Source organism: Holtiella tumoricola (assembly GCF_027857615.1).
Taxonomy (GTDB): domain Bacteria; phylum Bacillota; class Clostridia; order Lachnospirales; family Cellulosilyticaceae; genus Holtiella; species Holtiella tumoricola.
This window is the reverse complement of sequence record NZ_JAQIFT010000016.1, coordinates 115,343-346,028: the sequence shown is the minus strand read 5'-3', so window position 1 is coordinate 346,028 and position 230,686 is coordinate 115,343. Positions and strand designations below refer to the sequence as shown.

Sequence of the window (230,686 nt, the reverse complement as noted above, 5' to 3'; positions counted from 1 at the left end):
TTAGGTTATTTATTTTATGGTAAGAGTTGGATATAATAAAAGAAATAAGAGAGTAGGGGGTCTTAATGAATAAACTAAAGACAATGATTGTGGTAGTACTTGTATGCTTGATGCTACCGATAGCTTTATATGCAAATGAAGAGAAACCAGTGGCATTATTTAGCTTTGAAAAAGAATCATATCAAGTTGATGAACCGATTAAAGTAAAAGAAGGGAGCTATAGTCCAAAAGGGCTGAAGATTACACAAAAAGAGTGGAAACGGATTGTAGATGGAGAATATAAAAAAGCAAGTAATATTTCAACATTATTAAAGAATGTTCAACCAGGAACCATAGAAGTCTTTCTTAGAGTAAAGGATGCTGAAGGAACTTGGAGTGAATGGATAAGTCGAAAAATTGAAGTTAAAAAAACACAAGTATTAGAAATAACGGATTTTAAACTGGAACAAACCCTTTACGATATTGGAGAAAAGTTAAACTTTGTATTTGATCTAAGTAATCCTAATGACTTAACCATTAAAAGCCAAAGATGGCGCTATAAAAACTTAACAACAGGTGGAAGCCTTGTAATGAGTAAGCCTAGATATTTTAATAAGGCAGGAACTTATGAGGTAAGTTTAGAAATACAAGATGAATGGGGCAATTGGTCAAATAAGGCCACTTGTACAGTAGAAGTAAGTAATGAAATGATTAAGAGAAATGGAAGTTACCTCTTTAATAGAGGAAAGCCAGGAGATTTAATCGAAGATTATATAGATAAAGACTATAGTACCTTTGATCCATTAGAAAATATAGAAATTCAAGATGTGCCAGGCACTTTAATTGTAAGCAATTCTCCTGAAGTTATATCTAGTAGTGGTATCCTTTATCAAGATGTAAGTAAAGGAATAGGACGTTTAGTGGTTCACCACTTAAATAATACATCTGTAACTAAAAAGTTAATCGTAGTTGCAACAACAAATGGGGATCAACCTGTTGAAGTAAAAGTGAAAGACTACGCTATTCAACAACCTCATAAAAATATATTGAAGATGGGACAAGAAGCAGTGAAACAATTCTTTGTAGGGAACAAAGAAGAAGTTTATACAGTTAAGCCAGGAGAACTAACTTGTATTTATAATAGCTCCACCATTAAAGGTTGGGAAAAGGATGAGGTTATATCCGGAACCTTTGACTTTGAGAGTGATGAGGAAGTGGTCTGGACAGTATATACTGTAGATGTAGCAACACCTATAGAATATGTTTCTATGCTAAAACCATTAGAACGAGATGGCCATATTAGAGGTACTTTTGATGTAATTGAGAGAAATTATACTGTAAATATAAAAGACCTAGATACCTATGGAAAAATTGTTCTAGGAGGACAAGCTGATGAGTGGCTAGCAGGATACGATGCCTTAACAGGAGAAACGACCCTTAATCGTGGAAATTATGGCTTACCAATTAAAATTCAGTTAACCTCGTCAGAGGATATGGGGATTATCCTAAATGCAAGAGGTGGGGGGTATTTAGGAAGTATTAAGTGGAATACAGAGACTATTTTTGATGTACCCAATGAAGAGGTATTAAATAGTAAAAAAGTAGCAGCATTAATTGGCAAGGCTAAAGCTAATAAATCTGTTGAATGGACTTATATGCTTCCCAATGGGTCTGCTGCTCCAGTATTATTTGGTTTTATTCCATCACATTTATGGGAATAAAAAAATAGGCATACATTTTCAATTTCCTTATTATAAATAGAATAACTAGATTTTTTATACAAGCCTTAAAAAAACATTCTAGGGGGAAAAGAAAATGAGGAAAGTGTATTTTTGTAACGTATGTAGAAAAGTTTTTCATGAAGAAAATGCTTGCACATGTGAAGCCAATGACATTAAACAAGTGAAACTGGGGACACCTGTAAATGTGATAGGTACAAAATTAAAAGGTAAAGTGTATAGGATTAAAAATGATGTTTTAGAATTAGTGATTACAAGTAGCAAAGATCGTTATATTAAGCCATGTAAGCTTGAAGATGTAAGAAAAATTATATAGGTATAAGCATTCATATCCCTTTTAAATAAATCTTGGTTGAGCAGTTTATCAACCGAGATTTATTTGTTTAGTCATGTAGATTAAAGTGAGGATGTGAAAAAATGTTGGAAATATTACGTGGGCAATGGTATGCTAAATTCATAAAGAATGGTAGAAGAGGTTCGTAAGATGACTATTCAGATGATAATTTTCTTTATTATGATTTTAGAAGGATTAAATTTAACAGGGATTCCGGCAATAGTTATACTCCCTACGGTAGGAATTATGGCAGCAGAAGGAAATATAAAGCTTATAAGTATATTGTTCATTACTATTCTAGGAAGTATTCTAGGAAACATTACATATTATTTAGTGGTAATTATGATTGGGCCTAAGATATATGATGTACTTTATAAAAAATTTAAGGGACTTAGGAAGTCATTGGATAAAGCCAATGTATTAGTCTCTCAATATGGAAATAGAGCATGCTGCATAGGGAGGGTTATTCCAGGTGCAAGAACTGTTATTTCATTAATGGCGGGTACATTTAGAGTTAACTTTGCAGCGTTTGTATGCTATTCAACATTAGGTATTATTTTATGGAATGGTGTACTTGTATTAGCTGGATATATCCTAACTGTTATGAGCTAAGTAGTAGTTTCACAAATAGCATAGATGGAGAAAAATCGTGGTTATCAGAGAGATAACTACGATTTTTTTGTTTTAGAGAAAAAATGAGATATTTTACCTTGAATGTGGACATATTAAGTAGAAATTGATTGTAACATATGATAAAGGTAAGGAGTAAAATGTATGAATCAAGTTGATTGGCTAGATGTGGGATTGACCTTTATAGGCGGTTTGGGCCTATTTCTCTTTGGTATGGAGTATATGGGAGAGGGGTTACAAAAAGCTGCTGGGCCTAAAATGAAAAAGTTATTAAGTATTTTAACAAGTAACCGCTTCTTAGGCGTATTAGTAGGCGCTGGAGTAACAGCACTAATTCAAAGTTCATCAGCTACAACAGTTATGGTTGTTGGATTTGTTAATGCAGGTCTTATGTCTCTAAAACAAGCTGTAGGCGTTATTATGGGAGCGAATATAGGAACAACAATTACAGCATGGATCGTTTCATTAGGAGAATGGACAAAGTTCTTAAAACCATCGGTAATTGCACCACTATGCATTGCTATAGGTGTAGGGCTTCTGATGTTTGCAAGAGAAGATAAAATTAAACATATAGGAGAAATACTATTTGGTTTTGGGGCACTGTTTTTAGGTTTAGATTCTATGAGTGCTGCGGCTAAACCACTTCGTGAGCTAGAAGAAGTCAAGAATATGTTTGTTGTCATTGGACATAACCCTATTTTAGGTATTTTAGTAGGTGCTGGTGTTACAGCAATTATTCAAAGTTCATCAGCTTCAGTAGGTATTTTACAGGCTTTGGCTTTAGCAGGTCTTGTACCTTGGAGTTCAGCTATTTATATTATACTTGGTCAAAATATAGGAACATGTATTACAGCTATTTTATCTAGTATAGGTGCAACCTTAAATGCAAAAAGAGCAGCAGCTATCCATTTTATTTTCAATTTTTTAGGCTCTGTTATCTTTGGTATTATTGCTGTTGTACTATTTAAATTTGTTGTTCCAGGTCTTGGGAACCGTATTATTACGGTAACAGAAATCAGTGTTGTTCATACTATCTTTAACGTAGTAAATACTATTGTACTTTTCCCATTTGCAGGTACACTTGTATATCTTGCAGAACATCTTGTTAAAGGAAAAGGAGAAGCTAAGCCAGGAGAATTACAACATTTAGATGAACGTATGTTTGAAACTCCTACATTTGCCTTAGAAAATGCCATTAAGGAAGTTGTGCATATGGGTGAACTTGCACAACACAATGTGAAAATAGCTATTCAAGCCTTATTTGAAAAAAATGCTGATAAGATGGAACAAGTTTTTGCTAAAGAAAGAGAAATTAATGAATTACAAAAAGGAATTAATCAATACTTAGTTAAACTAAGTAACGTTTCTCTTTCAGAAGAGGAATCTTTAAGTGTTACAAATCTTTTTCATATTATAAGCGATATTGAAAGAGTGGGAGATCATGCAGATAATATTGCAGAGCTTGCTCAAGATTTAATAGATAGTGATTCTACGTTTACAGAAGATGCAAAAAAAGAACTTATCATGATTACCCAGACAGGATTGAAGTGTTTAGAATCTGCTATCAAAGCATATGCATCAGGAGATTCTGGTTTAGCTGAAAAAGCATTAGGATTAGAAGATCAAGTAGATGATATGGAAAAAACTATGCGTTCTACCCATATCAAACGCTTAGTTCAGAATACATGTGATCCTACAGCAGGTATTGTATTTATAGATACCATTAGCAATATGGAACGTATTTCAGACCATGCTATTAATATTGCACAAGTCGTATTAGCGAAATAAATATTTGGTTAGGTGTGAGGGCATGTAGGCAAGCTTATTGTATTCCAACTTCTAGTCCTCGCCTTTTAAGAGAGGCTAAGTTCATTTCATCAAACTAACGGTCAAAACTCAGAAAAGAAGTGCACTTTTCTTCAAACATTTCCCTAAAACCAGTTTGATTCTACTCACTAAGCCTCTCTAAAAAGTCTGCGGAGAAAGTTTCCATACAATAACTGACCTTACAGCCCATCACATTATAGAACCTTCCGGTAGAGAGACAGCTAAACTACATGATCCATTTTCTAAACATCCTTCATGTGAAAGTGCCTAATCATTTCCGAGTTTAGATCAAAAGTACTATTAATTCTACAAAGTGTATCTTACTTAACTCAGTAACAAAAGACATTGAGACATGCAAGGCTTCACAGTAGCTTTGCTAACGCTCACCTTTTAGGATAGGTTGAGCTCAGAAACAAACTAGAAAGAAACCTTATCAAATACTTGGAAGTTTTCTTTCCAAAGAAGAGATATTTTCTCTTCTTTCCTCTCCAGGGCATGTCACTAGAAGTGAAAACTTACCTAACTGAGTAGAAGAGGGCGGTGATGCGTGGGTGACCTCCATGGAGTTTTTTTCGAGGATGGACTTAGAATATAAGCTACATGCAGTTTAGTAATCTCTCCGTCGGCGCAGTCCACAAAGTGAGGGAGGCATATTCGTAAACTTGATTCAGTGAGCTGGATAGGTGCGTTCTTCGGAACCTGCCTACGTAGCTTTCAGATAAGAAATATTCGAAATAAAAAAATAATGATTTTAGGTGTGCTGTTTGAGCGTAGCGAGTCCACACCGTTATTATTTTTGAATGAATTACATTTCTCTGAAAGCGGAGTGTAGCAGGTGGAGGAGAATCCACCTAGCCAACTCACGTAAGTAGACTAAATATAAGCACCCCCTCACTTAAACAAATATTTATTTGTAGCACTAACTGCCCTTACTAACGTTCAGAAGGATCAATCAAAAACCATTCCGTAGGTACTTGGCGTCTATACTCAGAAGGAGAGACGCTTTTATATTTTTTAAAGATTTTAGAGAATTGAAATTGGTTGTGATAGCCTACTTCAGTGGCAATAGTATAGACATCTAGCCCTGTTTCAAGTAACAGCTTACAGGCTTTATTCATACGTAATTCCATAAGAAATTGCTTCGGGGATTTCCCGATATATTCGTGAAAAAGTTTATTAAGGTAAGTACGATTGATTTTAATATGATCTGCGACATCCTGAACAGTTATAGCAGTATGGAAGTTATTCTCACAAAAGAGCATAGCTTGTTCGATATATGCTTGTTGGGCCTTGCCTAGGGTAGGTATAGGCGGTGTAGTGTCATTATTATCAACTAATAAGTACATAAATTCATAAAGGTTAGAGTTAAGAAGGATGTCATTATTACGTCCAAGAGTTAGATTTTTGACTGTTTGACTAAGACAACGTTCTAGCGCATCTCCTTTATGATAAGTAAAAATAGGTGAATGAGAAGAAAGATTTGCACGGTCTAGATATTCCTTAGCCTTACTCCCTACAAAACCAATCCACATATATTCCCAAGGTTCTTCGGAATCTGATTCATAAGTAGTAAGAATATCAGGTTCTATGAGAAAACCTTGACCAGGGCCTACACAATAGATTTGATTGTTAATCTCAAAAGTGCCTTTTCCACTAACGACATAGTGGATAATATAGTGATAGCGTGGTATAGGACCAATGCGCATAGAAGGTGGACATTTTTCATGGCCACAGGTATAAAGATTTAAATCAATGTTATAACGTTTTTTATTTAAAAAGTCTATTTTATTGGTACTCATTTTATGTCCGTCCTTAATCAATCTATTAATAGTATGATAAAGGATTCTACAAAATAATACAAATGTATATAGGAAGGCTACAAAAAGAAATGTGCTCCTAGTAAGAGATAGATTAAGATAAGGGAGAGAGAAGTAAAAAAATAGGAGTATAAAAACATGACAAGAATAATTCAAAACTTAAATAATGATTGGTCATTCCAACTTGGGAGTGAAGAGAGACAAACAAAAAAAGTGCATTTACCTCATACAGTAGAACTTACACCTGCTATTTCAAGCGGTTGTATTAATTATCAAGGTTTATGTACTTACTATAAAGAAATGATGATGCCACTTGAGCTTCAGTATAAAAAAGTGATTATTGAATTTGATGGGGCAATGGGTGTAAGTAAACTCTATATTAATGGAGAACTTGTTAAAACACATTACTGTGGTTATACACCACTTGTTCAAAATATTACAGCATATATTAAGTGGGGAGAAATCAACGAAATCAAAGTTGAACTGGATAATTCAGATAACGAAGATGTACCACCAGGTAGACCACAAGGTACATTAGATTTTACTTATGATGGTGGATTATATAGAGAAGCAAGACTTTACTTTGTAGAGCCATTACACATTACTCATGCATTACTTGCAAATGAAGTGGCAGGGGGTGGAATCTTTGTATCTTACAAAGATGTAACACATGAAAGTGCTCTTGTAAATGTAAAAACACATGTACAGAATGAAACACAAGAAGAAAAAAACTTTGAAATAGAGCAACAGATTATTGATATAAGAGGTACATGCATTTCTAGTACTAAATCTTGTGTGACTTTAAAAAATGATAAAGCACAGCACTTTGAACAAGAATTAAAAGTAGAACATCCCGAGCTTTGGAGCCCAGAGACACCCTATTTATATGAGCTTGTAACTACAGTACGTTGTGAGGGTGTAGTATATGATGAAATAACTACTAAGATTGGGATTAGAACATTTAAATTTACATATGATCAAGGTATTATTTTTAATGGAGTTTCAAGGAGAATCTCAGGAGCTAACTATCATCATACACATGTTTATATTGGAAATGCACTGCCAGAGAGTGTACTTCGACGTGATGCTTTAAAGTTACGTCAAGCTGGATTTAAAAATATTCGTTCACATTATCCTTTGACACCAGCATTTGTTGATGCATGTAATGAATATGGTCTCACACTTATTGTAAGTGCACCAGGGTGGCAATGGTTCAAAGAAGGAATCTTTGCACAACGTGCACAAGCCAATGTGCGGGATATGATTAGATGGCAACGTAATAATCCATGTATTATTATTTGGGAGCCAATGTTGAATGAAAGTTTTATGTCAGAAGACTTTAAGCAGGCACTTCAACATATTGTGCATGAAGAATATCCATATGAGGATTGTTATACAGCATCTGATAATGGTCCAACAGATATTCAATACAAAGAGTTTGATGAAAATATGTTAGATCCTGAAGGGGATGAATATGAGTTAAGCAATAAGGAACATGTACCAGTATGGGTAAGAGAGTATAATGATAGACCAGATGATTGGGATAATCAAAGTTGTGCATGGCGTACACCAAGAGGATGGGGAGAAGAAGGCATGCTAAGAGCGGTTGATCGTTCTATAGGGCTAGATCCTCAATGTCGTAGACAAAACTACGTGAATATGGTCAATGATGATAAAATTTGTGGATATGGTGTGTGGCCAGGTATAGAGCATAATCGTGGCTACCAAGTTACACCTTGCTGGGGTGGAACACTTGATTTATATCGTGTACCAAAATTCACCTATTACTTCTACCAAAGTCAACAAGATATTGAAGAAGTTGGTGTAGTACTCTTTATTGCAAATTATTGGTCAGAGATTAGCTCTAACGATGTAACAGTATACTCTAATGCTGAACGTGTACGCTTATACCATAATGATGAATTAGTAGAAGAAATTGGTCCAGATGAAGTAGCAGTAAAACATCCACCATTTACTTTTAAAAATGTGAGAAATCGCTATAAACAACGTGGACGTTCTACAATCCGTGTTGAAGCATTAGTTGGTGAAGAAGTTGTAGCAACTGCCACAAGAAAATCTCCAGGGGTTCAAAGAAAATTGCAATTAGAAGCGGATTTTATGGATATTCCACTTCTTGCAGATGGTTCTGACCTTGTTATGGTATATTGTAAAGTAGTAGATGATTCAGGCAATGTAGTGCCAATGACAGCGGACCAGTATCCTATCCGTTTCACTGTAGAAGGAGAAGGTGAAATTGTAGGAGATGAAACAATTGGTGCAAATCCTATTCGCCCAGAAGGGGGAATTGCTGGGGTATTTGTACGTTCAACTACAACCCCAGGTATGATTAAGGTAAAAGCTCAGATGCACTGGAAACAAAATGCATCTTGTGCGATTAAGCCAGATGAGATTATCTTTGAATCTTTTGCAAAATAACTTGACGTTGGAGTGACTCAAGGGTTTATCCTTGTGATAAGGAGTGAGAACTATGAGTCTAGCAATTAGAAAAGTTGACAGTAGTAACTACAAAGAAATTTTAGAGTTAAGAGTAGCAAAAGGACAAGAAAGTTTTATTGAAACAACCAAGGAATGTCTTAAAGAAGCAAGTGAAGATTCTAGATGGGAACCAGTTGGGATATATGATGGAGATGTGCCTATTGGGTTTGCAATGTATGGATTATTTTTGCAAGAAGGCAAACGGGGCAGAGTATGGCTAGATAGATTTTTAATCTCAGGCGATTACCAAAGAAGAGGATATGGGGAAGCAAGTATAAAATTATTATTACATCATCTCTATAAAAAGTATGAATATGATGTAATTTATTTAAGTGTTTACGATACCAATAAAGGTGCCATTGCTTTATATCAAAAACTTGGATTTTATTTTAATGGGGAATTGGATATTAACCAAGAGAAGGTCATGGTTATAAATTATAAGAATAGAAGCTAAGGAAAAGAGTGCTGAAAAGCACTCTTTTTATTTTGAAAAAATACAATAGAAATTTTAAAACAAATCTATTGTTCTAAGTAAACTACTAAAGGGAGAACTCTTAAAAGTGTAAGTGTGAAATAATATAAAAATTAGTAAACATAATATAAAAAAAGGACAAGATTATAAATAGAAATAAAATGGAAAAAAATGGATAATAGAATAGTGAGAAACATCTTAATAAATACATTTTTTGGGAGGGTATTGTTATGAGGAATGCTAAGAAAAAAGCAACAGCTATTGTTTTAACAGCAGGAGTATTATTTACTTCAGGAATGGTTTTGGCAGATACGGATATGGGACAACAACTAAAAGATTGGGTAGCATCTGGAATTACTGCACGAGAACAAGTAATTAAAGAGGGATACAAAGATGATGCAGTTATTGAAACAGCTAAATTAACAGGAGAGGCTGAAAAATCAAAGCAAGAAGTAGCTGGTAAGATAGATACTAAAGCGACAGAAAAGAAGCAAGAAGTTATTCGTACACTATCTGATTTAGTGGAACGCTATAAATCACAGTTGACTACAGCAACAAGTGAAGAGCTAGCGAATATGAATGCAACTTTTAATAAGATTATTGATGACAATCAACTTAGTATTGATGAAGTTGTAAAAATCTTAGGTGAAGGAAATAAAGCTTTAGCAGATCAACAATTAGATAGTAAACAAGGTGAACTTATGGGTGAAGTTGAAAGTACAATTGATCAACATAAAGACGTAGTATCACAAGAGTTACAAGGTACAATTGATACTTCTAAATCAAATCTTTTAATAAGTATGAATGAGGAACAAGAAACGGCACAGACAGCCATTAATCAATATTTAGTAGATGAATTTGAAAAGGCAGTAACAGACGTTAAGGAACATATTGCAAGCAAAGAAGAAATAGCCAAACAAGAAATTGAAAATATAGCAAATACTAAACAGGAAGAAGTAGTAGGGGATATTGACCAACTTATTCAAAATGCTTTTGCAGTAGGGGATAATTAGTAGAGGGAATCTTTATGAGAAGGCATGAGTGGAATAAGGGAATAATACTGATGGTAATTTTCCTTACTATTACAGGATGTATAACAGCAGTATGGGGGCAAGCTATAGTGCCTTATACGTTATACACATGGTATGAAAAGCAGCTTGAAAATGCCACTAAGACATGGCAAGACATAGTTGAAACAGAAACAACTCAGTATCAGCTAGAGTTGATTACACAGATACGTCAAGAAATAGAAGTTTCTATGGAGGAATTAGAGGCCTACATGGAAGAAAGTCAAAGCGCTTTGCAAGCTGAATTAGAGCGTAAAAAAGCAGAACAGTTACTACTCTATAGAGAAAAAGCAGAACAAAAACAAGAGACCATGAAAGATCAAATAACGACAACTACATCATCAGCCCTATTTATTGAAGAAGACTCTGCAGAGGAAAGAGAGCGTCTTTATGTTGAAGAGTAGATGGAAAGTATGTGTAATAGGTGGAGGAGTACTTATACTAGGGATACAAATGAGTGTACAAGCAGGCTTAGGAGATTGGAAAATAAGGTTTGTGGAAGAGTCAAAAAAGATTATTAATGAGCAAACCTTAAAAAATCAAAACCATTTAATAAGTATGTATCAAAATAACGTTATAGATGCTCAAGAAGGTGCATTAGGAAATTTGCAAAATGTAGCAAATCATCAAGTAGTAAGTGTTACAACAAGTGCTAACCAAATGATAGAAAGATTAGGGATTGATTTTGAAAAAGAGACAGAATGGTTGGTTAAAAAAAATAAAGAGTGTTTTGATGAACTGACAATAGAGCAGATGGAGCAAATAGATAATGCTATAGAAAATGGCATTTTAGAGGCAATGCCTGAATATAGTTACAGATTTATAAATGTAACGACATCAAGTGGGTTGCGTTTGGAGGCACAGCAAGAAAGTCAGGCACTACAAGATTTATATAGCATAGTATTAGAGCGTTATAATCAATCAGAGTATGAAGTGATGAAAGACTATTATAAGAGGAAGTTACAAGAGGTTGAGAAGTTATATGAAATAGTGCAAGGAATAAATGAGAGGATGGAGTAAATATATGAAACTAATGAAACGTCTAAAAAAAGAATCTGCTAAGCTCTTAATGGCAACAGTGGTATTAAGTACGGCAATAGGGGCACAACCTGTTCTGGCTACAACACCTACTATGATAAGCGAAGTTGTAGAAGCAACAGAAAAAGCAACGACAGAGACAGTGGAAATTAGAGAAGTAAGAAGTAGGAAAATCAACGGAGGACCTACTTCATATAGCTTAGGCATTTCTACTAGAGTGTTAGGAATTGATGGACTTAAAGAATCTCAAATTCATATTAAAGTTGCTAATAAAGAAGATATGTCTGATGCTAGAGAAATTTCAACAACAAAATATGATTATGATAGTAAAACCGGATATTCAGTTGTTCATGATTTTACTGTGACTGATACAGATTCAGATGGTTATATTTATGTAGAACTTACAGTAGATGGAAGTACAAAAACAGTTAAAAAGTATATAGATTTAAAAGATCTTGGTAGACAATACTGTACAGTAAATGTTTCAGAACAGGCTATTTATACTGAGGCAAATAAGAAACTTACAGTACCTATTCATATTAGTGAAGATGGGTATTGGATTGTAAGAGAAGAAGGGGCTACTTGGAATAATGTTAAGTATCGCAAAAAAGGTGCAGAAAAATGGACAGAAATGGTATATGATAAGCCAGCAGTGGATGATAGCTACTTCTTAGAAATCGCTAATGTTGAACCGGGTGAAGAATATGAAGTATGGGCTAAAATTAGATATTATACTCCCAATGGATTACGTGTGTTTGATGAACAAACTATCACTATCACTGTACCAGAAACACAACCAGAAGGCATGCAAGGGATAAGACTTCATACACCAGACCGTGGATTATATTCTCAACAAACTTATCAACTTACCTATGATATCTTACCAGAAGGAGTACAACATGGTGCACTCGCATGGTCTTCAAGTGCAGGGAACTATATTGATATTTCAAGTACAGGTCTCGTGAGGGTAACGGCAAATCCATCAAAGCCTATGCGTATAAAAATTAACCTAGAGGTAGATGGATTTAAAGATAGTACATATATAACCATTATGCCAGTAGTAGGTAGTGTAAGTATCAAAGCACCAATAGATAATGTATTTGAAGGGGATGAAGTACAACTGGAGTATAGTATTAGTCCAGCAGGTGCAGTACCAAACTCTGTAACCTTTACAAGTAAAAAGCCTGATGTAGTCAGTGTTGATGATACAGGTAAGATTCGTGTACTTCAAAATGTACGTGATAGTGTAGGGATTACACTTACAGCAGATGGTAAGTCAAGTACATGTTATGTAAAAGTAAAACCTAAAATTTTAAACCTTGCTCTAGATAAAACATCCTTAGAGATGGAAGTAGGAGAAAAAGCTAAACTTACAGCTATAACAACACCAGAAGGACAAGGCTTTGATGGTAGTGAATACTTGAAATGGACTAGTAGTCATCCAGAAGTGGTAAGTGTTAAAAAGACGAGTGGATTTGTGTCAGAAGTAGTGATAAAAGAAGAGATTACAGACCCTGTTACTATTACTGCAACAATTACAGACTTCCAAGGTACTGTGAAGACTGCTACATGTACGATTAATCCTAAAGCTGAAGTAGTAGATAAAACAGAGCTTCAGACATTATTAGAACAAGCAAATGGACTCAATCCTTTAGTGTATACTGAACAATCTTGGTTAGTCTTAGAATTAGCCAAGGAAGAAGCAACAATTATAATGGATAAGGAAACAGCTACTCAACAAGAAGTAGATACTGCTAAGGCAAAGTTACAACAAGCTATAGACCAATTACTAGAAGGCTCACGTAAACTAAGCTTTACCGATAGTATTATTACACTTGAGGTAGGTGCATCACATGAGCTTAGCTATCAAATAGTGGAAAAAGCAAAAATGATAGCAATTTGGGAAAGTGGAGATACACAAATTGCAAGTGTTACACAAGATGGACATGTTGTAGCAAATAAGGCAGGTATTACTACTGTCACTGTTCAAATTGGAGATCAACAGGCAATATGTATTATCAATGTATTAGGAGAAGAAAGTAAAGATGTACTTCGTGATACAATAAACCAAATTATTGAGAATATGGGAGAAGAGGAACATCAACAAGTATATGAACGTAATGATCTCTATGCTTACATTGTAGATACATTAGCGAAGTAAAAGAAGACTGAAACAAGTGCCGTATAAGTAGTTCTTTGATTGATAACTGAATAGAAATTTCTAACAGAGGCTGTGAGGGATGAAGACCTTGCATAGCCTCTGTTAGAAGTTAATAAAAATAAAAGTTTTAAATAAATATTGAAGTATGATTATTTTGAATTATAGAGAAACAGAGGCAGATATTTTAAATTATATAAAAATAGGATATAATGAACATAATAATGGGGAGCCAAAGAAGAAAGAAGAGGAAAATGATGAGACACAAAAGAAAACTACTTACAACGATGATTTTATGTATGAGTACATTACTTGTAGGGTGTGGAAGCCCTGCATCAAGCAAAGCACCAACAGGACAGGTGCAAGCAATGAAAAGTAACCCTATTGTTACAATGACAGTTAAAGATTATGGTACGGTAACATTAGAACTCTATCCAGAAAAAGCACCTAATACAGTTAACAACTTTGTAACTTTAGCAAACAGCGGCTTTTATGATGGACTTACTTTCCACCGTATTATTGAAGGGTTTATGATTCAAGGTGGAGATCCACAAGGTGTAGGAACAGGTGGACCAGGATATAGTATTCCGGGAGAATTCTCAGGAAATGGACATGAGGGAAATGATCTTCAACATACAAAGGGTGTTATTTCTATGGCAAGAAGTATGCAACCTGATTCAGCAGGGAGCCAGTTCTTTATTATGTCAGCTGACAATGCAGGTTTAGATGGGCAATATGCAGCATTTGGAGAAGTAACTTCAGGAATTGAAGTGATTGAAGCATTAGAAAAAGTACAAACAGATTCAAATGATAAACCAGTGGAACCAGTAGTGATTGAAAGTATTACTGTAGATACAAATGGTGAAGAAGTGCCTGCTGTTGTAAAAGTAGGAGAATAGAAAGATAAGAGTGGACTAGTGTAAATATGCTAGTCCTATTTTATTTAGGTTTTGCTATTATATTTTTCATGATAATATATACTTAAGTAAAAAATACACACATTAGAATTTAACTTAGTGGAAGTAATGAGTTAGATAAAAGTGTAGAGTATGATAAGGAGTAATATACAAATGAAAAATTCAACAAAACAATTAGTGACATCAGGAATATTTGTAGCGATTGGTCTTATATTGCCTATGGTGTTTCATGGGATGGGAGGAGCAGGACCGGTATTCTTACCTATGCATATACCAGTTATTATGGCAGGGTTCTTTCTAAGTGCTCCCTATGCTTTACTCGTAGGAATTGTAACGCCTATATTAAGTGCACTACTCACAGGTATGCCACCTATGTTTCCGGTATTACCTTATATGCTAGTGGAGCTTGCAATATATGGAGTGGTTACAAGTTTACTCTCTAGAAAGTATAAGTTAAATGTATATGTTTCTTTAATAGGTGCAATGATTTGTGGCCGTATAGCATCAGGAATGATGGTATGGATTCTTGCCACATTCTTTATGGTTGGATTACCTAGTCCTTTCCTTTTCATAAAAGGCGCTGTTGTAACAGGTATACCAGGTATTCTCATTCAACTCGTATTTATTCCACTTGTAGTAATGGGTGTAAATAAGCATACAGCTGTTCATAGAATGGATAAAACGATATAGAAGAAAGCGTAGTAAGTTTAAAGCATAGCAAAATATATAAATTTAAATAAGAGATAGCAGGGGGCATAATATGGAAGCAACATCAAAAGCATTTTTAGAACAATTAATTACAACACCTTCTCCATCAGGAGATGAAGTAGCCGTTCAAAGAGTATGGATGGACTATGTAAAAGGTTTTGCACATCAAATAGAAACAGATATGATAGGTAATGTGATGGCATCTGTAAATCCAGATAACCCTTTTAAGATAATGTTAGCTGGTCACTGTGACGAGATTGCCTTTATGGTAAGTTATATTGATTCAAATGGTTATATTTATGTAACTAAAGCAGGTGGCATTAATCCTAAAGTAGCATTAGGGATGACTGTAAAAGTATTAGGGCATGAGGGGACACTTAAAGGAATCGTAGGGGTGAAGCCTCAACATAAAGGTGGACCTAAAGATAAGATTGAGGTAAGTGACTTATACATAGATTGTGGTGCCAATACGAAAGAAGAAGTAGAAAAGTTTGTAATGATTGGTGATTATGTTATTTACGATACAAACTATGAGTATTTATTAAATGACAAGATTGTAGGACGTGGTTTAGATAATAGAACAGGTGCTTTTATTGTAGCGGAAGTTTTAAGGAGAATTGCAGATAAAGATCCTAAAGTTGCTGTTTATGCGGTAAGTACAGTTAATGAAGAAACCAATATGGGTGGTGCGTACTTTGCAGCAAGCCATATCAATCCAACGATGGCGATTGCTTGTGATGTATCATTTGCAACAGATCATCCAGATATGAGTCCTAAAGAGAGTGGCGAGATAGCACTTGGCAAAGGGCCTATTCTTTCAAAAGGTGCACCAATTAGTAAGAAGATTAATGGGTTACTTGAAAAAGTAGCTAAAGTCAATGAACTACCTATTCAATATGAGCTTACTCCAGGCTCAACAGGTACTGATGCAGACCGTATTAGATTAACTGGAAAAGGTGTGCCGGTGGCACTTGTATCACTTCCACTTAGATATATGCATGCACCATGTGAAGTTGCAAGTCTAAAAGATATTGAAACAGAGATTGAATTATTAGTACAAATGATTTTAAGTTTAGATGGAACAGAGAATTTAAAGCCTCTTGAGTAGGGTAAACACTATTTAAGAAGTAAGGAGATAGCTAAGAAAAGTTATAAATACAAGAGAGAGGGCGTATTGAGATGGCAAAACTAAGAAAAATGCTTGGAAGTGCGGATTCACCCTATATAGTATCTCTTATGAGATTAATTGAAACACAAAGTACAGTAACCCTTGCAACTTGGGGAATGGACTATGCCAAGGCCCATATACTTCCTATTTATAAAAAGGATTATCCTAATGATAATCGCCTAGCAAATGCATTGAATGCGGCTCAGGACTATCTTGATGGCAAGATCAAATTACATATTGCTAAGAAAATAATCAAAGAAGTGCAAGTTGCGGCAAAAGAAGCAGAAGCAAGTCCAGCATCTCAAGCGGCCGCTAGAGCTGTTGGTGCAGCAGCAGGGATTATTTATACACCAACTCATTCATTAGCGGTTGCATTTTATGGTTCGGCAGCTATTGCCTATAATGAAGTTGGAATAAATGAGTCAGCAGACACTTATGATCAGCTTGCAGCAAATGAATGTGCTAAAATGGAAGCAGCTCTATGTGAGATTGCCGCAAAAGACGAAAAAAATCCAGCCAAGATTAACTGGAATTGTTAATTAATAGAAATCCTGTTTAGTTAGAGACTTAAATCTAGTTAGACAGGATTTTTTTACGTAGAAACAATTTATTTTTAGAAAGAGCTTTTTAAGAGAAAGTTGAAATATAGTTTTAAACATGCTACTATAGCAAGGTAAATCTAGAATAAATCTCTAGGACTGGTTCGAGAACCTCCCAGTATAAAAAACTAAGGTAAACATATAGTGGCAGTATATTGTTAGACCCTTAGCATAAGAATATTGAGAGTAATTGAGCCCCTTTTGATGAAACATTTATCATTAAAGGGGCTTATTTGATTTAGAATACTCAAAATTTTTATGTGGTTCTCCTTAAACTATTTAATAAACTTAAGGAGGAAGAAAGTTATGGAAAGAAGAAAGGTAATTATTGATTGTGATCCAGGAATTGATGATGCATTAGCACTGATGCTGGCATTAAAGTCAGAAGAACTGGATGTAGTAGGTATCACGGTGTGCAGTGGCAACGTGCCTGCAAGGATGGGAGCAAAAAATGCCCTTAAAGTTTTAGAACTTTGTGAAAAGACACAGGTTCCTGTGTATGTAGGGGAAGAGGTTCCTCTAGAAAGGGAACTGGTAACAGCGCAAGATACACATGGAGAAGATGGACTAGGTGAGATGTTCTACAAGGGTGTAGAGGAATCATTTATTCATGAAGATGGTGTGCAGTTTATTTTAGATACGCTAAGAAAAGAAGAGAAGGTATCTATTATTGCACTAGGTCCACTTACAAATATTGCAAAGGCATTAATGCAAGATGAAGAAGCCTTTGGGTATTTGGATGAATTTATTTCAATGGGAGGTGCCTATAGGATTCATGGAAATTGTTCACCTGTCGCAGAGTTTAATTACTGGGTAGACCCGCATGCAGCAGATTATACTTATCAACATTTACCACGTAAAATCCATATGATTGGGTTAGATGTGACAAGAAAAATTGTTTTAACACCAAACTTAATAGAATTCATAAATCGTTTAGATGAAAAACTTGCAACCTTTATTACTGAGATTACAAGATTCTACATTGATTTTCATTGGCAACAAGAAGGTATCATTGGATGTGTTATCAATGACCCATTAGCCGTGGCCTATTTTATAGATAGAAACTTGTGCCAAGGTTTTGAAAGCTCAGTAGAAGTTGTAACGGAGGGCATTGCTGTAGGGCAATCTATTGTAGATAGTGAAAACTTCTATAAAAGGCAACCTAATGCCATCATTAATGTAAGCGTAGATGAAAAACAATTTATGAGTCTATTTCTAAAAAAACTTTTTGTAGGTTATGAAGGCCTTATAGACTCTATGGTAGGAGGACTATAAGATGAAGCAAAAAGTTGATGTGAGAAAAATAACTTTAGTTGGATTTGGGATAGCACTAAATATTGTGGGGGCTTTTGTAGCACTTACATTAAGATTGCCTATTTATATGGATTCCATTGGTACCATTATGGTAGCCTGCTTACTTGAACCTAAATATGCCATATTAACAGGACTTGGAGGAAGTATTGTAAGTGGTGTAACTTTCGATATCTATTCTTTATATTTTGCACCTGTACAGATTTCAACAGGGCTTATTGCAGGGTGGATGTTCCAGAAAGGTTACTTAAAAGGGAATAAAACACCACTTGGTGTACTTATTTTTACCTTACCAACTTCTATTATTAGTGCTATGATTGCAGCTGCAGTATTTGGAGGCGTTACGTCTTCAGGATCATCTTATATTGTACAAGTGTTAGGTGTAATTGGTGTACCAACCGTAGTAAGTGTATTTATTGTTCAGGTTATTACAGATTACATTGATAAATACGTTGGTGTATTATTAGTACTTGCTACAGTAAGGGTGTTACCAAGTTCATTAAAAAAGCTAGCAAATATAGGACAGCAAGAATCGCACGACGAAGGCTTATAAAGGAGACCGTATGGATCGTTATAGTGAAATAACCAACAAAAATCAAAGAGAGATTGTACTTTTAAAAGGATTTCCTTGTGTATGGGGCAAATGTAGTTTTTGTGATTACATAGAAGATAATGGGACACAAGAAGATGAGATGAATCGTCTTAATGAACAAGTCCTTGCCAACATTACAGGAAAATACAAAGTGTTAGAAGTGATTAACTCAGGAAGTTGTTTTGAACTTCCCAAAGCAACACTTTGGCGTATCCGTGAGATTATTAAGGAAAAAGGTATTGAAAAGCTTTTTTTAGAAAGTCATTGGTGTTATAAAAATAGATTACAAGAAATGAGAGATTTCTTTGGCATTCCTATTATCTTCAAAATAGGGGTTGAAACATTTGATTATACTTTTAGAAACGAATTTCTAAATAAAAATGCCAAATTCCAAGATTATAAAGAACTCAAGCAATATTTTGATTCACCTTGTATGATGGTAGGCATTAAGGGACAAGCCAAAGAAATGATAGAACGTGATATGGCAATAGTTGAAGCAAACTTTGACCATGCGACCATTAACGTATATGTGAACAATACAACAGCCATCAAACGAGATGAAGAACTTGTAACATGGTTTGTAGAAAAGTATGCTTACTTAGACAAAGACCCAAGATTCGAAGTACTGTATAATAATACAGACTTTGGGGTAGGGGACTGAAGCAGATAGTGTATTACAGATAGTAGTTATTAGATGAATAGAATAATAAACTAAGTGTCCTTGTACAACTTTGATTGGTTGTACAAGGACTTTTTTTATTATTAAAATATTGAAACATAAAATTCTAATATTTTAATAATAATTTACAATAAAATACTATGTTTAGGTAAATATATTGATAAAAATATAGTGAAATAATATAATCATTTAATAAATAAAAGAAATATTTTAGTAAAAACGTTAAAAAGGAAGGTGATTTTAATGGGAATTTTATCAGTTTATGCAACAAATAAAAGTATAGCACAGTTAACCGAATCTGATATTTGTGCACTAGATATTTTGAATATAGCCTTTGGTGTTGTGGAAGAAGGCAAAATTACTTTAAAACATTTGACGAATATTGAAAGAATAAAAGAAATTAGAAAGATCAATCCAAGACTAAAAATTTACCTTACGCTTGCAAGTGGTGAAACATGTAGCTTTGGTGAAGTTACACGCACAGCTCAAGACCTTGAAGTTTTAGTAGATAGTATTATCACACACGTAATAGAGTGGGATTTCGATGGTGTAGATATAGACTGGGAATATCCATCTGGTGAAGAAGAAAGGCATAATCATACAATTTTACTTAAAGCACTTAGAGAAGCATTAGACAACATTTCAAAGGAGAAGCATATAGGGCTTTCAATCGCTGCTGGAAGTAAGACTTGGTACTTTGAAATTACAGAGCTTGAACAATCAGTACAGTATTTGGATTATGTGAATCTAATGACTTATGACATTAATGCAGGGGAGCATACAACAATGCACCACTCTTGTCCAACGAAGATGAACACAGATATCGTAAAAGAAGGTAGCACAGAGGAAAATATTGAGCTGTTTATTAAAAGAGGTGTACCTAAAGAAAAACTTATTATAGGGGCAGCATTTTATTCTAGACAATGGAAAGATGTAGAAGATAAGAATAATGGCTTACATAGTTATGTAGGTACGCCTAGTGACTATGGCCCAGGTTATACACAGTTAATAAAAGAATACGTAGATAAAAAAGGTTACACACGCCATTGGGATGAAGATGCACATGCACCTTATCTATTTAATGGCAATAACTTTATCACTTATGAAGATGAAGCATCACTGAAATATAAATGTTATTTAGTAAAGAAATGGGGAATTGCAGGCATTATGGCATGGGAGTATTCCTATGATGAAGAACATACATTACTCACTATTATGCGCAATGAATTGGGATAAAAAGGAAAGGAGCGATTTTCATGAAGCGATTTAAGAAGTATGTGGCTTTAGGCTTATGTACACTTATGTTTTCGACAATAGTACCTGTTGCACGTGCTAATACCTATACGGATACATCTGAAGTTGCTACACAAGCTGTATTAAAAGCAAGTGACTATGAAGCTTTTTTAGCAACTTATGAGAATGCTAAACGTCCTACTAAGCTGGTAGAGTTTAAGATAGGCAATGAGCAACAAGCTTCTCCTATGATTGTTAATGATTATATAGAAGGAATGAAGGAGGGGGTTTATACCCAAGAAGGTGATCGTATAGTATGGACAGCCCAGGTAGAGGAAGCTGGATTATATGCCATAGAACTGGAGTATGTAGCAGAGTATGATAGAGGATCGCCTATACAACGTACTTTTTATATTAATGATGAAATACAGCATAGTGGTGCATTAGATGTAGAATTTGCAAGAACTTACATAGATAATCCTTCAGATATTGGAAAGCGTGACCAAAATCAAAATGAAATTAGGCCTTCCCAGTTGGAAGTGAAAAAATTACAAAAGGATTTTGTAAAAGATTCAATGGGGTATTATAGTGAACCTTACTTATTTTACTTAGAAAAAGGGATGAATACACTAACGATTGAAGGGGTAAGCGAACCGATGACCATTGGTAAAGTATGGGCAACCCCTTTAAGTGAAAAACAATCTTATCAAGATTATAAAACAAACTATCAAGATAAGAAATTAGCTGGGCAAGACACAATCTTTTTGGATGCTGAAAAAGCAAACTATAAATCTACACCAGTCCTTTATGCTCAGCACGATAGAACCAGTCCAAAGACTATACCATATGATGAAGATGCACAACTTCTCAATATGATAGGGGGGACCAACTGGAGTATACCTGGACAAAATTTAGTTTGGGAATTTGAAGTAAAAGAGGCAGGACTTTATACCATCTATTTAAAAGCGAAACAAAACTATAACCGTGACTTTAAGTCAAGTCGTCAGATTTCTATAGATGGAGAAGTTCCTTTTAAAGAATTTGTTAACTGGGAGTTTGGTTATCAACCTAAGTGGCAACTTGTAGAGTTAGGTGATGAGAATGGAGCGTATACGCTTTACTTAGAACCTGGTGTTCATGAGTTAAAGCTTGAAGCAAATTTAGGAGAGGTTACGACTCAGACAAGGAAAGTACAAGATATCCTTTTACAACTTAATAATCTTTATACAGATATTATGATCATTACAGGCGCTACACCAGATAGGATGAGAGATTATCGCCTAGGAACGCTGATGCCTGAGCTAACAGGAGAGATGACAAGACTAGCTGAGGAGCTACAAGCAGTAGCAGATTGGATGAGTGCGTATAGTGGTAAAGGACAAAATAATGCAGCTCTTGAAGTATCAGCTAGACAACTTAGAAAGATGAGTAAAGATGCAGATATCATTCCTAGAGAGTTAGACTTCTTCAAGTCCAACAATGGTGCACTAGCCAACTGGCTTGTAAAAGTGAGAGACCAATCTTTAGCGCTTGACTATATTGCTATTGTTTCTAAAGAGGATGTACAGTTAGCAACACCAAATGCAACGTTTATTGAACAGTTTATCTATGGATTTAAAAACTTCCTTAAATCTTTTTCAGATGATTATGCAACTTTAGGAACAACTACATCTCAGACAGAGGAAAGACCAAGTATAAAAGTATGGATTCCTACAGGTCGTGACCAAGCACAGGTACTACGTAAGTTAATTGATATGTATTTTACGCCTCACTATGGCATAGATGTAGACTTACAATTGGTAACAGCAGGCTCATTATTACCTGCTACAGTAGCAGGTATTGGGCCAGATGTAGCCCTAAGCATGGGAGATACAGAACCTGTTAACTATGCTGTAAGGGATGCAGTTATTGATTTGAATAGATTTGCTGATTTTGAGGAAGTGGCAAAGAGATTCTTACCAGAGCGTATGGTGCCTTTAACATTTGAAGATAAAGTATATGCTCTACCTGAAACACAAAACTTTAATGTTATGTTTTATAGGACAGATGTATTAGAAGAGCTAGGCGTGCAAGTACCAACAACTTGGATAGATGTAGTAGCTACTATTCCAATACTTCTTAAGAACAATATGAATTTTGCTCTTCCAGTATCTGTACCAAGGGCAGATCTTATTGAGGCAGGAACAAGTACATACTATACAATGCTTTTCCAAAATGGAGGAGAGATTTATAAGGATAATGGAATGGCCAGTAATATAGACTCGGAAATAGGGCTTGAGTCATTTAAGCAATGGACCAATTTATTTGTCAACTATGCCTTACCACAAGAGTATGACTTTTTGACTAGGTTTAGGACAGGGGAATCACCTATTGTTGTAGGGAACTTTGCAAACTTTAATACACTGATGGTATCTGCACCAGAAATTAAAGGACTTTGGGGATTTTCTCTTATTCCAGGAACGATGAAAGCAGATGGAACCATTGACCATAGCACACCAATATCAGGATCAGATTGTTTCATATTAAAGAATTCAAAAAACTATGATGCATCTTGGGAATTTATGAAATGGTGGACAAGTGCTGAAATTCAAGTGGCATTTGGGAAAGAGATGGAAAGTATATTAGGTCCATCGGCTAGATATGCAACAGCCAATCTTGAAGCATTCGGCAATATTCCTTGGGATAATGCGTTCTATAAAGTATTAAATGAGCAAATGAAGTGGGGAAGAGGTATAGAGCAAGTACCTGGGGGCTACTTTACAGGAAGACATATCAATAATGCATTCCGTAAGGTTGTAACCGGAAAAGGAGATATAAGAGAAACATTGCTCGATTATGTTTATGTTATTAATCAAGAGTTGATTGGTAAACGTAAAGAGTTTGGATTGCCAGTTATCGAACAGTATTAATCAAGCAATATACATAAGGAGGGCTACAGTGAATTTCATACAGATACAAAAAAAGAAGTTTTTAGAGGTGATGAAACAAGTACGCCTTAACTACGATGCCTACTTGCTCTTAGCACCGTTTGGGATCATATTTATTTTATTTACGTTATTACCCGTTGTGATAGCTTTATATTATAGCTTTACCTATTACAACGTTTTAGAGCCAGCACAATTTATAGGTTTTCAAAATTACATCAATTTATTTGTTAATGATGATGTCTTCTTGATTGCCTTGAAAAATACATTTATCATTGCTGCTATTACAGGGCTTATAGGGTATTTTGCTTGTTTCTTTTTTGCATGGCTTATTAATGAACTCCCACCAATACCAAGAGCAATCATGGTTATTATATTTTATGCACCATCTATCTCGGGCTCAGCCTTCTTAATATGGTCTATCATTTTTAGTGGTGATGCCTATGGATATTTAAATGCTATTTTACTTAACTTAGGTCTTGTCAATGCACCTATTAAATGGTTAACGGACCCACAGTATATGCTTACAGTAGTCATTATTGTTCAGTTGTGGATGAGTCTTGGGGCAGGGTTCTTATCTTTCGTAGCCGGATTTAAAATGGTAGACCAATCACAATATGAAGCGGGTTATATTGATGGGATTAAAAACCGTTGGCAAGAACTTTGGTATATTACATTCCCTTCTATGAGACCACAGCTTATGTTTGGTGCTGTTATGACAATTACTTCTTCTTTTACAGTAGCAGATGTTACTGCACAGCTTTGTGGAAGTCCAAGTACTGACTACGCAGCACATACCATATTGAATCACTTAAATGACTATGGTGGTGTAAGGTTTGATATGGGATATGCGTGTGCTATTGCAACTATTTTGTTTATCACCATGCTTGTGTTAAACCATATTATTCAAAAATTGCTTCATAAACTTGGACGTTAAGAAGAAAGGAGAATGTATCCTTGGTAATTAAAAATAAAACAATTAACAAGTGGCGAAAATCCATGGGCGCAAGAGTAGGGCGTTCAGCGACAGGGAATATGCTGAACTTAATCTTATTAGCTACTGTGGGATGCTTTATGGTACTGCCACTTGTCTATACCATTTGTAATGCATTTAAGCCAATGGATGAATTATTTAGATTTCCACCTAAAATCTTTGTGATGAATCCAACACTGACTAACTTTAGTGATTTAGGACTTTTACTTGGAGAGTCATGGGTACCTTTCCCAAGATATCTTTTTAATACAGTATTCATTACTGTAGTTGGACTTGGTGGACATATTATTTGTGCATCTATGGCAGCCTACGCATTAGAGAAAAGAAAATTCCCAGGAAGAGATCTTTTCTTTAAAATCATTGTATCCACATTGATGTTCACACCAGCGGTTACTCAAATTCCTAACTTTATCATTATGAAACATTTAGGGTGGGTAGATTCTTTAATGTCTGTTATTGTACCAGCATTTGGAGCACCTATTGGATTATACTTGATGAAACAATTTATGTCAGGAATTCCTGACTCATTGTTAGAAGCAGCTAAAATTGATGGTGCAAGTGAGTGGTATATTTTGTGGAAGATTGTAATGCCAAACTTAAAACCAGCGTGGCTAACCCTTAGTATGTTCACCATTCAATCTTTATGGAATGCTACAGGAGGTGTGTACATTTTCTCAGAACAGAAGAAAACACTTTCCTATGCTATGAGCCAAATTACAGCAGGTGGTGTAGCAAGGGCAGGAGCAGGAGCTGCAGTAGGCGTAATTATGCTTATTGTACCTATTACAGTATTCATCTTATCTCAAAGTAATATTCTTGAAACGATGGCGTCTTCTGGAATGAAAGAATAAAAATTAGACGAAAGGAGTTATGAGCATGAGAGTAAGGAAATTAGGAGTATGGCTTTTACTCATCGTAATGCTAATAAGTTCTACGATGAACGTCTATGCAGAAGAGGCCAATCAAAGTTATCTATATGGACCAAATAATTTTGTGAAAGCACCTGTAGCAGCTGAGCCGGGAAGAAATATTGATCATACCACAATGGGAACAACCAGTCTCAAAAAGCCTAGTGATTTATATGCTACTAACGAATATCTTTACATAGTCGATACAGGAAATAATCGTATTTTGAAGTTGGATGAGGACTACAAACTAGTCAAAGAATATACAGAGTATGAAGTAAAGGGAGTTAAAACAGCTTTTGCTTCTCCAGAAGGTGTATATGTAGATGAACAAGATCAGTTATTTGTAGCTGATACAAATAATAACCGTATTGTTAAGTTAAGTCCACAAGGGGATGTTATAGCCCTTTTTGAAAAGCCACAATCTAAAATGCTTCCAACAGATTTCAATTACTTACCTACGAAAGTGGTATGTGATGAAGCAGGGCGTATTTTTGTTTGTGTTAAAGGCTTCAATATGGGACTTATAGAATTAGATAGGCAAGGGGAATTTGTTCAACTTCTAGGTGCATCAAAAGTTACATATAGCATAACAGATGCTATATGGAGATTATTCTCTACAAAAGAACAACAAAAACGTATGGCAGCATTTGTACCAGCTGAGTACAACAATATTTCAGTAGATGCAGATGGCTTTGTTTATGCGACAACCGGTACAATGAGTCAGAACAATAAAGAAGGTATGAAGTTTGTACGTAAGTTGAATGCTAGAGGAGATGATGTTCTTAGAAGAATGGATTATGACTCTGTTTGTGGAGATTTGGAATTTTCTAATACAGGTTCTATAAAAGGTGCATCACAGATTGTAGATTGTTTGACACTTTCAGATGGTGTTTATGCAATCTTGGATCAAAAACGAGGAAGAGTATTTGTTTATGATTCAAGTGGTGTTATGTTATTTATTTTTGGAGAATTAGGTCAAACAGAAGGGACAATGACTTCACCATCTTCATTGGTCTATTTCAATAACCATTTCCTTGTATTAGACGGGGTGAAGAATAAAATTGTATCCTTTAATCTTACAGATTACGGTAGAACTATATTAGAAGCATGCCATTACCGAGAAAAAAATGAGTTAGTACAAGAAGAAGCAGCATGGCAAAAGGTTTATGCCATGAACAACAATCATCCTGTCATTATGCGAGAAATGGGTAAGATTGCTTATCATGAACGTGATATGGAATTAGCGATGTACTACTTTGAGCAAGGGGAAGATCAAGAAGGCTATTCAAAAGCTTTTCAGTTTTATCGTAGAGAATTGATTAACCAATATTTTACGCCTGTTGCATTAAGTATTATAGGGTTATTGATCCTTTATATGATTTATGGAATGTATAAAAAATATTGGTGCAAAAAAGAGAAAGTGGTTAAGAAACAGGGACCTTTTGCTTATGCCTTTTATGTTATTTTCCGTCCACTAGATGGTTTTTGGGATTTAAAACATGAAAAGCGTGGCAGTGTGAAAGTAGCAGCGGGGTTGATGGTAGCCTTAGGTGGTGTATTTATTATCCAATCCCTATGCACAAGCTTTATCTTCAATAAAGTTAGAATAGAAGATTATAACTTTATGTTTGATTTATTAAAAGCTTATGCACCACTTATTCTTTGGACTGGAAGTACTTGGTGTGTATCAACACTTATGGATGGGGAAGGATCTTATAAAGACATTATTATGGCGACAGGGTATAGCTTAACACCGATGCTTATCATATTACCTTGTGTGACATTGTGTTCTAACTTTTTGATTTTTGATGAAGGTGTACTTTGTACTTTCTTTATCAGTGTTGCTTACTTATGGGTAGGTATTCTACTTATAGCAAGTGTTATGCAAACACATAACTATAGTTTGAAAAAGACAATACTGGTTAGCCTTATTTCTTTATTAGTTATTGTGATAATTCTATTTATTTTATTACTTTGCATAGCCTTAATGCAAGAAATCTTAGCTTTTGTTGTGGATTTAAAAACTGAGATAGTGAATAGGTTGTAACCTGACCTAAGAGGCAGACTAAATTTAATAAATCAAGAAGAAAGGGGATTGCTTGTGAAAAAGATTATTTGGTTGCTACTTATTATAAGTACACTTTCTTTACTCACAGCATGTGCCACAGAGGAAGTAGCACATGTATTACCGGACGGTCTTATTGAGCCTAATACGACAGCCTTTTCTGATAGTGATGAAGCTTATAAAGTTGTAGCAGAAAATGAATTTCTAGCGCTATCTTATTGGGAAAGTGCAGCTCAATTTATGATAACCAATAAGAAAGATGGCTCAACATTTAAAACAGTTACAAGTGAACCTGCTGTAAATGCTGAGAAGTCTTTATTTGAGGTTTATTATGTAGATGAAAAGAATAATTTTTCAAGAATGTATAGTCATTCAGACAGTGTAGCAAGAGGGCAGTATAGTGCTGAACTTATAGAAAATGGTATAAAAGTTGGGTTTACATTAGGGGAAGTTGCTCAAGATGTATTTTGCCCACCAGCTATGAGTAAAGAACGCTTTGAAGCTATTATAGAAAAAATTGAAAGTAGTTTTGATCAACTTAGATTTAAGCAAAGTTACTTTTTACCAGACCTTGAAAAGGTCTCATCAGAAAAGAAAGCGTCTTTATTAAAAGAATATCCTAACTTAGAGAATGAACCATTATATGTTTTAACTCAAAGTAATCTACCAAGTAGCATGCAAAAAGAAATTAGTAGAATCCTAGAAGCTACAGGGTATACACAGGAAGATTATGAGGTCGATATGCAGCATGCAGGAGAGCTTAAGACAAGCAAAAATGTTGCTTTTCATATCAATATGTGTATGACTCTAGATGGTGATGAACTTAAGGTGAGTATACCTGTAGAGGAAATGATAGAGGTTAATGGTGGAAAAATCTTAAGTTTAACGCTACTCAAAAACTTTGGTTCACCTGAATATGGGGAAGAAGGACAGTTCCTCTTACCAGATGGTTCAGGGTCTTTAATGACATTTTATAATGGAAAAGATAGTGCAGGAGCCTATAGAGTACCTATCTATGGTTCAGATAAAGCAATACCTGTAGAGGAGCAGATCTTCCGACCAGAGCAAGCCTATCTACCTCTATTTGCAACACAATATACCAATAAGGCAATGCTAGGGATGGTAAGTGAAGGAGAAGCCTTTACAGAGATTCATGCTTGGCCTGGTAGTGACATTGCCCATGCAACAGCTTATCCAGTATTTAATGTGAGGCAAATGGCTAAGTCATACTTACAAGGTTCACAAAATGGTGCAGAAGCATTTAACCTTTTGCAAAAGAAATTATATGAAGGTAATTTAACTGTTACATATCATTTCTTTGATAAGAACAACTGTGGACTTACTGATATGGCAAAATACTATGCCAATGAGCTATTTGATGGAGGTAAAGAAGCTATGCAAACTCTGTCACCTTATATTTATTTAGAATTTATAGGTGCAGTTGCCAATAAAGAGGGTGAATTTTCATTAGGTAGTGGAAAACTAGAGACTTTCACAACTCTTGCACAAGTAAGAAGTATTGTAGAAGATTTAGTTGCAGAGGATGTAGGACCTTTAGTTGTTAGACTTTTAGGATTTGGTGAAGATGGGTTAGATGATGTAGCAACACGCAACTTCAAATTGAATAAAAATCTTGGAACACAAAAAGAGTTAGAAGCTTTTATGGAGTGGACTAAGGCACAAGGTATAGAACTTTATATCGATGTAGACCCACAATATGTTTATAACCCTGGAATGTTAGACAGTTTTTCTAAATCTAAGAATGCAGCTTATTTGATTACTAATGAATATGCAATGAATTATCCTTACTCACCTAATACGTTAAAGGTCAATAAACTTGAACGATCAAGTTACATTTTGAATCCAGTAACGGTTGCACAGGTAGCAAAAAGCAATCATGAAGCAATTATGCAAATAGGAGAGAGTGGTATTTCACTAAGAGATTTAGGGGTGCAGCTTAATTCAGATTTCAAGAAGAAGACACCTATTGAAAGACAAAATAGTATGAATATGATAGAAGCTGCTATTGCCGAGATCAATGAAGGACAAAAAATAGTAACAAATGGAGCGAATGCCTACGTATTGCCTTATGTAGAGCATGCTTTAAGAGTGGCATCAGCAAAAACTCAATTTGATAGTGCAGATCAGACAGTACCTTTCTTACAGATGGTTTTAGGAGGCAGAGTAAGTTACTCAGATATTCCTGTAAACTTATCTACGAACTCTTCAGAGTTTGTGACACAAAGTATAGGAGTAGGTGCAGGATTTACGTATGTATTAACTGGAGAGCCTAATAAATCTCTTAGAAAGACAACACATCCAGAGTACTACTCAACACAATATGAAACCTGGAAAGAGGATATCTTAGAGAAAAATAAACTTTTACAAGAGCGTACAAGTTATTTAACAGGGGACATAAAAACCTATGAAGTTTTAGATAAAGATAGATACAAAATGACTTACACAGATGGTGGATGGATTGTGTGTAATGGTTCAGATCTACCTTACATATATGGTGGGCAAGTGATAGAACCTTATACATATGCGATAGGAGGTGGCACAAATGGCAAGTAAGAAGAAAGTTGTTTCATGGGAGAAGAAAAGGAGCCGAATGGGTTATGTATTTATTTTACCTTTCATAATAGGTTCCATTGTTTTCTTACTCATACCAGTAGTGACCTCTTTGATCTATAGCCTTTCTAAGCTAACCGTTAATACAACAGGGTATGAACTAGAATTTGTAGGTCTGGCTAATTTTAAACAGCTGGTCTTAGTAGATCCTGTCTATCGTAAAGTACTTGTAGAAGCCCTTACAGAGCTTATCAATGTACCTATTACTGTTATTTTTAGCTTCTTTATGGCAAGTTTACTTAATCAAAAGTTCCGTGGAAGAGGGCTTGTAAGAGGGATCTTTTTCTTACCAGTTATCTTATCTTCAGGAGTATATATTCAGCTTGAGAGAATGGATCAGCTGGTTTCTCAATACGCACAAACAGGTCAAGATGCGTACTATTTCTCAGGTGCTTTTATTAACTTATTAAATATGATGGATTTAAATCAAGAACTTATTTTATTCTTAACCAGTTCAGTAAGTAGAATTGGAACGATTGTAGCTATGAGTGCTATTCCTATTGTTATTTTCTTAGCTGGTTTCCAAGCTATTTCACCTTCTATATATGAAGCAGCCTATATGGAAGGTGGAACAAAATGGGAAATTTTCTGGAAGATCAGTTTTCCAATGATCAGTCCACTTATTCTTGTATGTGTTATTTATTCTATTGTAGATAACTTTACAAAGTCTTCAAGTGTCATGATTAACTTGGTACATAGAACAATCTTTACTGAGTTTAAATTTGGATTAGGGTCGGCAATGGTATGGATCTTTATTGTAGTGGTATTTGCAATTATAGGGGTGGCGTATGCAGCTATTAATAAATATGTATTCTACTATGATTAATAAAAAGAAAGAGGGAAGGAGTGAACAGATGAAAGTTACAGAACATGCACGGGCGAAAGCATTAAAGAATACACGAAATTTTTTATTTAAATTTGGCCGGGGCATTTTACTTTTTGGTATTTGCTTTGTTATTCTTTATCCAATTATGACTAAGTTTATGATCTCTTTCATGAGTGTAGAGGATGTCTATGATAACTCAGTGCGTTATATTCCAAGGAATTTTACTCTAAGTAATTATGGAAATGCCTTTAAAATATTGGAGCTAAAAAAGATTATGTGGACATCTTTTTTAGTCCCAGGGGTATTATCAGCTATTCATATGTGTGCAAGCACAGTAGTAGCTTATGGATTTGCTAGGTATAACTTTAAATTCAAAAACTTTTTCTTTGTTCTTGTAATATTGGGAATGGTTATCCCACCGGATCTAGTGCTTTTACCACTTTATATGAGATTTAGATACTTTGATGTGTTTGGAATCTTTGAGCTGTTAACGGGTTCCACACTAAACTTACTTAATACGCCGTGGCCACAGGTATTATTAGGTGCCACCTGTACAGGGCTTAAAAATGGTTTATATATTTTCATTATGGTGCAGTATTTTAGAGGTCTTCCAAAAGAGCTAGAAGAAGCAGCGTATGTAGATGGAGCAGGTACTTTTGAAGCATTTATCAAAGTATTTCTTCCAAGTGCTAGACAAATTATGATGACAGTATTCTTATTCTCATTTGTATGGCAATGGTTAGATGATATTTATACTTCAGCATTTATGCAAAATGTAAAGATCATGTCAACTCAGCTCCTACGTTTATCTAATACAGACTTAGGTAACGCTATGGGCATTCAAAATACAGCAGAATTTAGTTTAATGCGAAATGCAAGTATGGTTATTGCCATGCTACCGGTTTTAATTCTTTATTTGATTTGTCAGAAATACTTTACTGAAAGTGTAGAACGTAGTGGATTAACAGGTTAGGTAAAAAAAATTAAATGAGAAAATGAGCTTATAAAGCTTCATTTATATTAAAGGAGGAAATCTTTTATGAAAATTTTAAACAAAAACACAAAAAAAATGTGGGCAACATCTCTTTCTGTTATGTTCTTATTGACAGGATGTGGTACAACTCAAAATGTTGAAACAGCAACACCAGCACCAACAGACGACAAAGTTGTAACACAAGAAGCAGAAAAAAGTGAAGAACCAACAGAACCACTTAGTAAGACGGATCAAGCAAAAGCTGATTTAGACTTTGGTGGTGAAACGATTGTATTTTGTTATCCTCCAGGATATGGCATGATTGATACAGATGGTACTTCGGTATCATTAGCACGCCGTGATGCAAAAATGAAAGAATTAGAAGAAAAATATAATGTAAAAATCTTACAACGTGATGATGCATCTACATATTGGGAGAACATGGTAACGAGTATTGCATCTGGTTCTCCAGAAGGACATATTATGGTAGCTCAAGAAAGACAATTACTTTCTTGGGTAGAAGCAGGTGCAGTAGCAGACTTAACAGCTGCAATGGAAAAGACAGGTGTAGATTTTACAGATACAGAAAAATACTCACAAATTGTAAGAAAGTACAGCAGCTATAACAATGGCCAATATGGATTTAGTGATCCAGCACCGTATGTATCTCAAGCTTACTGGTTCTATAACAAACGTATTTTTGAAGAAATGCAATTAGGTGATCCATATGAAATGGTAGAAAACAAAGAATGGACTTGGGACAAAGTAACTGAGATTGCTCAAAAAGCAACAAAGCGTAAATCAGATGGTACCATTGAACAATATGGTCTAGGAACAATGATGTTAACCGATTTATTAGGTTCATTATGTCAATCAAATGGTACAAATATGGCTACTTTTAATGATGAAGGGAAAGCAGTTCTTACTCTAGCAGAAGCAAAAGGTATGAAAGCATTTGAGCAAATGTCAGACTGGCTATTTAAAGATAAAGTCGCTTTATTTAATGATGGTTCATTAGATTGGGATGCTACAATTAATGACTTTATCAATGGTAATGTAGCGATTATGTGTGGCACAAATCCTGTATTAAATACTGCTAAAGGTACACCTATGGCAGACGACTTTGGTATTGTACCACCTCCAATGGGGCCAGATGTAACAAACTATACAATGGGTGGCTCTATGGGACAGTTCTACTTCATTCCAAAAACATATGAAGACATGGCAGATAAACTTCTTTTATTAATTGATGATCTTTATGAATTACCAGAAGGTATGACACGTGCAGATACTGTAGCTGAGTCTTATGCAACACATGTACGCGATGAACAATCTTTAAAATATTACACAGATATGGCCCTTAACTTCGATACTTCAGTATATGAAATTGCTATTATTGCAGGATTAGATTGGTCATCACCATCTATTATGGAAGTATGTAATAAAGTGATTAAAGGAGAAGGCACACCAGCGGATGTAATGGAACAAAATAAAGTACAAATGCAAACCTTATTAGATGATAAATTTAATGCACTTAAATTTACAGGTAAATAAGACAAAGTAATGAAATGGGGAAGTTGAAGAGATGAGATTAAAAAGTAGAATGCTTATAGGTGGGATTACCCTATTAAGTTTAGGGATAGTAGGCTGTACAGGAACAATGTTGGCAAGAGAAGCTACAGAGCAGGAAGTTGCAGTGACAAAGTCTGACGAAGCAGTAGAAGAAATAATACCAGAAGTTCAAGAAGCGGGTATTACCCTTCTTGAACTAGAAGGTGGTATGCAAGAAATCAATCTTGTTGAACTTAGTGAAGTAGGAAGTAATGTAAGAAAGTTTCACTTAGAAGCCAAGATAGATGATGAGTGGCAGACCATATACAACAATGATCTTATTGAAGCACACCACCTTTGTGTGCTACCAGAAGATGTTACAACGGATGCTATTCGTCTAGTAGTAGAAGAAGAGGTTGCACCTACGCAAATAGCTTCTATATCTGCTAGATATCTAGAAGGTATAGAAAGAGAGCAACCTTTTACTAACACTGCTTATGTAAGTAGTACTTACTTTGAACATGATTGGGATGTGATTCATCCAAAGAACTTTGATTCTCTCACAGATATTATTATGATTGGTAACTTCTCATTTAATAATAGAGGGGAATTCATTGTTATTGAACATGAGCCAGATGGAACAGGTGGTACACCTCATCTTTTTGATAGCGAGTACGCTAAAACAAAGTTCCCAGAGTGGCAGGGAAAAGTAACGAGAGATTTAGACGATGATGCGAATGTATGGGTATCCATTACTTGCTTTAAAGGAGAGCCAGACGGTTCACCAAATGGTGCAACAGATGTATTCAATAACCAAGAAGTGCGTAAAGCTTTTTTAGACCAGTTAGTAGCATTTGCTAAAGAATATAATATTGCAGGATATGATATTGACTGGGAATACCCTGCAACAGCTAGTCAGTGGAAAGATTATAATAACTTAATCTTAGAAGCTTCAGCACTTTTTAAAGAAAATGGTTTGATGATTTCATCTGCACAATCTACAGGTACAGGCCTAAGTTTAGAAAGTTTAAATGCACTAGATCGTATTAATATTATGTCTTATGATAACTATGCGACGACCAATAATCATTCAACTTTCTATAATAGTGCAGTAAAGATTATTAAAGAATTTAAGAATAAAGGAATTGAACCTCATAAACTTATTCTTGGATTACCTTATTATGGTGTGAAAGTAGATAGCTATTTTGAACAATGGGATTATAAACATATTTACAACCAAATGATGGAGGCTAATGAGTATGATCCTGGTGTCAACTTACATGGTGGATGGGGCTTTAATGGGGCAAATCTTATAAGAGATAAAGTAGTTTATGCCATTGAGCAAGAAATTGGTGGGGTATTCTGTTGGCAAATGAAAAATGATATTGAAACCTTTGGAGATGGTGCTTCTCTTGCGACAACAACAAGTGAGACCATCGATAGATTTATAGAGGATTAAAAAGTCAGTCAGTGATAGAAGTAAGATTCTATTACTGACTGACTTTTTTATTGTCAAAACGGTAAAATTTTAGTTATAATAATATAAAATAGATGCAAAATTTACTAAAAGTTAGCTTACTATAACAGGTTAGGGGGACTATAATGAATGAAATAAAATCAAATTTATTTATTGAAGATTTTCCGCCAATGGAAAAAGGGTTTTATTTTTTTGCCGAAGAAGCAACGATGAAACAACCTCTTATTTCAGCTCAAAAAATTGAAGAGGGGGAAATTTATACAATAAAAATAGTAGGTCCGGGGCAATTAGAATTTAAGGAAACACAAGATAGCGCATTAAAGGTTATGCTTAATGAAATTATGAAGTATTCAAAATATGAAGGTTATGACGGGGAAATTGATAAATTATATTTTCATGCGCACAATGGATTTGAAATTTCAATGGTTTTATCTGGGGAAGGGTATTATTTTGCTGAGGGGAGAGCGATTAAAGTGGAGGCAGGGTCGGTTATTGTATTTAACAGTTTAATGCCCCATGCGTGGCTTGCAAATCCAGATAATCCCCCAGTACAAAAGACATTTACTTTTTATCATAGACTTTTTTTAGAGAGTGAATTAGCAAAAGAGCAATCTATGCTTATTAAGGAATATTTACAGTTACTTACAGTATTGGATTTGCATGGGGAACAAGCTAAGGAAAGCTTTAATATACTAGAGATGATGTATGAAGAGTTTGTCAATAAGAAACCAGGTTATCATGAAAGTATTAAAAATCTTCTTTTAGTATTTTTCATTTATAATATGAGATCAGGGATGAGAAAGCATAATGTAATACAAGTTCGCAGAAATGGAGCAGATGTCCAATTAGACAATGCTGTACAATATATTAAGAACCATTTTCATAGGAATATTACTTTAGAAGATGTAGCAAAGCAGGTCTATATGCATCCAAATTATTTTTCTGCGTCATTTAAGAAGAAGTATGGAACAAGTTTTGTAGACTATGTAAATGCATTAAAAATAGCAATGGCTATAGAGCTAATGGAAAGTACAGATATGCCTATTCAACAAGTGGCAAGTGAGAGTGGATTTAGCTCATTGTCAAATTTCTATAGAGTATTTAAAGGACGTTATGATATTAGCCCAGCCAAATATATTAAACAAAACTGATATGAGTAATGAAGTAAATTATTAAAGATGAAGATAGACCAAGCTTAGGAGAAGATTCAGTAGATAGAATTATCTCCTAAGCTTGGTCTATTTATATTTTGGAGAGGTTTGTAGTTTGGCTATGCATACTTTTAGTATAAAAGTATATACTAACTTAAGAAAATTCCCTTAAATTGACAACGTTTCTCAAACTATATATAATGAGTTAGTTATAAAAATAACATATGTTATTTACAGAAATGACGGGGGTGAGGCGAATGGAAGACGTTTTATTCCAGAATGTTTCAAAGCAATATGATCAACATAATGAATATGCTTTAAAAGATTTTACTTTACAAGTGAATAATGGTGAACTTATTGTTATTGTTGGACCAAGTGGAAGTGGTAAGTCTACTTTACTAGAACTTATTTGCGGATTTGAGGATTTGACGCAGGGGGATATTTTGATAGAAGGTCAATCTATTAAGGATAAGCTTCCTAAAGATCGTAATGTGGCAATGGTTTTTCAAAACTATGCTTTACTACCTCATTTGAATGTGTACGATAACATTGCTTTTGGTATGCGTATTCGTAAAGAATCCAAAGAAAAGACTAAAGAAAAAGTAGAGTGGGCAGCAGAACTTTTAGAACTTACACCTTACTTGAAAGTAAAACCTAAGAAATTATCAGGAGGACAAAGGCAAAGAGTTGCATTAGCACGGGCAATGGTAAGAGAACCTAAGCTTTTTCTAATGGATGAACCACTTTCTAACTTAGATGCTAAGTTAAGAGACACAATGGTACAAGAAATAAAGGCCTTACATGATACATTAGGTGTAACGATGCTATACGTTACCCATGATCAAGTAGAAGCAATGACAATAGCAGATCGCATTGTTATTCTTAACGAAGGAAGTATACAACAAGTTGGAATACCAAAAGAAGTCTATCAAAATCCTAATAATCTTTTTGTAGCTCAATTTATAGGAAGACCTGCACTAAATATTTTTACATGTCAAAAGACTACAGAGGGCATTACATTAGAAAATGAGATTTCGATTTTGGCAGATGTAACCAATCTGTATGCAGGACAAACTTATTTATTGGGTATAAGAAGTGAACACATAGACTGTGTGACTGAAGGGGAGCATTTAGAAGCTACTCTTATAAAAATAGAGTATTTAGGAAGTGAATCTTTGCTTCATCTACAATATAAAAACTGTAAATTTACAGTAAAAGACTATAGTGATAGAAATTTTGAGATTGGTGAACAAGTTAGAGTCAAATTGAATGTGGCAAAGGCACATTATTTTGATAGAGTAACACAACAAAGGATAATGGAGGATTAAATATGAAAAAATGGATGGCAATATTACCACTTATTCCGATGGTATTTACAGGATGTGCAGGGAATACACCAAATGAAGGACCAGGTACAAATGGTGAAACAGTAGTAGATGAAATTGGTGGAACAATCACTGTTGTAACATCTCGTACAGATGCAGATATTCTTTTTGCAGATATTGAAGAAGAGTTTAAAGCACTTTATCCAAGTGTAACAGATATTATTTGGGAGTCTTCAGCAGACTACAATAACTATATTACGACTCGTATGAATACAACAGATTATGGCGATGTCCTTTTCGTTCCATTTAGCATGTCAGGTGAACCTGAAATGTACCCAAACTATTTTGAACCACTGGGTACAGTAGATGAACTTGGAAAAATGTATATTGATGTAACAGAAGCTGACTATGATGGGATTGTATATGGTCTTCCTACGGCAATCAACTCATTAGGAATTATTTATAATGAACAAGTACTTCAAGCAGCAGGCGTTGAAACTTTCCCAACAACCATGGATGAACTTCTTGATGCATGTCAAAAGATTAAAGATAACACAGATGCGATTCCTTTCTTTACAAATTATGAAAAAGGGCTTGGTACTTGGGGTGGAACCCTTTCATCATTTGGTGGGGAAAATTTTAAAGCAGATACATTAGATAAAGGTACAGCTTTTGCAGAAGGGCAACCTATTAGGCAAGTAATGGATCTTTTCTATGCACTTACAGCAAATGGATTTACAGAGCCAGATCCAGTAACACTTGATTTTGCACAGGGTAAACAAATGATTGCAGATGGAAAAATTGCAATGATGATGAAAGGTTCACAAGATGTGAAAGCCATTGAGGAACTTTCAGAAGGTAATGATATTGAAATCGCACCAATCCCAGTTCAATTAAATGGTAAAACAAGTCTTGCATTTGGTGCACCTGAAGTTGTAGGAATCAATGTAAACAGTACAAATAAAGTAACTGCACGTGCTTTCCTTAATTTCCTTATTTCTGAAGAAAGTGATTATGCAGATGATTTAGGTGGAATGTCTCCATCAATTGCTGATTTTACAGATGAAGAACAAGCACTTTTTGCAACAAATAATATTGTATTAACAGCACCACCAGTTACACCTGAAGTAGAATCACTTTATACAAGCATTGCTAATGAAGTAGGTGTAGCAAGATTAACAGATGTATTACAACATGTTATCAATATGGGACTTTACCCAGATCAATATGGCACATATGAAGCATATGTTGCAGAACTTGAAGCAAGTTGGGCTAAAGCTGTAAGCGAATATGCTAAGTAACCAAACTAAAAAAGAAAGCCGTCTTATTGGCTGCTTTCTTTTTTGTCCTTTACTTTTACTTTTGACATTTGGCATATATCCTATTTTTGCTCTTATCGAGTATAGCTTTACTTCATGGAATGGGCTTTCTCCTACTAAGACCTTTGTAGGATTTTCAAATTATATCAAAATCCTCTCAGATCCTAGTTATATTAGGGTCTTTTTGAATTGCATGGTATATTTCGTTTCAGGTCTTATTCAAATTGTGATAGCGCTTTATTTTGCAATTTTACTTTCTACTAAGGTAAAAGGGAAAAACTTCTTTAAAGCATCATTTGTTTTTCCTTCTCTCATTAGTGGAATGGCAGTAGCCATGCTCTTTCGCCTTTTCTTTAGTCCAGGAGGAAGTTTTGATAGTCTATTAACTGTTCTAGGTCTTGGTGAGCATACAAGATATTGGCTTGGAGATCCTAGGATGGTGAATTATACATTAGGTGCAATATCTATATGGAGGCACACGGGTAAAAGTTTTATTCTTTATTTTGGAGCAGTACAATGTATACCTTTAGAACATTATAGATTAGCAGAAATAGAAGGGGCATCCGGCTGGCAAAAGGTACGAATGGTCATCTTGCCAGGGATACAAATTGTGCTCAAAATCAATTTTATTCTTCTGACTATAGGTGCTATTTCAGCTTTTGAATTGCCACTCATTTTAACCAATGGGTCAAATGGCACCATGACTTTTTTACTACAAACTATGAAGGCTGCTTTTGAAAAGAAGATGTTTGGTCTTGCTGCAAGTATGGCAGTTATTGTAAGTCTAGTTATCTTAGTTATTACAGTGATACAAAATAAATTATATAAAGGGGAAGAAGATGATTAAGAAGATAGCAGTCAATATTATAAAATATGGTAGTTTGCTTCTATGGAGCTTTATTATATTCTTCCCTCTTATTACGTTATTTTTTGGAAGCTTCAAAACGTATAATGAGTTTACAAATACATCTGGATTAATCCCCCCAGAGAGTTTTCTAAATTTTGATAACTATAAGCGTGCCTTTATAGAAGGGAAAATGCTTATGGGGTTTACCAATACGTTTATTCTTATTTTATTTGGCGTAGGGGGAAGTATTATTATAGGTTCTATGGTAGCCTATGTCATTAATCGTTTTGACTTTAAGTTTAAGAAGACTATATTATTTGCTTATTTATTAGTCTCAATAGTACCTTTAGAAATTTCTCAGGTGGGGACATTTAAGTTGATGCATAAGTTAGGATTATATAACAATTTACTAGGGCCTATTGTATTGTATTTAGGAGCAGATGTATTAATGGTTTATATTTATCTGCAAGCTTTAAGTAAGGTGCCCAAAGAAATTGATAAGGCAGCTTTATTAGAGGGAGCTTCATACTTCCAGATTTATAGAAAGGTGATCTTCCCACTTTTGAAACCAGCAACAGCAACAGTAGCTCTTTTAAAGATGATAGCTATTTACAACGACTTTTACATTCCTTATCTCTATATGCCAGGAGAAAAATTAAATACAGTTTCTACGACAATTCATAGATTTGTAGGACCTAATCAAACAGACTGGCATGTGATTAGTGCAGCAATTATTATAAGTATGATTCCAATGCTAATATTATTTTTTGCGCTACAAAAATATATTTATCAAGGCATAACAGCAGGGAGTATTAGATGATGAAAGCATTTTTTAGACGTGCATATACCGTTATGGAAGTAAGAACAGGTTTTGCAACAGGGTTGCCTATATTAAGTGGAGGCCTTTTTGGTGCGTACTTAAGTGGCAACTTGAAGTTGTTACCGTTACTTTTCTTCTTCATTAGCGGTTTTAGTTTTAATATTGTGGCAAACGTAGCTAATGAAATTAGGGGGTATTTAAAGGCAGAGGAAGATGAGTCAACCTTTACATATCACAAGGGTAGTGAAGGGCTGGTACGAGGAGAAGCAACTTTAAAAGATGCTTGGATTGTACTAGCTGGATTTTTCTTGCTAGCAAGTGGAAGTGGGCTTATGGTTGTCCTTCTCACAAGAAGTTTGTTAGTACTTATGATGGGAGTTATTGGAGCATTAGCAGCAGTAACCTATTCTCTAGGACCCAAACCCTATATTGTTTATCCAATAGGAGAAGCAGTATCGGGTTTTTTGGTAGGTGGTGTAAGCAGCTGGATTTCAACCTACTTACAAGTAGGACATATTACAACAGAAGGCACACTTTATGCAGTTATTCCAATGATTATGACTGTATTCCTTATGTCTACAAACAATACTTCAGATTATGAAAAAGACAAAGGTTCAAGGGTGACACTACCACATGTTATCGGATTTAGAAATTCTATTAAGATTCTCATTCCAGAAGGTATAGTTATGGTTGTATGTTGGATCAGCTTATATCTTCTAGGAGGGATCACATGGTGGATGATGTTGACAGGTCTTGTCATCTTCTATGAATATGGATATAGACGTTGGTACAAAGATTATTACAAAATACAAGAGGTCTACCCAACTATGGGAAGAGAGTGGGGACCAAGACCACTTTTACTTATCTATAGCTTTAACTTGATTCTTGGCGCTGAGTTTTTACTTATGCTTATGGCAGGGCGCTAATCAAATAAATATTTTATGGAGTGAAAACTTAGTAGTTGAGGTAGACCGGTCGGCACTACGTATGTGCTCTCCCTTTCGCTTTTGCTCAAATGGACTAAGAATGTGTAAACTCCTATTCAGTCAGAACGTGCGAAAACTCACTAATGCTCAGACACTCGCATAAAAGCCTTCCTTCATATTCGTTAACACATTCTAAGCCCATTCTCAATAAAAGCTACATGGAGGTCACCCACGCATCACCACCCTTTTCTACTCAGTTAGGTAAGTTTTCACTTCCAGTAGTTCACCGTGGTGAAGAGATAGGAGTAAATGTTTCTTCTTTCAGGGCAAAACCTTCAAGTGTTTGATAAGGCTCCTTCGTCGTTTGTTCCTGATCTCAGCCTATCTTAAAAGGTGAGCGTTAGCAAAGCTACTGTGAAGCCTTTCAGGTTTCAATGTCTTTTGCTACTGAATTAAGTAAGATTCGCTTTGTAGAATTGATAGTACTTTTGATCTGAACTCGGAAATGATCAGGCATTTTCACATGAAAGATGTTTAGAAAATGGATCATGTAGTGTAGCTGTCTCTCTACTGGAAAGGCTATGATGTAATGGGCTGTAAGGTAAGTTATTGTATGGAAACTTTCTCCACAGACTTTTTAGAGAGGCTTAGAGAATGGAATCAAACTGGTTTTAGGGAAATGTCTGAAGAAAAGTGAACTTTTTTCTGAGTTTTGACCGTTAGTTTGATGGAATGAACTTAGTCTCTCTTAAAAGTCGAGGACTAGAAGTTGGAATACAATAAGCTTGCCTACATGTCCTCACACTTAACCAAATATTTATTTTATTAACTATAAAATTTCTAAGGAGGCAGCATATGCACCCAATTCATTTACACCATACTAAAAAGAACCCACTTATTATTCCAACGTTAATTGCCCATCAGAAGGGCTTTTTTGCTAAGCGAGGCTTAGACGTTTGTTTAGATTTAGCAGAGGATTTTACCTTTGATGGGAATAGTCCTTTTAGAGACGGTAAATCCGATGTGATGATGGGGGATTTAACCTTTTTCTTTTATATGTTAGAACAGGGTAAAAAGGCAGTACTTACTTCAAATTTAACCCGTACTATTCATCTTGTAGGACGTAAAGGCCTTAAACCACCTTATGAAGGCATACGAGCAGGGGTTAACCGAAAAGGATTATTTAGATTGTACTTGGAAAATGATTTAAAAGATTTAGTACCAGAAGCAGAAATTGTATGGATTAACAATTCCTATGAACGTATGCAAGCTTTAGATCATGGAGAGATTGATGCACTTGTAGCCATTGAGCCTTTTGTAACTGACTTAACAGATAAAGGGCATCAGATTATTTGGAGTACAAGAAATAGTGATAAAAATCTTGTAATGTGGGCATTTGATCAGGAATTTTATGAAGCACATACAGAGAGTGTGCGTACTTTCCATGAAGCATTAGAAGAAGCAGGAAACTATTTTAACCATTTAAGTGAAACTCAGAAGATTCAGTTATGCCATGAAGAACTAGGCTATGAGGAAGCTTTTGCAAAACGGATGAAGAACTTTAGCTTTGAGCCACAAGCGCCTATTCGATTAGAGGACTTTAACCTTTGTATGGAATGGATGTATCGTGAACATGAAATCACAAATTTATATGATGGTACAGAGTTGATTAAAAATTTAGGTAAAACTGACTAAAGTCATGAAAAGTCCTTTTTCTTCTGTCGAAATATATGTTAAACTGAAGAGGTTGTAGCACCATATCTTACCTAATTAATTGACGGGTGAATTTTAAATATTACTATAAAAGTTAAAATAAAGAGTACAACGGAAAGAGGGCAACATGGCAAACAATAAGATTGATAAAGTAACCAATCTCTATACTTTCTTAAAAGCTTATCACAGTATGAAAAGTCCTGTGGTTGCCAATGAAGAAGACAGGGAATGGGTAGAACAACTTGGGGGATGGCCAAAACATGCTTGTGTAGAAGAAAGATGGCAACAGCAAGTTTTAGACCAGCCTATTTGTATCATTCGTAAGCCGAATGAACAGATGCTAGCAGATGAAGAAAAAGCTAAGGAAGTAGAAGAAGTCTACAATAGCTTCTACAATGTCTATAGCAGGCTTAAGAAGGAACCAGAACTTTTAGAACTTGTCTATGGAGATGGACAAGTACGAATGGAGGGAATGGAAGAGGTTAATCATCCTCTGATTCTACAAACAGTTTATGTAACATTTGATATAGAAACAGAAACTTTCGCACTCTTTTTAGAGGATAAGGGGCCAGAACTTTATCAAGGTCTTTTAGGGCTAGTAGAAGGTTTAGAAGAAGATAGTATTGTGGAGCTTATTAAGCTTTATCAAGGGGAGCCTATTAGTCCCTTAGATATTAAAGGAGTAGAAGGCTTTTGTACGGAAGTACGAAATAGACTTTTTGGGGATACTGGAGTAGAGATTATCTCTAATTATCCAACGTTATTCCTTAGAAAAAAACAATTAGGCTTCCAAGTTGCATTAGATGGTATATTAGAAGACTTAGAAAAGCGCAAACAAATTCCACCTTTTATAGCGGATATTGTAGGTGAAGGAGATGTGGTACGTAAAAATCAAAATTCTAAAGAGACAATGAAAAAGTTAGCTTTAGATGTAAATGGTATTGACCAAAAAATCCTTTTTACAAAACCTGCTAATAAAGAACAGCTTCTTGTGGCTAAACACTTAGAAAGAAATGAAGCAGTCTTAGTACAAGGGCCTCCAGGTACAGGAAAAACACATACGATAGCCAATATGATTGGTCACCTTTTAGCAGAAGGCAAACGTATTCTTGTTACAAGCTATAGCGAAAAGGCACTAGCTGTTGTTAAAGATCATGTTATTCCAGAATTACAGACACTTTGTATTAGTTTAATGCAAGATGCAGAAAGTAGAAAAGAACTAGAAGATACATTAGAAGGTATTCATCAAATTCGTGCCACATTAGAACGTAGTGAACTTTCTAGACGTGTTGCCATGCATGAGAAAAATCGTGAGGCGTGTATTAGAACATTAGATAAATTAATTGGTGAACTGAAAAATCATAAATTGATTGAGTATACACCCATTAAAGTAGCTGGAAAGACTTACAAGCCTTTAGAAGCAGCTAAATACATAGATGAAAAGCGTGAAACTTGTGAGTGGCTTATGGGACCTGTACGACATGGTTCAATCCTGCCACTTGGAGAAGATAAAGTTCAAGAGCTCTATCGTATTAAAGACAACTTAACAAAAGAAGATGCTTTAATCTGTAGCTTAGAACTTAATACAACAGGTATGTTTACACCAGAAGGATTTAAAGAATGTATTGAAGCAGAGAAAAACTTCAAAAAGTATAAAACGCCTAAATGGTTAAATTATTTTAAAGAAGATGAGCATACTTACGAAGTAGAAACTTTAAAAGATTTAATTGGAAATATTAAATTGATAGAGGAGCAAGTCCATTTAGAGGATCCTTGGTGTATGGCAGTACTTGAAGCAGGTAGAGAAGATAAGGCAAAAGAACAGTGGCAAACGTTAGCTGTTCAAATTAAAGAGCTTTATCAGCTGAGCTTAACTTATGCAGATGAAATGATGGCACAAGAACCACAAATTTCACCAATTGATGATAAGCTAAAACCACTAGACCTTTATAGTCAAATCAATCAAAAACTTCAAAACTCTGGTAAACTATCTAAAATGACATTGCTCCTTAACCCTCAAATGAAGACGATTATAGCAGCTAGTCGTGTAAATGGTAAGCAGCCAGAAACGATGCAGGATTTTGAAGTGCTTATTCACTATATGGTACTGAAAGAAAAGCGTGAAGCGCTTAAAGGAAGATGGGAAAGACAGATGGTACCTCTTGGGGCACAATCTACGGATAAAATGGAAGCACCATTTGAAATGACTTGTCAAAAGTACGGTGAAGCGATTTTAAAATATTTAGATTGGTATAAGAAAAAGTGGATGCCTATTGCAAAACAGCTTGAGGCTTATGGCGTGGATATAGATGGTATTATGGAGCAACAAGACTATACCAAGTCTGAGCATGGTCATATACATTACCTTTACCATACTGTACTTAAAGAAATGATAGAAGTATTAGAATATCAAGTTGCAAGATGTGAAAAAACAAAGGCAGCCAAAGAAAAAGAAGCTTTTGAAAAATGGTTACAAAGTTTAGAATGTACAAAAGAAAGTCCAATACTTACAGGGCTTAAAGTAGCACTTAAGACAAAAGACTTGGAGAACTACACAAAGCATTACGAAGCCTTTTTAGAAGCGAGAGATAAGAAACCACAAGTAAAACGTAAGGCAGAACTTTTAGATAAACTTGCTTTTGCAGCACCAGGTTGGGCAAGCTACTTAGAAGCTTTCAAAGAAGAAGGCGAAGAAGTTGTGATTCCAACAGGGGTAGAAGAAGCATGGCTGTGGCGTCAATTAGTAGATATTTTAGCAAAACGTCATGAGCGTACAGCCAGTGTCATCAAAGAAGAGATGAAAGAAGTAGAAAGACGCTTAAGTTATCATACTAAACAACTTGTATGTGATAAGGCATGGCTACATAAACTTGTAGATTTTGATGCCAACCGTAGTGAAGTTCAAGCTATAGAAGGTTGGAAACAGTTGATTCTTAAGATGGGAGCAGGTAAAGGTAGAAACCGTGAGCTCCTTAAACAAGAAGCTAGAAAACTGATGCCAAAATGTCAAAAGGCAGTACCAGTATGGATTATGCCACTTGATAAAGTAGCAGAGCACTTTGACCCAAGAGAAAATCAATTTGATGTGGTAATTATTGATGAGGCGAGCCAAGCAGATGTGACAGCGCTTATTGCACTTTACTTAGGGAAACAAGTCCTTATTGTAGGAGATGATGAACAAGTAAGTCCGCTTGCTGTAGGAGAAAATACAGAAGAGATTAGTCGTTTGATTAAGACTTATTTAGAAGATATACCAAATCATTATCTGTATTCTGGACGTTTTTCTATTTATGACTTAGCTCAACTTTCAGGTTATCAGCCAGTTAGGCTTAAGGAGCACTTCAGATGTGTCCCAGAAATCATTGGATATAGCAATGAGCTAGCCTATAAAGGCCAAATTGAACCGTTACGCGAGAACTCTAAAGTCTTTAAGCCGAGTCTTGTAACTTGTTATATTCAAGATGCTAAAGAGGAAGGACAAGTGAACCAAGTAGAGGCTGAGGCAGTTGTTGCTAAGATTATAGAGTGCGCAGCAGATGATAGGTATAATGGTAAAACCTTTGGGGTTATTAGCTTAAAAGGAGATAAACAAGCGGCTTATATCGATAGTTTATTACAAAAGGAAATGACAGCACGTGCTTATGCAAAGCGCAACATTTTATGTGGTGGCCCAGCTCAATTCCAAGGGGATGAAAGAGATATTATCTTTATTTCTATGGTAGATGCAAAAGGAGATAAAGATACTCTTCGCCTGATGACTTATGGAACAGATAATTTATATAAAAAGCGTTACAATGTTGCCATGAGTCGTGGTCGTGATCAAGTGTTTATTATGCATTCCTTTGATCCTGAGACAGACTTAAAAGAAGAAGATATTAGAAGAGGGCTCTTTGAGTATTGTTACAACTGTGGTAAAGATATTGCAGTAGATACCATTCATTATGAAGAACCTTTAGTACCTTTTGAACAAGAGATCAAGAATGAACTTGAAAATAGAGGATATAAAGTAAGAAGTCATACACCTTCAGGAGCAACCTTAACAGGTCTTGTTATAGAAGGAGATACAAAAGAAATTCGTCTTGTATGTGAAAGTGAGAAGTATCAAGAAAGCTCCGAACTAGAGGGAGAGATCAATACCCTTGCTGTACTTGAACGTATAGGATGGGAAATGGTATATATCAGTGCATCTCATTATTATCAAGACCCAGCACAGGCGATGAATGAACTTATAGAACAAATTCAAGAAAAAATGTAGATAAAAGAAGAATACTTTGTGACAAAAACTCCTTAAACGATGCATAGAATGTTTAAGGAGTTTTTTTATTGGAATAGGTGAAATAAGAAAGGGGATGGGGCATGTATAGAATACCTAATATCGAGCAGATGGAACGATGTGAGCAAGAAACCAACCATTTTGCAAAAGGTATTAACTTTTATAAGCTATTTTGGATCTTTTTTATAGGCTGTTTTTTAGGTGTGGTAATAGAAATCATATGGTGCATTTGCACACGTTTTCATTATGAGAGTAGAGTAGGACTTATATATGGGCCTTTTAACTTGGTATATGGATGTGGAGCACTAGCATTAACAATAGGTCTTTATTGGATGCGGAATAAGAGTAATGTGAGAATCTTTCTAGAGAGTATGATTATAGGCTCATTGATAGAGTATTTATGTTCTTTTATACAAGAGGTTATGTTTGGAACTATATCATGGGATTACTCTCATTTACCACTTAATTTACATGGAAGAATTAATTTGGTGTATTCTATTTTTTGGGGTGTTTTAGGACTGATATGGATACAGAAAATATATCCGTTGTGTATTACTTGGATTATTAAAATTCCAAATCGTTTTGGAAAGGTACTTACTTGGATATTATTTGTATTTATGATCTTTAACACAATGATGTCAGGATTAGCAGTAGAGAGATGGACTCAAAGAAGAGAGGGCAATATAAGGTTAGAACAGTATTGGTCCTATTTTGATAACCATTATCCAGATAATAAGATGAAAACAATTTATCCAAATATGAATTTTAATCCATAGTTTATAAAATATTGAAAGCTATACATAAGTATTTGATAAGCGTTACATATATAGGAGTTATTGTACTTAGGTGCAATAGCTCCTATAATTAGTTATAATATTTTATGATAATTTATTTCATACTAAGTAAATAAAAATAGAAGAAGCATTTAGAATAGATGAGGTAGAAAGATGACATTAGAAATATCAGGACGTGTAGTAACACGAGAAAATTTAGTATATGAAGAAGCTAGAACTATGTGGAATAGAGCTATAGAAAAATACCCATTAGTGATTGCATTTTGTAAATCATCAGAAGATGTGGCAAAAAGTATTAAATGGGCAAAAGCACAAGGAGTGCCTGTACGTATAAGATCAGGGAGACACCATTATGAAGGATACTCAACAGGTAATGGTGTATTAGTGATTGATGTAAGCGAAATGAATCAAATTCACCTTGATGAAGCAAAAGGCGAAGTGACTATAGAAGGTGGTGTCAGAAATAGAGAACTTTACGAAGCTGTTTGTAGTAAGGGCTACCCATTTCCAGGTGGTGGTTGCCCAACAGTAGGTGTAGTCGGCTTTGCTCTTGGAGGGGGCTGGGGATATTCTGCTAGAATGCTAGGACTAGGTTGTGATGCTATCACACACATTGAGCTTATCAATGCAGAGGGAGAAGTAGTGGTTGCGAGTAAAGAACAAAATGCAGATTTATTCTGGGCTCTTAAAGGGAGTGGGGGAGGTCAATTTGGCGTAGTGGTCAAAATGACTTTTAAGTTACCTAAGAAGAGAGAAGAAGCAACCCTGATTCGAATAGAATCTCATCATGTTACAAGAGAAAATCAAATTAAAGTATTTAAATTATGGCAAGAAACAATAAGAGAGTTATGTCCAGAAGCAAATTTTAAATTGAGTTTTTATAATTCAAAAGAAAAGGGCGATGGCATTCTCCTTATTGGTATCCATTACGGTACAAGAGAAGAAGCACATCGCCTTGCGGCACCATTTATTCAGTTAGGACATACATTGCACGTATTAGTTCAAACAATGAGCGTACTTGAGATTAATAGATGGATACAAGATGCACATCCAGAGTACGAGCATTATAAATCTTCAGGACGTTTTGTAGAACAAAGTTTAGAGGAACAGCACATGCATGAACTCCTAGATATGATTAAGGAAAGAGCAGAAGGAGCAGTCTATACAGCACTTTCTTGTTATGGTTTAGGAGGTCATTTAACAAGTGTTAAAGAAGATACTGCATCCTTTGCTTATAGAAGGTGCCAATATATTTTGGGCTTCCAAACGGTCTGGGAGGACAATAAGGATAGTGACGCTAATAAAAACTGGTTTGTTGAACGTTTTAAAGTGATTGAAATCATGACACAAGGGTCATTTGTGAATTTCCCAGGTGCCGAAATAACCAACTATTTAGACGCTTATTACGGTAAAAATCAGGATGATCTTATTAAAATCAGAAAAAAATATGATAAAAATAATTTCTTCAAGTTTGAACAAGGATTATAAGCTTATATCTTGTAAAGCGTCATAACCTTCTTCTCCAGTACGAATTTTAACAGCATTTTCAACAGGATAAATAAAGATTTTACCATCACCGATTGCACCTGTGTGAAGTACAGCTTTGGCGGCATCGATAACTGTTTGAACAGGTACTTTACACACAACAACCTCAACTTTTACTTTAGGAAGAAGGTTAAATTCAAGAGGAATACCACGATAATATTCACTACTTCCTTTTTGCATACCACAACCAAGTACTTGAGTAACGGTCATACCTGTTACGCCGATTTGGTTCATTGCACTCTTAAACGCTTCAAACTTGCTTTGATTCATTAAAATAACAAGTTTTGTGATTTTAGCACCATCATGTGATTCTGATGCAACAGTCCTATCAGATGATGTAGAAGGTATTACTATAGGTGTAGCAATTGTAGTTGCTGCTTCAGCAGATGCTACGGAGTTAAAGTGAATTGGCATAAAGTCAGCATAACTACTTGCAAGACCATGTTCTTCAATATCAAGACCGGCAATTTCTTCTTCATTAGAAACACGTAAACCAACAGTGTGTTTGATGACTAAGAAAATAATAGTCATTGTAACAGCGACCCAAGCCATAACACTTACTACACCAAGGATTTGAACACCTAAGAATGAGAAGCCACCACCGTAGAAGAGACCACCATCAAGTGCAAGGCATCCTGTTAAGATTGTTCCTACAGCACCACACATACCATGTACGCCAATCGCACCAACAGGATCATCAATTTTAAGGATCTTATCAACAAATTCAATCCCAAATACGATAACAAAAGAAGCAATAATACCGATAATTACAGCACCTACAGGAGATACCATATCACAACCGGCAGTAATGGCAACAAGACCACCAAGTGCACCGTTAAGTGTCATAGAAACATCAGGTTTTTTGTAACGTATCCAAGTAATAGCCATTGTACAAGTAGCAGCAGCGGCAGCGGCTAAGTTTGTAGTAATAAAGATTGTAGACATTGCAACAAGTGTTTCGTCCCCAGTAGCAGAAACAGTAGAGCAACCATTGAAACCAAACCAGCAGAACCAAAGAATGAATACACCTAATGCGCCAAGAGTTAAACTATGGCCAAGAATTGCTTTTGGTTTGCCATCAGGGCCATATTTACCAATACGAGGTCCAAGAATTTTTGCGCCTACAAAGGCAGCTACACCACCAACCATATGAACAGCAGTAGAACCAGCAAAGTCATGGAAACCTAATTGACTTAACCAACCACCGCCCCAAATCCAGTGACCAGAAATAGGATAAATAACTGCACTGATAAGTACACTATAAATGCAGTAAGATGAAAATTTAGTACGTTCTGCCATTGCTCCAGATACGATCGTAGCAGCAGTTGCACAGAAAACTGTTTGGAAGATCAAAAATGCCATAGTAGGGTAAGTTCCACTATAGTCTCCACGAACAAAGAAATCAGGTACACCAATAAAGCCCCCTATAGATGTACCAAACATAAGTCCAAAACCTAATACCCAGAACACTAAGGTTCCAAGAGAAAAGTCCATAAGGTTTTTCATAATAATGTTCCCTGAATTTTTAGCTCGTGTAAAACCAGCCTCTACCATTGCGAATCCAGCTTGCATGAAGAAAACGAGAAGGGCACCTAACAATACCCATACAGTATCAATTGATGAATACATAACATCACTCCTTTTTCAGTATTAGTCTATTAAAAAAAGACGTGGTTTCTGAGTAAACAGAAAACACGCCTTTGTGTTTTTGAAACAAAAAAGCGCTGTAGGAGAGTTCCTACAGCGCCTTTGCTGATTGATAAACTAAGTATAAGACTATAAAATTGAAATGTCAATAAAAAAATAATAAGACAAATATACTTTTTTCTATAATAATGTAGTCCGATACAAGAAGAAGTGAGAGAAGAAAAAATGTATTTGATAAAATTTTTGGAAAAATCTATTTAATTCTGTTGACATGTCCAAAATTGTAGCGTATATTATAAATAAGCAAGTATCTAAAGCTAATCAACTGCGCTAAGATGAAGCCTTAATCCTAGGTAAAGTGGATTCAAAGTGTAGAAGATGGCTGAGAAAAGTATACAAAGCAGATAGATTACCTCCCTTATTTTGAAGCTTTGCAAGCTTTCCTCACAACTACAGTTTTTAGTGGTGGCAAGGAAACTGTAGGAGATTACGAATAGATACACCGGATACGATGATTCAACTTCACACCACAACTTATTACTTTTATACACATACATGAGGTCATTCCTATGGGATGATCGCCTATGCGGACACTTACCGTGATAAATGCAGTGGCATCCCTTTCACTTAGAGCACACCAATTAGCGCATCATAACAAGGTAAGCTATATTGTATGGTGTAACTGTATAAGTTATTTACGAAGCGAAGCATCCCCTAAGGTGTGAAATGCGCCACTAACAAGAAGCTAACTTAAGTCCGTCTAAGTAAGATAAGGGAGGGACGGCTTAGGTTAGCTTTTTGTGCGTTCATGAGATGTATAGTTAATAAGATAGATAAAGAGAAAGAATGTTGAGTGCAGTTTATAGGAGAGAGATACTGCTAAGAGAAGTAAGAATGTGGATGGGAGATAAGAATAGTAAATATAAGGTATAAAATTAAAAAATAAGAAAGAGAGAAAAGTATCTATGCAGCAGATTAATAGGATAGAAGGTTATAGAGTAAGTAAGTTATTTAAAGATTGGAAAGAGACCTTGATATGGTCATATCTACAGGGTTGTATGGGATGTGGATGGGTAGATGATGCAGAAGAACCTAAGTCAGCCCAAATTGTTGTTGGTGATTTTTGCTTTTTAGCAGGTGAACCTAATATTGAAATTGTGAGGCATATACCAACAGATTATAAGTCAGAGTACCTTATTATGGTTCCGCAAAATGAGACCTGGGCAAAATTTATTGAAGATACATACTTAGAGAGAAGCTTTAAAATTACGAGATACGCTATAAAAAAAGAACCAGAAGTCTTTAACATCCTAAAGCTTAAGTCATATGTAGAAAGTTTAGATGCATCCTATGTTTTAAAAGCAATAGATCAAGAAGTGTATGAACAAGTCATGCAGGTAGAATGGGGCCAAGATTTATGTTCACAGTTTGCAAGCTATGAAGACTATGCCCAAAGAGGATTAGGCTTTGTAGTATTACATGAAGGGAAAGTAGTAAGTGGAGCCTCTTCTTATACAATTTATAGAGAAGGAATAGAGATAGAAATAGATACCCATAAAGACTATAGAAGACAAGGACTTGCATTAGTATGTGGGGCAAGATTGGTGCTAGAGTGCCTAGAAAGAGGGCTCTACCCAAGCTGGGATGCAGCGAATAAGGCTTCAGTGGCATTAGCTGAAAAGCTAGGCTATCATTTTGCACATGAATATGTAGCTTATGCAGTTAAAGTATGCTAAAAGCTATAAGGCACGAATTTCTAATAATTAAGATTGAATTCCTAGATTATTTAAATTCAAAAGGTTGATATGAGCGTAGATTTTCTAAAACATTCATTGTAGAGTTGAAGCATGTCAGGTGTAATAAGAGAAAACTCGTAAGGCATTGGAGAGCAATGCTTTACGAGTTTTTGTTATATATAAGAACATAATGGGCGGCAAGTAGCCCTGACTTTTTCTAACACTAAGGATGCACATGATACAAGAATTTATAAAGTTGTAGGGCTTGTAAGACAACCGTCTTATCACAACTACAATGTCCATAGTGAACTTTACAGTAGTGTTCAGTAAGCCAAGTTAGATCAATCCCTTGTTCAAGGAGGATATGAGATATATTAATAGGAGTCATAGAAACTTCTATTACATAGCCGTTCTTCTTGAGTCTTTTAAGAAGGCGAGAGTATATAGCTTCTAGAGCTATTTTTGGTTCTTGACGTACAATCCATAGTCTCCAAAGCTGCTCTGAGAGAACTTTAGAGAGAAAATAGAGTATGAATAGAAACATAAGGCATGTAATCAACAAGAGAATAAGAGATAGTGGTGACTTCTCATTTTCTGTAGCTGGAATCGTAGGTTCAAAAATACGCCACCCATAGCCAGGAAGATAGACTTCAGGAAAGGCATGAGCATGTTTTTGTTTAATAATATAACAGCCTTTTGAGGCATCATATTCTTCGCAAACGTAGCCTTCCATATAGCGTGTAGGGATACCAGCAGCACGGCATAGCATAGTCATAGCCGAAGCAAATTGAACACAGGTTCCACGTTTACTTTCAAATAAAAAATATTCTATGGCATCTTTATCAAGAGGTGTAACAGGGGAATTTAAGTCGTAAGTAAACTCACCATTATAAAAATAATTTTGGATAGCCAAAGCTTTTTCATAAGTTGATGTTGAAGACGCTGTGATCTTTTGAGCTAAATCATAAGTTCTCTTGGTAATACTGTTAGGAATATCTAAAAAATGCAGTGTAGCCGTTTCCATTTCATCGCTGCATTTTTTGAGAAAGTATTCATCTTCTTGAGCTTGTTGGAGATTGTGTTGTTCCCAAACTCTATCCAATAGAAAGTTAATCAATTGGTTATAGGTAGAAGGATCTAAAGATTCAATAAGTAACATTTCACGAGAATTAGAAGCTGGGAATGTATCCATATAAGAAATAACATAACCTTCATTAGGATAAGGACGTGTTTTATCATTCGCAAAGCAAATTTCTAAAGCATTTAAATACAAGTCAAGTGGAGAAAAAGGATTGCTAATAGAAATAAGGCCTGGTGGATTGAGATACATATAGTGTGAATAATTTAGAGTAGTAACATAGGCGGCATAGTAAGTAATAGGTGAAATGGGAGCCTCTAAAAGGTGAGTAAGTTCAGGCATATCTTGAAGGAGACCATTTTTTTCTAAACGCTCAATTACATTTAATAGGACTAAAGATTTTTGTTCTAGTTTTTGATTCATTTCTGACTTAGGCAATTGATAGCCAAGGCTAAGTGCTTCTCTTTTTACATGCCATGCATTCTTTTCATAGTAGTCCCAACCTCTTGTACGAAAATAAACAGGTTTGGTTGCTCTCACTTCAAAAATGGGAGTATCACTTAGTGCTGTAGGTGCACTTGTGGCTGTAGATTCTTTTGGAAGTGTAGAGGTTGTGTAGTTAGGTTGTAGGTGGTTAGTCACTTGGGTTCGAAGGAGTGTATGAATAGGATTAGATAAGTTAGAACCGGGAATAAGTAATAGACTACAGGTTAAAAAAATACACAGTAAGAGAAGGCTCATAGTACTCCAATAAGATTTAGTGCAAGGTAAGACGGTATAGGGTAGCTCTTCCGCTTCGTAGCTACAATAATACATATAAAGTAACAAGAGAATCCCCATAAAGATAAAGAGGTAGCTACTAACAGTGGGTCTGCCCATACGTATGCAGATTGTAGCAGGTAATGCACTTATCAAGATGAGCACCATTGGACGAAAATGTATAATAACAAAGTAATAGATAAGTGCGATGAACATGGAAGAAAGCATTAAAGTAGAGCTAAGAAAATAAGCAAATACAGGTTGTGGCACCATCATAAAGCTTCCTAACCATTGGGTGTATGTAAGAGATGTAATAGCCATGCTATTGAACCATTTAAACAAAAGAAAAATAACAAGTGCATAGCCACAGTAGTATACAACAGCTATATTTCCTTTTTCTTTAATTGTATGGAAGAAAAGAAAGGATAAAAATTGAATGAGAGCTATTGGAACAAGAAGGAGCCATGTAGGAAGATTAAAGCAGACATTTAGAAGCCATAAGGTTAATGTCAATGTTAGTAACAGAGTAAGTAGATGAAAAGGTGTCAAAGACCACTTATTGAAACGTAGCATACATGATGTACCTCCTTAAAGTTTGTTTGAGATATGAAGAAGCTCTCTTTGATGTAGGGCAAAAAAGTTTTTTGTATCTTGAAACATATCTTGGGTGACAGGAGAAAAAATAAGTAGTTGGCCATTTTCACCTATATTTGATTTTAGTATTAAGGGAGTTAATCGGTCAGTAAGTGGTATGTTAGAAGTTATAAAATGATAGGAAGCAAGTTGATATTGTAGGTTATATAAGGTGGATTCATTTTCTAGCTTGTAAAGATGCCATGCATCATTTTCAAATAGGCATAGTGTAGTTTGTATACCTCTTTGATAAAGGGTATAGCCTAATGATAAGAAAGCTTCTAGTAAAGAGTCTTCAAGTGCATAGTGTGAAAGTGGATCCAGTATAAGATATTTACGGCCAAGGCTAGCTGCGAGGTCTTTTTTTACCATAAGCTGATTTTTCTTAGCAGATTGTTTCCAGTGAATTTTTTGTAAGGAATCACCAGCTAGGTAGGGACGGCATTCAAAGTTTATCTCCCCAAAAGAGTGATAAGTTAAATGAGGTATCTCCAGGTCATCTTCACCATCATTTGTCCCAGTATGATTAAGAATCAAAGGATGAGAGGGATGAATCGGATAAAGTTCTGGGACTATAGTGATTATAGACTGAAAAGGTGTAAAGTCTATAAGGAGTGGTCTTGACTTTAAGCCTAGTGGATTCAACAGCTGAAGTTGATTTAACCCGATTGTTGTGACACCTCGTACCAGTGCAGTATAGCGAATGGTAATTAGGCGTATTTCATAAGGTGCAAGAGAAAGTGCAAGGTGGCTTGAACAGTCAAGTTGAAGATTATCAGGGCATAAAAGCTCTAATTGGATTAAAGGCGTTGGGAGACAAGTTGTGTTAGTAAGTTTGAAGGTGATTGATAAAGTATCTCCTTTTTCAAGTATTTGATTGGAGAAGTGGGTGTGTATATGTATACGATTTTTAAATAGTAAAGGTAGAGAGCATGTGAGAATCATTGCTGTTAGCCAGATGCAGAGTAAAGTTATGCCAAAGGTTATATCGATGAAGAATAGGCAGATGAGTATAACTATAAGTGTCAAAATAAGATCTATTTTATTTTCCATAAAGTCCTCCAAATTAAGATTAACGGACAGGAACTTGCTCTACAATCATTTTAATAAGCTTTGTAGGTGTAAGTTTTTGATTTTTTGCTTCTTGGCTTATGATGATACGATGAGCAAGTATGGGTACAGCTAAAGCTTGAATATCATCAGGCAGTATATAATTACGATTGTCTATAAATGCTTTAGCTTTAGCAGCTTTTAACAGGCTGATGCTACCACGAGGACTGACGCCTAAGGTAATGAGACAGTGACTACGTGTGGCATGAGTAATATCTAAAATATAATTTTTTAGTGAGTCATCTACATAAATTTCTTTTACTTGATCTTGAAGTTGTAAGAAAGTCTCCATAGAGCAAACAGGAGATAGTGTATGTAGAGGATTGGTATCTTGATACATATTTAGAATTTGGAGTTCACTTGATTTATTAGGATAACCAATAGAGAGTTTAATGAAAAAGCGGTCCATTTGTGCTTCAGGAAGATGATAAGTTCCATAGTTCTCAATAGGATTTTGGGTAGCAAGTACAGTAAAGGGTTTAGGTAATGTATAAGTGATACCATCTACTGTTACACGCCCTTCTTCCATAATTTCTAGAAGACTAGATTGGGTTCTAGAAGAAGCTCTATTAATCTCATCAGCAAGTAAGAAGTTACACATGCTAACACCTGCACGATATTCAAATTCCATAGTTTTTTGATTAAACATAGAGAAGCCTGTAATATCAGAAGGGGTTACTTCCGGTGTAAATTGAATACGCTTAAAATCTCCATCTAAGACTTTGGCAAGGGTAGCTACAAGTTGGGTTTTGCCAACTCCAGGTACATCCTCGATGAGGATATGCCCTTCACTTAGAAGCCCAATCATTACTTGAATTAAAATCTCACGCTTGCCTACAATAACACGTTCTATTTGATCAATAAGCTGGCTAATTTGATGATGCATATTTTCAACTCCTTAATGGGTAGGTATTACCTACTACAATCTCTATAAATAATAAAAGCGTAGGGCTAATTCATTCATTGCATAGCTTACTAAATGGATATCTTTATCGGAGCTTGAGATGTTGTGAGAGTAAGAAAAGATATGAAACAATAGAATAATGATTAAATTATAACATTTCTAAAGGAAATGGAAAAGTATGGAAATGCAAAAGAAACTACCTAAATATTTAACATCTAGGTAGTTTCTTTTGTATAAGTATTTAAAAAGGTTATTACTTAAGCAACGCTATCTCTTAAGTATGCACACATATAAGTAATGACTTCACGAATTCTGTAAAGTTCGCTTTCTTTATTACGTGTTCTCCAGATTGCTGCAAATTGAGTAAAGTAAACTTCAAGCGCAGCAGCAAGTTCTAATTTGCTCATAGTAGGAACAGCTTCTTTAGTACCTACTTTATCTTGAATTAATGTAAGAACAAAGTTATCCACTAATTGAATCGCTTTTGCAGAGATTAAGAATTCTTGAAGATCGAAGTTGTTATGACGCATTGTACCACTAAGTGCAAGAAGTTCTTTCTCTACTTGAAGAGCTGTTTCATAACCTGTAAGGATACGTTCTACATTTAAGTTAGAAAGCACTTCCACTTCATCATGTTGATTGTGTTGAAGCTCTTTCCATCTAACCACATCAGACCAGCTACAACCTTGACGACCAGATAATTGGTGAAGTAAGCCAACAAGTGTTTCAGTTGTATCACCATATTCAAGACGAGAGATTGCTTGGTAAGTTGTTGTAAAGTCTGTTTCTTCTGTTTGAGGATTCCATGAAAGGTTAGCACCATGAATCATACCTGGCATTGAACTACCAAGGAGATTGATATGTCCGTAATCGCCCCAGTCAGTGTTAAGTACACCAATTGCGCCGTGGTCTCTTCCGAACTCAACCATTCTACGAATGTTTTCAAAGGCATTCCACATAAGGTTCATGAGCATGCTCCAACCACCTACACCAGGGCAAACATATTGTTCACGGCCAGTTTCAGCTATTGTTTTTACAGCATGGTCACTACAAGTAGAACTGTAATCCCAAGTAAGGCAGATTACATCTTCTGGAATTTCATTAAGAAGCTCTGGATGGTGAAGGATAACATCTCCCCAGAACATTACCTTTTTATTATGTTGTTTTACACATGCTACAATTTTATTTAAGAAATCTACGTAAAGTCTACCTGCACCTACTTCATCAGCTTTTGCTTTACTACGTCCTTTGCCAAGATCAAAAGTTTCATCACAGCAGATGTTAAATTGATCTGAGCTAAAGAGTGGAATAAACTCGTTAAGCATTTTTTCTACTAAGAGGAAGCTTCCTTCTTCAAGTGTGTTAAGTGTATGATGTGCCATACGGTCAACAAATGAGTAATCCTTTTTATCTGTAGTATCAATTTCACAAAGATGATTAAAAGATTTACTTTTTAAAATCTCATAGAAGTGACCAAATGTTGAAAGAGACGGTACAAGTTCTACATGACGTTCTTTACAGTAAGCATCAAGTAATAAAATCTCTTCAGCAGTAATAGGATCTTTGTCTACCCAAATTTCACTAAGACCAGCAAAAGCAAAGCTATGCTCTATGTAAAGTTGAATTTGGTTAAGTTTATAGAAAGCTGCACGGTCTACAAGCTCTTTAAGGGTATCAAGTGTAGCTACTTTTCCACGAGTAAGGTCATGGTAGAAACCACGATTTGCAAAGTGTGGTTCATCACAGATTGTAAGAGCTGGTACAAATGCACCATTTTGACGGATAATTTGGCGAAGTGTTTGCACGCCATAGAACATACCAGCACCAGTTGAAGCAGAAATAGTAATTGCTTCAGATGTGATAGTAAGCTCATAAGCTTCTTTATTAAAGCCTACTTTTTTTACAAACTGAATACTAGAAGCTGAATCAGTTGCGTGATAACCTTTGCTAATAGAAAGGTTAAAGCTTGTTGCTTGTTTGATTTCATCTTGAAGTAACTTAATTGCTTTAAGATCATCAAAATCACAAGTTGCGTCTAATAAAAGAAGTGTAGAAGGTTTAATAATAAATTGGCCTTCATTAATGTTTAGGTATTTTGGTTGTGGTAATAAGTACATGATGTTCTCCTAAAAAATGATTTAATTAGAATGTGTTGCTAGTTTCATTATATAGTTATAAGATAGATTATAAAGAGTCTATTTTGCTAGGAATTAACACAATATTGCTTTAAGGGGAATGACTATGAATGAAATCATCTATGAGCACCATCATCATCAAGATCCAAAATTTCCAATCATTTTTCACTATGATACATTGAGTAAGTGTGAAGGCTTTACCATGCATTACCATGAGAATATAGAAATCTTATATTTTGTTAAGGGAAATGGTGTAGCTACTTGTGGTGCTAATCATGTAGAAGTAGGATGTGGAGACTTGCTTGTTGTCAATTCGAATGAGTTGCACTTTTTATATACAGCTTCAATGGAATTAGAATATTATTGTTTGATTGCAGATAAGAGCTTTTGTGAAAGTTTTGAAGTGGATGTGGAAGATTTGATGCTTCAGAATCTTATTAAAGATAATGGATTAGTGCATTATATGGAACAGATAATAGATGAGATGGATAAGGAAAAGAAACACTATAAGTCAGTGGTACAGGGCTTAGTTATTTTGTTGCTTGCCCAGTGTTATAGAAATTATAGTTTAGGACAACTTCAAGTTTCAGATACAACTTGGAATCATAAAATGGAGAATGTTAAAAAAGCAATTATTTATATTAAGAATCATTTTACAGAAGCATTGACTATTGATGATATTTGTAAACATGTAGGGTTCAGTAAGTATTACATGTGCCGTGTATTTAAAGAGATTACAGGGCAGACGGTTGTAGAATATATTAACTTTTTACGATGTGACTATGCAAGGAACTTACTAAGCTCAGGCAAATACAATGTGAAGGAAAGTGCAGAAAAATGCGGAATTCCTAACTTATCCTATTTTAGTAAGACTTACAAAAAATATATGGGGAATTTACCTTCCAAGGAAAATATATAAGCTGCTACATCATGTGGTGGCTTTTTTGATTGTAAATGGAGCATTTCAATAAGCATCATTTGATGAAAAAAAGTTAGGGTTTAGTATAAAAAAGGAAGTTATGTCTAATAATAATATGATAATATTAGTAAGAATATATAAGATGAATGAACTTAAATGAGTGAAAATGAATGAAAATAATCATAATAAATGAATGATAATGAATGAAAATGAGAAATTAATGGTTAAAAATGATTATTTATGATTGAAAGTGATTGAAAATGATTGTACAATACAGATAAGGAAGTGATACAAATGCTGATCGAAGAGAGACAACAACTGATTTTACAAATTTTGAAGCAAAAAGGTACGGTGAGCGTAGCTGAACTAGTGGAGTTATATAATGCTTCAGAGTCTACAATTCGAAGAGATTTGGCAACCTTGGACGAAAAAGGATATCTACAAAAAATTCATGGTGGAGCAATGCTTAAAAGTGGTATAGCCACACATGTAGAATATAAAATGTCTACAAAGCAAGCCATGCATATAGAAGATAAACGACAAATTGCCAAGAAAGCAGCAAGCATTATTCAAGATGGGGATGTCATTTATTTAGATGCTGGAACAACAATAGAGGCATTGATTGATTATATTGAAGCAAATGACCTTGTAGTCGTGACCAATGGGATTGGTCACGTACAAAAACTTTTACAAAAAGGTATTCAAACGATTATTCTAGGTGGTAGCGTAAAAATGAATACTGAAGCTGTAGTAGGAGCAGGTGCTGTAGCAGAACTTGAAAAGTATCAATTTACAAAAGGCTTTTTCGGGGCTAATGGTGTAAGTGCTGAACAAGGCTTTACTACACCAGATATTGAAGAAGCAATGGTCAAACAAAAAGCTTTGAATAAATGTAATGAAGCTTATGTTTTAGCAGATAATAGCAAGGTAGATGAAGTGAGTTTTGTACGTTTTGCTAGCTTAGAGCAAGCAAACTTTATTACAAATGGCAAATTACCTTCACAGTTTTATGAACAAACAACAATTATAGAGGTGGACAATAAGCATGAACAAACCAATGATTAGTACAGTGACCCTTAACCCATCAATTGACTATTTAATTGAAGTAGATCAGTTTAAAGTGGGTGCAGTAAACCGTACAGCACAAGAAAAGATGTTTCCAGGTGGAAAAGGTATTAATGTCTCCATTGTACTTAAGAATTTAGGTGTAGATAATAAGGCACTTGGATTTGTAGCAGGATTTACAGGTCATGAAATTGATAGACTTGTAGAAGAACACGGTGTAAAAAGTGATTTTATCGAATTAGAAGAAGGTCTATCACGTATTAACGTTAAGCTTAAAAGTGATGAAGAAACAGAGATTAATGGTAATGGACCAGCTATCTTAGATTCACATCTTAAAGCTTTATATAGTCAAATTGATACATTACAAAGTGGTGATATTTTAGTACTTGCAGGAAGTATTCCATCAACAGTACCAAGTGATATCTATAAACGTATTATGGCAGACTTCAAAGAGCGTGATATCCATGTGGTAGTCGATGCAACAAAGGATTTATTAATGAATGTATTAGAATGTGGTCCGTTCCTTATTAAACCAAATCATCATGAACTAGGTGAATTATTTGGTGTAACAATTACAACTCAAGATGAAGTTGTAGAGTATGCTAAAAAACTTCAAGAAAAAGGTGCAAGAAATGTGCTTGTATCGATGGCAGGTGATGGTGCTGTTTTAGTAAGTGAAACCGGTGAAGTCCTTAAACATACAGGTCTTAAAGGTGAAGTTAAAAATTCAGTAGGTGCTGGAGATTCTATGGTAGCAGGCTTTATTGCAGGATATATTCAGCATGGAAGTTATGAAGAAGCTTTCAAAATGGGTATTGCAACAGGGAGTGCATCAGCATTTTCTTATAATCTAGCAACAAAAGAAGAAGTAGAAGCTTTACTTAAATGCCTATAAAGAGATAAAAGAGGCAATAAACTATTTTTCTATAACATTGAGGGGAAATTAAACAGACTAAAGGAGTGGCAACATGAGAATTGTTGATTTAATCCGCAAAGAAGGTATGGATTTAACATTTGCTGCAGCAAATAAAGCTGAGGCTATTGATAAGCTTGTAGGTTTAATGGATCAAGCTGGTAACCTAAATAATAGAGAAGGTTACAAAGAAGGTATTTTAGCAAGAGAAGCACAAAGTACAACGGGTATTGGTGATGGGATTGCCATTCCTCATGCAAAGTCAAGTGCAGTTAAACGTTCAGGTCTTGTAGTTGCAAGAAGTGTAGAAGGTGTAGATTATGAGAGTTTAGATGGACAGCCAGCTAAGATCTTCTTTATGATTGCAGCACCAGAAGGTGGCGAAAATGTACATTTAGATGTACTTTCAAGACTTTCAACTATATTAATGGATGAAGCATTTATTGAAAGTTTATTAAATGCTAAAACTAAAGAAGATCTCTTAGCTTGCATTGATGAAAAAGAAAAACAAAAGTTCCCTGATGAAGAAAAAGAAGAGGTAACAAGTGCTACGAGTAAATCAGAAGGCTACAAAGTATTAGCGGTTACAGCTTGTCCAACAGGTATTGCCCATACTTACATGGCAGCAGAAAGCTTACAAAACAAAGCAGATGATAAAGGTATTGGACTTAAAGTAGAAACAAATGGTTCTACAGGTGCAAAAAATGTATTAACAGATGCAGAGATTGCTGCTGCAACATGTATTATCGTAGCTGCAGATAAGAAAATTGAAATGGCACGTTTTGAAGGTAAAAAGGTCATTATTACAAAAGTAGCAGATGGTATTCATAAAGCAGATGAATTACTTGAACGTGCAGTACGTGGTGATGCACCAGTATATCATCATACAGGCGAAAAAGATGCTTCTACTAGCACAGGTGAAAAAGAAAGTATTGGACGTCAAATTTATAAACACCTTATGAATGGGGTATCTCACATGCTTCCATTTGTTATCGGTGGAGGTTTGTTAATTGCCTTAGCTTTCTTATTTGATGATTATTCAATTAATCCAGCTAACTTTGGTAAAAACACACCATTTGCAGCTTTCTTAAAAACAGTAGGAGAAGCGGCATTTGGATTCATGCTTCCTGTTCTTGCAGGATATATTGCAATGAGTATTGGTGAAAGACCGGCTCTTGCAATCGGTTTTGTAGGTGGATTCTTAGCTAATGCTGGTGGTGCTGGGTTCTTAGGAGCGTTAGTAGCCGGTTTCCTAGCAGGTTACTTAGTAAAAGGCTTAATCAAAGTATTTAGTTATTTACCACAATCATTAGAAGGTACTAAACCAACATTATTATATCCTTTATTTGGAACACTTCTTATTGGTGCGATTATGATGTTTGTTGTCAATCCACCAGTTGCAGCAGCAAATACAGCAATTACAAACTTCTTAAATGGTATGGGTACAACAAGCCAAGTATTACTTGGAATTGTTGTAGCGGCAATGATGGCAATTGATATGGGTGGTCCAATCAATAAAGCAGCTTATGTATTTGGTGTAGCTTCATTAGAATCAGGTAACTTTGCAATTATGGCAGCTGTTATGGCTGGTGGTATGGTACCACCTCTTACTATTGCTCTCGCATCAACAATCTTTAGAAATAAATTTTCTAAAAAAGATAAAGAAGCAGGTCTTACAAACTATATTATGGGACTTTCATTCATTACAGAAGGTGCTATCCCATTTGCAGCAGCAGATCCACTTCGTGTAATTCCTTCAGCAGCTATTGGTGCAGGTATAGCTGGTGCATTAACAATGGTATTTGGTTGTACATTAAGAGCACCACATGGCGGAATCTTTGTACTTCCTGTAATTGGTAATCCACTTGGTTACGCAGCAGCAGTTGCAATCGGTGCTATTGTTGGTGCATTAATCTTAGGATTCTTAAAGAAACCAGTAGATAATAAATAATAAAAATAAGAAATAAGGAAAGGTCCCGTAAGAATATTAAAATATTCTTACGGGACTTTTTTACGTATTCTAAGATAGAATGCAAGGTATATCATTTTAGTAGCTAAGAAAGCTTAAGCTATTTAAGAGCGTAAGTATGCAAGCAATGACTTTATTACTATGATGGTATAAGTATATTTTAAGTAAAAGTAAAAAGCATAATCAAAGTCATAAATAATTATGCATATTAATATAAAATATGATAAAATAAATAATATAATTTAGTAAAAATAATCTGGGGGATTAAAATGAGAAAGCCAAATATTATTTATATCTTAGCTGATGATATGGGATATGGAGATATCTCCTATTTAAATGAAAAATGCCCATTTGAAACAAAGTACTTTGATCAAATAGGTAGAGAGGGAATGAATTTTATTGATGCACACTCTACTTCTGCGGTTTGCACACCTTCACGATATGGTATTTTGACAGGCAGGTACAACTGGCGCTCACGCTTGAAGTCAGGTGTAGTAGGTGGATATACACCACATCTTATTGAAGATGGAAGACAGACAGTAGCTAATGTATTATCAGATGCAGGTTACTATACTGCATGTATTGGCAAGTGGCATTTAGGTATGGACTGGGCATGTCATGGTGAATTCAAGAATGTACCTAACTTTGGTGTGGTAGAAAATGTAGATTATTCACAGCCTATTAAAAATGGTCCTATAGATTTTGGATTTCAATATTACTATGGTATAAGTGGTTCATTAGATATGCCACCTTATGTTTATATTGAAAATAACCGTGTTGTTGAGTTACCTACTCATATAACAAGTAATACAGGGAAAATGTTCTGGAGAGAAGGGCCAACTGCACCAGGTTTTAAGCATGAACAAGTATTGCCTGAGTTAACAGATAAAGTTTTAGAAACTATAGAACAGCATAAGGAAGAACCGTTCTTTATTTATTTCCCGATACCTGCGCCACATACACCTATTTTGCCAACTAAAGACTGGCAAGGTATTTCAGGAACCAATGAGTATGGCGATTTTGTAATGATGTGCGATGCAATGATAGGAAAGGTATTAGAAAAGGTTAAAGCATGTGGCATAGAAGAAGATACAATAATTATTTATACTTCTGATAATGGATGTTCACCTAGTGCAGATTATGGGGAGCTTGCAGCCAAAGGACATAATCCAAGTTATATCTTTAGGGGAACCAAAGCAGATATTTATGAAGGGGGGCATCGTATACCACTTCTTATTAAATGGCCACGTATAATTAAAGCCGGAAGTATTTGTAAAGAGCCAGTTTGCTTAGTAGATTTCATGGCAACAGTTGCAGAGATATTGGAGGTTTATTTACCAGACCATATGGGTGAAGATAGTGTAAGTGAATTAGATCTTTGGAAGGGTGGAGCTACCTATGAAAGGGAAGCTGTTGTTCATCAAAGTATAGACGGATCACTATCTATTCGTAAAGGAAAGTATAAGCTAGAAATGTGCAAAGGCTCTGGAGGATGGAGTGCACCTATGCCTGGATCAGAAGAAGAAGCAGCATTAGACAGTTTCCAACTTTATGATTTAGAAGAAGATATTAGAGAACAGCATAATATATATAGTCAATATCCAGAGATTGTAGAAGAACTAAAGAACCTATTAGTGAAGTATGTCAAAGAAGGACGTAGTACACCTGGAAGTCCTCAAGCTAATAATGGTAAAGCTGTTTGGCCAACTATAAGTTGGATTGAAGAAGAATAAATTTTTGATTATATAAAAAGTCATATAGGCTAGGATAACATGATATGTATTCCTAGTTCTATATGACTTTTATTTATAATATTAGAAATTAGGTGTATTTCGAATCAGTGAGATAAAGCAATCTGTAATATCAGGATCAAATTGTGCTCCTTTACAGCGTTCTAACTCAATAATAGCTTCATCATAAGATTTCTTAGTGTTATAGACACGGTTGGAAGTCATAGCATCAAAACTATCAACGACAGTTAAAATACGTGCAAGATATGGAATTTCTTCACCTTTTAGGCCATCTGGGTAGCCGCAACCATCATAACGTTCATGATGATGGCGAACAAGAGGTCTAGCACTTTGCAGGCAATGAACATATTGAATGGTTTCTTCGCCTTTTACAGGATGTTGTTTAAGTTGGAGCCATTCATCATTGGTAAGTGGCATTTTTTTAATTAAAATAGATTCATCAATGTCAATTTTACCCACATCATGCATATAGGCGCCACATACTAGTGTACGTAGATCATCCTTACTTAGCTTTAAAGCATTACCAAGACGGCGGCTATACATTACGACGCGTTCTACATGCCCGTAAGTATATCGATCTTTTATATTAATCATATTTACTAATGTTTTAATAGAATTCAAAATATCTAAGTCTTCTTTTGCAATATTCTTTTCAAGTTCATCTAAGATAGAACTATAGGTTTCAACTCTATTCTTGTCAAAGAATTTAGCACGATAGAGTGCATCATCTGCACACTTTATGAGTTCGATACTATCTTTTGCTTGATTAGGATAAGTTGCAATACCTACGGATACAGTCAGTACATTATTAGGGAGATTTTCTTCTCCTTTAAAAGGTGTAAGCTCTACAGTTTGACGAAGTAACTCTGCAATTTTAGAACCTTTCTTATGATCATAGTTAGGAAGTAAAACAGCAAATTCTTCACCACCATATCGTGCCACAGTTCCCCTAGAAGCGACAGTAGTACTTAATAAATTTCCCATCTGGGTAAGAACTTGATCACCTTCTAAATGACCATTAAGGTCGTTATAACATTTAAAGTAGTCAATATCTAAGAAAAGAAGAGTTAAAGGTGTATCTGTTAATTTTGCATGATCGAAATCCTTTTGAAGTTGCTCGAAAAAGAAACGATGATTATAAACCTTTGTTAATCCATCATAATTTACCATATTTTCAAGCATTTCAATATGTTCACGTTCACCTTCAACATAGGTACCAAGTATCCAAGCTGTTAGAAGAAAGACACCGGCTAGAGTAAGATCATTTTCAAAATATGGATTAATAACAAGGTCTTTTGCCATATATAGATCCATACATAATATTGCAAAAGATGAAATTCCTGCTACATAGAGTCCACCTTTTAGACCAAGTTGAATGGTTGAAGTGATGATAATGAAAATGAACATAAATTTATTAGGACTAGTTATTCCACCTGATAAAAGAATAATCAAAAATAAAATCCAGCCTAGAACAACATGCTCTATAATACCAATAAGATGAGTATAGTTCTTGTGAAATTTATATTTTGTTGAAGTAGACCAAAGATAATAAATTAGGCCTAAAATAGCGGTGATTAACACTCCATAAGGTAATAAATAATGATGAGAATACCTTTCGCTGATAAGGCTTTGAAAGGTAATAGCTGTAGGGAAAATTAAGCAAGCTAATTTAACAATAGATAAAAGTTGCTCAATACGTTGTTGTTTTAATTCTTTAGATAGCATATATTAAGTCTCCTTGATAGTCATAAAGACCGACAAAGTCGGTCTTTATAGGTGCTTATTTTTCTCTTAAACTTTTTGGTTCTTCAGGTTGATAAAATGCCCATAAGCAGGCAGAAGAAGCTGTAAAAGATGCAAATAAAGTTGCTAATGCAGCAAGAGCCATTAATACTTTGTGTTTCATAAGTTATTTTCCCCTTTGTAATTTGAAATTTTTATGATACTAAATATATGGATTAAAGCGTGGTCTAAAAAAGATGCTACCTTGTGACCAATAGTGGTAAGTGTAAAAACCTGCCAGCTCATTCCAATCATGATACAAAAAGCATAGATGAGAGGGAAAGGAGAATGGCTTACTAGAGTTATATAAGAAAGAAATATAACAGTAAGTAGGTAGATAAGTAGCATGGTTAAAGAGCCACGTTTTAATTTCTGTTGTTTAGAGATACTGGATAGAGGTTTACTAGGACTTGCAACAGGTGCTAATTTAAATACTATGTAGAAGTTCCAAATAAAAATAAAAAATATAATATAAACAGTTAAAGGAACTGTTAAATATAAACCTAATTTATGTCCGAGTAATGCACCTAAGATAGAGATGAATGTACCTATAAAAAGACATCTTTCAGCAGAAGTAGCATGAGCACCACCTGAATACTTTCTAAGAAGTGCAATGCTTAAAGACAAAATGAATGATTCAAACATAATTCCTAGAAATGCACCAATAGCTATAACAATCCCTATAGAAAGTAATGTTTGTAATAAGGCAAATAAGCCATAGGCCATAACGGCTATTTCTTCCTCTGTAGAATGGAGGGTTTTACCTAGATGAGTAGCAAAAACTTTACTAAGAGATTCTGTATTCATTTTCTATCATATCCTTTCTAGATTTCTTCCTTAAATAGCATAAGTAGAGTATAATTGCACTAATAATCAAAGAAGGAATGCCATAAAGAAGTTTTATCTGAGGATTAGAAAAAATCATTTCTATTTGTTTGTCTAAGAAGACTTGAATCCATACAACATTTATAAGCTCAGAAATATATTGTATAAGTGTTGTAAGGAAAGTAGCTCGGATAGCTTGAGTTAATTCAAACTTGTGAAAACCTATAATAATACTTGTAGTTGCTATAACTCCAAGTAAAGTATGAATACCAAAAGAAATGGGTAAAGAACGTATTAAATAAACTGTAACAGTCATGCATAAAATAGATTTTAACATTTTAGATTTATTTATAGGTACATTTGAAAAGATATGAGCACCTGTCATAAATAAAATAGCATCCGGTAATGCTCTAAAAAGCACTTCCATAAGAGTAAGGTGTAGCATAATTAAAGGTCCTCCTTAATAGTAGAAGTATATAGTGATTGAGTTGAGGCACTTTTAAGTGCTTGATAAATAATAATAAACGGTAAAACACGAATGAGCACATCACCTATACTTAATACGCTATAACCAAGATCAATAAAATCTGTTAGGAATTTTAAATGAGTGCTGCCATTCCCTAAACTATGTAATTGATCTGCAATGCCAAACATTTCTGGTGTTGCATAACCTGTCCAATAGGAAAGGGAAGGAAATACTGGCATTTTACCATCATTTGCCCATATAGCGATATCATTGCACCACCCACCTAGTATAACGCACCCAGATCCTATGATTGCGTATTTATAGAGTTCATATTTATAAACGATAAAAAGGGTTGAACATAAATAAAGTGATTTAAAGAGTGCAGCAAAAGATAAAAATGCATAGTTACCATTAAATATTAAAATTTGCATGACCCAATAAAAAGTTTCGCACACAAAAAGAGGATAGAAAACTTTTTCTTTCCATAGATAACTTAAGTTATATCCTTTTTTATGACATATAAATAAAGTAAGTAGTAGTGTTTCAATCATAATGCACCTAAGTATATATGATACTTATTTAGTATGTTATATAGTTCTATATAGAATATTAAATAAGCATTATATATCTGTATATTAATTTAAAGTATATCAAAAACATAACTATATTATAGTGTATATTTATGTGTTTATCTATATAATATTAGAAATTCTTGGCAATAAAATTTTTAAATTTTAGATTATAAATATATGAATCACTAAATTTTCCGGGGAAATAATTAGATACAATTGATAATAAAAGTATTAGAAGGGACTATTACACTTTAAAATGTAATAGTCCCTTCTAATACTTTTTGGCTCTTTTTCAAGGTATAGGCATTATAGGTATCACGTAAGGTATAGCGATCAGGAATTCTGATTGGAATTGTTTCTCCATTAAAAAGTAAAAAACTATCATTTTGTAGTGTACTGATATAATCCATATTGACTACAATGCCTCTATAGCATTGAAGAAAACGATCCTCATTTTTTATGAATTGAAGAAAATTTTTAAAAGACATATAGGTTTTAAATGTGTTCAATTCTGTATGAATTTGAATGCCATTATGAATTGTATCTATATAAAGAATATCATCTAAGAAGATAAGTTGAGGGATGCGATTTACAATAACCTCAACAAAAGGTTTTAAAGTAGTTGTTAGAATAGGACATAAATTTAGTGCTGTTTCAATATTGGAATACGTAAAAGGTTTAAGTAAATAATAACTAGCTTGTACGGTATAACCTTGTATAGCATAGTCCATACCTCTGCTCATTAAAATAAGATTTATGTTTTTATCTATTTTACGTATATATTCAGCAGCAGCTAGAGTAGGTGTATTGGGTGTATCCATATCTAAAAAAACAAAAGTAAAAAGATTTTCTGAAAAATCCTGGAAAAATGAGTCTGCGCAAGGATAAGAATATATAGATAATGCATCTGTGTATGTATCAAAATACTTCACAATAAGATCTTTGAGTAATGTAGCATCTGCATTATTAGAATCAATAATAGCAAGTTTCATAAGTATACCTCCTTATATTTAAATGATGGGAGTGTATATTTAAGTTTAGAATGTATATTAAATAAAGCAGGAAATATTTAAATAGAAAGTATATTAAATAATAAAAAATATATAGTTATATAAAACTACTTTGCACCCTATTAATATAATTTTATACCATGTTCATTGTATATTACAATATAATATTCTAAAATTCAGATATATTTATATGGAAAAAAATACCATATTATAAAAGGGTAAGGGGAAGATAGAAGTGAATAAGGGGAATCAAATTAAAATAGTTGGAAGGAAGGCTAAAGAGAAGTTACTTAATATACAAGAGTATCCGCTTACTGTTGTAACAGCGCCAATAGGCTATGGAAAAACATTAGCAGTACAGAATGCATGTACTCAAAGTAAAGCAAATATTGAATGGTATGATGAGAAGCAATCAGCTTGGTATCCCAAAAAACAGTATACGGAACAAACATGGATTATATTAGATAACTATCATAAGATACCAGAAGCATATAAGTACTATGAACAATTAAGTGAGGTAGTTAGGCAAAATATAGAAAATTTACATATAGTATTAATTACGCGTATGATACCAGTTATAGGAATAGAAGAAATGCGTATAAAGAATCAGTGCCAGATAGTGAATGGAGAGGATCTAAAGTTAGCACCGGAAGAAATAAAAGCATACTTTAATGAGAATGGAATTAATATTGAAGAAATTAAGGTAAAAGATATTGCTGATTATGTAGGTGGATGGCCAACAGCCATCTATTTAATGAAAGAAAATTATCTTCAATATGGTCAATTGAATTATACCTATAGTTTGTATAAAGTGATAAAAGAGGGAATTTATAATACTTATGATGAAGGTTATCAAAAGTTGCTTGTGACACTAGCAGGTATAGGGGCATTTAAAATGGGTGAATGGATTTTGATGCCTAACTATACACAAGTTTTAAAGGGAATCGAGAAGCTTTTACAGGATAATCTTCTTAAATATGATCATGAGCAAGAGTGCTACGGCTTAGTACCTATTTTTATAGAGTTTTTAAAACAAGAATTAACATTACATGCACAAGGAGTACTAAAGGGGACATGTGAATATATTGCTAAATGGCATATAACAAAAAAAGATTGGAATACTGCGTTTGCATTTTTAATACAAAGTGGGAGCTATGAAGAACTTCTTAAATGTCTAGAAAGTGAAGGCATACAAAAGTACGGGCGTATAGATACAGCCATGCTACAAAAAATATTTCAACAAGTAGACCATCAATTATTTTTACGTTATCCTGTTGCATGTCTAAGAATGATTTATTATAGCTTACTGGATAAGAATAAACAATATGCAAAAAACTATATGGAACAGGTAGAGATAGGATTTAGGCAAATTACAACATATGATGATGAAGTGATGAACCGGATAATGGGAGAAATTCATGCTATACGAGGCATTATGACTAATGAAACAATACAAGAAGTAGTAGAATGTATTGAGCGAGTGGAAGAATATATACCACAAGGGTCTATTATTGTAAATGGTATAGATATGATACATAAACATTGTATACATATGAGTTATAGGTATCATATTCAGCAAGGAAAATATGCTACTAGTATAAGAGATATTCTTAAAATTATTAAATCACATGATATTCTTAAGCAACGTTATAGTATAGAAATGCAATATCTTCTGTCAGCAGAATATTACTTATATAAAGGTGAATGTAATGAAGCTAAAAAATGTGCATATAAACTTTTTTATAAGGCAGATATGGCACAAAATTATGTTATGAGATTGTGCAGTGAGTTAATTTTAGCACGTATTGCTCTTAGTAAACAGGATGAGACAAAATGTCGGAAGTATATTCAAAATATAGAGCTATATAAACATTATAATGCCGGTGAAGCGATAGCAGAGGTGCGTAAAATAGGACTATGGTATATCAAAGGATGTCTTGCAACTCCTCAGGAAGAGTTTAAGGAAGAAGAGTTTAAGGATATTTTAAGTAGATGTTATGAAAACAATATAGGGATAAGTAGCTATATTGCTTATGCACAAGTACTTCTTATTAACGAAGAGATTATTAAGTTAGAAATTTTACAAGATATAGTAGGAGAACAATTAGCTACAAATGGTAGTATTTTTGGACAAATTTATTATTATTTATATGAAGCTATTTTAAAGCTTAAATTAGGGAATGTAGAAGAAGCAAAGCTAAAACTAAAGAAGGGATTAGAAATAGCAAAGGAAGATCATATTATTTTACCCTATCAAGAACACTTGAGCCTTTTAAGTCCTTTACTTGGCCAATTGCAACGAGATCATGTAATAGGAGAGTATGTGACAGAAATATTGAAAGGGGTAACTTTAGAACCAGAAGTGAAAGAAGCAACAAAGCAAGTAATGGAGAATAAAGAAAGTATATGGGGACTTACAAAAAGAGAATTTCAAATTACAGAGCTTATCAAAGAAGGTCTAACAAATAAACAAATTGCAGAAAAACTGTATGTAGCTAATGTAACAGTAGCAAAAACTACATCTAATATTTATAAAAAGTTAGGTGTAAGTAATCGTATTGAAATGATTCGTAAAATGGGTTGAAATATATCTAGGCTTAATAAGTAAGATATGCACATAAATTTCACATAAGAAGTTTATAATGTCCAATTAGGTGGTGAAACATAATGAATACACAAAAGCTAACTTATGCAGGAATGCTATCTGCTGTGATTGTAGCCATGACTTTGTTTGTAATGATGACAGGTCTTGGATATACAATCTTTATAGATTTGGGACTTCCTGTTCTAATTGGACTTGTTTACTTGAAATGTGGGTTTAAGTATACCAGTTTATGTGGGATGATTTCGGTTTTGATTATTTTCTTTGGTATGGGGGATTTGCCTACGGCTATTTGGATGATTCAAGGTATTATGATTGGGCTCATATGTAGTGTAGCTCTTAGTAAGGATTCGACAATTATGGATGATTTACTGTGGTGCTCGGTAGGTGGGGCTTTTATTGTTATCTTTATAGATGTCTATTGTGAAAATATTTTAGGTATGAGTTTGATTACTGAACTTTGGCGTACGCTAGAACCTTTTCCGGTTCCAGATGTAGTAAAAGAGATTGCAGTTTCTATAGGTCTTGCCAGTTTGCCAGTAGGTACGAGTATTATTGCTTATATTGGGACGCTTTTTGTCGGTCATAAGTTGCGTATTCTTTATGGAACAACAAAAGAAAAATTTAAAGTGATTAAGGGTTTTAGAACATATGCAGGCTACTTATGCTGTTCTAAGGGAACGACCTATAGATGGATTATCTATTTATTGGGTATACAAGCATTGCAATTTGTAACACTTCCACTTTATTTAAAAACTGTACTAGGAGCGATACAGTGGATTGCACTTTATTTTATATTGAGAGATGCACAGAGCTTAGTCAGCAAATTTATTTATACAAAGACCCAATCTATAAGTATAACAAAAGGAATTGGGCTAGGGATTTTTCTCATGTTATTTAGTTGGTTCAAGATTACGACCATAGCACTTACAAGTGTAGGGTGTATTGTAGATTTAATTTATCATGTAAGAGATAGACAGATACAGATGTTGAAGCAAAAAGTGGCTTAAAATAATAAAATTATTTGATGAGAGGAGTGATAACGGAATGTACCATTTATCACTCCTTTATGTATACGATAAGGATTTATATGGAACGATATTAGCAAAAAAGAATATAATAGTAGAAAATAGGTGACGGACAACATATAAAGAAATTGCTAGATTTGCAAATAGGATGGAATCAAATAGAATCAAGTGAATTTACATAAAAGGGGGGAGTAAATATGAAAGAAATAAGGGAGATTACATTAGAGACGACTATTAAGCAAATAGAAGACATAGATACATCTGATATTGATGGTGAAAAAATTATGATGAACTTAGATACAGGCAGCTACTTCATGCTTAATGAAATAGCAACACATATCTGGGATCTTACTGAGCAACCCGTGAGGATTGAAGAAGTTGTAAAATACCTGTTAGGTGAATATGAGATTGATGAAATTACATGTAAAGAACAAGTACTAGGGCTTGTGATAGAACTATATAAACATCAACTTATTACCATTGTATAGTATATTGAAAAGATATAAAGAGGTTGGTAAAAATTGGTTTATTTCTAGAAGACACATAGGAGTATGCAAGGAACTTCATACTATATTTAAAGCCTATTAGGAGGAAGTTTGTATGCCCCACAATCAAGCTCAAACGTATAAAGGTATTTTAAAAGAAAAGTTAGTTAAAGTATTAGAACGTCATCTAGATGAGTTAAAGCATTAATAATCACAGTTCCTTAAAGTTCTTGTATAGAGAGAACTTTAAGGAACTTATTTTTCTATAAGGGATAATAATTATTATTTACTAAATAAACAAAATATGTTATTATAATATTATCATATTAAAGTGGAGGGCATAAGAATGGATCAAACAGCATTATTTACATTAACATATGGTGTATTTATTTTAGGAGCAGAAAATAATGGTGCAAAAAATGCGTGTATCATTAATACTTGTACGCAACTTACAGCAGAGCCAGCACGTGTGAGTGTAACAGTTTTAAAAAGTAATTTAACACATTATATGGTAGATGCATCTAAGAAATTTACAGTATCAGTACTTGGTAAACATGCATCATTAGATACTATTGCACATTTTGGTTTCCAAAGTGGACGTAGTGTTGATAAGTTCCAAGATTTTGAGTACAAAGTAGATACTTTAGGTACTCCTGTTATAGAAAAAGATAGTATTGCTACATTTTCATGTAAAGTTGTAGAGCAAATAGATTTAGGTTCACATACTCTTTTTATTGGAGAAGTTATAGATGCGACTAAGCTTATAAATGGTGAACCAATGACTTATGCCTATTATAGAGATTTAAAAGCAGGTAAAGTACAACCTGTATCATTAGGCGGATCTGTTAAACCTACAAAAGAACAAGTACAATATGAATGTTCAGTTTGTCATTATATTTATGATGGAGAAGTACCTTTTGAGGAATTACCAGATACTTATCTATGTCCAATATGCGGTAAGCCTAAAAGTGTATTTTATGAAGCATAGATTATAAAATTTAAAAGGTTTATTACATGGATTAAAAACCATGTAATAAACCTTTTTTTATGTCAGTTATACAGTATAATAAAAGTTATATATGATAGAAAAAATAAGTGGGTAGATGTAGAAAGAGAGGATATGAGAAGAAATATGGTATTAGGCATAATAGCTATAAGTTGTGTGGCTATAGGAGTAGGGTTAAGTATTGGGCATTTTGCTATTAAAAATATATTTTTTGCAGGGCGTAAAACAGAAGAGGAGGCCTTTAATGAACTTGAACATAGAAAGGTGTACAAGCGTTCAGATTATGAGGCGCTTTCTAAAGAGGAAATAACAATTACGAGTCAAGAAGGTTATAAGTTACAAGGAGAATATATAACTTTTCATCCAGATGCAAAGAAGGTTGTTCTATTGATTCATGGTTATACAGGTAACCATTTGATGAGTTTACAAGTGGCTCAGATTTATGGAGATTATGGTTATAATATTTTAGCCATTGATGCAAGAAGTCATGGTAAGAGTGAGGGTATTTATCCAACTTATGGACTTTGTGAAGTTGAGGATGTAAGGCTTTGGATTAATAAGCTTCGTGAAATAGAAGGAGAAACTGTTCGAATTGGTTTGCATGGACAGTCTATGGGTGCAGCAACAGCCCTGATGTATGCAGGTAGATATAAGGATATAGCTTTTGTTGTAGCGGATTGTCCATATACGAGGGCAATGGAAGTATTGCAATATCAATTTAAGACTTTTGCACATTTGCCGGCTAAGCTTACTTATAAAATTATCAATTTTTGGATTAAATATAGATATAGGCTAAACTTAGATGAAGCTAATCCCCTTGATGAGGTTATACATTATAATGGGCCAGTTGCCTTTATTCATGGTAAAGAAGATGTAACTATTCCATATACAATGAGTGAGAGAATGTATAAAGCTAGAAATAGTATGCAAGATAGGCTATGCCTTATAGAAGGAGCAAAACATGTAGAAGTTTATATGTATGATAAAGTAGCCTATCAAAAGGCTATCCATGAAATCATTAACTCATGAGAAAAGGTGAGCTAGAATATAATTTCCTTAGAAGACCTTTCTAAGGAGATGATAAGATGAGTTTACCGATGGCTAGGTGTTATCTAGGAACAGAAACACCTTATTATTATACCCCTGAAAGTGAGATAGAAGCCCCTAGTGGCTATCACGCTGTATATATTAGTCATTTAAGTCGACATGGATCAAGATATGTGACAAGTTCAAAAGGTGCCCAAGAACTCTACAAAGTGCTCAGTGAAGCTTATAAGCAAAATGAACTTACCCAAGAAGGGAAGCAGCTCAGAAGGCAGATTAGAAGATTTATGGCACTTTCACAAGGTAAGTACGGATTACTAACACCTTTTGGTGTACAGGAACAAAAAGGAATAGCTAAACGTATGTATGCCCATTATCCTACAGTTTTTGGAAAACAGGTGCATGCCGTTTCCACCTATGTAACAAGGGCAAAACAAAGTATGGATGCATTTATAAAAGAACTTAGTCATTATATAGGAAGAAAACCTATTACAACATATGTAAATGGAGAAGTAGATCCACTATTAAGATTTTTTGATCTTAATGAAGCCTATATTCAGTATAAAGAAAAGGGAAAGTGGAAAGCAGAACTTGCTACTTTTACGAAAAGAGAAGATGTCTCTACCCCTTTTATGGCAAAGTTTATTAAGGAAAGTTATGGGCTAACACCTACAAAGGCTCTGGATTTGGCAACAACGTTATATAGTATTTATGCAAATACCTATAATATGCAGGTGGATTTAGGTCTTGGTCAGTATTTTGATGAATGTACACTTAAGTATTATTGGGAAAATGAAAATCTTAAAAATTACTTAGAAAAAGGGCCAAGCAATATGGGGCAAGACTTACCAACAAATATTGCATTTGCACTGTTAAGAGATTTTATTGATAAAAGTGATGCAGCGCTTCAAAGCGGGGATGTCTCTGCAGATTTAAGGTTTGCTCATGCAGAAACTATTATTCCTTTTGCAAGTTTATTAGATTTATTAACATGGGGAAGACAAACGGATCAGCTCAATACAGTGTCTAAGTTTTGGAAAGATGAATGTATTGCGCCCATGGCAGCTAATATTCAGTGGATTTTTTATAAAGGAGAAGAAAATCAGCCGATATTAGTTAAGATGCTTTATAATGAAAAGGCTATTCCGTTCCCCACAGGAAGTAATGAAAGACCTTATTATAGATGGGAAGATGTAAAGGATTTTTATGAGCAAATTTTACAAGGGATTAATATTCCTAATACACCAAGTGTAGTAGAACAAGTCAAATTCTATACCGCTAATTAGATAGTATAAAAAAGAGATAAATACACAAAGAGAGGAATATCATGAAAATAAATAATAAAAAGAAATGTTTATATTGTAATCAACAAATCCAAGGAGAACCATTTAACCACAAAGTTGGATATTTTTGTTCAGAAGAGCATTTTGATGCCTATTGTGAGACGTTAAGTAAAGAGGAACTCGCATTACTCATGCATAGTATATGTCCTTGTAGTGATGAAGGTTAGAAAAGAGGCGTTTTAAGTGGAAAATAACCAAGCAAAGAAATATAAGCTGATTAAGAAACAACTTGATAAAGTAGAAAAAAAGGAAAATAAAGTTCTTAGTAAGAAAGAGATAAAGTTTATTAAAAATAAAGTTTCACCTATTCAAGAGAAGATAGAAAGTAAGATTCCAGCTAAACTTCAGCAAACGTTAGAAAAAGCGTTTGAGACAGGTTTTAAAGTAGTATTTGAAAAAGGCGTTGGCTTAATAGAGAAGACTTATAAAAAGGAATCTAAGCTTCAGGACTTCGATGTAAAGCATTATATGATTATGAATCAAATGAATCATAAAAATATTAATGAGCTTGATAAAGGCGCAGCAAAAACAGTACGAGGTAATCAATTTATTTCTACAGTTGAAGGGAGTCTATTAGGTGCATTAGGAATAGGTATCCCAGATATACCTATTCTTATAGGAATGATCTTAAAGAGTATTTATGAGATTAGTTTATCTTATGGATTTGATTATACAACAGATAGAGAGAAACTTTATATTCTTTATATGATTTGTGCAGGCGTTACTAAGGAAGATGTTCAAGAGGACTACAATAGAAAGTTAGAGCGTATTGCAGTAGGCAATAGAATGGCAGATACACTTCCTTATAGCATAGATAATGCGATTAAGGAAACCTCGACTCGCCTGGCAGAAGCTATGTTGATAGCAAAATTTATTCAAGGTATTCCTATTGTTGGCGTAGTAGGTGGTGTAAGCAACTTTAATATTATTAAAGACATCACAAAAATGGCACGTATTAAATATAAGAAACGTTATTTAGAGGGACTTTTACATGAAAAATAAGAAAGAGACAAAGTGGCATTATCAAGTCACATGGAAAGTTGAAGAAGAGATACAAGACAGAGCACAAGAAAAAATTAAGCAACTTATAGAAGAATGGTGTAAGGAACAAGGGGCCCAGTTCATAGACATATTTTTTGAACCAGATGCTTTTAAGCTAGATATCCAGCTAGAGAATAATATCAATGTCTATAAGGCGACTAAATCCTTGAATAAAGGTTTAGGAAAGGTGATTTCAGGTGTAGAACTTTACTTAGTAGTAACTCAAGCGGAAAGACTAGAGGGGCATAGCATTACTCAGGAAATAAGAGTAGAAAAAGTTATAGAGAGTTTATGGTCAGCAGAATATTATGATTTAGATGAACGAGCAGCAGACGATCTAGAAGCATTTAAAGATTATCTAAATAGTAGGCAACTTGCAACAATAGATGTAGATGATCAACTTTATATAGTAGATATAGAAGCGATTGGGGCTCTTATTAATCTTAATTGTTTTGAATGTACCAAACTTTATCAATATGGCTGCTGCTGTGGAAGTCCTTGTGATATGAGCAGAAAGAATCAAAGATATTTAGATAAGCATCTTAGTAACCTAGCAGAAGAAATGCGTAGACTCAATGAGAAAGATTATGATGAGGTTATGGAAAAAGGGGGATTTATCTCTTTTGATGGTTCTATTAAAGAATGTAATGGCCGTTGTAGTTTACTTGTATTTCATGAAGGGGTCTATAAATGTATGGCACATAAATATGCCTTAGATCATGAAATTCCAATCTATGAACTGTGTCCGCTCTCATGTTTGATGTATCCGCTAGAAATTATTGAGCTTATTACAGATAAAAAGAAGAAAGTATTATTTTTTACATCAGTAGTAGAAGAAGATTTTGCAAAAATATATGGACGATGGGGAAGCTATGGTTCTTTGCAAATAGATCATAGATGTGTAAAACCAGATGAACATAATGAAATTTTTAAGAAAGAGGATTATAAGCCTGTTTATAAGGTTAATCAAAACCTCTTAATACATGAGTTTGGCGAAGGTATTTATAAAGGTATGGAACAATTATTTAATAAGACCACTTAAATCTAAGTGGTCTTTTAGTTTTTCTAAAGTTACATCTTCTTCTGCAAAGCCGAATATACTTTAAGTGAACAACATATAGGAGCTGATCACATGCAACGTGCAGAAGGGTATAAGGAATTATTTCAAGGTATAGATGTACCTGTTAAATTAGCAGATGGATCATTTAAGGTGCCTATTAATTTTGATAATGGTGCAACAACACCACCATTTAAATATGTTTGTGAAACAATAGAAGAAAAAATAGGTATGTACGGTGCGGTTCACAGAGCAGGGCAAAAATCTATTTATAGTACAGAGTCTTATGAAGAGAGTAAGCAAAAGGTATTAAATTTCTTTGGTTTAAAACCTGAAGATGGTTATTGCGTAATTTATACAAAGAATACGACAGAAGGCCTAAACTTATTAGCTCATGAGTTATGTCAAAAAGAAGGTACCAAAGTACTCTCTACAAGAATGGAGCACCATGCCAACGATTTACCATGGAGGAAAATGGCGAAGGTATTCTACATAGAAGTAGATGAAAATGGACTATTAAGATTAGATGAATTAGAAGAGAAATTAAAAAATGCAGCTGGAAGTATTCAATATGTTACTCTAACAGGGGCTTCTAATGTAACAGGGTATATTAATCCTATTCATGCAGTCGCTCAAATTGTACATCAATATGGTGCAAAGTTGATTGTAGATGCTGCTCAATTAGTAGCCCACTATCCAATCAAAATAAAGGGGACTAGAGCAGATGAAAATATAGATTTTCTCGTCTTTTCTGCCCATAAGATCTATGCGCCTTTTGGAGTAGGGGTCGTAATAGCGAAAAAGGAGTATATTAATGAAAGTTGGCCTTATGTACAAGGAGGAGGAGCTGTAGCAGCAGTATTTGATGATGATGTATACTTTAAGGATTCTCCTGATAAGGAGGAAGCGGGTACACCTAATTATTTAGGAGTAATAGCCTTGTCAGCTGCACTTGATATGATGACCAGTGTAGGTATGAATCAAATTGTAAGGCATGAACAAAAGCTTAAAAATAGAATGTTAGCAGGATTAAGAGGTATACCTAAGGTTACGTTATACGGTGATCCTTTGTATAAAGCTAGATTAGGTGTGATAAGTTTTAATATAGAAGGCATGCATCATTCACTAGTCAACCAACTCTTAGCGGAAAGAGGAGGTATTGCTGTGAGAAATGGATGTTTTTGTGCACAGCCTTATGTGGCAAGATTATTAGGCGTTTCAGATAGGGAAAGATATGAAATGATGCAACAGTCTCAAAGGCCAGAACCTGGCATGGTAAGAGCAAGTTTAGGACTTTATAATACAGAAGATGAGATAGATGATTTTCTTGAGATGATACAAGAAATTTGTGGATTGAAAGATTCAGAGCTCAAGAGAGCAATACGTTATAGGCTGAAGTTTTAAAATGAGAGGATAGGGAAGTACGCTATATGTACTTCTCTATTAATATATAGATTGAATGAAGGCGTGACTGGACGAGATAAAAGATGTATCGAACATTTTTTTGTTGTGAAATAAAAATGTTCATATTTTTAATGAAAAACTCTATTTTTTTGCTTTAAAGTATGCTAATATGAGTGCAATATAGTATTTTGGACTTCATTTAACTAGAATTTGACGGACCCAAAAAAAGGAGGACAAGTAATGGAAAAGCAACAACTTAAAAAATTAATAGATGTAGCAGCAGGTAGAGTACCAGCTGACATTGTTATCAAGAATGCTAAAGTGGTAGATGTATATAATGGACGTATTGTAGAAGGTGACATTGCAATCTGTGATGAACTTATTGCAGGTGTAGGTACATATGAAGGTATACGTGTGATAGATGCTCAAGGGCAATATGCAACACCAGGTTATATTGATAGTCATATACATATTGAATCTTCTTATGTAAGTCCAGAAGAACTTGGCAGATTAGTTGTGCCTCATGGTACAACAACGATCATTGCAGACCCACATGAAATTGCTAATGTATGTGGACTTCGTGGTGTAGATTACATGATAGAAGCTTCTAAAGGTACAGCGCTTGATATTCAGATGATGCTTCCATCTTGTGTACCTGCTACACCATTTGAGCATGCAGGAGCAGTGATTGATGCAGAAGCTATGAAAGCACCTATTGAAAACGGAAGCGTGTTAGGGCTTGGGGAGTTTATGAATTTCCCTGGTGTTATTGGCGGTCATGATGATGTGCTTGATAAAATTATGGTAGCTAAAGAACATGGTAAAGTTATCGATGGTCATAGCCCAGGTGTATTTGGAAATGCACTTAATGCCTATGCAGCAGCACGTATTCGTACAGATCATGAGTGTGACACCATTGAAGAGATGCATGATCGTATTGCAAGAGGTATATATGTACTTCTTCGCCAAGGCTCTGCATGTCATAACCTGAAAAAATTACTTCCAGGGCTTACAATGCAAAACAGTAGACGCTGTCTTCTATGTGCTGATGACTGCCAGCCAAAAACCATTTTAAGTGTTGGACATTTAGACAATCATTTACGTATGTGTATAGAAGAAGGTATAGATCCAATTATAGCCCTACAAATGGCAAGTTTAAATGCAGCAGAATGCTTTGGTCTTTCTGACCGTGGTGCTATTGCTCCAGGACTTCGTGCTGATATTGTTCTCATAGATAACTTAACAGCATTTAATGCACAACGTGTATTTATTGCAGGCCAAGAAGTGGCAACACAAGGTGAGTATATGCTACCTATTGAACGCCATGATATTCATGCGACTAAAGGGAGCTTCCATGTAAAGGACTTCTCTGTAGATAAATTACGTCTAACTATTAATTCAGAACAAGCACATATCATCAATATTCTTCCAGGTGGTGTAGTCACAAGTAAAGAAGTTGCTTCAATTAAACGTAATGAGAATAATGAATTTGTATATGATCCAGAAGTAGATATTGTAAAGGTAGCAGTTGTAGAGCGTCATCAAGATACAGGTAATGTAGCGGTAGCACTTCTTAAAGGATATGGACTTAAGCAAGGTGCAGTGGCTTTGTCAGTGGCTCATGATTCTCATAACATTATTGTTGTAGGTGTAGATGATCAGGATATGGCTTATGCAGTTGAAGAGCTTATTAAACAAGATGGTGGTATTATTCTTGTTAATAAGGGGCAAGTGATTGAAAGTATGCCGATGCCAATAGGTGGACTTATGAGTGATAGAAGTGGTGAGTGGGTAGATGAAAAACTTAGAAGTATTCATCAAACAGCTCATGAAGTACTTCATATTAGTGAACATGTGGAACCTGTTATGACACTTTGTTTTATGTCACTTGCGGTTATTCCAGAGATTAAGTTAACAGATATGGGATTATTTGATGTAACACAATTTGCTTTTATTCCTATTGAAGCTTAAATCTGTACATTTAAATAGAGTTGTGAGCATTTATAAAAATATAAATGCTCACTTTTTTTATATAATACATATAAAAAGACCTAAATATGAGAAGTTGAGTAGCTATAAAAGTTAAAAAATGATAAAATTTTAATTATCCTTCAAATAACAAGGAATAGTATGTAAAAGGAGAATGGGATTTTGGCAAACTTATTTGACGGCATAAAAAAGGTTTCAGAAGAAGAGCTAAGAGAACAAATTGCACTTTTAGAAACTTTTACAATGACCAACATATCTAAACAAACAGGACAAAAAGTCGCAAAAAAATTAGTACAAGCAACAAATTTAGTAACAGGACTTATGAAAAAGACGCCTTTACAAGCACCTGAGGTGCTCTCAATAGATCAGCTTCTAGAAAAGAGTAAGCTTAATTGGCAAATGTTAGGACGCGAAGAATTAGAAATTCATCTTAAGAACATTTTAAAAGAAAAATGCAATGCACTAAGAGGAGGAAGTATAGAGGCAGAGGATTCAGATGATGCCCTTTCTGTTTTTATCATTGATCAAGTTGCAGAACATTATGAGCTCAAAGAAGAATTATTGCCTTCACAAAAAGCAGATTTAATTACAAAGTGCTATGCAGAAGAAAAGAAAGCATTACAAAGAGAATTAAGAAAGCAAGTTGAAAAGCAGCAAATAGAAGCTGAAGGTGAAATAACAGATGAAACTGAAAAAGTAGAAGCTGTACTAGAAGAAGCTTTAGTAGAAAGTATGAACGAAATAAGTATCAAAGAAGAGATACAAGAATCAACGATAGGTGAGATTCAAGATGCTCAAGTTTTTGAACTAGATGATGATATGGAGTTAGAAGCTAGTAATGTTATAGAAAACACAGAAAAAGAAGAGTGTGAAGAGGAGGAAGAAAATAAGCAAGTTAAACAACCTCTTGATGCCAAGACTGTACTAGAGCTTCAAATGCCATTAGGTAAAAATAAATTGATCCGTGAACTCTTTGCTCAATTAATCGTACTTTGTGTAGAAGCTATGGGTGGACAAATGGAATGTAAGGAAGAAATATTACCAAGTTGGCTACCAAATGATGAGAGAATAAAATTAGATAAGGCTTATCAAGACTTGATGCAGCAACATGCTAAAAATGAAGAGAACTATGAAGCAGTTGTACAGAAGTTATTAGAAAATGATAGGTATATTACATCTAAGAATAAATTGATTGAGTATGAAGAAGGAAGCCAAGCAGAAACAAAAGAACGTATTAAGAAGCTTGTAGAAGAAAAAGAATCTCTACTTAATAAGTTTGCAGAACAAGAACAAATATTATCAAGTGCTACAGAAGAGAATATTTTAGAGCATATTCAGCAAGTTGAGATGGAAGAGCAACGTATGACAAAAGAAGTACGTATGAAAGATGCTCAAATTAGTACCTATGAAGGTATGCTTACTATGAGTAAAGAAGAGATAAAAAGTGCAAGAGCTTATATTGATATCTTTAATAGAAAACATGAAGAGATTACTAAAGAAGTTCAAGAAGCACTGAAGAAGAAAGAAGCAACCACTGAACAGATACAAAATGAAAAAGAAGAAAGGCAAAAATCGCTTGAAGAGAAGTGGCAAACAACATATAGTGATTTTAAATTCGAACAAGAGTGTTTAAAATCAATTTATAAAACATTTGCGCTGTATGAAATTGTAGATGTTGAAAGAGCTTTAATGGAATTACATAATGTACAAGATGTAAAGGCCCTTAGTTGGGGAGAGCTTGATAAGAAAGATTATGAAGCTTTTAAATTGACTTCAGATGGGCGTACATTAAATCATTTAGTCTTTAGTTTGAGCAATGATAGTGTAAGCATTATTATTTATGAAACATTAGAAGAAGAAGCGCATAGAATAAATGTAATCAAGATTATTAAGTATAGTGAATAGACTCAAGACTATAAATGTTAAAGTACTAAAAATTAAAAAGTAAGAAAAAAGTAAGAAAAAGGTTCTGGTAAAATCAGATTTTTTTGATATAATTAGAAATGTAATCACAACAAAATAACTTCGGTAGGTGAGGCTACCGTAGGGATATGGATTGTTACCGCAAAATAGTGGAGACACTATGAGTTGGTCAGCAGGGGATGTCGAAACCAAGGCATAACCTAACACAATTTCACCGCCCTACGATGCTAAAGCTTGAACGATGAATTAGATTAGGCCGATAGGCCCCTTGTCATTGTTATGCTTTGGCAAGGGGTTTTTTGTATTGTTAATTTAAAGGAGGTGAGAAGAATGGACGCAAGTAGTAGTAACGGCACGGGACCTGATAAGCAGTATAAAAGTGAAAAAAGTGAGGAGATGCCGTATGAACATTCTTCTCACCGCAAACGGACAACTAAATAGATGCTTTCTAGAGTAGGTTAGATAGACAGGTTTCGTGTCAATCCAATTTTGTTATTAAGAATAAATGGAGGGATTAGACATGAAAAAGAATATTTTTAAAAACCAAGCAGAAAGAATGAGAAGACAACAAGAAGCACGTGAAGCCGTGATTAATAAATGGCTTGTAAATATAGCTACTAAGCACAAAGCATTTGTACTTGAAAATATGGGGACTTCATTAGAGGGATTAGAAATTAAACAAGTAGAAAAAGCAAGAGAAGAATGTGGATTTAATAGTATTACCCATGAGAAAAAGGATTCTGCATTAAAACGCTTTATTAGTGCATTTATTAATCCTTTTACAGTGGTACTTTTTATATTAGCAACAATTTCATTATTTACAGATGTGATTCTTAGTGGAAGTGGAGAAGCAGACTTTACAACGGTCGGTATTGTGTTAACCATGGTGGCTGTAAGTGGAATATTAAAGTTTGTACAAGAGACTAAATCCAGTCATGCAGCAGAAAAACTAAGTGCGATGGTTAAGACTACAACTTGTGTACAACGCAAGGAAATAGGAAGGGTAGAAATTCCGCTAGAAGAAGTTGTAAATGGAGATATTATATGCTTATCAGCAGGTGATATGGTACCAGCTGATCTTAGAATAATAGAAGCAAAAGATCTATTTATAAGTGAATCAGCGTTAACAGGAGAAAGTGAACCAGTAGAAAAAGTTGTTGAACTAAAAAAGGGCAGAGTTTATCAAACTGCTATAGAATGTGATAACTTAGCTTTTATGGGAACCAATGTAATTAGTGGGACAGCATTAGGGGTTGTAGTGGCCGTTGGAGATGAAACTTTATTTGGTAATTTATCTCAGACTATTGTGGCTACCCAAGTGGCTTCAGGATTTGAAAAAGGTGTGAATTCAGTTTCATGGTTACTCATTAGATTTATGGCAGTTATGGCACCTATTGTATTTTTTATTAATGGTTTTACAAAAGGAGATTGGGTAGAAGCATTACTTTTTGCACTTTCAGTAGCTGTAGGTTTAACACCAGAAATGTTACCGATGATTGTAACTACAAGCTTAGCTAAGGGTTCTGCTAGGATGAGCAAGAAAAAAACTATTGTTAAAAACTTAAACTCTATCCAAAACTTTGGAGCAATGGATGTATTATGTACAGATAAAACTGGGACTTTGACACAGGATAAAGTTATTTTAGAGTACCATTTAGATATTCATGGGGAAGAAGATGAGCGTGTTCTACGCCATGGATTTATGAATTCTTATTATCAAACAGGACTTAAGAATTTAATGGACCTTGCTATTATTGAATATACCAAGGATATGGGAAAAGATGAGGTTTTTGCTAGTTATAAAAAAGTAGACGAAATACCTTTTGACTTTGAAAGACGTTGTATGAGTGTTGTACTTGAAGATGAATTTGGTAAGACACAAATGGTAACAAAAGGTGCAGTAGAAGAAATGCTTAATCGCTGCCGTTTTGCAGAGTATAAAGGAGAAGTAACTGTTTTAACAGAATCTATTAAGAAAGAAATTCTTGAAACAGTAGCACAGCTCAACGACCAAGGCATGCGTGTTATAGCTGTTGCACAAAAGACAAATCCATCAGCTGAAGGCGTATTTTCTACTAAAGATGAAAAAGATATGGTACTTATGGGATATTTAGCTTTCTTAGATCCACCTAAAGCAAGTACAGCTAAGGCAATAGCATCTCTAAAAGAATATGGTGTAGAGGTGAAAGTGCTAACAGGTGATAATGAACGCGTAACAAGATCTGTATGTAAACAAGTGGGACTAAGTGTTGAAAAGCTTCTGCTAGGTAGTGAAATTGAGCATATGAATGATGAAGAATTAACACGAGAAGTAGAAAAGTGTAATATTTTTGCAAAGCTTTCACCACAACAAAAATCAAGACTTGTAAGAGTACTAAGAGCAAATGGGCATACAGTAGGCTTCATGGGAGATGGCATCAACGATGCGGCAGCTATGAAAGAAGCTGATGTAGGTATTTCAGTAGATACAGCAGTAGACATTGCAAAAGAATCAGCAGATATTATTTTACTTGAAAAAGACTTAAATGTTTTAGAAGAAGGCGTTATAGAAGGAAGAAAAACCTTTGGCAATATGATTAAATATATTAAAATGACAGCAAGTTCTAACTTCGGAAATATGTTTTCTGTATTAGTTGCAAGTGCCTTTTTACCTTTTTTACCTATGCTTGCGATACAACTTATTGTGTTGAATCTTATTTATGATATTTCTTGTATTTCTATTCCATGGGATCATATGGATGAGGAGTTTTTAAAGAAGCCTCGTAAATGGGATGCATCATCTATCGGAAGTTTTATGGCATGGATTGGGCCTACAAGTTCAGTATTTGATATTATTACTTATATACTCATGTACTTTATTATTTGCCCAATGGTGTGTGGTGGATATTATCATGAGCCAGGTGTAGACAAAGTGTTATTTATGGCACTCTTTAATGCAGGATGGTTTGTAGAATCTCTATGGTCACAAACTTTAGTTATTCATATGATTCGTACACCAAAAATTCCATTTATTCAAAGTAGAGCTTCCTTACCTGTTACACTAGTTACAACACTTGCAATTGGTATTGGAACGATTATTCCATACACAAGCTTTGGTGAAGCTATAGGTATGTATCCAATACCACCCATTTACTTTGCTTGGTTAGTGGGCATTATATTATGTTATATGATACTTGTTACAGTCTTAAAGAAAATTTATGTCAAAAAATACGGCGAATTACTTTAAGAGAAATGAGGTAAGTCATATGAATAAAAAAGCATTGGCAATAGGGATTGAAGCTAAAGTGTGTGAATGGATCTATACTCAGCTTGAAGAAAAAGCTAGGAGTAATAGGGAATTTGAAGATTTGTTAGAAGGATTAAAAGGATTAAAAGATAAAGAATATGGTTGTTTGATTTTAAATAGAAAAGAGAGTGAAGAAATGACACTAGTGGAGTCAGAGCAGATAAGAAGCGGTAAGTTAGCTATAGATATGGTTAATAGAAGTGTCTGCTATGATAACAAAGTGATTCAACTTACTCCAAAAGAATTTGATATTTTATATTTATTAGCCAATAATAAAGGAAAAGTATATACGAAAGAACAGATTTATAATGGCGTGTGGAAAGATAATTATACTTATGATGATAACAATATTATGGCTCATATAAGAAAGCTACGAAAGAAGATAGAACCAAATCCAGCGAAACCTATATTTATTATAACGATGTGGGGTGTTGGATATAAGTTTGGTGGTGAGTAAGCATGTGAAAAAGTCCTACCTTTAGAATTAAATCTAAAGGTAGGACTTTTTGCATACACTTTTACATGTAGGAAAAACTAAATTAAAAAGTTTAAAAAAGGAGCGGTATTTTATGAGTGATACAGTAAAGGTTATTCCGTTAGGTGGTCTGGGAAGTATTGGGAAAAATATTACTGCAATCCAATATAAAAGTGAAATCATCGTGATTGACTGTGGTATGGGATTCCCAGATGAACAAATGTATGGTGTAGATCTTATTATTCCAGATATTACCTACTTATTAGCCCATAAAGATCAAGTAAAGGGGATATTTTTTACCCATGGGCATGAAGATCATATTGGAGCAGTACCTTATATTTTACAACAGATTAATATTCCTTTATATGGAACAAGACTAACTCTAGGCATTATTGAAAATAAATTACAAGAACATGGTTTAGCTAAAGACTGTAAAATGCATAGCGTAGAGCCAGGAGATTGTATTCAATTAGAGCAGATGAAAATTGAATTTATAAGAAGTACACATAGTATAGCAGGTGCTTGCTGTATAGCTGTTCATACGCCAGAAGGTATTATTTTTCATACAGGGGATTTTAAAGTAGACTATACCCCCATTGATGGGCAAACAATGGATCTAGAACGAATAGGAGAGCTTGGCAAACAAGGAATACTTCTTCTGTTAGCAGACAGTACCAATGTAGAGCGTAAAGGGCACTCACCTTCTGAACAAACTATAGGTAAAACATTAAGAAGACTGTTTGAAGGGGTCAAAGGGCGTGTTATCGTTGCAACCTTTGCTTCAAATATTCATAGAATCCAACAGATTATAGATGCTTCTATAAAGCATAACCGCAAAGTAGCTTTCAGTGGAAGAAGTATGGAAAATATTACAAAGGTAGCTAAAACATTAGGTTATTTAGACATACCTGAGAATATGCTCATACCTCTTGAAGAAATTCATAATTATTCCAATGATAAGATTACCATTATTACGACAGGAAGCCAAGGAGAGCCTATGGCAGCTTTAGCAAGAATAGCTTTTGGACATCACCGTGTCATTAAAATACAACCTAATGATTTATTTATTATTTCTGCTTCACCTATACCAGGCAATGATAAATTAGTATCTAAAGTTATTAATGAACTTTATAAAAAGGGTGCTGAAGTTATTTATAAAGATATAGAAGATGTACATGTATCGGGGCATGCATATAAGGAAGAATTAAAACTCATTCATTCTTTAACTCATCCTAAGTTTTTTATGCCTGCACATGGAGAATATAGACATTTAAAACATCATAGTGATTTAGCAAAAGAGATGGGAATGAAGCAAGAAAACATCTTTATTTTACAAGATGGTGATGTTCTGGAGTTAGATCATGAAAAGGCTGCTATTACAGGGCGAGTACGTGCAGGTAATATATTAGTGGATGGTATTGGAGTAGGTGATGTAGGCAATATTGTTCTTCGTGATCGTAAGCATCTAGCAGAAGAAGGAATGCTGATTGTAGTAGCAGCTATAGATTTAGAGACCTATTCTATTATGGGGGGTCCAGATGTCATTACACGTGGATTTGTCTATGCAAAAGATGCAGAAGAACTTATTAATCAAGTTAAAGCAGTAGCAACAAAAGAATTAGAAATGTGCTTAGCTTATCAAATGGTAGAATGGTATATCTTAAAAGCCAACATTAAAAAAGTAGTAGAGCAATTACTCTATGAAAAAACAAAGAGAAGACCAACTATATTGTCTATTATTATGGAGGTGTGAACAAAGGGGGGATTTCTACTTGTTAAATAAATCAAAATAGCATAATATAAAGGTTTGGAACAAGTAGAAGAGGAAGTTGAGGATAAGTAATCTATGTTAGATTCAATTATATTAGAACAAGAAAAAGCTTATTTAAAGCAAACTATAGATTTTTTAAAGCAAGAAATTCATAAAGGTCTTGAAGGAGTAGATAAACAAAAAGCGACCCTCCTTGGCATACGTAAGGAAATGTGGGAAGAAGGTATGCATGCAATTGATGAGTTTGATCAAGCCATTGATATGAGCCAGTACGTCAATATGGAAGCCATCGAAACTTCTCAGTACAAACATCAATTAGAAAAGGTTATGAATTATCAAAAGATGTTACCAGCACCTTATTTTGGACGTTTTGATTTTAAAGAAGACGGTGAGAGTGAAGAAAAAGTTTATATTGGTTATCACAATGCTATGAATGATGATACCTATGAGGTTTTAGTTTATGATTGGCGTACACCTATTGCTGGACTATTTTATAATCATGAAGTAGGACCAGCAAGCTATGTAGCACCATGTGGAGAAATAGAAGGAGAAATGCTTCTTAAGAGACAATATGAAGTGGAGAAGGGGAAGCTGAAGTTTTTCTTTGATTCAAGTATTGCTATTACGGATGATATGCTTAAACAAACACTAGGTCAAAACACTTCCAGACAAATGAGGAATATAGTTGAAACCATTCAAAAGGAACAAAATCGTATTATTCGTGATGAAGAAAATGATGTGCTTATTGTACAAGGGGCAGCAGGTAGTGGTAAGACATCCATAGCTTTACATCGCATTGCCTTTCTTCTTTACAATCAAAGAGAAAAAGGACTAACCAATAAAGATGTAATGATTTTATCACCGAATAGTCTATTTGGTGATTATATAGCGGAAGTACTACCAGAGCTTGGCGAACAAAATGTAGAGTGTGCAACATTAGAGGATTTATTTGAAGCTTATTTTGGTAATTACTTAAGAATGGGCAAAAAGCATAGTCAGCTAGAAGCTATTATTAGTAGCAAAAATCGTGATAGAATTCGTGCATCTATTGCTTTTAAAGGTTCAGAAGCATTTATGACCATGCTTGAACGTTATATTGAATGGATTGAAAAAGAAGGCATTATTTTTAAAGATGTCTACTACCGTGAAGAAAAAATTATGGGTGCGAAAGAGCTTAAAACACAGTTTTTAGATAACCAAATAAACATGTCTATTATTAAGCGTTTGAAACGTATTGAGAAAATTCTCTTAGAACGTATTAAACCTTTAGAAAAAGCCTATTACAAAGAGCTAGTAGATAAACTTGAGAATGATTCCAAATTTGCCCATGATGAACAAGAAGAAGCAAGACGCCTTGTGCAAGAAGAGTATGATTGTTTTATGAGTACGATTACTCGTTTTACTAGAGTTAATGTACTTAAGGTTTATGAAAGATTGATGAGAAAGCAAAAACTCTTTAATCAATTTGCAGAAGGAATAGTATTACCAGAAGGTATCGAGGGAATGATGAAGCACACTGCAAAATGTCTAGAACAAAAGCAAGTTGCTTATGAAGATGGTGCAGTACTGCTTTACTTGAAACTTAGATTAGAAGGGGAGAGCTTATATGCCTCAATCAAGCAAGTTTTAATTGATGAAGCCCAAGATTACTATCCAATTCATTACAAAATCTTTAAGATGATTTTTAGAAATGGTCAGTATACCATTTTAGGGGACTACTGCCAGGCTATTGAAAAACCTATTCAAGCTTCTATTTATGATGGGATTATGGAAATCCTAAAACCAAGAAAAGGTTTACAAATTGATTTATTAAAGAGTTACCGTTCAACTTATGAGATTTGTGAATTTGCAGGTAAGTTAAGAGGAAGCACACAACAAGTGATTCCATTTGAAAGACATGGAGAAGCGCCAAGGCTAATAGAAGCATCAAGTGAACAGGCCTTAATAAGTGATATGAAACAAACTTTAGCATGTTACTTTGAAGAAGGTTATAAGCATATTGCGATCTTATGTAAGACGAGAAAAGAAGCGCATTATTTACAAGAGATTTTTAAAGATGAGGAAAATAAAAATGGAAAACTTATTATTAGCCCAATCTTTGAAGCTAAAGGTCTTGAATATGATGCAGTCATGGTTTATCAAAGCAATAAAGATCACTACTGCAATAACTTTGATAAGCAATTATTGTATATTGCAGCAACACGAGCTCTTCATAGATTAAGCTTTTATTACACAGGAGAAGTAAGTTCTTATCTTATTTAATAGATTAATGATAAAAAGAGTAAAAATGCCGCTAGGACTAGTACGTATGACTTTCCTAGTGGCATTTTTTATGGTAATCATTTCAATTAAAAGTTAATGTATCTTATTAAAAAAATAAAATATAAAATTCAGAATTTAAATATTGAAAAAGTAAAAATTTGGAGTATAATAAAAATATAAATAAGCGGCTGTGGTTCAATGGTAGAACACCAGCTTCCCAAGCTGGGAACGCGGGTTCGATTCCCGTCAGCCGCTTTAACTTTGGGGGTGTAGCTCATTTGGGAGAGCGCTTGAATGGCATTCAAGAGGTAGGGAGTTCGATTCTCCTCATCTCCATATCAAAGCCTAGATTTCTAATTCAGAAATCTAGGCTTTTTGTGCAATAGTAAAAGAAAGGTGGCAAGAGCCACTTGTTTATTTGATAGATAGAAGCTTAGGAATAGGACAAAATTACTATGAAGAAAAAATGAAGAAGTTCTTGATTAGATGACATTATAGTTATACAATGTAAGAAATAAACTAAGAGATTAAGAAAAATTAATAATCATATAGGAGATTATTTAGAAATAAGCAATATAATAATAAGCAGAGAAGAATTGAATGAACTGGAGGTCACCATGCAGAAATCAATATCACTTAAAGTAATGAGTTTTAATATGAAGCGTAATTATTTTGCGTTTGGGGACAATCGTTGGGCTTATAGAACACAACTTATTGCTGCAATTATTAAAAATAATAAGCCAGATATTATAGGAACACAAGAATTAACGGCAGACAGCTTAAAGGATATGCTAGACCTTCTACCTGAGTATAGTTACGTAGGTGTAGGCAGAAATGGGGAAGATAAAGGAGAGTATACAGCTGTATTTTATCTTAAAGACAAATTCAAAGTGGAAGAGGAGCATACATTTTGGTTATCTTCAACACCAGAAAAACCAAGTAGAGCTTGGCTAGCAATGTTTCCTAGAATTTGTACAACATGTACTCTCTCTTTAAAAAATAATGAAGAACAAAAAATTAATATATTTAATACTCATTTAGATCATTTAAGTTATTTAGCACGTATTAATGGCCTTAAATTAATTACAGATAAAATGAAAGAACACTATGAAAAGTATGAGGCACCAGTACTGTTAATGGGTGACTTTAATGCAACACCATCTAGTAAGACATTTAAGAAATGGTGGCAAGAGCTTAAACTACAAAGAGAGCTGTCTCTTCAAAATGCTTATACTGAAAAATATAGTTGTAAAGAAGAAAAAATAGGGCGTAGCTATCATGGATTTAAAGGGAAAACAGTAGGTAAACCTATAGATTATATTTTTACAACCCATGATATTGAAATTCAAGATATAGAAATATGTAGAGATAAAGTAAATGAAAAGTATCCATCAGATCATTATCCAGTTGTAGCAAAATTGGCATGGTCATATCAGTAATAGACATCTTGATAAAATGATAAAAAACCAGGTATTACATCTAAAAAGAAGTAATACCTGGTTTTACTTATTCTTCTATTAAGTTATTAAGAAGATAGCTTTCTATAAGTTTACTAGTGGCAAGTATAGATTCCATATGAGTACGTTCATAATGATGACTTGCATCAACACCTGGCCCAATACATGCAAATTTAAAGTCACAGCCAAATCCCATAGCCTGTGAAGCATCTGAGCTATAACGGTTATAGACATCTACGGCATAAGGGATTTTGTCTTGTTCACAGCAGTTTACAAGTTTCTGTCTAAGAGCGTAGTCATACACTGTTCTTGCATCTTTTGCAGCAATACTTACTTTATATTCACTAGAAGTTTGTGTGTGGCCGACAATACCAATATCTAGTGCTACAAATTCGTGGACATTAGAAAATGAAGAGTTACTGTTAAAGATGTTAGAGATACCATGTCCCATTTCTTCAAAGTTACTGATATAGAAGAAAGTTGTATAATTAGGCTGAATACCCTCTTTAACCCATCTAGTACAAAGTTCAAGAACAATAGCAACACAGGCTTTATCATCGATGTAACGAGATTTGATGAAACCATTCTCTGTAATTTCAAGTCTAGGATCCATGTAGATAAAGTCACCTACTTGGATACCAAGTTGATGAACATCAGATACAGATGAAACTTTTTCATCTAAACGAATAGCAACACTAAATTCATTACGTGGTTCACTAGCACCATCTTGACCATAAAGATGTGTAGAAGATTTTAGAGGCATAATAGAACCTCTTACTGTTTTACCAGTTGAAGTGATAATCGTACAGTTTTCACCTTCTAATGCATGATACAGACCGCCACCAATTTTATGGAAACGGATATGCCCATTAGGAAGGATTTCTTTTACCATTCCACCTAAAGTATCCATATGAGCAGAAATGGCAACTTGTTTACTTGTATCTTTACCTGGAAGAACTGCAATCAGCCCGCCTTTTTTAGTAAGATGAGTAGAAAGGCCAAGTGCTTCAAAATCTTGTTTACAGTTTAAGATAGCTTTTTCAGTATAGCCACCAGGACTAGGCATGCTGAGGTAGTGGGTTAAAAAATGTTTAAATTGTGATTCAATCATGAGGGACTCCTTATAATAGTATGTAATATATTCTGATATTACCTTATACTATAAACTATAATTTAAAATAGGTAAAATAAATATATAATATGGAGACTATAAGGTTTAGTTATGAAAAAGGGTAAAAAAACTAAAACTAAGTTTGTCAACAAGTAAAGAATATGATACTATATAAACTTGTAAAAACACTGACGAATGGAGAACTAGAATATGTCTACTTTACCAAATTGCCCAAAATGTAATTCAGAATATACTTATGAAGATGGAAGCCTTTTAATTTGTCCAGAATGTGCACATGAATGGACTGCAGCAGGTGCAGCAGCAGAAGCAGAAGCATTACTTATTAAAGATGCTAATGGAAATGTATTAAATGATGGTGATACAGTAACAGTTATCCGTGACCTTAAAGTAAAAGGAAGCTCATCTGTTATCAAAATTGGTACAAAAGTAAAAGGTATTCGTTTAATTCATGAAGCAACAGACGGACATGACATTGATTGTAAAATCGATGGTTTCGGTGCGATGAAACTTAAATCAGAAGTGGTTAAAAAAATATAAATAGTTTATAAGTATAAATAAAAAGGATGTTGCAATTAAAAATTGCAACATCCTTTTTATTTATACTATATAGTAATCTAAGGTTAGTTGTTAATAAGTAAAAGGATACGATCAAGTATAGTTGCGACTTGTGCACGTGTTGCTAATGTTTTTGGTGCAAAGCTATGATCTGAAAGACCATTAACAAGTCCTGATTCGTACATGACCTTAACGGCATCAAGGGCGTAAGGACTAATGATTTCACTATCTTTAAATGGTATATAACTTCGTACAAATGGAAGTTCAATATCAAGGCTTTCTAATGTACGATAGAGTATTGTAGCCATTTGTTCATTAGTGATAGATGTGTCACCACCAAAAGTATCTTGTGTAAGACCTGTAATAATACCACGTTCATAAAGTGCTAAAATACCATCTGTATACCAAACGTTAGATTTAACATCTTGGAATGGATGAGTTGGTGTGGTAGCCTTTAGCTCAAAAGCTTTTGCAATTAATGTTGCAAACTCAGAACGTGTTGTAGTGCCATTAGGTTTAAAGCTACCATCTATGTAGCCTGTAATAAGACCTTTTTGGGCCATGCGTTTAATAGAATCACTAGCCCAATGCTCATCTACATCATTAAAATGAATGGTTTCAATAAGTGGTGTTTCTGGTTGGATTTCTACATCAGGTGTAGAAGGTTTAGTTGGTTTACTATTGGTGGAGTTACTATTACTAGAGCCACTATTGCCAGAGCCACTATTGCCAGAGCCACTATTGCCAGAGCCACTATTACCAGAGCCATCATTGCCGGAGCCACCATTGCCGGAACCACCATTGCCAGAACCATCATTACCAGAACCATCATTACCAGAGTTATTATCTTCTACTTGAGTAAGCTTTGCATCAAAAGTAGGAAGGGTAGTTTCTTCTAAAAATTCATTCAGATATTTGATAGAGACATTTTTTTGTACAGCCCAATTAGAATCTGTATCTAGATCTAATTCTATAAGTGTAAAATCACTTGGAAGTGCTTGCTCGGCAATAGCATAGAGCGTAACTGATACAGAATCTGTACTAGGTGTAAGTTGGATATAGGTATGGCCACTTTCTAAGAAGGATGCCCATAATGCTTTTGTATAACCTTGAACATTTTCAAGGTTATACGCTAATTGAAAGGACTTAGTACCAGAAGGCACATTGGTAAGTTCTATTTGCAATTTTGAAGCTTTTTCATTAACTTTAAACTCTACACCAAAAGGTGAAAGAGCAAAAGTAGGCATGCTTAGAGATAGTGACATGAGGAATATTATTTTTTTCATATCATGCTCCCATTAATAAAATTTATTGTAAGGTAATAAGTGACTCAGCGGTTGGAATAATCCAAGGTGTATCACTTACTATATAGGCATTATCTGTAGTTGAAGCATCCGATGTACGATAAAGGACTGCCTTGATAGCTGTTAATAGTTCAAGTGTTTCCTCGTGTTCTTCGGATTCGGAATGAGTTAAAGCATCAAGTAAGGTCTGATCGCTAGGAACAAAAATCCAGATACCTTGATCAATTGTAGATACTTGGTTATCTTCAGGGATTTCTGTAAAGAGATAAATATCCCCAGCAATTGGTGCTTCCACAAGTTCAGCTTCTTTACCATGGGCTTCAACTAAGTATTTACCGTGAATTTCCATACTATTAAATACAGGATTACCACGATAGTTTCCAACTACTACTAATGAACCTTTAGGTAGTATACCATTTTCAAGATCAGGGTCTCCAATGTAGAAATCATGCTTAAGTTTACCGATACCATCTTCAATAAAGTAGATAGCATCTCCTGGATAAGTGATAATATCTATTTGACTTGGAGTAAGTATGGTTATGATATCCCCTATAATTTGAATATAGCGTGCATCATAGCTCCAAATACGTTGATCATCAGAGTTGGTGCCTGGTTTATTAAAGTACTGATAGTTATCGCCAGAGTCTAAAGTTGAAGCTTTAGCAGTTGTCCAATTTTCGCCGTCTGTACTTACAAGTAAGGTATAGGCACCTGAGGTGGTTGTAACAACATCAGATACTTTGAGTCCTGTTACGGTCTGAACTTTTTGCATGTCAATAGTTAGTGCACTACCAGTAGTGACATCGCTAAAGTCAAAGTTCCAGCCTGTTTTATCTAAAGTACCATCATAATTAATATAAACAGAGTTACAAGATACTTCAGATGAAGCATTAAGTAACTTATCATAAGCAATTACGCTGTAGTCAAGGCTTACATTGTTAAGAGAACTGATTTCATCAATATATGTAGATTCTGTTGTAAAGGCTATAAGTTTACCATTACGATAGATTTCATAACCTAAAATATGCTCAGCATCTGACGGGTTAGCAAGTTCAATATTAATTTCTACAGCTGGATCTAAATGAGCTTCTAGGTCGAGCTTAGTCGCAGAAGCAGTCAGATTAAAATTATTAATACCAGGGCCATCAGCAAGCTTATAACGTCTTGCTTCATCATTTAGGTAATAGATTGCACGTGTTTCTTTTTCATAACCTTGGGCACTCATATAGGCTTTGGTATCAGAAGAGATTTTAATGTCCCATTTTTCAAAGAATGGTGTTAAGTCTTTACCTACAACATCGCTCGCAAGGCGAATCAAAAGATTCATTTTCTCATCAATATCCCCATTAGTAGAAGGTGTTTCAAAGTTATCACGGTATAATCTGTGAAGCTGAGGATAGAAGGCATTAGTGCCTACAAACTCATCATAGTCATAGGCTAGATGAAGTTGCCAGAATAATCCTAATGAAACGAAGACGTCAGTTGCCATACCTGGATTTTCAGAGACGATTTTTTTATAAATATCCTCATACTTATTACTTGTTTCTAAGCGTGAAGGGCCATCATTAATCGTTTGAGCAAATAATGAGAAAATATTGTTAGTTGTTTCACCATAGGTACGACGTGGCATATCTAAGACATGTCCGATTTCGTGATTAATACCCCAGCCAAAGTAGCCAGAAAGTGCGTCTGGTGGACAAGTTACTAAGTTACCACTAGAGCCATGACCAATACCAATATGTGCACCACCTGCATACATGAAGGCTTTTGTCATACGCATTGTACGAATATTAATACGAGAAGATGGGAAACGATTTTTAGATTCAGTTGCATCTTCGCTTAAACCAGCAATTTGATAGTGTAGATTCATAGTCTGATCCCATGTAATAAGTGCATTATAGAGCACATCTACTTGTGCATCTAAATCATTACCAGCTGTGTTTTGGATAGCTTTTAATACCTCAGCACTTGGAAGAGAAAGAAGTACTTTATCTGTACCAATTTCAGTTGAGTTAAGAGGATTTATTGTAAGCGTTCCTTTGAGTAGTGCTTGGTGTGCTTGTAATGCAAGAAGATAATCTTTAATATCAGATTTAATAGTAGCAGCTGCACTTAAATCACTTATGTTTTGTACATCCAGTGTAGGAATTTTAGTTACACCTTCAAGATGAACTTCTATATCTTTTTGATCTCCACTATATTGTAGATAGAGTGAACCACCAACAGGTGTGTTGATGTTAGTGAGTTTTGGAATTTCAATAACATTACGACCTGGTGTGAGTTCTACTGCAGTTTGCCATTTAGAAGCCTCGCCATAATATTGAGTGAAGATGAGTTTTGGAAGTGAACCTTCTTTTGGTGCATTGACATAGGCAACAATGTGATCTGGATACTTGCGATTGAGTTTATCTTGATCATATACAACAGCTGCCCCTATAGGCTGCAAATCATTTAAGGTATAAGCAAATTGGCGATCACGGTCACTTGATGCATTTCTTGTGTTTTCTACTGTTACAATAGGACCAAGTGCATTCGCTTCTTTATAATAAAGAGCTTTAGCCATTTTGACTTCTTCAAGTAGAATATCTTGGTCAATGAAGTATTCACCATTTAATCCTTGAACTTTTGCTTCAATAGCTTCGATTTCTTCTAAAGTAACACTTGATTTAAGTGCTTTGTAAGCGTCATCTGTAAAGAGGGCACGTAGCTCTTCTTCAACGCCGTAATATTCATAGAAGTCAACTTCAGATATAGTAGGTAATGATCCAGCAGGAGAACCATCCCATTGTCGTATACGTACTTCAATTTTTTGAACTTTTGATTTAGGGAAAGGAAGTACGGCATATCCTTTTGAAACAATTTCATGATCTTTTCCAGGAATAACTGTCCAACCTGGAACAAGAACTTTTGGTTCGCTCTCTAAATCTTCCCAAACCTTAATAGAGTAGTAATGAAGAACACGTTTAAAATCACCATCTTGTCTTGGGGCAAGTACTACATAGTTCATATCATAAGGTTGATCGAAGGTTACCCTTACACCAGCATTATGCCCCCAACCTTTAGCAGTCCAATGGGTTGTAAAATCACCATCGATGATATTATTAATATCAAATCCATTTGGATAGTGAGGTAAGTTAATATTGTTTGGATCTACTAATTCAATATTCGTAATCGCACTTGTAGGAAGCTGATTATAAGTTGGAATAAGTGGTGCATCTGTATTTGGTTTGCTTGGTATTCCCACAAGTTCAGCTGAAGGCGAGCTTTCACCACGTGCATTGACTGCTGTGACATAGATATAGTAAGTCATATCATTATCTAATCCAACTAAGTCATAACGTGCACTTGTAATATCTTTAATTTGTGTATAGCTAGAATCTGTAGCTTTACGATAGTAGAGATTATAGCTTTTGGCACCTTCACTTGCACCCCAATTAACAGTAAGCATGCCATCACCTTCAATAAGTGATAACCCCCCTGGAGCAGCTGGTGCGGAACCAGGTTTTGGCATAGCAGATACTTCGTTAGAGATTGGACCTTCCCAAGCACCATTTGTAGCACGTACAACAAAGTAATAATCCATATCATTTTCTAAACCATCTATAGTCATAGAACTTTTAGAAGTTGTTAATGTCTTTGTATAGTTGCCTGTTTGAGTACCGTATTCGATGGTGTAACCAGAAGCATTTGGTACACGGTCCCAGCTTAGTGTGACTTCTTCATCGCCAGCTTTAGCAGTGAGGTTCTTAATATAGCCTTTTTCTTGGTCAATGGCATCATCTACAATATCTTTTAAGAACTTAATCTCTGTTACAGCAGCAGTATCTTTACCACTTACAGTACCAGTTACTTGAATCGTAATTTTCTTTACAGCAACTTGTTTGCCAAGAGGAATAACAATCTCTTTTTGAGTATTAAAGAAAGAAGCACTTCTTGTGGCTACAGGTTCGTTTGTATAGTCATAGTCATATGTAAGTGGAGAACCATTTTCTTGCTCTATAATAAGTGTACCTTTAGTAATACCATCCTCAGAAGCAGGTGTTGTAAATGCAATTTGTTGCATTTCAACAGGTTCATTAAAGACGATAGGGATTTGAACAGGGCTTTCCTCTGTTATAGTTCCGGCAGTATTTGTGAGACTAATCCCCTCAGGTATCGTACTATCTAGTAAGTTGTTAAGGGACCCTGTAATAGTAACATGCTCACTATTAGCATCTTTAAGATCTTGATTAGATGTTGTTAAATCAATAGTAGTACCAAGGATAAGAGAGGTATCTAACAGCTTTTCACCTTCAGTAGCTTTTATATTTTGGTAGATATAAGTCATGTCTGTAATGTCAATAAGTCCATCACGGTTTAAATCATATTGTATATTGCTAGTTGATTGATTAAGTGTTTCTTCAAGAAGTTTTAAATCTTCGTTAGAAACGGCATCATCTTGGTTTAAATCTCCAGCGGTAAAGGTAGCGTTGGCAGAATTGACATAAAGATGTTTTGAGTATTGGCTAAGAGACATATTACTAGATGTATAGGTCTTATAACCATCACCAGCTACTTGCACTCTGTAATCCCCTACAGGAAGTTGGTGGAAGTTAAGAGCGTAGGATTGAACTGTGCTATCCGATTTCAGTTGTGGCGAGACTGTTACTGAGTAGGATTTACCATTTAAGTTAAATGATTGTTCAATGATGTCCTTTCCTAAGGCTAAAGTAAAGACTTCACTTTCATCTTGTAGAAGTGTCACTTGCATTTTAGTGTGAGTAGCATCTACAAAGTGAAGAGGATAGTCAAAACCTACTGTAACTTCTAAGTCACCATAGGCTTCTTGTGCATAAGCACTAGTGGGCAAGGCGAGAGTGAGTGGAGCAGGCAATGTACTAGTTGTAACAACTGCACTCATTAAAAGCCAAGCAATTTTTTTTTGCATAAAATTCCTCCTTGTATATAATTTGTATATGAATACAAAATTTATATCGGTCAAAAACAAAAATGGATAATAGTACAAAAAAGAAAACTACTATTATTAAAATAGTAGTTTCTTTTATAGTTTTTAATTTATTAGAGCATGTGCATAAGAGATTGAAGGAGAGCAGTAAGACCTAGGCTATAGACAAGAAGGGAAGCAGGCTTTCCGAGAATAATAATAGCAATAAAGCGTCTATAACTCATTTGAGTTAAGCCAGCAAGCATACAAAGAAAGTCATCTGGGGCAACAGGAAGAAAGATAGCAAGTGCAAACCATTTATCAAAATGGCGCCCTTTATCTAGCCAACCTATATATTTATTATAAGTATTTTGTGACACTAAGTTTTGTATAAATGGCGTTCCATAGTATCTTGCAAGTCCAAATACGATAATAGAACCCATTACAATGCCTAAATAATTATAAAGAAAACCATAGAGTGGACCAAATAGGATAACCCCTGCAACACAGCTTATACCACCAGGAATAATAGGAATTACAACTTGAATGATTTGAATAATGACAAATATAATAGGCCCCCATATTCCAATATGCTTTATAAATGCAGAAAGATGTTCAGGAGAGGTAAAAATGCCTGTCTTAAATCCATAGACTAAAAAGACCATGGTTAAAAGTAGTCCGATCATAGAGGAACTATTAATAAATTTTTTAGTTAGCGTTGTATTTGTACACATATGTCTTTCACCTTTACGATAATAGATTTACTATCACTATCATATATATGAAATCTTAATATTGTGTAGAAAAAAATATTAAATTATCTTAAGGATTATTAAAATTTATCCAGCAAACTCCTATTGAGGTACATGTATAGGAAGCGTATAATCATTCTCACGGACGTAAATAGTAGCATGACAACAAACTAGAAAGTGGGTGGTAATGTGAAAAGACGCCAGCGGATTATAGCAAGTATCATTATAATATATACACTAGGGATTATGCCTAATCTATTATGGGCAAAATCCATTAATCATATTACAAAGGTAGTAACAGTTGGACAGGGAGAAGTACTTGGTATAGAAGAAAATGAGGTCAATGCACCAACGCTTAATATAGAACTTAATGATGGTTTGTCAAAAGGAGATCGATTCTATATTAATTTGCAAGATGCAATATGGACAAAGGATGAGATGACTTTACTTAAAGTTGATGAGACAGAAGAACAGCCTGACGTTTTGGTTATAGGTAAACAAATTTCACCTATAGAGCTTGAAGTACAGGTTGTAGAAGGGAATTTAGAAAAAGGAAAAGTATTAGAGATTCCTTTATATGTGAAAGTAGCAGGAAAAGAAGCAAAACTTCATATTGATAGCAATAATACAACAGTAACAGAAGAAATGTTAACTTTTGCCAACATTGCTTCAGGCAAAGCAAAAGTTATACCTATAGAGAAAATACAAAAAGTAACTGAAAAGGGTATGATGCCTAAGATTAATATAGAAGAAAATTATGTAGGGCAGATACGTAGTAGCTTAGAACAAGGGAAACAAAATACTATTTTACTTCGTTTAGAGCATACAGATTTTATGTTTGAATTAATGGATAGTAGCAAATTAGTAGGAAGTAAAGGCTTTGAAGGCATTAACGTAGGCAAAGAGAATTTGAAATTACTTTCAGACGGACAGCTACAAATTACTTTACCAGATACAATTAAAGAAGTGCCTAAAAGTAGTAAAGGAGCATTTACCTTAGAAGGTGTTTTAGTAAAGGCAAAAGATCATCAACCTAGAATACAAGAGGTTACTGTGAAAGTAACAGGCGATTTAGTAGAAGAAACAAGCTTTAAAGTATTAGAGCTTGGTGAGTATAAAGTAACTTTAAAAGTGGAAAATGAAGCCTATATTTTATCGGGTCAACTTAAACAAGTAAATTTTACTTTATTACAAGATATGCAAGATTCTCTTTTAAAAGAAAGAGCAATGTTTATAACAGTATCTAGTGGTGTTGAAGTATTGCAAAAAGATGGAAAAGTAGACGTAATGGTTGAAGGCATGTCACTTCAATACGATGCCCTTATAGAAAATGGGAAATGTATAGGGTTCAAAATAAATGCTTTAAATGAAGAAAGCTTAAGAAATAAGCAAAATCTTAATTTTAAATTTAACGTAAAAATACCTACAGAATTTAGTGGGAATGTGACAGTACATTTAGAAGGAAGTGCTTTACCAAATGAGATAGATGAGAAATTATTTAGTGTAGCACAACCTGTAAATGTAAAGGTGGAAGCTGTTGAAGTAAAAAGTGGTGTCAAAGACCAAATGGGTGGGAGTCTTACTATCAAAGAGAATAAACAAGGTGCTCTCAAACAAAATGCTTCTTTATTCATAGGAATAGACACTTCTATGATACACCTTTCAAAGGCACCTCTTGTAGCCGTGATCGAAGGAGATATAGTAGTGGGTGAACCTAAAATAATAGATGGAGGTGTAGAACTTCCTATTATTGCGGAGTCTAGTATCCCTTCTACTATTGTCATTAAGCATTTTGGACTTACATTAGATGGTACTGTACCACAGGGAAGATTTGAGGTGGCTGTTGGAGGTCCTGCTCTTTCGAGTTTATCAGAACAAACTATTAGTAAAAATAATCATTTTGAATCGATTGCACCTATTATAAATGAAGACTTTGTATTAGTAGATATTGGTCCTAAAAATCGCAAAGTGATTACATTTAAGCTAGGAGAAGAAGCTTATGCGGTAAATGGACGCTATTATCACTTAGAAGTGCCAGCTTATATAGAGAATGGGCGTGTAATGGTACCCATTAAATATGTAGCTGAAGCACTTGGTATAGGACAAGGAAATGTTAAATACGATGCCAAGACACAAGTCTTAACTGTGTATGCAAATAAAGTGATCGAGCTTGAAATTAATTCAGATACGATGTATGTAGATGGTGAAAAAGTAGTTATGCAGACATCAGCCAAGTTAAAGCAAGGCTATACAATGGTTCCTATTGGAGAAGTAGCACGTGCGCTTGACTTAAAGGTTGAGTGGAATAGTAAGCTAGAAACAGCGACTTTTGTTGGATACTATGAATAAATATTACAATATGGCTTTTAATACAGCCTAAAAGCTTGTATAATCTAAAAAAGAAAGCGATAGCATTTTAGGAGGACTTATGAGTTATAACGAACAATTAGAAGAGCAATATGAATGTTTTGAAGGTGATTTACGTAAATTAGATGAACTCGTTGGACAATTAGAACTTTGGAGTGATGAGCGTACTATTAATCATAAAAGAGAAGATGTTAAACTTGTAGAATATGTAGAGCTTCATAACAACTTAGAAGAATTAAAAGATAATCTACAAGCCTTTTTAGCGGAACGCCGTCAAGAAGAAGGGGAAACCGAACGCTTAAGTAGCTATGAAAAGGCAATTGATGAAAAATTACAAGCATTTAAAGAAACAGAAGATCATATTCATAGCTGGATCAGAGATATTAAAGATGTTAGAATTTTTATAATGCGTTCAGAAGTACTACAAGAGAATCAAAGCTTTATTGATGAAATATTAAACGTATAGGTGAAAAGCATGGCAATAAGCCATGCTTTTTTTTATAAAATAGTTTTAGAAGGCTATTTATAATGGTGTGAATTTAAAAGTGTAGACCAGAAATTATAAAGTAATAGAAGGTTAATGCAATAGATGGTATAATAAAGTATAAAAATGTAGAAAAATGACATAAAATGGGAGGGGAAATGGGGAGATACATAATATTTGCCATACTTTTTATGGCAGCTTTTGTTGCAAATATTAATCCAATGCACTATATATTTGATATAGGTTTTACATTTGGGAATTTATTTCTTTTTATAATTGGGGGTATATATGCCTATAAGCATGTTATAGGTGCGACAATTCTTGTTTATATATTGAGTTTTGTAGTAAGAGGTTTTAATCCTATTCAGGTCATAGGTTTATTGGAAGTGCTAGTAGTTTGCTACTATTATAGAAAAAAAAGAAGAAAGAATTTATTTATTAATGTACTTACTTATTGGTGCTTATTTGGGCTTTGGGGAAATATGGCATGTTATTTACTGGTCGGAATGAAGAATAATGAGATGATTTTTAGTTTAATCAATCTTTTGATCAATAGTTTATTCAATGCATTTATAGCACAGATCATATGCTATTATTGGAAAGTTTTTAGGCAGCGACAAGAAGCAAGTATGCCTACAGTATCTTTTAGTCAAATTGCCTTTCACATTATCATGGGAACTATTTTGGCACCATTTTTTATTACAATTATTACCAATGGTGCCCAGATGCAAAAGGTATATCAAGAGAACAATTATAAGCAAGCTCAAACAGTAGCAAAAGAAGTTAATAAAAAGATTATGAGTTGGTCGAAGCTAGAGTTACAAAAGTTTAAGTTACAAGGTAAGGTTCAAGTAGCCCATATCCAACAAATTGTAGATCAATATATAGGAGAAGAACCTATTTATCTAATGATTTCTACAGATACTAATAAAGTGATTATGAATTCTATACCTAGTATAGAAGAAGGAATTGCATCAGATATTGAAATTATGCCTATTAAAGAAGATTTTTCATATGTTGAAATTTCTAAGATTAGGCCTGTTAAAATATTTAGTAAAGAATTAAAAGGTTATTATATATTTGAGTTACCTATTATAAAAAGCCAGCTTAATATACATATTATTACTCCTATAGATCGCTATAGGATAATGGTTATGGAAGAATATTTAACACATTTTCAAATTATGAGTGTCTTTATTTTATTCGTTCTTATAGCATTTTGGGCACTTAATCGTGTTTTATTAAACTCTATTAATGAATTAGTAACATTAACTGATCATTTGCCGAGTCGTTTGACAACACAAGAACAAATCATTTGGCCAATGAGTAGAATAAGCGAAATCAATTTGTTAGTAGAGAACTTTAAAAGTATGTACACTGAATTAGATAAGATGTTTGAAATGCTTCAAGAATCGAAAGAGGAGCTAAAAGAATTAGCTTATTACGATGTTTTAACAGGACTTGCAAATCGTCTTTATTTTAAAGAGTATTTGAATAACCTTGTTAATAGTAAGGCAGCAGGTAAAGTTGGTGTTATATTCATTGATCTTAATAAATTTAAACAAGTAAATGACGAATTGGGGCATGATGTAGGCGATCAGTTATTAATGCAAGTTGCAGCACGTCTTAGAAGATTAGAGTCGTATGAAACTAAGGCTTTTAGGTTGGGTGGTGATGAATTTGTACTCATTCATCAAACAATACAAAAAGAGTCTATTGTAGCATTGGGAAAAAGCGCTAATCAAATTTTTGAAGAAAGTTTTAAATTGAATCAAGAAATGCGAGAGATAACTGCGAGTATAGGAATAGGTATTTATCCTGATCATGGTAATAGTATAGATCAAATTGTTAAAAGAGCCGATGAAGCCATGTATCATTCCAAAAATAGAAGAGATAAAAGTGTGTATTTATATAATGTAAAAAAGAATAAATAAGCCGTTGAAGGAGAAGGTATGAAGAGAGCAGTAGGGGTAGTTGTGGTATTAGTATGTATGTTAGTGGGATGTACAGAGAAAGAGCCGATAGATATTTCAAACATTGGTAGGGTAGAAGTTGAACAACAAGGGGAAAAGTTAACCATATGGTCACATTATGGTGGATGGGAAGAAGTAATAGAAGATTTCAATAGACAATATCCTAATATGGAAGTAGAGGTAAAAGTGTTACCTTATGAGGAATATGTAAGTAATTATATAGATGCGCTTGTGACAGGAGAGGTGCCAGATCTTATGATTATTGATAGTACAGATTGGGCTAATTTTAATACTCTATCTTCTTTTGAAAATTTAAGTATAGAACCTTATAATGCATCAGCTTATAAAAAAGACTTTGATCCTGAATTATGGCAGTTAGGTAAAGCATTTGGTGGTGAGGAACTAATAGGGTTATCTTTTGCTACAGCACCTGTTGTAACGTATTATCGTGCAGATGTGATGGAGGCTTATGGATTCCCCTCAGAGCCTGAGGCGTTGGGGATATATATGGCGGACCCAGAGAAATGGTTAGAGATGTGTCGTGTATTTGCCAAAGACAACAAATATCTTTCTCAATGGGCAGGAAATGCAGTGTGGATAGCTGGATTGGCAGGACCATGTTTTGATGAAAACTTAAATTTTGTACGTATAACGTCTGAATTTGAACAAGCTCTAGGCATATCTCAAGAAGTTCACAAAGAGAGGTTAGCACTTTATGCTGATATTTGGATGGAAAGAGGAAGACAGGCACTTAGAGATGGGGATTTAATTATGCTCTACCTAGGTACATGGGGAGCAAATGAATTACAGACATTAGTACCCGAACAAGAAGGCTTGTGGAGAGTAACCCGTTTGCCATTTAATATATATGGATGGAATAACAGTACATTGATGTCTATTCCTAAAGAAGGGAAAAACAAAGAAGGTGCTTGGAATTTTATAAGATTTTATAATTTTGAGCAAGATTCAGCGGCTTTAGGAAATATACCGGGCTATTTGCCTTCTAGAGAAACTCAAGAAAGCTTGAATCATGAAAATACCTTTTTAGGAGGACAAAAAGACCAACAGCTTTATTATGAAGTACTTAGCAAAACACAAGAGTATAGGATAACACCGTTAGATAAAAAAGGATTTGAAATATGGGAGAACATTTTAAATCTCTCACTAGATGAAGAATATACAGTAGATGAAACAACTAAAATGATGCAGAATGCCATAGAAGAACGATTAGGAAAAGAAATTGAGCTTTTAAGAAAAGAATTAGATATGATCACGGAATAAGCGTAGTAATAGGTCTTATGGGTAGAAACTTTAATGCGAATGTGATACAATGCCATCAGAAAATAAAATAAAATGCGTAAATCCTCAGATATACCTAGTAGTTATTTGAGGATTTTATGTTTGTCTAGAAAGAGGTGAAAAAATGGATTTAAATAGAATTCCAGCATTATTGCAGCTTCATACAGATAGTATGAAATATAAGAGTGGACAGGCACTTTATAAAAATCAATGTGTCTATGGTGAATATGTAAATACGACTGAATATGGTGCTACCTTTTATGCAAATGTAAAGGATGAATATCACCGTCAAAATTATACATGCATGGCGAATATTGATTCAAGAAGAGGGACTGTGGAAGCGAGTTGTGATTGTCAAAGTGCAATTCATTTAGCAGGAAATATTAAAATATGTCCTCATGTAGTAGCAACAGTTTTAAAAGGAATTGAAAGCTTAAGAACAAAACAGGATGTAGTAGAAGATAAAGAAGGGGTAGTCTATAGCCCTGTAGTACATGTAAATTTATCCCCTGCTAGAAATGGTACACTTAAGATGAATTTTAGTATAGAAGGGATAGAAGAGAGTGAACAAAGAAAAATTTATACAGCATTTAAAGAAGGAAAAAAACTTTATCGTCTAGAAGACGGAAGCTGTTTAGATTTAGGTGATGAAAGATTAAAAGAGACCTTTGAATTTATTGAATTATTAGGGCTCTACAATGATTTTGGTACATTAATTCTTCCTCAAACTAAGATGCTTTATTTAGAAGAGTATTTAGAAGAGCATATGAGCTTTATGGAAGGAAGAGAGTATGTTAGCCAAGTACTAGCAAAAGTGAAGAAAAAACAGAAGAAGGTAGAGGTACCGGATACTTTGTGCCCTATTCTACGAGACTATCAAGTCAAAGGATATGAGTTTTTTAGCACATTAGCATGGTATGGATTTGGAGGGATATTGGCTGACGAAATGGGACTTGGAAAAACACTACAAGTTATTACTTTTATATTGAGTCAAAAAGATAAAAAAAGCCTTATTATTACGCCAACAGCGCTTATCTATAACTGGAGGAAAGAATTTGAGAAGTTCGCCCCAGAGCTAAAGATTGCTATTGTACATGGACACAAAGAACGTGGACAACTTATTAACAATTATAAAGATTATGATGTATTACTAACTACGTACACAACTTATAAAAATGATGTGGCATTTTATAGTGGAAAGAACTTTGACTTTTGCGTTATTGACGAGGCTCAGACGATTAAAAATCCGGATGCTGTTTTGACACGCACAATTAAAACTGTTAAAGCAACTCATAAATTTGCTTTAACAGGTACACCGATTGAAAATAACTTGCTAGAACTTTGGTCTATATTTGATTTTGTTATGCCAGAGTATCTTTATTCAAAGGCTAAATTCCAAAAAGTATTTATGGGAGGGCATAATCAAATAGGTGCACTGAAAGAAATGATTAAGCCATTTCTTTTAAGAAGAACTAAAAAGGAAGTAGCAAATGAGTTACCAGATAAAATAGAGCAGAAGTTTTATGTGCCACTAGATGGAATGCATCAGAAAGCTTACAACGCCTTTAATAAGATGGCGAAGGAGCAAGTGTTTGGTAGAGCAGACCAGGGACTTATAGCCTTTACGTATTTAACCAAATTAAGGCAACTTGCATTGATGCCAGAATGGTTAGTAAAAAATTATCAAGGGAAAAATTCTAAGTTAGAAGTACTTATCAATTTGATTAATGAGAATAAGGATAAGAAAATTTTAGTCTTCTCACAATTTACAAAAGTGCTTGGGCATATTGGAAAACGATTTGAACAAGAAGAGATTAGTTATAGTTATTTAGATGGGAAAACAGAAGCTAAGAAAAGAATAGAACTGGTAGAAGCGTTTAATGAGACGGATGAAAAGCAAGTATTCTTAATCTCATTAAAAGCAGGTGGGACAGGGCTTAATTTAACCAGTGCTAGTATGGTCATTCACTTTGATCCATGGTGGAATCCAGCTGTACAAGACCAAGCTACAGATAGAGCACATCGTATTGGACAAAAACAAGTTGTGAATGTGGTGAGTCTTATTGCAAGAGGAACTGTAGAAGAACGCGTTGTTGAGCTACAAGAAAGTAAAAAAGAACTTATTGAATCCGTAATGGAACAAGATTTAAATGGTGAAGGGTTAGTGAAAAAATTAAACCCTGAAGAATTGTTACGATTATTTGATACATTTTAGAGTGATTAACATAAGTCGAACATTTATTGCTTGATTTAAGTAAAGGTTCGTGATATAAATAGTTTATAGAGATTTAACATAAATTTAATAAATATTATTTAAATCACGAGGAGGAAGTAAGATGAAGAGGATAGGGTTAAAATTAGCGATAATAGGTACAGCATTATGTTCTACTATACCAGTATTTGCAACACAAACAACAGTGAAAATTCTACACACTAATGATACACACTCAAATGTAAAAGATGATGGTAAATCAATTATTGGTTTTGCAAAACTTGCAACATTTGTAGAAACAGAAAAAACAAATGGCAATGTTTTAATGCTTGATGCAGGGGATATGTTCCAAGGCTTACCTTTTGCAAATATTGAAAAAGGACATAGTATTGTTGAGATTGTTAACCAAGTAGGTTATGATGCAATGACAATTGGAAATCATGAGTTTGACTTTGGGGCAGATAACTTAATGAGTATCATGAATAAATTAAATTACCCAGTTATTGCAGCCAATGTACTTAAAGGTGAAGAGCAAGCTGTACAACCATACATTGTTAAAGAATTTGATGATGTTAAAGTAGGGGTATTTGGTATGGCTACACCAGAAACAGCATTTAAAACACACCCTGATAATGTAGTAGGTTATACATTTGCAGATATTATTGAAACAGCAGATGCAACAGTTAAAACATTAAAAGAAACAGAAAAAGTAGATGTTGTTGTTATGTTAAGTCACTTAGGTCTTGAAGAAGGGGATTATACATCAGACTTAGTAGCTAAAGGTGTAGAAGGGATTGATGTAATTGTTGATGGACATAGTCATACAACACTTCCAGAAGGTCGTATGGAAGGTGAAACATTAATCGTAAGTACAGGTACAGCACTTAAAGATATTGGACAAGTAGAACTTGTTATTGAAGATGGTAAAGTAGTTTCTAAAACAGCAACTTTATTAGGATATGAAGCATTCAACGAAGTAGCACCAAAACAAGAAATTATTGATGCAATTGCAAAAGTTGAAGAGGCTCAAAAACCTATGTTAGAAAAAGTAGTAGGAACAACAGAAGTTAAATTAGTTGGTGACCGTGAAGTTGTAAGAACAGGTGAATCTAATCTTGGTCAATTAGCGACAGATGCTATGATTGAACTTACAGGTGCAGATGTGGCTATTACAAATGGTGGTGGTATTCGTGCTTCTATTGAAGCAGGAGACATTACAATGAATAATATGGTTACAGTATTCCCATTCGGTAACACAATCATGGTAAAAGAAATCAAAGGTAGCGATCTTCTTGCAGCTCTTGAATATGGAGTAGATAGTTTCCCAGAGACAAAAGGAGCTTTTCCACATACAGCAGGAATTACATTTACATTAAATGCTTATAAAGAAGCAGGGAGTAGAGTAAGTGATGTCAAAGTATCTGGTGAAGCACTTGACCTTAACAAAATGTATTCAGTAGCAACAAATGACTTTATGGCAGCTGGTGGAGATGGTTACACAATGTTTGAAAGCTATCCAATCAAAGCTGAGTATAATACATTAATGGATACTCTTTTAGCTTATGTAGAAAAATTAGGTACAGTAGAAGGTACATTTGTTCCTCGTATGACAGTTGTAACAGAAGCTCCAGCAGAAGAAGTTATTCCATCTACAGAAATTACACAACCAACAGTAGAAAGTAAAGTAGTAGCACTTAGAGCTTACTTACAAGATAAAGGTTTTAAAGTAACATTTGATGATGTAGAAAAAGTGGTAACAGCTGAAAAAGCAGATACAGTATTAACATTCAAATCAAATAGCAAAGCTTATACAGCAAAAGATGCTGATTCAAATGAATCAGGTGAACTTAGTGCAGCTTTAGTTGTTAAAGAGAATGTAACTTATATTAATGCAACAGAGGTAGAAGCTATCTTAGCTAAATTAACTCCAGCTGCATAATATAGAAAATAAAAAATAGGTCCTAGCTTTATAAATAAGCTAGGACCTATTTTTTATACAATGATGTGTTCACTACGTGATTTAGCGTTGCGAATGGTTCTTTGAATCGTCTCAAGGTCTTCTAGAAGTTGATCTAAGCACTCTTTATCAACATTATAATTTAGAAAGAAGGTTTCCATTTCTTTAGTGGTTGTTTGAATCATTTGAGTCACTTCGACAAACTTAGAAAAGTTATGGCTATGATGAGCATTTTCAAATTTTATTAGATCACGTTTAATAAATTCTACAACTTGTCCTTCATTAGAAAAAATTCCTTCAGGAATGGGATAGGGTTTAATACGTTGAAGAAAATACTTATTTTTAGCATTGATATTATAGGTATAAGAGACTTCACAATCTGATATATCAAAAGTTACAAAGTATAAAGTACCTTGAACTTGTTGAACGTCATTTGCACCGAGACAACGTAGCCTAGCCTCTATGGTATCGCCTTTCACTGTATTTGCATTCATAGAATGAGCACTCTCCTTGTGTGTAGATTTAGTTACTGTTTAGCGGAAAATTAAAAGTAAATAAATAGTTGCAATGCCTATAGAAAGTAACATTAAAGGAAAACCTGTTTTGAAATATTTACCAAAAGTTATTTTGTAACCATTTTTTTCACCAATATTAGCAAGTACTACGTTAGCTGAAGCACCAATGAGTGTACCATTTCCTCCTAGACAAGCACCTAAAGAAATAGCCCACCATAATGGTGTGATATCAATACCTTGAGCACCCATTGTTAGGACAAGTGGAATAAGGGTTGCCACAAAAGGAATGTTATCAAGGAATGAAGAAACAATAGCAGAAAGCCAAAGAAGTACAATCATAGTCATAGTAGTACGACCAGCGGTAAGTTCAATTAATGTATTCGCAAGAGCATGGATGATACCAACTTGTTCTAAACCACCTACAAGAACAAAAAGGCTGACAAAAAAGGCAATTGTGGCCCATTCAATACTACCAATAATTTCTTCCACATCTTGTTTACCTATGAGTAAAAGGACAACCGCACCAGTAAGTGCAACTGTACTAGACTCCATATGAAAACTTTGGTGTGTGATAAAACCAATGAGTATAAATGCCATAACTACTAAGCTCTTGATTAATAAAGTTTTATCTTTAATGGTCTTTTTCTCATCTAAAGAAAGAATCTCAGTCTTATGTTTATCATCTACAATAAGATGTTTGCGGTATAAAAAGTATAAGATAGTAAGTGTAACAATTAAAATCACAACTGCAATAGGGGCAGTATGTGTTAAAAAGTCATTAAAACCTAAACCAGCAGCACTACCAATCATAATGTTAGGAGGATCACCAATAAGTGTTGCAGTGCCACCAATATTAGAAGCTAGAATTTCTGTTATAAGAAAAGGAATAGGGTTGAGTTCTAGAATCTGTGTGATAACTAAAGTCATAGGTCCAATAAGAAGAACTGTTGTGACATTATCAAGTGTTGCAGATAAAAAGGCCGTAATAAGAGCAAAGCTTAAGAGGATTTTCCAAGCATCTCCCTTGGCTTTTTTTGCTGTAAAAATGGCAATATACTCAAATAATCCTGAGTTTTTTACCACTGAAACAACAAGCATCATTCCTATTAATACACCAATTGTATTAAAGTCAATATATCCAATAATTTTATCATGTGGAATGATCTTAAAGAGAACCATAATGATTGCCCCACCCATAGCAGCTACAGTACGGTCAATTTTTTCTGTCATAATAAAGAACATGACCACAAGAAAGATAAGGATTGCAAAAATTTGGGTCGAATTCATGATGTAGCATCCTTTCAAGTTGATAAATTTCAGTCAATTTAATTGCATGATATTCATAATATGCCTCATATTAGGTGAAAAACATTCATATTAGTGAAAAGCAAAAAGAGGAAGTTATGTTATCTATATAAGTTGGATAAATAAAGAAAAAATAATTAGATATGAGAAATTAAGATTAAAATTATAAGTGTATAAAAATAAATAAATAATGATTGAGTAAGTTATGTTAATTTAGTGATTAAGTTAGTTAAAATATAATGTTTATAAGTATGAATGAATAAAGAGAAATATTAATAAATATACAATGAAAATTATAAAAATTAAAATATTTTATTGACAGTAGTGAAACGGGATGGTACTATTATTAAAAATACAGAATAAATAGGGCTGTGATCAGGATATAGTGTGTAGTTTGCTACCTTTAGAGAGTCGTCGGTAGGTGAAAGACGATGGAGTAACTAGAGACTCTCACCTGTGAGCTGTGAACTGAATGATTAAGTAGGGGAACCGGGTGCCTTCCGTTAACAAGGATTTAAGGGCCATACTATTAAAGTATGTGAATGAGAGTGGTACCGCGGAGTTAAGCTTCGTCTCTTTTCTATATGAGAAAAGAGATGGGGCTTTTTTATTTATTCTGTTTTAATCTGATAAAGGGAGTGAGTAAAATGAATGGATTAACGATGATGATTATTGCAATTGTTGTACTTGGGGGGGCATATCTTTTATACGGAAGGTATCTTGCAAAATCATGGGGGATAGATCCTAAGGCCAAAACACCAGCATATGAAATGAATGATGGAGTGGATTATGTACCAGCAGATACAGGTGTTGTATTTGGACATCAATTTGCATCTATAGCAGGAGCTGGACCCATTAATGGTCCGATACAAGCGGCTATTTTTGGTTGGGTACCTGTATTGTTGTGGATTTTAATAGGGGGTGTATTCTTTGGAGCTGTGCAAGATTTTGCAGCCATGTATGCTTCAGTCAAAAATAAAGGACGTACCATAGGATATATTATCGAGTTATACATAGGTAAGACAGGAAAGAGACTTTTCTTATTATTTACATGGTTGTTTTCTATTTTGGTAATTGCAGCATTTGCAGATGTTGTGGCTAAAACCTTTAATGGATTTAGTACTGAAGGGACTACAATAGAAGCAAATGGAGCTGTTGCTATGACAAGTATTCTTTTTATTATGGCAGCAGTAGCATTGGGGATGTTTTTGAAGTATGGCAAGCAAAGTACAACGGTTAATACAATCGTTGCCCTTGTATTACTTGTAGGATGTATTGTAGTAGGATTAACTGTACCAGTATATTGTACAACAGGATTTTGGCATATTTTAGTTTTTATCTATATTGCTATTGCTTCTATTGTTCCTGTATGGGCACTTTTGCAACCACGAGATTATCTTAATAGTTTCCTACTTGTAGCTATGATAGGGGCTGCAGTAATAGGAGTTATTTTATTTAATCCAGAAATTCATCTTAATGCATTTAATGGTTGGGTTATTGATGGTAATAGTATGTTTCCTTATTTATTTGTAACCATTGCTTGTGGGGCAGTATCAGGGTTTCATGCTCTTGTATCTTCAGGAACAGCGTCAAAACAAATTAAAAATGAGAAAGATATGTTACCTGTATCTTTTGGAGCAATGCTTATGGAATCAATGTTAGCTATTATTGCACTGATTGCAGTTGGATTCTTAGCAACTGATGGTGCAGTGCCAACAGATATGACACAACCACAAATTTTTGCAGGAGCAGTTGCTACATTTTTAAGTAAACTTATGATACCAGAGCATATATCAAGAACGATTATTACACTTGCGGTTTCAGCTTTTGCACTTACTTCATTAGATAGTGTGGCACGTGTAGGACGTTTAGCATTCCAAGAGTTCTTCCTTGATTCAACGGTAGATGATGAAAAAATGAATCCTTTTCTTAAGGTTGTAACAAATAAATATTTTGCAACAGCCGCTACACTTATTGTGGCATATGCATTAGCAAAGGTAGGGTATGCATCTATTTGGCCACTTTTTGGTTCAGCGAATCAGTTACTTTCTTCATTAGCTCTCATTGCTTGTGCAGTATTTCTCAAAAAGACTAACCGCAAAGGATTTATGCTTTGGGGGCCAATGGTGGCTATGTTGGGCGTAACGTTAACAGCGCTTACATTAACAATCTACGGAAAAGGAATGGCATTAATTGATGGAGTATCTCAAACTATAGGAGGAGATATACTTCAGCTTGCTTTTGCAATTGCACTTTTTATATTAGGCATTATTGTTGCTATTCAAGGATTTAATAAGCTTTTTGAAAAAGAAGTTTCTACAGATCATACAACGTTAGTGGAATAAATACTAAAGATTAAGCGCCAATTATTTGATTGACGCTTAATCTTAGTTTAATTTTGAGGTTAATATAAAATTTATTTGTAAGATATTTGTATAAGAATAGATAACTTTGCCTAACCTAATCTATAGCTGAATAAAATTTAGGAGGCAGAAAATAAGATGAAAAAAAGAACAGTAAAAAAAGCTACAAAAATGATTAAGCAATTTCCTTTTAAGAAGCCAGAACCTGTTAAAAAAAATAATCATATAGCATGGTGGTTAGTAGGGACAGCAGTAGGAGCAGCGGCTATTGCAACCATAAGTATGAAGAATAAACCACAATGTAAAAAAGGTGTTGCACAAGTAGCACCTCTTAAACACTTACCTTATGAATATACGGATAGACAAGTTTACTTTGTAGGGGGAGGTTTAGGAAGCTTAGCAGGAGCCGCATATCTTATAAGAGATTGTGGTTTTAAAGGAGAAAATATTCATATTATAGAGGGTATGCATATTTTAGGCGGAAGTAATGACGGAGCAGGTGATGTGAGTCAAGGGTTTGTATGCCGTGGTGGACGTATGCTCAATGAGGAAACCTATGAAAACTTCTGGGAACTTTTCTCTTCAATTCCATCTTTAGATATGCCAGGAATGAGCGTAACAGAAGAAATACTTAACTTTGACCATCTTCATCCAACACATGCCCAAGCTAGATTAATAGATAAAAATGGACATATTTTAGATGTTAAAAGTATGGGATTTAATCAAGCAGATCGTTTGGCACTTGGTAAATTAATGATTACACCAGAGGAAAAATTAGATGATATGACTATTGAACAATGGTTTAGTCATACACCTCATTTCTTCACAACTAACTTCTGGTATATGTGGCAAACAACCTTCGCATTCCAAAAATGGTCAAGTTTATTTGAGTTCAAACGTTATATGGAACGTATGATTTTTGAATTCTCACGCATAGAAACTTTAGAAGGGGTAACAAGAACACCATATAACCAATATGAATCAGTGATTCTTCCTCTTAAAGCGTATCTAGATCACTACGGTGTTGACTTTAGTATTAATGCAACGGTTACAGATATTGATTTCGCTGAGGGAGATACTATTACAGCTAATGCTATTCATATCGAAGATGAAGAAGGAGAAAAGGTGATAACTCTTAAATCTACAGATATATGTATTATGACCAATGGTTGTATGACAGATAATGCAAGACTTGGTGATTTCAATACACCAGCAACGTATGATCCAGAAAAACCAATATCAGGTGAACTATGGGCAAAAGTTGCAAGAAAGAAACCAGGCTTATTAGGAAATCCAGAACCTTTCTTTAATTATCCAGAAGAAACAAATTGGGAAAGCTTCACTGTGACTTGTAAAGGGAATAAGCTTCTTAAGAAAATAGAGCAATTCTCAGGTAATGTTCCAGGTAGTGGAGCACTCATGACATTCAAAGATTCTAATTGGCTTATGAGTATTGTAGTAGCAGCTCAACCTCACTTTAAAGGTCAACCACTAGATACAACTATTTTCTGGGGATATGGGCTTTATACAGATCAAATAGGAGACTATGTGAAAAAGCCAATGAGAGAATGTACCGGTAAAGAAATTCTTATAGAACTTCTACATCATTTACATTTTGAAGATGAGCAAGATGAAATTCTTGATACGGTTGTTAATGTTATTCCATGTATGATGCCATATATTGTTTCACAATTCCAACCAAGAAAAATGACAGATAGACCACATGTTGTACCAGAAGGTTCTACAAACTTTGCAATGATTAGTCAATTTGTAGAGATACCAGAGGATATGGTCTTTACAGAAGAATATTCAGTAAGAGCAGCACGTATGGCTGTTTATACATTACTTAATGTAACTAATCAACAAATTTGTCCTGTAACCCCATATAAAAAAGATCCTAAAGTATTAAAGGAAGCATTAAAAACTTCATATAGATAATCAAAAAGGAGGTGACTGGTCACCTCCTTAAAATATGTATAAAAAACTATTTATTGCGTACGCTATAGACAGATTGTTGGATTTCAGTTAATGAGGCATTGCCATAGATTCTAATTAGTAGTTCGATTTGCTTTAAGACTTCACGAATATTTCCCGATACACTCATGATTAAACTCTCCTTTAAACTTAATGTTAAGGACATTATACTACAAAAAGAACAAATGTTCTATAGTTTTTTTAGACAATAAATGATAAATTTCTGTTATAATAAACGTAGAGTATAAATAAAGGAGTAAATAATGATTACATTAAAACAACTTAAAGAAGAAATTCTAACCTATGATATTATTAACTTTGATGCAGAAGGAAATCCTATCGAATGCGTAGAAGTTACGTTAGCAGATCGTGTAATAGATGTTTATATGGATACAAGAGAAGTGAATATTGGAATTTTAGCAAGAAAAATTTTAGAACAAGGTCTTTATAAAGAATAAGAATACTTGACAAATAGGTATAAATGTTTTATATTAGAGAAGTAATGAATATGTATTTTATAAACTTCACATATGAACAGAGATTATAGAAGGCTTTGTCAATGAAAGTTATAATCTTTGTTGATGTGTGAAGTTTTTATTTTACGGTCAAATTTATATTAGGAGGTACTCATAATGAACAAGGGTACAGTTAAATGGTTTAATGCAGAAAAAGGTTTTGGTTTCATCGCTAGAGAAGAAGGAGATGACGTATTCGTACATTTCTCAGCTATCCAAGGTGATGGTTTCAAAACTCTTGAAGAAGGTCAAGCTGTAAGCTTCGATATTACTCAAGGACCACGTGGCGCTCAAGCTGAAAACGTAAATAAACTATAATTAATAGTTAATCAGAGGTAGAACTTTTAGTTCTACCTTTTTTATATTATAAAAAACTTTATTTAATCTACATACGTTGTATAAATAAAGATGATATGCTAGAATAGCTGATAATATTGACGAAAGATTAGATAACCAAAAGAGGTGAAACAATGAATTTTATACTTAGCCTTATTCAAGGGATACTGGGCTTTGGAGTAAGCGTGATCTCTTTTATATTCACATTACTTATAGCTATGATTGTAGCAGGGATTGCAGCTTATAAAAGAAGAAATCCACTTATTTGGGGAATTATTGCATTCTTTTTCCCATGGATTATTTTCATCTTACCATTCATTCCACAGAATTATCCAAAGTTTTCAGGTGATTTAAGAAATAACCCAGCATTTAAAGGGAAAAACCCTGTTATTGCATCAATTATGGCGCTTTCAGCGATTGTAGCTAAAACAGATGGTAGTATTACAAAGGAAGAAGTTAAAACAATTAAAGATTTTGTCACCAAGTATTTTAATATAGAACGTGAAAGATTAAATGAATATGCAGATGCATTTACTTATGGTAAAGATCATCCGGAAGAATATCAAGCATTTGCAAGAATGATTCGTCACTACTATAATAGCAGAGATATGAGCTTACTTGTTTCTTATCTGCTTGTATCACTGACAATGCAAGAAGGAAAAGAAATGAGTGACAAACAAGATGAGCAGATTCGTAAAATCTTAGCTGAACTGGGCATTTCAGAATATGAATATCGTAGTATCAAAGGATCATTTAATGGACAAAGTTATAGTTACTATCAAGGAGGCTTCCAAGGAGGATTTGGTGGTAATCAGAACTACTATCAAAATGGATATGGACAAGCAGGAGGCTATACAGCTCCCAATTCAGTGGATTTAACTAAGAAATATTGTGAAGTTCTTGGTGTAAGTGAAGATGCAACTATGTCTGAAATTAAAAAGGCATATCGTAAGCTTGCAAAAGAGTACCATCCGGACAAAATGGCCTCAGAAAGTATGCCAGAAGATTATTTACAATTTGCAAATCAAAAAATTGCTGAAATTAATGAGGCTTATGAATATCTAAAGAAAATAAAAGAAGCATAAAAAAGGAGACATTGTAAAATGTCTCCTTTTTCGACGTCTAAATTCACCAAGACTTTACAGAATGATAAAACTTTGATAAAATTTATAGGATGTAATAAATATGTAATAGTTTTAACAAACATAAAATAATTAGACACCAGTAAAGGATAAAAGTAATATGAAAGCCTTTTTAGAATATATCAAACAAAGTAAACACACTTATAAAGTACTTGCAGGGGTAGGTGTAATTGTTATTACGTTCACACTTGTAGGTATGCAAAATAACTCTTATGCTATTTCAGTAGATGGAAAAGTAGTAGGTGTTGTAAAAACTAAAGAAGAAGCAAAGACAGCCTATGAAGCTGTCGTATCTGAAGTAAAGAATCAAGAAGGTGTAGATATTGCTGTAAAAGAAATGATCACTGTGGAACATGTTAATAGTAAAAAAGCTGAGATACAAACATTAGACGATTTGACTAAAGTATTAAAGGATAGTGTTAGTTATGAGGTTGAAGCTTATGAAATACTAGTAGATGGAGAAGTAAGAGCAGTTGTAGCAAATGAAGATATTGCTCAAAATGTTTTAACATATATTGCAAAAACACATTTACCAGAAGGTTCAGAAGTAGAATTAGATATTAGAGAACTTGATGCAGAGGGTAAAGAAGTTATTGAAGAACAGCCAGTAATAAAACAACAGCCAGTAATAAAACAACAGGATGTTAAAGAGGGAGTTTCAGAAGAAACCTCAGAAAAGACAATGCAGGAAATACCAGAAGTAACATCAGAGCAAGTTCCAACGAAGGATACTGAAGCAAGTGGGGAAACAACCACTTCAAGTGAAATGCCTCAAGTAGAAGTAGGCGCTGAGGAGGTAGTTAATCAAACCACAACAGAATCAGTACCACCTCAAACGATTACTAATGAAGCAGGAAATGTAGTAGAGGTGTTAGAAGTTCAAGATGCGCTAAAAGAGCCAGAAAAACAAACTAAAATTCAAGTAGCTAAATTTATAAAAAAGGATCAAGAAGAAGAGGATACTCCAAAAGAAGGTCAAAAAATTCAGCGTGATCTTAAAGTTTTTGATTTTAATGAAGAAGTTATTGTACGTAATACATATGTAGATGCTGAGGAAATAGTAGATGAACAAGAAGCGATAGATATTTTGCTTTCTAATACGGAAGAAGTAGTAGAATATGAAATGAAAGAAGGAGATAATATCTGGGATATTGCTATGGCACATGGTACGACCATGGATCATATCTTAGAAATTAATCCTCAAATTGAAGATGAAACTCGTATGCAAATTGGGGAAATCATTAAGTTAGAAGTGCCAGAACCTATTCTTTCTATTTCAACTACAGAAGAAGCCGTATTTAAAGAACTTATTCCGGCAGATATTGAATATGTAGAATTCTCAGATCTTTATAAAGATGAAACAAAGACTTATCAAGAAGGACATGATGGTCTTAAAGAAATTACGGTTTCTGTTCATAAGGTAAACGGCAAAGAAGTAAGTCGTGACCTTATCAGTGAAAAGGTTTTGAAACAAGCTAAAACAAAAGTTATTGCCTTTGGTACAAAGGAAAAACCAAAACAAGAAACATCTTCGACTACATCTAATAAGGGGAGTGCAGGTTCAGCGGTAAGTGGAAGTAACTCGGGTATGTTTATGCATCCATTAAATGGTGGAGGAAGAATGTCTTCACCATATGGAAGTAGATGGGGAACCTTCCATAGAGCTATTGATATTGCAGCCCCAGCAGGTACACCTATCTATGCAGCAGCATCAGGTGTTGTAACTTATTCAGGATACAATAATGGTGGATTTGGTAAGCTTATTATTATCGATCATCAGAATGGATATGAGACATATTACGCACACTGTAATAGTTTATACGCTCAAGTTGGACAAAAAGTTTCTAAAGGACAAAACATTGCAGGTGTTGGAAGTACAGGTAACTCAACAGGCAACCATGTTCATTTTGAAATTAGAAAAGATGGAACGCCAATTAATCCATACAGCTATATTTACTAATAATAACAAAAGAGCAGTTACACTATTATAAAGTGTAACTGCTCTTTTGTTATTAATGAAGATTAAGCCAAGACTGCACTTTCGGAATACATATGATCCTCTATAATTTGACCTTGATCCATAGATACTATTCGATCTGCAACTTTCTTAGCAAATCCCATATCGTGAGTGATAATAAGTATAGTCATACCTTTTATACTTAAGCTTTTAATAACTTTAGCTACTTCCTCTGTGAGGGTAGGATCAAGAGCAGATGTAGGTTCATCAAAGCACATAAGTTGGGGATTCATGCACAGGGCACGACCGATGGCTACACGTTGTTTTTGACCACCGGAAAGCTCGTAGGGATAGCTATTTGCCTTGTCACTAAGTCCTAGGAAGGCCAGTGTATTTAAAGCCTCTTTGGTTGCTTGCTCTTTGGTTTGACCAAGAACACGAATAGGAGCTTCTATCATGTTTTCAAGAACGGATAAGTGAGGAAAGAGATTATAGTTTTGGAAGACAAGGCCGATATCTTTGCGGATGGATTTAATCTCTTTTTTATTAGCGTAGTGACCTTCTTTAAGTAGATAGTTACCATTTAAAGAGATAGAACCTTCTTGACATTTTTCAAGATAATTAATGCTGCGTAAAAAAGTTGTTTTACCACCACCAGAAGGTCCAACAACAACTAATATTTCACCCTTCTTAATATGGAGATTGACCCCTTTTAGTACTTTAGTTTTGCCGAAGCTTTTATGTAAGTTTTCAATGATTAACATGGAACAACCTCCTTATTGATAATAAGTATATCTTGTTTCGATAATAGCCATAATTTTTGAGAGTACACCGGTAAGAAGTAAATAAACAATTGCAATGATAACAAGTGGTAGTAAAGAAGCATCTCGATTACAAGCAATTTTTCCTACTTTAAGAAGTTCATCTAATCCTAAAATATATACAAGAGCAGTGTCCTTAACAAGGGTTACGATTTCATTCCCTACTGGAGGTAATACTCTTTTAAAAGCTTGTGGAAAGATTATACGAGAAAAAGTTTCTTGAGGAGATAAGCCAAGAACTTCAGCACCTTCATATTGTCCTTTGTCAATAGAAGCAATACCAGCGCGGAAAATTTCTGCAAAGTAAGCAGCGTAGTTTAATGAAAAAGCAACCAGTGCTGCAGGAAATCGATCAAAGGTAATACCAATCATTGGCAAACCAAAGAATACAAATACAATTTGTAAAAGAAGTGGCGTACCACGTAATATTAGGATATAAGCTGATGTTAACTTATTTAAAATTTTAAAATGAGACAAACGTCCAAGGGCAATAACTATGCCTAGAGGGATAGCGAACAAAAGTGTTAATGCAAAAAGTTGTAGTGTAACACCTAAGCCTTCTATAACCTGAGGCATGAGTTTAATTGTATATTCAAAAAGATAAGTAAGTGTATTAATGATGTAAGTCATAATGTCCATGGACGCTCCTCCTTATAGATTAAATTTATTTAGCAACATCACTACCAAACCATTTTGTTGATATTTCTGCAATGGTTCCATCAGCTTTAAGCTCTTCATAAGCTTTGTTAAAGGCTTCTACAGTTTTTGTATCACCTTTACGTATGCCTACACCATATTCTTCAGCTCCAAAGTCTTCATCTAAAATACGGTATTTGTTATCACCTTTCAATGTAATGTAATAACGTACAACAACTTCATCTGCAACAACTGCATCAATACGTTTGCTATCAAGATCCATTAAGGCTTGATTATTGTCTTCGAAAGTAACAGCTTTACCATCTTTAAAGGAAGCATAGAGATCAGATTCTTTTTCCATTGCAGTCACAGCGCTGGATTCGCTTTGTGCACCTACACTTTTACCAGCAAGATCAGCTTTTGATTGGATAGAAGAATCAGCAAGGACAACAATGATTTGTTTATTATCTAGATATGGTGTAGTAAAGTCTACTTTTTCTTTTCTCTCATCTGTGATGGTGTAGCCATTCCAAATAAGATCGATATTACCTGAGTTTAATTCAGCTTCTTTCATAGACCAATCAATAGGCTGAAGTGTTAATTTTTTTCCTAGCTTTTCACCCATGGCTTTAGCAAGATCTATATCATATCCAGTTAATTCACCATTTTGATCTCTAAAGCCTAAAGGGGCAAAAGTATCATCAAGTCCGATTATCCATTCTTCTTTATCAATAGTTGAAGTTGTAGTTGTGTTAGATGTATTGGCTGTAGAACAAGCGGTAAGACTAAATGCAAGTGTACCTAAAGCTGTTAGCGTTACAATTTTTTTAAATAGTTTTTTCATAATGAATCCCCCTAAAAGATTTAATTTGATATAAAATTATATATTAGTTTATTTATGAATTTATTATAATAACACTTTAATGCATTAAAGTGAAAAAGTCAATAAGAAAAATAAAAAAGGCACTACATTTAATGTAATGCCTTTTTTATTTTTCTTATTTATATTTTTACATGGATCCATTTACCACTGGAGAAACGAATAATGTTAAGGAGTAATCGAAGTGTTTGATCGAGAAGCAATGCAACCCAAGCACCGATAAGCCCGAGACCGAATCCGTAACAGAGGATAAATGTGATAACAGGACGAATCATTAAGATACTAATGAAGGAGGTTCTAGCAACAAACTTAGTATCTCCTGCGCCACGTAAAGAACCCGAAATAATAACTTGTGAAATTTGTAAAGGTGATACAATGGCTACAATGAGCATGATTTGGCCACCAAGAGTGATGATCATATTATCATCAGTAAAGAGTCCTACTAAAGGTTTACCAAAGAGAATATAGATTATAACCAGTAGACTAGAGAAAATAACACCAATACGCTGAGCAGTTTTTCCATAGATTATAGATAAGTCTGCACGTTTGGCACCTAAATTACGTCCAACTAAAGAAGAAGCAGCCATCCCCATGCCATCGCCCACGCTAAAGGTCATATTTAAGATATTCATACAGATTTGATGGGTTGCAAAAGCAACAGTTCCTAAATTAGTAATCATTTTTGTATAAGCTAGGAATCCAATACGCATACAAAGTTGTTCTACCATAGCACTATTACTAATTTTAAAGATTCCTTTTATCGTTACCTTATCTAGTTTCCAACTATCTTTGAAATTAAGTTGAAGTTCCGTTTTAGAATGTAAGATGCCATAAGTTGCAATAATAAAAGCAACAATATTGCCTAGTACTGTAGAGATTCCAGCACCAAGTACACCGAGTTTTGGAAAACCAAAATGACCACCAATGAGTAAGAAGTTAAAGACTAAATTGACTAGGTTAGCAGTAACATTAGTTGTCATAGCAATTTTTGTATTACCAGCACCACGTTGTGCAGCATTAATGTTAAGGCTTAGGGCATTAAATACCATACCTATAACAATCGTTCTAAAATAAAGTATGGCATCTCCTAAAACATCTGGTGCGGCACCCATCCAAGTTAAAATGGGTTTAGCAAAAATAAAGCCAATAGCTGCTAAAATAATAGAGAGTAGGCCGACAACAATAATAGACTGCCTTAAGGTTTTATTAGCACTTACAAAGTCTTCTTCGCCACAACGTCTAGCAACAATGGCTGTAACGCCTACATTTAAAGAGAAAATAATAGCAAGTAAAATAAAAGTAGGCTGTTGAGTAATCCCAACAGCAGCGATTGCACTAGCACCTAGTACCCCAACCATCATAGTATCTATAGCTGATACTAGACTTACTAGCATACGTTCGAGTGCAGAAGGCCATGCAAGGTTTATTGTATTTTGATAAATCTGCTTCGAGGGTGGAATAGTCCCTAGCTTTTGTGAATCTTTAATCATTTTTTGACACGAAAAATAGTCTACAAGTTGCATTGATTAGTCATCTCCCCAATAATTATAATTCCTTTAATCTATTTTATATATAAGTTTCAACTTATTAATATACTATAATTTAAAGGATTTAACAAGAATATAAGAGAAATTAGAGGAAAAAATAGATAAAGTATAAAATAAAATTTACAATATGTTGGAAAATGTAAAATAGCACTGCTGGATTAAATAAAATGTAACATTTACAATATAAAAATTGAAAATAGTAAAAAGTTATTATAAACTATAACACAGTAAAGTATATGGAAGATGAATCAGAAAGGAAGAGAAAAATGACAATTGACTTCTTAGTAGCACCATTAGTAGGTGGACTTATAGGATATATTACAAATGGTATTGCAATTAAAATGCTTTTTAGACCTTTAAAACCTTTGTATATAGGAGGTAAACCGGTACCTTTTACACAGGGACTTATTCCAAAAGAAAGAGACCGTATTGCCAAAAGTGTAGGGGCAGTAGTAGGGACTGAACTTATTGCGCCTGAGACACTTAAAGAGACGCTTTTATCACAAGAAATGTATACTCATTTAGAGCGTGCTCTTGAAGAATGGTTTATAAGTGCAAAGCAATCTAATAAGACGGTAAGAATGTGTTTAAATGAATTAAGTAGTGAAAGAAATATAGAAGAGGTAGCCATAAAACTTAAAGATATGACGACACAAAAAGCTTATGGCGCTTTAATGAACTTAGAACTTGAAAAGGTTATGGCTGAACGCGCAGCTGTAGGTCTTAAAGCAAACTTAGGATTTTTAGCACATTTTATGAATGAAAGTGTCATGGAAGGTTTACAAATTAAAATAGAAGAAATGATTTTAGAAATGCTTAATACAGAAGCTGAACAGATGATCCACCAAGTGGTAGATAGTGAGGGCGAAAAGTGCTTAGACTACCCTATTTGTGAATTAGCGTCTCAAATTGAAAGTCATGTACCTAAAATTAAGTATTCATTAATGAAGCAATATACTCATATTATAGAAAGTCAATTATCTAGATGGTTAGAAACACTTGATATTAGTAAAATTGTAGAAGATAAAATTAAAAGTTTAGATTTACTTGATTTAGAAAAGATGCTTCTAGATCTTATGCGCAAAGAGCTTAGAGCCATTGTTTGGCTAGGGGCAGTGCTTGGGATGATAATGGGGCTTGTGATGAACTTTATTTAGGGTGTAAACTAATAAGGAATATATAAAGTGAATATACTGTTAGAGGTGCTACTTGTAGCTTAATAGGGAAACAGCTGAAATTGCTGTACGGTCCCGCCGCTGTGATGAGGAGAACTTATTCATACCACTTTCGATAGAGGGGAAGGGAGTAAGTTTGATGAATCTAAGTCAGAAGACCTGCCTACTAATAAAACACCATAACTCTACGAGTGATAGGGGGTGTATGCAAGAACATAGCTAGAAAATCTAGGTATGTATTTTTGGCGTACACATCTCCTACTCATAAAGTGGGAGATTTTTTATTATAAGGAAACTCTATTTTCTAAGATATAAGAACTAAAGGAGAAATTCTTTTGCATATTAAGGAGGTGATAAAGTGGAATCCTATATGGTTAAAGGGCAAGATGTACTACGACTAGGATATACAACAGGAAGTTGTGCAACTGCTGCTGCAAAGGCAGCGACATGGATGTTATTAAAAGGTGAACCAATAGAACAAGTTAAAATCTATACGCCAAAGGGCATAGAACTTTTGTTAGATATACATGATGTGCTAGTAACTCATAAATATGTAAGTTGTGCAGTTGTAAAAGATGGTGGAGATGACCCAGATGTTACCCATGGAATGAAAATATATGTACAAGTATCAAAAAGATTAGAAGAAGGTATTTACATAGATGGTGGAGAGGGGATAGGACGTGTCACTAAGGTAGGGCTTAAATGTCAGGTAGGTGAAGCAGCGATCAACCCTGTACCTAAGCAAATGATTAGACAAGAGGTTGAAGCTGTATGTAAGGATGTTGGTTATATGGAAGGTCTTGAGATTATTGTGTTTGCTCCAGAAGGTGAAAAAATAGCAAAGAAGACATTTAATCCAAGACTTGGGATAGTAGGAGGTATTTCAATACTTGGGACCAGTGGCATAGTAGAACCTATGAGTGAGAAAGCTTTGATAGACACAATCTATACAGAGTTAGAGATGAAGGCTGCAAGTCATGTGAAGCAACTCTTAATTTGCCCAGGGAACTATGGCCGGGACTTTGCAAAAGAGCAGTTAGGATTAGATTTAGAACAAGGCATTAAATATAGCAACTATTTAGGTGAGACTCTAGACCATATTGTGTACTTAGGATTTGAAAAGGTATTGCTTGTTGGACATATTGGTAAGCTTGTAAAGGTTGCAGCAGGTGTAATGAATACCCACTCTAAGTATGCAGATGCTAGGTTTGAAGTACTAGCAAGTCATGCGGCTATGGAAGGTGTTCCTAAAGAAATTATTTGCAAAGTAATGGAATGTGTAACAACAGATGGTGCATTAAGTATTCTAAAAGAGCAGCCTTGTTATAAAAAAGTTATAGCAAGTATCCTTAATAAAATTCAGCGTCATATAAATTTTAGGGTTAAAGATAAAGTACAAGTAGAAATAATTCTTTTTGGAGAAGAAGGTATTCTTGCAAAAACTAAAGAAGTGCAGAAATCTATTCAGCGATTACAAATGGAGGTTGAAGATGGAGAATAAAGGGAAACTATATGGAGTAGGCGTAGGACCAGGAGATCCGCAATTGATGACTTTTAAAGCAGCAGGGGTGATTAAAAAATGTCCGATTATTGCAGTACCTAAATCAGGTGAAAGTGAGCAAATTGCGTTAACCATAGCAAGGCCTTATATAGAGGAGCAGTTTATATTGGACTGCTATATGCCCATGACAAGAGATAAAGAAGCGCTTAATAAAAATCATGAATTAGTAACTAGCAGTATTAGGGAGTATTTAGAAGAGGGAAAGGATGTGGCTTTTTTAACACTAGGTGATCCTACGATTTATTCTACCTATATGTATATTCATCGTCGTATTCAAGCATTAGGCTATAAAACAGAAATTATACCAGGCATATCTTCTATATGCAGTGTAGCTGCAGCATTAAATGATTCTCTTTGTGAGGGAAGTGACTGTTTGCATATTATACCTGCTTCTTATAAGGGAAAAGAAGATTATCTTGATTTAAAGGGTACAAAAGTACTTATGAAAACAGGTAAGTCTATGGAACGATTAAAAGGACATTTAAAAGAAAAAGGCTTATATGAAAAAGCAAAAGCAGTAGAATGTGCCAGTATGCCAAATGAAAAGATTCATAGTAGCTTAGATACGTTAGAAGAAAGTAGTTATTTTTCAGTTGTTGTTATAAAGGAGGATTAAAAAATGATTTATTTTGTAGGTGCAGGACCAGGTGATATAGAGCTAATTACAGTAAAAGGGCAACGTCTTTTAAAAACAGCAGATTTAGTTATTTATGCAGGGTCATTAGTTAATCCAGCATTACTTAATGAATGCAAAGAAGAATGTATCATATTAGATAGTGCAATGATGACTTTAGAAGAAGTGATTAAGGCGATGGTGGAAGAAGAAATGAAAGGAGAAGATAGGGTTGTTGTGAGGTTACATACAGGAGATCCTAGTATCTATGGTGCTATTAGAGAACAAATGGATTTGTTAGATGAAAGAACACTTAAATATGAAGTGGTACCCGGTGTAAGTTCTTTTTGTGGAGCAGCAGCTGCACTTAAAAAGGAATATACTTTACCGAATGTGAGTCAAACCGTAATTTTGACACGAATGGAAGGGCGCACACCAATGCCCCCTAAAGAAGAACTAAGTATGCTTGCAAGTCATCAAGCTACAATGATTATTTTCCTAAGTGTTAGTTTGGCTAAAGAGGTAGAGGAACGTTTAATAAAAGGTGGTTATAGAGAAGACACACCTATTGCCATTGTATATAAAGCAACATGGCCAGAAGAAAAAATTTATAAAGGTGAATTGAACCAATTAAGTCATATTATTGCAGAAAATCATATTACTAAAACAGCTTTAATTGTAGTAGGCGATTTTCTAGGAGATACTTATGAGCGTTCTAAACTTTATGATCCAGGTTTTACACATATGTTTAGAGAGGCGATCAAGTGAAAATAGGGATTATTTCTTTTACGAGTAAAGGCGCTTGTATTAATAGAAAGTTAAGTAGCCTATTTCAGGTTAAAGGGGTTCATCTTTCTAAATTTAAAGAAGAAGGTCTTGATAATATAGAAAGCTCTTTGAATGAGTGGACGAAAGAGCAGTTTCAAGTATGTGAAGCGCTTGTTTTCATAGGGGCGACAGGGATTGCAGTAAGAGCCATTGCACCTTTTATTATTAATAAAGCTGTTGACCCAGCAGTGCTTGTAATTGATGAATTAGGGAAGTATATTATCCCTCTTCTGTCGGGACACTTAGGTGGGGCAAATAAGTTAGCGAGTGAACTGAGTGTATTAATAGGAGGAACGCCTGTTGTGACAACAGCTACAGATTTAGAAAAGTGCTTTGCCATAGATGAATGGGCAAAACGAAATAGTTTAGTGATTAAGAATTTAAAAGTAGCTAAGCATATTTCGGCAGCTTTATTACAAGGTGAAGTAGTTGGATTTATGGCAGATGTATCTATAGAAGGGCATTTGCCTAAGGGCCTCAAATATTACAAAGCTAACCAAATGGAAACAATACAAGGCCCTTTGGGAATATGGATTGGATGGGAAGAAAAAAGACCTTTTCAGGAAACATTGTGGCTTGTACCCCCACTTTTAACTGTTGGAATAGGGTGTAAGAAAGGCACCAGTGAAGCACAAATAGAACGGTTAGTAAAGCAGATTTTAGAGCAATACCATTTACCTATTGAGTCTGTTGGACAAATCGTTTCTATTGATTTAAAGAAGAATGAAGAAGGACTAAATGAATGGGCAAATAGAAATAAAAAGTCTATTCGATTTTTTAGTGCCCTACAGCTGAGTCAAGTAGAAGGTGAATTTACAGCCTCTTCTTTTGTAAAGCAAGTAACAGGTGTTGATAATGTATGTGAAAGGGCAGCAGTATTAGGAAGTTATGGTGGTAAGCTTTTAGTTCCGAAGACATCACTAGATGGTGTTACTATAGCTATAGCTATAGCTATAGAAGGTACCTATAAAGTGCAGTTTGATGAAACTTGTTAAAACTCCCGTCAGGGAATAGAAAGGAAACGTGAAATGATAGGGAAAATATATATTGTAGGTTTAGGACCTGGTGGCATATTTGAGATGACAAATAGAGCAGAAGAAGTACTAGAAGGATGTGACATTATTGTAGGCTATACAGTTTATGTAGATTTAATACGAGAGGATTTTAAAGAAAAGACTTTCTTAGCTACAGGGATGAAACAAGAAGTAGACCGCTGTAAGATAGTTTTAGAAGAAGCACTAAAAGGGAAGAAAGTCGCAATGGTTTGTAGTGGGGATGCAGGTGTATATGGCATGGCTGGTATCGTACATGAAGTTGCAAAAGACCATCCGGAAGTAGAAATTGAAGTGATACCAGGAGTAACAGCTGCATGTAGTGCAGCTGCCGTTTTAGGCGCACCGCTTATCCATGATTTTGTAATGATTAGTTTAAGTGACCTATTAACTTCTTGGGAGACTATAGAAAAACGTATTGCTTTAGCAGCACAGGCAGATTTTGTTATTTGCTTTTATAACCCATCAAGTAGGAAACGTCATGATTATTTAGAAAAAGCTTGTAAGATTATTATGGAATATGAAAGACCAGAGACAGTGGCGGGATATGTGCAGCATATTGGACGTGAAGGGCAAAATATTAAAGTGTGTACATTAGAAGAAATGGTAAATGCTAAAGTGGATATGTTTACAACTGTAATCATAGGGAATAGTGAAACAAAAGTTATTAATGGCAAGATGGTTACACCACGTGGCTATGAAAAACATTATGATGTTTAAAAATGTTTTTGTACTAGGAGGAACTACAGAAGCAAGGAAGATAATAAGCTTTGTAAGAAACTATGGCATACAGGTTACAGTAAGTGTGGCAACTACATATGGAGAAGAGCTATTAGAAGAAGAAAAGGATGTTCAAGTTTTACAGCAAAGGTTAGATGAAAGTGGGTTTGAAGCACTCTTTAAAAAACAACAGTATGATTTAGTGATTGATGCAACCCACCCTTATGCAAAAGAAGCTACACAAAATTGTAAGAAAGCTTGTGAAAAATTAGAAATGCCTTATAAACGTATCGTGCGTGAAGAAGTAGAACATAGGATTTTAAGTTTTAGTTCGGTAGAAGAGATTATAAGTTATTTGGAAAATACCCAAGGGAATATTCTGCTTACTACAGGGAGCAAAGATTTACAGGCTTATACAAAGTTAACTCATTTTAAGGAGCGGATTTATATCCGTATGCTTCCCATGGCAAAAAGTATAGATGAGCAACTAGAAAGAGGTTATCTGATGTCTCATCTTATCTGTATGCAAGGGCCTTTCTCTTTAGAGTTGAATAAAGCCATGCTTAATCAGATACAGGCACGTTATATGGTGACAAAAGATTCCGGTACAGTAGGTGGTATGGAGGAAAAGGTAGAAGCGGCTAGGCAACTTGGTGTTACTTTACTTTGTTTAAGGCGTCCAGATGAAGAGGGAGGGATGAATTTGCAACAATTTTATAAATGGTTTGAGGAGGTGAAGCATGGATAAAGTTATTAAAGTGATAGGAATGGGACCAGGGAATAGAAAGTTTTTGACAGGTGAGGCAATGGATGCGGTCAAAAGATGTGATGTTTTGATGGGGCCCAGTAGATTAGTGAATGAAGTAGAGAATTTAAAATCACAGCATGCAGCAAGCTATAGTTGTAATTTGAGTGAGATGAAAATATTTTTAGAGCAATACTTAAGTGATAATGAGATAGAAAAAGAGTCTAGCTTAATAGGTCTGTTAGCATCAGGAGATACAGGATTCTTTAGTATTGCAAGTTGGATCAAAAAAGAATATGGGGCAAAGGTTAAGCTTGAATTTATAACAGGCGTAAGTTCATTACAGTATTTTTGCAGTCGAATTCAAAGACCTTATAGTGATATACATACCATAAGTGTACATGGGCGGGAAAATAAAGTATTAGGAGAGGTACTTACTCATAAAACTTTATTTGTATTAACAGGTGGAAGCTGTAAAGTGCAAGATATTTGTAAGACATTGCAGCAACATGGACTAGGGCATTTGCAAGTGTATATAGGTGAAAACTTATCTTATCCAGAAGAACGTATTTTAGAAGGAACAGCTACGATGTTTGTAAAGGAGTCTTTTAGTGACTTGGCAGTTATATTGATTGAAAATGAACAAGATCATGTTGAGTCTTGTATTACCTACGGTTTATCAGATACAAGTTTTATACGAGGTAAGGTACCGATGACCAAAGAAGAAATTCGAGCCATATGTCTGAGTAAATTACAGTTGAGTCTAGAAGATTGTATTTATGATATAGGGGCAGGGACAGGATCTGTCAGTATTGAAATGGCGAGAATAGCAAAAAAAGGATTTGTCTATGCATTAGAAAAGAAACATGAAGCAATAGAACTTATTTACACCAACCAAAAGCATTTTAGAATTTCTAATATGAAGGTGATAGAAGCAAAGTGTCCTGATGGACTAAGTGATTTGCCGACGCCGGATAAGGTGTTTATTGGAGGAAGTAGTGGAGAACTGAATGCAATACTCCAAATACTTTTAGATAAAAATCCTAAGGTGCAGATTGTACTTACAGCAATTACATTAGAAACGCTACAAGAAGCACTTAGCTGTACAAAACACTTCAATTTAGAATTTAATTGTACACAGGTGACTGTAGCAAATAGTAAACAAATTGGAGATTATAATATGATGATGGGACAAAATCCGATTTTTATTTTAACTTTGAAAGGAAAAGAAGTATATGTCTAAAGCAAGATTAATGATAGCGGGCGTTGGTAGTGGGGCAGGTAAGACAACATTAACATGTGCTGTATTGAAGCATTTTCAAGAAAGGCAATTGAAAACAGTAGCCTTTAAGTGTGGACCGGACTATATAGATCCAATGTTTCATCGTGAGGTTTTGCATACGCCATCTTATAATCTAGATTTATATATGATAGGTGAGCAAAATTGTAACTATCTTTTACAAAAGCATACAAAAGAAGCAGATGTAGCAGTTATAGAAGGTGTGATGGGGTTTTATGATGGTATATCAGATACAACGGAAGGAAGTAGTTATGAACTTGCGTATAAAACACAAACACCAACGGTCATCATTACATCTTGTAAAGGAATGGGCCTTTCAATTGTACCTCTCTTAGAAGGATTCTTAAATTTTAAGGAGAATACCATAAAAGGTGTGATTCTTAATGGCATTACAGAAATGAGCTATAATTATTACAAAGAAATGATAGAAAAGCATACGTCACTAAAAGTATATGGTTATTTGCCACATTTGGAGGAGGTAAGTCTAGAAAGTAGACATTTAGGATTAGTTACAGCAAAAGAAGTAGAAGAACTTGATTTAAAAATACAGACCCTTTATACCCATACAAAAGCAACTATAGATATTGAGGGCCTACTTGAACTCGCAAATGAGGCGAAAGAAATAGAGAGTGAAATACCAGAAGTATTAAGAAAACTAGATTATGAAGATTGTAAGAATAAAATAAGAGTTGCTATTGCAAAGGATAAGGCTTTTTCGTTTTATTATGAAGACAATTTAGAGCTCTTAGAAGAAATGGGCATAGAGCTGATAGCCTTTTCACCACTAGTAGACAAAAAGCTTCCAGAAGGAATCCAAGGCCTTATACTAGGAGGCGGTTATCCAGAAGTTTATGCTAAACAACTGGCTGAAAATATACAAATGAAAGCAGCTATAAAACATGCTATAGAGAATAAATTACCTTGTATTGCTGAATGTGGAGGATTTATGTACTTGCAAGAAAGGTTAACATTTCTGGATAATGAAAGCTATGAAATGGTAGGCGCTCTAAGAGGAGAAAGTCACATGACTAAAAGGTTAATGCGATTTGGATATATACAATTAGAAGCCCAAAAGGATAATTTACTAAGTAAAAAAGGTGGTTGGCTAAGAGCTCATGAGTTTCATTATTCAGATTCTAGTTATAATGGAGAAAGTTTTAAAGCAATTAAAAGTGGTAAGAATATAGTATGGGAGTGTATTGAAGCAAATGAAAGCTTATTTGCAGGTTATCCTCATATTCACTTTTATAGTCATCTCAATATGGCTAAATCCTTTGTTGAAGCATGTAAAAAGTATAAAATAGAGAAAAATACTAAAAAAATGCTTCCTTTTGAGATAGAAAAAGAAAGTTTTCGTATGATAGATGAAATTTTGGGAGAAACTACAATTAATCCCTTGCATGCACCGCTTATTAAGCGTGCGATTCATACAAGTGCTGATTTTGATTACGCAACCAATTTATGTTTTTCTGATCACGTTGTGGAACGTGCCATTCAAGCTCTCAAAAATGGAGCTCACATCGTAACTGATACCCAAATGGCTAAGGCCGGCATTAATAAAACAACTCTTGCAAGTCTTGGAGGCGAAGTGCATTGTTTTGTGGCAGATGAAGATGTAGCAAAGCGTGCCAAAGAAGAAGGTACAACACGATCTGCTATTGCAATAGAAAAAGCAGCAGAGCTTAATTATCCTCTAATATTTGCTGTAGGAAATGCACCAACAGCGCTTATGAAAATTAAAGAACTTATTGAAACAGGGAAACTATCTCCTGAACTTGTTATAGGTGTACCCGTAGGGTTTGTCAATGTAGTAGAATCAAAAGAGCAAATGATGCAAGTAAATGTACCTTATATTGTTGCAAAAGGGCGAAAGGGCGGAAGTAATATTGCGGCAGCATTATGTAACGCACTTCTTTATATGGCTGTAAATAGGCAAATTTAGGAAAAAAGCCCTCTACCAATAATAGGAAGAGGGCTTTTTTGTAGATTTATGATTATAATATAAAATTTGTGTCTAAAATATTGACAAGAGCCTTTAAAAAAGGTATTATTATAAGGTTAAAGGATTTAAGATAAAGTATACTATAAAACATTTATTAAGTCAATAGACATTGTTAAAATATCATCCGAAGGAGCGTACAGAATTTTGAAAGAACAAGTACAAGATCCAAAACTATTGTTTAAAACAAAACTGGAACAGCTTATTGCCTTGGCTAAAGAGAAAAAAGGTGTACTCGAGCAAACAGATATCATGGAAGCATTTATGAACTTAGATGTGGACCCTACAAAAATAGAACAGGTATATGAATATTTAGAAGCTCAAGGTATCGATATTATAGGTAATATGAAAGAAATGGAAGCTGAAGTCGAAGAAGAAATAGATATTACCCTTCCAGATGATATGAGTATAGATGACCCTGTTCGTATGTACTTAAAAGAAATTGGGAAAGTACCACTTCTTTCAAGTGCAGAAGAAATTGCACTTGCTGAGCGTATTGAACAAGGTGATGAAGAAGCAAAGAAAAGATTAGCAGAAGCTAACTTAAGACTTGTTGTAAGTATTGCAAGAAAATATATTGGACGTGGTATGGCACTTCTTGATTTAATCCAAGAAGGAAATCTAGGACTTATCAAAGCTGTAGAGAAATTTGATTACCGTAAAGGATTCAAATTTAGTACTTATGCAACTTGGTGGATTAGACAAGCTATTACTAGGTCAATTGCTGACCAAGCACGTACTATTCGTATTCCAGTGCATATGGTAGAGACAATGAATCGTTTAATGAGAGCATCAAAACAATTACTACAAGAACTTGGTCGTGATCCACAGCCAGAAGAAATTGCAGCATTTATGGACATGCCTATTGAAAAAGTACGTGAAGTTATGAAAATTTCACGTGAACCTGTTTCTCTTGATACACCAATTGGTGAGGAAGAAGATAGTCATTTAGGAGATTTCATTCCAGATGAAGATACACCAGTTCCAATTGAGGCAGCTTCTTTTGCACTTTTAAAAGAGCAGTTAGGCGAAGTACTTGAAACACTTACAGAGAGAGAACAAAAAGTACTTATGCTTAGATTTGGTCTTGAAGATGGACGTGCACGTACCCTTGAAGAAGTTGGTAAAGACTTTAATGTTACAAGAGAACGTATTCGTCAGATCGAAGCAAAAGCACTTAGAAAACTTCGTCATCCGAGCAGAAGTAATAAATTAAAAGATTATTTACAATAAAAATAAGGCTACAATATTCTTTTGAAAGTTGTAGCCTTTTATATTAAAAAAAGACAACTTCATGTAAGTGAAGTTGTCTTTTTTTAATGAGGAATAAGTTCTCTATTATCTTTAAAAAGTGTATTGAAAAGAAGGAATAAAAGTTTATAAACAATATAACCGATTACGAGTGTAGCAACAAATAATTCAATATAGAAAAGTTGATTGAATAAACCTGCAAGACTTGAGTTAATACTTGCTAAATAGTTAGACAAGCGTTGTACGGCTACTGTACCTACTGCTAATGGGAAGGTAAGTGGTGCGAGTCCTGGATGGAAAGGTATTCTAAGGAACTTAGGAATTAATGTATAAACATAGAATGTTGAAACAAGTGCTAATGGAACGAGAATAGCTAAGATAATAGTTGAAGGTGTTTGGGTAGTAGCCATATAACCAGCTAAACATACACTAGCAGGAGCAGCAATGATGGCTAACGTAAGTTTTTTGTCATCAGGAATGTTACCGTGTGTTACAATGCGATAAATTAAGCCAATAAGTGCCATAAGATAGATAAAGAATGCAATATAGAAAAAGTTAGATGCAAAATCATTCATCTGTACACCACCACTTGAAACAGCAGCAACCCCAATACCTACTAATGGTACAAACCAACTTGGAAGTACATTATGCCATGAGAAATTTTTGATTTGTGCAATCATAAATACAACAGCCAGTACTATGAAAATACAGATGCCAATCCACCAAATCCATCTACCAGCTGTAAGATTAACTGTACTAGCAACAAAATTAGAAAATACCATAAGTGTCATACCAATAGTTGGATAGAAACTTCCTGTCATATGATGTTGCATTTCCTTATAACATTTTTTAGGATGTAAGAAGATTTTTAATAGCATAAGAATAACCGCTACAGCAGAAAAAATGTTTGCAAAATATTTAAGCCAATAAGAACCTAAGTCGCCCCATAAGTTACCAAGTGTAATAAAACCAAGAGAAATGCCTGTAATTGCAATAGGAATATTACTAAAATGATGGCGAGTGAGTTTGATTGGAGAAATTAATCTTGTTATCATAAAGTTCACCTCATTAATTATTTCGTTGATAGTGTTAGTATAAGTCGGTTATAATGATAAGTAAAATGAATGTATTTAATATTTATCATTAAAAAAATTAATCATTGGAGTAAAGTATGTTAGAAGAACTAAAAACGTTTATTGCAGTTGTTGAATATAAAAATTTTACTAAAGCAAGCGAAAAAGTTAATTTATCTCAGCCTAGCGTGAGTGTACATGTTAAGAACTTAGAAAAACATTTTAATACGCAACTTATTGTGCGCTCTGTTAGGCAAAAAAATATCACGATAACAGAAAAAGGTTATTTACTTTATAGAAGAGCAAAAGAAATGATTGCACTTTTAGAAACGACAGAGTTAGAAATGCAGCATTTATCAAGTACGGTTAAAGGGCATTTAAGAATAGGTGCCACTTATACAATCGGAGAATGTATCTTACCTTACTTTTTGAAAAGCTTTTGTGAGAAGTATCCTGATATTGAAATAGAAGTGTTGATCAATAATACAGCCACAATCAGACAAAAGGTTCAAGAGCTTCAGTTAGATATAGGCCTAATTGAAGGCTTAGGCTATACCGGTGACTTTGAACAGGTTTATTTTTTAGAGGATGAATTGGTTATTGTGACCAATAAAGAGGAACAGATAGGAAGAGAACCTTTTTCTATAGAAAGTTTGCAGAATCAAAGATGGGTAACAAGAGAGGAAGGGTCTGGGCTTAGAGAATATCTTGATATGTTCTTGGCCCATAATCAAATCGTTCCAAAGGCAAAATTAATCCTAGGCAGTAATTATGCCATAAAGGAAGCTGTAAAAAATGGACTAGGTATTGCTATGGTATCAGTTTACATTGCAAAAGAGGCAAATTTGATGGATGAAATCCATATTATCAAGTTAGATGAACCTTATAAAAGAAACTTTTCTTATATATTGCCTAATGGTTTGGCACCCTCAAATGTTACGAAGGTATTTAGAGAAGCATTGGATGATTTTGCACTTTACGTAAAATAGTTTTTCTTATAAGATAGTAAGTAAAAGTCAACATCAGATAGAAATGAACATGACCCACAAGGAGGTACATCATGGCGTTAAATATTATACAAGATCAAACTCTTACTTTTGAGCAAAAAGTAGTAAACCTTGCACGTTACGCAGAAAATACATTAAATGTTTTAAATATCAGTGATGAAATACAAGTATTACGTGAAGCAGGTATTATTTGCGATTTATTTGAAGGAAATGCACCTTATAGACCACGTTACATTTTGCCAGATTATGAGAAACTTATGAAAAAAGGCTGTAGCTTTTTAGAGTTAGCACCACCGACAAACATTTGGGAGGCAACACACACACTCCTTATTTTCTATAAGCACGTCCCATCTATTACAACAATGCCAGTTTATATTGGCAATATTGATACCCTTTTGGAACCTTTTATTGAGAATGAAGAAGAAGCACGTCTAGCAATTAAACTCTTTTTAACCCATATTGATCGTACAATTACAGATTCGTTTTGTCATGCAAACATTGGACCAAAGAGTACACGTGCTGGGCGTATTATTCTTGAGTTAGAACAAGAACTCCAAAATGCAACACCAAATATTACACTTAAATATGATGATACGACATCTCGTGAATTTGCTGAACTTGCGATTGTGACTGCACTTAAAACTGCAAAACCAAGTTTTGCAAATGATAAGATGTTTAAAACAGAGTTAGGTGAGTATGGTATTGCCAGTTGTTATAATGGGCTTCCTGTTGCAGGGGGTGCACATACACTTGTACGTATGAATTTAGCTAAATTGGCAATGACAGTAACAGATACAGAAGAGTTTTTTGAAACAGCGTTGCCACGTGCAATGGAATGTATGGCAAATTACATCGAGGAACGTATTCGCTTTATAATAGAAGAAAGTACATTTTTTGAAACTAACTTTTTAGTTAAAGAAGGATTTATTCGCAAGGACAACTTTACTTCTATGTTTGGACTTGTAGGACTTGCAGAATGTGTAAATAACTTATTAAGTATAGAAGGACATGATGATAGATTTGGTCATAGCCAAGTAGCTAATGATTTAGGCGAACATATTATAGAAATCATGCATACCTTTATAATAGAGCATGTCAGCCCACATTGTGGTGCAACTAAAGAGCGTTTATTACTTCATGCTCAAGTTGGAATAGGCGATGATATAAATGTTAGTCCAGGCTGTCGTATCCCAATTGGAGAAGAACCAGAACTTTTACAACACCTTGTACAATCAGCTAGATTCCATAAATACTTCCCATCAGGTATAGGTGATATATTCCCGTTTGAGGTTACGGCTTTTAATAATCCAGCATATGTCCTTAGAATTATTGAAGGTGCATTTAAAGAAGGTATGCGCTATTTTTCACTTTATAGTACAGAGAGCGATGTGATTCGTATTACAGGATACTTAGTTAAAAAAAGTGAAATTGAAAAACTTGACCAAGGTATTGCAACGTTACAAGATACAGTTGTATTAGGGCAAGGACAAGTGAGAAATGGTAGAGTATTAGAAAGAAAGGTGCAAAAATGACAGAGGGTTTTATAAATAAAATTATTCCATTTAGTGCAGTAGATGGACCGGGCAATAGAATGACGATTTTTTTGCAAGGTTGTAATTTTAATTGTATTTATTGCCATAATCCAGAAACAATCAAAAAATGTAAACACTGTGGTGAGTGTGTATCACTTTGTCCAGAAGGTGCGTTGAAAAAAGAAAATGGAACAGTTCAGTGGGATAAGGAAAGTTGCGTAGAATGTGGCGTTTGTACGGGAAATTGTGGTAATAGCAGTAGTCCAAAAGTTATGCAACTTACAGCAGAACAAATAGTAGACGGGATTAGGCCCTATAAGCATTTTATTGATGGTATTACTGTATCAGGGGGAGAGTGTACGTTACAAAAAGGTTTTTTAGGTGAACTCTTTGAGTTGGCAGTACAAGAAGGATTAAGTTGCATGATAGATAGCAATGGATCATGTGACTTTGAAGAACAAGAAGAACTTCTTAAATGGTGCGAAGGCGTTATGTTAGATGTGAAAGTATACGATGAAAAGACACATCTTAAATATATTGGAACCACTAATAAAATGGTGCTTAAAAACTTAGAGTTTTTAGCAAAATCAGGAAAGCTTTATGAAGTACGTACAGTTATTGTGCCAGAACTCTTTGATAATGAGCAAACAGTAAGAGAAGTAGCCAAAATATTGAAACAATCGGAGACAATAATTCGTTACAAACTGATTGCTTTTAGACCAGTAGGTGTTAAGCATCATGAGGCACTTATGATGACACCTACACAAACTTATATGGAAAGTCTTAGAGAACTCGCTTTAGAAGAAGGGGCAAGAGAGGTTATTTTAGTAGGGCATTGACGTATGGTGAAATTCCTTTATAATTAAAAGAAGTAAAGAAAAGGAGATTAGCCTGTGAATATTAAAAAAATCAATTGGAAAAAGGCCTTTAATTATTTTGTTATGCTTTCACTTATCTTTTCTATTGTATTTATTGTGATTGCAATGACATTGGCACCAACTGAGCTGGATCCGACTAGACCTTTTGAAAGACTTAAGAGTGAATATGTCCTTATGCTTCTGCAGTGTATAGTGGGTGTATTTGCTATGTTATTACCTGGTATGCTTAAAAAGAAAATTAACTTAGAGATTCCTTCAAGTATGATGCTTCTTTATACACTCTTTTTATACTGTGCGATTTACTTAGGAGAAGTACGTAGTTTTTATTATAATGTGCCTCACTGGGATAGTATTTTGCATACTTTTAGTGGTGCAATGCTTGGAGCGCTAGGATTTTCTTTTATTAACTTTTTAAATAAGACAGAAAGAGTTCCTATGAATTTAAGTCCATTATTTGTAGCAGTATTTGCATTTTGCTTTGCAATAACAATGGGCGTTATATGGGAATTCTATGAATTTTTTGCTGATGGTCTTTTACATACCAATATGCAAAAATTTGCATTTGAAAATGGTGAGAACTTAATAGGAAGAATGGCTTTGATGGATACAATGAAAGACTTAATCGTTGATGCTATTGGCGCAGTAGTTATGTCCATTGTAGGGTATATATCAATAAAGTATAAAAAAGGATGGGTAGAGAAACTTCTACTTGTTATTCGTAAACCACATTAAAAAGATCAGCTAGTTTGAGGACTAGCTGATCTTTTGCTTTTTTGAATACAATTATCTGATGAAAAGGAGATAGATGAAGGGTATAAAAATAAGAAGACCTAAGAAGTTATATAGCGTAAACTGAAATAAGTATGTATTACTTTGTTCAGGAAGGTCTTTGGTAAAGAGTTTATATGAGATAACACTAGCTAAAGAAGCAATAAGTGTACCCATACCACCTATATTCACACCTAATAGCAACGCATCAGGAAATGTAGTAAACGGTGCAAGTAACATAGTAGCAGGAACATTGCTTATAACTTGACTAGCAGCTAGTGAAGCAAAGTAAGTACTAGATGATGTAGACAAAAGCTGTTCCATAAAAGTTTTTACAGTAGGTAAGTTGGAAAGATTTCCAACAAAAATAAAGAAACCTACAAAAGTTAGAAGTAAGCTATAATCTATTTGAGTAAAAAGCTTATGGTCTAATAGGAGTACGCTAAGTAATACTACAATAAATGCAAAACGATAATCAAGTAAACGAAAAACTGAAAGTAGAATGATGACAAAGAGTAGCATATAAATTATAATATGTAGTCGATTCCCTAATTGGGGAAGAAGTAGTTCCACTTGAAATTTTGTATTTTTTTCTTTATATATAAGTAGTATTAAAAATAAGGTAGAGACTATAAATACAGGAAGCATACATCTGATAAAATCACCAAAGGAAAGATTATAGTAAGAATAGAGAAAAAGATTTTGAGGGTTTCCCATAGGTGTTAAAGCGCTTCCTAGGTTGGCAGCTAAAGTTTGAAAAACAATGATTTTGAGTACATTTACTTCTGCTTTTTTTGCAATGACTAAGGTCAGAGGGACAAAGGTGATAAGGGCAACATCATTGGTGATAAACATTGAAGCAAAAAAAGTGATGAAAATAAGTACATAAGAAACCTTTTTTAAGTCTCCACATCTTTTTAAGAGTAGGATGGCTATTGTATCGAGTACATTGAGTTGCTTAAAAGCTGCTACAACAATCATTAAGTTAAAAAGTAAAATAAGCACTTTAAAGTCGATATATGCAAGCTTAGGTAGAGAAAATAAAGAAGTAATAATTGCTAAAGATAAAGCAATGACTAGAACAACTTCTTTCTTAATAAAGTCAATAAAAGACGCAAACATAGAAAACTCCTTTGAAATATAATTTTATTTTTATATCATATAAGATTCATACTAAATAAGCAAATAGTATATAGGTAAAATACTATGCTATTTCCAGGGAAATAATATAAAGAGGAGTTGCGAAATGGACAGCCTCCTTATACAATAGAGATAGTGAAAATTGAGGGGGAATTAAACATGGTTAAGAAACTGATGGGCTATAAGTTTACAATAGGTGCTATTATTCTCATTTTAATAGCCATTTGGATGCCAGGAAGTAGTGTGCCACAAGTAGGTATACCTAATATTGATAAACTTGTACATTTTGGAATGTTTTTTGTCTTAACAGGTGTGTATTACTTAGAGTATTTAATAAGAAATCGCAAACTTCCTATTTGGTATTATGTAGTGGCATGTATCTTCGTATTTGCAGGTTCAACAGAGGTGATGCAGCTCTTCGCAGCAGAACGTTCCATGGACTTACTTGATTTAAGCGCAGATACGATAGGGATTTTTGTGGCAAGTTTATTGTGGGTAGTGGCTGTTAAGATTAGGATGAAAAAAGCACAAAATTAGATTGGAGTGAATAAGAAAAGAACCTAGCATGGTGTGTCATACCATACTAGGTTCTTTTTTAGTTGAATTGTTTTAAAAGTGTATTTACATCAATATTGTGAACTGCACAAGCTTCTTCTAGTGTTTCCATTTGTGAAGATGGGCATCCAAGACAATGCATACCTGCTTGCAATAATACTTTTGCATAGTCAGGATTTAATTTAAGGATATCTCCAATAATCATATCTTTGTGTACTTCATTAGATGGAGTAGAAGTAGCGTCATTAAAGAAAAGCTCCATATCTTCTTCTACTGTTTGAATCCCTTGTATACCAAAGTTTTCGATAAGTACATTTGCTACATTTGGAGAAAGGAATGCAGGAAGTGTTGGCCCTAAGTGAATTTCTTTAACACCTAAGTAAAGAAGAGAAAGTAGAACAATAACTGCTTTTTGTTCATACCAAGCAATGTTATAGATGATAGGTAATTCATTAATATCTGCTAAGCCAAATACTTCTTTTAATTTAAGTGCAATAAGCGCTAAAGAGTAAGAGTCATTGCATTGTCCTGCATCTAGAACTCTAGGAATACCATTAATATCACCTAAGGTGAGTTTGTTATACTTGTATTTAGCACATCCAGCAGTTAAGATAACAGTATCTTGTGGTAAGTTTAATGCAAAGTCAGTGTAGTAATTTCTAGATTTGGCACGACCATCGCAACCAGCCATCACAACAAACTTTTTGATTGCTCCAGATTTAACTGCTTCGACAACAGTATCCGCTAAAGCAAATACTTGAGCATGAGCAAATCCACCTACAATTTCTCCTGTTTCGATTTCAGTTGGAGGAAGACAGTGTTTTGCATGTTCAATGATAGAGGAGAAATCTTTTTGATTACCAGTATCACCTTCGATATGTTTACATCCTACATAGCCTGCTGCACCTGTAGTGTAAAGACGATCTTTATAGGAAGCTTTTGGTGGAACAATACAGTTAGTCGTCATTAAAATTGGTCCATTAAAGCTTTCAAATTCTTCTTTTTGTTTCCACCATGCATTTCCATAGTTACCTACTAAGTGAGAATATTTTTTGAGTTGTGGATAGTAGTGAGCTGGTAGCATTTCTGAGTGCGTATAAATATCAATGCCAGTACCTTCTGTTTGAATAAGAAGTTGCTCAAGATCGCTAAGGTCATGACCAGATACCAAAATACCAGGGCGAGAACCAGCACCAATATTAACAGATGTGATTTCAGGATTGCCATATGAAGATGTATTTGCAGTATCTAATAATGCCATACCATCTACACCAACTTTACCCGTTTCTAATGTTAAAGCAATAAGTTCGTCAACAGATAAAGTATCATCTAATAATTTAGCTAAAGTAGATTGAAGAAATACATCTATAGACTCATCGGTATGACCTAAGGCATAAGCATGTTTTGAATAAGCGGATAAGCCTTTTAAACCATAGGTAATAAGTTCTCTTAGTGAACGGATATCTTCATCCTGGGTTGCTAGAACACCTACTTCTGATGCAGAAGCTTTTTGATTTAATGAAGCGTAAATGTCTTCTTTAGAAGTAAGATTCCATAAAGCTGCATCTGATAGATGTGTTTTAATATTAAGCTGTTGTAATAGCTCATTTCTTATAGCTAATGTCTCTTGGATACGTGAGAAGAAAATAGCATCATCAAAGTTGGCATTTGTAATAGTAGTAAATAAGTTTAAAGTAATAAAGTGATTAATAGATGGGCTAATTTCTACACCTTCACTTCTTAATCGTGTAGTCACTTGGGAAAGTCCTTTTGTAACGTAAATTAATAAATCTTGTAAGTTAGCAAGTTCTGAGGTTTTACCGCAAACACCAACTTTAGTACATCCTGCGTTATGAGCTGTTTCTTGACATTGGTAACAAAACATTTCTTGATTTTTCATATATTCAATCACTCCTTGTGTAAGTTGCATAATTTTTATGTTTATAAGATAATATAAAAATAAAAAAAGTGGTGTTGCTATAGCAACATTTTGTAAATATGGAGGAAATAAAATGACAAAGGTAATAGAGGCTGTTCAAAAATCCGTTTTATTTAATGAAATTGATACAATATATACAGAGTCTCTTTTAGGGTGTTTAAATCTTAAAACAAAGAAATATAATGAAGGTGAATTTATTATTAGACTTCATTCTGTGATAGAAGAGGTAAGTATTGTAGTAGAAGGCGAAGTTGAGATTATTAAAGAAAATAGAGCAGGAGATCGAATGATTGTAGGCGTACTTGGTACAGGGGAAATTTTTGGAGAAGGCATTGTATGTACAAAGAAACGTATGAGTCCTGTTTCTGTAAGAGCGAAAACAAATACAGAAGTTGCATTTATTCCATATGAAAAGATTCTTATGACATGTGGGGAAAGTTGTGGCTTTCATAAACAACTTATTCGGAATATGCTTTATGTACTAGGTGAAAAGAACTATCATCTTAATCAAAAGATTGATTATCTCATTTTAAAAGGAATGCGTGAAAAATTAGCTCTTTATTTATTAGAACAAAGTTATAAAGAAGGGCAAAGGGCGTTTAATATTCCTCTTAATCGTAATGATTTGGCAGAATATTTAAATGTATCTAGAAGTGCTATGTCACGAGAACTTTCTAGAATGAAAGATGAAGGACTTATCGATTTTTATAAAAATAGCTTTAAAATATGTAATGAAGTAGAACTTAAAAATTACTTAAGATAAAGAAAATATTTAGATAGAAGAAATAAAAAATAACATAGTTTATCTTTTGTATGGAGTAAAAAGATGCTATACTCATTATAATGAAATATAAAAGAGGTGTTACAGATGATAAAATGGCAAGATAGTTTTAAAGTTAAAGTGGATATCATTGATGAACAACATCAACGATTATTTGAAATTGCTGAAGCTGCCCATGAATTATTAATGCTTCCAAGTTATACTGATCGATTTGATGAGATTATGCAATTAGCAGAGGAACTAAAAGATTATACAAAATTCCATTTTGCTGAAGAAGAAAAACTGATGATGAAAGTTAAATATAATAAGTTATTTTCTCATAAAGTGATGCATCAAGATTTTATTGAGAAGATGGATAGTATAGATATTTATACGGTAGATGAAAATCAAACCCAATGCCTTATTGATTTAGTAGGCTTTATTACTGAATGGATTACAGAACATATTTTGAAAACAGATAAGGTGTTGGGGGAATGGTACACACAAGTACATAGTGATGAGATTGATAAAGGTGGTATTGCATAAGGATGCAATACCACCTTTTGTGGGATTAATGGGTTTTGTAATGATAAGCAATACCAATGCTACCAGGTCCAACATGAAGGCCTATAACAGGACCAATAGATTGGATAGAAACAGATTTATCTAATTGTGTAGAAAGTGCATGGGCTAGAGCTTTCCCTTCTTCTTCACAATTAATATGATGTACAATAACATCTTCTAAGTTTGCTTTATCTCCAATCTCTTCTAGGAGAATTTCGATTAATTTGGCAACAGCTTTTTTCTTGGTACGTACTTTAGTGTAAACGTCTGTTTTTCCATCAGGATTAACCGTTAAAATAGGCTTGATTTGAAGGAAGTTTCCAAGAAGTGCAGCGGCACCACCAATACGTCCACCCTTTTGAAGGTAAGTTAACACTTCAGGAGTAAACACAAAACGGCTATGCTGGCGTACATATGCACAGCGCTCTAATACTTCTTCCATAGAAGCACCAGCTTGGGCAGCTTTTGCTGCTTCTACAGCAATAAATCCCATTTGCATACAGTTAGTAAGGGAATCAAAAAAGTGAATGTCAGCATCTGGATATTTCTCAAGTAGTAGGTCTCTCATAAGGTGGCTATTTGCATAAGTACCACTCATCTCTGAAGAGATGAAAATGCCAAGAATGCTATGGCCTTGTTTAATGAGGGATTCAAATGTTTCCATCATTTCTTCTGGAATAGGTTGAGAAGATGTAGGAATCTCGCGAGATTCAGCCATTTTAGTATAAAATGTGTCATTTGAAAGGTCTATTTCACGCTGACTTACACCGTCCATAATAACATTGAGGGAAACGATAGATATATCGTAAAGTTTGCAAAGAGATTCAGGTAGATAACTTGTACTATCTGTTACAATTTTGATTGACATAATTTTAACTCCTTTTATATAAAATGAATCATCTATTAAAGTGTGTAAAAAACACATAAGTCTGACATGTTATAAAAAATCAATATGATAAGTATAACAACTGTCACTTGAAAATGAAAGCAATCTTTATTATTTCTTAATGGTTTTTTACTACAGTATACTTAGGGTATTATAATTATAATAAAAATGATTATAATAGTAATGAAGAAATAAGGAAAATATATTATAAAGAGGAAAGTATATGGAAAATATGGAGACAGTTGTACAATATATGCAAGATTATGGAATTATTTTCTTATTCATTATTGTATACTTAGAATATTTAAATTTGCCTGGGCTACCAGCAGGAATTATTATGCCTGCTGCAGGATTCTTAGTAGCAACAAGCAATATTAATTTTATTTATGCCTTAGTTATATCTGTCCTTGCAGGTATGCTAGGAAGTTATAGTTTGTATGCATTAGGATATTATATAGGAAACCCTGTTGTAGATAAGGTGTACACTAAGTTTAAAAAATCTAGACCAGCTATTGATAAGAGTTTTGGGTACTTAGATAAGTATGGAAATAAAGGTGTATTTATTAGTCGTCTGATTCCTGTAGCAAGAACACTTATTTCATTAGTTGCAGGAACAGGGAAAATGAAAGTATGGAGTTTTACAATTTACTCTATAGGTGGTATTGCAATTTGGAATTGTGGCTTTATATTAGCAGGATATATAATGGGTATTGTTGTGCGATGATATAATAATTTAAGCTATAATATTGTTTATTTAAGATAAAAGTGATAGAATAATAGTGTGAATATTTGAATAAGCAGGTGTGGCGGAAATGGCAGACGCGATAGATTCAGGTTCTATTGAGGGGTTTCTTCATGCAGGTTCAAGTCCTGTTACCTGCATATATAAAAAGCAATACACTAATAGTGTATTGCTTTTTATATATGCTTTTTGAAGAAATTTACGTTTAGGTAATAGATTAAGAAAGGCTCATAATTATTTTTTAGGAGTTAGAATTTATTGAAAAATTCTTGTGCAATAAGTGCATAAAAACAAAGTGTTTAGAATATTGTGGCGATAATGTGTAAACATATATACAAAGAGAGTGGAAAAATAAAATAGAAAAATGTCAAAAAATAGCTATCAGAAACACTAAATAAATGTAAAATAATTAGGCATACTATATAAATATCTACAAAATTAATAAATCCCGACATTCATACTTGAATATAGGGGCCTATATACAGTATGATGTAAGAGAAACAAAATAGATTAGACAGCTAGAGTAATGGAGTGAAAAACATGAGAAAAACAAAAATCATATGTACACTTGGTCCTTCAACTGATGACGAAAAAGTATTACGTGAGTTAATGCTTGCAGGTATGGACATCACACGTTTTAACTTTTCACATGGGGATTATGAAGGTCACAAACAAAAATTCGACACAGTTGTAAGACTTAGAGAACAACTAGGACTTCCTATCGCAACAATGTTAGATACAAAAGGTCCAGAAATCCGTGTTTGTAAATTTAAAGACTCAAAAATTATGCTTAAAAAAGGCGATACATTCACACTTACAACAAGAGATCTTGAAGGAACACAAGAGATCGTAAGCGTAACATACAAAAACTTACCAAACGATGTTCACGTAGGTTCAGCTATTCTTTTAGATGATGGTCTTATTGAATTAAATGTTATCGATATTAAAGATAATACAGACATTATCTGTAAAGTTATTAATGATGGTGCACTTTCAAATAATAAAGGGGTTAACTTACCAGAAGCTAGCCTTTCAATGCCATTCATTAGTAAAAAAGATAGAGAAGATATTATGTTCGGTGCTAAAACAGGCTTTGATTACATTGCAGCTTCTTTCACAAGAACAGCAGATGATATTTTAGAAATCCGTAAAATTCTTAAAGAATGTAATGCGAACGATATTAAAATCATTGCTAAAATCGAAAACCGTGAAGGTGTTAACAACATTGATGAAATCATTCGTGTAGTTGACGGTGTAATGGTTGCTCGTGGTGACATGGGTGTAGAAATTCCTCTTGAAGAAGTACCAGCTCTTCAAAAAATGATCATCAAAAAAGTTTACACAGCAGGTAAACAAGTTATTACTGCAACACAAATGCTTGACTCTATGATGAAAAATCCTAGACCAACACGTGCAGAAACTAATGACGTTGCAAATGCAATTTATGATGGTACAAGTGCAATCATGCTTTCAGGTGAAACAGCAGCAGGTCTTTACCCAGTAGAAGCCTTAAAAATCATGGTTCGTATTGCACTTCAAACAGAAAGAGATATCGATTATGTAAATCGTTTCAAAAATAGAAAAGATGATGAAGTACAAAATGTAACTCATGCGATCTCTCATTCAACATGTGCAGCTGCACATGATTTAGGAGCAAAAGCAATCGTTACTGTTACAAAATCAGGACGTACAGCTCGTATGATTTCTAAATACCGTCCAACATGTCCAATTATTGGATGTACAACATCTAAAGAAACTTACTACCAACTTGCTATGACATGGGGCGTTATTCCAGTACTCATGGATGAAAAAGATAACACAACTGATTTATTCGAAACAGCTATCGAAGCTGCAGAACAAACAGGTATTGTATCAAAAGGTGATTTAGTAGTACTTACAGGAGGTATGCCTCTTGGAGTATCTGGTACTACAAACATCATGAAAGTTGATGTAGTGGGAAAGATTTTAGTATCTGGAACTGGTCTTAACGAAAAGAGTGTAAGTGGTAATGTATGTATTTGTAACAGTATTGAAGATGTAAAAAACAACTTTAACGATGGTGACATCTTAGTTGTTCCACAAACTTCAAATGAACTTTTCCCACTTATTAAAAAAGCTGCTGGTATTATTACTGAGCAATCAGGTGTTAATTCACATGCAGCAATCGTTGGAATGGCTTTAGATATTCCTGTAATCGTAGGTGCAACAAATGCAACTACAATCTTAAAAAATGGAACAACAATTTGTATGGATAGTGCACGTGGTGTAGTATCTTACATGTCTTAATAAGTTTTAAAAAGGAACTCTTTTTGAGTTCCTTTTTTTACTTTGCTCTTAATTACACTTGAAATTATAAGACTGAAGGCAGATAATAGAACTGCAATATAATTAACTGTAGTGAAGGAGATTTTTATGGATGCACATATGTTTATTCAGCTAGCAGTGATTTTTGGAATTTATTTAGGAGGGGAAGGTATTGCGTCATTATTACCAATTGCCATACCAGGTAATATAATTGGGATGTTAGCCCTGTTTATTTTACTATTTCTAAAATGGATAAAGCTTAGGCAGATTCAAACGTTAGGTAAATTCTTATTAGGTAATATGGCATTTTTCTTTATACCGGCAGGTGTATCAATTATAGAGAGTATTGAAACAGTAAAAGGAGACTTACTACCCATATTAGCAATCTGTATTTTGACTACGTTTATAACGTTTACAGTAACAGCTTTTACAGCTAAAGGTATTACTAAACTACAAGAAAGAATGAGGAATAGATAGATGGAAGCAATGATAGCATCACCTTTTATGGGGATTGTATTATGTTTAGTAGCTTATCAGATTGGTCTTAAAGTACATAAAACAACAGGAGTAGCTGTACTCAACCCACTACTTATTGCTATAGGAATTGTAATCATAGTGATACAAACTTGTCATATACCTCTAGAAGCATTTAATAAAGGAGGAGACTTGATTAATTTATTCTTAGGACCTGCAACCGTAGCATTAGCTATTCCAATGTATGAGCATTTAGAAACATTAAAGACTAATATTTTGCCCATTCTTATTTCTACAGCTGTAGGCGCATTAACTTCTATTACAAGTGTTATTTTGTTATGTAAGCTTTTTGGCTTAAGTGATACGATCACTGCATCACTTATTCCTAAGTCCGTTACAACACCTATTGCTATAGAAGTTGCAAGTAAGCAAGGAGGTATAGCGGGGATTACAATAGGGGCAGTTGTTATAACAGGTATATTAGGGGCAGTGGTAGCGCCTAGTATGATCAAGGTCCTTAAGTTAGAAAAGCATTCAGTGGCTGCTGGTTTGGCTATAGGGGCATCAAGTCATGCCATGGGAACAAGTAAGGCTATTCAAATCGGAGAGCTTGAAGGTGCTATGTCAGGACTTGCGATAGGAATGACAGGTATTTTTACAGTTCTATTTTCCTTATTTTTATAAGAAGGGCATTAAAAATTGAAAAAGGCTTATACTAGGAGATATTAGACAAAATGATATTATTGAGGAAATGGATATGGAAACATTACAACATGCTTTATCCGAAATTAATATTTTATCGATTAGTGTAAGACTAGGAATGGCTCTACTTTTTGGTGGACTATTAGGACTAGAAAGAGTTAAAAAGAAAAGGCCGGCTGGTTTTAGAACCTATATGCTTGTATGTATGGGTGCAGCCTTAACAATGATTACTAATCAATATGTATTTGAAAAATGGGGTCTTAGTGGGGATCCTGTTAGAATGGGTGCACAAGTAATAAGTGGTATAGGATTCCTAGGAGCAGGTACAATTATTGTAACAGGAAGAAATCAAGTGAAGGGACTTACAACAGCAGCAGCCTTATGGGCATCAGCATGTGTAGGGCTTGCTATAGGAATAGGATTTTATAGTGGAGCTATTATTGCCTATATCTATATTTTCATAGCAATGACAGCCTTGCACAGTGTTACCCATAAGGTAGCTGCAAAATCTAAGGTTATTAACGTATATGTGGAATTTACGAATATGAGCAGTGTAAGCGATTTTTTTGATTTTGCTAAGGCAAATCACTTACAAGTGGCTGAAATAGATATTATCAAACCTAAGATTAAAACTGATACTCAAGTTATTACATTATTAACGATTAAAGCACCTGCCAAAATAGAACATGCAAAATTTTTGAGTTTGTTAAGTAGTGCCGAAGGTGTAAGGCATATAGAGGAACTTTAGATGATAAAAATATGGAGGAATAGAATGAAGAGAACTTTGGCTTCAGATATAGATGGAACATTATTAATTAATGGAGAAATTGCTACAACGACACTTGATGCTATAAAGCTTTTAAAGGAAGCGGGACATTCTTTTATTTTATGTACAGGAAGAGACTTTGCTAATACCAAACAGGTATTTGAACAATATGACTTAGAGATAGATGGTCTTGTACTATGTAATGGAGCATTCATTTTAGATAGTCATTTAGGATCTTATTATGAAAAAAATATAAAACAAAGTGTAGCTAAAGAGATTTATGATGCTTATGACCAGAAAGATGGCTTTTATATGGCTTATGTAGATGGATACAGTACGTATATGGATCGTTATCCGGATTTTATTGACCAGATGGCATTAGAAGTACAAAAAGTATCAAAAGAAGAAATGAATGAAAAAAGTGGTGAGATTAAGCTTATTTCATTAATTGCCCTTGGTGCGACAGTGGATGAAGTAGAAAAGATTAAGAATCAGTTAAATAATAGATATAGAAATGATATTATAGCTTATCGTAATCAAACTTTTATTGATATAGTGCCTAAGGGGTGTTCGAAAGCTTCAGGCATTGCTAAACTTATGGATAAACTTGAAAGCAGTGAAGAACATATTTATGTAATTGGTGATTCATGGAATGATCTAAGTATGTTTGAAAGTTATCCATCGTCTTTTACATTTAATCATGCAGAAGAAGATCTAAAATCCTATGTAAAATATACTGTTGATTCAGTAGAAGACTGTATTCGACATCTTTTAGAAAAAAATTAGAAAAAAATTTAATTTTTTTTCTAAAAAGCTATAAAGTGTTTTAAAAATAAGTCGATATATAAGATGTTAAGCACCACATGACCGATAAAGGCAAAATTACCGAAAGGTAATGACGCAAAACTACAGGGCCTTAATTCTACATTTAGTAGAGATGGTAGCCAGTTACCGAAGCAGATAACAGTTAGTTATAACAGGTGTTTTTTTTGTGCGAACAAAGCCCGTTTTAACCTAATCGGTTATGTAAATTTGCAAAGAAGGAGGATCGTACAAATTTACTCAAATTCTATTTTAAAGAGTCCTTATTACCCCCAACATATTTTAAAAGTATGCAAAAATATAGATGTACGAACTAAAGATTAGGATTTAAACGTCCCTCTCCCAATTTATGTTTAAAATCCTAATTCAGTAAATATCAAAATATATGAAATATCCTCTCCCAAAATAAAATATAGAAATATGTAGACGAAATATATAAATAAGATTAACGGAAAAGATAATATAGCAAATATCAAAAAGCTTTTTTAAAAATAAGCAAATATACACATTTAAACGAAAAATATTAGAAAGACTCTTTAATAAATATAGAATATCTATAATATCTTATATAGATATAAATATCAAAAACGGGTAGAAAGTAAATAGAATAAATGAGAGAACAGGGTTGGGCACTAATGACGTAGTGTATCAACCCTGTTTACGTTTAGATTGGATATAGGTAAAAAGAAAAGGGACACATCGAAGATGATGTGTCCCTTTTTGTAAAGCTGGAGATGAGGATCGAACTCACGACCTCATCATTACGAGTGATGTGCTCTACCTACTGAGCTACTCCAGCAAATGAAGATAAAGATATTATAACAGTTTAAGATGTAGTAGTCAAATTTTATAATAATTATATTTAATGTAAAGAATATAATGTACTATATATAAAGTTCGCTGAAAATAATTATATAATGTGATATAATTAAAATATTACATAATTAAGGAGGAATAATTATGCTAGTTAAAAATATCATGATTCCTGTGGAAAAGCTTACTGTTGTAGATGTACAAACAACTATTGCTGACACAATTGCACTTATTGATACAAACCACCTTTTATCTTTGCCAGTAGTAACAGGTAAAAAATTTGTAGGTGTTATCTCTAAAAAATATATATTTGAAGAATACTTTAATGGTAGTGAAGAGAAAGAAATCTTTTTAAAGCGCCCTATAGTAGAACTTATGAAAACAAAAATTGCTGCAGTAAAAGAGAGAGATTTAGTTGAAGTACCAGGACAAGTACTTGCAGAACATAATCTACAATTTGTTCCTGTTGAAAATGAGAAAGGTGAGTTTATAGGAATTGTTACCCATAAAGCTATTTTCAAGACCTTTAATAAAATATTAGGTGTAGGGCATACAAGAATTGAAGTCACTACAAGAGATGTAAAGGGAAGACTAGCAACTCTTACTGAAATCATTACAAAGCAAGGGGTTAATATTATAAGTATTGCAGAAATTGATATTGAAGTGATGAATTTAAGAGAGATTATACTACGTGTAGATGTTAAAAATGTTAAGGCACTTATTCAAGCACTTAATGAAGGTGGGTTTACCGTAAGAAGAGTAGACGAATGTAATGAATAAAAGGAAGTTAAATTTTTAAAATTCAGAAATAGGAATGATAAATTGCAATTTGAGTTATGATGACTTGCAAAATTAATAGACATAAGATGAAAAAACAAATCTTTACCAAAAAGAAGTATCCTTAATAGGCTACTTCTTTTTTTATGTTTATAGAAGAAAATACATAATTATATTAAAGATAAACTCTATGAAAGCTTGAATTATAAAGGACTTTAGTGGGATAAAGTGAATAAAGAATGAGAAAAATGAAAGATTAAAAGAGAGAAAAAAATGATCTAAAATAGATGTGTGTAAAATATGCTTTAAATAAGAAAATGCACAAAAGGGGTTTACAACTTGCAAAACAGATGCTATTATGGTTACATAAATAAGTTAACATAAGGTTAACGACAAACGAAAAATAGACAGCTTAGTAAACAGGAGGGATTAGAGATGAAGGCAGAAAAGAAAACACGTACATCTTTCATAGAAAAGATAGGTAAGAAAATTCCTGATCCAGTTATTATCTTTATTGGGCTTTATGTAGTAGTAATGCTTTTAACACTTGTATTAGGTGGTAAAACATTCGAAACTATGGGAGCTGATGGGGGTACTGTTGTAAATGAGATTAAGAACATGTTTACATCAGAAAATATTAGATGGATCTTTGACAATGCTCTACTTAAAAACTGGTTAGGTTATGGTGGAGGGGTACTTGGTACAATCCTTATCATTATGCTTGGTGTAGGGATTGCAGAAGAATCAGGTCTTCTTACAGCACTTATTAAAAAAGTAGGACTTAAAGTATCAGATAAATATTTACCATTTGTATTAGTATTTTTAGGGATTATGAGTAGTATTGCTTCAGATGCAGGTTACATTATCCTTATTCCACTTGCAGGTCTTTTATATGCAGGTCTTAAGAAAAACCCACTTATCGGTATGGCAGCAGCATTTGCTGGAGTTTCAGCTGGATTTAGTGCTAACCTTATTCCAGCAACATCAATTGACGTTATCATTGGTAAAAATGCTCAGCTCTTTGCAGAGAGCCAAGGGGTGCCATTTGTAAATGCAGCAGGGCAAGCATTAAATGCACCAACAATGCATTACTTCTTTGTAGTAGCTTCAACATTTGTTCTTTCAATTGTAGGGGCATTTGTAACTATCAAATTTATTAAACCTAAACTTGAAAAACAAGATTATGTTGTTCCAGAAGATATTGATTTAAGTGACTTCACTGTTAAACCAGAAGAAAATAAAGGTTTAAAATGGGCAGGTCTTGGTTTATTAGTAGCAGGTGCTATTGTAGCAATGTTAGGGTTTGGTCCTTTAGCTACATACATTAATGAAGAAGGTGCAAAAGTAACACCATTTTTAGATAACATTATTTTAATGATTACATTTATGTTCTTTGTACCAGGTGTATTCTTTGGTATCAAAGTAGGTATGTTTAAGTCAGCTCAAGATATTATCAAAGCAATGGCAAAACAAATGGGTAACATGGGTTATGTACTTGTTTTAACATTCTTCTCATATAACTTCTTAGCGCTTTTAAGTAACTCTAATCTGGGAACATATATTACATTCCTTGGAGCAAAAGGTCTTCAATCAATGGGACTTGATAACTCACCAGTTTTACTTATTATTGGATTTATCCTTGTAACAGCACTTATCAACCTCTTTGTAGGTGGTTTAACATCAAAATGGATGCTTCTTGGTCCAATCTTCGTACCAATGTTATTCCAAGTACATTCAGGAATGACACCAGATGTTGTAGCAGCGGCATTCCGTGTAGCTGACTCATCTACAAACATTATTACACCACTTATGTCTTATGCAGGTGTTGTACTCGTATTCATGAAAAAATACAAACCAGAATACACAATTGGAGATATGATTGCACTTATGTTACCATACTCAATTGCATTCTTAATTGTATGGTCAACATTACTAATTGGATTCTTCACTTTTGGTATTCCATTAGGATTCTAATAAAAGATATAAAAATAGAGGCGCTAACACATGAGGGTGTAGCGCCTCTATTTTTATAAGTGTCCTTAATTTGGGATGATTAAAATATTTTAGGGAAAAGGCACATAATATGTAAAATAAGAATAGGATATTAGTGGTAATATGTTTTATGTCTAGCTAGGAGGTTACTGATAATGAATACTCAAGTACAGACAGCAATTGTGGCATGGACACTACTTTCTATTCTTAATCAATCAGAGGAGCAAACTGGACTCTTCAGGCATACAGGAGATAAAATTGAAGAAGTGAAATATCAACTTCTACCTGGATATAATCAGGCGACAGTAGGACAGAATATGAAAATTGAACTAGACGAGCAGGTAGATGGAAGATTTAAATGGCAATTGAATATACCTCAAGGTATGAAGATAACCGAAGAGGTAGTTAATGATCATAATAAACATGTATGGCTTATTCAAGCTACTCGTGCAGGTAGATATAAGATTATGGCAGACTATGTTGATAAAAAACGTATGTCTCGCATAAGGAAACGTATCCTTTTTGAGGTAGAAGTCTTACCTTGTGCTTGTGGCTCTTATCCAGATAAAAAACAAAACACCACAAAGTAATTACTTTGTGGTGTTTATTGTAGTAGAGAGATAGCTTCGATCAACGGTAATTACACAGTGGAAGCTCTCATCATAGTTTTTAACAGCTTGATTGACTAAATAAGCAAGTTCTTTATCAGATGAAACAAAGTTATGAGGAACTGCTATATCAAAGATAAGATTAGTATGTGTCACACCTTGGACAGCTCTAAAATCATGAATAGATAGTAGAGGATCAATCTCGTGAATACAATTAATGACTAATGAATGAAGTGTATTTGTAAGTTCATCGTCTTGAATGATTGGATCTAAGTGAATAACTAAATGAATACCAAGTTCAAGTGCAAAGTCGCGTTCAATGGTATCGATGAGATCATGGCTTACAAGAATGTTTTCTGTAGCAGAAACTTCTGCATGAACAGAAGCAAAACAACGATTTGGACCATAGTTATGAACCATAAGATCGTGAATGCCAAGTACACCTTCATAGCTTAAAAGCTTGTTTTGAATTTCATCTACAAGTTCTAAAGTAGGTGCTTCTCCTAAGAGAGGGCTTACTGTTTCACGAATGACATTGATACCGGAATAAATGATGAAACCTGCCACAACAACGCCGATATAGCCATCTAGATTCCATGAGGTAAAGAAGTAAATAATTACAGAAATTAAGACACCACTTGTGGCAATAACATCGTTGAGACTATCGGTAGCAGTAGCTTTTAATGTAGATGAATTAATTCGATTACCAAGGTTGCGGTTAAAAAAACTCATCCATAGCTTCATTAATATAGAAAGAATAAGAACAATAATCGTTACAAGAGATACACTCATAGGTTCTGGTGTGAAGATTTTGTTGATTGAAGATAAACCAAGTTGAATACCTAAAAAGATAATAATAAAGGAGACAACAAGTCCAGCTATATATTCCACTCTTGCATGTCCAAAAGGGTGGTCTTCGTCAGCTGGTTTGGCAGAAATTTTGAAACCTACAAGGGTTACAATGGATGAAGCTGCATCTGATAAGTTGTTAACCGCATCAGCCATAATGGAAACACTGGCAGAAATAAGCCCGATAAGCAATTTGCTTAAAAAGAGGACAAGGTTACAGCAGATACCAACCCAGCTCCCTAATAGACCATATCTTTCGCGTACAAAGGGATTTTTAATATCTTCAGGATTTTTTACAAATAATCGTATAAGAAAAGTTGTCATATAGGCCTCCCACATATATAATGGTAACAGTTTAACATGTATCATTATTGTATGCAAATACCAGTCATTATATGGATGAAATCTGTTATAATGAAGTAAGACAACATTTGAGGAGGCATTATGCAAGCAAAAACATTATGGATTTCAGATTTAGATGGAACACTTTTAAATAGAGACAAACAAATAACTTCTTATACAAAAGAAGTCATTAATAAAGCAGTAGAAGAAGGATTACAATTTAGCGTTGCAACAGCACGTACACCTGCTACAGTTGTCACATTATTAGAAGGTCTTAGTCTTAGTGCACCAGTGGTAGTTATGAATGGTGCGGCTATATATAATATAAATAAAGAAACCTACGAAGAAGTCAACTACTTAGGTACAGAAATGGCTAATGTGATTGAAAATGTATTAAAAGAAAATCAGCAATCAGCATTTGTATATTGTATAGAAGATAATCAGCTTATTGCTTACCATGGAGACTTCAATCACCCAGTTGAACAAAGGTTCTATGATGAGAGACAAAATAAGCCACAAAAAATATTTAAGCATGAAACAGTTGCACATAAGGAAAAAGTGTTATACTTTGTTATGATGGGTGATCAAGAAAAAATTCATACAATCTATGAAGCACTAAAAGACTATGATGGACTCAGTCAGGTATATTATGAAGATATCTATGAAAAAGGTGTTTACTATCTAGAGGTCTATAGCCATCTTGTTTCAAAAGCCAATGCAATTAAAACGCTCAAACGTGATTATGGATATGAAGAAATTGTTTGCTTCGGTGATAATTATAATGATATTGAGATGTTTGAACTTGCAGACTATGGTTATGCAGTAGAAAATGCAGTTGAGAAGATAAAAGAGCTAAGCACAGCTATTATCGGCCATCATAATGAATCAGGTGTTGCTAGATTTATTGAAGGAAATTGGCAAAAATATTAAAGTAATGCATATGTATAGAGTATACTATTATTTAAATTAAAGGGGGAATCACTGTGGATGACCAGCCGAGGCCTGGGCATATTTTTAAATGGGTTAGATCATTAACAAGTTCTAAGGGAGGAAGGCTCAAAAAACAAATTTCTGAAGAGGACATCAAAACACTTATTGATGAAGGAAATGAAAAAGGTGTTATCGATGCAACAGCAAAAGAAATGTTATATAGCGTATTTTCATTTGATGATAAAACAGCTATAGAAATTATGACGCCTAGGGCAACCGTATATAGTATTGATTTGAAAAAGGATAATGTAACCATTTTAAATCAAGTTATGGATAAGCACTTTTCGCGTATTCCAGTATATAAAGAAGAACCTCACAATGTAATAGGTATATTACATGCTAAGGAACTTTATGAAGCAGCCCTAAAATGTGGAATAGAAAAGGTTGATATAGAAAGTTTAGTACGACCTGCATATTATGTTCCTGAAACAAAAAGTATTGATACTTTATTTAAAGAGCTTCAATCAACAAAAAATAATATGGCAATGATTCTAGATGAGTATGGAGATTTTCAAGGGATTATTACAATCGAAGATATTGTAAGTCAGATTGTAGGTGACCTATTAGATGAGCATCAAACTCATGAAGAGATTGCTAAAATAGATGAGCATACCTATTTGGTAGATGGACTCGCTCATATTGAAGATGTCAACAAGAAGTTAGGGTTAGAAATTGAATGTGAACACTTTGATACAATAGGTGGATTTGTTGTGCATTTAATAGGATGGATTCCAAAGCAAAGTATCTCAGTTACTTATAAAAATATTACCTTTGAAGTAGCAAAAGTAAAATCTAACCGTGTAGAACAATTAAAAATCTATTTAGCTAATCAATTAGCCATATAGACCATAAAAAAGAGGCGTATGGGATACGCCTCTTGAAAAATAAACTTGCCTATTTGGCAAGTGTTTTTTTATGCATAGATAATAGATGTGGATACTTTTGCATAATAAATACAAAAAGAGGAACACCTACTATTGAAACAACAACAAATTCACCGAAACCTACTTCTAACATGGTAAGTATTAAAGGAAGCTTAAAGAGATAGTTAAGCATCCAGCCAATGATAAGACCATTGAAAAGTGTTGGCCATATAGAAGCGATACAAAGGCCTATCTTACTTCCTTTACTATACCTAGCTGTTAGGCTAATCGCTGTAACACTTATAAACGTAGCAAGTGTTCCAAAGATAATATCCATAATACCATTTGGTCCCAAGAGGTTAGCGATGAAACAACCCAGTGTAAGGCCACCTATGTAAAATGGGTCAAAGAAAGCAAGCAGAACCATAAGTTCAGAAACTCGAAACTGTAGATTACCGTAACTAATAGGAGCAAGTGCCACTGTTAGTACTGCGTAGAGTGCAGCAACGAGAGCGACTGTCACCAGTCTTTTTGTTGAAAAGTTTTTTTGCATTTTTTATTCTCCTTTACCTAGTTTTATTTTAAGACAGGAGGTTTTCGAACTGTCTTAGCATAAACGCCGTTAATAAGTATACGAGGTTTAAAACAAAAAAGCAATTCATATGACTATTAAATTTTTATTTTAAGGGTAAAATAGAAATAAGGATAACAATATTATTTTGGTGAAAGAGGAGAGTTAGTATGTCATTTTATAGTTCAATCGCATCATGTTATGATTATATTTTTCCCGCTTATGGCACACAAATTACATTTTTACAAAAAACTTTAGGACAAGCACCTAAACAGCTACTAGATATAGCTTGTGGTACAGGAAGCTATGCTTTAGCTTTAGCCAAGTTAGGGTACCTAATGACAGCATTAGATGCAGACGCTGGTATGATCGAGAGTGCAAAAGCAAAAGCAGATATAGAAGAGGCAGAACTTGCATTAATTCATTGTAGTATGGAAAATATTAAAGATTGTATAGAAGGGCATTTTGACGGAGCATACTGCATCGGCAATTCTATTGTGCATTTAGAAACAAAAGAAAAGATTAAAGGCTTTTTAAAAGATCTAAATACCATTCTTAAAGCAGATGGGAAATTTGTCGTACAGATCGTAAACTATGATCGCGTCATGCGTCATAATGTAACAGAACTTCCTCCTATTACAAATGAAGAAATAGGAATGCAATTTTTTAGAAGCTATCGCATGAATGAAGATCAAACACAAGTAGCTTTTGATACCAAATTCCATCTAAAAGATAAGGTAGAAGAGCATACAACCATGCTCATACCCCTTTTAAAAGATGAATTAGAGGCAATGTTAGTTGAAGTAGGATATAAGAATATAGAATGTTATGGTGATTTTGAAGGTGTACCTTTTGACGCTGATGCAAGCTATCATTGTATATTCGTAATGAGTAAATGATAAGAAAGTTTACTATTTGCTAGAGAATATGCTATAATGAGCATTGCGATAATAAACGAAAAAAGGAGAATACAATGATTACAGTAACAGATGTAAGCTTACAGTACGGTGGTACCAAGCTTTTCAAAGATGTAAACTTAAAATTCACTCCAGGTAACTGTTATGGAGTAATCGGTGCTAACGGTGCTGGTAAATCTACATTCTTAAAGATTCTATCAGGTGAGATTGATAGTTCAACAGGTGAAATTAGTATTCCTTCTAATATAAGAATGTCTGTATTAAAACAAGATCATTACCAATATGATGAATGTCCTGTACTTGAGACAGTTATTAGAGGGAACGCAAGACTCTATGAAATCATGCAAGAAAAAGATGCACTTTATGCAAAAGAAGACTTTACAGATGAAGATGGTGTTAAAGCATCTGAATTAGAAGGTGAATTTGCAGAAATGAATGGTTGGGAAGCTGAATCAGAAGCATCACAACTTCTTCAAGGGTTAGGTGTTGGCATTGACCTTCATTACAGCCTTATGAAAGATCTTCAAGGTGGAGATAAAGTTAAAGTATTACTTGCCCAAGCATTATTTGGTGAGCCAGGAATTCTTTTACTCGATGAGCCTACTAACCATTTAGATATCGACTCTGTAAACTGGTTAGAAGACTTCCTTTTAGACTTCCCAGGTACAGTTATTGTAGTATCTCATGACCGTCACTTCTTAAATACAGTATGTACACATACAGTAGATATTGACTATGGTAAGATTAAAATGTACGTAGGTAACTACGACTTCTGGTATGAATCAAGTCAAATGGTTCAAGCCCTTATGAAAGCTCAAAATAAGAAAAACGAAGATAAGATTAAAGAACTTCAAAACTTCATCACTCGTTTCTCTGCTAATAAATCTAAATCTAAACAAGCAACATCACGTAGAAAAATGCTTGATAAGATTTCAATTGATGAGATGCCAGCATCTTCAAGACGTTATCCATTCGTAGCATTTAACCAAGATCGTGAAGTTGGTAACGAAATTCTTTACGTAGAAAACTTATCAAAAACAATTGATGGTGAAAAAGTATTAGAAAATGTTACATTCCGTGTAAATAAAGAAGATAAAATTGCTATTTTAGGGGAAAATGAAATTGCTGTAACAACACTTTTCAAAATCCTTGCTGGGGAAATGGAACCAGATTCAGGAACTGTTAAATGGGGTGTTACAACATCTACATCTTACTTCCCTAAAGACAATAGTGAATACTTCAATGATTGTGATTTAGATCTTATTAACTGGTTACGTCAATACTCTGAAAATGAAAAAACAGAAAGTTACCTTCGTGGTTTCTTAGGTCGTATGCTCTTTGCTGGTGAAGATGCTCTTAAATCAGCAAAAGTATTATCAGGGGGAGAAAAAGTACGTTGTATGCTTTCACGTATGATGTTAGCAGGTTCTAACGTTCTTCTTCTTGATCAACCAACTAACCACTTAGACCTTGAGTCTATTACAGCTCTTAACAATGGTCTAATCAACTTCAAAGGAAACATTCTCTTTACATCACATGACCACCAATTCATTCAAACAATTTCAAATCGTATTATTGAAATTAAAGAAGATGGTGTAATTGATCGTATGATGACATACGATGAATATCTAGAGCAAAAAAATAAATAATTTTTTAGACAGTCTATTTCTCTTTTAATCTAGAAAAATAGACTGTTTTTTTGTACTTTGTCATATGGTAAGATAAAATAAAAGTATTAAAAATGAGTTATGGAGCATGACTATACTATACATAGAAAACGTATTGACATAATGTGTATTTAAAGTATACAATTTATAAGTAATAATAAAAATCAATTAAGGTTAATAATCACTTTTAAATTGCTGTCAATGCTTATAAATTTAAAACTAGAAAAGGGCACGAGGAGAAAGAATATGAAGAGAGAGTACTTAGAAATTTTAAAAGAAGAGCTAGTTGTAGCTATTGGATGTACAGAACCTATTGCTGTGGTATATGCTGCTGCAAAAGCAAGTGAAGTATTAGGAGCATACCCTGAAAAAGTTATTATTAAATGTAGTGGTAATTTTATAAAGAATGCTAAAAGTGTAGAGATTCCTAATGGTGATGGTCTAAAAGGTATTCTTGCATGTGTAGCTTTAGGACTTGTTGTTAAGGGAAGCGACAAAGAGCTTGAGATACTTCAAGAAGTAACAAAGGAACAATTAGAAGAGGCAAAAGCACTTCTAGAAAAAAATATTATTACATTAGAGAAATTAGAGACATCTGAAAAACTTCATATTATAGTTGAGTGCATAAAAGGTAAAGAACACATTATAGTAGAGCTTAAACGTACACATAATAATATTAGTAAGGTTACTAAAAACAATGAAGTCATCTATGAAGAAAATTTACAAGATGATACACTAAAAGGCTATAGTGTTGACCGTTCAATGATGAGTGTTGAAGGAATTTGCAAATTTGTTAAAGAGATTGATGTAAATGAACTTAAATGTTTGTTTGAACAGGTACTTGCCCATAATACAGAAATTGCAAAGACAGGATTAGAAAAACAGTATGGAAATGAAGTAGCAAGAACAATTGCTAAGTACTATGGAGAAGAAAATATTTATCTAAAATTAAAAGCAATGGGATCAGCTGGATCAGATGCAAGAATGGGAGGTTGCCCATATCCTGTAGTAACTGTTGTAGGAAGTGGAAATCAAGGGATGACTTGTTCATTGCCTATCATTGAGTATGCAAAATATAAAAATGCATCAGAGGAAGAACGTTATCGTGCCCTTGCTATGGGACTGCTTATGAGTATTCATCAAAAGACTGGTATTGGTAGACTTTCAGCATATTGCGGTGCAGTAAGTGCTGCATGTGGTGCTGCATGCGGTATGAGTTATTTAGAAAGAGGCGCAGATGTAAAGGTTATTAGTGATACAGTGACAAATGCTTTATCTATTGCATCAGGTATGGTATGTGATGGAGCAAAACCTTCATGTGCAGCTAAGATTGCAACAAGCTTAGATGCTGCGATTTTAGGTCATTTAATGGCATTAGAGGGGAATGTATTTGAGGTAGGGACAGGTCTTGTCAAAGATGATGTTGAAAAAACAATTGCTGCAGTAGGTACCCTTGCTCGTGAAGGTATGCAAAAAACAGATGAAGTTATACTAGATATTATGCTAGAGAGCTGATTTTGAGTAAAATTTAATAATATACTTAGAATCAACTTAAAATATAAAGGACATTAAAGGAGAGACAACATGAATAGTGTATTTTTTAAAGAATTTTTGATGCTAAGTGATTTCAAAACACTTCTTTGTATTGGTTTGCTTGTGGTACTATTTGTAGTAATGAATAGGCTACAAAAGAAAAAAGTAAATTTCTCAAAGAGGATGATCGTTGGTACGGTCCTTGGATTAGTTCTAGGTCTTGTTATCCAAGCTATTTCAGGATTTTCAGATAATCCTATGGATATTACCTTTGTAGCTGAAACAACGAAGTGGTATAGCCTAATTGGTAATGGTTTTATTGATTTAATTCGTATGTTAGTTATTCCATTAGTAATGGTATCTATCGTTCATGTTATTATTAATATGAAAGAAGGTGCCAATATTGGTCAATTGACTAAGAACTCTATTATTGTAACAATGACAATGGTTGTTATTGCAGTAATAGTAGGGCTTGGGGTAGGTATGTTATTCAATGTAGGTAGTGGTATGGCTATTGCCGGAGGAAGTGCTGAGATTAAAGAGGTCAATAATGTAGTAGATACATTAAGAGGCTTACTTCCAGCAAATCCTGTAAAGGCGATGGTAGATGTTAATATTATTGCACTTGTAATTTTCTCAGTATTCTTTGGAATGGGTGCAAAAAGAATGTCTAAGAAGTACTATGATACGGTTAAACCATTCTTTGATTTAACTAATGCACTTCATAAAATTATTATGAGTGTTGCAATGACAATTATTAAATATATGCCTTATGCAGTTATTGCATTACTTGCTAATACTATTGCACAAAGAGGTCTTACAAGTATTTTAGAAGTAGGTATTTTCATTGTTGCTTTATATGTGGCGGTAGCAATTATGTTTGTAATTCAGCTTATTGCTCTTGCAATTTTTGGTGTCAATCCAATTATTTATATTAAAAAAGCACTCCCTGTTATGATTTTAGCATTTACTTCTAGATCAAGTGTAGGTTGTTTACCACTTACAATAGAAACATTGACAGAGAAGTTAGGTGTTAATGATGGAACAGCAAGTTTTGTAGCTGGATTTGGTACTACAGCAGGTATGCAAGGATGTGCAGGGGTATTCCCAGCATTACTACTTATTTTCGTAGCAAATGTAAATGGTATGCCAATTGATGTAACATTTATTGCAATGTCTATTATAGTAGTGGCATTAGGATCTCTTGGAATTGCAGGTATTCCGGGGACGGCTACAATGGCTGCTTCAGTTGCACTTTCAGGTGTAGGACTTGCATCATCATTCCCAGTAGTAAGCCCTGTTCTTGCTATTGACCCAATTGTAGATATGGGTAGAACATTATTAAATGTAACAGGTTCTATGGTGAATGCGATTGTTGTAGATCGTACACTTGGACAAATGAATATGGAACATTTTAAAGATATGAAAGCAGGCGTGACAAAGTCAGGCATGATGGAAGAGTAATAATAGATTATATTGGCTAGAAATGAGGTGCTAGAAATGAAAGTAATCATTATTGGTGGTGTAGCTGCAGGTATGAGTACAGCTACTAAATTAAAAAGAAACTTAGGCGACCAAGTGGATTTAGTGGTTTATGAAAAAGGAGAGGAAGTATCTTTTGGTGCTTGTGGCATTCCTTTTTACATTTCAGATAAAATTAAAAAAGGTGAAGATCTTATTGCCAGAACAGCAGAACAATTTGCTGCAAGTGGTATTCCAGTTAAGATTAATCACGAAGTCTTATCAGTAGATGAAAAAGCAAAAGTTGTTACTGTAAAAGATTTAACAACAGGTGAAACTTTTACAGACTCTTATGATAAGTTAGTAATCGGTAGTGGAGCAGGCGTCAATCGCTTTGTACCATTTGATAACCCATATTCTAATCTTTATGAGATTCGTAATGTGGCAGATGGCATCCATGTTAAAGAGCAACTTCAAAAAGAAGACGTTAAAGATATAGTAGTAGTTGGAGCAGGATTTATTGGACTTGAACTTGTTGAAGCATGTAGAAAGTACAATAAGAACGTGGTGCTAGTAGAACTTGCTGATCGTGTTTTAAGTACAATGGATGAAGAAATTACAGTAGCCCTAACAGAAGAATTAGAACGTAATCAAGTTCAAGTACTTACAGGGTATAAAGCAGAAGCTTTAAGTGCAAAAGATGACGTGATTGAAAGCGTAGTAGTAACAAATGGTACAGATCACTTAACATTAACTGCGGATATGATTATTAATTGTGCTGGTATTAGACCACATACTGCGTTTATAGAATGTGTAGAAAAGGCAGCAAATGGTGCAATTATTGTAAATGAGGATATGGAGACAAGTGTAGCAGATATCTATGCTGCAGGAGACTGCAGTATCATGAAATCAGCTATTACAGGAGCCTTTCTTTATGCACCACTGGGAACTAATGCAAATAAACAGGGGCGTATTATAGCAGATTTATTAGGTGGAAAAGAGAGAAAGCCATTTAAACTTATTGGCAGTTCAGCTATCAAATTATTTGATATAGATGCAGCAAAAGTAGGTATTTCAGAAGTAGAAGCAAAAAGACTTGGCCTTAATTATAAAACAAACTTTATTACTGGTAATAGCTATGCTTCTTACTATGGTACAGAAAAAGTAAGCATTAAGTTAGTATACGATGCAGAGACTAGAAAAATATTAGGTGCTCAAACAGTTGGAAGTGGTGTAGTTGTACCACGTGCAAACTATTATGCGATTGCGATCTACTCAGGTCTTACTGTAGATGAATTTGGATTTATGGATTTATGCTATTCACCACCATTTAGTGGTGTGTGGGATGTGGCACTTATTGCTTCAAATACCGCAAAATAAATTTGTCGATTTTTAAAATATATAGATAATTAAAGAACCTTCTCTTATAATAGGTATAAGAGAAGGTTCTTTTCATACTACAAGGAGGAAGAAAGATGGATGTAATCATTAGGCCTTATGAAGTAAAAGATGCAGTAACGTTAACAAGTTTGATGATAGGAGAGTTTGGGTATAAAGAATCAAATGCACAACAACTTATTATGAGGCTCCGACGTTTTCAAGTTCATCCAGACTATCATACATTGGTAGCTCTAGATCAAAGAGAAGTTATAGGATTTATAGGTATCCATAAAGGAATGTCATATGAGTTTGATGAAGAATATATAAAAATCAATGCACTTGCAGTAAAATCAAGTTATCAAAATAGTGAAGTGGGTAATAAGTTGCTAGAAGATGTAGAAGCTTATGCGAGGAAGAGAAACATACATAGAATTGTTGTAGAAGATGAAGGATTAAAAGATACTTGCCAGTTTTATAAGGATAGAGGATATGAGGTAAAAGGTTGTTCTTTTATTAAAAGAATATAAGTAAAACGCTCCTATAGATTAGGAGCGTTTTGTAAATTAAGTCGATATTCTAAAGGCGAGATAGATGTAAAACGTTTAAAAACAGTAGAGAAGTATTGACTAGAAGAGAAGCTGAGCATATAGCTAATATCTGTGATACTTAATACATCATCTTCTAGAAGTTCTTTAGCCCGCTTTATTTTTTCGCGTAAAATATATTCTCGTGGAGGCATGCCAATATCTTGCCTAAATTTAGTTTTGAAACGCCCTTCAGAGAGATTAGCAATTTGAGCAAGATGCTCTAATGTAATGTTTTCATCTAAATGTTGCTCAATATAAGAAAGGACCTCAGGCATAGAGGTATCCTCATAGGAAATATGAGCTTGATTGGTTTCGGCAATAGTCAAGAGAATATGGTTCAAAAGGGCATGAATACGTGTTTTAATATAAGGAGATGAACTTGTACTATAAGATAGCAGCTCTTCAAATAAGCTAGCAAGTGTAGTACTTACTTTAAAAACACGATTTTCTATTTGTAGTAAGCTATCAAGTAAGTGTTTGCTTTCTAATGGGTCAAAGAGTAACTTACTTATTAGATCTTTATCAATAATAAGATAATAAAAGAGTGATTTATCTTTTGGGTGTTGTCCTGAACTATGCAGTTCATTTGGAAAAGTAATAAACATTTCATCACTTTTAATGGTATAACTTGTTTGGTCAATAGTATAAACTTGTTCTCCACGAACGAAGTAAGTAATTTCAATCCCATTAGGGTGGGTATGTTCTTCGAGTGGTGTATTGGCCATATTGTGGCATACTTTACCTAATTTAAAGTTAAAGAAAGGATCTATAGTTGTATAATCAATAACAGTACGTTTAGATGAAGTACTAGTAGTCATAAGTGTAGCTCCTCGAATTGAAGTAATTTATTTATGATATTGTAACACAGTATAAAATAGAAAGAAACAAAGTTAAGAGTTTGTTATAGTAATCCTATGTAAATTCAATAGGAGGAGAGAAGTAACGTGAAGAATAAACAACCAAATATCCTTTTTATTATGACAGATGACCATGCAGCTCATGCTATGAGTTGTTATGGAAGTAAAGTAAATACAACGCCACAAATGGATAGATTAGCTGATATGGGGGCACGATTTGATAATTGTTTTTGTACAAATTCTATTTGCGCCCCAAGTCGTGCAGTAATCTTATCTGGTAAACATAGCCACTTAAATGGTGTAAAAACATTGGAAGATGGATTTGATGGGCGTCAACAAAATTTACCTAAAATCTTAAAAGCTCATGGCTATCAAACAAGTATTATTGGAAAATGGCATTTAGGCCATGGGGGCAACTATGATCCAACAGGTTTTGATTACTGGAATATTTTCCATGGGCAAGGGGATTATATCAATCCAAAATTATATGATATGGGAGAGCTTAAACAACACATTGGCTATGCAACAGATATTGTAACAGACCTTACAATAGACTGGATTAAAAATAGAGATGAAGAGAAACCATTCTTTATGATGTGTCACCATAAGGCACCTCATCGTCACTGGGTGCCAGATGAAAAACATAAAGATATGTACGAAGATGTAGAGATTCCAGTTCCAGATACTTTTAATGATACATATGAAGGACGTAGTGACGCTGTTAAGTTTAATCTAATGAAGATAGAAGAACTTACTGAATTTGATCTTAAACAACCATTTCCAGAAGGATTAACAGATGCCGAACTTAAACATTGGAAGTATCAACGTTATATGAAAGATTACTTAAAATGTATTGCATCTGTAGATGATAATATTGGTCGTTTACTTGATTTCCTTGAAGCAGAGGGTTTAATTGAAGATACTATAGTTGTTTATACATCTGACCAAGGATTCTTCTTAGGTGACCATGGATGGTTCGACAAACGTTATATGTTAGAAGAATCATTACGTATGCCGTTTTTAATGAGCTATCCAAGAGCAATTAAGCCAGGAACGGTTATTAATGAACTCGTTTCTAATCTAGACTTTGCAGAAACTTTCTTAGACTATGCAGGTATTGAAATACCAGAAGATATGCAAGGGCGTAGTTTTAGAACGATTGCAGAAGGGGAAGTGCCAGAAGATTGGGGTAATACACTCTACTATCGTTATTGGGTATATGAAGGTGAACATGGCGTATCACCACATTATGGTATTCGTACGCTAGATTATAAGCTTATTTGCTATTTAAAAGAAGCAAGAGATTTTAACGGTGTATGCTTAAAGGAAGTAGAAGATAAAGAGTGGCCACAGTGGGAGCTCTTTGATTTAAGAACAGATAGTGAAGAGTTACGCAATGTTTATGATGACCCAGCTTATCAAACAGTTGTAGAAGAACTGAAAGAAAAACTTTATGCATTAAAAGCACAATACCAAGATTATGAAGATTAATGTGCTATAAGTAAGATAAGAATTAAAATATAAAGAGGAGGTATCCAAGGATACCTCCTCTTTATATTTTTAGACATTACTAAATATCTTATCATTACAATGGGGATAAAGAGAAAGAAAGAGAGGATAATAAAGTATGGGTTGATCAAAGAGAAAAGAATGATACCATTTCGTATAAAGATAAGGAAAAATTTACAACAATAATTCGTGTAATTAATTATATAATATCATTGACAAGAAATATAAAAAAGCATACAATAGGATTATAAAAGAGGTGATGAGATGAAAAAGAGCGTTTACAGTATTGTTCTTATGGATGATGTAGTAGAGGCAGTAGATGCCTTAGCTTATCGACTAAATACAAGTCGTTCAAATTTAATCAATCAAATACTTGCAGAAAAAGTTGCACTCATTACCCCAGAGATGCAAATGAAAAACGTGTTTGATCAAGTAGAAAAACTTTTAGATGGATATAGTCATTTTCAGATTCAGCCACAAGCGGCTGACTGCATGATGAGTATTAGAAGTGTATTAAGATATAAATATAATCCAACCATTCGTTATGCCATAACTTTAGATAGAAGTAATAATAAAAGAATCGGTGAACTCAAGATTATTTCTAGGACACAAAGTGATGTACTTCAAAGATATCTTTCTCATTTCTTCGAACTTTGGAGTATGTATGAAAGTCAAGTACAACTCCCAGGATGGAAGATTGACCAAGGGGGGAAATGGACAAGAGAGCTTATACGTCAAGATGAAGGAAGGCATGACGGAGAGGCAGTAGCAAATGCTATAGCAGACTATATCAAAGCCATTGATAAAGGCATTAAGATTTATTTTGAATACAATGATAATCTATCCTATTTAAATAATGAATTAAGTAATCATTATGGACAATATATAAATAGCAGTATCATTAGAGTTTAATATTTATAAAATAACAATCTAGACATTAAGCATATTGAGGAGGTAACAGTATGAATATGCAAAAATTTACTCAAAAATCTTTAGAAGCTTTAAATGATGCACAAAGTGCAGCTATTAGCCATCAAAATAATGCCGTCGATCAAGAACACATTTTATATGCGCTTTTAGATCAAGAAGATGGGCTTATACCAAGTTTATTAACAAAAATGAATATAGAAGTAAGTGCTGTAAAATCAGCTGTTATTTCAGCTATTAACAAAAAGCCTAGCGTCTCTGGACCTGGTCGTGAAGCAGATAAAATCTATGTATCTCAAGACGTAGATAAAATGCTTGTAAAAAGTGAGAAGTTAGCAGATAAGATGCAAGATGAATATATTTCGGTTGAACATATTATGCTTGCACTTATTGAGACTGCTAACTATGAAGTAGGAAACCTTTTACGTGCTTATAATATTAATAAGAAAAACTTCGGTGAAGTGCTTAAACAAGTACGTGGTGCAAGTCGTGTAACCAGCGATATGCCAGAAGGCACTTATGATGTACTTAGCAAATATGGTTATGATTTAGTACAACGTGCACGAGATGGAAAGCTAGATCCTGTTATTGGACGTGACAGTGAAATTCGTAATGTCATTCGTATCCTTTCTCGTAAAACAAAAAACAATCCAGTCCTTATTGGAGAACCAGGAGTTGGTAAAACAGCTATTGCAGAAGGCTTAGCACAGCGTATTCTAAATGGTGACGTACCAGAAAGCCTTAAAGATAAAACAATCTTTTCTCTTGATATGGGTGCACTTATTGCAGGTGCTAAATTTAGGGGAGAGTTTGAAGAAAGGCTTAAAGCAGTATTAGAGGAGATTAAGAAAAGTGAAGGACGTATTATTCTTTTCATTGATGAAATTCATAATATTGTTGGTGCAGGGAAAACAGAAGGATCTATGGATGCAGGCAACTTATTAAAACCAATGCTTGCACGTGGTGAGCTTCACTGTATTGGTGCAACAACACTTAATGAACATCGTCAATATATTGAGAAGGATGCAGCGCTTGAACGTCGTTTCCAACCTGTTACGGTGAGTGAACCTACAGTAGAAGATACCATTGCTATTTTACGTGGACTTAAAGAACGTTATGAGATTTATCATGGTGTGCAAATTCAAGATAATGCTCTTATTGCAGCAGCAACTCTTTCAGATCGTTATATCTCAGATCGTTTCTTGCCAGATAAGGCTATTGACTTGGTCGATGAAGCTTGTGCGATGCTCCGTACAGAAATAGATTCTATGCCTACAGAACTTGATGAAATCGCACGTAAAGTGATGCAACTTGAAATTGCAGAAGCAGCACTTAAAAAGGAAGATGACGCTGTTTCAAAAGAGAGCTTAAAAGAAACAAGAAAAGAATTAGCAGAGCTTAAAGATAAATTTAATGCAATGCGTGTTAAATGGGAAAATGAAAAAGAACTCATTACTTCTGTAAGAAATACAAAAGAAGAGATAGAACAAGCAACAGCTATGATGCAAAAGTATGAAAGAGAATATGACTTAAATAAAGTAGCTGAATACAAATATGGTATTATCCCTGGACTAGAAACAAAACTAAAAGAAGCAGAAGCAAAAGTACATGCACTTGGTGAAGCAGGACTTCTTCGTGATAAAGTCAATGAAGAAGAGATTGCTAAGATTATTTCAAGATGGACTAGAATTCCTGTAACAAAGCTTATGGAAGGTGAGCGCCACAAATTACTTCGCTTAGAAGAAATTATTCATAAACGTGTGATTGGGCAAGAAGAAGCAGTATCTAAAGTAAGTGATGCGATTATTCGTGCAAGAGCAGGAATTAAAGACCCACGTAGACCAATAGGTTCATTCCTTTTCTTAGGGCCAACAGGTGTTGGTAAGACAGAGCTTGCCAAAGCTCTAGCAGAATCTTTGTTTGATGATGAGAGTGCAATGATCCGTATTGATATGAGTGAGTATATGGAAAAACATGCAGTGGCAAGGCTTATTGGAGCACCTCCAGGATATGTTGGTTATGAAGAAGGTGGTCAGCTTACAGAGGCTGTAAGACGTAAACCTTATGCTGTTATCCTATTTGATGAAGTGGAAAAAGCGCATCCAGATGTATTCAATGTACTTTTACAAGTGTTAGATGATGGACGTATTACAGATTCAAAAGGACGTACAGTAGACTTTAAAAATACAATTATCATCTTAACTTCTAATATTGGTTCTGATCTTATATTAGAAGGAATTACTGAAACAGGTGAGATTACACAAGAAGTAGAAGAAGGCGTTAATAACCGTTTGAAGATGCATTTTAGACCAGAATTCTTAAATCGTCTTGATGATATAGTTATTTATAAACCACTTATGAAAGAACAAATTATAGAGATTGTAGACTTACTTGTAAAAGACTTAAATAAACGTCTTTCAGATAGACAACTAAGTGTTCGCCTAACTCATGAAGCAGCAGCATATATTGCAGATCAAGGATTTGATCCAGTGTTTGGAGCAAGACCACTTAAACGTTTCTTACAACGTAAAGTGGAAACGTTGATTGGACGTATGCTTATTGCTAATGACGTAGAACCATTCTCTACATTTTTAGTAGATTATAAGGATGGAGAACTTCAAATACAAATAGAAGCCTAATGTAAATAGAGAACTTTACACAAAGCACCCATACTATAACAATGATATATGTTATAGTATGGGTGCTTTGTATATAGGAAAATTAAATGTCTAATAGAAATTTAACTGTTTTATAAGTGAAAAAAATAAAGTATAAAACAAACAAGTAAAACAATGTTACAAAAAACTCTTTACAGTGAAACAATGTTGTGTTATTCTTAGTTTATAAAGTAATAAGTTAATATAATTCTAAATGAGTTTTAATATTTTAAATAAAATTATAACTTAGGGAGTGAATGAAAATGGGTAATAGAGATTTACAAATTAGTGGTGCTGGAAGTTATCCAGGAGGACAATTTGATGCTGTATCAATCAGTGGTGCAGGAAAAATAAATGGTGATTTAGAATGTATTCGTTTTTCAGGGTCTGGTTCAGCAAAGGTACACGGCAATGTAATATGTGATAAGTTTGGATGTTCAGGTGCGGGGAAAGTAACAGGAGATGTAGAAGCAAAAGAAGTAAAGGTAAGTGGTGCATGTAAAATCGGAGGAGATATGAGAGGTGGCTTACTTGTAAGTTCTGGTGCAACAACTATTGAAGGTGATATTAAATGTGAGAAGGTTACAGCATCAGGGGTATTAACTACAGGTAAAAATATAGAAGCTGAAGAAGTGAACATTGAAGGGGCCATTAAGAATTATGGAACAATTAATGCAGAAAAAATCCGTATTGAATGCCGTACAGGAAATGGAAGCTGTACCTTTAATGAAATGGGAGCAAGTAAAATATCTATTAATGGTTATAATGAAAGTTCTAGGCCTTATTTATTCAAACTATTTGGGATGTTTACTGGTGGAACAAGTGTAATTACTGGGAATGTAGTTGAAGGCGATGACATCTACATGGAGAATGCTGACGTAAAGATGGTACGAGGTGATCGTGTAGTGATTGGGCCTGGTTGTAGAGTGCAGCAAGTGGAATATAGAGAAACTATTGAAATCAGCGATAAAGCAGAAGTAATAGATGTGGTTAAAAATTAAGGAGGAAATAATATGGCTTCAGGTGATGTACGTATTATGGGTGATGGAAAGTGCATAGAAGGACAATATAATAAGATTCGCATATTAGGAAGTGGAGAATTAGAGGGGAATATTACATGCCAGAAATTTAGTAGTGCAGGCGCTGCATCAGCACAAGGGAATATTTACTTTCAAGAGATGAAAACAGCAGGTGCTTTTGAAATTACAGGTAATTTGGAAGGGAAAACGATGAAGCTTATGGGAGCTGCTGAAATAAGAGGAAGTATTAAGGCAGACCACTGCAAAGTATATGGTATGTTACATTTAGAAGAAGATCTTGAGGCAGAATACTTCTTATTACGAGGTGGATTAGAAGGTGCTGGACGTATTAATAGTGAGAAAGTAACGATTCAATTATTAGGACCATGTCAGGTAGAAGAAATAGGTGCAAGCACAATTGAAATTGGAAAAAAAGTAGTAGCGAGCGATGAAGTAGGATTCAAAAAATGGTTTAATTTTGCTGTTAAGATGGACTTTGATGGTAAAAAAGGTAAGTTAATTGCCCAAGTTATTGAAGGTGACCGAATTCGTATTGATACAGCAGAAGTAGGTGTTATAAGAGGTGAACATGTAGAAATCGGTCCAGATTGCATCATTGATAAAGTAGAGTATACTACTTTTATTTCAGTTGACCCATGTTCAAAAGTAGGAGAAATTGTACAAATTACAGCGTGAGAAAAGGGTGATCAAAAATGGAAGACGAACTTATTTCAAAAAAGGATTTATTAATTGAAACAGGTATTTCCTATGGGCAGCTTTATAGATGGAAAAGAAAAAATATTATCCCAGAAGAATGGTTTATTAAAAAATCCGTTTCTACAGGTCAAGAAACATTCTTTCCTAGAAAGAAAATCTTAGATCGTATAGAAATGATAGTGAATATGAAGGATGAAGCTTCTTTAGATGATTTAGCTAAAATGTTTAGTGCAGATATAGAAGAAAGTAATATAGACTTAGAACGTTTGATTAAGAAGCATGTTTTAACAGAACAGGCTATACAAATGTACAAAGATATTATGATGGCAAAAGAAATTGTTGAAATGGATCAAGTTGTAAGTATTAAAATCTTAAAAGATAAGTTGGCTGGTGGTGAGTTAACCTTGCCAGAATGTCAGACATTGATGCGATTTATTAAAGAACATTATGATCAGTTAACAGGTGAAAGCGCTAGAATATATGTATTCCGTGCGATGGGAGTACCTTTTATAATGGGTGCTAAATCAGAAAAAGACGTAGTATTAAGTGATGAATATAAGATTATTACTATGATTAGTTTATATGAAGAAGCAAGTACGATTAAATTTGAGCTTATGTAAAAGTGGAAATAACTTTGTAAACTTAAAATGAAAGCGTATACTAAAAATAAAATGAGGGTGAGAAAGATGTTATTAAAATCAAGCAGACGAAAGCAATATGCAATAAAATCACCCAATGGTATCGAACAGATGGAAAAGAGGAAAATCGGGGGAATTTGGCAGTATCTTTATATTAGAGGAGAAAATAAAAAGAACCCAGTTATCCTTTTTTTACATGGTGGACCGGGAAGTTCGATGATGCCCTTTATACCTGATTTTCAATTTGGTTGGGAGAAGGACTTTACAGTTGTGCAGTGGGATCAAAGAAATACTGGTAAGACACTTAAAGCCAATAATCCTGAAGAAGTAGCAAATACAGCTACAATAACACAGATGTTAGCTGATACATTAGAAGTAGTCAGATACTTAACTCAGAAACTAGGAAAAGAAAAGGTTATTATTTTAGGTCACTCTTGGGGAAGTGTACTTGGTACCCTATTTGTAAAGAAATATCCTCAATATGTAAGTGGATATATTGGCGTAGGGCAGGTTGTAAGTTTTAGAAAAAATGAACAAGTGGGATTTAATAAAGTGATGGCATGTGCTAAAGCACAAGGTGCAACAAAGTATATTGAAAAATTAAAGTCGTTAGAACCTTATCCAGCACTTCAATATACGCAAGAAGAACTAAAAAGACTAATGCAAGTACGTCAGATCCAACAAAAATATAATCTAGCTATGGGGCCGGATTTAAAGTTAGTGAGTACAGTATTTTTAAGTCCTTATATGAGCATTAAAGAAGGAATGAGTTTTACAAGTGATATAGGGAAGAACTACAGAAAGTTGTGGCCATTCTTATATGATGAATATGACTTAGAAAAATATAGTACAGAATATAAAGTGCCTGTTATTTATATAATGGGAGAAGAAGACTGGCAAACACCTTATCCATTAGCGAAGGCATATTTTGAAAAGATTGAAGCACCTTACAAAAAATTTAGGAGTATTCCGGCAGCTGGGCATGCAACAATGATAGACCAGCCAGAATTATTTACAAAAGCGATTTTAGAGTTAAAGGAAGCTATCTCACTATAAAGAGATAGCTTTTAGTCTGTTGAAGAATGATATAACAAATTTAAGATATAATATAAACACAACAAGCCCACCTAAGTAATCTCTCCCTCTTAAAAATGAGATCTACTTAAGTGAGTTTGTTGTTTTGTGGCAAAGTAGCTTGTGAAGTTTGCAGCAAAGAATATTCACAGATAGGTATAGGAAGTTATAACAATCAGATTATACTATGAACGGATCTTGTCCCTATAGCATTGCCATGTGTCTTAGAAAATAGGAATAGGGTAATAGACATATTGGCTAAGAATAATGGTAGTGCCTATAGTACAGAAGAAGTGTCAAGGTTTGTCCCATCAGTTATAGATGCCTATATATTGAGCTGAACATAATAATATGCTACAAAACTTAAGATAAGCAGTACTATCCCTAATCTATAGGCTTGCCACAGACTACTATAGATTAAGTTTTACTAGGGAAAAAGCTTAACAATAGGTAAGAGGGAGGAATCCTAAAGCTTATCCATTTCCTTAGCAGTAAAAGGAAAACTACAAGTAGGTGGCCACCAAAGTACTTGAGATTTAACCTTTACATCCTATATATACAAATCAGAAGGTAAAATCCGTCGTAAAAAGTGAAGAAGGATTAAAGATTGTTAAAAGTATACAAGAGAAAAGGCTGATATTTGTAGTTATTTTAAATACTTAAATAATAAATCGGAAAAAGATTGAAAGTATAAATAAAATATGATATGTTAAAAATAGACATTGTGCACGCGCACAAAATAGAAGGAGAAATGAGTAAATGGCAGTAACAGTAAAACAGATAGCAGAGATGGCAGGGGTGTCTAGAGGAACGGTAGACCGTGTCATTAATAATCGCGGCGGTGTAAAAAAGGAGGTGGAAGACAGAATACGAAAAATCGTAGAGCAACTGGATTATAAACCTAACTTAGTGGCAAAAGGCTTAGCTAAAAAGAGTACGAATAAGAAGATTGGTGTGATTTTAAATGCTCATGATAACCCTTTTTACAAAGATGTTATTTTAGGTGTAGAAGCGAAAGATAAAGAAATTGTAGACTTTGGATTTGAGACTTTACTAAGAACAACTCATTGTTACGATATTGAAGAACAGTTAAAAAGGATAGATGAACTTGTTGCAGAAGATATAGCAGGACTTATTTTATCACCGATAAATAGTGAGCGTATTGCTAACAGGTTGAATGAACTGAATATACCGATTGTCACAGTCAATACGGATATACCAGATGTTACAAAATTATGCTATGTAGGTAGTGATTACTTACAAGCTGGATATGTAGCTGCTAATATCTTCGGTATTACAGGGAGAAGGCATAAAATAGGTATTATAACAGGTAATAAATTAATACTAGGGCATAACATGAGGATTGAAGGTTTTAAGCAAGCTATACAACAAGAACAGTATCCTATTGAAATCATAGGTGTCTATGAAAATGATGACACAGATATTAAGTCTTACCTTGCAACAAAACAAATGTTAGAAGAACATCCAGAACTTACAGGAATATTTTTTGCAGCTGGTGGTATAGAAGGTGGACTAAAAGCAGTAGAAGACTTAGGGCTATTAAAGAAAGTGATGCTTATAACAGTGGATACGATTGAAAGTGTTAAAAAGAATCTTTTAGAAGGAAATATTGCAGCAACTATATGTCAAGAACCTTATGTACAAGGATATGAGGCTACAAAAATCATGTTTGATTTTTTGATGACAGGGCAGTCGCCAGATACTATAGCATACTTAACAAAAACCCAGATCAAATTTAAATATAATATTTAACAGCTTAAATATTATATTTAAGTTTGAGAAACTTATTTTTTTATATTAAACTGTGCACGTGCACAAAGTAGAGAGGATGAGATCCATGAAAGTAAAGCAAGTGAGTGAACCAAGTTTTAAAAAGTATGGAAGAATCATTACAAGCGTACAAGAAGTTTCGTCATTACTAGAAGTGATGAATGAAGTAGATGTGCCAGATGGTGTTATCTATGAACCTTCTGTGAATGCATTAGAAGCGTTACCTATTGCACAAGAAATTCAAAGTAAATTATTTGGTGAGTTACCAATCCAAATAGGTTACTGCAATGGGCACAATCATTTGCTTAATGCTCTAGAGTATCATAGAAATTCTGAAATCAATGTTGCTGTAACGGATATGGTTTTACTACTTGGAAGTCAGCAAGATATCAGTGAAGATTATACCTATGATACAAGTCTTGTGGAAGCTTTCTATGTTCCAGCGGGTACAGTTGTAGAAATGTATGGAACAACATTACATTATGCACCTTGTAGTGTGGATGAATTAGGCTTTAAATGCATTGTTATATTACCTAAACATACTAACTTAGCACTTGATGATTGTGAAAGAGAAGTAGGGGAAGACCGTTTGTTAGCTGCAAAAAACAAATGGCTCATCGCTCATAAAGATGCAGGAATCAAATGGGCTTTTGTTGGATTATTAGGCAAAAATATAGAGGTTAAATAAGAGGAGGAATAAAAATGAGTAATATGCCAGTTTTAAAATTAGGAATTGTAGCAGTAAGTAGAGATTGTTTCCCAATGAGTTTATCAGTAACAAGAAGAGAGGCAGTAGTAAAAGCATATACAGAAAAATACGGTGAGATTTTTGAATGCCCAACTTGTATTGAAAATGAAGTACATATGTTACAAGCATTAAAAGAAGTTCAAGATGCAGGATGTAATGCGTTAGTTGTATATTTAGGTAACTTTGGGCCAGAAACACCAGAAACATTACTTGCTCAAAAATTCGATGGTCCAGTCATGTTTGTAGCAGCAGCAGAAGAGACAGGTAGCAACTTGGTTCAAGGTAGAGGGGATGCATACTGTGGTATGCTTAATGCAAGTTACAATTTAAAATTACGTAACATTAAAGCTTATATCCCTGAGTATCCAGTAGGTACAGCCACTCAGTGTGCAGATATGATTCATGAGTTTGCACCTATGGCACGTGCAATCATTGGTTTACAAGGATTAAAAATCATTAGCTTTGGTCCAAGACCACAAGATTTCTTAGCATGTAATGCACCAATTAAGCAACTTTACAATTTAGGTGTAGAAATCGAAGAGAACTCAGAGCTTGATTTATTTGAAGCCTTCAACAAACATAAAGATGACTCTCGTATTCCAGAAATTGTAAAAAGTATGGAAGAAGAGCTAGGTAAAGGGAACATGAAACCAGAAATCCTTCCTAAACTTGCTCAATATGAAATTACTTTATTAGACTGGGTTGAAGCACATAAAGGATCAAGAGAGTATGTAGCTATTGCAGGTAAATGTTGGCCAGCATTCCAAACACAATTTGGCTTCGTACCATGCTATGTAAATAGCCGTTTAACAGCAATGGGTATTCCTGTATCTTGTGAAGTTGATATTTACGGGGCACTTAGTGAATTTATTGGAACTGTTGTAAGTGAAGACACTGTAACTTTACTAGATATTAATAACACAGTACCACAAGACTTATATGAAGAAGATATTAAAGGCAAGCATGAGTATACATTAAGAGATACATTTATGGGCTTCCACTGTGGGAATACAGCAGCAAGTAAACTTTCATTCTGTTCAATGAAATATCAAATGATTATGGCAAGATCTCTTCCAGAAGAAGTAACACAAGGAACTTTAGAAGGGGATATCGTACCAGGCGATATTACATTCTTTAGATTACAAAGTACTGCAGATGCGAAACTTAGAGCTTATATTGCACAAGGTGAAGTGCTTCCAGTTGCAACACGTTCATTTGGAGCAATTGGTATCTTTGCAATTCCAGAAATGGCAAGATTCTACCGCCATGTACTTATTGAAGGGAACTACCCACATCATGGTGCAGTAGCATTCGGTCACTTTGGCAAAACACTTTATGAAGTATTCAAATACATTGGTGTTGAAACAGAAGAAATTGGCTTTAATCAGCCAAAAGGTATGCGTTATAAAACAGAAAATCCATTCATGGGATAATAAGGAGGTAGCGTATGCTCTATATCGGTATTGATTTAGGAACGTCAGCAGTAAAATTACTGCTGACAGATGAAAAAGGAACCATTAAAAATGTAGTCTCTAAAGAATATCCTATTTACTTTCCAAACTCAGGGTGGTCAGAACAAAAGCCAGAAGAGTGGTGGGAACAAGTTGTAGTAGGGATCAAAGAACTTATTACGAATGTAGACAAAGATGAGATAGACGGCATCAGCTTTGGTGGGCAGATGCATGGACTTGTAATCTTAGATGAATCGGATGAAGTAATCCGTCCAGCACTTTTATGGAATGATGGGCGTACTTGGGAAGAATGTAACTACTTAAATGAAGTAATTGGTCAAGAAAACTTATCTAAGTATACAGCAAATATTGCATTTACAGGGTTTACTGCTCCAAAGATTTTATGGGTGAAAAATAAAGAACCTGAGAATTTTAATCGTATTAACAAAATTATGCTTCCTAAAGATTACATTGCGTACAAACTTACAGGTGTACATTGTACGGATGTTTCAGATGCATCAGGTATGTTACTACTAGATGTAGAAAATAAATGTTGGTCTAAAGAAATGATAGAGATTTGTGGTATTAAAGAAGATCAACTTGCAACACTTTTTGAAAGTTATGAAGTAGTAGGTACTTTAAAAGAAGAGATTGCAACAGAGCTTGGCTTAAATAGTCATGTTAAAGTGATAGCTGGAGCTGGTGATAATGCAGCAGCAGCTGTTGGAACAGGGACGGTAGGAAATGGTATGTGTAACATTTCACTTGGCACATCAGGTACTATTTTTATATCAAGTGGCCAGTTTGGTGTAGATCCACATAACGCACTTCATGCTTTTGCTCATGCAGATGGTCACTATCACTTAATGGGGTGCATGCTTAGTGCAGCTTCATGTAATAAATGGTGGATGGATGATATTGTAAAAGATAAAGATTATATAGGTGAGCAACAAAAAATAAATAAGTTGGGTGAGAATAAAGTATTCTTCCTTCCTTATCTTATGGGAGAACGTTCACCACATAATGATCCAGATGCTAGAGGTACATTTATTGGTATGACTATGGATACGACACGTGAGGAAATGACACAAGCCGTATTAGAAGGCGTTGCCTTTGCACTTCGTGATTCTTTTGAAGTAGCAAAAAGTTTAGGGATTCAAATTGAACGTACAAAAATCTGTGGTGGTGGTGCAAAAAGCTCATTATGGAGACAGATTATAGCCAATGTTCTTAATGTAAAAGTGGATCAGATTGAAAGCGAAGAAGGCCCAGCATTAGGTGGTGCTATGCTTGCAATGGTAGGTTGTGGTGTATACAAAAATGTAGAAGAAGCAGCTGAGCAGATTGTAAAAATTATTAATACAGTAGAACCTGATGAAGCATTAGTCGCAAAATATGATGCACAGTATAAGAAGTTTGCAAAGATTTATCCTACTGTAAAAACATTATTTAAAGAAATTGTATAGGGGATGAGCGCATGAAATTCTTTATTGATACAGCTAAAGTAGAAGATATCAAAAAAGCTGAAAGCTTAGGTGTTATTTGTGGTGTAACAACAAATCCTTCTCTTATTGCAAAAGAGGGAAGAGATTTCTTTGAAGTCATTAAAGAAATTACAACAATAGTTGATGGACCTATTAGTGGAGAAGTAAAAGCAACAAGTGAAACTGCAGAAGAGATGATCAATGAAGGGCGTGAAATTGCTAAGATTCACCCTAATATGGTGGTGAAAATTCCAATGACTTTAGAAGGGTTAAAAGCAACAAAAGTCCTTTCTAAAGAAGGAATTAAGACAAATGTTACATTGATCTTTTCAGCTAATCAAGCACTACTTGCTGCACGTGCAGGTGCAACATATGTGAGCCCATTCTTAGGTCGTTTAGACGATATTTCAGAATCAGGGATTGATATAATTCGTAATATCGTAACCATTTTTGATAATTATAAATTAGAGACAGAGATTATTGCAGCGAGTGTGCGTAACCCAATACATGTCACACAATGCGCACTTGCAGGGGCACATATTGCTACAGTACCTTATGGTGTTATTGAGCAAATGACCAAGCATCCTTTAACTACCGAAGGCATTATCAAATTCCAAAAGGATTATAAAGAAGTATTTGGAGAATAATAAAAGAGGAAGTGATGATCACTTCCTCTTTTATTTATGTATTTTGTTCTAGTGGTAGGAAACCACGTCCATTACCTATTACTTGAGCTACATCAGATACAGTAACAAAAGCATGTGGGTCATGGCTTGAAACGATATTTTTAACTTTAGCAACTTCACGTAAGTTAACGTTTGCATAAAGAATATATTTGTTTTGATGGGTATAACCACCAATGGCTGGTACAATAGTTACACCACGATGCATTTTATCCATAATATCTTGTGCAATTTCTTGACCGACATCTGGTGAGGTAATAATAGAGACTGTACGCCTACGATTAAGGCCATCTACAACATAATTTGTTGTTTGGCTGCTGATAAACATACTTGCTGCAGTTAAAATGGCAATATCTAGGCCAAATGTGAAAATGGCAGTAAGCATAATCAACATATTAATAGCAAGAATCACATTTCCCATACTAATAGAGAAAAATTTATTAACAATTTTAGCGATAATATCTGTTCCACCTACAGAAGCTTCATTGCGGAAAATAATACCCATACCTACGCCATTTAGAAGACCAGCAACTAGAATGATAGTAAGTGGGCTATTGGTAGGAATAACAATCCCGGAGGTTACTTCTAACCATAAGGAAAGGCTTATCATACCAAGTAAACTAAAATAAATAAATTGCTTTTTTAAAAAGATAAAAGCCAGTATAAAGAGCGGAATATTAAATATAACATTCATGATACTTAAATTCCAGCCAAAAAGAAAATGCAAGAAGAGAGAAATTCCGCTAATCCCTCCACTTAACATGTGATTAGGAACAAGTATGCCATTGATTGCAATAGACATAAGTAGTGTTCCAAATAAAATAGATAGTACACTTTTAATCTTACTATTCATCACCTAAGTCTCCATAAATCGGTTCTATAATATGTAGTAGTTGACAAAATATTATCAACGTGTCAATTATACATTTTTGCACTTTAAAAAGCAATAAAAGAGAGACATAAATATCAGATAAAATATGGTATATAAAAAAATACTATAAATTATATTAATTTACACTTAACGATAAGCTTAGGACATGATATGATAAAATAGATAATATAATCGTAGATTTAATGAGAGAAAGGAAACGAATATGTCAAAGACAATTATTACACAATTTTTAAGTCAACACGGCATGTACTATGGCGATCTTAATTTTGAAACAGAATGCCAAAAGTTTATTGCTGAAATGGAAAAAGGTTTATCTCAAGAAGGTAGTAGCCTTGATATGATTCCAACATACCTTTCTGTAAAGAATAACATTGATACAAATGTACCAGCGGTTGTTATTGATGCAGGAGGAACAAACTTTAGAGTAGGGCTAGTAAGCTTTGATGATAATATGCAACCAAGCATTAGCGACTTTTCAAAAACAAGAATGCCTGGCATTGAACGTGAACTTAGTAAACAAGAATTCTTTGGCACGTTAGTTGATTATACAAAAGACGTAGCAGCAAAATCTACAGAAATCGGATTCTGCTTCTCTTATCCAACTCAAATTAATAAAGATAAAGATGGTCTTCTTTTAAGATGGTCTAAAGAAGTTAAAGCACCAGAAGTAGTAGGTGAAATGATTGGTGCAAACTTAGTAGAAGGTCTTAAAGAAGTTGATGGTAAAGATCGTAATGTAGCAATTTTAAATGATACAGTAGCAACTTTACTTGGTGGTAAAGGGATTACAAGTGAACGTAACTTTGATGGTTATATTGGATTTATCTTTGGGACAGGCACAAACCTTTGCTATATCGAAGACTCAAGTAAAATTACTAAAATTACAGATGCTCAAGATGATACAATGATTATTAATACAGAGTCAGGCGCATACAACAAGTTACCACGTGGTGCAATGGACAAAGTGTTAGATGAATCTTCTAACAATCCTGGAGATTATCAATTAGAAAAAATGATCAGTGGTAGATACTTAGGACCATTAGTACAAGAAGTTTTAAAAGGTGCAGCTAAAGAAGGCATTTTCTCTACAGGTTGCAACGAAAAAGTTATGGCTTTAGAAAACTTAGAGCTTATCGATGTAAGCTTATTTGTAGCACATCCTCATAACAGTGAAAATGTACTTGTACAATGTATTGAAGAAGCAACAGATTGTACACTTATGTATGAACTTATTGATGCAATGATTGAACGTGCAGCTAAAATCTCTGCAATTAAACTTTCAGCATGTATCTTAAAAACAGGTGCAGGTCGTGACCAAGCAAGACCAGTTGCTATTGTAGGTGAAGGTACAACATTCTACAAACTTAAAGACTATAGACAAAAATTAGATTTCTATATGAGATCTCATTTAACTAAAGAACATGGTCATTACTATGAATTCATTCAAGGGGAAGACCTTAACTTAATCGGTACAGCGATTGCTGCACTTGCACACTAAACTTTATTAAAAGACATAAAAGGAGACATACAATGAAACCATTAGTATTTAATCCTGTATACGTAGAACGTATTTGGGGCGGACGTGATTTAGAAAACTACAGAAATGATATGCCAGAAGGCGTAATTGGCGAAAGCTGGGATGTATCTGCACATACAGCAGGTATGAGTGTTGTAAAACAAGGTGAATATGCTGGTAAAACTTTATTAGAGCTTGTAGAAGCATTAGGTGCTGAATTAGTAGGTACAAAATGTGCAGGTAAAGAGTTTCCTCTTCTTGTAAAGCTTATCAATTCATGTGATAGCCTTTCAGTTCAAGTTCACCCAGGTGATGAATATGCAAGACGTGTAGAAAATCAATTTGGTAAAACAGAATGTTGGTATGTAATGGATGCTAAAGAAGGTGCAGAGCTTGTTATTGGTACAACAACAACTGATAAAGATGCATTCAAGGCAGCAGCATTAGAAGGAACACTTGATAGATTCCTTAACTCTATCCCAGTTAAAAAGGGTGATTTCTTCTACATTCCAAGTGGATTAATCCATGCTATTGGACCTGGTGTAATCATTGCAGAAATCCAACAAAGTAGTGATATTACATACCGTGTATATGACTACAACCGCGGACGTGAAATGCACTTAGATAAAGCGATGGAAGTAACTGATTTTACACTTCTTCCAGAAGGTGCGATCAACGAGACATTACTTTGCGAAGGTGAGTTTTTCACAGTAGAAAAACATGTTGTAGAAGATAGCTTAAAAGACACAAGTAATGAAGAAAAATTCTTCATTTATACATGTGTAGAAGGTGAAGGTACTTTAGTAGCAGATGATTTTGAAGCAGAAATCAAACTTGGCGATAGCTTCTTAATTCCAGCTACAACAGGTACTTATGAAATCAAAGGAAGCTTAACTGTTCTTAAAAGCTTTGTAGCTTAATTTTTATAGCTTGATTAACGAAATAATAGATAAAATAGAAAGGTCCTATATATTTATATAGGGCCTTAAAGACATCAGGAGGAAAGCAATGAAAAAAATTGAGATTCCAGTAGGCATTTCTGCTAGACATATTCATCTTTGTAAAGAAGACTTAGAGGTTTTATTTGGAGAAGGGGCTGAGCTTCATCCAATTAAAACTTTAATGGGTGGACAATATGCAGCAGATGAACGTGTAACAGTTGTAGGATCAAATGGACGTCAGCTAGAAAATGTACGTATTCTAGGACCACTTAGAAGTGAAACACAAATAGAAGTATCAAAAACAGATGCAATGTTCTTAAAAGTGCAAGCACCTCTTAGAGATTCAGGTGATATTGCTGCGACACCAGGAGTAACACTTATCGGTCCCAAAGGGCAAGTAACATTAGATAAAGGTTGTATTGTGGCAAAACGTCACGTACATATGTCAAATGAAGATGCTAAAGCGTTTGGACTTTGTGATAAACAACTTATTTCACTTGACTTTGATGGTGAAAGAAAAGGAACTTTACATGACGTATTAGTACGCGTACATGAAAGTTTTACATTAGAATTACACATTGATACTGATGAAGCGAATGCTCTTGATGTAAAACCAAATCAAGTTGTTGCTTATCAAGCGTAAGCAATATAGTAAGTAAATGAAAAGGAACTGATGCATGGATAAATGTATCAGTTCCTTTTTTGTTATTGGCCGTTCAATATTGCATGAAGACCTTAGGGAAATTATAAATAAAAAATGCCCTATTAAAGGGCATTGAAAATGCTTAATAAAGTTGTGTAATGAAATAGCCACATTCTTCAAATGTATTTTTGATGAGGTGAATATGTTCTGGGCCATTTGTTTCAACTGTAACTTCAAGAAGTACATTTTTAAAACGATTACGTGCTTTAAATTGGTTATGGTCAAGATTAACCACATTGGCGTTAATACTACTTAAGATTTTAGATACTTCAAGAAGTTCGCCTGGTGTATTAGGAAGCTCGATGGTGAAGCAGAAGAGACGTCCACGAGATACGAGTCCGCTTCTAATCAGTGCAGAAAGTGTTAACATATCAATATTACCACCACTGATGATAGCAGCTACTTTTTTGCCTTTGAAGTTAAGCTTCTTAAGTGCAGCAAGAGAAGCAGCACCAGAAGTTTCTGCAAGGAGTTTATGTTTTTCTGTTAAGATAAGTAAACTATCTACAATCGTACTATCTTTAACAGTAATAATATCATCTACATAGTCTCTTATGTAAGAGAAAGTAAGTGAACCTGGTGTTTTTACGGCAATACCTTCAGCAATTGTATCCACTTTATCAAGAGAAGTAAGTGTGCCAGATTTGAAGCTACGGTACATAGCATTGGCACCTTCAGCTTGAACACCAATCACTTTAATATTTGGATTAATAGATTTTGCATAAAGAGCAACCCCGCTAATAAGGCCACCACCACCGATTGGGCAAAGAATAACATCTAAGTTTGGAATGTCTTCTAAAATTTCAAGACCTACTGTACCTTGGCCATAGATTACATCTGGGTCATTGAAAGGGTGAAGGAACGTTGCACCATTTTCTTTTTCAATACGAGAAGCTTCCTGGAAAGCATCATCATAACAACTACCATGAAGTACTACATTACCACCAAAATCTTTAGTAGACTGAACTTTTAGATAAGGTGTTGTTTCTGGCATAACGATTGTTGAGTTTACATGGCTTAAAGTAGCTGCATAAGCTACACCTTGAGCATGGTTACCAGCAGATGAACATACAACGCCTTTTTCTTTTTCTTCTTCAGAAAGGCTTCTAATTTTATTCAGAGCACCACGAATTTTATAAGCACCAGTTACTTGGAGATTTTCACATTTTAAATAGACTTCATTGCCGCTTAAATTAGAGAAGACAGGACTATGTAAAAGAGGAGTTTTGATAACAACATCTTTTATATTTTCGCGTGCATCTTGAACTAATTTTGCATACATAAGGAACACCTCGTTTCGAATAAAAGTTATGGCTTATATTATAAGGCAAACTGTTAAAATATACAATTAAAATAATTTACTTCCAACTTCTATGCTTTACAAACGTATGTACATATTGATTAGAATTTTAGAGTTTAATTATTAAAAAAACTTAAGAATTATATTGTGTGTAAATTAATATTTAAATGTTAGTATAATAATTGGAATATTAATAGATAATTTATAAAAAAGATGCTTATAGGCTTAAAAATAGATCGGTAATAAATTTAGAGATCATAAGGAGGGTATAATGAAAAGAAGGGAAAGGTTTTTTAATTAGGGGTAGGGTTGTATGAATAAAATATATGAATAATAATTCATACTATTTTAATATGAATATGATAAATTTTTCATAGTTGAAATATTATACATATCAATAAAAAAGTGTTTGACAATTCTTATATTAAAAACTATATTATGATATTATACGCAATATAATATTGTAGGAGACAGGGAGGCAATTATGAAAAGTAAGAAGAAGTTAACTGCTATTATAGTAGTTGTAGTTATTGGGGTCTTTTTAGTAGCAGGTATGCTAAAGGGGGGGAATCAAGCTGTAGCTTTGGCTGGTGATCCTAAAGGGACATTTGTTAATGTAGACCGTGCAATGACACGTGATATTCAAACTAAAATTTCATCTACAGGAACTGTAAAAGCAGAAAAAAGTGAGGTTGTATTTGCTGAAGCGAGTACAAAAGTAGAAACAATAAAAGTAGAAGTAGGAGACTATGTAAAGCAAGGCGATGTGCTCTTAACTTATGATATAGAAACAAAAGAAAACTTGCAAAGAGATTTAGAAAAGTTAGAACTTCAGATGGAGACAGCTCGTATTGCTCTTGGTCAACTTCAAGGTGGAAGTAAGCAAGCTATTATGCAAAGTCAAACAGAACTTGCAACGATAGACAAAAATCTTACAGATTTAGAAGAAAGTATTCGTCAACTAGAAACTTCTCTTACACTTGCAAAGAAAGATGTAGAACAAGCGGAAAAAAATCATAATGTAACAAAAACTTTATTTGATGAAGGTTTAGCTGCACAAAAAGAGTTAGATGATGCGGAAAAAGTTTTATTAAATGCTAAAGAACAAGTAACATCTATTGAAAGTAAAATAGCATCTTCAGAAAAAAATATTGAAACAGCTAATATGCAAAAAGCTAATGCACAATATAACTTAGATTTACTTGAAAATAAAGTACATGATGAAACAAAAGCACAAAATATTTTAATGAAACAAAATGAAATTGCTTCTTTAGAACTTCAAAAAGAAAGCTTATTAGATCAAATCTCAAAAGTGAAAGAACAAGTTGTAGCACCAATGGAAGGTGTTGTCTCAAAAGTAACAGCACAAGAAGGTGGCTTTGTAGCACCAGGAGCAGAACTTGTAACAATTATTAATCCAGATAAACTTATTGTAAAAGCTGAGATTTCTCCATATTATGCAGCCCAATTAGAAACTGGTCTTCAAGTGAATGTGAAGTATAATGGTTCTACAACAGTAGAAACACAAGGAACTGTTTCTATGGTATCTCCAGTAGCTGTCCAAAAGGCTGTTCAAGATAAAAGTGCAGTAAGTACAGCTATTCCTATTGAAGTTACTTTAGAGAATGCTAATGGGCTAAAAGAAGGTCTTACAGTGGACTTAAAGATTATTACATCAGATGTAAAAGGTGTTGTAGCAGTACCATTACTTGCCACAATGACAGATAAAGAAGATGAAAACTATTTATTTGTAGTAGGTGCTGATAATATGCTATCAAAACGTATTGTTAAACAAGGGGCAGCAGATAATCAATATGTACAAGTAAGTGATGTAAATGCAGGTGATCTCATTGTAACTAACCCTACAGAAGCACTTACAGATGGAATGAGCGTAAGTTATCTACCTCTTGAAGAAGTAGGTGAGTAAGTATGATCCAGATTGATAAAATGAATAAAGTCTACAAAAATGGTAACTTAGAATTACAAGCCCTATTTGATGTAGATTTTAAAGTTGAGGCAGGAGAATTTGTCTCTATTATGGGACCTTCAGGTTCAGGGAAAACTACATTTCTTTCTATATTAGGGTGCTTAGATCAAGCGACAGAAGGTGGCTACATATTAGATGGTGTTAATGTATCAGAATTAAAGGATAAAGATTTCTCTAAAATTCGTAATGAGAAAATTGGATTTGTCTTTCAGGCATTTAATTTATTACCTAAACTTACTATTTTGGAAAATGTAGAAGTACCTCTTATGTATGCAGGAATTAAGCCAAAGGAAAGACGTGAAAGAGCTTATAAAGCATTAGAACGTGTAGGCTTAGGTGATCGTGTAAAACATAAGCCTAATGAGATTTCTGGTGGACAAAAGCAAAGAGTTGCGATTGCACGTGCACTGGTTAATAGCCCTTCTATTATTTTTGCAGATGAACCAACAGGGAATCTAGATAGTAAATCTAGTGAGGAAATTATGCGTATTTTCCAGGAGTTAAATGATGAGGGTGCGACCATTGTTATGGTTACTCATGAACCTGAGATAGCAGCTTATACAAAACGTAAAGTGGTGTTTAAAGATGGGAAGCTGACTCAAGATGAACAACTTCAACAACAAAGACTTGATGTGGGAGGATTAAAATGAATCTCATAGAATGTATTAAAAGTGCGATTAATCAGCTTCTAGGCAATAAAATGCGTACGTTCCTCACTATGCTTGGCATGTTTATCGGGATAGGTTCGGTTATTATGGTTCTAGGTGTGGGTGCTGGTGTCAAAGATATGATGATGAGTACCTTTAAAGATGTTGGTAAAGGTTCTGTTATGATTCAAGTGAATAACTGGTCACCAGAATATATGATTAATCAAGATGACCTAGAAGCTATAGGAGAAATGAAAGAAGTTAAAGAGGCCATACTCTATACAGAGAATTGGTCAGATGTAATTAAAGATTATAAAGATGAAGATAAGTGGGTTATGTTTGCAGGTGTACCTTATAATATGGATGTTGTACAAAAACTTACTATTGTTGGTGGGCGTATGTTTACTGAGAAAGAGGAAACTGCAAAAACAAATGTATGTGTTGTATCAGAAACCTACGCAAAGGCAGTTATGGGATCGAACAATGCTAAGGATGCTATTGGTGAAACTATAGAACTAAACATAGCGGGTGAAAAGCATAGCTTTGAAATTATCGGTCTTACAGAGCAGATGACTTTCCCAGGCATGCCAGAAGATATGATGCCTATTATTATTTATTTACCTTTTGCAACGATGGATCAAATTACTAACTTTGGAGATTTACGTAGTTACTGTGCAGCATTTATGACTGAAGAAGGGTATGATCCAAATGAAGTAGCCTATCAAGTAGGAAGGTTTTTAGATAAACGCCATAATGTAAAAAATGGCTATACCACACAAAGTGCTACAAGTATGATTGGCCAATTAGATACGGTTATGAGTATTGTGACAGGATTCATTAGTTTTGTTGCTGCTATTTCCTTATTAGTAGGCGGAATTGGTATTATGAATATTATGTTGGTAACAGTTAAAGAACGTACAAGAGAGATTGGTATTCGTAAAGCTGTAGGAGCAAGTAATGGTGAAATTATGAGACAATTCTTAGTGGAAGCTATTATTTTAACCGTACTAGGTGGTATAATAGGAATGATACTAGGTTATGTAGGTGCAGCAGCTTTAGGAGGAGCTTTTGGCTTAAATGTTGTTCTAACACCAGGTATGATTACTTTTGCAGTGGGTACTTCTAGTGCCATAGGAATTATCTTTGGGGTATATCCTGCAAAACAAGCTTCAAGGTTAGACCCAGTAGAAGCTTTACGTTATGAATAGAAATAAAAAAGATTAAAATTAAACAAAAGGGGTGAAAAGATGGATACAAGAAAAATGCTAGCATGCTTGTTAGGTGCTACTTTGATGGTGCAAGCGGGTAGTTTGACTTATGCAAAAGACGTTGAAGAAGCAAAAGTACTTTCTTTAGATAATGCCATTAAACAAGCACAGTCCAAAAGCCTCCAACTTAAAATAACAGAAAAAAAGGGCGACTTGGATAAAGAAAATGCTGATATGGCTTATCTACAAGGTGGATACTATGCTTATGATGCACAAAACGTACAAGCTACATATACAAGAAAGCAGCAAGAAGTTATAAAAGATCAAATTACACTAAGTGTTACATCACTTTATGAAGATATCTTGTTAAGTGAAAGACAGTTAGAGATGTTAAATAGTAACATTGCGCTTCTAGAAAAACAGAACTTAAAAAATCAGATAGAAAAAGATAAAGGGCTTAAAAGTGACCTTTATATGCAACAACAAGATTTAGCCTATCAACAAACATTACAAAGTAAGACAGATCTAGAACAGCAACTAGATTTAAAGTACACTCAACTAGGCAATATGGTGGGTGTAACGATGAGTAGATATAAGTTAGAAGATCCAAATGTAATTTATGAACCTTATAAAGAGGTTGCTAGTTTAAACGCATTTGCAAGTAGTCAAGCAGAAAAACATATTGATCTTTGGAAAGCGACTGAAGACTTAAGAGTAGCTGAAGAAACACCAATAATGACTTATGACTATATTCAAGTAATAACAATGCGTACTAATCGTGAAATTGCAAGAGATTCAAAACAGTTAACAAAAGAGAATTTAGAAAAAGCTATTCGCGAAATTTATGTGAATATTAAACAACTAGAACAACAACATGAAATTTATGTTTCAGATTTAGTTCTTAAAGAGAAAGAATTAGCAGTAAACAAGATTTACCTTGAAAAAGGGATGATTTCACAATTACAATATGATCAAAGTGAGTTGGCTTATGAAGAAACACTTGTTAAGCTTGAACAATTAGAAAATCAACATAGTGTCCTTAAGTTTAAACTGAATCATCCACATCTTATCGCATAAGGAATCAAAGTGAATAAAGTGTATAGAAAGATAGCAATTGTATGGATTGCTATCTTTTTTCATAGAATCTATTAAAAATTAATATTGTGTTAAAATTTATTCGTCATAATAAGGCATTATAGATACAAAAGAAGAGGGGACTATATGATAAACTATTATCTTACAGAAGATATGAATCAACAAGAAATTTTAAAAAGATTAAAAAAGAATCTTAAAGATGATACAGTTCTTAAGATAGGTCAAAATAATAAAGGGGAAACATTTGTAGAAACAGATTGGTATGTATATCTCATAAAACTTAGAAATAATCGTTATACAGTACCCGTTATGTGGTCAAAATCTAAAAGACCATATTTAGTAGCAGGTATTTTTACTGTGGTATGCCTTCTGTTTTTTGTGGGAGGTTTAGTTACAGATATTAGTATAGTAGTCATATTGGTAGGTTTAGGACTGGTAAACGTTTTTAAGCGTAGGGAGATTAATAATATGAAACTAGCTATAGAAAAGGCATTAGGTTAAAAGTGATAAGAAAGGAGACATTGATATGAAGATAAAAAAGAATATATTAATCATACTGCTTATCATGGCATTGTGTGTACTGGTGATTATAGGGTGTGTTTATGGTATGAGGGAGTACTCTATAACTAAAGCAAATGATAAATATGAAGAACATATCAGTGAATCCAGCGAAGAAAGTATAGATAAAGAGCGACTATTTAAATTTGCAGAAAATATATTGGAAGAAACCTATAGGGGAAAAGTAGCCTTAATTGATTCTAGAATGACACTATTAGAAGCAGATGGTCATGATCGATATCTTGTAAAAGTTGAAAGTGTAGGGGTAAATAGCAAGGAAAAAATAGACCTATATCACTATTACATGATTTTGCAAAGAACAGCTCAAGATGAGCTTTATATGATGCCTTTTGGATTAGAAAGTTTAGTTGGAGAGGTAGAACAAATTAAAGAAGATGTATTGATTAGTATGCTAAAAGTAACAAATAGTTGGGAAATGAGTCAGTCAGAGGTACTAGATAAGTGGAATAAGAGTATGGAAAATACATATTATAATAATCTCAAACAGGCGACAGAAGAAATTAATAATATGTATTATCTACAAAGTCTCATTTGTTTTGTGAATGATTACATTTATAAAAATGGAGAAAATGCTTTTTTACCTATAGGTGGAGATAGTGTGGAACGTGAATTAATTGATTTTGCAGTAAGGGAAGTGAAAAATAGAGAAATGCAAGAAGAAAACATTGTAACTGTAGTTGGTAAATTAAGGGTATATGGGAAAGAATGGATTAAAGATTACAAAGTAGAAATGATGTATACCATTGAAATGGATGAGCAAGGAAACTTTAATATAGAGGAACAAAAAGGCTTTATACGATAAAAAAGCTAGCTTTTAGGCGTATTTTTAGGTAATATGAAAGAGAAAGGGTATCATTCTTGATGAAAGGAGTGTAAATATGCAACTAAAGAAACGAGTAGTTATTCCTGTACTTTGTGCAGTACTTGTAATAGGTTTAGGATTTAACTATGTTAAAAAACAAGAACCTAACGACATCTTAGTAGAAGAAGAAATTGCAGACTTACCTCAAAAACCAAGTGTATCACTAGATACTTATTTACCTGTTATTAAAGATACAATATGGACTTATGAAAGTAATGAAAAATATAGACCACTTTCAAGTTGGGTGGAGTTTATAAATAATGATGTTATGCAAATTAAATTTTTATATGGAGATAAAAGTATAACAAAAGTTTATGTTGAGGAAGAAGATGCAATTTATGAAGTGGCATCTGTAGAAGATGTAGCCATTAAAGAAAATTATACTACACTTAGACAATATAAAAACACAGTACTCAAACTGCCACTCACAGCTGGGAATAGTTGGGTGCTTTCAGATGGTGCAATACGTACGATTACTAAAGTGGATAAAAAGTATGACACACCATTAGGAGAGCAGAAAGGTATTGAGGTTACAACACTACATGATGATTACAAAATAACAGAGGTTTATGGGGAAAAAGTAGGACTTATATATGCTAAGTATGAAAATGATAATGGCGTTCAGGAATTTGAACTTAATCAAATAGAAAATAATAAAGCTCAAGAAGAAACGGTATCTCTTTATATAGCTAAAAAAGAAACGGGTGCACTAGAACTTATTAAGGAAAAAGTAGCTATAATGACCAATGAGGAACCTAAACATTTTTTAACGGATCTACTAAAAAAAGTAATGGACTCAGAGTACGTAACAACGCTATCAAATGGTGTCACTATTGAGAAAACCTTTAAAGATGATGAGAATTGCCTATATGTAGAATTAAGCGGAGAATTTGTAGATTTAAATTATAACGCAAGAGAACAAAAAGGAGTACTTGCAAGTTTAGTGCAAACACTTGGGCGTTACTATGATGCGGATTATGTTGTAATAAATATAGAAGGTGAAGCATATCCTGTTAAAGGAGGACAAGCGGACTCAAGAGGGCGTATCCGAGTAGTCAAATAGAGCCTTCGGATTTAAGGGTGATTAGGAGGCGAAGTATTGAAAAAGCATTATGGACTAAGATTAATAGGTATACTTATGATTCTAGTTTGTAGTTTAGCAGTACAAGTTAAAGCCAATGTGTTGAAAAATGTGGGGAATGTAAATACATATACAATACAGGTAGGAGATAAAGAAACTTTTCTTTCTAGAGATGGAAGTTTGGCAGCTTCTATTACAACATCAACAAATGTTACTTTACCAGGAACTTACTATGTAACACAGAAAGATAAAAGCGGAGAAATACAAATTACTTGTTTTACTATACCTGCACCAAAAGTCAATCAAGTATGGTATATTGAAAAAAATAGTCAATTAGAAGAAATTTTAAAATATGGCCTAGACACGTATCAAGAAGAAATGACTTTTAAATTTGAAAATGGAAAATATACTATTGATACTATGAAAAACTTATTTTCTAATCAATTAGATGCATTGGTAATGAAGTATCCTAAATTGTATTATAGCCAGTATAAGCTCACTGTTTATGGTGAGCGCAATCCGAAAGTTGTTTTAAAACTAGAATATGGTGTACAAGATAAAAGCAGGCTTACTAAGGATTCTGTTCAAGTAGATAAGATGATTAATAATACTATTTCAAGTCAGATTACATCTAAAATGACAGAAGTAGAACGTGAATGGAAGTTAGTTGATTACTTAGCAAGAAAAATTACATATGGAACCAATAAAGCAAAAACAGAACATATGATGAGTGGCGCGCTTATTGATACAGTAGCAGTATGTGACGGATATGCAAAAAGCTTAATGTATTTTTTAAATAGTGTAGGGATCCCTACTCAAATTGTTGAAGGAACGGCAGATGGTATACCACATGCTTGGAACTTGGTGAAACTTGGAGGCAACTATTATCATGTAGATCTTACATGGGGAGATCAAGATAGTAATCATATAGGACAATATTATAATTATATTAATGAAAAAGATAGCTATATGGAACTTAGCCATATATGGGATAAAACAAAATATCCGAAGGCAAATAATAATGCCTTACTATCAATTAATACACCTATCACTTTAGAAGGTGTCTACCGAGTAGAGACTAAGCAGGATTGGGACAACTTAAAAAAACAGTTTAGTGAGGATAAAATGAGAGAAAGAAATATTATATTCTCTAACCTGAGTATGAATAAATGGTCACTAGATAAAATATTACAAGAAATTGTTCAGCTGGCACAAGATGAGATTTATTATTCTAGTTATTATAAATATGACTGCTTAGTATTAAATTATAAGTATTAAAAAAAGAGGTGCTAGCACCTCTTTTTTTAATGGCTCCAGTTGCCTTTACTGTGGCAGTAAGGACATTCTATTTGGTCATCAGCTCTAGTAGAAAGATTAAGTAGTGCGGTAGGAGGATAGTAGCTATCACTGCTGTAAGCAAAGGGGTCAATAGCATTAGCTAGGTACTCGGGACCGTACATGTCATATCCACAATTTCTACAACGTATATAATTTGGCATATAAGAACACCTCCTTTAGGAGCAAATGGATTTAGAAATAGAATGCCCAATTTTTAGTAAATTATTCATTTCAAGATTTTGGGAGGATAAAAAGTATAAATTTCCACATGCTATTGCTATATCAAGTCTAAAGGAGTGAAGCAAAAGATGAAGAAATTTGCATTGAAATTTGTAAGTATGGCCTTTGTATGGATTATGTGTATGAATGCAGTCATGGCATGTACAGCAGCACCAAAGGCTGATGTTAGCAAGCCTGAACCAGCTCCAAAACCTAATACTTATATAAATTTTGAAGTTAGCGCGGCTGTTCCAACTCAAAAAGAAGATAAGAAAGTAAATGCAGCAACAGTAAAAACTGCAACAAAAGAAAAAACAGAAGAAAAACAAGAAGAACGTAGTAATGAACCAACACCTTTTGTCATTGACAATTTTAAAGTGATTCAAAATGCACTTTGTAAATTAGGTATTTCAAATGAAGAACTTGAAGTAATGATTAAAGAAGGCAAAAAACTACCAGAAGTACTTGAAATGCGTAATATAAAAGTAGAACGCTTTAAAAAAGCTTTATTAAAACAATATTATGCAGCAATTAATGAAGGTGTAAAGAATAAACAAATTACAAAAGAAGAAGGCAAGATGCTTAGAATAGCTATTAAAGCAAAAGTGATGTCTTGGCTTACAACCAAATAGATAATAAAAGAGGAGGGGTAGTACCCTCCTCTTTTATTGAAAACTTTCACGGAAAATGACTTTGTGAGGAACAACAACTTTAATAGATTCTGTACGTTCACCATTGATACGTTCAAGTAAAAGTTTAACACCTGTTTGTCCCATGAGCTCAGTATAAATTTTTATGGTAGAAAGTGTAGGGGAAGTATATTGGGAAGTCGGAATATCGTTGCAACCAATAAGTTGAAGATCTTGAGGGATGGAAAGTCCGGCTTCTGCAATTGCTCTTAAAGCTCCTATTGCTAGAGTGTCACTTGCAGCAAAAATACAAGTAGGCAATTCTTCTTTATTTGTTATGATAAGGTCTTTCATAAGTGTATAGCCACTATGGAAGTCGAATTGACCTATGCGAACATAGTTTGGGTTATAGAGATCAATTTTTGTGAGGTAATCTTTGAAAGTTGTCTCCCGTGTATCATCTAATGTGGTATTCGTATAAGGAATGACCTCGTGACCTCCGATGAATCCTATTTTTTTATGACCTTTTTCGATTATATGATGAAGAACGTGTTCTGTAACATCGGCAAAATCAACCACAACCGAGTCATGAGCAAAGTGTTGTTCATTGGAATGGATAAAGACGATGTTTTGTGAGTAAGTAGTAAAACGGTCAATGTGCTCTTGGGAGAATTTACCTAATATGATAAGGCCATCAAAAGTAACATTAGGAAAATTCATCTCTAATGCATCAGAGTTAAAGATTTTCACAAGCTCAATGGAATGGGTGGAGCAAGCTTCTTCTATTCCTAGACGAATGGAGATGAAGTAAGGGTCATTGAGTTCTTGAAGTTCATTAAACCAATGGACAAGACCAATTGTAAGTGTTGTAGGTTTAGGTTTTTTTGTACGTATAGGTTTTTGATAGGATACAAGCTCTGCAGTTTCAAAGATTTTCTTACGTGTTTCTTTAGATACGCTAATTGTTTCATCATGATTAAGCACACGTGAGACGGTAGCGGCAGATACATTACAGAGTTTTGCTAATTCTCTAATTGTTGCCATGTAAAAGTCTCCTTCTAAAATAAGATTATATAAAAGACATTATTCAAAGATACTGTCTATAATGTTTATAGATATAACATATATTTTTATGGTAAATAAAAAGTATAAATAAGTCAACTAACTGAAAAAGATGTCTGCTAAAATACCAGTACCAAAAGTGCAGATTTTATTAATCCATACAATTAAAAGAGTAGACTATAATACATAATTAAGGTAAGATAGAATGAGTTTGAGCATAGAATAAACTTGGAAAAGGGGTAGGTGAAAAAATGAAACAAACTATAAAAGATATGACGAAAGATAAGGTTTTCTTTAAATTACTTTTTACAATAGCTATTCCTATTATGATTCAAAACCTTATTAGTTCATCATTAAATATGATTGATACCCTAATGATTGGGCGATTAGGAGAGGGAGAGATTGCAGCTGTAGGTTTAGCCAATCAAATTTTCCTTCTGATTATGGTTGGATTAACAGGAATTTGTGCAGGAGCAGGTGTATTCATTTCTCAATATTGGGGAAAAAAAGATCTGACTAATATTAAGCGTATGTTGGGGCTAGCGCTTATGGTGGGAAGTGTTTATGCCTTAGTCATCACTGTTGTTGTACAGGTATTTCCAACGCAAATGATAGGCTTTTTTAATAAGGAACCTAAAATTTTAGAACTTGGCACAAGTTACATAAAAATCGTTTCGTTTAGTTATATTTTAACAGCGATTACATTTGCTTATAGTTATGGGCTTAGATGTATTGGGCGTACAAAACTACCTATGGTTGCGAGTGCTATTGCAGTACTTATAAATATTATTTTTAATGCCATTTTTATTTTTGGATTAGGTATAGTAGAACCAATGGGGGTAGCCGGAGCAGCTCTTGCAACACTCCTTGCACGTATTGTAGAAACAGTATGTATCGTTGGTGGGATTTATATTAAAAAGTATGAGCTTGCAGCAAAAGCAAAAGAACTTTTTGTAGTCCCAAAAGAATTGATAGAAAAAGCAACCAAACCTATGCTTGCTATTACAGCCAATGAAATATGCTGGGGACTTGGTTCACTGATCTACACTAAAGCTTATGGACATATTGGTTCGACGGCAGTTACAAGCATTCAAATTGTTAATACCATTACAAACTTTTTCTTAGTGGTCATCTTTGCTATTGCGGCAGCAGTCCTTACTATAATAGGAAATGCCATTGGTGAAGGAGATATAGACAAAGCAAAATTATATGCTAAGCGTATTATTATCTTATCTACAGGACTAGGTATTTTGATTTCAATAGGGATTGCATTAACGGCGCCATTGGTTGTGAGTTGTTTTAATGTCACACCAGAAGTAGCTCAAATGACAATTAATGTATTACTCATTAATGCAGTAATTATTATACCGAGAGTTTATAATATTGTTATGATTATTGGTATTTTTAGAGGTGGTGGAGATACAAAATGCTCCCTTATTTTAGAAGCATGTACTATGTGGGGAATAGGTGTGCCCTTATCCTTTATTGGTGTCTATGTATTTAATTTAAGATTAGAGTATGTAGTGATGATGCTTATGCTAGAAGAAGTGGTGAAAGCTATTTTATGTATGACACGTTTTAAATCGTATAAATGGATTCATAATATGGTAGAGCATTAAATAAAAAAATACTTAAAAAGTATAAATGTTTGATGAGCATAAATACATTGTATAAATGGAGAAGAAAGAGTTATAAAACAATGAGCAATCTTGTTTTATAACTCTTTTTTCTATAGTTCGCATTCATATCATAACCTATGTAAAGAATTTTCCAAAGAAGGTTGATACTATGAAATAGAAAGTTTATAATAAAATCATAGTATTTGTTAAAATTTAGACTATTCAGGGGTGAGTCTATGGAAATTAAAGTATGTGTAGGAAGTGCATGTTATGTGAAAGGGTCTCATGACGTGATAGAAAGGCTTCAGCAACTAATCCGAGACTATCATTTAGAAGAACGTGTCATTTTGAAAGCAGCATTCTGTCTGGGGCATTGTACAGAGGCAGTTTCAGTAGAAATGGAGGGCTTGATTTATAGTGTTCCAAGAGAAGGTGTAGATGACTTTTTTAAAGAGCAAGTCTATAGGAGAGTGAGAACATGCAAGTAATGAATTTTTCAAGTACCAACTGTAAAAATTGTTATAAATGTGTCAGAACATGTGCAGTGAAGGCTATCGAAGTGAAAGATGATAAGGCACATATTATAACAGAAAGATGTGTGGCATGTGGCCATTGTTTAGTCGTATGTCCTCAAAATGCAAGGGATGTCAAATCTAGTTTAGACCAAGTTAAGGCAGCACTTGTAGAAAAGAAGCAAGTCGTTGTTTCTTTAGCACCCTCTTACCGTGCCTACTTTGAAGAAAGTAATAAATTTATAGCAGGGCTACGTGCACTTGGCTTTAATCAAATAGAAGAAACAGCTGTAGGAGCAGAAGTTGTTTCTAAAGCTTATGAAGACTACATACAAGAAACCGAGATAAAGGAATTGATTACAACATGCTGCCCATCTACGGTGAGACTTATTGAGCGCTATTATTCTGATTTGATTCCAAATATGATGCCTATTGTATCACCTATGATTGCACATGGGCGTATGATCAAAGAGGTTTCACCAGAAGCGTATACTGTCTTTATTGGACCTTGTATCTCAAAAATCTGTGAAGCCCTTAGTGAAGAGCTAGATGGGGATATAGATGCTGTACTTACCTTTGATGAAATCATGCACTATTTTGGTGAACAAGGCATTGATTATAAAAAATTAGAGCCAGATGAACCCAATCTTGTAGGGACTTTAAGAGGTAGTAAGTATCCTGTAGTAGGTGGTGTTTTAAATGGTATACGTAAAGTGATAGAGGATAATCATCTAGAAGTATTACGTGTACATGGTATGGAAAACTGCAAAGAAATACTCAATGACTTACGAGCAGGTAAATTGAAAAATGTATGTATTGAGATGAATATATGTAGTGAAAGTTGTATTGCAGGGCCAGGAGGTCATAACCAAGAAGGCAGCGTATTTACAAGATTAAGTGCCATTCAAAAGTTTATGCGTAAGCCAGTAGATCAAAAAAGTGATGTGAAATACTATAATCCAAAAGTATCTTTCTTACGTAATTTTAAAAATAAGCAGGTAGAAATTTATACAGCAACCAAGGAGCAGATTCATCAAGTCCTAGAAAGCATGGGAAAAGTTGAAAAAAGTGATGAACTAAACTGTGGAGCTTGTGGCTATGAAACTTGTCGTGACAAAGCTATTGCTGTATTACATGGTATGTCTCAAATAGATATGTGCTTACCTTATACAAGAAGTATTGCAGAAAGATTAAGCAACGAAATTTTCTACAACTCACCGAATAGTATTTTAATATTAGATAGACATTGTAAATTAATAGATATGAATCCAAGTAGTGAACAGCGCTTTGGATATAAAGGGGATTTAATGAAAGGTAAAAGCATCAGTATTATGATGGATCCTAAGCCTTTTGAAGAAGTGCTAAGAACAAAAACTTCTTCAAATAAGGAGAAAGTAGAATTTACAACCTATGACTTTATTGCCTATAGACATATTATTTACCTAGAAAAACAAAAAGCACTTTTGGTCATCTTTGCAGATATTACAGATGAAGAAAAGCGTAAAAAAGAAGTTTTAAGTTTAAAAGAAAGTACACTGGATGTGACTCAGTCTATTATTGACAAACAAATGCGTGTTGCACAAGAAATAGCCAGTTTGTTGGGAGAGACAACTGCTGAGACAAAAGTGGCTATTATGAAACTTAGGAAAGTGCTGAATGAAGAAGGTGACCGCTAGTGAGGTATTCCATAGATATAGGTAAATACAGTATGAACAAATACCACGAAGAGTTGTGTGGTGATCACGTTGAGATGGTCAAAACAGAGGATGGTATGATTATTGTTTTATCAGATGGGCTAGGCAGTGGGGTTAAAGCTAATATCTTAGCCACACTGACTTCAAAAATAGCTATTACCATGCTAAAAGAAGGCGCAAGTATTGAAGAAACCATCTCTACCATTGCAAATACATTGCCAGAGTGTCAAGTAAGAAAGTTAGCGTATTCCACATTTACAATATTAGAGATTAAAGAAACAGGGGAAGCCTATATGGTAGAATATGATAACCCACCTGTTTTCTACTATCGTAAAGGAGAAGCTTTCCCACTTCATAAGAGGACGCGCACCATTAATAATAAAGTGATTTATGAAAGTAATTTTCAGATGCGACTAGGTGATACACTTGTTATCATTAGTGATGGGGTTGTACATGCTGGAGTAGGGATGACACTCAATTTAGGTTGGCAATGGGAACATATCGACCAATATTTGACTGACCTTGTAAGAGTAGAACAAGAGGCACCTATGATTGCAAGAGATTTATTAGGCGTATGTGAAAATCTCTATGACTCCAGACCAGGAGATGATACAACGGTTGTAGCAGTTAAGTTACAAGAAAGAACTTATCTAGATTTATTTACAGGTCCACCAAAAGATCAAGCTAGTGATGGGCTTTTAGTAGAACAAATAAAAGCAGCAAGAGGAAAAGTTGTACTTTGTGGTGGTACAACAGCAAATATTGTAGCAAGAGAGCTAGAGGAAGAGATTTGTATTGATTTACAAAATTATAATCAGAAAGTACCTCCTATGGGATATATGGCAGGTATTGATTTGGTAACAGAAGGCTTACTTACTTTAAATGCTACAAAGGAAATACTTTCTAATTATTTAGAGGAAAAACAAAAAGGATTAGGTGTCATTCGAATAGATGGATTAGATGGTGCTTCAAGACTTGCACGTATGTTACTAGAAGAAAGTACCCATATTACTTTTTGGGTAGGGCAGGCCATTAATCCAGCTCATCAAAATCCAGATTTTCCAGCTAATTTTAACTTGAAAAATAGTGTGGTTAAAGATGTAGTGAAACTGCTTAAAGTGCTAGGGAAAGAAGTAGAAGTACATCATCTATAAATGAATAGATAAGTGAGTAAAAAGGGAAATGCTATAGGGTATTTCTCTTTTTATTATGTCCAAATGAAATGTACCAATATATACCAGGTATAAAAACTGGAACTTTATTAGATAACACTACGTCTTAATGTTAAAATGATAATGATTTGATGACAAAAAGGAGAGACTAGAATATGAAATTAAATAAAAAACTTATAGGACTTATGCTTGCACTCACTGTAGGAGGCGCACTTGTTGGATGTAGTAGCGAAAAAGCGCCAGCAGAAGATACAACAATTGAAACGCCATCTGTTGATAAAGAAAATGAGGGAACAAGTGAAGAAGAAACACAAGTACCAGAAGAAGATATAGAAGAGACAGATAAAACTGAAGAAAGCACAGAAGAAAAAGTTGAGGAAAAAGTAGAAGAAGAGAAAAAAGAAGAACCTAAAAAAGAAGAAGTGAAACCAGAAACAAAACCAGAAACAAATAAGCCTGTGACAAAACCAGAAGTATCTAAACCAGAGACATCCAAACCAGAAACATCAAAGCCAGAAACATCCAAACCGGAGACATCAAAGCCAGAAACATCCAAACCAGAAACATCCAAACCGGAAACATCCAAACCAGAAACACCAAAACCAGAAACGACACCAGAAACAAAACCAGAAGTAACAACAATGACTGCATCTGAATTAATGGCGAAAGTACTTACAGGAGATGTTGAGATGCCAGGTATGATGAATATGGAAAGTGCATTCTTTGCAGATACATATGGTATTGATACGTCTATTCTTAAAAGTTATGAAGTACGTATGCCAATGATGATGGTTCATGCAAGTGAAGTTGCTGTATTTGAACTTAATAATGCAAGTGATGCATCTAAAGTTATTGCAGGTATTGAAAGACGTGTAGAATCACTTAAAAATCAATGGCAATCTTATTTACCAGCACAATTTGAACTTGTTCAAAACTATAAAACAGCAACAAAAGGAAATTATGTTATTTTTGTAATTAGTGAATCAGCAGACACTGTTATTAGTAATTTTAATGCACAAGTAAAGTAGGGGTGTTATATGGTATTTAGCAGTTTACTCTTTCTGTTTATATTTTTACCGATATTTTTAATGATTTATTACGTAGCGCCAAGAGGGTTGCGTAATTTCATTTTGTTTATTGCAAGCTTAATCTTTTATGCTTGGGGTGAGCCTGTTTATGTGCTCATTATGATTTTTTCAACCGTGTTAGATTATACTGTTGGACGTGTTATTGACCATTATAGAAGTCATTCAGTTATTCCTAAAATTGCACTTATTGTATCAATGGTAGGTAATTTAGGGATGTTAGGATTCTTTAAATATGCTAACTTCTTCATTGATAATGTCAATAACTTCTTAAATCTTGATATTCATTTCTTACAAATCGCATTACCAATAGGGATTTCTTTCTATACGTTCCAGACCATGTCTTATACCATTGACTTATATCGTGGAAAAATTGGAGTACAAAAGAATATTATTTCATTTGGTGCTTATGTAGCTATGTTCCCTCAACTGATTGCAGGCCCTATTGTAACTTATGAAACAGTAGAACATGAGCTAAATCATCGCGTTGAGACACTTGATCAATTTAGTGAAGGGATTATGCGTTTTATAGAAGGTCTTGGAAAGAAAGTACTTCTTGCCAATAATATTGGGATGGCATGGGAAGCGGTAAAGGCTATGCCAGCGAGTGAGTTGACTTTTGTAGGTGCATGGTTTGGAATTATAGCCTTTGCGCTACAATTATACTTTGACTTTAGTGGATACTCTGATATGGCTATTGGTTTAGGAAAGATGATGGGCTTTAAATTCCCGGAAAACTTTAACTATCCTTATATGTCTGAAAGTGTAACAGAGTTTTGGCGTAGATGGCATATGACACTTGGCAGCTGGTTTAGAGAGTACCTCTATATTCCTCTAGGTGGAAACCGTGTAAGTAAGCCAAAGTTCTATCGCAACCTAATGATTGTATGGTTTTTAACTGGATTTTGGCATGGAGCAGGGTGGAACTTTATTTTATGGGGGCTATTCTTCGGTGTGCTTATTATTATAGAGCGTGCAGGTCTTTTAAAAGCACTTGATAAAATGCCACGTTTTGTAAGTCATATCTATTTATTAGGTGTTGTACTGATTAGTTGGGTATTATTTGCTCTTGAAGAAAGTAGTCATATTATAGTGTACTTAAAAGCTATGTTTGGCTTAGGGGAAGCAGGTATACTGAGTAACCAAACACTTTATCAGCTTTCAAATTATGCAGTAGTCATCCTCCTTGGAATGATTTTTGCTACACCTATCATGAAGAAGCTTCAAATGAAGTTGAAACCATGGATGCTTTATATCTTCTATGTAGTTGTAATGCTTTTAAGCACAGCTTACTTAGTCGATTCAACATTCAATCCATTTTTATATTTTAGATTTTAGGAGATGATACTTTGAGACGTAGCTTTCAAATCATTTTAACAGCTAGTTTTATTGCTTATATAGGAGGCTTTTTTGCACTTCAGCTCATAGCTAAAGATAAAACTTTTTCAGAACTTGAAAATAGAACATTAGCCACTAAGCCAAAGTTTACCACTGATAAATTCTTTAAGGGGACTTATGGTAAAGAGGTAGAAACATATATAGCAGATCAATTCCCGGGGCGTGAGACCTTCATTGCAATGAAGTCTAGGACAGAGCTTTTATTGCAGAAAAAAGAAAACAATGGGGTGTATATTGGGAAAGATGATTATTTCTTACAGAAGTTTGAGACACCGGATTTAGATTTGATGAATAAGAACATCAACTATATTAATCAATTTGCAGAAAACTTTAATGTATATTTTATGTTAGCACCAACAGCAACTAAACTATATGAAGATAAATTACCAGCGTATGCAACACCTTATGATGAAAAATTATTTATTGATACTGTAGACAATGGACTTAAAGATTCTATCCATACAATAGATGTATTTGCAGCACTAGATGCACATAAAGAAGAAGATCTGTATTATAAAACAGACCATCACTGGACGACTCTTGGAGCGTATTATAGCTATTTAGCTTTTTGTGAAGCTTATGGGATAGAGGCTTTAAAAATGGAAGATTTTGACCTTGCTATTGGCAGTGAAGCTTTTTATGGCTCACTCTTTTCTAAAGGGAATTTTACTTTTGCAAAGCCAGATACTATTGAACTTTTTATACCTAAACAACCTGCAAAGCTAGAAGTGTTCTATATGGCTGATAATAGAACAACGGATACAGTTTATGAGATGGGACAACTGGATAAAAAAGATAAATATACTGTTTTCTTAGGTGGTAATCATCCGATTATTACGATTAAATCAAGTGTGAATAATGGGAAAAAGTTAGCTGTTATTAAAGACTCTTATGCCAATGCAATGATTCCTTTTTTAACAGAACACTTTGAAGAAATACATGTACTTGATTTAAGATTTTTAAATATGCCTATTGCAACTTATATGCGTGAAAATGGCATAGAAGATGCATTAATGCTTTATAATGTACAGAACTTTGCTACGGTTAACCAACTTAGTTTATTAGGGAAATAAATAAAGATGTAGAAATAGAGTTCTCAACTTGAAAGGAAGTTACCGGATGGGTAGCTTCCTTTTTTTATAGTGAAGAGAATGATATAATACTCTAAAAGAGATGATTAAGAGGAAAAGTTTATAATCTATCTATAATAAAGAAATGCTAAGTAAGTGTTACAACGAGAAAGGATTAAAAAGATGTATTTGACAGAACTAGAATGGCGTGGCTGGTACTTTTATATAGAAGAAGATAATCAGGTATTTGGCAAAACAAAAGTGATTGCCGAGCGAGGTGATCTAGAAGAGATTTTCTATACAACTGAAGACTATTTATGCGAAGAACTTTGTGAAGATTGGTATCAAGAATACCTTTATATGTACAGTGGTGAAGTTTAAATTAAAGCTAGCACAAGAAACCAAGGTATGGTTATAATAATGAGGACATTATAAAGACAAAAGGAGAGAGTGATGTTAACCATTGATAACTTTGTCATGGATACACTTAAACGACTAGAACAGTTAGAGCTTTTAAATTGTCTCGATATACGTTCTTATAAGAAGAATAGAAAGATTGTTATAGAGAAAATAGTAAGCGGATACAATTTGTATGAAGAAGGATTTCATGAAGAGATTTTTTATGACCTTTCTAAAGAAGAACTTAAGAAACTTCTAAAGATTATAGAAAAAAGAGAGTTTCCTAGAAGTAATAAGCTAAGGCTTTATGTACTTGAGTCTAAGGAGAGTAGTGTTGTACGTGCCAATTATAGGCAAGAGACTGAAGAAGAGGAAGAAGAATTAGAAAAGGTACTTTTAAAGTGTCCCTACAATATCCTAACGCCTATAAAAACTTTTGTAGAAGAGTTAGGGGTAGAAATTGTACGAATAGATTATCTAGATGAGGTAAGCATACATTTGTTGATGGATGAAGCGAGCCATCAACAACTCAAAGATTATATACAAGATGAGCAAAATGTAGTGCTTTATGGGTATTACTAGGAGGTAGAGTGTGTATCAAGTGACTATTGAAGAAAGCAGTATATTAGATAAATTTTTTAGACGTAATAAACCATTTGAAGAAAAGATAAAAAATGAGATTTATGAAAATATCAATAGGGTTATTGAAGAAAAAGCCTATAAGATTAAGACGGTAAAAGGTTATAAGTATGAAGGCAAGACTATTTATGAATATAAAATTCCCTTAAATAAAACTTTTGCGTGCAGAGTTGCTTATATTTTTCAAGAAGAAAAGATCATTGTATTTTTTATGTCCCTAACGATTATCAAAAGTGAATTTACTAAACTTATTGTAGGTGTACCAGGAGTAAGTAAAGTTTAATAAAGAAGCCCCTCTACTTAGGCGAAATCCCAAGTAGAGGAGCTTGCTTATTGAATGCAAGTGCATTTATTCTAAAATAAGTTTATCTTTTACTGTAATATCCCATGAGCCTACACTGCCAGAAGTAAGAAGTGAGCCCATTCTAAAATCACTGCTTAATTTGTCGCCTTTTCTAACATCGTCATAAAATTGTTGATCAACAGGAATAGCAATTTCAACTTTATTCATAGCATCTTTTACATGTTTACTAAGGTCAAAAGAAAGATGAGATTGTTTAACTTCAATTACAACAATATAACGACTGCCTTGACTTGTACTATAAAGCTTAGAAATATCTTTTGTAGAGATGGAGCTACTACACCCTATAAAGCTTAATAAAGTGACAAGGGCGATGCAACTTATTATTATAAATTTTTTCATAGGTACCTCCTAAAATAAGTTTATCATTTGGTGTGAATCTTACCAAAATTATATCACATGACAACCAACCTACCTATAGAAAGTAAATATAAAAGTTACTAGTTGACAAAAAGATGATAGAAGCATAAAATAGTAAAAGATAAATGGTTCGCATGCGAACCAATAGAGGTGAGAATATGAAAGAGTTTATGCCAAGATGTTCAAAAAGATCTTTATTCATTATTGCAGCAATGGTTTGGATGATGGCAGGTACAATGATTATGAAATTAGGCTATGAAGTTATTTTGAGTAAGCCAAATTGTTGGTTTATTTCAGGCGTTGTAGCACTCGGTGTATTTGGTATTTTCTTCAAGTTTATTTTTAGGAAGATGGCAATTAAACACCAAAGACGTATTGCTTCTTATGTAAAGGAAAAGGTGTGTGCTTTTGCATTTTTTGATAAAAAGGGTTATATAATCATGGCCTTTATGATGACATTAGGAATTGTTATTCGCTCTACAAGTTTTATTAATCCAATTTATTGGGCACCCTTTTATGTAGGTCTTGGAACGGCACTTTTTGGTGGCGGTGTATGCTTTATGATTGGTTGGTTAAAGTGGAATAAAATAAGTGAGTAATTTAAGGGGGAACTATGAGGGAAAAAGGGTTTGAGATGATTATGCTTATTAAAGAGATTTATTCAAGTATGAATTGTCAAATTGGTAGTAATATGCGAACAAGTGGATTAACGCCTCAACAGATTTTAGTGATTAAGTTAATTGCACATAATAAAGAAATGACTATATCTAATTTGTGTGAAGAACTTTCTTTAGCTAAAGGAACGGTATCGGGTATTGTAAGTAGATTAGAAGAGGCTGGTTACTTACAAAAAGAAAAAAAAGAGTCTGATAAGCGCAATACCTATATTACTTTTTCTGAAAAAGGAAAGGCTTTTGCACAAGAATTTAGAGGAAGTATGAACCATAGTTTCAATCAAGTTTTTGAACGCTTAACAGAAGAAGAAATAGAAGAAATTACAAGAGCATTAAGATTATTAAAGCATAAAATGAAAGAAGAGGAATAAAGATGGACTCAAGATTAATTTTTGCAATTATAACAATTACATTGGCACTTGTTTTTTATACAATAGGTGTATTTGGAGAAAGAAAGGCTGGCTCACTAGAGAAAAGGCATGTATTGATTTTCTGGCTAGGTTTAGTCTGTGATACCATTGGGACTTTGACTATGGGAGCCATTGCTAGAAGTAGTACACAAGTGGCATCACCAATACATGGGATTACAGGTTTTATTGCCATTGTATTGATGTTATTCCATGCAGGATGGGCAACTTGGGTACTTTATAAAGGTGATACAAATATGAAGCATTCTTTCCATAAATTTAGTATTGTTGTATGGGCAGTATGGCTTGTACCATACTTTATAGGAATGTTTATCGGTATGCAGTAGGTGAGGGGCTAGTTTAAGTTGAAGGATGACTTAAACTAGTTTTTTTTGATGTCGAAAAAATGCGGGTTTAAATATTTAGGCGCCAATAAGTATTGACTTGCATAAACTATTAGAGTATCCTAGTTCAAGTGGGGGAAAAAATGAATAAAGCGCCAGAACTTGAAGCGATCAAGTTGACGAGGACTAGAGTTATCGAAAATTCGGCGGATGCTCTAGAGGGATCACAACCTAACAAGATGACAAATCTATAAGGTGACTTAGAGGACAAAACATCTTGAGTGAGTTCCCCCTGATCAAAATAATCAGGAGGTACGAATATGTGTGGAATTGTTGGATTTTATGGAAAACACAGTGCAAAAGACATTATTTTAGAGGGGCTTAGCGCACTCGAGTACAGGGGATATGATTCATCAGGAATTGCTGTTATTGATGAACATGAGGACTTAAAGTGTATCAAAGAAAAAGGTAGACTTAAGGTTTTAGAAGAAACTGTACAAGAAAGTGGTTTAGATGGTCATATTGGTATTGGACATACAAGATGGGCGACTCATGGCGTGCCATCAAAAGAAAATGCCCATCCTCATCTTAATTCAGAAGGAACAATTGCAGTTGTACACAATGGTATCATTGAGAACTATTTAGAGCTTAAACATGAACTTATTGAAAAAGGTTATATCTTTGTTTCTGATACAGATACAGAAGTTGTAGCACACCTTATTGATTTATATGATGAAGGTGACTTTGAAAGTGCAGTGTATAAGACATTAGATAGACTTAAAGGAGCTTACGCTTTAGGTATTATTAGTAGTAAGTATCCAGATACTTTAATCGCCACAAGAAAAGAAAGTCCTTTAGTAGTTGGTGTAAAGGGCAATGAATATGTAATTGCTTCAGATATTCCAGCATTACTTGGTTTTACAAGAGACGTTTATTATATGGATAATAATGAAGTTATTATTGCACAAAAAGGACAGTTACGTATTCAAGATTTAGAAGGAAATGTAGTAAGTAAAACACTTACACATATTGACTGGGATACAGAAGCAGCATCTAAAAATGGATACAGCCATTTCATGATGAAAGAGATCTATGATCAACCAACAGCTATTCGTGAAACACTATGTAGACGTCTAGATGAAAAACGTCATATTCAATTAGACGACATTAAACTTCAAAAAGAAGATTTAGATGAACTAAATAAAATCTACATTGTTGCATGTGGAACTGCATACCATGCTGGTTTAGTAGGTAAATATGCAATTGAAAAATTAGCACGTATACCAGTAGAAGTTGATATTGCTTCAGAATTTAGATATAGTGATCCGTTTGTAGATGACAAGACACTTCTTATTGTTGTTTCACAATCAGGAGAAACAGCGGATACTTTAGCAGCTCTAAAAGAAGCAAAACGTAAAGGTGCAAGAGTACTTGCCATTACTAACGTAGTAGGTTCATCTGTAGCACGTGAAGCAGATGATTTATTCTACACTTGGGCAGGTCCTGAGATTGCTGTAGCTTCAACAAAAGCTTATACAGCTCAGCTTGTAGCATTCTATATGTTAGCATTACATTTTGCAAACACAAAAGGAACGATTACAGACCAAGAATATGTAGCTTATGTAGATGCTATTGAAGGCTTAGGGAACAAAGTGGAAGAAATTTTAAGCCAAAAAGAAACTATTGAAGCAGTAGCTAAAATACTTGTAGAGGCAACAAGTGCATTCTACCTTGGTCGTGGGTTAGACTATACAACAGCTATGGAAGCAGCACTTAAATTAAAAGAGATTTCATATCTTCATACAGAGGCCTTTGCAGCAGGTGAATTAAAACACGGTACAATAGCTCTTATTGAAGAAGGGACACCAGTCCTTGCTATTGTGACACAAGAGCGCCTAGCAGAAAAAATGATCTCTAATATGAAGGAAGTAAAAGCAAGAGGAGCCTATGTTATAGCAATTGCTAAAGAAGGCACACCACATATTGGGCATGTGGCAGATAAAATAATAGAAGTTCCAGCAGTATGCGATATTCTTATGCCTATTTTATCTGTTATTCCTACTCAGCTTTTAGCATACTATACTTCAACCCTTAAAGGTCTTGATGTAGATAAACCAAGAAACTTAGCAAAATCGGTAACAGTTGAATAGAGTAAGAAATGTATGATAGTGTATTATAATCTCGATGAGGTTTTACGCTAGTACGTTATAAAACAAAAAAGTGCACAAGATTATTTTATATAATTGTGCACTTTTTTGTTATTTAGCATTTTTATGTCAAATCTAGAAATTCACTTTCTTGATTTCGAAGAAGCGTTTTGAAAAAGACAACCTTTTTATTGTATATAATCTAAGAATTTATTTTGTAATGTTTATCAATTGTACCTATAGATTAAAAGTTATATACTCTATATATCAAGATACACAGCATTTAATTACAGGTTATCTAATATAAAAGTATAGAGAAGCTGCTATTCTAGATAAGTAGTAGAAACTATACCACTAAGAAGAAAGAGGAATATTTCTGCCTCCTCTCCCAGAAGCAAATCACTTTTTTCTTAGGTTCAGTGCTTTGACGGTGACAGCAAAGTAACTGATGAATATGGCTTTAAAAGGATTCAATCACCTAATCAAGTCAATAATGACTAGATGGTAATAGGTTTTAGTGAAACGGATAGTACGTCTTATGAGTTACAAATGGCCAGACGATTAATGGTGTAAAGTCATTGCGACCTCTTTCACCGGCAGGGTTACCAGGCGTTTAGTAAGAACGAGAATCGGCTAGGAAGAGGCACATCAATCTATTACATATAGAATAGTTGATGAGATTTCTACTATGAATTCTAATAAGGCTTGTCGCGTACAAAGCCAACTTAAGTTTGCCTATGATTTTGGAGAGGAAGGCAACTTAGGTTGGCTTTTGTTGCAATGGTATTTTAGAGAGGTATGGTAGTAGAGGCAGTAAAAGGGTAAATAGAGAATGTGTAAAAGGCATCATCTGTAATAGGATGATGCCTTTTGTTCATGACAGTATTTTATATAATAAAATCTTAATCTATGTTATGATATGATAATATAAACTATAATTAAAAAGTGTATAAAATTTTAAATTAGGCATAGATGGTGATAAGATGACAGAAAATCGAGTAAAATCAACAATGTTATATGTACAGACTATAAAACCTCACTTCTCTGAAAGCAATCTAGAAATTATTCTTGTTCTTAAAGGAAGTATTACTATTCAAAAAGTAGAACGTGTCGTAACAGTAAATGAAGGTGAATTTACATTAATTAATCGTTATATTGTACATAGTATTCAAAGTGAAGGGGCTTATATCTTATCTGCTAAAATACGTTTATCTGAGTTTAGGGATATCTTTGATAAGATGGAGTATGTAGAGTTTATGAATAATGATGAGCTATTAGATATTAATAGACCATTAAAAAATAGATTAAATAAGGTTGTTATGGATTTGTTAATCCGTCAATATTTGTATGAAAAGGATTTAGATAAGGCAGATCGAGTGGAGGAAAGAAAGCTAAATGAGCAACATCTTGTGCATATGTTATTTAGCTCTTATCAATTGATTTCTCATATGAAAGAGGAAGAGGAATATCCAACAGGGAAATTACAAGATAGGTATTATTGGATTGTAGAATATGTAATGAAGCATACAAATGAAAAGATAATGGTAGAGGATATTTTAAAGGAATTGTACATGAATGCTACTTATTTTTCTCAGTTCATGAAAAAAGTGGGTGGTGTTAATTTTAAAGATTTTGTACAGTACCGTAAGCTAATTATGATCCAAGGTTACATGCTAGATTATAGCTTGTGTATGACAGAAATTGCTAATTTAGTGGGAATTTATGATATGAAATCTTTTTATAGTCTTTTCAAAAGGTACTTTAAAAAGGCGCCTAAAACGTGGCGTGCAGAAAGTTGGCAATTAGAAGATGAGTATACCCGAGTATGTGATGAACAGGTTTTAGAGAAATTTATGGACAAGTATCATATTAAAGAACGTAAAGAAACGAGTAGTAGTAAATTATATAAGCACTTATTACAGATGAAACAGATGGAACCCCTTGATTTAGAGGGAACAGAAATTATACTTAATCCTTATTGTGATATGGGAGATCAATTTGATCCTTATTATCAAGTGTATAATTATTTTAATGAACTCATAGATGAGATTTATAAATCTAAAATTTCTTTGCATTTAGTCTATCCATATCGCTATTTAAGAGAACCAGAGCAAAAAGAATTATTTATTAATACAATGAAGTTATCCTCTCTAAAGTTAATGGGTGGGAAAATGAAAAAATTAAAGGTTTCATTTATGGTACAAACGCCAGAACAATTATTTGAAGCGAAAGAATTAAGACAAATAATAGATCAAGAAATAGGCAATTTAGCTATAAATGTAGCGATTAATATAGCACTATAAACAAAATAAGATGAATATGTACCAAAATCTTATAAGAGTTTTATGATAGAATCTAAAAAATTCCCATTATAAAAGATTAGAAAGGATTGTATAATAATTATATGATAATTTTTTAACAATTATAATCTGGAGGGAATAATAATATGAAAAAACAAGTCAAAGCATCCTATGTTAATTTTCTAATTGGTTTTGCAATTATGATTTTATTCCGCTTTATTCCATTGGGAGTATTGCCAAATGTAACTGAAATTGGATTACAGGTAATGGGCGTATTTATTGGTACGATCTACCTTTGGTCAACAGTAAATCCTACAGTTGCAAGTATTGCTAGTATATGTATGTTAGCAATGACTGATTTTGCACCTGCAGGAGGTGTATTAAGTACTTGCTTTGGAAATCCAACTGTTGTACAAATGTTCTTCTTAATGGTCTTCATGGGTGGATTAACAAATAGAAAACTTACTGTTTATATTGCACGTTGGATTATGACAAGAAAGTTTATAGAAGGAAAACCATGGGTATTTACATTAGTAATGATGCTAGGTACATATTTAATGTCTGTATTTATTGGCGCATTTGCACCAATCTTCTTATTCTGGCCAATTTTATATGGGGTATTTGAAGAGGTAGGTTATGAGAAAACAGATGAGTATCCAAAATTAATGGTAATTGGTGTTGTTATTTCTGCTTTAGCTGGTTTCCCAGTGCCACCATATATGTCAAATGGTTTAGCATTACTTGGAAACTATAGAGGTTTATTAGGTAACTTCCCAAGCTTAACAGAAGGCACTACAATCTCTGATGCAACTTACTTTATTGCTTGCTTTATTTTAGGTTTAGTGTTAGTTGTTACTTTTGTAGGTATTATGAAATTCATTTTTAGACCAGATGTAACACCTATGAAGAAAATGAGTATTGAGATGTTAGAAAGAAATCCATTACCAGCAATGTCTAAAGCACAAAAAACATATGGCATCTTCTTATGTATCTTTATTTTCTGCATGCTCATCCCAAGTTTATTACCAAATGTACCAGTATTAAGTTTTATCAATAAAAATTCCTTACTTGTACCAATCGTTTTAGTTTGTATCTTATCTTTAATTCAATTTGAAGATGGACCAGTATTACGTTTTGGTCCAGTAATGGGGCAAGATTTTGCTTGGCCTACATTCTTCCTTTGTACTTCAGCCATTTTAATTGGTGGTGTATTAACAAATGAAGCAACTGGTGTAACACCATTCTTAAATACTATACTTTCACCAATCTTTAATGGTATGTCAGGTACAGTATTTACTGTTGTACTGTTAGTATTAGTTGTGGTTTTAACAAATATCTGTAACTCTTTAGTAATTGGTATGATTATGCAACCAGTAGTATTAACTTATTGTGTAGCAGCAGGTGTTAGTCCAGCGCCAATTATTACTTTATTGATCTTTACAGTATTATTAACAGCAGCTTGTACACCAGCAGCATCTCCGTTTGCAGCCATGTTATTTGGAAATAAAGAATACTTAACAACAACAGAAGTATATAAGTATACAGTTGTTACAGTAGTAATAGAGTTACTTGTTATTTTAGTACTTGGTATACCATTCGTAAATCTATTCATGTAGAGCGGAAAATTAGATTTAACAATACTTAATAAAAGCGAAGGAGAGATTGATTATGGCAGTAGAATACAAAGAAATAGAACACTGGATTCCACTTCAAGCAAAAGCGGAAAAAGAAATGTTAGCAGAATTTGAGGCAGGAAACTATACGATAGAAAATCCTCTTGTAAAATACAATGCATATCTTATTAACCCATTATCAGCAGTTGTATTATTCCGTACAGAAAAAGAAGTAGCTGTTACAGTACGTGTTAAAGGTAAAACAAAAGCAGCTGATATGGTACATACTTTCCCAAAAGCAACAACTCATATTTTACCAGTATTAGGATTATACAGTGATTACAATAATACAGTAGAGATTACACCTTATAGAGGAAAAACAACAACGATTCAAATTGAAGTAGGTCATGTTGCAGATCAAAAGGTTATTGAATATGTACAAACTACACCAGAATACTTCCAAGACAATATTATGATTCTTTGTCCAGCAGGAACAGAAACAACTATGGGGATTGACTATGCTGGGGATATTCGTTGGTATTTAACAACACTTTGTGTATTTGACTTAAAACGTTTAAGAAATGGTAACTTCTTATTTGGTACAGATCGTTTGATTAAAATGCCATATTATATGTCTGGTTTATATGAAATGTCTCCAGTAGGAAAGATTTATAAAGAGTATCGTGTACCAGGTGCATATCATCATGATCAATTTGAAATGCCAGATGGTAACTTATTATGCTTAACAGAAGACTTAACAAGTGAAACAGTAGAAGATGTCTGTGTATTATTAGATAGAAATACAGGTGAAATCCTTAAAACTTGGGATTATAAAAAATTCTTAACACCAGGAGAAGGAAAAGGTTTATCATTCACAGACGAAGACTGGTTCCACAATAATGCAGTTTGGTATGATGAAAATACAAATTCATTAACATTCTCAGGACGTCATGTTGACGTAATGGTAAATATTGATTATGATAGTGGTGAGTTAAACTGGATTATTGGCGATCCAGAAACTTGGCCAGACCATATGCAAAAGTATTTCTTCAAACCAATCGGTAACAATTTTGAATGGCAATATGAGCAACATGCTTGTGTGATTACACCAAACGGAGATGTTATGTGTTTTGATAACCATCATAACTCCACAAAAGTAGAAGCAAAAAAAGTACCTGCATATAACAACTACTCTAGAGGTGTAAGATATAGAATTAATACAGAAGATATGACAATTGAGCAAGTATGGCAATATGGAAAAGAAAGAGGCGCAGAATTCTTCTCTCCATATATCTGTAATGTAGAATACTACAATGAAGGTCATTATTTAGTGCATTCAGGTGGTATTGCTTATGATAAAGATGGTGTGCCATCAGAAGCATTAGGTGCATTTGCTAAAATGACAGGTGGTTCTTTAAATTCTATTACAGTAGAATTAGTAAATGATACAAAGATGTATGAAATGAAAGCACATGGTAACTTCTACCGTGCTGAAAAACTTAAATTATACTGTGATGGTATTAATTTAGAAATGGGTGAAGGTACAATCTTAGGTTACTTAAGTGAAACAAAAGAGTTTGGTACAGGTATCCCAGCTGAAGCTTGTGGAGAAATGTTACCAGAGACTTGCAATGCAAGAGTAGAAGAGCAATTTGATATGTTTACATTCTTCTGCCGCTTCACAAAAGGTGATCTTGCAATGATGTTACTTGAGCAAGGAGATGAAGTACATAGATACTACATTTCTACAACAGCTGTCCCATCAAAAGCAATGTGCTGTGGTTCTTTCTTAGACACAGATGATCGTAATACTAGAACATGTGTAACTAAAACAGGTTTAAAAGGTACTTATGATATCCGTGTAATTATTGAGGATAAAAAATACGAAACAGGAATTCAAATTACTTGCTAGAGGTATTATAATAATATCATTCTTCCAAGTTAGAAACTGGTACAAAGCAGATTTAGAAGCGAAGAAGACTCTAAATCTGCTTTGCTTTAAGAAAAATTAAATAAGAAGAGGTGTTAAGCTATGCAAGAACAAGTCAAAATTTCATCAAAAAGTAATGCTGATTTAGTTTTAAAAGCCATTCCGGGACATTTCTCAAGTGATCGTTTCCATGTAAATTATTACATTGACATGACAACTTTAAAAATGCGTCAAAGAGAATCTAAATTAGTTGCTGAGGTAATGGCAGAACAATATGTGAAAAAAGTAAAATTAGATAAAGATATTATGGGTATGCAACCAGCTTGGGAATCAATGGTTAACCTTGGAGCGACTAAAACGCCTATTGATACAATTATTTGTATGGATGGTTGCGAAGTAATTGGTGCTTATTTAGCAGAAGAACTTAGTATAGGTGGTTTCCCATCTAATAATAAACATCATTCTTTCTATGTTATTACACCAGAATTTGATAAGAGTGGACAAATGGTTGTTAACAAAAATATCAAACCAATGATTCATGGGAAAAATGTATTAATCGTATTAGCAACAGCAATGAGCGGTAGAACTATTTCTAAAGCTATTGGAACAATCTTAGCATATGGTGGAAAAGTAACAGGTTTATCTGTTATTTTTGCAAATGTGGATGAGGTAGATGGTTATCCAGTACATGCAGTATTTACACGTGATGATTTACCAAACTTTAAATTATCAGATCCAAATGCATGCGAAGATTGTAAAGCAAAGAAACCTTTAGATGCTGTAGTAAATTCATATGGATTTAATTCTTTTGAAGACTAGAATTTAGCTTATAAAATGAGCTGTTACATTTAAAAGTGTAGCAGTTCTTTTTTTATGCTGAGCATTTTAATTTTGTGTAATATAAGTGGAAGTCATGTTGAAATTTAAGATTTTTTGTAATAAGCTATAAGTATAAAGACATTAAACTATACATATAGAACAAGAGGACAGCAATGAAAAAGAAATATTGGAGGATAGCGGTCATAGGACTTTTAGCGACTCAGCTATGTATGAATGTACAAGCTGTAGAGCCAAGTTTTGCGACTAGGCATAACCCGTATCACATATTAGTTAATAAGCAAAATCCAGTCAGTCGTGATTATGTTCCAAAAGACTTAGTCATGCCTAAAGTTAGGTTTAATACACCGGGCAACATAGAAAAAAATTATATGGAACGAGAAGCAGCTTATGCACTTGAAATGATGTTTCAAGATGCTAAAGCAAGTGGAGTCACCTTAATTGCAGTAAGTGGCTATAGAAGCTATGACTATCAAAACATGCTTTATACACGTGCTATTAAAAATTATGGTCCTAATCAAAAAGGGTCAGCTCCGCCTAATGAATCTGAGCACCGTACAGGATTGGCTATGGATATCACTGGGCTTAGTGGAGGAACAATACAGGAAAGTTTTGGTAACACAAAAGAAGGTAAGTGGCTAGCGGCTAATTGCTACAAATATGGTTATATTATTCGTTATCCAAAGAATAAGACAGATATTACAGGCATTATATATGAACCATGGCACGTACGCTATGTAGGAAAAGAACTTGCAACAAAATTACATACTAGTGGATTAACAATGGAAGAACTTACACGCTGTTGTTATGAAATTACTGAGATGAATATGGAGTTAGATGGGACAACAAGTATACAAAAAGTACCTATTATAAATGAAGATGGTGTGTTATATATAGGATTAAGAGAATTAGGCAATCGTATAGGTGGTACTGTTGAATATACATCAAGAACACAAATGAGTAGTTTAACCTATGGCAGACATTATTTAGTAGCAGGTGATAATTGGCTTAATGGGGGAGGAATAAAGACGCTAATGATTAACGAAAAACTTTATGTACCTCTTAGAAAGAGCTGTGAAATACTAGGACTTAGATTAGTAGACGTTGATTATAATGGGCAGAAACTATTTGTTCAAAATATAGAATACTAGGGAGGGAAAGAATATGTTTAAAGAATATAAAAACCAAAGTGAGACATTATTAGAATTATTAAGAGCTTATTGTCAGTGTGAAGAAGGGAAAGATAAAGCATCAAAAGAGGCACTTAGTAAGTATCTTAATGAGCAGGATATGGAATTTGTGAAATGGGTACAAGTTGTAATTCACTTAGGATGTAATCCTCAAGAAGGGACGCCAGAAGAAGTATATAGCAAGACAATGCAAGCGTTTAATCTTTTAAAAGGTTGGCGTCCACAAGAAATAGAAGTACGTAATATGATTATTAAAAATCCATTAGATCAATATTTTATAAAAGGTTTAAAAGTATTAGGTTTAAGTGAATAAAAACATTATTCGTAGTTAGATAGAGTGTTATAATAAAAATAGATTTCAGAGGTATTTCATAGAGGCACAAAGTAAATAAATCCATATAAGGAAGTGGTAGTATGAAGCAAGCTTTGAAGAAAACGGCTTTAGTAGGAACAGTGTTATTGATGTTATCTTCGATTAATACTATTCAAGCTAAAAAAGTAGAAGTGAGTGTACCTATTATTTGTGAAAAGGGAGAAAATCTCATACCTATTCGAAAGGTAGCAGAGACCTTAGGAGCAAAGTCTATAACATGGAATAAAAAGGAACATATCCTTTCTATGGAGGTAGATTATAAGCTCTCACATTTGTATCTGTCTTACCTAAATGGTTTAGAAGAAACTAATAGGGAGTATGTAGAACCCTTACCTCCACGTCTTAGAAATATGGAGTTGCCACCTTATCCGCTAAAGGGGAGAAATGGACAACAATTAGAACAAAGGCCTATTACTTTAGAACTTAAAGATGGAGATTATAGTGCGAGTTATGCAGTTTATGACTATAAAATAGCAGACAATACCTTGTATTTAGGAGAAGAATGGCTTAACACCATTTTTCTAGCGGATTCTATCAAGATTCAATCAAAGGATAAGCTTCAAGTTCAGTATTTAGATAAGAGTGAGCTTGAGGAAGAGGTAAAAACGTTAGAAGGCCTAATCAAACCAACGACAGCTGAAGAAGCTATTACCTTATGGAGTAGAGGACAACAAACTAGAAGTGGTGCTTTGCAGTATAGTGCATTAAGTGAACCACTACAAAAAAAGGTGATGGAGCAATTTTCGGGTTGGGTAACAGGTGGTTCTAGCCCATCTCTTGGAAAACTTGTCAGCCAACAAGCAGAAGTAGTAGATGAAGGGCATAAAGTCTATACACTTCAATACGATGAAATGCTTCAAGGAAAAGTAAGTGGACATATTCAGCAAAAAGTATTTGTGGAACATGTAGACCAAAATGGTAAAGGCTTTTGGCTGATTACGGGTGTAGAAGGCGACACAGGGTATTATAGCCTTATAAAATAAATATTTTATGCAGTGAAAACTTTTACTATGTGAGGAGCCCGGTCGGCACTACGTGGGTGCTCTCCCTTTCGCTTTTGCTCAAATGGACTAAGAAGGTGTAAGCTCTTATTCAGTCAGAATGTGCGAAAACTCGCTAGCGCTCAAACACTCGCACAAAATCCTTCCTTTATAATCGCTAACACATTCTAAGTCCATCCTCGAAAAAAGCTCCAGTGAGGTTACCCACGTATTACCGCCCTTTTCTACTCACGAAGGTAAGTTTTCACTTCCAGTGACACCCCGTGGTGAAGAGATCGGAGTAAATGTTTCTTCTTCGGAAGGCAAAACCTTGCAGGTATCAATGCCTTTTGCTACTGGATTAAGTAAGACACGCTTTGTAGAATTGATAGTACTTTTGATCTAAACTCGGAAATGATTAGGCACTTTCATATGAAGGATGTTTAGAAAATGGGTCATGTAGTTTTGCTATCTTTCTACCGGAAGGGTTATGATGTGATGGGCAGTAAGGTGAGTTATTGTATGGAAACTTTCTCCACAGACTTTTTAGAGAGGCTTAGAGAATGGAATCAAACTGGTTTTAGGGAAATGTCTGAAGAAAAGTGAACTTCTTTTCTGAGTTTTGACCGTTAGTTTGATGGAATGAACTTAGCCTCTCTTAAAAGTCGAGGACTAGAAGTTGGAATACAATAAACTTGCCTACATGTCCTCACACTTAACCAAATATTTATTTTATAAGCTACTAGAGAGTATTACTTCCCAAAAAATTAGGATATCAGAGGCTTTTTACTAGACTAAATAGAAAAGATGTGTAGGCATTTACTGCCGTACACATCTTTTTTGTTATTTAATAATCCATGCGTTGTTGATATAACGTTCGTGTCCTAAACTTGGTTTGTTTACATAGTCGTTGTCATAGTACATAACAGTTGAGCTACCACCATCTAACATAGCTGCATTAATGCAACCTTCTGCAAGCAAGGTATTTTGGAGAACATCTAAGTCTACACCGATACTATAGCCTGGCTGTCTACCGTCGATACAAAGGAAGAGTACTTCACCTGTAGGGCGTTGACCAATGGCTGTACGTGGAGCAATACCCCAACCTCCTGTACCTTCTTTGATTGTGGTTTCCCCGTTTACAATAAGGAAGGGTTTGAAATCTACGGCATCACGTAAGTTAGCATCTAAGGCTTCTTGTTTCGTCATTTTGCCAAGGACTAAAACATTATCTTGATTAAAGCCAATCACACTATGTTTCATATTTCCGTTAGATTGAATAAGTTGATTATCTACGATGAGGAGCCCAGCAGGTGTTCCGCCGTTTGAATCATAGTTGGGGCCATCAACAAAACCACCTGCATTAATACCTGCTCGTGCTTCATGGGTAGCAACCATTGTTTTGACCAGATCGCCACGTTCATATTGATAGCGTGTTTGTGCAAGTGTGACACGAGAAGGGTCACTGATGAGCATTAATTTACCTTTCCAAGTACTACCTGATACATCTTTAAGATAAATCCCTTCTTCAAGTTCTTTATAACCTTGAGCAAGATATGTATCTTCTAGAGGGATATCTTCATTTGAGGAATCTTCTTGCTTTGGAATTTCTACAAGATCAGTAGAGGTTTGATAACCGGAGTCATCCACTTCATTACGTTTCATAATTTCATCTATTTTATCTTGTTTAATAAAAGCTGTTGCAAGCCATTTATGATTTAAAGTTGTCATAGCCGTTGTTACCCATAAATCTTGTGTAGGGCGTACCCAACCAGACATAATTAAAATGTAAAAGCTTGCAATTCCAGTTAAAAATAGTCCTCCTAAAGTAATACATGCAGACTTAATAAATATTTTAAAAAGGCGCTTAGGCATATTTGAATCTCCTTTTTACTAGTGTTTTGATATTATATGTTTATTATCATATCACAAAAAAATGAATACTTGGTAACAGGCGTATTACAATTTTCATATGCATAAACTATTAGTGAGGAGATGATATAGGGTAAAGAGGGTGAGGTTATGCAACAACAGCTTACAACAAAAGGAAAACTTTTAAATACTAAGGGAGAATTATGTGATAGAGGATACAGCACTTCACTTATATTAGAGTATGATAGAGAAGATATTCAGGCTTCAAAGTGGAGGATTAAGGAATGGGATTATTACTTAATTACAACATCTCATTATGGCGTAGCATTAACCATTGCAGATAATAGCTACATGGGTCTTGTGAGTATTTCTCTATTAGATTTTAAAAACAAGACTTATAAGACGAAGACACATATGATTCCTTTTACTTTTGGGAAGTTAAAGTTACCTCATACATCTAAGACAGGAGATATACGTTATGTAGATCATCAGGTGGAAGTACATGTTTATACTCATAAAAAAGAAAGACGTCTGAGATGTTACATGAAAGAGTTTGAGAAAGATAAGCCTTTCGAATGTGAATTTATATTAAGTGATGAGCCTAAAGAGAGTATTGTAACGGTTACACCTTTTAAAGAGGATAAAAAAGCTTTTTATTATAATCAAAAAATAATAGGTATGTGTGCAAGAGGTTATGTAAAAGCAGGAAAGCAGTTTTTAACCTTTAGGCAAAATAATGCGAGAGCACTCTTGGATTGGGGAAGAGGTGTATGGCCTTACAAAAGTCATTGGTACTGGGGTGCTGCAATGGGAACAGTAGACAATGAAGAAATAGGCTTTAATATAGGATGTAGTTTTGGAGATACAAATGGAACCAGTGAAAACTGCTTTTTTTATAAAGGTTTGCAGTATAAGTTAGAAGCTGTTAAAGCAATCGTCCCAAAACAAGATGAAGTCGGAATACTATGGAAGTTTCATTCAAGTGATGGCAGATTCGAAATGGAATTTAAACCAATTGTCAATCGTAAAGATTATCATTCTTATGGTATTATCCTAAGTGATCAACAGCAAGTATTTGGGAAATATACAGGGAAAGTGATTTTAGATGATGGGACAGAAATAAAGGTAAGAGACTTATTAGGATTTGCTGAAAGTGTACGCAATAAGTGGTAAATGGGGAGTAATCAAGAGAAGGTTAAAGAGAAAATAACTTTAACTTTCTTTTTTATGTTCTTGATAATGGGAAAATTTGTTATATAATAGAAGGACGACATAATGAGGGAGGACTAAAATGGTTTCAACTTGGAATAATGCCTTTGAAATAGGGATTGAAACGATAGATGCACAACATAAAGAACTTTTTAGAATGCTTAGGGACTTAGAACAAATGGTTTTGACGAAGTGTTCTCAGTATGAGTATAATGATTTTGTTAAATTGATATGTGAAGTACGTGATTATTCAACATATCATTTTTATGAAGAGGAAAAAATTATGGAAGTTACAGAGTTTTTAGAGCTAGATAATCATAGAAAACAGCATATAGCTTTTAAAGAAGAAATTAATAAAATTAACTATATTCAATTAGAAAAAGAGCCTTTGCCTATTATCAATGAGCTAAAAAGCTATATAGAGCTTTGGATTATGCAACATATGCTTCTTGAAGATACTAAATTAAGAACATATACCCATAAACTAACAAAAAACTAAAATATAAAAGAATATAAAAAATAAATAAAAAGAATATAAAAAATACATAACAAAGTAAAAATAATGCATAGGTATAATGAAGGCGCTACTTTATAATAAAATAGAGTAGCCTTTAATCATTTACAAGGAGAAAACTATGCAAACAACAATAACTTTTGAGAAACAATGGATGAGAGTAAGTAAGTGGAATGAAGGGGCAACAGTACCTTTTATTTCTGGAATCAGTATTTTGCAAAATTCATTAGAAAGTCAATTAGCACCAGATGACAAGGCGAATATAGGTTATGGAAAGGTGGCGACCATTTACCCTTATACAGAGCAAAATGTGTATACAAGGCAATTGCAAGAAACAGAAGTAGAGGTTGTAAAGTTAGAAAATGATTTTATATGTGCACTTTTTATACCGAGTCTAGGAGGCAGATTGTGGTCTCTTTATGATAAAGTAGCTAAAAAAGAATTGTTGTATGTGAATGATGTCATTAGACCAAGTAATTTAGCTGTACGTAATGCATGGGTAAGTGGAGGGGTTGAGTGGAATATAGGTGTTATTGGTCACTCACCTTTTACGTGTGAACAACTTTTTGTGGGTCAATTAGAAGTGGATGGTATGCCGGTACTTCGTATGTATGAATATGAACGTATTCGTAAGGTAACTTATC

Annotated in this window: 190 protein-coding genes, 4 tRNA genes, 1 pseudogene, 4 riboswitches and 1 other annotated feature (1 of these 200 only partly in view); of the genes and pseudogenes, 159 read left to right on the top strand and 36 right to left on the bottom strand. The window is 34.2% G+C overall.

The window, feature by feature from the left end; translation table 11 throughout:
- Window positions 1-65 precede the first annotated feature (65 nt).
- The 4 genes from PBV87_RS05095 (at window position 66) to PBV87_RS05080 (ending at window position 4,470) form a co-directional block, all read left to right on the top strand.
- On the top strand, window positions 66-1,700 hold the full coding sequence (locus tag PBV87_RS05095) for a hypothetical protein (RefSeq protein ID WP_271011373.1): 1,635 nt from the start codon (window positions 66-68) through the stop codon (window positions 1,698-1,700).
- 94 nt (window positions 1,701-1,794) lie between these two features.
- Window positions 1,795-2,034, top strand: a complete 240-nt coding sequence (locus PBV87_RS05090; protein ID WP_271011372.1) for a hypothetical protein — start codon at window positions 1,795-1,797, stop codon at window positions 2,032-2,034.
- 147 nt (window positions 2,035-2,181) lie between these two features.
- On the top strand, window positions 2,182-2,664 hold the full coding sequence (locus PBV87_RS05085) for a DedA family protein (RefSeq protein ID WP_271011371.1): 483 nt from the start codon (window positions 2,182-2,184) through the stop codon (window positions 2,662-2,664).
- Between the two features lie 162 nt (window positions 2,665-2,826).
- Window positions 2,827-4,470, top strand: coding sequence for a Na/Pi cotransporter family protein (locus tag PBV87_RS05080; RefSeq protein WP_271011370.1), 1,644 nt, complete (start codon window positions 2,827-2,829; stop codon window positions 4,468-4,470).
- A gap of 971 nt (window positions 4,471-5,441) precedes the next feature.
- Here PBV87_RS05080 and PBV87_RS05075 read toward each other — a convergent pair.
- The gene (locus PBV87_RS05075) at window positions 5,442-6,308 is read right to left on the bottom strand and encodes an AraC family transcriptional regulator (protein ID WP_053984430.1); all 867 of its coding nucleotides are present in this window, start codon (window positions 6,306-6,308) and stop codon (window positions 5,442-5,444) included.
- A 156-nt stretch (window positions 6,309-6,464) separates the two neighbouring features.
- Here PBV87_RS05075 and PBV87_RS05070 point away from each other — a divergent pair, with 156 nt between their 5' ends.
- The 33 genes from PBV87_RS05070 to PBV87_RS04910 all read left to right on the top strand — a co-directional run bounded on the left by PBV87_RS05070 (window position 6,465) and on the right by PBV87_RS04910 (window position 49,769).
- Window positions 6,465-8,762 (top strand): glycoside hydrolase family 2 TIM barrel-domain containing protein, encoded by a 2,298-nt coding sequence (locus PBV87_RS05070; protein WP_271011369.1) that lies wholly within the window; start codon window positions 6,465-6,467, stop codon window positions 8,760-8,762.
- A 52-nt stretch (window positions 8,763-8,814) separates the two neighbouring features.
- Window positions 8,815-9,276 carry a GNAT family N-acetyltransferase gene (locus PBV87_RS05065; RefSeq protein ID WP_271011368.1) on the top strand — a complete coding sequence of 154 codons (462 nt, stop codon included), beginning with the start codon at window positions 8,815-8,817 and terminating at the stop codon, window positions 9,274-9,276.
- A gap of 248 nt (window positions 9,277-9,524) precedes the next feature.
- The gene (locus tag PBV87_RS05060) at window positions 9,525-10,307 is read left to right on the top strand and encodes a hypothetical protein (protein ID WP_271011367.1); all 783 of its coding nucleotides are present in this window, start codon (window positions 9,525-9,527) and stop codon (window positions 10,305-10,307) included.
- 14 nt (window positions 10,308-10,321) lie between these two features.
- A complete protein-coding gene (locus PBV87_RS05055) occupies window positions 10,322-10,765 on the top strand; it encodes a hypothetical protein (RefSeq protein ID WP_271011366.1) in 444 nt (147 codons plus the stop codon).
- Complete coding sequence (locus tag PBV87_RS05050) at window positions 10,752-11,381, top strand: hypothetical protein (protein ID WP_271011365.1); 630 nt, start codon at window positions 10,752-10,754, stop codon at window positions 11,379-11,381. The genes PBV87_RS05055 and PBV87_RS05050 overlap by 14 nt, the downstream gene beginning before the upstream one ends.
- Window positions 11,382-11,394: 13 nt before the next feature.
- The gene (locus tag PBV87_RS05045; protein ID WP_271011364.1) at window positions 11,395-13,560 is read left to right on the top strand and encodes an Ig-like domain-containing protein; all 2,166 of its coding nucleotides are present in this window, start codon (window positions 11,395-11,397) and stop codon (window positions 13,558-13,560) included.
- 365 nt (window positions 13,561-13,925) lie between these two features.
- Complete coding sequence (locus PBV87_RS05040; RefSeq protein ID WP_334291894.1) at window positions 13,926-14,456, top strand: peptidylprolyl isomerase; 531 nt, start codon at window positions 13,926-13,928, stop codon at window positions 14,454-14,456.
- Window positions 14,457-14,627: 171 nt separating this feature from the next.
- Window positions 14,628-15,164: an ECF transporter S component gene (locus PBV87_RS05035; protein WP_053984426.1), complete on the top strand. Its 537-nt coding sequence runs from the start codon at window positions 14,628-14,630 to the stop codon at window positions 15,162-15,164.
- A gap of 70 nt (window positions 15,165-15,234) precedes the next feature.
- A complete protein-coding gene (locus PBV87_RS05030; protein ID WP_053984425.1) occupies window positions 15,235-16,290 on the top strand; it encodes a M20/M25/M40 family metallo-hydrolase in 1,056 nt (351 codons plus the stop codon).
- A 71-nt stretch (window positions 16,291-16,361) separates the two neighbouring features.
- Window positions 16,362-16,889, top strand: a complete 528-nt coding sequence (locus tag PBV87_RS05025) for a putative immunity protein (protein WP_271011363.1) — start codon at window positions 16,362-16,364, stop codon at window positions 16,887-16,889.
- 153 nt (window positions 16,890-17,042) lie between these two features.
- Window positions 17,043-17,087: riboswitch (PreQ1 riboswitch) on the top strand.
- Window positions 17,088-17,255: 168 nt separating this feature from the next.
- Complete coding sequence (locus tag PBV87_RS05020; RefSeq protein ID WP_053984423.1) at window positions 17,256-18,224, top strand: nucleoside hydrolase; 969 nt, start codon at window positions 17,256-17,258, stop codon at window positions 18,222-18,224.
- Between the two features lies 1 nt (window position 18,225).
- Window positions 18,226-18,813, top strand: coding sequence for an ECF transporter S component (locus tag PBV87_RS05015; protein WP_271011362.1), 588 nt, complete (start codon window positions 18,226-18,228; stop codon window positions 18,811-18,813).
- A 10-nt stretch (window positions 18,814-18,823) separates the two neighbouring features.
- Window positions 18,824-19,513, top strand: a complete 690-nt coding sequence (locus PBV87_RS05010) for a radical SAM protein (protein WP_271011361.1) — start codon at window positions 18,824-18,826, stop codon at window positions 19,511-19,513.
- A gap of 261 nt (window positions 19,514-19,774) precedes the next feature.
- On the top strand, window positions 19,775-20,767 hold the full coding sequence (locus tag PBV87_RS05005) for a glycoside hydrolase family 18 protein (protein WP_271011360.1): 993 nt from the start codon (window positions 19,775-19,777) through the stop codon (window positions 20,765-20,767).
- 20 nt (window positions 20,768-20,787) lie between these two features.
- Window positions 20,788-23,673, top strand: coding sequence for an extracellular solute-binding protein (locus PBV87_RS05000; RefSeq protein WP_271011359.1), 2,886 nt, complete (start codon window positions 20,788-20,790; stop codon window positions 23,671-23,673).
- Between the two features lie 28 nt (window positions 23,674-23,701).
- Window positions 23,702-24,625 carry a carbohydrate ABC transporter permease gene (locus PBV87_RS04995; protein WP_271011358.1) on the top strand — a complete coding sequence of 308 codons (924 nt, stop codon included), beginning with the start codon at window positions 23,702-23,704 and terminating at the stop codon, window positions 24,623-24,625.
- Between the two features lie 20 nt (window positions 24,626-24,645).
- Window positions 24,646-25,533, top strand: a complete 888-nt coding sequence (locus tag PBV87_RS04990) for a carbohydrate ABC transporter permease (RefSeq protein WP_271011357.1) — start codon at window positions 24,646-24,648, stop codon at window positions 25,531-25,533.
- A gap of 25 nt (window positions 25,534-25,558) precedes the next feature.
- Window positions 25,559-27,637, top strand: a complete 2,079-nt coding sequence (locus PBV87_RS04985) for a YIP1 family protein (RefSeq protein WP_271011356.1) — start codon at window positions 25,559-25,561, stop codon at window positions 27,635-27,637.
- A 54-nt stretch (window positions 27,638-27,691) separates the two neighbouring features.
- On the top strand, window positions 27,692-30,229 hold the full coding sequence (locus PBV87_RS04980; RefSeq protein WP_271011355.1) for a DUF5696 domain-containing protein: 2,538 nt from the start codon (window positions 27,692-27,694) through the stop codon (window positions 30,227-30,229).
- Window positions 30,219-31,112, top strand: coding sequence for a carbohydrate ABC transporter permease (locus PBV87_RS04975; protein ID WP_271011354.1), 894 nt, complete (start codon window positions 30,219-30,221; stop codon window positions 31,110-31,112). Before PBV87_RS04980 ends, PBV87_RS04975 begins: the two co-directional genes overlap by 11 nt.
- Before the next feature lie 28 nt (window positions 31,113-31,140).
- Complete coding sequence (locus PBV87_RS04970) at window positions 31,141-32,085, top strand: carbohydrate ABC transporter permease (protein ID WP_271011353.1); 945 nt, start codon at window positions 31,141-31,143, stop codon at window positions 32,083-32,085.
- Between the two features lie 66 nt (window positions 32,086-32,151).
- On the top strand, window positions 32,152-33,639 hold the full coding sequence (locus tag PBV87_RS04965; RefSeq protein WP_271011352.1) for an ABC transporter substrate-binding protein: 1,488 nt from the start codon (window positions 32,152-32,154) through the stop codon (window positions 33,637-33,639).
- Between the two features lie 31 nt (window positions 33,640-33,670).
- Entirely contained in the window at window positions 33,671-35,095 is a 1,425-nt protein-coding gene (locus PBV87_RS04960) for a glycosyl hydrolase family 18 protein (protein WP_271011351.1), read from the top strand.
- A gap of 143 nt (window positions 35,096-35,238) precedes the next feature.
- Window positions 35,239-36,264 carry an AraC family transcriptional regulator gene (locus tag PBV87_RS04955; RefSeq protein ID WP_271011350.1) on the top strand — a complete coding sequence of 342 codons (1,026 nt, stop codon included), beginning with the start codon at window positions 35,239-35,241 and terminating at the stop codon, window positions 36,262-36,264.
- A 257-nt stretch (window positions 36,265-36,521) separates the two neighbouring features.
- On the top strand, window positions 36,522-37,592 hold the full coding sequence (locus PBV87_RS04950) for an ABC transporter ATP-binding protein (protein ID WP_271011349.1): 1,071 nt from the start codon (window positions 36,522-36,524) through the stop codon (window positions 37,590-37,592).
- A gap of 2 nt (window positions 37,593-37,594) precedes the next feature.
- Window positions 37,595-38,890 carry an ABC transporter substrate-binding protein gene (locus PBV87_RS04945; RefSeq protein ID WP_271011348.1) on the top strand — a complete coding sequence of 432 codons (1,296 nt, stop codon included), beginning with the start codon at window positions 37,595-37,597 and terminating at the stop codon, window positions 38,888-38,890.
- Complete coding sequence (locus PBV87_RS04940) at window positions 38,880-39,755, top strand: carbohydrate ABC transporter permease (RefSeq protein WP_271011347.1); 876 nt, start codon at window positions 38,880-38,882, stop codon at window positions 39,753-39,755. The genes PBV87_RS04945 and PBV87_RS04940 overlap by 11 nt, the downstream gene beginning before the upstream one ends.
- A complete protein-coding gene (locus PBV87_RS04935) occupies window positions 39,748-40,575 on the top strand; it encodes a carbohydrate ABC transporter permease (RefSeq protein ID WP_053984417.1) in 828 nt (275 codons plus the stop codon). Before PBV87_RS04940 ends, PBV87_RS04935 begins: the two co-directional genes overlap by 8 nt.
- A complete protein-coding gene (locus PBV87_RS04930) occupies window positions 40,572-41,501 on the top strand; it encodes a prenyltransferase (RefSeq protein WP_271011346.1) in 930 nt (309 codons plus the stop codon). Before PBV87_RS04935 ends, PBV87_RS04930 begins: the two co-directional genes overlap by 4 nt.
- An 855-nt stretch (window positions 41,502-42,356) precedes the next feature.
- Window positions 42,357-43,196 carry an ABC transporter substrate-binding protein gene (locus tag PBV87_RS04925; protein ID WP_271011345.1) on the top strand — a complete coding sequence of 280 codons (840 nt, stop codon included), beginning with the start codon at window positions 42,357-42,359 and terminating at the stop codon, window positions 43,194-43,196.
- A 145-nt stretch (window positions 43,197-43,341) separates the two neighbouring features.
- Window positions 43,342-47,469 carry an AAA domain-containing protein gene (locus tag PBV87_RS04920; protein WP_271011344.1) on the top strand — a complete coding sequence of 1,376 codons (4,128 nt, stop codon included), beginning with the start codon at window positions 43,342-43,344 and terminating at the stop codon, window positions 47,467-47,469.
- Window positions 47,470-47,570: 101 nt separating this feature from the next.
- A complete protein-coding gene (locus tag PBV87_RS04915; RefSeq protein WP_271011343.1) occupies window positions 47,571-48,263 on the top strand; it encodes a putative ABC transporter permease in 693 nt (230 codons plus the stop codon).
- Window positions 48,264-48,434: 171 nt separating this feature from the next.
- Window positions 48,435-49,769, top strand: coding sequence for an FAD-binding oxidoreductase (locus PBV87_RS04910; RefSeq protein WP_271011342.1), 1,335 nt, complete (start codon window positions 48,435-48,437; stop codon window positions 49,767-49,769).
- Here the strand turns inward: PBV87_RS04910 and PBV87_RS04905 are convergent.
- Window positions 49,764-51,455: an ammonium transporter gene (locus PBV87_RS04905; protein ID WP_271011341.1), complete on the bottom strand. Its 1,692-nt coding sequence runs from the start codon at window positions 51,453-51,455 to the stop codon at window positions 49,764-49,766. The two genes, PBV87_RS04910 and PBV87_RS04905, sit on opposite strands and share 6 nt — an antisense overlap.
- Window positions 51,456-52,438: 983 nt before the next feature.
- On the opposite strand from PBV87_RS04905, the gene PBV87_RS04900 reads away from it, so the two are divergent.
- Window positions 52,439-53,209: a GNAT family N-acetyltransferase gene (locus PBV87_RS04900; protein ID WP_271011340.1), complete on the top strand. Its 771-nt coding sequence runs from the start codon at window positions 52,439-52,441 to the stop codon at window positions 53,207-53,209.
- Window positions 53,210-53,432: 223 nt separating this feature from the next.
- Here PBV87_RS04900 and PBV87_RS04895 read toward each other — a convergent pair whose 3' ends face one another.
- The 4 genes from PBV87_RS04895 to PBV87_RS04880 form a co-directional block, all read right to left on the bottom strand.
- On the bottom strand, window positions 53,433-55,619 hold the full coding sequence (locus PBV87_RS04895; protein ID WP_271011339.1) for a transglutaminase-like domain-containing protein: 2,187 nt from the start codon (window positions 55,617-55,619) through the stop codon (window positions 53,433-53,435).
- A 15-nt stretch (window positions 55,620-55,634) separates the two neighbouring features.
- Window positions 55,635-56,732, bottom strand: coding sequence for a DUF58 domain-containing protein (locus PBV87_RS04890; protein ID WP_271011338.1), 1,098 nt, complete (start codon window positions 56,730-56,732; stop codon window positions 55,635-55,637).
- Window positions 56,733-56,751: 19 nt separating this feature from the next.
- On the bottom strand, window positions 56,752-57,675 hold the full coding sequence (locus PBV87_RS04885; RefSeq protein ID WP_271011337.1) for an AAA family ATPase: 924 nt from the start codon (window positions 57,673-57,675) through the stop codon (window positions 56,752-56,754).
- Window positions 57,676-57,950: 275 nt separating this feature from the next.
- Complete coding sequence (locus tag PBV87_RS04880) at window positions 57,951-59,810, bottom strand: glycoside hydrolase family 20 zincin-like fold domain-containing protein (RefSeq protein WP_271011336.1); 1,860 nt, start codon at window positions 59,808-59,810, stop codon at window positions 57,951-57,953.
- A 124-nt stretch (window positions 59,811-59,934) separates the two neighbouring features.
- Here PBV87_RS04880 and PBV87_RS04875 point away from each other — a divergent pair, with 124 nt between their 5' ends.
- From PBV87_RS04875 to PBV87_RS04855, 5 genes are all read left to right on the top strand, one after another.
- The gene (locus PBV87_RS04875; RefSeq protein WP_271011335.1) at window positions 59,935-60,747 is read left to right on the top strand and encodes an AraC family transcriptional regulator; all 813 of its coding nucleotides are present in this window, start codon (window positions 59,935-59,937) and stop codon (window positions 60,745-60,747) included.
- Between the two features lie 294 nt (window positions 60,748-61,041).
- A complete protein-coding gene (locus PBV87_RS04870) occupies window positions 61,042-61,812 on the top strand; it encodes a DeoR/GlpR family DNA-binding transcription regulator (protein ID WP_271011334.1) in 771 nt (256 codons plus the stop codon).
- Window positions 61,805-62,707, top strand: coding sequence for a 1-phosphofructokinase (gene pfkB / locus PBV87_RS04865; protein ID WP_271011412.1), 903 nt, complete (start codon window positions 61,805-61,807; stop codon window positions 62,705-62,707). Before PBV87_RS04870 ends, pfkB begins: the two co-directional genes overlap by 8 nt.
- 73 nt (window positions 62,708-62,780) lie before the next feature.
- A complete protein-coding gene (locus PBV87_RS04860) occupies window positions 62,781-64,676 on the top strand; it encodes a PTS fructose transporter subunit IIABC (RefSeq protein WP_271011333.1) in 1,896 nt (631 codons plus the stop codon).
- A 287-nt stretch (window positions 64,677-64,963) separates the two neighbouring features.
- The gene (locus PBV87_RS04855; RefSeq protein WP_271011332.1) at window positions 64,964-66,427 is read left to right on the top strand and encodes a sulfatase family protein; all 1,464 of its coding nucleotides are present in this window, start codon (window positions 64,964-64,966) and stop codon (window positions 66,425-66,427) included.
- A gap of 81 nt (window positions 66,428-66,508) precedes the next feature.
- Here PBV87_RS04855 and PBV87_RS04850 read toward each other — a convergent pair whose 3' ends face one another.
- From PBV87_RS04850 to PBV87_RS04825, 6 genes are all read right to left on the bottom strand, one after another.
- Window positions 66,509-68,170, bottom strand: coding sequence for a bifunctional diguanylate cyclase/phosphohydrolase (locus tag PBV87_RS04850; protein ID WP_271011331.1), 1,662 nt, complete (start codon window positions 68,168-68,170; stop codon window positions 66,509-66,511).
- Between the two features lie 55 nt (window positions 68,171-68,225).
- Window positions 68,226-68,351 carry a cyclic lactone autoinducer peptide gene (locus PBV87_RS04845; protein WP_271011330.1) on the bottom strand — a complete coding sequence of 42 codons (126 nt, stop codon included), beginning with the start codon at window positions 68,349-68,351 and terminating at the stop codon, window positions 68,226-68,228.
- Window positions 68,348-69,034, bottom strand: coding sequence for an accessory gene regulator ArgB-like protein (locus PBV87_RS04840; RefSeq protein ID WP_271011329.1), 687 nt, complete (start codon window positions 69,032-69,034; stop codon window positions 68,348-68,350). The genes PBV87_RS04845 and PBV87_RS04840 overlap by 4 nt, the downstream gene beginning before the upstream one ends.
- Entirely contained in the window at window positions 69,015-69,497 is a 483-nt protein-coding gene (locus PBV87_RS04835) for a hypothetical protein (protein WP_271011328.1), read from the bottom strand. Before PBV87_RS04835 ends, PBV87_RS04840 begins: the two co-directional genes overlap by 20 nt.
- 2 nt (window positions 69,498-69,499) lie before the next feature.
- A complete protein-coding gene (locus tag PBV87_RS04830) occupies window positions 69,500-70,069 on the bottom strand; it encodes a DUF5317 family protein (protein WP_271011327.1) in 570 nt (189 codons plus the stop codon).
- Between the two features lie 272 nt (window positions 70,070-70,341).
- Window positions 70,342-71,082 carry a LytR/AlgR family response regulator transcription factor gene (locus tag PBV87_RS04825; protein WP_271011326.1) on the bottom strand — a complete coding sequence of 247 codons (741 nt, stop codon included), beginning with the start codon at window positions 71,080-71,082 and terminating at the stop codon, window positions 70,342-70,344.
- Window positions 71,083-71,335: 253 nt separating this feature from the next.
- On the opposite strand from PBV87_RS04825, the gene PBV87_RS22830 reads away from it, so the two are divergent.
- The 19 genes from PBV87_RS22830 (at window position 71,336) to PBV87_RS04730 (ending at window position 95,255) form a co-directional block, all read left to right on the top strand.
- Window positions 71,336-73,684 carry a LuxR C-terminal-related transcriptional regulator gene (locus PBV87_RS22830; RefSeq protein WP_271011325.1) on the top strand — a complete coding sequence of 783 codons (2,349 nt, stop codon included), beginning with the start codon at window positions 71,336-71,338 and terminating at the stop codon, window positions 73,682-73,684.
- A gap of 83 nt (window positions 73,685-73,767) precedes the next feature.
- On the top strand, window positions 73,768-74,712 hold the full coding sequence (locus PBV87_RS04815) for a hypothetical protein (protein ID WP_271011324.1): 945 nt from the start codon (window positions 73,768-73,770) through the stop codon (window positions 74,710-74,712).
- 215 nt (window positions 74,713-74,927) lie between these two features.
- Window positions 74,928-75,218 (top strand): lasso peptide biosynthesis PqqD family chaperone, encoded by a 291-nt coding sequence (locus tag PBV87_RS04810; protein ID WP_271011323.1) that lies wholly within the window; start codon window positions 74,928-74,930, stop codon window positions 75,216-75,218.
- 343 nt (window positions 75,219-75,561) lie between these two features.
- Window positions 75,562-76,203 (top strand): flavin reductase, encoded by a 642-nt coding sequence (locus PBV87_RS04805; RefSeq protein WP_053984363.1) that lies wholly within the window; start codon window positions 75,562-75,564, stop codon window positions 76,201-76,203.
- Between the two features lie 132 nt (window positions 76,204-76,335).
- Window positions 76,336-77,250, top strand: a complete 915-nt coding sequence (locus tag PBV87_RS04800) for an alpha/beta hydrolase (protein ID WP_271011322.1) — start codon at window positions 76,336-76,338, stop codon at window positions 77,248-77,250.
- Between the two features lie 56 nt (window positions 77,251-77,306).
- Window positions 77,307-78,551: a histidine-type phosphatase gene (locus PBV87_RS04795; protein WP_271011321.1), complete on the top strand. Its 1,245-nt coding sequence runs from the start codon at window positions 77,307-77,309 to the stop codon at window positions 78,549-78,551.
- 41 nt (window positions 78,552-78,592) lie between these two features.
- Entirely contained in the window at window positions 78,593-78,775 is a 183-nt protein-coding gene (locus PBV87_RS04790) for a hypothetical protein (RefSeq protein WP_271011320.1), read from the top strand.
- Between the two features lie 16 nt (window positions 78,776-78,791).
- A complete protein-coding gene (locus PBV87_RS04785) occupies window positions 78,792-79,610 on the top strand; it encodes an EcsC family protein (RefSeq protein ID WP_271011319.1) in 819 nt (272 codons plus the stop codon).
- The gene (locus tag PBV87_RS04780) at window positions 79,600-80,691 is read left to right on the top strand and encodes a hypothetical protein (RefSeq protein WP_271011318.1); all 1,092 of its coding nucleotides are present in this window, start codon (window positions 79,600-79,602) and stop codon (window positions 80,689-80,691) included. The genes PBV87_RS04785 and PBV87_RS04780 overlap by 11 nt, the downstream gene beginning before the upstream one ends.
- 90 nt (window positions 80,692-80,781) lie before the next feature.
- Window positions 80,782-82,110, top strand: a complete 1,329-nt coding sequence (locus tag PBV87_RS04775) for an aminotransferase class V-fold PLP-dependent enzyme (RefSeq protein WP_271011317.1) — start codon at window positions 80,782-80,784, stop codon at window positions 82,108-82,110.
- 240 nt (window positions 82,111-82,350) lie between these two features.
- Window positions 82,351-84,081: an adenine deaminase gene (gene ade / locus PBV87_RS04770; protein WP_271011316.1), complete on the top strand. Its 1,731-nt coding sequence runs from the start codon at window positions 82,351-82,353 to the stop codon at window positions 84,079-84,081.
- A gap of 180 nt (window positions 84,082-84,261) precedes the next feature.
- Complete coding sequence (locus PBV87_RS04765; RefSeq protein WP_271011315.1) at window positions 84,262-86,004, top strand: hypothetical protein; 1,743 nt, start codon at window positions 84,262-84,264, stop codon at window positions 86,002-86,004.
- Between the two features lie 112 nt (window positions 86,005-86,116).
- A riboswitch (M-box (ykoK) riboswitch) is annotated at window positions 86,117-86,275 on the top strand.
- A gap of 267 nt (window positions 86,276-86,542) precedes the next feature.
- A complete protein-coding gene (gene mgtA / locus PBV87_RS04760; RefSeq protein WP_271011314.1) occupies window positions 86,543-89,248 on the top strand; it encodes a magnesium-translocating P-type ATPase in 2,706 nt (901 codons plus the stop codon).
- Window positions 89,249-89,267: 19 nt separating this feature from the next.
- A complete protein-coding gene (locus tag PBV87_RS04755; RefSeq protein ID WP_053984353.1) occupies window positions 89,268-89,765 on the top strand; it encodes a winged helix-turn-helix domain-containing protein in 498 nt (165 codons plus the stop codon).
- Between the two features lie 112 nt (window positions 89,766-89,877).
- Window positions 89,878-91,536 carry a ribonuclease J gene (locus PBV87_RS04750; RefSeq protein ID WP_271011313.1) on the top strand — a complete coding sequence of 553 codons (1,659 nt, stop codon included), beginning with the start codon at window positions 89,878-89,880 and terminating at the stop codon, window positions 91,534-91,536.
- A gap of 93 nt (window positions 91,537-91,629) precedes the next feature.
- Complete coding sequence (helD, locus tag PBV87_RS04745; RefSeq protein ID WP_271011312.1) at window positions 91,630-93,816, top strand: RNA polymerase recycling motor HelD; 2,187 nt, start codon at window positions 91,630-91,632, stop codon at window positions 93,814-93,816.
- Between the two features lie 184 nt (window positions 93,817-94,000).
- Window positions 94,001-94,071, top strand: a tRNA-Gly gene (locus PBV87_RS04740).
- Between the two features lie 8 nt (window positions 94,072-94,079).
- Window positions 94,080-94,152, top strand: a tRNA-Ala gene (locus PBV87_RS04735).
- 281 nt (window positions 94,153-94,433) lie between these two features.
- The gene (locus PBV87_RS04730; protein WP_053984350.1) at window positions 94,434-95,255 is read left to right on the top strand and encodes an endonuclease/exonuclease/phosphatase family protein; all 822 of its coding nucleotides are present in this window, start codon (window positions 94,434-94,436) and stop codon (window positions 95,253-95,255) included.
- Window positions 95,256-95,322: 67 nt separating this feature from the next.
- Here PBV87_RS04730 and PBV87_RS04725 read toward each other — a convergent pair whose 3' ends face one another.
- Window positions 95,323-96,384: a M42 family metallopeptidase gene (locus tag PBV87_RS04725; RefSeq protein ID WP_271011311.1), complete on the bottom strand. Its 1,062-nt coding sequence runs from the start codon at window positions 96,382-96,384 to the stop codon at window positions 95,323-95,325.
- A 210-nt stretch (window positions 96,385-96,594) separates the two neighbouring features.
- Here PBV87_RS04725 and PBV87_RS04720 point away from each other — a divergent pair, with 210 nt between their 5' ends.
- Window positions 96,595-96,942 (top strand): zinc ribbon domain-containing protein YjdM, encoded by a 348-nt coding sequence (locus tag PBV87_RS04720; protein WP_053984348.1) that lies wholly within the window; start codon window positions 96,595-96,597, stop codon window positions 96,940-96,942.
- An 83-nt stretch (window positions 96,943-97,025) separates the two neighbouring features.
- On the opposite strand, the gene PBV87_RS04715 is transcribed toward PBV87_RS04720, so the two are convergent.
- From PBV87_RS04715 to PBV87_RS04705, 3 genes are all read right to left on the bottom strand, one after another.
- Window positions 97,026-98,246, bottom strand: coding sequence for an S-layer homology domain-containing protein (locus PBV87_RS04715; RefSeq protein WP_271011310.1), 1,221 nt, complete (start codon window positions 98,244-98,246; stop codon window positions 97,026-97,028).
- A 22-nt stretch (window positions 98,247-98,268) separates the two neighbouring features.
- On the bottom strand, window positions 98,269-103,191 hold the full coding sequence (locus tag PBV87_RS04710) for a M60 family metallopeptidase (protein WP_271011309.1): 4,923 nt from the start codon (window positions 103,189-103,191) through the stop codon (window positions 98,269-98,271).
- Between the two features lie 131 nt (window positions 103,192-103,322).
- Window positions 103,323-103,922 (bottom strand): TVP38/TMEM64 family protein, encoded by a 600-nt coding sequence (locus tag PBV87_RS04705; protein WP_271011308.1) that lies wholly within the window; start codon window positions 103,920-103,922, stop codon window positions 103,323-103,325.
- A gap of 207 nt (window positions 103,923-104,129) precedes the next feature.
- On the opposite strand from PBV87_RS04705, the gene PBV87_RS22825 reads away from it, so the two are divergent.
- The 6 genes from PBV87_RS22825 to PBV87_RS04675 all read left to right on the top strand — a co-directional run bounded on the left by PBV87_RS22825 (window position 104,130) and on the right by PBV87_RS04675 (window position 114,214).
- On the top strand, window positions 104,130-106,289 hold the full coding sequence (locus PBV87_RS22825) for a copper amine oxidase N-terminal domain-containing protein (RefSeq protein WP_271011307.1): 2,160 nt from the start codon (window positions 104,130-104,132) through the stop codon (window positions 106,287-106,289).
- Window positions 106,290-106,368: 79 nt separating this feature from the next.
- The gene (locus tag PBV87_RS04695; RefSeq protein WP_053984343.1) at window positions 106,369-106,773 is read left to right on the top strand and encodes a hypothetical protein; all 405 of its coding nucleotides are present in this window, start codon (window positions 106,369-106,371) and stop codon (window positions 106,771-106,773) included.
- A gap of 176 nt (window positions 106,774-106,949) precedes the next feature.
- Window positions 106,950-108,725 (top strand): diguanylate cyclase domain-containing protein, encoded by a 1,776-nt coding sequence (locus PBV87_RS04690; protein WP_271011306.1) that lies wholly within the window; start codon window positions 106,950-106,952, stop codon window positions 108,723-108,725.
- Window positions 108,726-108,743: 18 nt separating this feature from the next.
- Window positions 108,744-110,045: an ABC transporter substrate-binding protein gene (locus tag PBV87_RS04685; RefSeq protein ID WP_053984341.1), complete on the top strand. Its 1,302-nt coding sequence runs from the start codon at window positions 108,744-108,746 to the stop codon at window positions 110,043-110,045.
- A gap of 142 nt (window positions 110,046-110,187) precedes the next feature.
- Entirely contained in the window at window positions 110,188-112,278 is a 2,091-nt protein-coding gene (locus PBV87_RS04680; RefSeq protein ID WP_271011305.1) for a DEAD/DEAH box helicase, read from the top strand.
- Between the two features lie 121 nt (window positions 112,279-112,399).
- Window positions 112,400-114,214 (top strand): bifunctional metallophosphatase/5'-nucleotidase, encoded by a 1,815-nt coding sequence (locus PBV87_RS04675; protein ID WP_271011304.1) that lies wholly within the window; start codon window positions 112,400-112,402, stop codon window positions 114,212-114,214.
- 53 nt (window positions 114,215-114,267) lie between these two features.
- Here the strand turns inward: PBV87_RS04675 and PBV87_RS04670 are convergent, their stop codons facing one another.
- Together PBV87_RS04670 and PBV87_RS04665 are read right to left on the bottom strand one after the other, a co-directional pair.
- Window positions 114,268-114,726: a hypothetical protein gene (locus PBV87_RS04670; protein ID WP_053984338.1), complete on the bottom strand. Its 459-nt coding sequence runs from the start codon at window positions 114,724-114,726 to the stop codon at window positions 114,268-114,270.
- 39 nt (window positions 114,727-114,765) lie between these two features.
- Window positions 114,766-116,034 (bottom strand): ArsB/NhaD family transporter, encoded by a 1,269-nt coding sequence (locus tag PBV87_RS04665; RefSeq protein ID WP_271011303.1) that lies wholly within the window; start codon window positions 116,032-116,034, stop codon window positions 114,766-114,768.
- A gap of 380 nt (window positions 116,035-116,414) precedes the next feature.
- Window positions 116,415-116,632 (top strand) — a binding site (T-box leader).
- 67 nt (window positions 116,633-116,699) lie between these two features.
- Here PBV87_RS04665 and PBV87_RS04660 point away from each other — a divergent pair.
- From PBV87_RS04660 to PBV87_RS04635, 6 genes are all read left to right on the top strand, one after another.
- The gene (locus PBV87_RS04660; RefSeq protein WP_271011302.1) at window positions 116,700-118,397 is read left to right on the top strand and encodes a carbon starvation CstA family protein; all 1,698 of its coding nucleotides are present in this window, start codon (window positions 116,700-116,702) and stop codon (window positions 118,395-118,397) included.
- Window positions 118,398-118,553: 156 nt separating this feature from the next.
- On the top strand, window positions 118,554-120,353 hold the full coding sequence (locus PBV87_RS04655; protein WP_330680344.1) for an oleate hydratase: 1,800 nt from the start codon (window positions 118,554-118,556) through the stop codon (window positions 120,351-120,353).
- Window positions 120,354-120,652: 299 nt separating this feature from the next.
- Window positions 120,653-120,847 (top strand): hypothetical protein, encoded by a 195-nt coding sequence (locus PBV87_RS04650; protein ID WP_271011301.1) that lies wholly within the window; start codon window positions 120,653-120,655, stop codon window positions 120,845-120,847.
- Between the two features lie 174 nt (window positions 120,848-121,021).
- A complete protein-coding gene (locus PBV87_RS04645; RefSeq protein ID WP_271011300.1) occupies window positions 121,022-121,222 on the top strand; it encodes a cold-shock protein in 201 nt (66 codons plus the stop codon).
- Window positions 121,223-121,374: 152 nt separating this feature from the next.
- Window positions 121,375-122,325 carry a DnaJ domain-containing protein gene (locus tag PBV87_RS04640; RefSeq protein WP_271011299.1) on the top strand — a complete coding sequence of 317 codons (951 nt, stop codon included), beginning with the start codon at window positions 121,375-121,377 and terminating at the stop codon, window positions 122,323-122,325.
- Window positions 122,326-122,482: 157 nt separating this feature from the next.
- Entirely contained in the window at window positions 122,483-124,342 is a 1,860-nt protein-coding gene (locus PBV87_RS04635) for a peptidoglycan DD-metalloendopeptidase family protein (RefSeq protein ID WP_053984332.1), read from the top strand.
- A gap of 62 nt (window positions 124,343-124,404) precedes the next feature.
- Here PBV87_RS04635 and PBV87_RS04630 read toward each other — a convergent pair whose 3' ends face one another.
- From PBV87_RS04630 to PBV87_RS04615, 4 genes are all read right to left on the bottom strand, one after another.
- Window positions 124,405-125,103 carry an amino acid ABC transporter ATP-binding protein gene (locus PBV87_RS04630; RefSeq protein WP_271011298.1) on the bottom strand — a complete coding sequence of 233 codons (699 nt, stop codon included), beginning with the start codon at window positions 125,101-125,103 and terminating at the stop codon, window positions 124,405-124,407.
- 12 nt (window positions 125,104-125,115) lie between these two features.
- Window positions 125,116-125,799 (bottom strand): amino acid ABC transporter permease, encoded by a 684-nt coding sequence (locus PBV87_RS04625; protein WP_330680343.1) that lies wholly within the window; start codon window positions 125,797-125,799, stop codon window positions 125,116-125,118.
- Between the two features lie 25 nt (window positions 125,800-125,824).
- Entirely contained in the window at window positions 125,825-126,640 is an 816-nt protein-coding gene (locus PBV87_RS04620) for an amino acid ABC transporter substrate-binding protein (RefSeq protein WP_053984330.1), read from the bottom strand.
- Between the two features lie 158 nt (window positions 126,641-126,798).
- Window positions 126,799-128,199 (bottom strand): MATE family efflux transporter, encoded by a 1,401-nt coding sequence (locus tag PBV87_RS04615; RefSeq protein WP_053984329.1) that lies wholly within the window; start codon window positions 128,197-128,199, stop codon window positions 126,799-126,801.
- Window positions 128,200-128,459: 260 nt separating this feature from the next.
- Between PBV87_RS04615 and PBV87_RS04610 the strand changes: the two genes are divergently transcribed.
- The 11 genes and pseudogenes from PBV87_RS04610 to rpoD all read left to right on the top strand — a co-directional run bounded on the left by PBV87_RS04610 (window position 128,460) and on the right by rpoD (window position 139,449).
- Window positions 128,460-129,380, top strand: a complete 921-nt coding sequence (locus PBV87_RS04610; RefSeq protein ID WP_271011297.1) for a DUF445 domain-containing protein — start codon at window positions 128,460-128,462, stop codon at window positions 129,378-129,380.
- Window positions 129,381-129,406: 26 nt separating this feature from the next.
- Window positions 129,407-129,580, top strand: a riboswitch (cobalamin riboswitch).
- 176 nt (window positions 129,581-129,756) lie between these two features.
- Window positions 129,757-130,899 (top strand): cobalt-precorrin-5B (C(1))-methyltransferase CbiD, encoded by a 1,143-nt coding sequence (cbiD, locus tag PBV87_RS04605; protein ID WP_242847662.1) that lies wholly within the window; start codon window positions 129,757-129,759, stop codon window positions 130,897-130,899.
- Entirely contained in the window at window positions 130,889-131,575 is a 687-nt protein-coding gene (gene cobI / locus PBV87_RS04600; RefSeq protein WP_053984327.1) for a precorrin-2 C(20)-methyltransferase, read from the top strand. Before cbiD ends, cobI begins: the two co-directional genes overlap by 11 nt.
- 3 nt (window positions 131,576-131,578) lie before the next feature.
- Window positions 131,579-132,340 (top strand): precorrin-4 C(11)-methyltransferase, encoded by a 762-nt coding sequence (gene cobM / locus PBV87_RS04595; protein ID WP_053984326.1) that lies wholly within the window; start codon window positions 131,579-131,581, stop codon window positions 132,338-132,340.
- Window positions 132,337-133,395 carry a cobalt-precorrin 5A hydrolase gene (locus PBV87_RS04590; protein WP_053984325.1) on the top strand — a complete coding sequence of 353 codons (1,059 nt, stop codon included), beginning with the start codon at window positions 132,337-132,339 and terminating at the stop codon, window positions 133,393-133,395. Before cobM ends, PBV87_RS04590 begins: the two co-directional genes overlap by 4 nt.
- Window positions 133,396-133,431: 36 nt before the next feature.
- Window positions 133,432-134,172: a precorrin-3B C(17)-methyltransferase gene (gene cobJ / locus PBV87_RS04585; protein WP_271011409.1), complete on the top strand. Its 741-nt coding sequence runs from the start codon at window positions 133,432-133,434 to the stop codon at window positions 134,170-134,172.
- Window positions 134,123-134,920 (top strand): precorrin-6A reductase, encoded by a 798-nt coding sequence (gene cobK, locus PBV87_RS04580; protein ID WP_271011296.1) that lies wholly within the window; start codon window positions 134,123-134,125, stop codon window positions 134,918-134,920. The genes cobJ and cobK overlap by 50 nt, the downstream gene beginning before the upstream one ends.
- Window positions 134,913-136,160, top strand: coding sequence for a precorrin-6y C5,15-methyltransferase (decarboxylating) subunit CbiE (gene cbiE / locus PBV87_RS04575; RefSeq protein WP_053984323.1), 1,248 nt, complete (start codon window positions 134,913-134,915; stop codon window positions 136,158-136,160). Before cobK ends, cbiE begins: the two co-directional genes overlap by 8 nt.
- Window positions 136,153-137,496 (top strand): annotated as a pseudogene (locus PBV87_RS04570) (cobyrinate a,c-diamide synthase); the annotation flags it as partial. The gene cbiE and the pseudogene PBV87_RS04570, both read left to right, overlap by 8 nt.
- Before the next feature lie 42 nt (window positions 137,497-137,538).
- The gene (locus tag PBV87_RS22995) at window positions 137,539-138,159 is read left to right on the top strand and encodes a precorrin-8X methylmutase (protein ID WP_271011408.1); all 621 of its coding nucleotides are present in this window, start codon (window positions 137,539-137,541) and stop codon (window positions 138,157-138,159) included.
- A gap of 204 nt (window positions 138,160-138,363) precedes the next feature.
- Window positions 138,364-139,449: an RNA polymerase sigma factor RpoD gene (gene rpoD / locus PBV87_RS04560; protein ID WP_053984322.1), complete on the top strand. Its 1,086-nt coding sequence runs from the start codon at window positions 138,364-138,366 to the stop codon at window positions 139,447-139,449.
- Window positions 139,450-139,532: 83 nt separating this feature from the next.
- Here the strand turns inward: rpoD and PBV87_RS04555 are convergent, their stop codons facing one another.
- On the bottom strand, window positions 139,533-140,522 hold the full coding sequence (locus PBV87_RS04555; RefSeq protein WP_271011295.1) for a TDT family transporter: 990 nt from the start codon (window positions 140,520-140,522) through the stop codon (window positions 139,533-139,535).
- A 116-nt stretch (window positions 140,523-140,638) separates the two neighbouring features.
- Between PBV87_RS04555 and PBV87_RS04550 the strand changes: the two genes are divergently transcribed.
- From PBV87_RS04550 to PBV87_RS04535, 4 genes are all read left to right on the top strand, one after another.
- Window positions 140,639-141,529: a LysR family transcriptional regulator gene (locus tag PBV87_RS04550; protein ID WP_053984320.1), complete on the top strand. Its 891-nt coding sequence runs from the start codon at window positions 140,639-140,641 to the stop codon at window positions 141,527-141,529.
- A gap of 71 nt (window positions 141,530-141,600) precedes the next feature.
- The gene (locus PBV87_RS04545) at window positions 141,601-143,079 is read left to right on the top strand and encodes a YjjI family glycine radical enzyme (protein WP_271011294.1); all 1,479 of its coding nucleotides are present in this window, start codon (window positions 141,601-141,603) and stop codon (window positions 143,077-143,079) included.
- A complete protein-coding gene (locus PBV87_RS04540) occupies window positions 143,076-143,918 on the top strand; it encodes a YjjW family glycine radical enzyme activase (RefSeq protein WP_053984318.1) in 843 nt (280 codons plus the stop codon). The genes PBV87_RS04545 and PBV87_RS04540 overlap by 4 nt, the downstream gene beginning before the upstream one ends.
- A gap of 54 nt (window positions 143,919-143,972) precedes the next feature.
- Complete coding sequence (locus tag PBV87_RS04535; protein WP_154668819.1) at window positions 143,973-144,689, top strand: DUF2238 domain-containing protein; 717 nt, start codon at window positions 143,973-143,975, stop codon at window positions 144,687-144,689.
- Between the two features lie 51 nt (window positions 144,690-144,740).
- Here the strand turns inward: PBV87_RS04535 and PBV87_RS04530 are convergent, their stop codons facing one another.
- Window positions 144,741-145,847, bottom strand: coding sequence for an SLC13 family permease (locus PBV87_RS04530; protein ID WP_271011293.1), 1,107 nt, complete (start codon window positions 145,845-145,847; stop codon window positions 144,741-144,743).
- Between the two features lie 177 nt (window positions 145,848-146,024).
- Here PBV87_RS04530 and PBV87_RS04525 point away from each other — a divergent pair, with 177 nt between their 5' ends.
- Window positions 146,025-146,402, top strand: a complete 378-nt coding sequence (locus PBV87_RS04525; RefSeq protein ID WP_271011292.1) for a VanZ family protein — start codon at window positions 146,025-146,027, stop codon at window positions 146,400-146,402.
- A gap of 58 nt (window positions 146,403-146,460) precedes the next feature.
- Here PBV87_RS04525 and hcp read toward each other — a convergent pair whose 3' ends face one another.
- Window positions 146,461-148,320 carry a hydroxylamine reductase gene (hcp, locus tag PBV87_RS04520; RefSeq protein ID WP_271011291.1) on the bottom strand — a complete coding sequence of 620 codons (1,860 nt, stop codon included), beginning with the start codon at window positions 148,318-148,320 and terminating at the stop codon, window positions 146,461-146,463.
- A 112-nt stretch (window positions 148,321-148,432) separates the two neighbouring features.
- On the opposite strand from hcp, the gene PBV87_RS04515 reads away from it, so the two are divergent.
- Both PBV87_RS04515 and PBV87_RS04510 read left to right on the top strand, forming a co-directional pair.
- Window positions 148,433-149,122 (top strand): Crp/Fnr family transcriptional regulator, encoded by a 690-nt coding sequence (locus PBV87_RS04515; RefSeq protein WP_271011290.1) that lies wholly within the window; start codon window positions 148,433-148,435, stop codon window positions 149,120-149,122.
- 105 nt (window positions 149,123-149,227) lie between these two features.
- Window positions 149,228-149,665: a bacteriohemerythrin gene (locus PBV87_RS04510; RefSeq protein WP_271011289.1), complete on the top strand. Its 438-nt coding sequence runs from the start codon at window positions 149,228-149,230 to the stop codon at window positions 149,663-149,665.
- A gap of 25 nt (window positions 149,666-149,690) precedes the next feature.
- Here PBV87_RS04510 and PBV87_RS04505 read toward each other — a convergent pair whose 3' ends face one another.
- Window positions 149,691-150,551, bottom strand: a complete 861-nt coding sequence (locus PBV87_RS04505) for a DegV family protein (protein ID WP_271011288.1) — start codon at window positions 150,549-150,551, stop codon at window positions 149,691-149,693.
- A gap of 241 nt (window positions 150,552-150,792) precedes the next feature.
- On the opposite strand from PBV87_RS04505, the gene PBV87_RS04500 reads away from it, so the two are divergent.
- From PBV87_RS04500 to PBV87_RS04470, 7 genes are all read left to right on the top strand, one after another.
- Window positions 150,793-151,293 carry a DedA family protein gene (locus PBV87_RS04500; protein ID WP_271011287.1) on the top strand — a complete coding sequence of 167 codons (501 nt, stop codon included), beginning with the start codon at window positions 150,793-150,795 and terminating at the stop codon, window positions 151,291-151,293.
- Window positions 151,294-151,366: 73 nt separating this feature from the next.
- Window positions 151,367-151,451 (top strand) — tRNA-Leu (locus tag PBV87_RS04495).
- 400 nt (window positions 151,452-151,851) lie between these two features.
- Window positions 151,852-153,597 carry a pyruvate kinase gene (gene pyk, locus PBV87_RS04490; protein ID WP_053984311.1) on the top strand — a complete coding sequence of 582 codons (1,746 nt, stop codon included), beginning with the start codon at window positions 151,852-151,854 and terminating at the stop codon, window positions 153,595-153,597.
- Between the two features lie 126 nt (window positions 153,598-153,723).
- On the top strand, window positions 153,724-154,092 hold the full coding sequence (locus PBV87_RS04485) for a CidA/LrgA family protein (RefSeq protein WP_271011286.1): 369 nt from the start codon (window positions 153,724-153,726) through the stop codon (window positions 154,090-154,092).
- Window positions 154,093-154,773 (top strand): LrgB family protein, encoded by a 681-nt coding sequence (locus PBV87_RS04480; RefSeq protein WP_271011285.1) that lies wholly within the window; start codon window positions 154,093-154,095, stop codon window positions 154,771-154,773.
- Between the two features lie 73 nt (window positions 154,774-154,846).
- Window positions 154,847-155,539 carry an MgtC/SapB family protein gene (locus tag PBV87_RS04475; RefSeq protein WP_242847661.1) on the top strand — a complete coding sequence of 231 codons (693 nt, stop codon included), beginning with the start codon at window positions 154,847-154,849 and terminating at the stop codon, window positions 155,537-155,539.
- A gap of 24 nt (window positions 155,540-155,563) precedes the next feature.
- Window positions 155,564-156,343 carry a Cof-type HAD-IIB family hydrolase gene (locus PBV87_RS04470; RefSeq protein ID WP_271011284.1) on the top strand — a complete coding sequence of 260 codons (780 nt, stop codon included), beginning with the start codon at window positions 155,564-155,566 and terminating at the stop codon, window positions 156,341-156,343.
- Window positions 156,344-156,422: 79 nt separating this feature from the next.
- Window positions 156,423-156,513, top strand: a riboswitch (cyclic di-GMP riboswitch).
- Between the two features lie 592 nt (window positions 156,514-157,105).
- Here the strand turns inward: PBV87_RS04470 and PBV87_RS04465 are convergent.
- Window positions 157,106-157,178 (bottom strand) — tRNA-Thr (locus tag PBV87_RS04465).
- Window positions 157,179-157,339: 161 nt separating this feature from the next.
- Between PBV87_RS04465 and PBV87_RS04460 the strand changes: the two genes are divergently transcribed.
- The 3 genes from PBV87_RS04460 (at window position 157,340) to PBV87_RS04450 (ending at window position 160,551) form a co-directional block, all read left to right on the top strand.
- Window positions 157,340-157,972, top strand: coding sequence for a CBS domain-containing protein (locus tag PBV87_RS04460; RefSeq protein ID WP_053984306.1), 633 nt, complete (start codon window positions 157,340-157,342; stop codon window positions 157,970-157,972).
- Between the two features lie 432 nt (window positions 157,973-158,404).
- Window positions 158,405-159,943: an AbgT family transporter gene (locus PBV87_RS04455; RefSeq protein ID WP_053984305.1), complete on the top strand. Its 1,539-nt coding sequence runs from the start codon at window positions 158,405-158,407 to the stop codon at window positions 159,941-159,943.
- A 173-nt stretch (window positions 159,944-160,116) separates the two neighbouring features.
- A complete protein-coding gene (locus PBV87_RS04450; RefSeq protein ID WP_053984304.1) occupies window positions 160,117-160,551 on the top strand; it encodes a protease inhibitor I42 family protein in 435 nt (144 codons plus the stop codon).
- On the opposite strand, the gene PBV87_RS04445 is transcribed toward PBV87_RS04450, so the two are convergent.
- Window positions 160,552-161,742 (bottom strand): cation diffusion facilitator family transporter, encoded by a 1,191-nt coding sequence (locus PBV87_RS04445; RefSeq protein ID WP_271011283.1) that lies wholly within the window; start codon window positions 161,740-161,742, stop codon window positions 160,552-160,554.
- 120 nt (window positions 161,743-161,862) lie between these two features.
- Between PBV87_RS04445 and PBV87_RS04440 the strand changes: the two genes are divergently transcribed.
- The gene (locus PBV87_RS04440) at window positions 161,863-162,690 is read left to right on the top strand and encodes an HAD family hydrolase (protein ID WP_271011282.1); all 828 of its coding nucleotides are present in this window, start codon (window positions 161,863-161,865) and stop codon (window positions 162,688-162,690) included.
- Window positions 162,691-162,743: 53 nt separating this feature from the next.
- Window positions 162,744-163,595: a hemolysin family protein gene (locus PBV87_RS04435; protein WP_053984301.1), complete on the top strand. Its 852-nt coding sequence runs from the start codon at window positions 162,744-162,746 to the stop codon at window positions 163,593-163,595.
- A 49-nt stretch (window positions 163,596-163,644) separates the two neighbouring features.
- Here the strand turns inward: PBV87_RS04435 and PBV87_RS04430 are convergent, their stop codons facing one another.
- On the bottom strand, window positions 163,645-164,166 hold the full coding sequence (locus tag PBV87_RS04430) for a QueT transporter family protein (RefSeq protein WP_053984300.1): 522 nt from the start codon (window positions 164,164-164,166) through the stop codon (window positions 163,645-163,647).
- A 188-nt stretch (window positions 164,167-164,354) separates the two neighbouring features.
- On the opposite strand from PBV87_RS04430, the gene PBV87_RS04425 reads away from it, so the two are divergent.
- From PBV87_RS04425 to PBV87_RS04400, 6 genes are all read left to right on the top strand, one after another.
- A complete protein-coding gene (locus PBV87_RS04425) occupies window positions 164,355-165,083 on the top strand; it encodes a class I SAM-dependent methyltransferase (protein ID WP_053984299.1) in 729 nt (242 codons plus the stop codon).
- A gap of 74 nt (window positions 165,084-165,157) precedes the next feature.
- Entirely contained in the window at window positions 165,158-166,750 is a 1,593-nt protein-coding gene (locus tag PBV87_RS04420) for an ABC-F family ATP-binding cassette domain-containing protein (protein WP_053984298.1), read from the top strand.
- Between the two features lie 264 nt (window positions 166,751-167,014).
- The gene (locus tag PBV87_RS04415) at window positions 167,015-168,283 is read left to right on the top strand and encodes an L-cysteine desulfidase family protein (protein ID WP_271011281.1); all 1,269 of its coding nucleotides are present in this window, start codon (window positions 167,015-167,017) and stop codon (window positions 168,281-168,283) included.
- Window positions 168,284-168,352: 69 nt separating this feature from the next.
- Complete coding sequence (locus PBV87_RS04410; protein ID WP_053984296.1) at window positions 168,353-169,765, top strand: cation:dicarboxylate symporter family transporter; 1,413 nt, start codon at window positions 168,353-168,355, stop codon at window positions 169,763-169,765.
- 36 nt (window positions 169,766-169,801) lie between these two features.
- Entirely contained in the window at window positions 169,802-171,142 is a 1,341-nt protein-coding gene (locus tag PBV87_RS04405) for a CoA-disulfide reductase (protein WP_271011280.1), read from the top strand.
- A 95-nt stretch (window positions 171,143-171,237) separates the two neighbouring features.
- Window positions 171,238-171,669, top strand: coding sequence for a GNAT family N-acetyltransferase (locus PBV87_RS04400; RefSeq protein ID WP_053984294.1), 432 nt, complete (start codon window positions 171,238-171,240; stop codon window positions 171,667-171,669).
- 11 nt (window positions 171,670-171,680) lie between these two features.
- On the opposite strand, the gene PBV87_RS04395 is transcribed toward PBV87_RS04400, so the two are convergent.
- Window positions 171,681-172,547, bottom strand: a complete 867-nt coding sequence (locus PBV87_RS04395) for an AraC family transcriptional regulator (protein ID WP_271011279.1) — start codon at window positions 172,545-172,547, stop codon at window positions 171,681-171,683.
- Between the two features lie 126 nt (window positions 172,548-172,673).
- On the opposite strand from PBV87_RS04395, the gene PBV87_RS04390 reads away from it, so the two are divergent.
- The 12 genes from PBV87_RS04390 (at window position 172,674) to fsa (ending at window position 187,248) form a co-directional block, all read left to right on the top strand.
- A complete protein-coding gene (locus tag PBV87_RS04390; RefSeq protein ID WP_082238730.1) occupies window positions 172,674-174,077 on the top strand; it encodes a sulfatase family protein in 1,404 nt (467 codons plus the stop codon).
- Between the two features lie 282 nt (window positions 174,078-174,359).
- Window positions 174,360-175,007 carry a hypothetical protein gene (locus PBV87_RS04385; RefSeq protein ID WP_053984292.1) on the top strand — a complete coding sequence of 216 codons (648 nt, stop codon included), beginning with the start codon at window positions 174,360-174,362 and terminating at the stop codon, window positions 175,005-175,007.
- 50 nt (window positions 175,008-175,057) lie between these two features.
- On the top strand, window positions 175,058-177,661 hold the full coding sequence (gene clpB, locus PBV87_RS04380; RefSeq protein WP_053984291.1) for an ATP-dependent chaperone ClpB: 2,604 nt from the start codon (window positions 175,058-175,060) through the stop codon (window positions 177,659-177,661).
- Between the two features lie 281 nt (window positions 177,662-177,942).
- Complete coding sequence (locus PBV87_RS04375; RefSeq protein ID WP_271011278.1) at window positions 177,943-178,680, top strand: hypothetical protein; 738 nt, start codon at window positions 177,943-177,945, stop codon at window positions 178,678-178,680.
- Between the two features lie 12 nt (window positions 178,681-178,692).
- Window positions 178,693-179,394, top strand: coding sequence for a hypothetical protein (locus tag PBV87_RS04370; RefSeq protein WP_053984289.1), 702 nt, complete (start codon window positions 178,693-178,695; stop codon window positions 179,392-179,394).
- A 17-nt stretch (window positions 179,395-179,411) separates the two neighbouring features.
- On the top strand, window positions 179,412-180,035 hold the full coding sequence (locus tag PBV87_RS04365; protein ID WP_053984288.1) for a DUF4004 family protein: 624 nt from the start codon (window positions 179,412-179,414) through the stop codon (window positions 180,033-180,035).
- A 66-nt stretch (window positions 180,036-180,101) separates the two neighbouring features.
- Window positions 180,102-181,109, top strand: a complete 1,008-nt coding sequence (locus PBV87_RS04360) for an alpha/beta fold hydrolase (RefSeq protein ID WP_271011277.1) — start codon at window positions 180,102-180,104, stop codon at window positions 181,107-181,109.
- Window positions 181,110-181,886: 777 nt separating this feature from the next.
- On the top strand, window positions 181,887-182,900 hold the full coding sequence (locus PBV87_RS04355) for a LacI family DNA-binding transcriptional regulator (RefSeq protein ID WP_053984286.1): 1,014 nt from the start codon (window positions 181,887-181,889) through the stop codon (window positions 182,898-182,900).
- Window positions 182,901-182,985: 85 nt separating this feature from the next.
- A complete protein-coding gene (locus PBV87_RS04350) occupies window positions 182,986-183,606 on the top strand; it encodes a DUF4867 family protein (protein ID WP_271011276.1) in 621 nt (206 codons plus the stop codon).
- A gap of 14 nt (window positions 183,607-183,620) precedes the next feature.
- Window positions 183,621-185,099 (top strand): L-fucose/L-arabinose isomerase family protein, encoded by a 1,479-nt coding sequence (locus PBV87_RS04345; protein WP_271011275.1) that lies wholly within the window; start codon window positions 183,621-183,623, stop codon window positions 185,097-185,099.
- A gap of 14 nt (window positions 185,100-185,113) precedes the next feature.
- Window positions 185,114-186,583, top strand: coding sequence for a xylulokinase (xylB, locus tag PBV87_RS04340; protein WP_053984283.1), 1,470 nt, complete (start codon window positions 185,114-185,116; stop codon window positions 186,581-186,583).
- Window positions 186,584-186,594: 11 nt separating this feature from the next.
- Window positions 186,595-187,248, top strand: a complete 654-nt coding sequence (fsa, locus tag PBV87_RS04335) for a fructose-6-phosphate aldolase (protein ID WP_271011274.1) — start codon at window positions 186,595-186,597, stop codon at window positions 187,246-187,248.
- Between the two features lie 34 nt (window positions 187,249-187,282).
- On the opposite strand, the gene PBV87_RS04330 is transcribed toward fsa, so the two are convergent.
- On the bottom strand, window positions 187,283-188,137 hold the full coding sequence (locus PBV87_RS04330; RefSeq protein WP_154668818.1) for a YitT family protein: 855 nt from the start codon (window positions 188,135-188,137) through the stop codon (window positions 187,283-187,285).
- Window positions 188,138-188,378: 241 nt separating this feature from the next.
- Between PBV87_RS04330 and PBV87_RS04325 the strand changes: the two genes are divergently transcribed.
- The 3 genes from PBV87_RS04325 to PBV87_RS04315 all read left to right on the top strand — a co-directional run bounded on the left by PBV87_RS04325 (window position 188,379) and on the right by PBV87_RS04315 (window position 191,276).
- A complete protein-coding gene (locus tag PBV87_RS04325; RefSeq protein ID WP_271011273.1) occupies window positions 188,379-189,674 on the top strand; it encodes a hexokinase family protein in 1,296 nt (431 codons plus the stop codon).
- Between the two features lie 32 nt (window positions 189,675-189,706).
- The gene (locus PBV87_RS04320) at window positions 189,707-190,612 is read left to right on the top strand and encodes a type I phosphomannose isomerase catalytic subunit (protein ID WP_271011272.1); all 906 of its coding nucleotides are present in this window, start codon (window positions 189,707-189,709) and stop codon (window positions 190,610-190,612) included.
- A gap of 88 nt (window positions 190,613-190,700) precedes the next feature.
- Window positions 190,701-191,276 (top strand): phosphate propanoyltransferase, encoded by a 576-nt coding sequence (locus tag PBV87_RS04315; RefSeq protein ID WP_271011271.1) that lies wholly within the window; start codon window positions 190,701-190,703, stop codon window positions 191,274-191,276.
- A 142-nt stretch (window positions 191,277-191,418) separates the two neighbouring features.
- Here the strand turns inward: PBV87_RS04315 and ilvA are convergent, their stop codons facing one another.
- On the bottom strand, window positions 191,419-192,618 hold the full coding sequence (gene ilvA / locus PBV87_RS04310; RefSeq protein ID WP_271011270.1) for a threonine ammonia-lyase: 1,200 nt from the start codon (window positions 192,616-192,618) through the stop codon (window positions 191,419-191,421).
- A 502-nt stretch (window positions 192,619-193,120) separates the two neighbouring features.
- Here ilvA and PBV87_RS04305 point away from each other — a divergent pair.
- The 8 genes from PBV87_RS04305 to PBV87_RS04270 all read left to right on the top strand — a co-directional run bounded on the left by PBV87_RS04305 (window position 193,121) and on the right by PBV87_RS04270 (window position 201,373).
- Complete coding sequence (locus PBV87_RS04305) at window positions 193,121-194,563, top strand: efflux RND transporter periplasmic adaptor subunit (protein WP_271011269.1); 1,443 nt, start codon at window positions 193,121-193,123, stop codon at window positions 194,561-194,563.
- A 2-nt stretch (window positions 194,564-194,565) separates the two neighbouring features.
- The gene (locus tag PBV87_RS04300; protein WP_271011268.1) at window positions 194,566-195,273 is read left to right on the top strand and encodes an ABC transporter ATP-binding protein; all 708 of its coding nucleotides are present in this window, start codon (window positions 194,566-194,568) and stop codon (window positions 195,271-195,273) included.
- Complete coding sequence (locus PBV87_RS04295; protein WP_271011267.1) at window positions 195,270-196,478, top strand: ABC transporter permease; 1,209 nt, start codon at window positions 195,270-195,272, stop codon at window positions 196,476-196,478. Before PBV87_RS04300 ends, PBV87_RS04295 begins: the two co-directional genes overlap by 4 nt.
- 39 nt (window positions 196,479-196,517) lie before the next feature.
- Complete coding sequence (locus tag PBV87_RS04290; RefSeq protein WP_271011266.1) at window positions 196,518-197,555, top strand: TolC family protein; 1,038 nt, start codon at window positions 196,518-196,520, stop codon at window positions 197,553-197,555.
- A gap of 144 nt (window positions 197,556-197,699) precedes the next feature.
- Entirely contained in the window at window positions 197,700-198,074 is a 375-nt protein-coding gene (locus PBV87_RS04285) for a hypothetical protein (protein ID WP_271011265.1), read from the top strand.
- 25 nt (window positions 198,075-198,099) lie between these two features.
- Entirely contained in the window at window positions 198,100-198,954 is an 855-nt protein-coding gene (locus PBV87_RS04280) for a hypothetical protein (RefSeq protein WP_271011264.1), read from the top strand.
- A gap of 76 nt (window positions 198,955-199,030) precedes the next feature.
- Window positions 199,031-200,077 carry a GerMN domain-containing protein gene (locus PBV87_RS04275; protein WP_271011263.1) on the top strand — a complete coding sequence of 349 codons (1,047 nt, stop codon included), beginning with the start codon at window positions 199,031-199,033 and terminating at the stop codon, window positions 200,075-200,077.
- A 36-nt stretch (window positions 200,078-200,113) separates the two neighbouring features.
- Window positions 200,114-201,373, top strand: a complete 1,260-nt coding sequence (locus tag PBV87_RS04270) for a transglutaminase domain-containing protein (protein WP_271011262.1) — start codon at window positions 200,114-200,116, stop codon at window positions 201,371-201,373.
- Window positions 201,374-201,399: 26 nt separating this feature from the next.
- Here PBV87_RS04270 and PBV87_RS04265 read toward each other — a convergent pair whose 3' ends face one another.
- Window positions 201,400-201,594 (bottom strand): hypothetical protein, encoded by a 195-nt coding sequence (locus PBV87_RS04265; protein WP_053984268.1) that lies wholly within the window; start codon window positions 201,592-201,594, stop codon window positions 201,400-201,402.
- A gap of 147 nt (window positions 201,595-201,741) precedes the next feature.
- On the opposite strand from PBV87_RS04265, the gene PBV87_RS04260 reads away from it, so the two are divergent.
- Window positions 201,742-202,284 (top strand): hypothetical protein, encoded by a 543-nt coding sequence (locus PBV87_RS04260; RefSeq protein WP_053984267.1) that lies wholly within the window; start codon window positions 201,742-201,744, stop codon window positions 202,282-202,284.
- 33 nt (window positions 202,285-202,317) lie between these two features.
- Here PBV87_RS04260 and PBV87_RS04255 read toward each other — a convergent pair whose 3' ends face one another.
- Complete coding sequence (locus PBV87_RS04255) at window positions 202,318-203,325, bottom strand: LacI family DNA-binding transcriptional regulator (RefSeq protein ID WP_271011261.1); 1,008 nt, start codon at window positions 203,323-203,325, stop codon at window positions 202,318-202,320.
- 269 nt (window positions 203,326-203,594) lie between these two features.
- Here PBV87_RS04255 and PBV87_RS04250 point away from each other — a divergent pair, with 269 nt between their 5' ends.
- The 10 genes from PBV87_RS04250 (at window position 203,595) to PBV87_RS04205 (ending at window position 213,214) form a co-directional block, all read left to right on the top strand.
- The gene (locus tag PBV87_RS04250) at window positions 203,595-204,962 is read left to right on the top strand and encodes an MATE family efflux transporter (protein WP_082238728.1); all 1,368 of its coding nucleotides are present in this window, start codon (window positions 203,595-203,597) and stop codon (window positions 204,960-204,962) included.
- A gap of 236 nt (window positions 204,963-205,198) precedes the next feature.
- A complete protein-coding gene (locus PBV87_RS04245; protein WP_053984265.1) occupies window positions 205,199-205,450 on the top strand; it encodes a (2Fe-2S) ferredoxin domain-containing protein in 252 nt (83 codons plus the stop codon).
- The gene (locus tag PBV87_RS04240) at window positions 205,441-207,150 is read left to right on the top strand and encodes a [Fe-Fe] hydrogenase large subunit C-terminal domain-containing protein (RefSeq protein ID WP_271011260.1); all 1,710 of its coding nucleotides are present in this window, start codon (window positions 205,441-205,443) and stop codon (window positions 207,148-207,150) included. Before PBV87_RS04245 ends, PBV87_RS04240 begins: the two co-directional genes overlap by 10 nt.
- Entirely contained in the window at window positions 207,150-208,322 is a 1,173-nt protein-coding gene (locus tag PBV87_RS04235) for a SpoIIE family protein phosphatase (protein WP_198524900.1), read from the top strand. The genes PBV87_RS04240 and PBV87_RS04235 overlap by 1 nt, the downstream gene beginning before the upstream one ends.
- A 173-nt stretch (window positions 208,323-208,495) precedes the next feature.
- The gene (locus tag PBV87_RS04230; RefSeq protein ID WP_271011259.1) at window positions 208,496-209,368 is read left to right on the top strand and encodes a DUF4358 domain-containing protein; all 873 of its coding nucleotides are present in this window, start codon (window positions 208,496-208,498) and stop codon (window positions 209,366-209,368) included.
- Window positions 209,369-209,377: 9 nt separating this feature from the next.
- Window positions 209,378-210,763: an MBOAT family O-acyltransferase gene (locus PBV87_RS04225; protein WP_271011258.1), complete on the top strand. Its 1,386-nt coding sequence runs from the start codon at window positions 209,378-209,380 to the stop codon at window positions 210,761-210,763.
- An 11-nt stretch (window positions 210,764-210,774) separates the two neighbouring features.
- Window positions 210,775-211,896, top strand: coding sequence for a DHHW family protein (locus PBV87_RS04220; protein WP_271011257.1), 1,122 nt, complete (start codon window positions 210,775-210,777; stop codon window positions 211,894-211,896).
- A 153-nt stretch (window positions 211,897-212,049) separates the two neighbouring features.
- Complete coding sequence (locus PBV87_RS04215; RefSeq protein WP_198524899.1) at window positions 212,050-212,274, top strand: hypothetical protein; 225 nt, start codon at window positions 212,050-212,052, stop codon at window positions 212,272-212,274.
- A 72-nt stretch (window positions 212,275-212,346) separates the two neighbouring features.
- On the top strand, window positions 212,347-212,874 hold the full coding sequence (locus PBV87_RS04210) for a DUF1949 domain-containing protein (protein ID WP_053984259.1): 528 nt from the start codon (window positions 212,347-212,349) through the stop codon (window positions 212,872-212,874).
- A 10-nt stretch (window positions 212,875-212,884) separates the two neighbouring features.
- Window positions 212,885-213,214, top strand: a complete 330-nt coding sequence (locus tag PBV87_RS04205) for a hypothetical protein (RefSeq protein WP_271011256.1) — start codon at window positions 212,885-212,887, stop codon at window positions 213,212-213,214.
- A gap of 66 nt (window positions 213,215-213,280) precedes the next feature.
- On the opposite strand, the gene PBV87_RS04200 is transcribed toward PBV87_RS04205, so the two are convergent.
- Window positions 213,281-213,634, bottom strand: a complete 354-nt coding sequence (locus tag PBV87_RS04200; RefSeq protein WP_271011255.1) for a hypothetical protein — start codon at window positions 213,632-213,634, stop codon at window positions 213,281-213,283.
- Window positions 213,635-213,810: 176 nt separating this feature from the next.
- On the opposite strand from PBV87_RS04200, the gene PBV87_RS04195 reads away from it, so the two are divergent.
- The 11 genes from PBV87_RS04195 to PBV87_RS04145 all read left to right on the top strand — a co-directional run bounded on the left by PBV87_RS04195 (window position 213,811) and on the right by PBV87_RS04145 (window position 226,450).
- Window positions 213,811-214,251: a hypothetical protein gene (locus PBV87_RS04195; RefSeq protein ID WP_271011254.1), complete on the top strand. Its 441-nt coding sequence runs from the start codon at window positions 213,811-213,813 to the stop codon at window positions 214,249-214,251.
- 14 nt (window positions 214,252-214,265) lie between these two features.
- Window positions 214,266-214,697, top strand: a complete 432-nt coding sequence (locus tag PBV87_RS04190) for a MarR family winged helix-turn-helix transcriptional regulator (RefSeq protein WP_053984255.1) — start codon at window positions 214,266-214,268, stop codon at window positions 214,695-214,697.
- 2 nt (window positions 214,698-214,699) lie between these two features.
- Window positions 214,700-215,080 carry an HsmA family protein gene (locus PBV87_RS04185; RefSeq protein ID WP_271011253.1) on the top strand — a complete coding sequence of 127 codons (381 nt, stop codon included), beginning with the start codon at window positions 214,700-214,702 and terminating at the stop codon, window positions 215,078-215,080.
- A gap of 317 nt (window positions 215,081-215,397) precedes the next feature.
- The gene (glmS, locus tag PBV87_RS04180; protein ID WP_271011252.1) at window positions 215,398-217,227 is read left to right on the top strand and encodes a glutamine--fructose-6-phosphate transaminase (isomerizing); all 1,830 of its coding nucleotides are present in this window, start codon (window positions 215,398-215,400) and stop codon (window positions 217,225-217,227) included.
- 980 nt (window positions 217,228-218,207) lie between these two features.
- Window positions 218,208-219,527, top strand: coding sequence for a helix-turn-helix domain-containing protein (locus PBV87_RS04175; protein ID WP_271011251.1), 1,320 nt, complete (start codon window positions 218,208-218,210; stop codon window positions 219,525-219,527).
- A 143-nt stretch (window positions 219,528-219,670) separates the two neighbouring features.
- The gene (locus tag PBV87_RS04170; protein WP_271011250.1) at window positions 219,671-221,140 is read left to right on the top strand and encodes a transporter permease; all 1,470 of its coding nucleotides are present in this window, start codon (window positions 219,671-219,673) and stop codon (window positions 221,138-221,140) included.
- A 52-nt stretch (window positions 221,141-221,192) separates the two neighbouring features.
- Window positions 221,193-223,049, top strand: coding sequence for an aryl-sulfate sulfotransferase (locus tag PBV87_RS04165; protein ID WP_053984250.1), 1,857 nt, complete (start codon window positions 221,193-221,195; stop codon window positions 223,047-223,049).
- 120 nt (window positions 223,050-223,169) lie between these two features.
- Window positions 223,170-223,886 carry a phosphoribosyltransferase gene (locus tag PBV87_RS04160; RefSeq protein WP_053984249.1) on the top strand — a complete coding sequence of 239 codons (717 nt, stop codon included), beginning with the start codon at window positions 223,170-223,172 and terminating at the stop codon, window positions 223,884-223,886.
- Window positions 223,887-224,059: 173 nt separating this feature from the next.
- Entirely contained in the window at window positions 224,060-225,055 is a 996-nt protein-coding gene (locus tag PBV87_RS04155; protein WP_271011249.1) for a D-alanyl-D-alanine carboxypeptidase family protein, read from the top strand.
- A 13-nt stretch (window positions 225,056-225,068) separates the two neighbouring features.
- On the top strand, window positions 225,069-225,407 hold the full coding sequence (locus PBV87_RS04150; RefSeq protein WP_053984247.1) for a hypothetical protein: 339 nt from the start codon (window positions 225,069-225,071) through the stop codon (window positions 225,405-225,407).
- A 101-nt stretch (window positions 225,408-225,508) separates the two neighbouring features.
- Window positions 225,509-226,450, top strand: coding sequence for a hypothetical protein (locus PBV87_RS04145; protein WP_271011248.1), 942 nt, complete (start codon window positions 225,509-225,511; stop codon window positions 226,448-226,450).
- A gap of 840 nt (window positions 226,451-227,290) precedes the next feature.
- Here PBV87_RS04145 and PBV87_RS04140 read toward each other — a convergent pair.
- Window positions 227,291-228,322, bottom strand: coding sequence for a phosphodiester glycosidase family protein (locus tag PBV87_RS04140; RefSeq protein WP_053984245.1), 1,032 nt, complete (start codon window positions 228,320-228,322; stop codon window positions 227,291-227,293).
- A 147-nt stretch (window positions 228,323-228,469) separates the two neighbouring features.
- Between PBV87_RS04140 and PBV87_RS04135 the strand changes: the two genes are divergently transcribed.
- The 3 genes from PBV87_RS04135 to PBV87_RS04125 form a co-directional block, all read left to right on the top strand.
- Window positions 228,470-229,492, top strand: coding sequence for a DUF2804 domain-containing protein (locus PBV87_RS04135; RefSeq protein ID WP_271011247.1), 1,023 nt, complete (start codon window positions 228,470-228,472; stop codon window positions 229,490-229,492).
- A 118-nt stretch (window positions 229,493-229,610) separates the two neighbouring features.
- A complete protein-coding gene (locus PBV87_RS04130) occupies window positions 229,611-230,027 on the top strand; it encodes a bacteriohemerythrin (protein ID WP_053984243.1) in 417 nt (138 codons plus the stop codon).
- Window positions 230,028-230,163: 136 nt separating this feature from the next.
- A protein-coding gene (locus tag PBV87_RS04125; protein ID WP_271011246.1) for a DUF5107 domain-containing protein crosses the window boundary here: on the top strand, window positions 230,164-230,686 show its beginning. The gene runs 1,421 nt beyond the window's last position; only the first 523 of its 1,944 coding nucleotides appear in the window; it begins with the start codon at window positions 230,164-230,166; the stop codon falls past the right edge of the window.

What these genes read in the sequence shown, in the direction of transcription:
- PBV87_RS05095 (WP_271011373.1), top strand. Translation starts at nt 66, where the DNA reads ATGAATAAACTAAAGACAATGATTGTGGTAGTACTTGTATGCTTGATG.
- PBV87_RS05090 (WP_271011372.1), top strand. Translation starts at nt 1,795, where the DNA reads ATGAGGAAAGTGTATTTTTGTAACGTATGTAGAAAAGTTTTTCATGAA.
- PBV87_RS05085 (WP_271011371.1), top strand. Translation starts at nt 2,182, where the DNA reads ATGGTAGAAGAGGTTCGTAAGATGACTATTCAGATGATAATTTTCTTT.
- PBV87_RS05080 (WP_271011370.1), top strand. Translation starts at nt 2,827, where the DNA reads ATGAATCAAGTTGATTGGCTAGATGTGGGATTGACCTTTATAGGCGGT.
- PBV87_RS05075 (WP_053984430.1), bottom strand. Translation starts at nt 6,308, where the DNA reads ATGAGTACCAATAAAATAGACTTTTTAAATAAAAAACGTTATAACATT.
- PBV87_RS05070 (WP_271011369.1), top strand. Translation starts at nt 6,465, where the DNA reads ATGACAAGAATAATTCAAAACTTAAATAATGATTGGTCATTCCAACTT.
- PBV87_RS05065 (WP_271011368.1), top strand. Translation starts at nt 8,815, where the DNA reads ATGAGTCTAGCAATTAGAAAAGTTGACAGTAGTAACTACAAAGAAATT.
- PBV87_RS05060 (WP_271011367.1), top strand. Translation starts at nt 9,525, where the DNA reads ATGAGGAATGCTAAGAAAAAAGCAACAGCTATTGTTTTAACAGCAGGA.
- PBV87_RS05055 (WP_271011366.1), top strand. Translation starts at nt 10,322, where the DNA reads ATGAGAAGGCATGAGTGGAATAAGGGAATAATACTGATGGTAATTTTC.
- PBV87_RS05050 (WP_271011365.1), top strand. Translation starts at nt 10,752, where the DNA reads ATGTTGAAGAGTAGATGGAAAGTATGTGTAATAGGTGGAGGAGTACTT.
- PBV87_RS05045 (WP_271011364.1), top strand. Translation starts at nt 11,395, where the DNA reads ATGAAACGTCTAAAAAAAGAATCTGCTAAGCTCTTAATGGCAACAGTG.
- PBV87_RS05040 (WP_334291894.1), top strand. Translation starts at nt 13,926, where the DNA reads ATGAAAAGTAACCCTATTGTTACAATGACAGTTAAAGATTATGGTACG.
- PBV87_RS05035 (WP_053984426.1), top strand. Translation starts at nt 14,628, where the DNA reads ATGAAAAATTCAACAAAACAATTAGTGACATCAGGAATATTTGTAGCG.
- PBV87_RS05030 (WP_053984425.1), top strand. Translation starts at nt 15,235, where the DNA reads ATGGAAGCAACATCAAAAGCATTTTTAGAACAATTAATTACAACACCT.
- PBV87_RS05025 (WP_271011363.1), top strand. Translation starts at nt 16,362, where the DNA reads ATGGCAAAACTAAGAAAAATGCTTGGAAGTGCGGATTCACCCTATATA.
- PBV87_RS05020 (WP_053984423.1), top strand. Translation starts at nt 17,256, where the DNA reads ATGGAAAGAAGAAAGGTAATTATTGATTGTGATCCAGGAATTGATGAT.
- PBV87_RS05015 (WP_271011362.1), top strand. Translation starts at nt 18,226, where the DNA reads ATGAAGCAAAAAGTTGATGTGAGAAAAATAACTTTAGTTGGATTTGGG.
- PBV87_RS05010 (WP_271011361.1), top strand. Translation starts at nt 18,824, where the DNA reads ATGGATCGTTATAGTGAAATAACCAACAAAAATCAAAGAGAGATTGTA.
- PBV87_RS05005 (WP_271011360.1), top strand. Translation starts at nt 19,775, where the DNA reads ATGGGAATTTTATCAGTTTATGCAACAAATAAAAGTATAGCACAGTTA.
- PBV87_RS05000 (WP_271011359.1), top strand. Translation starts at nt 20,788, where the DNA reads ATGAAGCGATTTAAGAAGTATGTGGCTTTAGGCTTATGTACACTTATG.
- PBV87_RS04985 (WP_271011356.1), top strand. Translation starts at nt 25,559, where the DNA reads ATGAGAGTAAGGAAATTAGGAGTATGGCTTTTACTCATCGTAATGCTA.
- PBV87_RS04975 (WP_271011354.1), top strand. Translation starts at nt 30,219, where the DNA reads ATGGCAAGTAAGAAGAAAGTTGTTTCATGGGAGAAGAAAAGGAGCCGA.
- PBV87_RS04970 (WP_271011353.1), top strand. Translation starts at nt 31,141, where the DNA reads ATGAAAGTTACAGAACATGCACGGGCGAAAGCATTAAAGAATACACGA.
- PBV87_RS04965 (WP_271011352.1), top strand. Translation starts at nt 32,152, where the DNA reads ATGAAAATTTTAAACAAAAACACAAAAAAAATGTGGGCAACATCTCTT.
- PBV87_RS04960 (WP_271011351.1), top strand. Translation starts at nt 33,671, where the DNA reads ATGAGATTAAAAAGTAGAATGCTTATAGGTGGGATTACCCTATTAAGT.
- PBV87_RS04955 (WP_271011350.1), top strand. Translation starts at nt 35,239, where the DNA reads ATGAATGAAATAAAATCAAATTTATTTATTGAAGATTTTCCGCCAATG.
- PBV87_RS04950 (WP_271011349.1), top strand. Translation starts at nt 36,522, where the DNA reads ATGGAAGACGTTTTATTCCAGAATGTTTCAAAGCAATATGATCAACAT.
- PBV87_RS04945 (WP_271011348.1), top strand. Translation starts at nt 37,595, where the DNA reads ATGAAAAAATGGATGGCAATATTACCACTTATTCCGATGGTATTTACA.
- PBV87_RS04940 (WP_271011347.1), top strand. Translation starts at nt 38,880, where the DNA reads ATGCTAAGTAACCAAACTAAAAAAGAAAGCCGTCTTATTGGCTGCTTT.
- PBV87_RS04935 (WP_053984417.1), top strand. Translation starts at nt 39,748, where the DNA reads ATGATTAAGAAGATAGCAGTCAATATTATAAAATATGGTAGTTTGCTT.
- PBV87_RS04930 (WP_271011346.1), top strand. Translation starts at nt 40,572, where the DNA reads ATGATGAAAGCATTTTTTAGACGTGCATATACCGTTATGGAAGTAAGA.
- PBV87_RS04925 (WP_271011345.1), top strand. Translation starts at nt 42,357, where the DNA reads ATGCACCCAATTCATTTACACCATACTAAAAAGAACCCACTTATTATT.
- PBV87_RS04920 (WP_271011344.1), top strand. Translation starts at nt 43,342, where the DNA reads ATGGCAAACAATAAGATTGATAAAGTAACCAATCTCTATACTTTCTTA.
- PBV87_RS04915 (WP_271011343.1), top strand. Translation starts at nt 47,571, where the DNA reads ATGTATAGAATACCTAATATCGAGCAGATGGAACGATGTGAGCAAGAA.
- PBV87_RS04910 (WP_271011342.1), top strand. Translation starts at nt 48,435, where the DNA reads ATGACATTAGAAATATCAGGACGTGTAGTAACACGAGAAAATTTAGTA.
- PBV87_RS04905 (WP_271011341.1), bottom strand. Translation starts at nt 51,455, where the DNA reads ATGTATTCATCAATTGATACTGTATGGGTATTGTTAGGTGCCCTTCTC.
- PBV87_RS04900 (WP_271011340.1), top strand. Translation starts at nt 52,439, where the DNA reads ATGCAGCAGATTAATAGGATAGAAGGTTATAGAGTAAGTAAGTTATTT.
- PBV87_RS04895 (WP_271011339.1), bottom strand. Translation starts at nt 55,619, where the DNA reads ATGCTACGTTTCAATAAGTGGTCTTTGACACCTTTTCATCTACTTACT.
- PBV87_RS04890 (WP_271011338.1), bottom strand. Translation starts at nt 56,732, where the DNA reads ATGGAAAATAAAATAGATCTTATTTTGACACTTATAGTTATACTCATC.
- PBV87_RS04885 (WP_271011337.1), bottom strand. Translation starts at nt 57,675, where the DNA reads ATGCATCATCAAATTAGCCAGCTTATTGATCAAATAGAACGTGTTATT.
- PBV87_RS04880 (WP_271011336.1), bottom strand. Translation starts at nt 59,810, where the DNA reads ATGTACTTATTACCACAACCAAAATACCTAAACATTAATGAAGGCCAA.
- PBV87_RS04875 (WP_271011335.1), top strand. Translation starts at nt 59,935, where the DNA reads ATGAATGAAATCATCTATGAGCACCATCATCATCAAGATCCAAAATTT.
- PBV87_RS04870 (WP_271011334.1), top strand. Translation starts at nt 61,042, where the DNA reads ATGCTGATCGAAGAGAGACAACAACTGATTTTACAAATTTTGAAGCAA.
- pfkB (WP_271011412.1), top strand. Translation starts at nt 61,805, where the DNA reads ATGATTAGTACAGTGACCCTTAACCCATCAATTGACTATTTAATTGAA.
- PBV87_RS04860 (WP_271011333.1), top strand. Translation starts at nt 62,781, where the DNA reads ATGAGAATTGTTGATTTAATCCGCAAAGAAGGTATGGATTTAACATTT.
- PBV87_RS04855 (WP_271011332.1), top strand. Translation starts at nt 64,964, where the DNA reads ATGAGAAAGCCAAATATTATTTATATCTTAGCTGATGATATGGGATAT.
- PBV87_RS04850 (WP_271011331.1), bottom strand. Translation starts at nt 68,170, where the DNA reads ATGCTATCTAAAGAATTAAAACAACAACGTATTGAGCAACTTTTATCT.
- PBV87_RS04845 (WP_271011330.1), bottom strand. Translation starts at nt 68,351, where the DNA reads ATGAAACACAAAGTATTAATGGCTCTTGCTGCATTAGCAACTTTATTT.
- PBV87_RS04840 (WP_271011329.1), bottom strand. Translation starts at nt 69,034, where the DNA reads ATGAATACAGAATCTCTTAGTAAAGTTTTTGCTACTCATCTAGGTAAA.
- PBV87_RS04835 (WP_271011328.1), bottom strand. Translation starts at nt 69,497, where the DNA reads ATGCTACACCTTACTCTTATGGAAGTGCTTTTTAGAGCATTACCGGAT.
- PBV87_RS04830 (WP_271011327.1), bottom strand. Translation starts at nt 70,069, where the DNA reads ATGATTGAAACACTACTACTTACTTTATTTATATGTCATAAAAAAGGA.
- PBV87_RS04825 (WP_271011326.1), bottom strand. Translation starts at nt 71,082, where the DNA reads ATGAAACTTGCTATTATTGATTCTAATAATGCAGATGCTACATTACTC.
- PBV87_RS04815 (WP_271011324.1), top strand. Translation starts at nt 73,768, where the DNA reads ATGAATACACAAAAGCTAACTTATGCAGGAATGCTATCTGCTGTGATT.
- PBV87_RS04810 (WP_271011323.1), top strand. Translation starts at nt 74,928, where the DNA reads ATGAAAGAAATAAGGGAGATTACATTAGAGACGACTATTAAGCAAATA.
- PBV87_RS04805 (WP_053984363.1), top strand. Translation starts at nt 75,562, where the DNA reads ATGGATCAAACAGCATTATTTACATTAACATATGGTGTATTTATTTTA.
- PBV87_RS04800 (WP_271011322.1), top strand. Translation starts at nt 76,336, where the DNA reads ATGAGAAGAAATATGGTATTAGGCATAATAGCTATAAGTTGTGTGGCT.
- PBV87_RS04795 (WP_271011321.1), top strand. Translation starts at nt 77,307, where the DNA reads ATGAGTTTACCGATGGCTAGGTGTTATCTAGGAACAGAAACACCTTAT.
- PBV87_RS04790 (WP_271011320.1), top strand. Translation starts at nt 78,593, where the DNA reads ATGAAAATAAATAATAAAAAGAAATGTTTATATTGTAATCAACAAATC.
- PBV87_RS04780 (WP_271011318.1), top strand. Translation starts at nt 79,600, where the DNA reads ATGAAAAATAAGAAAGAGACAAAGTGGCATTATCAAGTCACATGGAAA.
- PBV87_RS04775 (WP_271011317.1), top strand. Translation starts at nt 80,782, where the DNA reads ATGCAACGTGCAGAAGGGTATAAGGAATTATTTCAAGGTATAGATGTA.
- ade (WP_271011316.1), top strand. Translation starts at nt 82,351, where the DNA reads ATGGAAAAGCAACAACTTAAAAAATTAATAGATGTAGCAGCAGGTAGA.
- mgtA (WP_271011314.1), top strand. Translation starts at nt 86,543, where the DNA reads ATGAAAAAGAATATTTTTAAAAACCAAGCAGAAAGAATGAGAAGACAA.
- PBV87_RS04755 (WP_053984353.1), top strand. Translation starts at nt 89,268, where the DNA reads ATGAATAAAAAAGCATTGGCAATAGGGATTGAAGCTAAAGTGTGTGAA.
- PBV87_RS04750 (WP_271011313.1), top strand. Translation starts at nt 89,878, where the DNA reads ATGAGTGATACAGTAAAGGTTATTCCGTTAGGTGGTCTGGGAAGTATT.
- helD (WP_271011312.1), top strand. Translation starts at nt 91,630, where the DNA reads ATGTTAGATTCAATTATATTAGAACAAGAAAAAGCTTATTTAAAGCAA.
- PBV87_RS04730 (WP_053984350.1), top strand. Translation starts at nt 94,434, where the DNA reads ATGCAGAAATCAATATCACTTAAAGTAATGAGTTTTAATATGAAGCGT.
- PBV87_RS04725 (WP_271011311.1), bottom strand. Translation starts at nt 96,384, where the DNA reads ATGATTGAATCACAATTTAAACATTTTTTAACCCACTACCTCAGCATG.
- PBV87_RS04720 (WP_053984348.1), top strand. Translation starts at nt 96,595, where the DNA reads ATGTCTACTTTACCAAATTGCCCAAAATGTAATTCAGAATATACTTAT.
- PBV87_RS04715 (WP_271011310.1), bottom strand. Translation starts at nt 98,246, where the DNA reads ATGAAAAAAATAATATTCCTCATGTCACTATCTCTAAGCATGCCTACT.
- PBV87_RS04710 (WP_271011309.1), bottom strand. Translation starts at nt 103,191, where the DNA reads ATGCAAAAAAAAATTGCTTGGCTTTTAATGAGTGCAGTTGTTACAACT.
- PBV87_RS04705 (WP_271011308.1), bottom strand. Translation starts at nt 103,922, where the DNA reads ATGTGTACAAATACAACGCTAACTAAAAAATTTATTAATAGTTCCTCT.
- PBV87_RS04695 (WP_053984343.1), top strand. Translation starts at nt 106,369, where the DNA reads ATGAGTTATAACGAACAATTAGAAGAGCAATATGAATGTTTTGAAGGT.
- PBV87_RS04690 (WP_271011306.1), top strand. Translation starts at nt 106,950, where the DNA reads ATGGGGAGATACATAATATTTGCCATACTTTTTATGGCAGCTTTTGTT.
- PBV87_RS04685 (WP_053984341.1), top strand. Translation starts at nt 108,744, where the DNA reads ATGAAGAGAGCAGTAGGGGTAGTTGTGGTATTAGTATGTATGTTAGTG.
- PBV87_RS04680 (WP_271011305.1), top strand. Translation starts at nt 110,188, where the DNA reads ATGGATTTAAATAGAATTCCAGCATTATTGCAGCTTCATACAGATAGT.
- PBV87_RS04675 (WP_271011304.1), top strand. Translation starts at nt 112,400, where the DNA reads ATGAAGAGGATAGGGTTAAAATTAGCGATAATAGGTACAGCATTATGT.
- PBV87_RS04670 (WP_053984338.1), bottom strand. Translation starts at nt 114,726, where the DNA reads ATGAATGCAAATACAGTGAAAGGCGATACCATAGAGGCTAGGCTACGT.
- PBV87_RS04665 (WP_271011303.1), bottom strand. Translation starts at nt 116,034, where the DNA reads ATGAATTCGACCCAAATTTTTGCAATCCTTATCTTTCTTGTGGTCATG.
- PBV87_RS04660 (WP_271011302.1), top strand. Translation starts at nt 116,700, where the DNA reads ATGAATGGATTAACGATGATGATTATTGCAATTGTTGTACTTGGGGGG.
- PBV87_RS04655 (WP_330680344.1), top strand. Translation starts at nt 118,554, where the DNA reads ATGAAAAAAAGAACAGTAAAAAAAGCTACAAAAATGATTAAGCAATTT.
- PBV87_RS04650 (WP_271011301.1), top strand. Translation starts at nt 120,653, where the DNA reads ATGATTACATTAAAACAACTTAAAGAAGAAATTCTAACCTATGATATT.
- PBV87_RS04645 (WP_271011300.1), top strand. Translation starts at nt 121,022, where the DNA reads ATGAACAAGGGTACAGTTAAATGGTTTAATGCAGAAAAAGGTTTTGGT.
- PBV87_RS04640 (WP_271011299.1), top strand. Translation starts at nt 121,375, where the DNA reads ATGAATTTTATACTTAGCCTTATTCAAGGGATACTGGGCTTTGGAGTA.
- PBV87_RS04635 (WP_053984332.1), top strand. Translation starts at nt 122,483, where the DNA reads ATGAAAGCCTTTTTAGAATATATCAAACAAAGTAAACACACTTATAAA.
- PBV87_RS04630 (WP_271011298.1), bottom strand. Translation starts at nt 125,103, where the DNA reads ATGTTAATCATTGAAAACTTACATAAAAGCTTCGGCAAAACTAAAGTA.
- PBV87_RS04625 (WP_330680343.1), bottom strand. Translation starts at nt 125,799, where the DNA reads ATGGACATTATGACTTACATCATTAATACACTTACTTATCTTTTTGAA.
- PBV87_RS04620 (WP_053984330.1), bottom strand. Translation starts at nt 126,640, where the DNA reads ATGAAAAAACTATTTAAAAAAATTGTAACGCTAACAGCTTTAGGTACA.
- PBV87_RS04615 (WP_053984329.1), bottom strand. Translation starts at nt 128,199, where the DNA reads ATGCAACTTGTAGACTATTTTTCGTGTCAAAAAATGATTAAAGATTCA.
- PBV87_RS04610 (WP_271011297.1), top strand. Translation starts at nt 128,460, where the DNA reads ATGGAAGATGAATCAGAAAGGAAGAGAAAAATGACAATTGACTTCTTA.
- cobI (WP_053984327.1), top strand. Translation starts at nt 130,889, where the DNA reads ATGGAGAATAAAGGGAAACTATATGGAGTAGGCGTAGGACCAGGAGAT.
- cobM (WP_053984326.1), top strand. Translation starts at nt 131,579, where the DNA reads ATGATTTATTTTGTAGGTGCAGGACCAGGTGATATAGAGCTAATTACA.
- cobK (WP_271011296.1), top strand. Translation starts at nt 134,123, where the DNA reads ATGGCAAGATGGTTACACCACGTGGCTATGAAAAACATTATGATGTTT.
- cbiE (WP_053984323.1), top strand. Translation starts at nt 134,913, where the DNA reads ATGGATAAAGTTATTAAAGTGATAGGAATGGGACCAGGGAATAGAAAG.
- PBV87_RS22995 (WP_271011408.1), top strand. Translation starts at nt 137,539, where the DNA reads ATGCTTCCTTTTGAGATAGAAAAAGAAAGTTTTCGTATGATAGATGAA.
- PBV87_RS04555 (WP_271011295.1), bottom strand. Translation starts at nt 140,522, where the DNA reads ATGATAACAAGATTAATTTCTCCAATCAAACTCACTCGCCATCATTTT.
- PBV87_RS04550 (WP_053984320.1), top strand. Translation starts at nt 140,639, where the DNA reads ATGTTAGAAGAACTAAAAACGTTTATTGCAGTTGTTGAATATAAAAAT.
- PBV87_RS04545 (WP_271011294.1), top strand. Translation starts at nt 141,601, where the DNA reads ATGGCGTTAAATATTATACAAGATCAAACTCTTACTTTTGAGCAAAAA.
- PBV87_RS04540 (WP_053984318.1), top strand. Translation starts at nt 143,076, where the DNA reads ATGACAGAGGGTTTTATAAATAAAATTATTCCATTTAGTGCAGTAGAT.
- PBV87_RS04530 (WP_271011293.1), bottom strand. Translation starts at nt 145,847, where the DNA reads ATGTTTGCGTCTTTTATTGACTTTATTAAGAAAGAAGTTGTTCTAGTC.
- PBV87_RS04525 (WP_271011292.1), top strand. Translation starts at nt 146,025, where the DNA reads ATGGTTAAGAAACTGATGGGCTATAAGTTTACAATAGGTGCTATTATT.
- hcp (WP_271011291.1), bottom strand. Translation starts at nt 148,320, where the DNA reads ATGAAAAATCAAGAAATGTTTTGTTACCAATGTCAAGAAACAGCTCAT.
- PBV87_RS04515 (WP_271011290.1), top strand. Translation starts at nt 148,433, where the DNA reads ATGACAAAGGTAATAGAGGCTGTTCAAAAATCCGTTTTATTTAATGAA.
- PBV87_RS04510 (WP_271011289.1), top strand. Translation starts at nt 149,228, where the DNA reads ATGATAAAATGGCAAGATAGTTTTAAAGTTAAAGTGGATATCATTGAT.
- PBV87_RS04505 (WP_271011288.1), bottom strand. Translation starts at nt 150,551, where the DNA reads ATGTCAATCAAAATTGTAACAGATAGTACAAGTTATCTACCTGAATCT.
- PBV87_RS04500 (WP_271011287.1), top strand. Translation starts at nt 150,793, where the DNA reads ATGGAAAATATGGAGACAGTTGTACAATATATGCAAGATTATGGAATT.
- pyk (WP_053984311.1), top strand. Translation starts at nt 151,852, where the DNA reads ATGAGAAAAACAAAAATCATATGTACACTTGGTCCTTCAACTGATGAC.
- PBV87_RS04485 (WP_271011286.1), top strand. Translation starts at nt 153,724, where the DNA reads ATGGATGCACATATGTTTATTCAGCTAGCAGTGATTTTTGGAATTTAT.
- PBV87_RS04480 (WP_271011285.1), top strand. Translation starts at nt 154,093, where the DNA reads ATGGAAGCAATGATAGCATCACCTTTTATGGGGATTGTATTATGTTTA.
- PBV87_RS04475 (WP_242847661.1), top strand. Translation starts at nt 154,847, where the DNA reads ATGGAAACATTACAACATGCTTTATCCGAAATTAATATTTTATCGATT.
- PBV87_RS04470 (WP_271011284.1), top strand. Translation starts at nt 155,564, where the DNA reads ATGAAGAGAACTTTGGCTTCAGATATAGATGGAACATTATTAATTAAT.
- PBV87_RS04460 (WP_053984306.1), top strand. Translation starts at nt 157,340, where the DNA reads ATGCTAGTTAAAAATATCATGATTCCTGTGGAAAAGCTTACTGTTGTA.
- PBV87_RS04455 (WP_053984305.1), top strand. Translation starts at nt 158,405, where the DNA reads ATGAAGGCAGAAAAGAAAACACGTACATCTTTCATAGAAAAGATAGGT.
- PBV87_RS04450 (WP_053984304.1), top strand. Translation starts at nt 160,117, where the DNA reads ATGAATACTCAAGTACAGACAGCAATTGTGGCATGGACACTACTTTCT.
- PBV87_RS04445 (WP_271011283.1), bottom strand. Translation starts at nt 161,742, where the DNA reads ATGACAACTTTTCTTATACGATTATTTGTAAAAAATCCTGAAGATATT.
- PBV87_RS04440 (WP_271011282.1), top strand. Translation starts at nt 161,863, where the DNA reads ATGCAAGCAAAAACATTATGGATTTCAGATTTAGATGGAACACTTTTA.
- PBV87_RS04430 (WP_053984300.1), bottom strand. Translation starts at nt 164,166, where the DNA reads ATGCAAAAAAACTTTTCAACAAAAAGACTGGTGACAGTCGCTCTCGTT.
- PBV87_RS04425 (WP_053984299.1), top strand. Translation starts at nt 164,355, where the DNA reads ATGTCATTTTATAGTTCAATCGCATCATGTTATGATTATATTTTTCCC.
- PBV87_RS04420 (WP_053984298.1), top strand. Translation starts at nt 165,158, where the DNA reads ATGATTACAGTAACAGATGTAAGCTTACAGTACGGTGGTACCAAGCTT.
- PBV87_RS04415 (WP_271011281.1), top strand. Translation starts at nt 167,015, where the DNA reads ATGAAGAGAGAGTACTTAGAAATTTTAAAAGAAGAGCTAGTTGTAGCT.
- PBV87_RS04410 (WP_053984296.1), top strand. Translation starts at nt 168,353, where the DNA reads ATGAATAGTGTATTTTTTAAAGAATTTTTGATGCTAAGTGATTTCAAA.
- PBV87_RS04405 (WP_271011280.1), top strand. Translation starts at nt 169,802, where the DNA reads ATGAAAGTAATCATTATTGGTGGTGTAGCTGCAGGTATGAGTACAGCT.
- PBV87_RS04400 (WP_053984294.1), top strand. Translation starts at nt 171,238, where the DNA reads ATGGATGTAATCATTAGGCCTTATGAAGTAAAAGATGCAGTAACGTTA.
- PBV87_RS04395 (WP_271011279.1), bottom strand. Translation starts at nt 172,547, where the DNA reads ATGACTACTAGTACTTCATCTAAACGTACTGTTATTGATTATACAACT.
- PBV87_RS04385 (WP_053984292.1), top strand. Translation starts at nt 174,360, where the DNA reads ATGAAAAAGAGCGTTTACAGTATTGTTCTTATGGATGATGTAGTAGAG.
- clpB (WP_053984291.1), top strand. Translation starts at nt 175,058, where the DNA reads ATGAATATGCAAAAATTTACTCAAAAATCTTTAGAAGCTTTAAATGAT.
- PBV87_RS04375 (WP_271011278.1), top strand. Translation starts at nt 177,943, where the DNA reads ATGGGTAATAGAGATTTACAAATTAGTGGTGCTGGAAGTTATCCAGGA.
- PBV87_RS04370 (WP_053984289.1), top strand. Translation starts at nt 178,693, where the DNA reads ATGGCTTCAGGTGATGTACGTATTATGGGTGATGGAAAGTGCATAGAA.
- PBV87_RS04365 (WP_053984288.1), top strand. Translation starts at nt 179,412, where the DNA reads ATGGAAGACGAACTTATTTCAAAAAAGGATTTATTAATTGAAACAGGT.
- PBV87_RS04360 (WP_271011277.1), top strand. Translation starts at nt 180,102, where the DNA reads ATGTTATTAAAATCAAGCAGACGAAAGCAATATGCAATAAAATCACCC.
- PBV87_RS04355 (WP_053984286.1), top strand. Translation starts at nt 181,887, where the DNA reads ATGGCAGTAACAGTAAAACAGATAGCAGAGATGGCAGGGGTGTCTAGA.
- PBV87_RS04350 (WP_271011276.1), top strand. Translation starts at nt 182,986, where the DNA reads ATGAAAGTAAAGCAAGTGAGTGAACCAAGTTTTAAAAAGTATGGAAGA.
- PBV87_RS04345 (WP_271011275.1), top strand. Translation starts at nt 183,621, where the DNA reads ATGAGTAATATGCCAGTTTTAAAATTAGGAATTGTAGCAGTAAGTAGA.
- xylB (WP_053984283.1), top strand. Translation starts at nt 185,114, where the DNA reads ATGCTCTATATCGGTATTGATTTAGGAACGTCAGCAGTAAAATTACTG.
- fsa (WP_271011274.1), top strand. Translation starts at nt 186,595, where the DNA reads ATGAAATTCTTTATTGATACAGCTAAAGTAGAAGATATCAAAAAAGCT.
- PBV87_RS04330 (WP_154668818.1), bottom strand. Translation starts at nt 188,137, where the DNA reads ATGAATAGTAAGATTAAAAGTGTACTATCTATTTTATTTGGAACACTA.
- PBV87_RS04325 (WP_271011273.1), top strand. Translation starts at nt 188,379, where the DNA reads ATGTCAAAGACAATTATTACACAATTTTTAAGTCAACACGGCATGTAC.
- PBV87_RS04320 (WP_271011272.1), top strand. Translation starts at nt 189,707, where the DNA reads ATGAAACCATTAGTATTTAATCCTGTATACGTAGAACGTATTTGGGGC.
- PBV87_RS04315 (WP_271011271.1), top strand. Translation starts at nt 190,701, where the DNA reads ATGAAAAAAATTGAGATTCCAGTAGGCATTTCTGCTAGACATATTCAT.
- ilvA (WP_271011270.1), bottom strand. Translation starts at nt 192,618, where the DNA reads ATGTATGCAAAATTAGTTCAAGATGCACGCGAAAATATAAAAGATGTT.
- PBV87_RS04305 (WP_271011269.1), top strand. Translation starts at nt 193,121, where the DNA reads ATGAAAAGTAAGAAGAAGTTAACTGCTATTATAGTAGTTGTAGTTATT.
- PBV87_RS04300 (WP_271011268.1), top strand. Translation starts at nt 194,566, where the DNA reads ATGATCCAGATTGATAAAATGAATAAAGTCTACAAAAATGGTAACTTA.
- PBV87_RS04295 (WP_271011267.1), top strand. Translation starts at nt 195,270, where the DNA reads ATGAATCTCATAGAATGTATTAAAAGTGCGATTAATCAGCTTCTAGGC.
- PBV87_RS04290 (WP_271011266.1), top strand. Translation starts at nt 196,518, where the DNA reads ATGGATACAAGAAAAATGCTAGCATGCTTGTTAGGTGCTACTTTGATG.
- PBV87_RS04285 (WP_271011265.1), top strand. Translation starts at nt 197,700, where the DNA reads ATGATAAACTATTATCTTACAGAAGATATGAATCAACAAGAAATTTTA.
- PBV87_RS04280 (WP_271011264.1), top strand. Translation starts at nt 198,100, where the DNA reads ATGAAGATAAAAAAGAATATATTAATCATACTGCTTATCATGGCATTG.
- PBV87_RS04275 (WP_271011263.1), top strand. Translation starts at nt 199,031, where the DNA reads ATGCAACTAAAGAAACGAGTAGTTATTCCTGTACTTTGTGCAGTACTT.
- PBV87_RS04265 (WP_053984268.1), bottom strand. Translation starts at nt 201,594, where the DNA reads ATGCCAAATTATATACGTTGTAGAAATTGTGGATATGACATGTACGGT.
- PBV87_RS04260 (WP_053984267.1), top strand. Translation starts at nt 201,742, where the DNA reads ATGAAGAAATTTGCATTGAAATTTGTAAGTATGGCCTTTGTATGGATT.
- PBV87_RS04255 (WP_271011261.1), bottom strand. Translation starts at nt 203,325, where the DNA reads ATGGCAACAATTAGAGAATTAGCAAAACTCTGTAATGTATCTGCCGCT.
- PBV87_RS04250 (WP_082238728.1), top strand. Translation starts at nt 203,595, where the DNA reads ATGAAACAAACTATAAAAGATATGACGAAAGATAAGGTTTTCTTTAAA.
- PBV87_RS04245 (WP_053984265.1), top strand. Translation starts at nt 205,199, where the DNA reads ATGGAAATTAAAGTATGTGTAGGAAGTGCATGTTATGTGAAAGGGTCT.
- PBV87_RS04240 (WP_271011260.1), top strand. Translation starts at nt 205,441, where the DNA reads ATGCAAGTAATGAATTTTTCAAGTACCAACTGTAAAAATTGTTATAAA.
- PBV87_RS04230 (WP_271011259.1), top strand. Translation starts at nt 208,496, where the DNA reads ATGAAATTAAATAAAAAACTTATAGGACTTATGCTTGCACTCACTGTA.
- PBV87_RS04225 (WP_271011258.1), top strand. Translation starts at nt 209,378, where the DNA reads ATGGTATTTAGCAGTTTACTCTTTCTGTTTATATTTTTACCGATATTT.
- PBV87_RS04210 (WP_053984259.1), top strand. Translation starts at nt 212,347, where the DNA reads ATGTTAACCATTGATAACTTTGTCATGGATACACTTAAACGACTAGAA.
- PBV87_RS04200 (WP_271011255.1), bottom strand. Translation starts at nt 213,634, where the DNA reads ATGAAAAAATTTATAATAATAAGTTGCATCGCCCTTGTCACTTTATTA.
- PBV87_RS04195 (WP_271011254.1), top strand. Translation starts at nt 213,811, where the DNA reads ATGAAAGAGTTTATGCCAAGATGTTCAAAAAGATCTTTATTCATTATT.
- PBV87_RS04190 (WP_053984255.1), top strand. Translation starts at nt 214,266, where the DNA reads ATGAGGGAAAAAGGGTTTGAGATGATTATGCTTATTAAAGAGATTTAT.
- PBV87_RS04185 (WP_271011253.1), top strand. Translation starts at nt 214,700, where the DNA reads ATGGACTCAAGATTAATTTTTGCAATTATAACAATTACATTGGCACTT.
- glmS (WP_271011252.1), top strand. Translation starts at nt 215,398, where the DNA reads ATGTGTGGAATTGTTGGATTTTATGGAAAACACAGTGCAAAAGACATT.
- PBV87_RS04175 (WP_271011251.1), top strand. Translation starts at nt 218,208, where the DNA reads ATGACAGAAAATCGAGTAAAATCAACAATGTTATATGTACAGACTATA.
- PBV87_RS04170 (WP_271011250.1), top strand. Translation starts at nt 219,671, where the DNA reads ATGAAAAAACAAGTCAAAGCATCCTATGTTAATTTTCTAATTGGTTTT.
- PBV87_RS04165 (WP_053984250.1), top strand. Translation starts at nt 221,193, where the DNA reads ATGGCAGTAGAATACAAAGAAATAGAACACTGGATTCCACTTCAAGCA.
- PBV87_RS04160 (WP_053984249.1), top strand. Translation starts at nt 223,170, where the DNA reads ATGCAAGAACAAGTCAAAATTTCATCAAAAAGTAATGCTGATTTAGTT.
- PBV87_RS04155 (WP_271011249.1), top strand. Translation starts at nt 224,060, where the DNA reads ATGAAAAAGAAATATTGGAGGATAGCGGTCATAGGACTTTTAGCGACT.
- PBV87_RS04150 (WP_053984247.1), top strand. Translation starts at nt 225,069, where the DNA reads ATGTTTAAAGAATATAAAAACCAAAGTGAGACATTATTAGAATTATTA.
- PBV87_RS04145 (WP_271011248.1), top strand. Translation starts at nt 225,509, where the DNA reads ATGAAGCAAGCTTTGAAGAAAACGGCTTTAGTAGGAACAGTGTTATTG.
- PBV87_RS04140 (WP_053984245.1), bottom strand. Translation starts at nt 228,322, where the DNA reads ATGCCTAAGCGCCTTTTTAAAATATTTATTAAGTCTGCATGTATTACT.
- PBV87_RS04135 (WP_271011247.1), top strand. Translation starts at nt 228,470, where the DNA reads ATGCAACAACAGCTTACAACAAAAGGAAAACTTTTAAATACTAAGGGA.
- PBV87_RS04130 (WP_053984243.1), top strand. Translation starts at nt 229,611, where the DNA reads ATGGTTTCAACTTGGAATAATGCCTTTGAAATAGGGATTGAAACGATA.